157 protein-coding genes (1 of these 157 cut by a window edge) are annotated in these 187,212 nt (G+C 50.6%); 73 read left to right on the forward strand and 84 right to left on the reverse strand.

The window, feature by feature from the left end:
* Together KU854_RS10485 and KU854_RS10490 are read left to right on the forward strand one after the other, a co-directional pair.
* A protein-coding gene (locus KU854_RS10485) for a DEAD/DEAH box helicase (RefSeq protein ID WP_218358651.1) crosses the window boundary here: on the forward strand, positions 1–456 show its 3' end. The gene continues 1,110 nt to the left of window position 1, outside the view; 456 of the gene's 1,566 nt are visible here — the last part of the coding sequence; its start codon lies beyond the left edge, outside the window; it ends in the stop codon at positions 454–456.
* A 255-nt stretch (positions 457–711) separates the two neighbouring features.
* Positions 712–5,259 (forward strand): SslE/AcfD family lipoprotein zinc metalloprotease, encoded by a 4,548-nt coding sequence (locus KU854_RS10490; protein ID WP_218358510.1) that lies wholly within the window; start codon positions 712–714, stop codon positions 5,257–5,259.
* Positions 5,260–5,306: 47 nt separating this feature from the next.
* On the opposite strand, the gene KU854_RS10495 is transcribed toward KU854_RS10490, so the two are convergent.
* The 22 genes from KU854_RS10495 to KU854_RS10600 all read right to left on the reverse strand — a co-directional run bounded on the left by KU854_RS10495 (position 5,307) and on the right by KU854_RS10600 (position 32,100).
* A complete protein-coding gene (locus KU854_RS10495; protein ID WP_218358511.1) occupies positions 5,307–6,086 on the reverse strand; it encodes an ETEC_3214 domain-containing protein in 780 nt (259 codons plus the stop codon).
* A gap of 3 nt (positions 6,087–6,089) precedes the next feature.
* Positions 6,090–6,251: a hypothetical protein gene (locus KU854_RS10500; RefSeq protein WP_218358512.1), complete on the reverse strand. Its 162-nt coding sequence runs from the start codon at positions 6,249–6,251 to the stop codon at positions 6,090–6,092.
* A gap of 14 nt (positions 6,252–6,265) precedes the next feature.
* Positions 6,266–7,861 (reverse strand): transglycosylase SLT domain-containing protein, encoded by a 1,596-nt coding sequence (locus KU854_RS10505; protein ID WP_255555519.1) that lies wholly within the window; start codon positions 7,859–7,861, stop codon positions 6,266–6,268.
* 81 nt (positions 7,862–7,942) lie between these two features.
* The gene (locus KU854_RS10510) at positions 7,943–8,548 is read right to left on the reverse strand and encodes an LPP20 family lipoprotein (RefSeq protein WP_218358514.1); all 606 of its coding nucleotides are present in this window, start codon (positions 8,546–8,548) and stop codon (positions 7,943–7,945) included.
* Positions 8,548–9,540 carry a hypothetical protein gene (locus KU854_RS10515; protein WP_218358515.1) on the reverse strand — a complete coding sequence of 331 codons (993 nt, stop codon included), beginning with the start codon at positions 9,538–9,540 and terminating at the stop codon, positions 8,548–8,550. Before KU854_RS10515 ends, KU854_RS10510 begins: the two co-directional genes overlap by 1 nt.
* Positions 9,541–9,562: 22 nt before the next feature.
* Positions 9,563–10,537 (reverse strand): LPP20 family lipoprotein, encoded by a 975-nt coding sequence (locus KU854_RS10520; RefSeq protein ID WP_218358516.1) that lies wholly within the window; start codon positions 10,535–10,537, stop codon positions 9,563–9,565.
* Positions 10,538–10,975: 438 nt separating this feature from the next.
* Positions 10,976–14,518 (reverse strand): type VI secretion system membrane subunit TssM, encoded by a 3,543-nt coding sequence (gene tssM / locus KU854_RS10525; protein WP_218358517.1) that lies wholly within the window; start codon positions 14,516–14,518, stop codon positions 10,976–10,978.
* Between the two features lie 22 nt (positions 14,519–14,540).
* On the reverse strand, positions 14,541–15,947 hold the full coding sequence (gene tssA / locus KU854_RS10530) for a type VI secretion system protein TssA (RefSeq protein WP_218358518.1): 1,407 nt from the start codon (positions 15,945–15,947) through the stop codon (positions 14,541–14,543).
* A 9-nt stretch (positions 15,948–15,956) separates the two neighbouring features.
* Positions 15,957–16,658, reverse strand: a complete 702-nt coding sequence (vasI, locus tag KU854_RS10535) for a type VI secretion system-associated protein VasI (RefSeq protein ID WP_218358519.1) — start codon at positions 16,656–16,658, stop codon at positions 15,957–15,959.
* Complete coding sequence (locus KU854_RS10540) at positions 16,631–18,184, reverse strand: sigma-54 interaction domain-containing protein (protein WP_218358520.1); 1,554 nt, start codon at positions 18,182–18,184, stop codon at positions 16,631–16,633. Before KU854_RS10540 ends, vasI begins: the two co-directional genes overlap by 28 nt.
* A gap of 3 nt (positions 18,185–18,187) precedes the next feature.
* Entirely contained in the window at positions 18,188–20,794 is a 2,607-nt protein-coding gene (tssH, locus tag KU854_RS10545; RefSeq protein WP_218358521.1) for a type VI secretion system ATPase TssH, read from the reverse strand.
* Between the two features lie 12 nt (positions 20,795–20,806).
* Complete coding sequence (gene icmH, locus KU854_RS10550) at positions 20,807–21,598, reverse strand: type IVB secretion system protein IcmH/DotU (protein ID WP_218358522.1); 792 nt, start codon at positions 21,596–21,598, stop codon at positions 20,807–20,809.
* A 3-nt stretch (positions 21,599–21,601) separates the two neighbouring features.
* Positions 21,602–22,936 (reverse strand): type VI secretion system baseplate subunit TssK, encoded by a 1,335-nt coding sequence (gene tssK / locus KU854_RS10555; RefSeq protein WP_218358523.1) that lies wholly within the window; start codon positions 22,934–22,936, stop codon positions 21,602–21,604.
* Between the two features lie 2 nt (positions 22,937–22,938).
* Positions 22,939–23,406, reverse strand: coding sequence for a type VI secretion system lipoprotein TssJ (gene tssJ / locus KU854_RS10560; protein WP_218358524.1), 468 nt, complete (start codon positions 23,404–23,406; stop codon positions 22,939–22,941).
* Positions 23,403–24,842 carry a type VI secretion system-associated FHA domain protein TagH gene (gene tagH / locus KU854_RS10565; protein ID WP_218358525.1) on the reverse strand — a complete coding sequence of 480 codons (1,440 nt, stop codon included), beginning with the start codon at positions 24,840–24,842 and terminating at the stop codon, positions 23,403–23,405. The genes tssJ and tagH overlap by 4 nt, the downstream gene beginning before the upstream one ends.
* A 9-nt stretch (positions 24,843–24,851) precedes the next feature.
* On the reverse strand, positions 24,852–25,895 hold the full coding sequence (tssG, locus tag KU854_RS10570) for a type VI secretion system baseplate subunit TssG (protein WP_218358526.1): 1,044 nt from the start codon (positions 25,893–25,895) through the stop codon (positions 24,852–24,854).
* Positions 25,859–27,625: a type VI secretion system baseplate subunit TssF gene (tssF, locus tag KU854_RS10575; RefSeq protein WP_218358527.1), complete on the reverse strand. Its 1,767-nt coding sequence runs from the start codon at positions 27,623–27,625 to the stop codon at positions 25,859–25,861. Before tssF ends, tssG begins: the two co-directional genes overlap by 37 nt.
* 1 nt (position 27,626) lies before the next feature.
* The gene (tssE, locus tag KU854_RS10580) at positions 27,627–28,064 is read right to left on the reverse strand and encodes a type VI secretion system baseplate subunit TssE (protein WP_218358528.1); all 438 of its coding nucleotides are present in this window, start codon (positions 28,062–28,064) and stop codon (positions 27,627–27,629) included.
* Positions 28,065–28,067: 3 nt separating this feature from the next.
* Entirely contained in the window at positions 28,068–29,543 is a 1,476-nt protein-coding gene (gene tssC, locus KU854_RS10585; protein ID WP_218358529.1) for a type VI secretion system contractile sheath large subunit, read from the reverse strand.
* Positions 29,544–29,569: 26 nt separating this feature from the next.
* On the reverse strand, positions 29,570–30,082 hold the full coding sequence (tssB, locus tag KU854_RS10590; protein WP_218358530.1) for a type VI secretion system contractile sheath small subunit: 513 nt from the start codon (positions 30,080–30,082) through the stop codon (positions 29,570–29,572).
* 584 nt (positions 30,083–30,666) lie between these two features.
* Positions 30,667–30,951 carry a type VI secretion system PAAR protein gene (locus KU854_RS10595; protein ID WP_218358531.1) on the reverse strand — a complete coding sequence of 95 codons (285 nt, stop codon included), beginning with the start codon at positions 30,949–30,951 and terminating at the stop codon, positions 30,667–30,669.
* A 375-nt stretch (positions 30,952–31,326) separates the two neighbouring features.
* A complete protein-coding gene (locus tag KU854_RS10600) occupies positions 31,327–32,100 on the reverse strand; it encodes a phospholipase A (protein WP_218358532.1) in 774 nt (257 codons plus the stop codon).
* 431 nt (positions 32,101–32,531) lie between these two features.
* Between KU854_RS10600 and KU854_RS10605 the strand changes: the two genes are divergently transcribed.
* Complete coding sequence (locus tag KU854_RS10605) at positions 32,532–34,079, forward strand: BCCT family transporter (RefSeq protein ID WP_218358533.1); 1,548 nt, start codon at positions 32,532–32,534, stop codon at positions 34,077–34,079.
* Positions 34,080–34,174: 95 nt separating this feature from the next.
* Here KU854_RS10605 and KU854_RS10610 read toward each other — a convergent pair whose 3' ends face one another.
* From KU854_RS10610 to KU854_RS10645, 8 genes are all read right to left on the reverse strand, one after another.
* Positions 34,175–34,891 (reverse strand): ThuA domain-containing protein, encoded by a 717-nt coding sequence (locus KU854_RS10610; protein WP_218358534.1) that lies wholly within the window; start codon positions 34,889–34,891, stop codon positions 34,175–34,177.
* A 9-nt stretch (positions 34,892–34,900) separates the two neighbouring features.
* Positions 34,901–35,791: an NAD(P)-dependent oxidoreductase gene (locus KU854_RS10615; protein ID WP_255555520.1), complete on the reverse strand. Its 891-nt coding sequence runs from the start codon at positions 35,789–35,791 to the stop codon at positions 34,901–34,903.
* Between the two features lie 29 nt (positions 35,792–35,820).
* Positions 35,821–37,353: a sugar ABC transporter ATP-binding protein gene (locus KU854_RS10620; RefSeq protein ID WP_218358536.1), complete on the reverse strand. Its 1,533-nt coding sequence runs from the start codon at positions 37,351–37,353 to the stop codon at positions 35,821–35,823.
* On the reverse strand, positions 37,350–38,300 hold the full coding sequence (locus tag KU854_RS10625) for an ABC transporter permease (protein WP_218358537.1): 951 nt from the start codon (positions 38,298–38,300) through the stop codon (positions 37,350–37,352). The genes KU854_RS10620 and KU854_RS10625 overlap by 4 nt, the downstream gene beginning before the upstream one ends.
* A 24-nt stretch (positions 38,301–38,324) precedes the next feature.
* Positions 38,325–39,329: an ABC transporter permease gene (locus KU854_RS10630; RefSeq protein WP_218358538.1), complete on the reverse strand. Its 1,005-nt coding sequence runs from the start codon at positions 39,327–39,329 to the stop codon at positions 38,325–38,327.
* A gap of 119 nt (positions 39,330–39,448) precedes the next feature.
* Entirely contained in the window at positions 39,449–40,384 is a 936-nt protein-coding gene (locus KU854_RS10635) for a sugar ABC transporter substrate-binding protein (RefSeq protein ID WP_218358539.1), read from the reverse strand.
* A gap of 72 nt (positions 40,385–40,456) precedes the next feature.
* On the reverse strand, positions 40,457–41,260 hold the full coding sequence (locus KU854_RS10640) for an SDR family NAD(P)-dependent oxidoreductase (protein ID WP_218358540.1): 804 nt from the start codon (positions 41,258–41,260) through the stop codon (positions 40,457–40,459).
* A gap of 62 nt (positions 41,261–41,322) precedes the next feature.
* A complete protein-coding gene (locus KU854_RS10645) occupies positions 41,323–41,559 on the reverse strand; it encodes a hypothetical protein (RefSeq protein ID WP_218358541.1) in 237 nt (78 codons plus the stop codon).
* Between the two features lie 131 nt (positions 41,560–41,690).
* Between KU854_RS10645 and groL the strand changes: the two genes are divergently transcribed.
* Positions 41,691–43,301 (forward strand): chaperonin GroEL, encoded by a 1,611-nt coding sequence (gene groL / locus KU854_RS10650; protein ID WP_218358542.1) that lies wholly within the window; start codon positions 41,691–41,693, stop codon positions 43,299–43,301.
* 165 nt (positions 43,302–43,466) lie between these two features.
* On the opposite strand, the gene KU854_RS10655 is transcribed toward groL, so the two are convergent.
* From KU854_RS10655 to KU854_RS10675, 5 genes are all read right to left on the reverse strand, one after another.
* Positions 43,467–44,906: a 2-oxo acid dehydrogenase subunit E2 gene (locus tag KU854_RS10655; protein WP_218358543.1), complete on the reverse strand. Its 1,440-nt coding sequence runs from the start codon at positions 44,904–44,906 to the stop codon at positions 43,467–43,469.
* A 12-nt stretch (positions 44,907–44,918) separates the two neighbouring features.
* Complete coding sequence (locus tag KU854_RS10660) at positions 44,919–46,379, reverse strand: NAD-dependent succinate-semialdehyde dehydrogenase (protein WP_218358544.1); 1,461 nt, start codon at positions 46,377–46,379, stop codon at positions 44,919–44,921.
* Positions 46,376–47,356, reverse strand: coding sequence for an alpha-ketoacid dehydrogenase subunit beta (locus tag KU854_RS10665; RefSeq protein ID WP_255555521.1), 981 nt, complete (start codon positions 47,354–47,356; stop codon positions 46,376–46,378). The genes KU854_RS10660 and KU854_RS10665 overlap by 4 nt, the downstream gene beginning before the upstream one ends.
* Positions 47,344–48,330: a thiamine pyrophosphate-dependent dehydrogenase E1 component subunit alpha gene (locus tag KU854_RS10670; RefSeq protein WP_218358545.1), complete on the reverse strand. Its 987-nt coding sequence runs from the start codon at positions 48,328–48,330 to the stop codon at positions 47,344–47,346. The genes KU854_RS10665 and KU854_RS10670 overlap by 13 nt, the downstream gene beginning before the upstream one ends.
* 74 nt (positions 48,331–48,404) lie before the next feature.
* Positions 48,405–49,709, reverse strand: coding sequence for a M24 family metallopeptidase (locus tag KU854_RS10675; protein ID WP_218358546.1), 1,305 nt, complete (start codon positions 49,707–49,709; stop codon positions 48,405–48,407).
* 227 nt (positions 49,710–49,936) lie between these two features.
* Between KU854_RS10675 and KU854_RS10680 the strand changes: the two genes are divergently transcribed.
* Entirely contained in the window at positions 49,937–50,980 is a 1,044-nt protein-coding gene (locus tag KU854_RS10680; protein WP_218358547.1) for a LacI family DNA-binding transcriptional regulator, read from the forward strand.
* Positions 50,981–51,000: 20 nt separating this feature from the next.
* Here KU854_RS10680 and KU854_RS10685 read toward each other — a convergent pair whose 3' ends face one another.
* Positions 51,001–52,704 (reverse strand): extracellular solute-binding protein, encoded by a 1,704-nt coding sequence (locus KU854_RS10685; protein ID WP_218358548.1) that lies wholly within the window; start codon positions 52,702–52,704, stop codon positions 51,001–51,003.
* A 166-nt stretch (positions 52,705–52,870) separates the two neighbouring features.
* Between KU854_RS10685 and KU854_RS10690 the strand changes: the two genes are divergently transcribed.
* Both KU854_RS10690 and iolG read left to right on the forward strand, forming a co-directional pair.
* Positions 52,871–54,493 (forward strand): GMC family oxidoreductase, encoded by a 1,623-nt coding sequence (locus KU854_RS10690; protein WP_218358549.1) that lies wholly within the window; start codon positions 52,871–52,873, stop codon positions 54,491–54,493.
* A 12-nt stretch (positions 54,494–54,505) separates the two neighbouring features.
* Entirely contained in the window at positions 54,506–55,504 is a 999-nt protein-coding gene (gene iolG, locus KU854_RS10695; RefSeq protein WP_218358550.1) for an inositol 2-dehydrogenase, read from the forward strand.
* A 101-nt stretch (positions 55,505–55,605) separates the two neighbouring features.
* On the opposite strand, the gene KU854_RS10700 is transcribed toward iolG, so the two are convergent.
* Entirely contained in the window at positions 55,606–56,607 is a 1,002-nt protein-coding gene (locus tag KU854_RS10700; RefSeq protein WP_218358551.1) for a sugar ABC transporter substrate-binding protein, read from the reverse strand.
* Between the two features lie 271 nt (positions 56,608–56,878).
* On the opposite strand from KU854_RS10700, the gene KU854_RS10705 reads away from it, so the two are divergent.
* Genes KU854_RS10705 through KU854_RS10720 form a run of 4 tightly spaced genes read left to right on the forward strand, consistent with a single transcriptional unit; the run spans position 56,879 to position 61,500 of the window.
* Positions 56,879–57,835 (forward strand): ABC transporter permease, encoded by a 957-nt coding sequence (locus tag KU854_RS10705; RefSeq protein WP_218358552.1) that lies wholly within the window; start codon positions 56,879–56,881, stop codon positions 57,833–57,835.
* A complete protein-coding gene (locus KU854_RS10710; RefSeq protein ID WP_218358553.1) occupies positions 57,832–58,839 on the forward strand; it encodes an ABC transporter permease in 1,008 nt (335 codons plus the stop codon). The genes KU854_RS10705 and KU854_RS10710 overlap by 4 nt, the downstream gene beginning before the upstream one ends.
* A 9-nt stretch (positions 58,840–58,848) precedes the next feature.
* Positions 58,849–60,351: a sugar ABC transporter ATP-binding protein gene (locus KU854_RS10715; protein ID WP_218358554.1), complete on the forward strand. Its 1,503-nt coding sequence runs from the start codon at positions 58,849–58,851 to the stop codon at positions 60,349–60,351.
* A 12-nt stretch (positions 60,352–60,363) separates the two neighbouring features.
* Entirely contained in the window at positions 60,364–61,500 is a 1,137-nt protein-coding gene (locus KU854_RS10720; protein ID WP_218358555.1) for a Gfo/Idh/MocA family protein, read from the forward strand.
* A 9-nt stretch (positions 61,501–61,509) separates the two neighbouring features.
* Here the strand turns inward: KU854_RS10720 and KU854_RS10725 are convergent, their stop codons facing one another.
* The 3 genes from KU854_RS10725 to KU854_RS10735 all read right to left on the reverse strand — a co-directional run bounded on the left by KU854_RS10725 (position 61,510) and on the right by KU854_RS10735 (position 64,805).
* On the reverse strand, positions 61,510–62,031 hold the full coding sequence (locus KU854_RS10725; RefSeq protein ID WP_218358556.1) for a DUF2058 domain-containing protein: 522 nt from the start codon (positions 62,029–62,031) through the stop codon (positions 61,510–61,512).
* Between the two features lie 108 nt (positions 62,032–62,139).
* Positions 62,140–64,101 (reverse strand): RecQ family ATP-dependent DNA helicase, encoded by a 1,962-nt coding sequence (locus tag KU854_RS10730; protein ID WP_218358557.1) that lies wholly within the window; start codon positions 64,099–64,101, stop codon positions 62,140–62,142.
* A gap of 104 nt (positions 64,102–64,205) precedes the next feature.
* Positions 64,206–64,805: an acyl-homoserine-lactone synthase gene (locus KU854_RS10735; protein ID WP_218358558.1), complete on the reverse strand. Its 600-nt coding sequence runs from the start codon at positions 64,803–64,805 to the stop codon at positions 64,206–64,208.
* A gap of 262 nt (positions 64,806–65,067) precedes the next feature.
* Between KU854_RS10735 and KU854_RS10740 the strand changes: the two genes are divergently transcribed.
* On the forward strand, positions 65,068–66,030 hold the full coding sequence (locus KU854_RS10740; protein WP_218358559.1) for a hypothetical protein: 963 nt from the start codon (positions 65,068–65,070) through the stop codon (positions 66,028–66,030).
* Positions 66,031–66,110: 80 nt separating this feature from the next.
* Here the strand turns inward: KU854_RS10740 and KU854_RS10745 are convergent, their stop codons facing one another.
* The 16 genes from KU854_RS10745 to KU854_RS10820 form a co-directional block, all read right to left on the reverse strand.
* The gene (locus KU854_RS10745; RefSeq protein WP_218358560.1) at positions 66,111–67,277 is read right to left on the reverse strand and encodes a hypothetical protein; all 1,167 of its coding nucleotides are present in this window, start codon (positions 67,275–67,277) and stop codon (positions 66,111–66,113) included.
* Positions 67,274–68,074 carry an outer membrane lipoprotein-sorting protein gene (locus KU854_RS10750; protein WP_218358561.1) on the reverse strand — a complete coding sequence of 267 codons (801 nt, stop codon included), beginning with the start codon at positions 68,072–68,074 and terminating at the stop codon, positions 67,274–67,276. Before KU854_RS10750 ends, KU854_RS10745 begins: the two co-directional genes overlap by 4 nt.
* Entirely contained in the window at positions 68,049–70,382 is a 2,334-nt protein-coding gene (locus tag KU854_RS10755; RefSeq protein WP_218358562.1) for an efflux RND transporter permease subunit, read from the reverse strand. The genes KU854_RS10750 and KU854_RS10755 overlap by 26 nt, the downstream gene beginning before the upstream one ends.
* A 169-nt stretch (positions 70,383–70,551) precedes the next feature.
* Positions 70,552–71,325: a 4'-phosphopantetheinyl transferase family protein gene (locus KU854_RS10760; protein ID WP_218358563.1), complete on the reverse strand. Its 774-nt coding sequence runs from the start codon at positions 71,323–71,325 to the stop codon at positions 70,552–70,554.
* Positions 71,307–72,080, reverse strand: a complete 774-nt coding sequence (locus tag KU854_RS10765) for a thioesterase II family protein (RefSeq protein ID WP_218358564.1) — start codon at positions 72,078–72,080, stop codon at positions 71,307–71,309. Before KU854_RS10765 ends, KU854_RS10760 begins: the two co-directional genes overlap by 19 nt.
* Positions 72,081–72,094: 14 nt before the next feature.
* The gene (locus KU854_RS10770) at positions 72,095–73,207 is read right to left on the reverse strand and encodes an alpha/beta fold hydrolase (RefSeq protein ID WP_218358565.1); all 1,113 of its coding nucleotides are present in this window, start codon (positions 73,205–73,207) and stop codon (positions 72,095–72,097) included.
* Positions 73,204–74,418 carry an FAD-dependent monooxygenase gene (locus tag KU854_RS10775; protein ID WP_218358566.1) on the reverse strand — a complete coding sequence of 405 codons (1,215 nt, stop codon included), beginning with the start codon at positions 74,416–74,418 and terminating at the stop codon, positions 73,204–73,206. Before KU854_RS10775 ends, KU854_RS10770 begins: the two co-directional genes overlap by 4 nt.
* A gap of 18 nt (positions 74,419–74,436) precedes the next feature.
* A complete protein-coding gene (locus tag KU854_RS10780) occupies positions 74,437–75,198 on the reverse strand; it encodes a 2-oxo acid dehydrogenase subunit E2 (protein WP_218358567.1) in 762 nt (253 codons plus the stop codon).
* Between the two features lie 10 nt (positions 75,199–75,208).
* The gene (locus KU854_RS10785; RefSeq protein WP_218358568.1) at positions 75,209–75,427 is read right to left on the reverse strand and encodes an acyl carrier protein; all 219 of its coding nucleotides are present in this window, start codon (positions 75,425–75,427) and stop codon (positions 75,209–75,211) included.
* A complete protein-coding gene (locus KU854_RS10790) occupies positions 75,420–77,324 on the reverse strand; it encodes an HAD-IIIC family phosphatase (RefSeq protein WP_218358569.1) in 1,905 nt (634 codons plus the stop codon). Before KU854_RS10790 ends, KU854_RS10785 begins: the two co-directional genes overlap by 8 nt.
* A complete protein-coding gene (locus KU854_RS10795) occupies positions 77,321–78,334 on the reverse strand; it encodes a 3-oxoacyl-[acyl-carrier-protein] synthase III C-terminal domain-containing protein (RefSeq protein ID WP_218358570.1) in 1,014 nt (337 codons plus the stop codon). The genes KU854_RS10790 and KU854_RS10795 overlap by 4 nt, the downstream gene beginning before the upstream one ends.
* Positions 78,335–78,343: 9 nt before the next feature.
* Positions 78,344–81,241, reverse strand: a complete 2,898-nt coding sequence (locus KU854_RS10800; RefSeq protein WP_218358571.1) for a type I polyketide synthase — start codon at positions 81,239–81,241, stop codon at positions 78,344–78,346.
* Between the two features lie 89 nt (positions 81,242–81,330).
* Complete coding sequence (locus KU854_RS10805; RefSeq protein WP_218358572.1) at positions 81,331–81,585, reverse strand: acyl carrier protein; 255 nt, start codon at positions 81,583–81,585, stop codon at positions 81,331–81,333.
* 15 nt (positions 81,586–81,600) lie between these two features.
* A complete protein-coding gene (locus KU854_RS10810; protein WP_218358573.1) occupies positions 81,601–83,262 on the reverse strand; it encodes an acyl-CoA dehydrogenase in 1,662 nt (553 codons plus the stop codon).
* Positions 83,255–84,997: an acyl-CoA dehydrogenase family protein gene (locus tag KU854_RS10815; RefSeq protein WP_218358574.1), complete on the reverse strand. Its 1,743-nt coding sequence runs from the start codon at positions 84,995–84,997 to the stop codon at positions 83,255–83,257. Before KU854_RS10815 ends, KU854_RS10810 begins: the two co-directional genes overlap by 8 nt.
* 11 nt (positions 84,998–85,008) lie before the next feature.
* On the reverse strand, positions 85,009–86,760 hold the full coding sequence (locus tag KU854_RS10820; protein ID WP_218358575.1) for a fatty acyl-AMP ligase: 1,752 nt from the start codon (positions 86,758–86,760) through the stop codon (positions 85,009–85,011).
* 204 nt (positions 86,761–86,964) lie between these two features.
* Between KU854_RS10820 and KU854_RS10825 the strand changes: the two genes are divergently transcribed.
* Both KU854_RS10825 and KU854_RS10830 read left to right on the forward strand, forming a co-directional pair.
* The gene (locus tag KU854_RS10825; RefSeq protein WP_218358576.1) at positions 86,965–87,927 is read left to right on the forward strand and encodes a 2Fe-2S iron-sulfur cluster-binding protein; all 963 of its coding nucleotides are present in this window, start codon (positions 86,965–86,967) and stop codon (positions 87,925–87,927) included.
* Between the two features lie 568 nt (positions 87,928–88,495).
* On the forward strand, positions 88,496–89,257 hold the full coding sequence (locus tag KU854_RS10830; RefSeq protein ID WP_255555522.1) for a helix-turn-helix transcriptional regulator: 762 nt from the start codon (positions 88,496–88,498) through the stop codon (positions 89,255–89,257).
* 65 nt (positions 89,258–89,322) lie between these two features.
* On the opposite strand, the gene KU854_RS10835 is transcribed toward KU854_RS10830, so the two are convergent.
* Complete coding sequence (locus KU854_RS10835) at positions 89,323–89,916, reverse strand: histidine phosphatase family protein (protein ID WP_218358577.1); 594 nt, start codon at positions 89,914–89,916, stop codon at positions 89,323–89,325.
* 337 nt (positions 89,917–90,253) lie between these two features.
* Here KU854_RS10835 and KU854_RS10840 point away from each other — a divergent pair, with 337 nt between their 5' ends.
* From KU854_RS10840 to KU854_RS10865, 6 genes are all read left to right on the forward strand, one after another.
* The gene (locus tag KU854_RS10840; protein ID WP_218358578.1) at positions 90,254–91,051 is read left to right on the forward strand and encodes a DeoR/GlpR family DNA-binding transcription regulator; all 798 of its coding nucleotides are present in this window, start codon (positions 90,254–90,256) and stop codon (positions 91,049–91,051) included.
* Complete coding sequence (locus KU854_RS10845; protein WP_218358579.1) at positions 91,048–92,064, forward strand: ABC transporter ATP-binding protein; 1,017 nt, start codon at positions 91,048–91,050, stop codon at positions 92,062–92,064. Before KU854_RS10840 ends, KU854_RS10845 begins: the two co-directional genes overlap by 4 nt.
* A gap of 77 nt (positions 92,065–92,141) precedes the next feature.
* Positions 92,142–93,407 carry an ABC transporter substrate-binding protein gene (locus KU854_RS10850; protein WP_218358580.1) on the forward strand — a complete coding sequence of 422 codons (1,266 nt, stop codon included), beginning with the start codon at positions 92,142–92,144 and terminating at the stop codon, positions 93,405–93,407.
* A 52-nt stretch (positions 93,408–93,459) separates the two neighbouring features.
* Entirely contained in the window at positions 93,460–94,353 is an 894-nt protein-coding gene (locus tag KU854_RS10855) for a carbohydrate ABC transporter permease (protein ID WP_054778572.1), read from the forward strand.
* Entirely contained in the window at positions 94,350–95,159 is an 810-nt protein-coding gene (locus KU854_RS10860) for a carbohydrate ABC transporter permease (protein ID WP_054778571.1), read from the forward strand. The genes KU854_RS10855 and KU854_RS10860 overlap by 4 nt, the downstream gene beginning before the upstream one ends.
* Positions 95,160–95,169: 10 nt before the next feature.
* A complete protein-coding gene (locus tag KU854_RS10865; RefSeq protein WP_255555523.1) occupies positions 95,170–95,838 on the forward strand; it encodes a phosphodiesterase in 669 nt (222 codons plus the stop codon).
* 422 nt (positions 95,839–96,260) lie between these two features.
* Here KU854_RS10865 and KU854_RS10870 read toward each other — a convergent pair whose 3' ends face one another.
* The 3 genes from KU854_RS10870 to KU854_RS10880 all read right to left on the reverse strand — a co-directional run bounded on the left by KU854_RS10870 (position 96,261) and on the right by KU854_RS10880 (position 100,263).
* Positions 96,261–98,045, reverse strand: coding sequence for a HEPN domain-containing protein (locus KU854_RS10870; RefSeq protein ID WP_218358581.1), 1,785 nt, complete (start codon positions 98,043–98,045; stop codon positions 96,261–96,263).
* A gap of 332 nt (positions 98,046–98,377) precedes the next feature.
* A complete protein-coding gene (locus tag KU854_RS10875; protein WP_218358582.1) occupies positions 98,378–99,574 on the reverse strand; it encodes an acetate/propionate family kinase in 1,197 nt (398 codons plus the stop codon).
* 227 nt (positions 99,575–99,801) lie between these two features.
* Positions 99,802–100,263 (reverse strand): TetR/AcrR family transcriptional regulator, encoded by a 462-nt coding sequence (locus KU854_RS10880; protein WP_218358583.1) that lies wholly within the window; start codon positions 100,261–100,263, stop codon positions 99,802–99,804.
* A 465-nt stretch (positions 100,264–100,728) separates the two neighbouring features.
* Here KU854_RS10880 and KU854_RS10885 point away from each other — a divergent pair, with 465 nt between their 5' ends.
* Positions 100,729–102,375, forward strand: a complete 1,647-nt coding sequence (locus tag KU854_RS10885) for an AMP-binding protein (protein WP_218358584.1) — start codon at positions 100,729–100,731, stop codon at positions 102,373–102,375.
* A 222-nt stretch (positions 102,376–102,597) separates the two neighbouring features.
* Entirely contained in the window at positions 102,598–102,888 is a 291-nt protein-coding gene (locus KU854_RS10890; protein WP_054779981.1) for a DUF406 family protein, read from the forward strand.
* 78 nt (positions 102,889–102,966) lie between these two features.
* On the opposite strand, the gene KU854_RS10895 is transcribed toward KU854_RS10890, so the two are convergent.
* The gene (locus KU854_RS10895) at positions 102,967–107,025 is read right to left on the reverse strand and encodes a hybrid sensor histidine kinase/response regulator (RefSeq protein WP_255555524.1); all 4,059 of its coding nucleotides are present in this window, start codon (positions 107,023–107,025) and stop codon (positions 102,967–102,969) included.
* A gap of 197 nt (positions 107,026–107,222) precedes the next feature.
* On the opposite strand from KU854_RS10895, the gene KU854_RS10900 reads away from it, so the two are divergent.
* Positions 107,223–108,107: a DMT family transporter gene (locus KU854_RS10900; protein WP_336245244.1), complete on the forward strand. Its 885-nt coding sequence runs from the start codon at positions 107,223–107,225 to the stop codon at positions 108,105–108,107.
* 33 nt (positions 108,108–108,140) lie between these two features.
* Here KU854_RS10900 and KU854_RS10905 read toward each other — a convergent pair whose 3' ends face one another.
* The 3 genes from KU854_RS10905 to KU854_RS10915 all read right to left on the reverse strand — a co-directional run bounded on the left by KU854_RS10905 (position 108,141) and on the right by KU854_RS10915 (position 110,947).
* On the reverse strand, positions 108,141–108,749 hold the full coding sequence (locus tag KU854_RS10905; RefSeq protein WP_218358585.1) for a DNA-J related domain-containing protein: 609 nt from the start codon (positions 108,747–108,749) through the stop codon (positions 108,141–108,143).
* A gap of 376 nt (positions 108,750–109,125) precedes the next feature.
* Positions 109,126–110,244 carry a glycine cleavage system aminomethyltransferase GcvT gene (gene gcvT, locus KU854_RS10910; protein ID WP_218358586.1) on the reverse strand — a complete coding sequence of 373 codons (1,119 nt, stop codon included), beginning with the start codon at positions 110,242–110,244 and terminating at the stop codon, positions 109,126–109,128.
* Between the two features lie 70 nt (positions 110,245–110,314).
* Positions 110,315–110,947, reverse strand: coding sequence for a helix-turn-helix domain-containing protein (locus KU854_RS10915; RefSeq protein ID WP_054779979.1), 633 nt, complete (start codon positions 110,945–110,947; stop codon positions 110,315–110,317).
* A 574-nt stretch (positions 110,948–111,521) separates the two neighbouring features.
* On the opposite strand from KU854_RS10915, the gene KU854_RS10920 reads away from it, so the two are divergent.
* The 6 genes from KU854_RS10920 to KU854_RS10945 all read left to right on the forward strand — a co-directional run bounded on the left by KU854_RS10920 (position 111,522) and on the right by KU854_RS10945 (position 118,848).
* The gene (locus KU854_RS10920) at positions 111,522–112,922 is read left to right on the forward strand and encodes an L-serine ammonia-lyase (protein WP_218358587.1); all 1,401 of its coding nucleotides are present in this window, start codon (positions 111,522–111,524) and stop codon (positions 112,920–112,922) included.
* Between the two features lie 116 nt (positions 112,923–113,038).
* On the forward strand, positions 113,039–113,416 hold the full coding sequence (gene gcvH, locus KU854_RS10925; RefSeq protein ID WP_218358588.1) for a glycine cleavage system protein GcvH: 378 nt from the start codon (positions 113,039–113,041) through the stop codon (positions 113,414–113,416).
* Positions 113,417–113,431: 15 nt separating this feature from the next.
* A complete protein-coding gene (gcvP, locus tag KU854_RS10930; RefSeq protein ID WP_218358589.1) occupies positions 113,432–116,296 on the forward strand; it encodes an aminomethyl-transferring glycine dehydrogenase in 2,865 nt (954 codons plus the stop codon).
* Between the two features lie 281 nt (positions 116,297–116,577).
* Complete coding sequence (pepT, locus tag KU854_RS10935; protein ID WP_218358590.1) at positions 116,578–117,810, forward strand: peptidase T; 1,233 nt, start codon at positions 116,578–116,580, stop codon at positions 117,808–117,810.
* 192 nt (positions 117,811–118,002) lie between these two features.
* Entirely contained in the window at positions 118,003–118,407 is a 405-nt protein-coding gene (locus KU854_RS10940) for a DUF4332 domain-containing protein (protein WP_054779976.1), read from the forward strand.
* 216 nt (positions 118,408–118,623) lie between these two features.
* Positions 118,624–118,848 (forward strand): hypothetical protein, encoded by a 225-nt coding sequence (locus KU854_RS10945; protein ID WP_054779975.1) that lies wholly within the window; start codon positions 118,624–118,626, stop codon positions 118,846–118,848.
* A 107-nt stretch (positions 118,849–118,955) separates the two neighbouring features.
* On the opposite strand, the gene KU854_RS10950 is transcribed toward KU854_RS10945, so the two are convergent.
* Entirely contained in the window at positions 118,956–119,519 is a 564-nt protein-coding gene (locus KU854_RS10950; RefSeq protein ID WP_218358591.1) for an NnrU family protein, read from the reverse strand.
* Positions 119,520–119,713: 194 nt separating this feature from the next.
* Here KU854_RS10950 and KU854_RS10955 point away from each other — a divergent pair, with 194 nt between their 5' ends.
* The 3 genes from KU854_RS10955 (at position 119,714) to KU854_RS10965 (ending at position 122,820) form a co-directional block, all read left to right on the forward strand.
* Complete coding sequence (locus tag KU854_RS10955) at positions 119,714–120,484, forward strand: nuclear transport factor 2 family protein (RefSeq protein ID WP_218358592.1); 771 nt, start codon at positions 119,714–119,716, stop codon at positions 120,482–120,484.
* A gap of 212 nt (positions 120,485–120,696) precedes the next feature.
* Positions 120,697–122,463, forward strand: coding sequence for a Na/Pi cotransporter family protein (locus KU854_RS10960; RefSeq protein WP_255555526.1), 1,767 nt, complete (start codon positions 120,697–120,699; stop codon positions 122,461–122,463).
* 114 nt (positions 122,464–122,577) lie between these two features.
* Positions 122,578–122,820 (forward strand): hypothetical protein, encoded by a 243-nt coding sequence (locus KU854_RS10965; protein WP_218358593.1) that lies wholly within the window; start codon positions 122,578–122,580, stop codon positions 122,818–122,820.
* Positions 122,821–123,015: 195 nt separating this feature from the next.
* On the opposite strand, the gene KU854_RS10970 is transcribed toward KU854_RS10965, so the two are convergent.
* From KU854_RS10970 to rbsD, 8 genes are all read right to left on the reverse strand, one after another.
* Positions 123,016–123,474, reverse strand: coding sequence for a GNAT family N-acetyltransferase (locus tag KU854_RS10970; protein ID WP_218358594.1), 459 nt, complete (start codon positions 123,472–123,474; stop codon positions 123,016–123,018).
* 11 nt (positions 123,475–123,485) lie between these two features.
* A complete protein-coding gene (locus tag KU854_RS10975) occupies positions 123,486–124,340 on the reverse strand; it encodes a patatin-like phospholipase family protein (RefSeq protein WP_218358595.1) in 855 nt (284 codons plus the stop codon).
* Positions 124,337–125,356, reverse strand: a complete 1,020-nt coding sequence (locus KU854_RS10980; protein ID WP_218358596.1) for a substrate-binding domain-containing protein — start codon at positions 125,354–125,356, stop codon at positions 124,337–124,339. The genes KU854_RS10975 and KU854_RS10980 overlap by 4 nt, the downstream gene beginning before the upstream one ends.
* A gap of 13 nt (positions 125,357–125,369) precedes the next feature.
* Positions 125,370–126,290: a ribokinase gene (rbsK, locus tag KU854_RS10985; RefSeq protein WP_218358597.1), complete on the reverse strand. Its 921-nt coding sequence runs from the start codon at positions 126,288–126,290 to the stop codon at positions 125,370–125,372.
* Between the two features lie 218 nt (positions 126,291–126,508).
* A complete protein-coding gene (gene rbsB / locus KU854_RS10990; RefSeq protein WP_054779965.1) occupies positions 126,509–127,387 on the reverse strand; it encodes a ribose ABC transporter substrate-binding protein RbsB in 879 nt (292 codons plus the stop codon).
* Positions 127,388–127,470: 83 nt separating this feature from the next.
* Positions 127,471–128,451 carry a ribose ABC transporter permease gene (gene rbsC, locus KU854_RS10995; protein WP_218358598.1) on the reverse strand — a complete coding sequence of 327 codons (981 nt, stop codon included), beginning with the start codon at positions 128,449–128,451 and terminating at the stop codon, positions 127,471–127,473.
* Positions 128,448–129,953 carry a ribose ABC transporter ATP-binding protein RbsA gene (gene rbsA, locus KU854_RS11000; protein ID WP_218358599.1) on the reverse strand — a complete coding sequence of 502 codons (1,506 nt, stop codon included), beginning with the start codon at positions 129,951–129,953 and terminating at the stop codon, positions 128,448–128,450. Before rbsA ends, rbsC begins: the two co-directional genes overlap by 4 nt.
* Before the next feature lie 34 nt (positions 129,954–129,987).
* Positions 129,988–130,407 carry a D-ribose pyranase gene (gene rbsD, locus KU854_RS11005; protein WP_218358600.1) on the reverse strand — a complete coding sequence of 140 codons (420 nt, stop codon included), beginning with the start codon at positions 130,405–130,407 and terminating at the stop codon, positions 129,988–129,990.
* Positions 130,408–130,735: 328 nt separating this feature from the next.
* On the opposite strand from rbsD, the gene KU854_RS11010 reads away from it, so the two are divergent.
* The 17 genes from KU854_RS11010 to KU854_RS11090 all read left to right on the forward strand — a co-directional run bounded on the left by KU854_RS11010 (position 130,736) and on the right by KU854_RS11090 (position 149,234).
* A complete protein-coding gene (locus KU854_RS11010; protein WP_054779985.1) occupies positions 130,736–131,176 on the forward strand; it encodes a hypothetical protein in 441 nt (146 codons plus the stop codon).
* A 13-nt stretch (positions 131,177–131,189) separates the two neighbouring features.
* Positions 131,190–131,570 (forward strand): DUF4260 domain-containing protein, encoded by a 381-nt coding sequence (locus KU854_RS11015; protein ID WP_218358601.1) that lies wholly within the window; start codon positions 131,190–131,192, stop codon positions 131,568–131,570.
* Between the two features lie 349 nt (positions 131,571–131,919).
* Positions 131,920–133,350, forward strand: a complete 1,431-nt coding sequence (gene nhaC / locus KU854_RS11020; RefSeq protein ID WP_218358602.1) for a Na+/H+ antiporter NhaC — start codon at positions 131,920–131,922, stop codon at positions 133,348–133,350.
* A gap of 340 nt (positions 133,351–133,690) precedes the next feature.
* On the forward strand, positions 133,691–134,707 hold the full coding sequence (locus KU854_RS11025) for a TRAP transporter substrate-binding protein (protein WP_218358603.1): 1,017 nt from the start codon (positions 133,691–133,693) through the stop codon (positions 134,705–134,707).
* A gap of 56 nt (positions 134,708–134,763) precedes the next feature.
* Positions 134,764–135,321, forward strand: coding sequence for a TRAP transporter small permease subunit (locus KU854_RS11030; RefSeq protein WP_218358604.1), 558 nt, complete (start codon positions 134,764–134,766; stop codon positions 135,319–135,321).
* Positions 135,314–136,630: a TRAP transporter large permease gene (locus KU854_RS11035; RefSeq protein ID WP_218358605.1), complete on the forward strand. Its 1,317-nt coding sequence runs from the start codon at positions 135,314–135,316 to the stop codon at positions 136,628–136,630. The genes KU854_RS11030 and KU854_RS11035 overlap by 8 nt, the downstream gene beginning before the upstream one ends.
* Positions 136,631–136,700: 70 nt before the next feature.
* On the forward strand, positions 136,701–137,210 hold the full coding sequence (locus KU854_RS11040; protein WP_218358606.1) for a gluconokinase: 510 nt from the start codon (positions 136,701–136,703) through the stop codon (positions 137,208–137,210).
* Positions 137,197–138,678: an NADP-dependent phosphogluconate dehydrogenase gene (gene gndA, locus KU854_RS11045; RefSeq protein ID WP_218358607.1), complete on the forward strand. Its 1,482-nt coding sequence runs from the start codon at positions 137,197–137,199 to the stop codon at positions 138,676–138,678. The genes KU854_RS11040 and gndA overlap by 14 nt, the downstream gene beginning before the upstream one ends.
* Positions 138,679–138,793: 115 nt before the next feature.
* On the forward strand, positions 138,794–139,795 hold the full coding sequence (gntR, locus tag KU854_RS11050; RefSeq protein ID WP_218358608.1) for a gluconate operon transcriptional repressor GntR: 1,002 nt from the start codon (positions 138,794–138,796) through the stop codon (positions 139,793–139,795).
* Positions 139,796–139,933: 138 nt separating this feature from the next.
* A complete protein-coding gene (locus KU854_RS11055; protein WP_218358609.1) occupies positions 139,934–141,553 on the forward strand; it encodes an amino acid adenylation domain-containing protein in 1,620 nt (539 codons plus the stop codon).
* Complete coding sequence (locus KU854_RS11060; protein ID WP_218358610.1) at positions 141,550–142,887, forward strand: hypothetical protein; 1,338 nt, start codon at positions 141,550–141,552, stop codon at positions 142,885–142,887. Before KU854_RS11055 ends, KU854_RS11060 begins: the two co-directional genes overlap by 4 nt.
* A 15-nt stretch (positions 142,888–142,902) precedes the next feature.
* Positions 142,903–143,667, forward strand: coding sequence for an enoyl-CoA hydratase-related protein (locus tag KU854_RS11065; RefSeq protein WP_218358611.1), 765 nt, complete (start codon positions 142,903–142,905; stop codon positions 143,665–143,667).
* A 161-nt stretch (positions 143,668–143,828) separates the two neighbouring features.
* On the forward strand, positions 143,829–144,953 hold the full coding sequence (locus KU854_RS11070; protein ID WP_218358612.1) for an HlyD family secretion protein: 1,125 nt from the start codon (positions 143,829–143,831) through the stop codon (positions 144,951–144,953).
* Positions 144,943–145,947, forward strand: a complete 1,005-nt coding sequence (locus tag KU854_RS11075; RefSeq protein WP_218358613.1) for a DUF2955 domain-containing protein — start codon at positions 144,943–144,945, stop codon at positions 145,945–145,947. The genes KU854_RS11070 and KU854_RS11075 overlap by 11 nt, the downstream gene beginning before the upstream one ends.
* 186 nt (positions 145,948–146,133) lie before the next feature.
* Positions 146,134–146,205, forward strand: a complete 72-nt coding sequence (tnaC, locus tag KU854_RS25150; protein WP_218358657.1) for a tryptophanase leader peptide — start codon at positions 146,134–146,136, stop codon at positions 146,203–146,205.
* A 196-nt stretch (positions 146,206–146,401) separates the two neighbouring features.
* Complete coding sequence (gene tnaA, locus KU854_RS11085; RefSeq protein WP_218358614.1) at positions 146,402–147,868, forward strand: tryptophanase; 1,467 nt, start codon at positions 146,402–146,404, stop codon at positions 147,866–147,868.
* Between the two features lie 151 nt (positions 147,869–148,019).
* Positions 148,020–149,234, forward strand: coding sequence for an aromatic amino acid transporter (locus KU854_RS11090; RefSeq protein ID WP_218358615.1), 1,215 nt, complete (start codon positions 148,020–148,022; stop codon positions 149,232–149,234).
* A 32-nt stretch (positions 149,235–149,266) separates the two neighbouring features.
* On the opposite strand, the gene KU854_RS11095 is transcribed toward KU854_RS11090, so the two are convergent.
* Positions 149,267–150,916, reverse strand: coding sequence for a sensor histidine kinase (locus KU854_RS11095; protein ID WP_218358616.1), 1,650 nt, complete (start codon positions 150,914–150,916; stop codon positions 149,267–149,269).
* Positions 150,917–150,933: 17 nt separating this feature from the next.
* On the reverse strand, positions 150,934–151,701 hold the full coding sequence (locus KU854_RS11100; RefSeq protein WP_218358617.1) for a response regulator transcription factor: 768 nt from the start codon (positions 151,699–151,701) through the stop codon (positions 150,934–150,936).
* 418 nt (positions 151,702–152,119) lie between these two features.
* Here KU854_RS11100 and KU854_RS11105 point away from each other — a divergent pair, with 418 nt between their 5' ends.
* From KU854_RS11105 to KU854_RS11125, 5 genes are all read left to right on the forward strand, one after another.
* The gene (locus KU854_RS11105; RefSeq protein WP_218358618.1) at positions 152,120–153,112 is read left to right on the forward strand and encodes an ABC transporter substrate-binding protein; all 993 of its coding nucleotides are present in this window, start codon (positions 152,120–152,122) and stop codon (positions 153,110–153,112) included.
* Positions 153,113–153,277: 165 nt separating this feature from the next.
* Positions 153,278–154,177 carry an ABC transporter permease gene (locus KU854_RS11110; RefSeq protein ID WP_218358619.1) on the forward strand — a complete coding sequence of 300 codons (900 nt, stop codon included), beginning with the start codon at positions 153,278–153,280 and terminating at the stop codon, positions 154,175–154,177.
* Positions 154,170–155,435, forward strand: a complete 1,266-nt coding sequence (locus KU854_RS11115; RefSeq protein ID WP_218358620.1) for a quaternary amine ABC transporter ATP-binding protein — start codon at positions 154,170–154,172, stop codon at positions 155,433–155,435. Before KU854_RS11110 ends, KU854_RS11115 begins: the two co-directional genes overlap by 8 nt.
* A 302-nt stretch (positions 155,436–155,737) precedes the next feature.
* Entirely contained in the window at positions 155,738–156,781 is a 1,044-nt protein-coding gene (locus KU854_RS11120; RefSeq protein ID WP_218358621.1) for an endonuclease/exonuclease/phosphatase family protein, read from the forward strand.
* Positions 156,782–156,895: 114 nt separating this feature from the next.
* The gene (locus KU854_RS11125) at positions 156,896–157,666 is read left to right on the forward strand and encodes a substrate-binding periplasmic protein (RefSeq protein WP_218358622.1); all 771 of its coding nucleotides are present in this window, start codon (positions 156,896–156,898) and stop codon (positions 157,664–157,666) included.
* Positions 157,667–157,735: 69 nt separating this feature from the next.
* On the opposite strand, the gene KU854_RS11130 is transcribed toward KU854_RS11125, so the two are convergent.
* Complete coding sequence (locus KU854_RS11130) at positions 157,736–158,014, reverse strand: hypothetical protein (RefSeq protein ID WP_218358623.1); 279 nt, start codon at positions 158,012–158,014, stop codon at positions 157,736–157,738.
* Positions 158,015–158,305: 291 nt separating this feature from the next.
* Here KU854_RS11130 and KU854_RS11135 point away from each other — a divergent pair, with 291 nt between their 5' ends.
* A complete protein-coding gene (locus tag KU854_RS11135) occupies positions 158,306–158,584 on the forward strand; it encodes a hypothetical protein (RefSeq protein WP_218358624.1) in 279 nt (92 codons plus the stop codon).
* 58 nt (positions 158,585–158,642) lie between these two features.
* Here KU854_RS11135 and KU854_RS11140 read toward each other — a convergent pair whose 3' ends face one another.
* Complete coding sequence (locus KU854_RS11140; protein ID WP_218358625.1) at positions 158,643–158,957, reverse strand: hypothetical protein; 315 nt, start codon at positions 158,955–158,957, stop codon at positions 158,643–158,645.
* 182 nt (positions 158,958–159,139) lie between these two features.
* On the opposite strand from KU854_RS11140, the gene KU854_RS11145 reads away from it, so the two are divergent.
* Positions 159,140–160,090 carry a sensor domain-containing diguanylate cyclase gene (locus KU854_RS11145; protein ID WP_218358626.1) on the forward strand — a complete coding sequence of 317 codons (951 nt, stop codon included), beginning with the start codon at positions 159,140–159,142 and terminating at the stop codon, positions 160,088–160,090.
* 67 nt (positions 160,091–160,157) lie between these two features.
* Here the strand turns inward: KU854_RS11145 and KU854_RS11150 are convergent, their stop codons facing one another.
* Complete coding sequence (locus KU854_RS11150; RefSeq protein ID WP_218358627.1) at positions 160,158–160,679, reverse strand: DUF3332 domain-containing protein; 522 nt, start codon at positions 160,677–160,679, stop codon at positions 160,158–160,160.
* Between the two features lie 347 nt (positions 160,680–161,026).
* Between KU854_RS11150 and KU854_RS11155 the strand changes: the two genes are divergently transcribed.
* Positions 161,027–161,206, forward strand: coding sequence for a DUF2986 domain-containing protein (locus KU854_RS11155; protein WP_218358628.1), 180 nt, complete (start codon positions 161,027–161,029; stop codon positions 161,204–161,206).
* Positions 161,207–161,359: 153 nt separating this feature from the next.
* On the opposite strand, the gene KU854_RS11160 is transcribed toward KU854_RS11155, so the two are convergent.
* Positions 161,360–162,952: an ABC-F family ATPase gene (locus tag KU854_RS11160; protein ID WP_218358629.1), complete on the reverse strand. Its 1,593-nt coding sequence runs from the start codon at positions 162,950–162,952 to the stop codon at positions 161,360–161,362.
* Positions 162,953–163,224: 272 nt separating this feature from the next.
* Between KU854_RS11160 and KU854_RS11165 the strand changes: the two genes are divergently transcribed.
* The 7 genes from KU854_RS11165 to KU854_RS11195 all read left to right on the forward strand — a co-directional run bounded on the left by KU854_RS11165 (position 163,225) and on the right by KU854_RS11195 (position 171,724).
* Positions 163,225–165,048, forward strand: coding sequence for an ABC transporter substrate binding protein (locus KU854_RS11165; protein WP_255555527.1), 1,824 nt, complete (start codon positions 163,225–163,227; stop codon positions 165,046–165,048).
* A gap of 440 nt (positions 165,049–165,488) precedes the next feature.
* Positions 165,489–166,505 (forward strand): sensor histidine kinase, encoded by a 1,017-nt coding sequence (locus KU854_RS11170; RefSeq protein WP_218358630.1) that lies wholly within the window; start codon positions 165,489–165,491, stop codon positions 166,503–166,505.
* Positions 166,496–167,251 (forward strand): LytR/AlgR family response regulator transcription factor, encoded by a 756-nt coding sequence (locus KU854_RS11175; protein ID WP_218358631.1) that lies wholly within the window; start codon positions 166,496–166,498, stop codon positions 167,249–167,251. The genes KU854_RS11170 and KU854_RS11175 overlap by 10 nt, the downstream gene beginning before the upstream one ends.
* 137 nt (positions 167,252–167,388) lie before the next feature.
* Positions 167,389–168,051: a hypothetical protein gene (locus tag KU854_RS11180; RefSeq protein WP_218358632.1), complete on the forward strand. Its 663-nt coding sequence runs from the start codon at positions 167,389–167,391 to the stop codon at positions 168,049–168,051.
* A 202-nt stretch (positions 168,052–168,253) separates the two neighbouring features.
* Positions 168,254–168,790 (forward strand): DUF4136 domain-containing protein, encoded by a 537-nt coding sequence (locus tag KU854_RS11185; RefSeq protein ID WP_218358633.1) that lies wholly within the window; start codon positions 168,254–168,256, stop codon positions 168,788–168,790.
* A gap of 404 nt (positions 168,791–169,194) precedes the next feature.
* Positions 169,195–170,433: a cytosine permease gene (codB, locus tag KU854_RS11190; protein WP_218358634.1), complete on the forward strand. Its 1,239-nt coding sequence runs from the start codon at positions 169,195–169,197 to the stop codon at positions 170,431–170,433.
* A 10-nt stretch (positions 170,434–170,443) separates the two neighbouring features.
* On the forward strand, positions 170,444–171,724 hold the full coding sequence (locus KU854_RS11195; RefSeq protein WP_218358635.1) for a cytosine deaminase: 1,281 nt from the start codon (positions 170,444–170,446) through the stop codon (positions 171,722–171,724).
* 45 nt (positions 171,725–171,769) lie between these two features.
* Here KU854_RS11195 and KU854_RS11200 read toward each other — a convergent pair whose 3' ends face one another.
* Positions 171,770–174,394 (reverse strand): M4 family metallopeptidase, encoded by a 2,625-nt coding sequence (locus tag KU854_RS11200; protein WP_218358636.1) that lies wholly within the window; start codon positions 174,392–174,394, stop codon positions 171,770–171,772.
* 447 nt (positions 174,395–174,841) lie between these two features.
* Between KU854_RS11200 and KU854_RS11205 the strand changes: the two genes are divergently transcribed.
* The 9 genes from KU854_RS11205 (at position 174,842) to KU854_RS11245 (ending at position 184,710) form a co-directional block, all read left to right on the forward strand.
* Positions 174,842–175,741, forward strand: a complete 900-nt coding sequence (locus KU854_RS11205) for a mechanosensitive ion channel family protein (protein ID WP_218358637.1) — start codon at positions 174,842–174,844, stop codon at positions 175,739–175,741.
* Positions 175,742–175,977: 236 nt separating this feature from the next.
* Positions 175,978–177,294: an ABC transporter substrate-binding protein gene (locus KU854_RS11210; protein WP_218358638.1), complete on the forward strand. Its 1,317-nt coding sequence runs from the start codon at positions 175,978–175,980 to the stop codon at positions 177,292–177,294.
* A gap of 61 nt (positions 177,295–177,355) precedes the next feature.
* The gene (locus tag KU854_RS11215; protein ID WP_218358639.1) at positions 177,356–178,216 is read left to right on the forward strand and encodes a carbohydrate ABC transporter permease; all 861 of its coding nucleotides are present in this window, start codon (positions 177,356–177,358) and stop codon (positions 178,214–178,216) included.
* An 8-nt stretch (positions 178,217–178,224) separates the two neighbouring features.
* Complete coding sequence (locus tag KU854_RS11220) at positions 178,225–179,058, forward strand: carbohydrate ABC transporter permease (RefSeq protein WP_218358640.1); 834 nt, start codon at positions 178,225–178,227, stop codon at positions 179,056–179,058.
* Complete coding sequence (locus KU854_RS11225; RefSeq protein ID WP_218358641.1) at positions 179,055–180,161, forward strand: ABC transporter ATP-binding protein; 1,107 nt, start codon at positions 179,055–179,057, stop codon at positions 180,159–180,161. Before KU854_RS11220 ends, KU854_RS11225 begins: the two co-directional genes overlap by 4 nt.
* Entirely contained in the window at positions 180,154–181,554 is a 1,401-nt protein-coding gene (locus KU854_RS11230; RefSeq protein ID WP_218358642.1) for a mannitol dehydrogenase family protein, read from the forward strand. The genes KU854_RS11225 and KU854_RS11230 overlap by 8 nt, the downstream gene beginning before the upstream one ends.
* A complete protein-coding gene (locus tag KU854_RS11235; RefSeq protein ID WP_218358643.1) occupies positions 181,551–182,360 on the forward strand; it encodes an L-iditol 2-dehydrogenase in 810 nt (269 codons plus the stop codon). The genes KU854_RS11230 and KU854_RS11235 overlap by 4 nt, the downstream gene beginning before the upstream one ends.
* Positions 182,361–182,364: 4 nt before the next feature.
* Entirely contained in the window at positions 182,365–183,825 is a 1,461-nt protein-coding gene (xylB, locus tag KU854_RS11240) for a xylulokinase (RefSeq protein WP_218358644.1), read from the forward strand.
* Positions 183,826–183,840: 15 nt separating this feature from the next.
* A complete protein-coding gene (locus KU854_RS11245) occupies positions 183,841–184,710 on the forward strand; it encodes a helix-turn-helix domain-containing protein (protein WP_218358645.1) in 870 nt (289 codons plus the stop codon).
* A 59-nt stretch (positions 184,711–184,769) separates the two neighbouring features.
* On the opposite strand, the gene KU854_RS11250 is transcribed toward KU854_RS11245, so the two are convergent.
* The 4 genes from KU854_RS11250 to KU854_RS11265 all read right to left on the reverse strand — a co-directional run bounded on the left by KU854_RS11250 (position 184,770) and on the right by KU854_RS11265 (position 187,058).
* Positions 184,770–185,129: a hypothetical protein gene (locus KU854_RS11250; protein WP_218358646.1), complete on the reverse strand. Its 360-nt coding sequence runs from the start codon at positions 185,127–185,129 to the stop codon at positions 184,770–184,772.
* A 227-nt stretch (positions 185,130–185,356) separates the two neighbouring features.
* Positions 185,357–186,118 (reverse strand): SDR family oxidoreductase, encoded by a 762-nt coding sequence (locus KU854_RS11255; protein WP_218358647.1) that lies wholly within the window; start codon positions 186,116–186,118, stop codon positions 185,357–185,359.
* Positions 186,115–186,597 carry a cupin domain-containing protein gene (locus KU854_RS11260; protein WP_218358648.1) on the reverse strand — a complete coding sequence of 161 codons (483 nt, stop codon included), beginning with the start codon at positions 186,595–186,597 and terminating at the stop codon, positions 186,115–186,117. The genes KU854_RS11255 and KU854_RS11260 overlap by 4 nt, the downstream gene beginning before the upstream one ends.
* Positions 186,598–186,716: 119 nt before the next feature.
* Entirely contained in the window at positions 186,717–187,058 is a 342-nt protein-coding gene (locus KU854_RS11265) for a DUF1428 domain-containing protein (RefSeq protein ID WP_218358649.1), read from the reverse strand.
* Positions 187,059–187,212 lie beyond the last annotated feature (154 nt).

Here is a 187,212-nt window from a genome sequence, read left to right on the forward strand (position 1 = left end):
CTGTCAGGTTTCAAACCTTCCACTGCGCTTCCGGAAAAAGCACTGGATACCCGCCCTATCAAGGCGAAGAAGCCTAAAAAGCCGAAGAAGCCACAAGCGCAAAACAAAGAAGTGAAAGCTGAAGGCCAAGCGGGTAGCAAGCCGCGTGGTGATAAACCTGCGCAGCGCAGAAAGCCAAGTGCCGCAAACGGTAAGCCACGCCAAAATGGTCAGGGCAAGCCAGAACAAAAACGCGATCAATCAAACCGTGAGCAAGGTTCAGGCGAAAACAAACCACGCCGCGAAGGTACCCGTAACGGTAACCGCAATGGCAATCCTGCAAAAGCAGGTCAATCACAGCAAAAGCCACAAGGCGACAGTGCACAAAAGCCGCGCGCGAACAACGGTAATCGTTCCATTAAACCACGCCGTAAACCCGCCGGTGATTCAGTAAAAGTCAGCTGGGGCGAGTACTGATACTCTCCCGCTTTAATCGCTACGGAAAGCCAGACTTCGGTCTGGCTTTTTTTCGCCAGCGCCCCCAGTCAGCGCAAGTCTTAACCTCTTAAAAGTACAAGGTTTAATCAATCCGTTGCCAAACTGGGCATTCGTTCAGTATTCATAAAATAGTTCTCGTTTCTTACCAATTCTTGCTGTAAAAATTGCCGCCTTTTTTCTTAAAAAACAAAGAAAAAATCATTTTTACCACCTGTGTGGTTTAAAGGAACGAGAATGCATAAGAAAAAACTATTATCACTGCTCATCGTAGCTGCACTCGCAGGCTGTAACGATGACACTGACTTGAATCAGTCTGTACTTCCTCCACCTGTCTTACCTGAAGAAGGGACTGACGGCTCTCCTGATATTGGTATGCCTGACCCTATGATTGCCGGTGAATTCTCTCTAGACGGTTCACTTGTATTTAGAGACTCAGTGACCTGCAATGGCGCTCCCGCACATCAGTTTGAATTCTCCCAGAATGACAGCATCATTTGTGACTATGAAGGCACCGTGCTGGCATCCTTTGACAATGTGTTTGGCAATCTAAAACCGCGCTCTGGCGAAGCGATTGCCCGACATCGCCTTAAATTGGCAGATGCGCTCGAATTTGACGGTGACGAAAACAAAGCACGTAACGCTATCGCACTGCTGAAGTCCGTTTCGCCAGCGAATGGCAATCAAATCGATATCGCGCTGACAACCACTCAGGACAAACTGGCGTTTGCATCCGCGTATAACAATGACCTGACCTTACCGGCGGAAGAATTCGACAAACTGCTGGAAGAAAAACCTGCCGAAGAAAACCTGGCAGACAAACTGCCAAGCTCCCACGTTCCTGAGGTAGAGCCTGAAGTGACGCCAGGCACGTCAACTGACCTCAACGCAGGTTTCGTTTCAGCCAACGCAGAAGAGGCATATCAATACAAACCCGAAGAGGCGATTACATCTCAAGGTGTGTTGACAGATTCTGCAGGGCTTCCTGTTGAAGGTATCTCCTACTACAGCCGTTCATCCCGCGGTAAGACCAACGATCTCGGTCAGTTTGAGTTTGTTTGGGGCGATTCCATTTCGTTTGGCATTGATACTTTTGAGCTGGGTGAAATCCGCGGTAATAAAACTGCGTTCACTTTATCTGAACTTGGTGAAGACCAGCGCGGACGCAATGCCGAAGCCTTGGTAAAGCGTTACGCAAAAGTTGACGGCGAACTTTTGGTTATTTCGGATGCGGTTGCCGCCACGTTTGCCCTCTATCCAAACGTTATTAATGAAGCGATCTCGCTGTCGCTCAATGACAAAGACACCGAACTGGCATTAGGTAATGGCACAACACAGACCGTCAAAGCGGAGTTTGAAACCCAGTTCAATAGCGGCATAGCCAAGCAAATTGATGAAGTGCTGTGTCCAAGCGGCTGTTTGACGTCTCAATCGCGTTTTACTCAAGAGAGCCAAATCCGGAATGCCACCGATGATCTTGCCAATATTCAGGGCGAGATTAACAAGCTTTGGGGTATTAATGATGCGGTAGCCGAAGGTTGGAAGCCGGTCGATAAATTCCACGTTTTTGCTGACGCGACCTGGTTCTACGGCAGTGTAGGTGGAGCGCGTGGTCAGGCGGCAGTGAATATCTCCAACCGCGCATTCCCAGTAATGATGGCGCGCAACGATAACAACTACTGGATCTCGTTTGGGGAACCGAAAGCTTACGATGAGCACGGTCTGGCGTATGTGACCGAAGCGCCTTCCATCGAGCGTCCGGCCAAAGTGGGTGGTAACACTGCTACCTTTAACCTTCCATTTGTCAGCATTGGCGAATTGGGCCAAGGCAAAATCATGGTGATGGGCAATGCCCGCTATAACTCCATCCTGGTTTGCCCTACTCATTACTCATGGGGAGCGGATCAATCCTGCACATCTAACAAAGATGGCGATGATATGAAGAACTTCTTCAGCAATGTCTTCCGCTATCTCACCAACCGCGCCGAAGGTGAGCGTATCAGTGTGGGCACCAATATCCCTCACGTCTACTTTACGCGGGGCACTATTACACTCGGCCATAGAGCTGACTACGTTATCGCTAAGGACTTCAACGTCGACACCCATCAGGTTTCAGATTTTTCGGATCTGAATCCGAAAGATATGCCTTTGCTGATCCTGAATGGATTTGAATACAACGGTGCAACTGGTGATGTTTACCTCCCGCCACACACAGCCAACACTTCACAACCTAAGTTGAGCAAAGAGGATGTGAATGCGCTGATTGAATACACCAGCAAAGGCGGAAGCATCCTTGTTATGGAAACCGTTCGCCGCACAAACAATGCGGGTGAACTGGGTCGCCTGCTTGATGCTGCAGGTATTGCTTTCGGTATGGGTGAATCTGTCGTTCCTACTGGCAATGGCCCGAATGATGGTTACGCTGATCGCGTTCGTTCTAACCGCGAATATGGCTTGTACATCATTGAGCACTACCCAGCTAAAGCTTCTGGCGCCGGTGAACTGCCAACCTTACCATACACTATTGATGAAGATGGCAATGTGGTTTGGGAACACTTACTGGAATCCCCACCCGGCAAAAAACCTGAGTTGGAAACGGCGTACTATGTCGAACAAGATGACGAAGGTAATCAGGTTCAGCACAAAGCCTTTATCCGCGAGGAAGACCATTTCGTCAGGGATGAAAATGGCAAGCTTGATCTGTCCGACGGCCATCCGGTTATCGATACTAAATCACTTTATAAAGCTATCGACGATTTGCTGTCGAAATTCGAAGTGGATGGTAAGCGCACTTATCAACAGTGTGTTCTGCCGAACTATCACTACGAAATTAATTGCCTGGAGTATCGTCCGGGGAACGGCATTCCGCTGACTGGCGATATGGCTCGTCCTATTTATACCAAGCTTGATTTAGGCAATGATGAAGCCCGTGCGATGATCAAAGCGGCTGATCTGGGCACCAATATTGAGCGTCTCTACCAACATGAGCGTTATTTCCGTACTCGCGGCAAGGAAGGCGAGCGTCTGAGCAGCGTCGATTTAAACCGTCTCTACAGCAATATGTCGGTCTGGCTTTGGAATGATCTAGAGTACCGTTACGAGGCTGGATTGGATGATGAGCTTGGTTTTGAGCGCTTCACCCAGTTCCTGAATTGCTACACCAAAGATCAGGGAGCCACCGGTACGTCCTGTCCTGTTGATTTGGGCCAACAGCTTGTTTCCATGAACATGGTTTACGGTTCAGATGCCGGTGAATACGCAGGCATGATGAACCCAAGCTACCCGCTTAACTATATGGAAAAACCATTAACCCGCTTAATGCTGGGTCGCTCTTTCTGGGATTACGACGTTAAAGTCGACATCCGTGAATTCCCAGGTGAGCCTACTGGTTCTGCGGCCGCTGAAAATCTCACGTTGGATATGAGTCACAAGGTCGTTGCGTACTATGCGGGTAACCGTCAGGCAACGGGTCATTGGGCAGAGGCGCATAAACCTTTCACTGTGTCAGTTTCCGGCAACAACACCCCGGTAACCGTGACTATTGCATTGCATGATGATCTCACCGGACGGGAAAAGCACGAATTGGCACTGAAGCGTCCACCTCGTATGCAAAAGAGCTTCACCCTGCCTGTAAATGGCAGCCAAGAGTTCACAGTGCCTTATGGTGGCCTGATTTACGTTTCCGGTGGTAACAGCGAAAACGTGCATATCAACTTCAGTGGCACTGTCGCCGCACCGCTGTTTGATTCCTCCAAAGGTGGTTGGGTGAATCCTCAAAACTCTCCTGCACCAATTGGGGATGTGGTATCGGCAAGCTTTGTGTATACCGCGCCAAAAGCGAACCTGAATGCTGCGAACATTGAAGGCGGTGTTAGCCAGTTTGCAGAAGATCTGGATCAATTTGCGCGCGATCTAAATGACTTCTACGCCCGCGATGAAGGCCTAGAAGGCAAAGACAACAAGATGGCAACTCACTCAGGTGCACCGAACAACCGTCATGCCTTTGTGAATGATGTGGCGATCAGTGTTGGCGCAGCGCATTCTGGCTATCCAGTAATGAACTCCAGTTTCAATGCGAAAAGCGAAAACATTCCAACAGCACCACTCAACGACTGGTTGATTTGGCATGAAGTAGGACACAACGCAGCGGAAGCGCCGCTCAATGTTGACGGTGCAACCGAAGTCGCGAACAACGTTCTCGGCCTCTACATGCAGCAAAAACACCATGGTGTTATGTCACGTGTTGAACGGGATATCCGCATCGCGCCTGATTTTGTGAAAGCAGAAAATGGCCACGCCTGGGGCGCGGGTGGTCCGGGTGAGCGACTGGTGATGTTTGCCCAATTGAAGGAGTATGCTGACACCGTTTTCAATTTGAATGACTGGTATGACGCTGAAAGCATTCCTGCTTTCTATTCAACGGCTGAACGCCCGGATATGAACGGTTTCAACTTCTTCAAGCTAATGCACCGTTTAAGGCGCAACCACAGTGAAGAAGGCTTGAACCTGAAAGGTAAAAACATGTGTTACGGGCAGGAATTATCAAAGAACGATGCCCTGATGCTCTGTGCTTCTTACGTGACGCAAACCGACCTGACTGAATTTTTCACCGCGTGGAACCCGGGTGTAGTGGCTAACATTTTGCCAAACACCACCGAGATCCAGTATGACGGTGGCATTTCCCCTGCAGGTAAAGAAGCAGTTGCGGCACTAAACCTGCCAAAGCCGCTGTTTAACCCGCTGGAAATAGATTCAGTCACTAAGGCTGATGTGTTCTACTTCTAACGAAAAAGGGAGCCAGATGGCTCCCTTTTACTTCGCTGAACAAACCATTACTTGGTAATGAGTCGGTACTCAGTCAGCGTCAGAATCGCATTCTCCAAAATACCCAGTCCTTGCATGCTGTAGCCGTAGAAGTTAGGCACAGTAGAATCGCGGAAAGCAATGATCTGTGTGGAGATATCGTCTCCTAACATCAAGCCTTCAGACAACTCAGACATGCGAGAGCGCTTTTCATCATCCAGTGGCGTAAGAAACTCTGTAAAACCAGCGACAGACGTATACAGATTGCCAAATGAACCTGCCGGACTTTCCTCAATGTAATAGCTCACAGAGCGCGAGTAGTTCACTCTCACATCTTCGATATTTTCAATATTGGAAAGATTTTGCTCCAACAAAAGCTCACCACCAGCATGCTCTTCAGTGTTTGGCAAGAAGCCTTCTTTCGGGAACACCAACAGTGCTGAGATTGCGCCATCTTGGGTGACGGCAGAAAGCACAAAGCGTTTGTCATCATAGTATCTGATGAACTCGCCAGAAGCGGTCTTTTTAACGTATACAGGCGCACCAAGGGTCTCTTCCAACACATCTTCTGATGCGCGGATGTAAATACGGTCTAACTTGTTTTTAGATGGAATATCCGTGAATTGGGATAGCGTAAAGTTGGAGAGCTTTTCTATGGCATCCCAAGAATCATTAAACCCGCCTAGTGCGATAACAATGATGGAAACCAGCGCAATCATTCTGGCCCATTTTTCACGCACATGGTCACGCAAGTTACGCTTTGTGACTTCCTCTACCGTCATTTGCTCATTGGTCTCAGCTAACGACATTCATTACCCCTTTAGATCTTCCAGTTTTTCAATTGCCGACTCGATTACCTGCTCGGAAATCGCTTCAATTTCATCTTCACTGACGTACTCTTTGATATCGTCAGCGAATCGCACACCAATAAAAACGCCCAGGCCAACGAGACCAAAGACAAAATATTTAAACACTTATCTCTCCAGGGTTACTGATACAAGGAAATACGGCCATTTACCTTGCGTAGGTAGTTTTTCGTTTCGTCGTAAGGAAGATTGTTAATGAGATGCTCATACACTTCGTCCGGCGACATTTGATTGATGACGTCTGCAGCCTTACGGATGTTCGTTGAACGATCTTTGTTGAATGCTTTTGCAACGTTACCCGCGCCAGTGTTGTATGCGGCAATTACGCAGTACATGCGGCTTTCTTCGTTGGTAATCGACTTCAGGTATCGCTTTTCAAGAATATTCAGATACGCCGTACCTGTTTCTACGTTTACTGGCGGCACATACAAATCTTTGGCCTTCATCGGCGCATCGATGTTGCGCATCTGCTTGTTCACGTCATGACCCGCGCTGGTAGGGACTACCTGCATCAAGCCATAAGCCGGAACGTGAGATTTCGCATCGGGGCGGAAGGAAGATTCGCTGTGCATGATTGCCATGACAAGTGCTGCATCGATATCCCAGCGCTCACTTTCTGTTTCAACCAGCGGCTGGTAGGCGGACGCACGCTCTTTTAACGCTCCCTGTGGCAGGTTCACCTTGTAGCTCACCACCTTTTTCTTCGGCTTCACTTCAGCGACTTGGGCAAGTTGCTCTGATAGCTTTTCTGAAACCGTTGGCTTTTGTACTTCAGGCGTTGGCTTTACTACCTCAGGTTTAACTTCGGGTACGTCAGCCGTATCGACCTCACTAACTAATACCTCTTTAGGCTTTTCAGCCTCTTCGACGTTATCGTTTATCTCGGTAGCGTTAACTGCACTCTTATCTTTATCAATCTGCGCTTTTGCGGTTGCAGCCTCCTTTGCCACTTCCGGCACTGGGGTTACAGGAACAGGTGCTGTTGGCTCAGTTTTGGTCGTTTCAGCAAGTTGTACGGGCTCAGGAATGCCAAGCTCCTTACGCTTTTGCTGGAACTGCTGACTGATAGCCGAAATGCGTGGCGCAGCCGATTGAATAATCGCTAACTTTTTCTTGTAAGCACGTTCGTAGATAAACGAAGCAGGTATGCCCGTATTAGCTTGAACCAAGCGCTCTGCCTGAACGTCCAGTTCGCGCATCTGGCTCTGAACATGGTCGAGAACAAATTGTTTCTCTTTCGCTTCTTGCTCGGCGGAATAATCAACAAACTCAACGTCTGGCTGAACACCAGTGACTGCAAGCTTGTTACCATCAACTTCTAGACTGGAAATACCTGCCAGCGCCTCGTCAACATCCGCATCGGCATCTACAAGGACAGAAACTGTCGCCGTGTTGTTCTCATAATCAACGACTTTTTTAACTGTGTTTCCTTCGGAATAATCAACAGCGACAGTTGCATCAGAAAGATCGCCACTGCCCCATTGTTCAATCAGCGATGCACGCTCTTTATCGAGATTTGCCGTGTAATTGTCACGCCACGCTTCGTACTCATCCAAATAGGCTTCTAACCAAGCATGAAATTCTTCGATTTGCTGGGATTTTGGTTGCTTGATACGGGCAGCTTCTCTGTCCAACTCAGCAAATGAATCAGATGCAAATGCGCTTCCACCCGCAAAGGCTACAGCGATGACTGCAGAGATAAATGTCCTTTTTCCCATCACTTTCATTACGACCTCACAATATAAAAAAGAGGTTATCTTCCGATAACCTCATTTAAATTCGTTTCAAACGTTTCGGGATTACAGCTGCTTCAGAGATTCAAGCGCGTTCGCCAGATCTTCAGCCGCTTTCTCGTTGTTGAACTGGTTCCATAGCTGGGCGTCTTGAGTCGCCGTATCAATCGCTGCGTTACGGTTTACTTTGTATGCTTCCTGATCCATGCCGACCAATACATACAAACCACCGGTTGGGCTAGCTTGGCTTACCAACACGCGACTGTCAGTCAACGAGCGGCTAACAACGGTCTTGGTGATGTTTTCAAACGTCTCCATCACTGACTCGCTAGCGCCTTCTGCGGAAGTTGTGCTCATAGAGCCTTCAACGGCTTGTTTGAACATATTGTTCACGTCGATTTCGAACTGAGAAGCCAGTGCAACACGCGCATCGTTAGCTGCAATTTTGCGCATGACGCTCATGCCTGCCGCGCTTTTCTTCGCGTAACCTGTTGCTGCGATAGCGATATCAGATGGCATCACGTCACAGATCCAACCTGGAGCTGAAACTTGTGGTGCATCTGGGAATGTACAAGCAGCAAAGTTCTGACTTTGTTCTACAGTCGCGTTGTTGCTGGAACACGCAGAGAGAACGAGTGCCAGCGATGCAGCAAGAAGACTCTTCGCTTTCATCAAACACCCCAGTTGTCAAGCTGACACTTAACATCCCAAACAGCACATTCTTCCGGAACCAGTTTCGCTGTGTCGCCCTTACGTAACTTCAACGACAGCTCTTCGTCGATAGCTACCCAAGAGAAGCTCGGTTTCACTGCATCTAATTCATGTTGTACTACATAGCCATCGCCAATAGTGTAGGTTTCAATATCACCCTCCTCAGATTTGAATACCTGAGAAAAAGAGATATCAGCACCTGGCTTGATACGCTTACCTGAGCCCATTGCCACTTTAACCATGGTGCCGGCTTCACACTGGCGCATTTCCGTCACCGGCGCTGATGGCGCCAGGAGTTTCTGCAGCTCAAAGTTGTGTTTTACTGCGTCTGAAGCCGCATCACTCGCCATAGAGGTGTATTGCGCATTTGAAATTGGGCAGCGCGAGTTATTAGTTTCAGATTCGAAATAGTCAGTGCTCGAAAACTCAATGCGCTGGATAACTTCCATCTCTGGCAGCGACACGACTTTGGCCACTGCTTTTACTTCAGTACGGAAATCACAGTGCGCTGGGTACACTTTGGTTTCACCTTCGTCATTGGTCTTCTCTTTACGCTCGGTAAAAGAGTACGAAAGGTCACTCGCTGTCACTTCAGTCAAAATTGCCAGATCTGCAATAGGAACGCCTTTGGTGTTCAGGCGACCGCTTTGCTCTGCCAGTTTAATCTCATTTTTTAATTTGTTAGCCAGCTTGCGGTCTACCATTTTGGCGCCACTTTTCTCAACAACAGCCTCCAAGTCATTGCGGAATACTGTTTGCAGACGACCTTTTGCTACATCGTCGAATGCCATATCAACTGGCAATACAATGACTTTAATATCGTCAGACGTTTTTGCTGGCGTTTTGGATGTTTCAATGTCGATTTGAGTGTTAGGAGGACAAACCTCTTTAACACTAATACAACCCGTCAAGATAGTTGATACAGCTACAGCCACTAACCCTTTTTTAAACACTTTAAATACTCCAGTGCAAATATTATTGTTTTTTTGTTAATCCCAATGCATGCCAGATCCCTATTTCTTCCAACTGTTGGGAGAAATGACGTTCTGCACCTTCATGAGATAGTTTGAAATTAGATACCGAATTACCCGTGGAGATTATTTCACCACTGGATATAGTTCTTGATTTGTTATCTTTCAAAGTGAGTTGAGTTACTTTTGTTGTGATATATGCATCACCCACTTTACTTTGACGATACTCTGAGTCCATTTTTAATACGTGAGAGTTTTTAGCGCTCCACTTCTGTGTTGTGCTAATCCCTTCCAAGTTAAATTTCTCAGAGATAAATGCTGCGCTTCTTTTATCCTGTCGACCTGGCTGTATGTAAACATACAGATCTGATTTCGCTTGGCTAACCTTAGGAATCAATCTAATGAGTTGACTATTCTCAGTGTCATATTTAACCCCCATCGAGGTCAGGATACCTACACGGACGTAATAATCTGAAATTTCATCACTCAGATCCCTGTTGTTCAACCACCACACCAATTTGTCTTGATGAGAGAAGTTCTTGATAACACGTACTGACTGCTCTTCAATCTGCGAAAGCTCTACAAGCAACTGATCTTTAACATTTTCACGCTTAACGCGAGCCTGAACATAATAGGCGATGTCATTCTGGTCAGTTTTTAGATACTCAGTGCCAGTAAACGTTAATTGTGCTGATTTTGCATTGACGGAATTTCGGACATTCTCGTTTTTTAATGATTCGTCATTAATTGCACGAAATTGTTCATCGGATGAAAAAGATGAGTCTACCTGTGTCCAAAGCTGTTCATTAATATTTGCTAGCGCTGACTTTTTAGCCAAATTAAGTGTTCGAGCTTCACCTACCGCGTATATATAGTCCGAATCTGAATTCGTTTCCAAAACATACCAATCTGGTGGTGTGGTAGATTTACAGCCAGACAGCATTAAAACCATGCTGGCAAAAACCAATCTTTTGAACATAAAACCAACCAATAAACGTGATAAGCAATCAATCCTCTCGGGACGAGAGCATTGCAACCAAATGCTGGTTTATTGGTATAAAGATCATGAAATATGTGATATCAGCCCAATAAACGGCGGCATTATCTAGATTGGATGTTGATAGATCAAGACAGATTGTCAGAAAAAAGACAGAAAATTGACTTAAACCACATATTGATAATTTTATTACCAATTAAGTAAGTATAGATAACATCTCATATTGAGAGCAGGTATGAAATTATAACCGCCATCTAAGATGGTATTATTTTGAGATCAACTAAAGAGGGCAAAATATCTCTCATCTTGAGAGTGTAAGGGCGATGCCTCATGTTTTATTTCTTTGAAGAATCTTAATAGCTGAATTTGGTGAGAAATAGGGCTCAATGCTTAAAGGTATTGAGCCCCTATTTAATATTATCAATACAGTGTTGGTGAGAGATTAAATCCTCTAAAAATCGAAGCTGTAAATGGATTACTATCAGCCTCTGAGTGCACGCGGTAGGTAACCTTGCCCCCGTCGATGTTGAATCTGTAATCTACACTTGTCGATGTTGACCCTACCACTTCAGCTTTTTCCAACATACGGAAGAATGCCCACGGACCGCGAATACTGATGCTTCTTGGCGAGGCATTATTTGCTGTTGGGACCAAAGTAATCTTGCTCACAGCAGCTTCCCTCAGTGTATTCGGCCAAACCAGGCCCACGTTTTTCCTAGGGCCATGGCTATATTCCACATATTGACCATCAACGTTAATAACGGAGCGACGCTTGTTGGCGGTCAACTCAATGGGTTCGATCGTGAACTCCACATCCAGCGCACCTTTTCGGTTAAAGAATGCCCGTTGAATTTTCTTCACGCGGTCAATTTGATGCTGCACATCCCTGCGGATTAAGGCTTTATCATTTTCTTCATATGAGAGGTCGTAAGAGTCATCCATAAACATTCGAAGATTGTTTTCATAGAATCGGCTTACAATTCCGTTTGGCGCAAAGAATGCCTCGAAATCATCCAAGGCAACATCCTTAGACGAACGCGGATTGAACGGGTAACGCGACGCCAGTTTGTTTTGGAATGGTCTGTAAACATCCACGGTCCAGCGTACTTCGAGGTAACGAACAGCCTCTTGCTGTACCACATACCAACTTTCATCCGCCAATTTGGTCAACATACCTTCAAAGGGTTGTGGCATGCCTTCCGCGATCCGTTGAAGTACATATATAGGGTCAGCGTTGCTTAGTGACAATCTGGCTTTTGTAGCTTCCAGTGCAGCTTTACCCGGGTCAGGTGCGTCGTTGATAGATTGCATATACATGGTCAACTGCGATACGGCCTCCATCACTTCATCCAAATAGATGGGCTTACCCGGCTCTGTAGTCACCAATCCGTTGAGATCTTTAAACTGGCTATCCACCATCGCAGCCACACGATAGCGCGGTGACGACAACAGCTCCTCCCGCGCGGCATCGTTCTCAGGCAGGTTCGGGAACAAGTCTGTGTTGTCCGTGACTTCTTCCAGTAACCGATGGAAAGGTTGGTTGTTGCCTGTAATGCTCTCCAGCACCATCACCGCGTTATGGAGATCGGTAAAAGATTTGAGATCGATGTTATTGGTCGCGCGACGCCAGACTTCTGAATAGTCCTGCACATATAAGTTTCGGATTTTGTCGCGGAGAACACGTTTATCTTCTTCAGAAAAATTGATTGTATCGCGCTGACCAAGCACCCAACTGTCAACCAGTGCCAACTCTGATACCGAATCAGACTCTGGAATAAAGTAACTTTCCAAACCTTTATTTGTGAGAAGACGTGGGATACGAATATTTTCATTTGAAGCAATTCGCTCATTGAAAACGACATCAAAAACCGGACCAATCGCCGTTGCCAGATCAAAAGAGGAACCAAGTACGACAGTCGAAGCTTGTTTTAGGTTTCGGTAAACACGCTGTTCAATCGGCATCCTGCTCAATCTTCTTTGGGCAGAACGGGTTACACCGTCATAGGGTGCCAGTATCTTCTCCGCATAAGCCTCACCGTTGCGTCGGTCACCCACAAGATCGGTATGGTTCATTGCATAGTTAAGGTGTGTCATCAAACGCTCTTGCGTCTCTCGATCGCCTTCGTATTGCGCCTGCCATTTGGATGCAAAGTAGCTCTGAACGATATCTTTGTAACGGCCATCATCGTCGGTCATCATGCGAAATACACGAAGTGACGCCAGCCTGTCCTCATCATTTTTGGCCCAAACCACATCGGCAGCGGCCAATTTCATCAGTGCAGGAAGATAACGCGTTTTCAAAAGGCCCAAATACGTTTTCTCAATTTCCGGCCCAATCAGGTGGCCCTGATACAAACCAAGGTCCGAAAGATACTTAGGTTTTTCTCTGAAGAGACCAAACTCCATGGTGGCTTGGCGAATGGTATCCAGCGGTGCGAGGACATCGATGCCATTGTCAAAATATGTTTGACCGGAATATTTGTCCTCATATTCATTCACTTTATCGAGGACAAACTCAGCCTGGCTGACATTTTTCAGGTAGTACTGGTGCCATGAGCCTACTAGCAAGGCTGATGCAATACCACAAGCCACCATGGTTAGCGCGGCAAGTTTGCGCTTGCTTTTGGCTGCCGATACATTGTCCGACGCTAAACCAGCCTCTGGATAAATGATGTTATCGAATAAATAGCGCGTGAAGTATGTCGTGGAATTAGGCGCATTTTGGGCTGTGTTCACAGAGTGTGAGAGTCCATATCGTCTTGATGCGGAGTCTATGAACGCATTCGTCGGAACGCCCTGCTGGAAAACAGACGTGAAATAAACGCCACGTACCAAAGCAGGCGTCGAAAATTGATCACTGGAAAAGGCATCCTTGAGGTAAAGCTTGAGGACGTCATGCATACCCGCCATCTGGCGACTGAAGCTGTAAATCGCCGTGCGGTCCTCGCCATCAAAATTTTGCATTAATACATTTGGCAGCATCTTATTGATGCGTGAAACGAACTGCCCAAATTCGGCATCAAACTCTTCCAACCACGAATCAAGATCATCAACCGAATCCAGGGTAAACGTAAAGCCCAACACCTCTTCACGCTCTTTCTTGGAATAGTGGCGAAAAAACGGCTCAAATCCGTAAAGTAGATCCAGTTTGGTCAACGAAATATAAATCGGTAACTGGGTTGATATCGACTCCATCAACTCCCTAAGGCGGGCACGGATAAGATTCGCATGTGCTTTTCGCTCGCTGGTTGTTGAGGTTGCAAGTTTTGCCACATCTAATGCCACCACAACACCATTCAAAGGTCTGCGGTTTCTCGTTCTGTTCAACCACTGAACAAAGTGCGTCCAAAGCCGGCTCTCTAACTCACCTTGCGCACCTTCGTGGGCCCGCTGTGTAAGGAGTTCTCCATCTGGGTCAATAAGCACAGAATTGTCGCCAATCCACCAATCGAACGAAAATGGATTGTCACTCTTCTTGCCTGATGCCCGCATAACCGAAGAAAAGACAAAATTCTGTCCTGAACGATTTATCAGGCTGGTTTTACCCGCGTTCTCTGCCCCCATGACTAAATACCAGGGCAATGTATAGAGGTAGTCACGCGTGTTGAGGCTCTTTTTCAACGAAAGAACGACTTTATTCAGCTCTTCTTCCTGACGCTCTTCGAATCTTTGTATTGGATCCTGCTCGAGATGACGCTCCCGCGCTTGATGTTCGTGATAGACCTTCAACTTTCGCCATTGCATTACGCCCCAAACCGCTAGCCAAAGCAGCGAAAACATGACACTTGCGATTAAACGCGACGTCACAGACTCAAGGGGAAATGCACCATCGATATTAAGCCAAGGGCCCGCCCACCAAATTGCAGCGTTGATCAAGAGAAAAATAACGACGTAAAGAACAGGTAAACCCGCTTTAAAGACAGGCTTCACTCTATACAGTATTGATTTAATTCTGCTGTACATTTATTTCGTTCCCTGACTTCAATTATGACTTAGCAACACTTTCCAGGCGTTGTATCAATTTAGGTTCCCAATCGGTCAGCGATGTGTGTAACGCTGATTCGAGCAGGGTGTTGTAATGTTGATTCGCCATGGCGGAAAGTTGGTTTTTTTGCATTACATCAGCCGATAACATGCGCCAATAGAATTGATCGCGAGGTTCTTTTGCTGACGACAGGCCTTCATTCAACATGGTCAGCGCAATTGAAAGCCCCTCATTTTCAGCAAGAGCCAGTGCCTCTCGCCTTTTTGAATCCCAATCTGACGAGCTTGATGCTCCACCTTCACTCCCACTTTCACTACCTTCAATCCAACGTAGGGTAGGCTCACTGATAAAAGGTGCGCCGCCTTTGAACTTCAACTTTTCAATTCCTGGCACTCTCTTGAAAAACTGCCTCACCTCAGAGGCCAGTGATTCAGCAGACTCTGTATCCCCAAGTTTTAGAGCGATGCGATAACTGAGGAAATGACCATCGATCCAATAAGGTGCGACGGTAAGGCTCTGTTCTACCTTCTTCCAAAGCTCCACATCGGCGCCTTTATTGAGAGATTCTTCATACTCAGCAATGCGGTCGACGGATACGGGCATAAGTTGGGTTTCTCCGTTTCCATCCGCATCAGGTACCGACGTGATAGAAAACCAAATTGCAAATCGGCGGATCCTCGTCGCCAAAGCTATACCACCGTCCAACTCAGCGATGAACTCCGCCAATCGAAGCAGTGTTTGTTTCGTCGCGCGCTCTGAGCTCCCATCAATTTCAATCTTTCCCGGTTGTGGACTGGTTGAAATGCTTGATGCGCTCTTTGCTTGATTGCTTGATTCAGGTTGCGGAGACTTAGGTTCACTCGCTTTTATTTTCCGGCTAAGAGCCGATGCAAACATGGCGATATTATCAACAGGTAAGGCTTTATTTTCCGCCGCAACTTTCAATTCTGAGATAGCTTGTTCTAACTCTGCTTTTTGCTCCGAATCGAACATACCACCATCAATTTTTTCAACTGACTTTTCAGTACGCTGAATAATTTGGTTGAAAAATTTACGCCGAATATTCTCGCCTCTGGCACCCGCTGCAGGATGACAGTCTTCCCAATAAAGGGAGATAAAATCAGAGAGCAAAAACAGTGAAAGGGTGAAGCGCTCGGGATGGGGCTGATACTGCAAACACTGCAGTAGATGAGTCAGCAGCTTGAGGTCTTTGGTTTTCTCACTCAGCAGCTTGAACGCGCCTTGTTCCGCCTCTAACCAATTCACATCTCCATGGGAAAGCGAGCCAACTTTCATCATCTGGGCTTCTACGAAGTCCAGTTGTTCATCATCAACTAAACGTTCCCCCACTGACGTGCTGCCCACAATGGGTTTTGCTAAACATTCTCTATATGTCTGAATATCCATATGACCCACCTACCAACGACACACATTACGCATGGGTTGAATGGCTTGTTTGAGACCAGACGTATCAAATGTCAGGTTACCCACTTCCGGCTGATTTGATCGCACAACTGCGCGCGGACCAGACAATAGCGACTTCATCACTTCAATGGAGGGTAGACCCCGCCCCGCCCGCAAAATATTTCCACTGTCGTCACTCAACCAGCGCTGGCTTATGCTGAAGCTTGAAGCGGTCACAACCTTTACAACGCCAGCAGGGGTCGGCTTTGGAAGCACCAGTTCCACGCGGCTAATGTTGTCGAAACAACTGAACATCAAAATTGGCATTTTGCTCTTGTCCTGGCCTATATCCGGTAAGGCAGTAGCCGTCATCCAGATGCCCGATTTAGGCTGTTCAGCGTTTGCGTATCTCAGAACGAAGCCCGTATCATCAAGATTCCTTGCGTTTTCGCTTTGTTTGGCGCGAACCCATTCTTCGGGCTTTTCCTGCTGGAATGAGAAAACCTCAGCGGCATCAAGGGGAGTCTCAAACACGCGGTCGAAACAGGCTAAACGCTCCAATCGCCCGGAGATATCAGTGCATGCTGAAGCAGACGTAATCAACGCATCTTTCGTCTGGCCAGCAACGAAAAAGCTGGAAGACGTCAACATTGCAAACAACATGCAACGCGCTAAACGATACTGCATCATTTGCCTATCTCCATCTTCAAGCATTTATGGGCGAGAGTCCGTTTGGGCAAACCTAAACTTTCAGCAGCTTTGGTGCGATCACCGCCGTAGCTAGAAAGCCGGTAGCGAATCACACTGCATTCGAACTCCTGGACAGCCGCTTTGAGATTGTCGATGTTTTGAATATCCATGCCGATGTAGTTGTCCGCATTGACATCTTCGTTATTGGCCGCTGTTTGGGTTTGCTGGTTAAGAACGCGGGCACTGAAACTGTCTGCTCGGATTTCATCACCACTGCTGGTTATCGCACAGGCATATTCGATCAGGTTTTTCAGCTCTCTCACATTGCCGGGAAACGCATGTCGGTTGAGAAGATCAAGCGCAGCGTAGCGAATCCCCTTCACCGAGGCTTCCATCTGCCGGTTGTACTCTGAAATAAAATGGCTGCACAGATTCGGAATATCTTCTTTCCGCTCCGCCAATGCAGGAACAAAAACAGGGAACTGGTTTAGGCGATAAAAGAGGTCCCGCCGAAACGCCCCTTCCTCAATTTTGGCTTGCATAGCAACATGGGTCGCAGCGACCAATCGAAAGTTAGCTTTTACTTCTTGCGTCGCCCCAACTGGTCGGAATGTGCGGGATTCCAGCACTCTCAACAATTTGGCCTGCAATGCAATTGGCATATCCCCAATTTCATCCAAAAACAGGGTTCCGCCCTCGGCATCTGCAACTAAACCGGCTTTATTTCGCTCAGCACCTGAGAATGCGCCTTTGACATGGCCAAAGAGCTCACTTTCCAATAGGTTCTCGGGTATCGCGGCACAGTTAATCGCAACAAATGGTTTATCTTTCCTGTCAGACAACTCGTGGATTGCACGTGCAACCAACTCTTTCCCTGTACCTGTTTCACCGCATATCAGTACATTGAGTGCCGTGTGCGCTGCGGTGACAATATTGTTCCGGAGTGATTGCATGGTAGTGCTTTCACCAATGAGCACTTGTTTTAACTCAAAGGCTTTTTCTCTTTGTTCTTCACTGCTTCGAATACGCTTAATCGACGAGCTAAGCGCAGATATTTGGCGGTGATCTTCGCCTAGCTCTTTGAGCAGATCTATCTGGTTGATGAAAATTTCACATATCCGCCGCCACTGCTGGTCGGCCAGAAGACCACCAAGTAAAACGGCTGAGCCAGTCACGGTAACAAGTAGCTTCGTTCCCCCCTTGCCCAAAGGAAGAGGAACTATCAACACACTTTCTCCGCGTTTGCGCAGCCCCATCAATTTGACAAATGAAGGATCCTCCAGCCAATAATTAAGCTTGGCCGGGTCAAGCAACATAGGGGATGACGATTGGAAAACGTGCGCAAACGGATGGGTGAAATTGTCAATTTCCCACTCGAGCAAATTTCCGCCTTCACACGTTTGGAGCTTCCTACCCTGCGCACACGGCTGCACTACCCATACATTGGTTAGCTGCAAGGTGTTCTTTACTTGCTTAATAAACGCCGACGGCAACTTTGATAGGTCGCGTACACCTGTGATAGTCGCCGCAACGGCAAGCCAATCGTTCATTGCTTACTCCACCTCGCTGACAAATTCACCTTTCTCTGCTGTGAGTCGCACCTTTTTAACCGGCTCCCGAATGGCCAGTTTGTTTAGCAGAGCCAATGACACTGGCGGCAACAATTGTCCCTCAATGATGGCTTCCAACATTCGCGCGCCATTTTCCGTGCGTGTAGCCCTGCGCTGAATCTCTTCGATTAGGCAATCATCAACCTCTGTTTCCGCGCCGTAACGGTCGGAGAACAGTTTGACCAACCGTTGTAATTTACCCTTGATGATCGCATTCAAGGTGTCGCCATTCAGGGGCAGATAAGGCACGGTTTCCATTCGCGCAAGCAATGCCGGTTTGAAAAAGGCGGCCAGCTCTGGGTAAAGTTTTTCTTCCAGACATTCAGGCTGCTCTGCGTAGTCCACAATGGTTTGGTAACCAAGGTTTGATGTCAGGAAGAAAACGATGTTTTGGCAGTCAATGACGCGGCCTTCACCATCTGCCAGCTCACCTTTATCAAAGGCTTGATAAAACAGATTGAGCACTTCAGGGTGGGCTTTTTCTACCTCGTCCAACAACACGATGGAGTAAGGCATCTTACGAATTGCTTCCGTTAGTACGCCACCTTCTCCATACCCTACATATCCTGGCGGTGATCCAATAAGGCGAGAGACCGTGTGTTTTTCCTGATATTCAGACATGTTAATGGTGGTGAGGAACTGCTTGCCGCCATAAAGCAATTTGGCAAGTTGTACGACGGTCTCAGTTTTACCCACGCCACTTGGACCCGCGAGTAGGAATGCACCTTTAGGGCGTCCTGGGCGTCTCAAATCTGCCCGGGCAGTCAACAAATTGCGGTGAATGACTTTCAGTGCAACATCCTGACCCTTGATCTCTTCACCCAACAAGTCCGGCAAATGAGTGATGCGGCTAAGCTCATCAGTATTCATCTGGTCAACAGGTACCCCGGTCCAATCCCCGACAACCTCGGCGATTTGCTGAGCATCAACATGGGGATGCACCAGCCTTTCATCATGGGGAATTGCTTCCAATTGGGCGTAAAGATCTCGAAGTTCCTCTCTCAATGCTGATGGGCAGTCTTCAGATGGATCGTGTTCACCGTGAGTTAGAAGCTGTTGACGCTTTTCGATGACGGTCGCCACTAGGTCTTTCTGTGCGTGCCACTCTTGCTGGAGTCGCTCTTTTTCATTGCGGTCAACTGCTTCCTGCGCCTCCAGCGCCGCCAATACGGAGCGGTCTATGTCATAACCCAGCAATTCCTGACGTGTGAGCATGTCAATTTGGCGCTGACGCTGGATGGTGCGGGTTTCGAGAGCAGCTAGCCTGCGAGGTGGCGCGCCTAAGTTGATCGCAATTCGTGCACAAGCGGTATCGAGAACGTCTATTGCTTTGTCCGGCAATTGTCGACCAGACACATAGCGCTCAGATAATTCCGCTGCGGCAATAAGTGCATCGTCGCTGATAAGAACTTGGTGGGCCTTTTCGTAGACTCCGTGCAATCCACGCATGATATCTACGGCTTGTGATACTGATGGCTCCTCCAGCTTCACCAGTTGGAAGCGGCGGCTTAATGCTGGGTCTTTTTCAAAATACTTTTTGTATTCTTTCCATGTAGTTGCAGCAACAGTTCTAAGCTCTCCCCGGGCCAATGCGGGCTTCAATAAATTGGCAGCATCACCGCCCCCCTCTTGAGCACCTGCACCAATCATAGTGTGGGCTTCATCAATAAAGAGAATGACGGGTACAGGAGAGGTTTTCACTTCATCAATAATACCCTTAAGACGTTTCTCAAATTCCCCTTTGACTGCCGCCCCTGCCTGCAGCAACCCAAGATCCAACGACATGACATCTATGCCTTTCAATGAATCAGGGACATTTCCATCCACAATCCGCTGAGCCAGCCCTTCTATAACAGCACTTTTCCCGACACCGGCATCACCAACAACGATCGGGTTGTTTTTTCGGCGGCGACAAAGGATATCAATCATCAGACTGATTTCATCGTCGCGGCACAATACTGGGTCTAGCTCACCTTTTTTAGCCAAGTTTGATAGATTGGTGCAGAAGCGATCTAGTGCTGATTCGCCACCTCTAATTGGCGATTTGATGTCACCCGATGTATCGGATTTCACCGACGTTTCTGCTGAATTTTCTGTTAATGCCGCGAAATGCTTTTTCAGTGATTCACGGTTAATATCTTCAAAGTGGCGAATTAAATTCAGTGATAGGTACCTGTCAGGACGCATCAGTGCAGCAAGAAAGAGCATCCCCGAACGGATTTCCACATGGCCAAACTCCGTCGATCCCAACATCCAGGCGTCTTGCAACAGCTCGATCAATAATGGCGAAAAGGAAGGCGTCGTTTCTGGTACCGTTTCTCGACTTAGCGTCTCGCCCGTAAGCTGCCTAACAGGTTCAAAATCATAACCCGCACTTTTTAGTATGACGCGCACATCTGACAAGGGGTTGTCTAAAAGAGTAAAAAGAAAATGCTCTACAGTGACTTCCGGATTCTGACGTTCAATACTCAGGGCCCCTGCCTGCTCTAAAGCCAGTTTTGTCTGCGCGTTTAGCTTTCCAATTAATGTTGGTAGTTCAATACGAATCACGCTTTCACCTTTTTACTGAAGAAGTTTATTAAGCTGCTGCAACACATAAGACGTTTTGTTGCTGAGCAATAGTGAATAAATCGCAAATGCCAGGGTGATAATAGAAGCCGTTCCTGCAAATATTCCCCATAACGGAAATGAATTGGCGTGGCTATATCGGCTCTTCTGAATATTATCGACAGGACGAGTCAGTGATATTTTTTCGTCATCTTCATGCTGGCGTAATTGTTGATGAAGCTTATTTAATACTTTTTCGTATTCTTCCCGACCTTTCTCCATGACCTTATATCGCCCCTCAAATCCTAGGGTCAGACAAAGAAATATAAATTCGAGTAAGGTTCTATAGCGGTCAGGGTCAGATTCTAATCTCGCGAGTATGGTGAAAACTTTTTCCCCACCCCAGGTTTCGTTGTGAAAACGCGTCAGCAACGAATGCTCAGCCCAGACACTGTCAGCCCCCCAAGGGGTGCTCATTATTGCTTCGTCAATAAAGGAACACAGGACATAGCGGTACGCGATAATAACGGGGTGCTCAAAGTTGCTTTCCGCCAGTTCTACCTCAATCGCTTTAACTTCTTCGACTGCCTGGCGGTACATGGCTTCAACATTGTCGCAATACGCCAATTTGCGAACACGCAAAGCCATACCCAGGAGAGGGGTTGCTGCATCAATCAAAGGATTGTCGTTGTCTCCACGCAGCTTGAACCAATAGTCCTGGTCAGCATCTATGTTGGTTGCTTCATCAAATAGAAGGTGATCATAATGACGAACTCTATCGGGAGCATCGATATACATTTCAGCCATTGTTTAGCTCCTTATTGCCCAAAACTGCAGATCCATATCGGGGAATTGTCCCGCCACATGGAAAGCAAACCCGCTGGCGTTAGTAAGCATTGCCCAGGCAGCACTCGATTTATCCAATTGGTAGTAGGTGTACCCTGCGTGGTAAGGAAGTTGGCGCGGTGCCACTGGAAGAGGTGACAGCGGGATACCGGGCAACTGCAAGGATATGAGTTCTCGGATTTTTTCCACGGAGGCCACTTTTGTCTGTTGGACAAACAACTTTCTGAGCTCGTCCATTGGCATTCTCGCCCTTACAGCCAGGATGAAATCCGCATCGCGCAACAAACCCGAATCCTGCAGAGGTGCAACCATAAGGCCATATTTGCGCTGGTGAAGCTGGATGGATACCGCCCTTGGCTCCAAGACAATACTCAGTGATTGCCGCAACCGGTTTAACAAGGGTCGAAAAGATGAAACAGGCATATCGTGCTGATAAGGCAATAAATCTGGGGCCATTCGGCTTTCATCGGTAAATGTTGCAAGTTCACCGCACATGCCAGCAAGCACATCAAATAGCCTCTCAGGATGTAAACTTCTGAGGTTTGATAGATGCTGAAGTTGGGGCTGCATGCGGTTAAGCGATTGTAACAACATAAAATCTGAAACATCCGCGACGCCACCTTGAGAGGGCGAGCCAATGCGTTGAGCAATATTGCGCGCTCTCTCACGCATCAGTCCTGCCAATTCGCCAATTAAACGGCTAAGTGCAGAGACACCACCAACATTGAGATGACAGGGAATAAAGTTTTCATCTAAAAGCACACTGCCATCAGGACGCTTTTCCAATATTTTCGCTATCGCAATAGAGGCATAAGCACTGCGGTCTTCACTGTCGAGCATAAGCTTGAGGCAAACAGGGCTGACATCGATGGACGCTGTATCTCCCTGATAAGTATGAATATCGCGCACTTCCCTGCTGGCGGATACATATCGTCCGGAACCGGCGTGGTCGGGCCACGAAACCTCTGTGATTGCATCACTTCGCAACGGAATAGCCAAATAAACGACTTGATTCGCCGCTGAACCGTCAATGACTTCCAAAGCTTCTGGGGGCATATCTTCTTGCGGAACTTTAAATACAGTACCGTCAGGCATGACGCCAGAGACACTGTCTAATGCAATTCTTCCAAAGCTCAAATACTCTGCATTTAGCGTCATGGAAGTTATGCCATAAAGATAACGACTGACCGAAGATATTCTCTCTTCAATCTGATATTCCAAATTACGCTGCTGCTGCTGAAAATGCTGTGGTTTAATAAATAAACCTTCATTCCAAACCACACGATTGCGCGCCGACATGATTATTCCACCTTATCGAGAACGATTTCTTTATTGTCGAGGAATACGAGCAGGTGATATTTCCTACCAATTGGTAATATTTTTACGACCTTTTTCCAATCACTGGCATCAGGGTCAGAGAATCGTGCCATAACGGCAATATATCGGGTGTCTTTATCGATAGTGAATTCATCTATAAATTTGAACTGTCCAGGCACCATTGAGTAGTCACGATGGTCAAGGTAATTACTTTTTAATGCCTTTCCAGCACTGCGGGCTAATTGATCGTATCCAGACGAAAGGAACATTGAGTCATCTTCAAGTTCGAATACCTGCACTTCAATAGGCGTTGCATCACCGCTGACATTTGGGTTAACACTTTGTGTCGCTACAATGCTGTATGTCACTGTCGTTGGCATATCCTTTGGAAGATCTGCACTTGAGCAACCGCCTAGCGCAATTAAAAGCATGCCTGCAAATAGGTTTTTCATTGATTCAAATCTCCGGAGTGGTTTTCACGAATTTTTCTGTCATAGGCCTGGTCAAATATTTCCCAAAAGAGTTTTTCAAATCCTTTTTGGCGCTCTGAGGTCAACTCTTTGTAATAGCTCTTGTACATACTCCAAGCCCATGCGTCTGCAGATTCAGGTGATACCTGACCGGGTCGTCGGTATGCACTGAAACGACGCATCAAAGTGTCAGGAGAAAAAGCACGCAAAATCTGGTTTAGCGCTTCAGTTGTTGCGGTCTGCACAGCATCATTGTGATGACGCACATTCGATAAACTCTCGGCAACAGCTGACGGGGCGGAAAGGTGAACAACACTTCTATCTGGGTTGAACATAGTCTCGACAGTTTCTTCATACGCCAGTCCAAGCCTGAGCGGGTTGTCTTCGATTGGCTGAAGATTCTTGTTCATCATGCCAAATCGGCTTTCTTCCACCTGGCGATGAAGATCGAGCAGCCCTCTAATAGCAGACTGCAAAGAAGCCCCCATTTCTTCAGACAAAGCCTGCATTTCAGCCATATTGGATGGATTGCCGGTCTGAACACCAAGCCCCCTAAACAGTGGCCCAGTGACGAGGTGATTTTGTTCGTCACCATCACCGTATTTGCCTGATACATCGCTGTGATATACGTATTCTTGATAGTCGTTATTGTCTTTTGACGAGTATTCCATCCCTACATCTCTTTCAAGACGATCGAGGGCTTTATCATCCATGCCGTTTTCTCCAACTTTTTGAGTTCCTCTCAACATGATCGCCGAGCTCATTTCAAAATCACTGTCTGCCTGAACTGTCTTCATCCCCCTCAACCAACCTTCTGCCTTGGCAAACAGACCAGCGCGCCTCTCCTCTGACGACGGCGCGCACAATATGTCATCGTTCTCTACTTGTGATTGGCTGGAACTTGAAGAGAATGAATCAAGAGCGCTGAGTGGGTCATCGATTTCAGCCACATCGGCAAAATCGCATTCATCAGACTTTGCTTCTGCTCCAATAAGGGGGGCATCTTGTTCGAGACCAAAAACGTTGTCGACATAGTGGTGCTGAGCGGCCTTTACGTTTACGTCGCTCAATTGAATTCGAATTTGATATGGCCCGATAAGAACGACGTCATTGTCTTTTAAACGGGCATATTTACCAGCGCCGACAGGCATCGTTGCACCATTCATATAGCTGGCACCTTTAACGTCGAGCAGGCATAGCGACCCGTCAACATCCACAATTTCTGCATGATGCTGGAATACGCGGCCGCTGCGATCGTATAAATACCAATCATCTGAATGGCTTGAACCTATGCTCCCACCATTGTTAAAAAACTGGTATGAGGGAGATAACCCAGCTTCAAGCTTTTGTGTGTTGACCACAACACAGCTCGCTATTAATGCTTGAATGCTTTTAATTGCCGGTAATTGATGCGTCATTTGAATATCCTATCGCCTGACTTGAATCTTGACGGTTCGGGGAGCTTCAGAGCTTCCCGTGAAAGAAGTCCATCCCAAAGAGGCTGGTGAAACTCGACTCAATCTCATCGACGGCAACTCATTTTTTTGCGGGGATAACTCAAGATCAAACGCCATTTGCTCTCTTAATACGAACTCAACAAGCGTAATCAGTGGCTGGTATTCCTGGCCTGACGGAAGAAAATCTTTGAATCTCTCTTGGCTTAAACTCCCAATGCAAATGACAAACTTTCCGCAGCGATCTTGAACGCTCTCCCCTATAACACTGTCTACGCCAAGCGCAACGTTCGCTTTGCCTAACGTCATTTTTTGCTCTTCGGGAATAGCAACCTGGCGCAATTCCCATTGGCGAATAGAAACATCTTCAAGGTCAAAACAATGGGCGATGATCCCTGATACCACCTGAGGGGAGCGGCTTTTCCCTGCCAACATTCCGGCGTAGGAAAGCATTTTGCACCAATTGATGGGAGTTTCTCCGCGTAGCTCTTTATCTCCCAAACCAACTAGGGCGAACAGTTGTGCGGAAAAGGTATCAGTCGCGTCTTCTTTGAACCGTATGTAGTAACGATATTTTCGCCAGATCTGGAAAACCAAAGAGATCAGGCGGTGATTGAAAAAATCGAGAAATGGCTTTCTCAGTCCCGTTTCTTCATTTTCTGTAAGGATTTCCTCCAGAAAATAGCTTGGCAATGGTGATTGGGCTCCACTCATCCCAAGAAACGAGGTTTCAATTTTCATGCGTTTTTGGCTGGTTTGTACCAGTGAAGACACATCACTTGCGGCGAATCCCAAGCTTGGATTGCTGCTGAATGTCAATTTACTCGATGTGGAATTAATGCATTCAGGATCGAGTCCTTCAATCAGATGAAGAAGCTCAACCAACTGATAAAAGTTGTAGGATTTCACATTGGTCGGCAACCCTTCCGACCAATGACTTTCCCCAATACACGCTTCAGTCTCTGGGGTAAGCATTTCGCTTAAATCAGAGGCTGTTGCCCGCTCTGAATACCCCATGAGTATCTTTCCTTGTTATCGGCGTTAATGATGATCAATTCGTGGAAGGTGTTAATGCTTGCGTAGAGCGAAAAGAACCGGCTTAGCACTGTGCCAAAGAGGTACAATTCGCCTTCCGAACCAAATGCACTTTGAGATAGTGTTATCTCGGAACGCAGCCCCCTGACTGGAAGCCCTTTCAGTAGTTTCTCTGTTGGTTGGGTCTTTATGTCTACAATGCCTTCCATACGTTGACGAGAAATGCGCTCTGCCTGTCTGTCAACCAACGCCCGAAAATCATAGGCGCGCAATACAGAGGTCAGTGCCTCTTTTGATAAAAGCGACAGGTAGTTGAGTGAGAGGTTGGAAATCAAAGTCCATAGGAGGGAGCCGTCTAAAACCGGACGGATCGGCGCCGTTGGCTCAGTAATGTTGGTGAAGCTGGCAAAAGCCGGGGATGAATCTGTAGGAATGCAAATATCACCTTTTCCCAATTCGAGAGGAAGCTGCCTGTTTGTGCATGTCACCGCAACCGAGATGGCTTCACTGAATCCAATATGCTCAGTCTCATCACTACGTACAAATGCGATATGATGGTCAAAACCTTCCGTTTGCAGGCTATCCCTTACCCGAACCCTGTAATACAGTGCCTTTCTGTCACGCGCGCGTTCAATTTCATGATGAAAGCTTTCAAATGGGGTGTAAGTGCGTATCTGTCCACGGATCCGGCCGACATTGTTTTCTTGCCATCCCTGAACGCGGTCTACGCTAAAAACTTCATAGTGTGTTGCGTGACGACTTGAAGGCGTGATCTTATATTCCGCACTCTTGCCATTAAGATCGATTGGATCCGCATCATATGAGAAGAGATTGATGGCCGGTGTACAATAAAGCTCGAATGACTCCTCTTTGACCCTGACATCTGGTGGCAAGGTTTTTGAAAAGTTAAACCTAAGCGTTAAATTTCCCCCTGCGTTACCCGGAATAAATTGACCAAATGAACAGACGTCAAAGAACAAGAATGAAGCGGGAAACGAAAGATATTCCTGCAGTACCCTGTAACCTTCGTAGACATTTTTCGGGTACGGCAACAAGGCATCTCTTTCTCCAAAACCCGCTGGAGAGTAAGCATTTTTGGGTAAGGTGATAACCTTATCACCACTAACGATTTGGATGTTTTTCAGGTAATGCCCTAACCATAAATAGAGCATTTCAGCACTGTAGGTTTCACCACCGATAAAGAAGCGTAAGTCTTTCACTCCCGCTTCCAACAAACCAGCTTCACCAGAGGCTGAAAGCGACACATCGATAGCTGAAGAATCTCTCGTGTGGTGTGTTGTAACCGAACCACGCTTGAGCGGATATAATTCAACGTCCCTGCATGTTCTATAGTGACATATGGTGCCAGCAACTGGGCTGGTATCTAACTGAATACCCTTTTGTACTTTTTGCGCATGTGAAATAGCTTTCTCATCGGGAGAAAACTGAACAATAGCAAGGCTTGGAACCGGCCGCAGATAATTCGGCCAAAGCATATTAATAATAGAATGGGTTAGTTCTGGGAACTCGTCTTCTACTTTTTCTCTCAATCGTCCAGTTAGAAAGGCAAAACCCTCAAGCAACCTTTCAACATCAGGGTCAGTATTTCGGCTATTCAGAAAACGGGCAAGCTGAGGATGTGTTTTCGCAAATTCAACACCTTGCTCGCGAAGAAACGCCAACTCATCCCTGAAAAATCTATTTCTGGACACTTCAAACTACTCTGTACTTTCTATTACTATCCAACAACAAATCAATCTGCACATTTTTATGAAGCGCTCCAAGATTGACTGCTGCAACTATCTGGAACCGAAGATTTAATGGAGAACGAATGTCAGGTAGAACCTGAATTTCCATTTGTTTTATGCGAGGCTCATATTTCTCCAGGCATCGCCTTATTGTCAGGCGGATTTGAAGCGCAAGATCATGAGCACTTAAAGAGGCATCATTAAAATCGACTAACCCCAAATCAGGTGCGCTTAGTGACTCCCCTATTCGCGCATTCAGAAGATTTGATACATTTTTCTTCAATGAGAAAAGTACATCTTCAACATCAGGGGCTTGAGTTACCGTTCTTGTTGCAGCGCCAGCATCTAATCGTTCAAAGAAACTGACGCCATAAGGTGCTTCTTCGTAATCAAGCCCCGACATTACTTATGCCTGATCTAAACGACCAACGAGAGATAACTCGAAGTTCGCGCCCATATATTTGAAGTGGGGTTTTACAGCGAGAGATACCTGATACCAGCCAGGACTTCCCTCCACATCTGACACTTCGACTTTTGCTGCACGAAGTGGTCGACGACTGCGAACTTCTGCCGGCGGGTTCTCCTGGTCTGCCACATACTGACGAATCCAGGTGTTGAGTTCTCTCTCCAGATCCTGACGTTCTTTCCAAGAGCCGATCTGTTCCCTTTGAAGCACTTTGATGTAGTGTGCGAGGCGATTGACAATCATCATGTAAGGTAATTGAGTGCCAAGCTTATAGTTTGTCTCTGCCTGTTTCCCTTCTTTTGTATTCGGAAACACCTTCGGCTTTTGAATGGAATTTGCAGAAAAGAACGCAGCATTGTCGCTGCCTTTTCTCATCGTCAAGGAGATGAATCCTTCTTCTGCCAATTCAAACTCTTTACGGTCAGTAATTAAAACTTCAGTAGAGATCTTTGCCTGAAGCGCGCCAAGTGATTCAAATAGATGTACTGGAAGATCATCGACTGCCCCACCACTTTGTGGACCAATGATATTTGGACACCAACGGTATTTGGCAAAACTGTCAGTCAAACGCGATGCCAATGCAAATGCGGTGTTCCCCCAAAGATAGCTTTCATGAGAATCACTTACATTTTCACGGTAGTTAAATGTGGTGACCGGGTTTTCAACTGGATCATACGGAGTACGAAGCAAGAAGCGGGGGGCTGTTAGGCCGACATATCTTGCATCCTCGGACTCACGGAGAGCACGCCATTTAGTGTAGCGAGGGCTTTCAAATATTGCGGAAAGCTCCTTGATGTTTGGAAGCTCTTCGAATGAATCAACACCAAAGAATTCTGGACCCACTGATGACAAAAATGGTGCATGTGCCATTGCACTTACAGAGCCGACATATTGGAGTAGCTTCATATCACTGGATGAGGGAGAGAAAGCGTAATTACCGACAATCGCGCCTACTGGCTCACCGCCAAATTGTCCATAGCCTGAAGAATAAACGTGTTTGTAAAGACCAGACTGCGTGGCCTCAGGTGAAAATTCAAAGTCATCCAGCAGCTCTTGCTTAGTGGCGTGCAAAACTTCAATTTTGATGTTCTCGCGAAAATCCGTTCTGTCGACGAGCACTTTTAGACCGCGCCAGGAAGATTCCATTTGCTGGACTTCCTCACAATGAAGGATCTCATCCATTTGTGCGCTGATCTTTTTATCCAGCTCCACCAGCATTTGGTCAACGAGTGCTTTATTAACCGGTTCTGAATGTTGTTCGGAGCCAATCAGATTTTCAATAAAAGCCGCGACGCCTTTTTTCGCTACATCATAACCCTCTTCATTTGGAACCATACGGGTTTGAGCCATGATATTGTCAAGCAAGCTTGCGGATTCATAACTGGCGCTTTCTATCGCCTTCTCTTCTACAGACATTGGTAAATTCCCTTAACCTTGAAATATTACTGATCTTGTTTTGGCATTTCGTCAGCACTTATCAGTTCCAACTCAGCAAGGAGTTTTTCTCTTGAATCCTCAGATGCAAGAAGCTCCTGCAAACGGGATCGAAAAGCAGGAATATTCCCAAGAGGGCCTTTCAGAGCCACCAAAGCCTCTCTTAATTCAACAAGTTTTTTCAGTTCTGGGACTTGATTGGCAATAGCATCAGGTGAGAAATCAGCAAGAGACTTAAAGGACAGCTCTAACGGTAGTGATTGATCCTTTTCGTCTGTCATTTTATTCGGAACAGAAGTTGAAATTGATAGATTGCTTTCACGCATCACTGATGTGAAGTTGTTTTTATCAACATTGACCGCTTCACGCTCTTCGATTTGCGTCTCCTCTGGGTGTCCTTTGAAGTCACCAACAACCACCATCTTCAGTGGTAATTCCAACTCAGCCTGAGTATCTCCTGTCGCTGGAACGTATTTAATATTAATACGCTCTTTAGGTGCGACACTTCCCTCTTTTGCCATTTCAAATTACTCCTTGAGATTTATATAAATACACCTACAAACCCTCGTTATTTCAGATAAGAGGAGTCGACCCAATTCCGGGCGGAATGGATAAAATTAAATTCAAACGATTTGTGGTGTAGCATCAGTACCAATAAGGCCTGAGCTACCAAGGGCTCTGGAGATTGAAGGACTCAATAGAGAAGCGAAAGTAGTTAGACGAATGTCTTCACCTTCCCTGAGTTACGCTTAGCCTTCTGAATTAGACTTATCGCCGTAGAACCTTTCCAACTAACTGGGTTATATATTATTAATAGAGTTACCACTTAGAACTAACGCCAAGTAATTCTCCGCTTAGATTGTCGATTATATTTATTCAGGAAGGTGGGGTGCGGCAAGGGCATTTTGTAAAAAAAACACTTTCTATTATATAAAACAGATCCACCTCGAGAATTTTAGAGGTGAACACTAATGTTAAATAACTCTATAATTAGAACTATCTTTATATATTTCTAACAATAAGATTGTTATCAATAAACATCAAGTCTATTTATAGTTAGACTTGATGTTAAATTTTTTCATGAACTCAATCCAAATTATGTAATTTATCCTATATTCACCGTTCCACCACCGATCACAACACCTCCACATCCCACAGCATCCCCGGTTCTAGCTACCGGTTTTCCATTTGCGAATACAGATGATGACCCGCCAGAAATGCTTCGCCCGTGAGGTGGGCTTTTGGGTTTAACGTGTGGGGCCAATGAATCTCCTTGTCTGGCAACCGGCTTACCATCAATCTTTACGTTAGGTGAACCCGACGTGACGGGGGACGGGTGATATCCATCGTGTGCCGTACCAATATCGCCCAACACTACTGCGTTACCCATATCAATTTCCTTGCCAAATGTTTATTTTTTATTCAGCACAGAACGTGCCAACCCTAACATACTGTAAAACATAGAATTAATTTAAAGTCACCTCATTGACGGGCAACAAGTCGCTTGAATTTGAACCTAAAACTTGCCCGCCGAGCAAAAATTCGCCAACCGACAACTCAAACAAATCGGATTGCAATATACCCAAACAACCTGAAGATGCAGGATTCACCCAGATTGAGAGGCGTTGTGATCGCGGCGTCCCTTTGTAGGTGTCGTCACCTCCATCAAAAAGGAACAACTAAGAGCACGGGGTCAGTCAATTCGCCCGAAGGGAGGACATCAATGCGAGCATCTTCAGGTCGTTTGGCTATAGCTATCCGCGCCTCAGAAACTGAACGCAACCCCGACACCAATTGCACTTTCATCGAAGTTATAGTTGGAAATAGTCAGTCCGTATCCTTTTTCTGCTTTTGCGTAACCACGAAGTCCTTGGTAAATCGGGAAGTTCCAGCTCACGCGGTAGTAATTTCGGTCGAAATCGTCGCTAAACAAGTTACTTACCAACAGCTTCAGTTCTTGTCGCTCAGTAGGTTTCCACCCTAACTCTGCCTGTGCATAGCCCAGGAAGTCATTGATATCCGGGTTATAACTGGCACTGCCAACACGTAGCCATGGTTTAAACCGGAGATAGACTGTTTCCCAGTCATGTCGAATATCTACATAGACGCGATTCCAACTCACCTCGTTTTCACCGCCTGCGCCGTTTGATTCGTGCTCTGCCCCCAGATCTATCTGCCACTCATCACGACTGACCCGGTAGAAAATCTCAGGGTTATAGTTACTGTCGCGAAAGTATGCCGAGCTTGCGTAAGCCTCCCAGTTTGATCGCTGTGTATAAGCGATATACAAACCATCGCTATCGAACGCAAGAAGCCGGTATTTTGCACTGAACTGGAACTGAATAAAGGTATCTTTAGCCGGTTCACCGTTTGGGTTCAGTGGCATAAACCGGGATTGGTTAACCCGGGATTCGTGATAGTAAGGGAGAAAGTAGTTATCTTCGAATGCTGAGAGATTGTCGGCGGCTGCGCTGAGGGGAAAGCAAGCTATTGAGCAGCCGGCAATGGAAAGTAGATTCGTTTTTTTCACGTACAGCATCAGGCCTCCTGGCAAACCTTCCCCTGACGATGGCTGGGGAATCAAAACTTTGCCAGTATAGCTATCAATAGAGTAGCAGGACGCTCAAAAGCACGCTTTCGCTTACCTTTGAGCCATTCGACCAGCCATCGAGGCGGGTAATGATCGGTGGAAGAATGAAAATACGCTTAGATCACTGATCCTCTCCACGCACTGCTTTTATTACCAATCGGCGCACCGGACATTTACTTACATCACTTCAGATCACATCAGGTTGCCCACGAAGGCATCACTCAAAATAGCTATTAAATTTCAATAAATTGAAACGATTTCACACTCTCTCATATTTGTCGCCGCTTACAAAAGCATGATTAGAACTCAAAACAAAGTGATAGATATCACATATATTCTTTGCTAAGGTGCCGCCCCTCACACACACAATGTGAGGCAGAATGACTTCTACTTCCCTTTTGAAAAGCAACAATTTGGTATCAACCCTTACTATCAGCTTTTTCGCTCTTTTCCTCTTTGCAGCCGTTTACGATATGTCGCTCTTCTCTCAGACTATCAATACCTTATTTGGTCAGGCAGCAGAAAGTTTTGGATCTTTCTGGCAATGGCTGATGGTCGCCAACCTTGCTTTGGCACTTGGTATTGCTGCGTCACCGTTTGGCCGGATGAAGCTGGGTAGACAATCCAAACCTGACATCAGCGCGTTCCGCTGGATTTCAATGATCATGTGTACCCTGCTCGCAGGCGGCGGTGTTTTCTGGTCAGCCGCAGAACCCGTGTACCACTTTCTGTCTCCGTCGCCAGCATACGGCGGCGTCGACGAAAACAGTTTGGCGGCAGCGACAGCCGCGCTTAGCCAAAGCTTCCTGCATTGGGGGTTTCTGGCCTGGGCCGTTCTCGGCACGCTGGCTACCGTCGTGCTGATGCATGCCCATTACGAGAAAGGGCTGAAACTACGACCACGTGCCCTGCTTTATCCGCTGTTTGGTGATCGCTTCGAAAACCATTGGTTTGGCGCAGTTGTCGATGCCTGTTCAATCGTCGGCGTTGCCGCAGGTACGATTGGCCCTATCGGTTTTCTTGCCAGCCAACTGGGTTACAGCGTGGAAGTGCTGTTTGGTATCGAAAACGTACTCAGCACACAAATCATGATCTTGGTGGTTGTCGTTGCCATTTACTCGCTTTCAGCATTCACAGGTATGGACAAAGGTCTTCAGTGGCTGTCGAAAATCAACGTCCTTGGCGCGTTGGGACTTCTGATGTTTGTTCTGCTGCTTGGCCCGACGGCTTTCATTTTTGACGCTTTTTTTAATGCATTCGGCAGTTATATCGGTCACTTCTCTGCCATGAGCGTTGAAGCTGACAGTGTTGGCTGGATGACAAATTGGACCTGGTTCTTCTGGGGTTGGTTTATCGGCTTTGCGCCGATGATGGCTATCTTTATTGCCAAAATTTCTCGTGGCCGCAGCATCCGTATGTTGGTGCTGGCGGTCGCTATCGGTTCTCCCATTGCGACCAACTTCTGGTTTACCGCATTGGGTGGAACAGGCATATTCTTTGAGCTAACCAATCCAGGTGCTGTTTCTGAAGCACTGACCGGAGCAGGTTTGCCCGGCGTATTGATAGCGATTTTGCAGCAATTGCCATTGCAGGTGATCATCGTGCCTGCGTTTCTTCTGCTGACCACTACCTTTGTCGCCACCACCGGTGACTCTATGGCTTACTCCATCGCCGTTGTCACCTCGGAAGATTCGACACCATCCAAGTACAACCGGTTATTCTGGGCTTTGATGCTGGGTATTGTGGCGGCGGTTTTACTCACAGCAGGTAATGGTGGGCTGGCAGCCTTGCAATCATTCATCGTGATCACTGCCGTGCCAGTCTCACTGCTGATTGCGACAACATTAATTTCAGCGCCCCTAACTTTGCGCAAAATGCAGTTGGCTAACCAGACAGAGCACACCAGTAGCGAACAGGTATTCGGCTAACCAAATGGCTTTTTAAAAGTGTCGCATTCATTGCGACACTTATTTCCGAGCAATTCCCCAATTGATGGATTTAACCATCCCCGCTGAAAATCGTGCTATCTCGCCGCCCAGTTAAACCCTTTGCGCATCAGCTTATCCACCATTGGGTGTTTTAACTCTTCAACCGTGTGGCCAATCGAGCAGTAGAATACTTTCCCCTGATCCCAGCGCCGGCGCCATGCAATTGGCATCACAGTGCCTTCAATCCAATGCAGATATTCCCCACTGAAGGTGGTCGTCGCCACAACATCGTTGCTCGGATCCACCAGCATGTAATATTGCTCACCATGAATATCGAAATCTTCCAGACCTTCCATAAACGGGGCATCGTTTTTGGTGAAGGTTACTCGGTAGTCGACAAAGTCATCAGAGGGAACGGGATTGTCCGGCCAGCCCGGCGGATGGGCGACAAACTGACCACCAATCATAAAGTGGTAGGTGGGGTGGTCGCGGAAAGCGTCCCCCATGTGTCCATGCCAACCGGCTATACCACAACCACCTGCAATGGCATCCAGCAAGCCCTGTTCTTGTTCGCGGGTTATATTGCCAAACTCATCCTGGTGACTGCTGCGGGCACTCGACCAAATGGGAACGATAAGATCCAACTCTGCTGTTACTGCTTTGTCCTGCAGGGGTTCGAATGAGCCGTAAGACACCACGTCAAACCCTTCTTCTTCCAGCAAAGCTGTTGCCCAGTCACAAAATACCGTCGGCGTGTGTCCTTCCCAGCCACCCACAAACAACGCCGCTTTCTTTGCTCTTGTCTCTGCCATTACTTTTCCTTATTGATTGCCAAGCTGACTGCCAGCGATAAACTGCGCGATAGCGGCCATGTCTTTCTCACCAAACCCTACCGCTTCGGCTGACTTCAACTGATCCAGGTTGGTACTGATTTGCGCGAACCGGTGTCCACGGCTATCTGCCAGGTCTTGTGCCAACTGCATGTCTTTTTTTGCCAGCGAGAGCGCAAAGGTGACCTCATCGTTCTCGCCAAGATAAAGCGGCGTCCGAAAACGAATCATCGGGGAACCGGCGGCGCTGTCACCCAACAGGGTCATCAGCGCCGCACGGTCGATGTTGCAAGATGCAGCCAACGCTAAAATCTCACCGACAATCTGATTTTGGCTGTGAATCACACTGTTGATGAGCAGCTTGGCTGCATGACCGCTGCCCGCTTCCCCCATCTGGCAAACGGATTTGCCCATCAAAGCAAGGGAAGTGTGAATCTCTGGCGAAAGTCCCGCCGATGTACCAACCATAAACACCAACTCACCGGCTTCTGCTGCATTTAAGCTGCCGGAAACCGGCGCATCGACATAGATGACATTATGAGAGGCCGCGAGCGAGGCAATTTCTAACGACAGTGCAGGGCTGATGGTGCTCATCTCTACCCAGGCCTTTGCCCGCCGGTTCAGTGGTGCAATCAAGCCACTCTCCTGACCGAAATAGACAGCCCTGGCTGCCTCATCATCGGCAATCATGGTAAATACCAGATCGCAATCCTGCGCAATTTGCGCCGGATCCTCTGCGATATGAACCTCAGGATAGTGTTCTACCAACGCCACAGACTTACTCCGGCTTCGGTTCCACACCGTCAGTGGAACGCCTGCCTTTGCCAGATTTGCGGCCATCAGCCACCCCATCCGGCCTAATCCAATAAAGCCGATGTGCATAATATTGCCCTTTGGTTTGAAGGAGATGGTCAGTCGCTGTCCGGTGAACTCACTTGACCGGTAATCGCTGTCACCAAGCGGTTTTCCGTGACGGTTTCCGCCGTAAACTCTTCCATGACCTTGCCTTCGTACAAGGCAAGGATCCGATCACTGACACTCAGTATTTCCGGCATCTCAGAAGAAATTACCAACACCGCCAGACCCGATCTGGCCAGCTCACGGATGAGTGCATGAATTTCGGATTTGGAGCCCACATCAATACCCCGTGTTGGCTCGTCCAGAATAAGGATTTTGGGATGGGTAGAAAGCCATTTGCCGATGACCACCTTCTGCTGGTTCCCCCCGCTGAGATTACCCACGGGATAGCTGCCATCCGGCGCTTTTATGGAAAGCTGCTCGGCATATTTTTTGTAAACCTGACTCTCTTTGCCTTCTAAGAGCCAACCTATGACAGAGACGCGATCCAACTGCGCCATGGTGATATTGTCCTGACAACTCATGGCTAGGATAAGCCCTTGCTCTTTGCGATTTTCAGGCACCAAAGCGACGCCCAACTCCACCGCATGTCGGCTATCACCAATCACGGTTTCCTGACCATCGAAACGCACCACACCGGAATCAGGTTGGCGGATCCCGAACAGGGTTTCGGCAATTTCGGTGCGGCCTGCCCCCACTAAGCCATACATGCCGAGCACTTCCCCTTCCTTTATCGAAAAGGAAATATCCTCATAGTGTTTTTCGAGTGTCAGTCCTTCGACCTCCAAACGCACTGCCCCGCCTTTGGCCATCTCCACCACATTCTGTTCAAGTTCACGGCCGATCATCAACGCAGTCACTTCTGGCTCGTTGGTGTCTTTGGTGGTCAAAGTGCCACGGTATTCGCCGTCTCGGAGCACGGAAAGACGGTCAGAAATGGCAAAGATCTCTTCCATACGGTGAGAGATATAGGCAATACCAACCCCCTGACTTTGCAGCTCTTTGATCACCTCAAACAGCACCACTTTTTCGTAATCTGTCAGAGAGGCTGTCGGTTCATCAAAAATCACAATTTTAGGGGTAAAAACCAATGCACGGGCGATTTCCACCATGTACTTTTTGGCGATGGTGAGCGAGCCAACCGGGTCATCTGGGCCAAAATCGCAGTTCAAGCGCTTGAGAATTTCCGTCGCCTTGTCGTGCAGTTTCGCGTAATCCACCACCCCAAACAGCTTGGTCGGCATCATGCCAAGGAAGATGTTTTCCGCGACTGTCATATCTTCCACCAATGACAATTCCTGGTGGATCATCAAGATGCCCTGATGTTTTGCATCCATTGGGGTTTTGAGTTTTACCTCTTTGCCATCAATCAGAATTTGCCCGCCATCGTCCTGATAAATGCCGGACATCACCTTCATCAGGGTCGATTTCCCCGCCCCGTTTTCGCCGAGCAGCGCGTGCACTTCCCCTGCGCGGATATCAAAACTCACGCCGTTGAGCGCCACCACGCCCGGAAAGACTTTGCGGATATTCTTCAGCTCCAGCGTTGGCGCAATATTCTGGTTCAACTCCATTGCCATGCTCATGCGGAAACGCCTCCCTGCTCCGTCCGGTTAACTTTCTTGTCGATAAAGAGTACGAGGATCAGAATTGAGCCCATGATCACCAACACGTAAAAGGCGGGGACTTGCATCAGGTTCAAACCATTACGAAGAATACCGATAGCTAATACGCCGCCAAGCGTACCGAGAATACTGCCCGCACCACCTGTGAGACGGGTGCCGCCCAACACCACAGCAGTGATGGTCCAAAGTTCAAAATCTCGACCCAGGTTTGGCGTCGATGCACCCATTTGGGTGGAAAGCGTTACGCCTGCTAATGCGGCGAAAAAACCCACCAGCATGAAATTGAACATCATATGAGGGCCAACCCGGATACCTGCATCAATGGCCGATTTACGGTTGCCGCCCACCGCATAACAATTACGACCATGCACTGTGTATTTCATCATCAGATGCATCAGCAAGGTGGCAATCAGAAAGAGAATCGCCAACGTCGGGAAGCCCAATACTGAGCTGGAACCAAAGTCGGAATAGGCAAAGTCTGACGCATAAAAAGACTGCTCACCGGTGTACACGAACACCAGGCCGCGAATACCAATCATTGCACCCAAGGTGACAATGAATGCATCAACACCGGTTTTCCAAACGATAACGCCATTGAGCATCCCAAGCAGAATACCGGATGCCAGCGCAATCAAAACCGCTGCAGGAATGCCTATCGACCCTTGCAAATCAATCGCAAGACTTGCAGACAAGGCAACCACCGCCCCAACCGACAAATCAATGTTGCCGTTGATCATCACCACCGTCATGCCAAGAGCAATGAACCCGATGGTGGAGGTCTGGATAAGGATGTTTTTGAAGTTCGCAATATCGAAAAAGTACTCTGACGAAAAGCTGAACAACACAATGCAAAACACAACGAATATCCATATTGGTTGTGTTTTCAGAAAGCGCACTACGGTTTCCATAAAATAATCTCCTCTCGCTTTCCGTCAGAATTTGGTGAAGAAGCTGCCGCGTTTGGTACCGACATCCAGCCATACCGCCAGAATGATCACCGCCCAGGTCACCAGCCATTGTGCGTAATACGGGAAGCCCAATAACAACAAACCGTTTTGGATAAAGCCCAGAATCAGTACACCCACCACTGTTTTCGTGATGCTGCCGGAGCCACCCAGCAAGCTGGTTCCCCCGAGGATAACGCCGGCAAGCACCAACAATTCATAGCCTTGTCCCACGTTGTTTTGCGAGCCCATCACGCGGGAGCCCAAAATCAACGCTGCACAGCCAGTTGAAAATGCGGAGAGCAGATAAGTACTGAATACCAGTTTGTTACGTCTGATGCCGGAATACGCGGTGGCGATGGGATTGCCACCTACCGCAAAGATTTTTCGCCCATAGGCTGTCCGTTTAAGAAGCAGTTCGTAAATAACGGCGAGGACACCGAAGATGATAATGGGCACGGCAATTGGACCAACAAATCCACGACCGAATATCGCAAACCAGGTGTCCTCCTGATTGGCGATATCAACGTTCTGACCACCGGTATAAATCAGCGTCAAACCCTGTATTGCAGAGAGCATACCCAGTGTTACGATCAATGAGTTAAGCCTTAGATACCCCACCAGAAAGCCGTTGACCACACCGACCAAAAGGGTAAAGAGAAACATCAAAAGAATGGCTTGGCCCGGTCCAACTTTATCGTGTAAGTCGACAACCAATACCGTTGAAAAAGAGAGTAGAGACCCGACCGATAGATCGAGATTCCCGCCAATCACCACGATGGTGACACCAAGCGCAATCGTACCGATAATCGATACCTGACGGATCACCGTCATGAAGTTATCGGTACTCAAAAACCGGTCGGACGAGAGTGAGAAAGCAATAAGAAACACGAAAAAAGCGACCAGAATACCGTGACGTGCCATCAGGGTTTTCAGCGAAAAAGACGACTCTGCGCCTTTTTTATCTGTGTTTGTCTGCGCGTCTGAGGCCATAAAAACATCCCATTTGTTGCAGAAAAATCGAGCGCAATCCTTGCGGAGTACCTTCCAGAAAGAGAAAAAGGAAGGAATAGACCCCCTGCTTTCACAGGGGGAGTTACCTCAACCAACCGTTAGAAAACTGGCTTGGTAAACTGAGACATGTTGTCCTGCGTGATTTTCGGAGTATCAAAGTAGTTCAACTTTGGTACATCCTCACCATTTACAACGGCAATCGCAGTTGCCAAGGCGTTTTTGGCGTCATCAACCGGAGACTGATAGACAGAACCCCAGTACTCACCGCGACCCATTGCTTCATAGCCAACCGCAAAGTTCGTTGCGCCAATGAACGCAATACCTTCACGGCCTGCGGCTTTGGCTGCGTTCAGCGCGCCAACACCCATGTTGTCATCACCCGAATACACGCCATCGATGTTGTCGTACTTAGTCAGGAAGTTTTCCATCACGCGTTGTGATTTCTCACGGTTCCAATCACCCGGCTGGGTTTCCATAATGACCACGTCCGGGCAAGCCTCAGCCAATCTGTCTTCAAAGCCTTTTTGACGTTCGATCGCTGTGGTGTAACCTGGCTGACCTGAGATTTGTACAATTTGTCCCTTGTTATCAAGAGCATCACACATCATCTCAGCAGAGTAAGCACCTTGCTTAATGTTGTTAGGACCCGAGAAGGAGGCGATAAACTGTTGACCTTCATCTGCCACGTTTGAGTTGGTCACAACCACTGGAATGCCAGCTTGCTGTGCTTTGCGGATTACGGGCACCACGGCTTTACCGTTGGTTGGCCAGATAATAATGACATCGACTTTTTGCTGGATGAGATCTTGCATCTGCGCAATTTGACGCGCCACGTCACCACCCGCATCAAGCACAACGGTATCCACACCGTCGGTGCTTGCTGCTGCTTCTTTAAACGCTTTTTCGTAAGTGGTTTGGTATGAGTCGACACCCACGTTGTTTTGGGTAATGCCGATAACCATATCCTTGGCGTAAACTGTCGTCGCACTTGCTGCAATCATCAGACCTAACATCGTTTTGCTGACTGTTTTCATCCTTACCGCTCCATTGCTTGTGCACTCAAAAAGCAGAGTGCTTTAGTGTTGTCTGGATTCACGTCCAAACTGTTACTGCATGACCATGCCACCATCGATCATGATCAACTGACCGGTCATATAGTCCGAATCCTTACTCGCAAGGAAACTGGCTGTCCCCAACACATCTTCCGGATAGGAATAACGTCCAAGCAGGATCATTTCGCGAGCCAGCGTATCCATCGACTCGCCCGGTTTTTCAAATTTGCCGATAGCGACCAGATCTTTATCCAGTTGCTCCCAAAGCTCAGTGCGCACCACACCTGGGCCGTAACCATTTACCGTAATGTTGTGCTGTGCCAAGGCTTTTGCGCCACCGTTGATCATGGCGAGCACCGCGTGCTTGCTGCACGAATAAGGCACCACGTCATCAAAAGCCATGCGAGACACAATTGAACCGACATTGATGATTTTGTATGGCTCGTCTTGTGGCCCCTGTTTAATCATTTGCTTGGCGGCTTCCTGCATGCCCATCAGGCAACCCAGACCATTCACATCCATGATTTGTTGCCAGTTCTCTTCAGTGATATCGAGGAACATGAGTGGTTTGTTAATGCCGGCGTTATTGAGCATGACGTTGATCGAACCGAAGGCATCCACGGTTGCCTGCACACCCGCGACAATGTCTGCACGTTTGGTCACATCCATTTGCACTGCAATAGCTTCACCGCCCTTTGCCTTGATGCGGTCTACCACTTCCTGACAGCCTTCGAGGTTTACGTCAGCCACACAGACTTTCGCCCCCTGCTCTGCGAAATTTTCTGCTATTGCCGCCCCCATTCCACGCGCTGCGCCAGTAATAAGTACGTGTTTCTTCGCCAGTCTTGATGTATCCAAGGTGTCCTCCTTACTTGGCTCGTCTGCCCTTGACCTAACCTTACAAACAGCAAACGTTTGCATTAAATTTTCGTTAACTCAATTTTTACATTCACCCTCAGAGCATAGAACAAGAAATGAGCAACAAAAACCATTCCTTGTGTATCAATTTCAAGAAAACCAAGATTCCCCCACCCATCTATGCGCTCTATGCCATTGTAAATTCGAGCATGAAGTAATTTGGTGAACAGATGAGAAAATGAATTCGCAGGATTGAAAACCTCTACATCGATCACAGTAAGCCCGCCATTTACACGCATAAAAACGTCCATAACTTGCAAAAAAACACGCGATTATTTGCAAACGTTTGCAAATGAGTTAACGTTATAGTTACATCCTGACCTTGCCGGAGATGGCAGGTCGATAAGGAACAACTATGCGAGGGAGAGCTATGCAACAGGATCATCTCGAATTCGGCGAAGACGCGCGTAAAAGGCTTTTGGTAGGCGCGAATCTGCTCGCGGATGCTGTCAAGGTGACGCTGGGACCGAAAGGGCGGAATGTGGTCATGCGCAATTTCGATCAGCCCCCCATCATCACTAAAGATGGTGTCTCGGTTGCGCGGAAAGTCGCTATAAAAGGCCAGCTCGAAGAAATGGGCGCATCATTGATTCGGGCTGTTGCCTCCAAGGCAAATGATGAAGCCGGGGATGGCACCACGACGTCTACAGTCATCGCCCAGGCCATCCTCAATCAGGGTTTCAAAGCGCAGGCAGCCAATTACAACATCATCGATATCAAGCACGGTATCGAAAAAACCATTGATGCTGCCGTTGTCGCCCTGAAAGCGCAGGCACTTCCCTGCAATCAAGACGCTGACATCGAGCATGTTGCGACCATTTCAGCCAACAATGACACCGGGATCGGCAAGATTGTTGCTGACGCGATTCGTGCTGTTGGCGAACACGGTGTGGTTACCATTGAAGAAGGCAAAGGGTTTAAAACTGAACTGCATGTGGTGAAAGGCATGCAGTTTGACCGCGGTTATCTCTCTCCTCATTTTGTGAACATTCGCGGCAAAATGCAGGTAGAACATGCCATGCCGCTGATTTTGCTGGTTGATGGAAAGCTCAGTCAGTTTGATCAGGTGGTTCCTGCAATGGAACTTGCAGCCAAACAAAAACGGCCTTTGTTCGTACTGGCTGAAGAAGTGGAAGGTGAAGCTTTATCGACACTGGTTGTGAACCATATGCGTAAAACACTCGACGTTGTCGCGGCGAGAACGCCGGGGTTTGGGCCACGTCGTCAGGCAATCTTGCATGACATCGCCGCCCTCACCGGCGCAACCGTGATGTCTCCTGAAACCGGTAACGATGTCAGTCAAATCAGTGAACAGGATTTCGGCCAGGCTGAGCGCGTTGAATTGACCAAAGATCAGTTTACCCTGATCAAAGGGCTTGGCAGTGAAGCGCGGATTGCTGATCGCATCGCCCAAATCAACGCTGAAATCGAAGGTTCCGATTCGGAATATGACATCCAGAAAATGACCGAGAGACGTGCGCGTCTTTCCGGCGGTATCGCACTGATCGAAGTGGGCGCTGCGACGGAAACCGAAGTGAAAGAGAAAAAAGCACGGGTGGAAGATGCCCTTCATGCAACACGCGCCGCGATTGAAGAAGGTATTGTGCCGGGCGGTGGCATTGCATTGATCCGTGTTTGCGAAACGCTTGAGCTGCCTCCAGTAAACAATGACGATGAGAAAGCTGGCATGCACATCGCGTTAGATGCCATGCAGGCGCCGTTCAAACAAATCGTAAAAAACGCTGGGCTGGATGCTGGTGTGTATCTGGAAAAAGTGAAAGGACAGGAACGTGAATTTGGTTATAACGCCGCAAACGGCACCTTCGGCTCTATGCTCGAAATGGGCGTGATTGACCCAGCCAAAGTAACCCGCCTTTCTTTACAAACAGCAAGCTCCATTGCGGCACTCATGCTAACCACAGAAGCACTTGTCGGCGATACAGACCCTGATTACGTGCCGTCGCACCACCACGAGCACTAACACGACAGCAACATTGAACAAAGAGGCACATCTCTCCTAGGGATGTGCCTTTTGCCTTTTGCCTTTTGCTTTGGGCCGCTTGGCTGTCTGACTTTTTCACAAACGCAAAAAAGCCCGGCAGACCGGTGCCGGGCAAAACATCGACAAGTTTGTTATAGCATCACTCTATAACTCTGCTTGCCATACGTGGGACTCTAGAAGAGATTTCACCCGCTGCAAAAACGCACCGGAATAAGAGCCATCCACCGCTCGATGATCGAACGACTGCACCAACAAGCCCACGCTGCCAATACCAAGGCTTTCACGGCCATTGGCGTTGATCACCACAGGCTTGCGGCTGATACCGTCAATCGACAAGATCGCGATTTCAGGGTGGTTAATGATAGGTGTGGTAAACGCGGTACCTGCGCCACCGTTATTTGACAGGGTGTAAGTGGCACCGCTCATTTCTTCCGGTGTCAGACGGTTTTCCCGCGCTTTTTTCGCCAGTTCAGCGATTTTCCGCGCGAGGCCAGACACATTCATGGTGTCCGCATCTTTAATCACGGGCACCACCAGTCCATTGTGGTTCATATCAACCGCGATACCCAGGTGTACAGGCGCACTAAGCACCAGTTTTTCACCGCTGACCTGTCCGTTTAGGTTGGGGAATTCCTGCAAGGCTTTAATCACCGCGCGGGCAATAAAGGCCAACGGCGTGAGGCTTGCGCCGTACTTCTGTTTAAAGTCAGCTTTGTGCTCTGCACGCACCGCTTCCACTTCATCAAACAGCACTTCCATTCCCTGCGCCACATGCACTGCGTTGTCCTTGGCCGCTGACATTTGCTTGGCAATCTGCTTGCGCATAAAGGTGAACGGCACCTCTTCTCCCTTGATGGAGAGCGACACTGGCGCAGCTTTTTGTGACGTTGTCACTGATTGCTGAGCAGGTGCAACAGACGTTTCCGGTTCCATATAGGCCAGCACGTCTTCTTTGGTAATTCGCCCGTGCTTGCCTGAACCTTCAATCTGGTTGATATCGATGTCATGCTCGGTGACAAGCCGTCTTACCGAAGGTGACATCAACGCCAGCGCCTCTTCATCCAGCTCTGTCTGTTCAGCACAGCGGGCGAGGTACTCTAGTACATTGCGTTTGGTGATGCGTCCGTTCTGGCCGGTTCCCTCAATCTCACCGAGATCAAGCTGGTGTCTGCGCGTCAGGTATTTCACCGCCGGAGACAAGAGTCCATGGCCTTCCATTTTCTCATTGTTGACGGCAACGGGAGCGGCGGCAGGCTCAGAAGCTGAATCCCCTTGTTGCTGCGCTTGCTGCGGCGCTTCGGCCGCAATGGCTTCAGGTTTCTGGGCTTCAGCTTCAGGCGTTTCTTCCTCACCTTCCACAGCCAGCACAGCCACGGGTTCACCGACTGCGATCACTTCTCCGACATCTGCAATGATCTTACTCAGCACCCCGTTTTCCATGGCGGGCACTTCCATCGCGACTTTGTCGGTCGAAATTTCAAACAGCACATCGCCTTTGTTGACGGTTTCCCCTTCGGCTTTGTGCCACATCAGGATCTCGCCCTCGGCAACCGTTTCCCCAAGCTGGGGCATGATGATATCCATGTCTGCCTCCTGTTATGCGGGGGAACCCGGCCAATCCAGGCCGATGTATTGGGTTTCAGTAAATTCACCAATGCCGACGTAACCACCTTCACGGCCAAGACCGCTTTGTTTCATGCCGCCAAAAGGCGCTGCCGGATCGGAGATCACGCCTTTGTTGATCCCCACCACACCCGCTTCCAAACGCTTGGCGACGGAAACCGCATGCACGGTATCAGAAGACATCACGTAAGCGGCAAGGCCGAAGATGGTGTTATTGGCTTCTTCAATCACGGCGTCTTCATCATCAAACGGAATGATGACGGCAACCGGGCCAAAGATTTCAGTTTCAAGGATTTCCGCCCCAGCGGGAATGTCATTCAGCACGGTCGGCGGGTAGAAATACCCATTGCCATCTGGCATGACTCCCCCTGTCAGCAGGTTCGCGCCGCGGCTCACTGCATCGTCCACCAAAGAAGCGACTTTCTGCTGGGTGTCGCGGTTAACCAAGGGGCCGATATCCACGTCTTCGTCGCGGCCATCGCCCATTTTCAGCGCCGCCATTTTTTCCGCCAGCGCTTCGCTGAACGTCGTATAAAGCGAGCGGGCGACGAAAATGCGGTTAGCAGCAATACAGGACTCACCCGCATTGCGGATTTTCGCCATCAGGGTTTGTTCAACGGCAGTGTCAAAATCTGCATCATCGAGCACCAGCAATGGTGCGTTACCGCCCAATTCCATGGAGCTGTTCACCACTCTCTCTGCCGCATTGTGCAGTAACACGCGCCCTACTTCGGTGGAGCCGGTAAACGAGACTTTGCGAACCCGCTCATCGGCAAACATCACTTCGGATATCTCGCGTGCACTCTTGGAAGAAAGCACAGAAACGGCATCACCCGGCACTCCGGCTTCTTCCAGCAAGGTGGCCACGTATAACGCGGTCAGCGGTGTTTCTGTAGCCGGTTTGAGTATTACTGAGCAACCGGCGGCCAGTGCAGGCGCGATTTTGCGCGTCGCCATTGCCGCTGGGAAATTCCACGGCGTGACCAGATACGCGATACCGACAGGATGATGGGTCACCATGATGGCTTTGTCGCCATTGGGTGCAGACGAAAGCGCATCGTGCATCTGCACAGCCTGATCCGCGAACCAGCGAAAGAATTCCGACGCATAGTTCACCTCGCCCCGTGCTTCGTTGAGGGTTTTGCCCTCTTCAAGGGTGATGATTTGCGCGATGGTTTCCTTACGCTCCTGCATCAGGTGATAGGCGCGGCGCAGGATCTCTGCCCGTTCACGGGGAGAGGTTTTGCGCCACTCAGCAAAGCCTTTCGATGCCGCATCAATCGCGTCTTTGGCATCGTCGGCATTGGCTGCGGCTATGTGGGTCAACAGCGATTCATCAGCAGGGTTATACACGGGAATATCTGCCCGCCCCTGATAGCGCCACTCGGCACCGATTTTTAATCCTGTTGGCAGGGAAATGTTATGCACATTCATATCTGAACCACCTCCCGCACCTCGGCCACGATGCGTTCCACAGACGGAATGACATGGTCTTCGAGGTTATCTGCTGCAGGCAGTGGAATGTGAGGGGTAGTAATGCGTGTTGGCGGCGAATCAAGCTCAAAGAAGCACTCTTTGCCGACGATAGAGACAATTTCAGCGCCCCAGCCACACAACTGCGGGTTTTCTTCCACCGTAACGAGTCGAGAAGTGTTCGCCACATCTTCGAGGATGGTTTTGGTATCGAGCGGCACCAGAGTGCGAAGATCAATCACCGAACAATCAATCCCCTCTTTGGCGAGGATTTCTGCCGCTTTCTGGGCACGGGGTACCATGGCAGCCAGCGCCACAATGGTTACATCCTTGCCTTTGCGCAACACATTGGCTTTACCCAGCTCGACCACATGGTCACCGTCCGGCACTTCGCCTTTCATGGCGTAGAGGGATTTGTGTTCAAACACAATCACAGGATCAGGGTCGCGTACGGCCGCCGCCAACAAGCCTTTGGCATCGGCCGGATTGGACGGAGCAACAACCTTGATACCAGGGATCATCATCGCCCAGTTCTCAAGGCTTTGTGAATGCTGTGCGCCAAAGCGCGAGCCTGCACCGTTGGCTGTGCGGATAACCAATGACACTTTCACCTGACCGTCGGTCATGTAACGGGCTTTGGCCATTTCGTTGGCAACCATGTCCCAACATACAGCGAGGAAGTCAGAAAACATGATCTCGGCAATCGGTTTCAAACCGGTCATGGCCGCGCCCATGGCAGCGCCCAGAATAGCCTGTTCGGAAATCGGCGTATCGCGCACACGCTCAGGGCCAAATTCTTCAAACAACCCGACAGTGGCTTTGAATACGCCGCCCGCTGCGGCGACGTCTTCCCCTAAAAATACGACATCTTCATCGCGGCGCAGCTCTTGAGCTATGCCCGCTGCCACCGCTTCGCGGTAACTCATTAATTGCGCCATGCCCATCCTCCATCTGCCCAGACATCTTTAAAACAGAGAGAAACATCCGGCGCTGGCGATGCTTTCGCCGCTTCCGTTGCTTCATTGATTTCCGTATCAACATCACTTTCGATGTTCGCTAACACACTTTCCTCGACACCTTCTTCAGCAAGGCGGTTGCGATAAAGCGGAATAGGGTCGTAAGCCAGCCAGCGTTCCACCTCTTCCGCCGGACGATACTTGCCCGGATCGGCGCGGGAATGGCCTTGATGGCGATAGGTTTTGGCTTCAATCAGGGAAGGGCCGCCACCAGAGCGGGCTTTTTCGATGGCTTTACTAGCGACTTCATACATGGCATCGGCATCATTGCCGTCCACGATAATAGATTCGAGCCCGTAAGCACTGGCGCGATCCGCCGCTGGATGCTCCACCGCGGTTACCGAACCAATCGGCGTGTATTCCATGTACAGATTGTTTTCACAAACAAACACGACCGGCAGGTTCCAAATCACGGCAAAGTTCAGCGCTTCGTGGAACGCACCGATGTTGGTGGTGCCGTCACCAAAGAACACAACAGAGACTTCACCCGTCCCTTTGTACTGGCTCTTCCAGGCACTGCCATTGGCGATACAAAGCTGAGCACCGATGATGGCGTATGAGCCCATCGCGCCATGTTCGACACTGGTGAGGTGCATTGAGCCGCCTTTGCCGCTCAAAATGCCGCAATCGCGTCCCATCAGCTCACCGAACAGGGCTGTCATGTCTGCGCCACGGACTAATGTGTGGGTGTGGCCACGGTATGTACAGTAGGTGTAATCGCCCTTCTTCATCGCCACGCCAAACGCAGCGGCCACCGCTTCTTGCCCCATCGCGAGGTGGTTAGTGCCTTTTACCAGGTTTTGAAGAAAGAGATCGGAAGCACGCTGCTCAAAGCCCCTTGCCCGCAACATGGTGCGATAGAGCGACAGCCGTGTCTCCAGACTGGTTTCCGACATAGTCTGTTCCTTTTGAAAATGGCTTTAATCGGTGCATCAAGAGGATGCACCGGCGTTAAATAGTGTTTGTTGAATCAGTACTTGTTGGCGATAAAGAGCTCTTGCGCCGGGAACAACGTAATGATTTCGCAGCCATCGGCCGTCACCACAACCTCTTCCTCGATACGCGCAGCACCGTTACCGTCTGCTGATGGACAGTAGGTTTCCAGCGCGAACACCATGCCTTCCTGCAGTTCGAATGGGTTTTCCATCGATACCAACCGGCTGATGATGGGGCGCTCATGCAGAGCCAGACCCAGACCATGGCCAAATTGCAGACCAAAGGCTTCCATTTCGCTGGCAAAGCCAAACTGCTCAGCTTTCGGCCAAACGGCGGCGATTTTGTCTGTCGTCATGCCAGGGCGGATAAGGTCGATAGCCGCATCAATCCACTCGCGTGCCTGCTTGTAAGCATCCTGCTGCGCCTGACTTGCGCTGCCCACGTTGAGGGTGCGGTAGTAACAGGTGCGGTAACCCATAAAGGAGTGAATGATGTCGAAAAACGCCTGATCGCCAGGGCGGTACATACGGTCTGTAAAGTTGTGAGGGTGCGGCGCACCGCGTTCACCGGAGACCGCATTGATCGCTTCAACGTCATCTGAGCCGTTGTCGTAAAGGAATTTGTTGGCGTCAGCGACACTTTCGTTTTCACGTTTGCCCGGTTTGAGGTTTTCGGCCAACTGGTGGTAAGCACCATCGACCATGGTTGCGGCCATGTTAAGCAGTACCACTTCGTCCATGGATTTGATTTGACGCGCTTCCAGCATCACCTGCTGGCAATCGCGCACTTCCAGACCTTCAGCTTCCAATGCTTCCAACATCGGCTTCTCACACACATCGATTCCGAGCGGCATGTCTGCCACGCCTTCCTGAACCAACAGTGCTTTGATTTCTTTCGCGGCATTTTTGAAAAGACCCGCTTCTTTCGCAACAGAACCACGCAGTCCCAGCATGCCCGCTTTGAAATGTTCGGGCTCAATCAAACCTTGATACAGTTGATGGTGTTTTGCCGCTGAACCGAAATCCCACAGGTAGGGATCAGAGTTGCCAGTAAACAGCGCGTAGCGTGCAATCTTGTCCCGCGCCCACTCGCCAATAACCGTACTGGTGAGATAACGAATGTTGTTGTTATCGAAACAGAGTACCGCGCCAAGCCCTGATGCCTCGAGTGCCTGCTTGGATCGCGCCACGCGATAACGATGCAATCGATTGAAGTCCACGCGTTGCTCAAAATCCACACTCATTCTACCGGGTGCCGGAATACGCTTATCCCAATCCCAGCCTGGCGCAATGTCACCTTCCCTGATAATTTCCGGTTCCGTTGGTTTTACTATGCTCATAACAATAACCACTCCATTTATTGCAAACGTTTGCATTAAAAATGCAAATAATAAGTGGTTGATTGGGTGTGCCAAAAATCGAGACCGGCGACACGTACAAAAAACCACCAACTTGCAAACGATTGCAGCACATAGTAACGTTACTGTCAACGTAATGGTTGATGCAATGTTAAAACAATGCTGCCGAGTTGTTCGAAATGGAAAGGCCGCAGGATTGAGGACAAATCTTGAATAACGATAAGAATAAACGTATTACCGTCAAGGATGTAGCAGCCGCACTGGACATCAGCCCATCTACGGTTTCCCGCGCGCTGAGCCCCGAAAAACAGCACTTGGTTTCTGATCGCGTGATTGAGCTGGTAGAAAAGAAGAGCCGGGAAATGGGCTACACGGCCAACCCGATGGCAACGGCACTGAAACGCGGTGCAACCAAAACCATCGGCATGATGATCCCCGATATTCTCAACCCCATGTTCCCGCCGCTGGTACATGAAATCCAACAATTGACCAACCGTCTGGGTTACACCCTCACCCTCGCCTACACGGAAAACAACCAGGAGCTGGCGCTCGAAGAAATCAAACGCCTTATTGCCCGCAATGTGGATGGCATCATCCTCGCGTCTGCATTTCGCAAAGATCCAACTGTCGATTATTGCCTCGATCAGGGAAAACCGCTGGTACTGGTTAACCGTGTGATTGATAAGCAAGCGTCCGATCAGGTACTGGTGGATGATCGCGAAGGCATCTATATGCTATTTGAGCACCTGCACAGCTTGGGGCACCGGAAAATCGCCCATGTTGCCGGCCCAAGTGATATTTCGAGCGGTTTAAGCCGCCGTCATGCCTTCCTTTCCACCGCCGATATGTTTGATGTGCCCACCAGTGATGCACCGGTCGTGCAAACTGACGCCTTCACCGAGGTGTCCGGTAAAAAGGCCATGCGGGAGTTGCTGGAGCAACATCCGGATATTACCGCTGTGGTGGCAACCAATGACCTGGTCGCGCTGGGTTGTATAGCTGCTATTGAAGAAGCCGGTTTGCAGGTACCGAAAGACATCTCGGTGACCGGATTTAACGACATGCCCTATCTAGACTGGTTCCGCATTCCGCTGACCACGGTATCCTTGCCGCAGGCGCAGCTTGGCGATCAGGCGGTTAGGATGCTGCTTAGCCAAATCCGCAAGGAAAGCGACAGCAGTTTTCCGCGCAAGGTGTTGTTGCAACCCAAGCTGGTGATTCGTAAATCCACCTGCGCGCCGAAAACTGCATAGCCATATTGCGGCATTAACTGTTACCGCTCCCCCAAGGCTTCAATACGTTGCTGCGCCCGGGATAAAGCGTCATCCACGCTCAGTATCCCACGCAGCATTTTGTGAATTTCTTCCCCCAGAATCGCCACGATCTGGTTGAATTCCGGCACCGGTGGTCTTGGCCAGTTTTGGATTTCTCCTCGCCGCTCCAACTCATCAACGGTTTCAAAAATATCGCTGAACTGCCTGACCTCGGGGTCGGCGCTGGTTGAAAAGCGTGGGCTCGAAAAACTGCCATTTAAGGTGTACCACTTCATCAAATCCGGGCGGGCGAGATACGTCATCATTTGCCAGTTTTTCTCCAGCCTGTCTTCCGCCAGGTTTGTCGGTATCACCAGCGAAAAGCCGCCAATCGGCGAAACGGGTTTCACCCCAAGCTTTGGCGGATTGACGGTATAGCCCACCTTCCCATGTGCCTCGCACCCTTCATTCATCTCAAACATGGCGGCGCGAATCGACCAGCCATAGGTCATGGCGGCCTTACCTTCTGAAAACAGGCGGATGCGCTGATCCCAATTGCACTGCAAGCTCGACGGGTGGGCGTATTTCAGCAGTGCCATCAAAAACTCCGCCGCCGCGCGGCCACCTTCACTGTCTACCCTTGGGCGCAATTTCTGGCTTTCGATCTCTTCAACCGTAAAATCATCACCGATTTTGGGTAGGTCAATCACCGGCTGGCCGAACGACGCCATGGTCTGCATAAAGGTGTGGGCCACCGGTGTCCCTTGGGCGCAGTTGAGAATGATGCTGTACATATCCGGTTTGATGTTATGCAGCGCTTTGGCACATTCCAGCAAGGTTTCCGTGCTGGAAGGAGGAACAAGACCCAGTGATTCAAACAGATCTTTGCGATAGAAAAGCAGCTCTGCCGTTGGCTGGATCGGAATGCCGTACTGCTCGCTGCGGTATGACGATCCTTTCCACGCCGAGGTGTGATAGTCACTGTAGCGATAATTGGTCTGTTCAATAATTTCGGTCAGCGGGCGGATTATCCCGCCTTCGACAAATTCGCCAAACCAGGGCAGATCCACCGCCATGATGTCGTAGCGCGAATTGGGCAGCTTGGCATTTTCAATCACTTCATCGTGCAAGGCATCCAACGAAAGATTGACCACTTCCAGCTTACCGCCACAAAACTCGTTGAGGTTGCGCGACATGTCACTCAGGGTTTTAAACGTCGGGTCGGAGGGACAAAGAATGCGGATCACCCTGTCATAGCCAATCCCTTCTTCCATCACGCTTGGATAGGGGATCAGGCGAGATCCCATATAGGATGCACCGAAGTAATAGTCGTTTTCCTCACGACTCTTGCTATAGCCACCCTGACTGAAGCCAAAGGTGTGCCCCACCAGTGACTTTAACCGGTGCGCGTACTCTTCAAACTCCGCAATCATTTTTTCGGTGGGATGGAACGAGAAGGACTTTCCCGTCCGGGTTCTGGCGCGTTTTAGCAACATGCCTTCGTCGATCAACTCGCCAATCCTTCGCATCGCAGTGGCATAAGGCACATTGGAAGCCATGGCGATGGAGGTGATGGTCAGCAGCTTTCCTTCGAAATGCCGTCGGATCACAAAGGCAATGATGTTCCAGCGAGCATCGGTCAATGAAAGGTTATTTCCGTCTTCAACCAGTTTTCTTGTGGACTCGGTAAAGTCCAGAATTCTCAACAATTCTTCGCGGGTCATCCCTGCCCCTCATACTACGAATCGAGTTATCAGTATAAACATTGAGCTCAGCTTGCTTTTCTCGATAGTGAAAGAATATCCATTTTGGACAGAAACACACCGGTGCCCCTCCAACGGGTGTGAAAAACTCAGAAGGTTCATTCATGGTTTTCAAGGAGGGAAAAATATGGCGCAGGAACAGACTGATTTTGTTGTCGTTGGCGCAGGCTCGGCAGGTTGTGTTGTCGCTGGCCGACTCAGCGACGCAGGATACAAGGTCGTATTACTGGAAGCGGGCGGGAAAGACACCAGCCCCTGGATCCATATTCCAATGGGTTATGCCAAGCTTTATGCCAATCCTGCCGTTAACTGGTGCTATGAGAGCCAGCCAGAGCCACACCTGAACAACCGCCGGTTACATCAGCCACGCGGTAAAGTGCTGGGTGGAACAGGCTCTATCAATGGCATGATCTACGTGCGCGGCCAACCGCGGGATTTTGATTTGTGGGAAGCGGGTGGCTGTGAAGGCTGGAGTTTTGACGGTGTTCTGCCCTACTTCAAAAAGTCTGAGCATCAGGAGCGCGGCGCCGATAAATTCCACGGTGTAAACGGGCCGGTCTGGGTGTCTGATTTGCCCTCCACCCATCCGATTGCCGATGCATTCAATCAGGCGTCCGTGAATCTCGGCGCACCGGAAAACCCGGATTTCAATGGCGAAACCCAACGCGGCACCGGTTATGTGCAGGTCACGACAAAAGAAGCCAGACGCTGGAGCACGGCGGCGGCGTATCTTCGTTCCAACCTTGGGCGAAACATTGATGTTCGCACCCACGTCACGGTTAAACGCATCGTGTTGGAGAATCAAACTGCGACTGGCGTGGAGTACCTCGATAAGCAAGGGAAAACACACACCATCAATGCATCCAGAGAAGTGATTGTCTGTGGTGGCACGTTTAATTCTCCCCAACTGCTCGAGCTTTCAGGCATCGGCGATACCGCGCATCTGGAAAGTGTCGGCATCACACCCAAGCACCATTTACCCGGTGTGGGCAATAACCTTCAGGATCACTTCGGCATTGGGCTGGAGTACAAATCTACCCAACCGCTGACAGTGAACGACCTGGCCAACAGTCCGCTTAAAGGCGCACTGGCCATGGCACAGTATCTGCTGTTCCGCACCGGCCCCATGGCCAGTAATGGTAATTACTCCAACACCTTTATCAGTACCACGGGCGATGATGAACATCCGGACATGATGATCACCTTTATGGCGTGGTGCACCGGGGAAGATCTGCAACCGCGCAAGTTTTCCGGCTTTACCATTTTGCCTGAGCATATCCGCCCCGAATCCCGCGGTTTTGTGCACACACAGTCTGCCAGCCCAAATGATCCACCCGCAATCCAGTTCAATTTCCTCTCTACACAGTATGATCGCGACGCGGCGATTGCCGGTCTGCGCCACGCACGGAAAATTGCGGCAACAGAGCCGATGAAGCAGTTTGTGGCCGAGGAAATCAATCCAGGCATTCAGTATGAAAGTGATGAAGAGTTACTGGCGCACTGCCGGGAATCTGGCCTCTCGCTGCTCCACCCTGTGGGCACCTGCAAAATGGGCGTGGATGAGATGGCCGTTGTTGACCCAAGGCTGCGGGTGCATGGCCTGAAATGTCTGCGCGTGATTGATGCTTCTATCATGCCAACCATCGTTTCCGGCAACACCAATGCTGCAACCATCATGATTGGCGAAAAAGGTGCCGCCATGATCCTGGAAGACGCGCTAGAAACCGTTCATCAGGCCACGGGGCGATAAAGGAGGGGAATCATGCTGAACATCTCAATCATCGGCGCAGGGCGTATGGGTGACATCTACGCCCCAATCATCGCCCAGCGCCCCGACACCCGAATCCGCTTTATCGCCAGCCGCTCGCTGGCGTCAGCGAAAAAACTCACCGACCAATATGGCGGCACACCCAGTGATAACATCGCAGCCGCGATTGCTGACAACGAAACCGACGCGGTGATCATCTGCTCACCCACCACCACGCACCTTGAATACATCACCCTCGCCGCAAGGGCGGGGAAACCTATCCTGTGCGAAAAACCGGTGGATTTGAATGTCGGCCGCGTACTCGCTTGCCAGGTTGTACTGGATGAACACCCTGTGCTGTTTGGGGTGGGTTTCAACCGACGCTTTGACCCAGCCATCGATCAGCTAAAACGGAGGGTACAACAAGGCGATATCGGCAAGCTCAACATGTTGCTGCTGACCAGCCGTGATCCTGCACCACCGCCACTGGAATACCTTAAAAAATCTGGTGGCTATTTCTGCGACAGCACCATTCATGATATCGACCTTGCCTGTTGGATCTCCGGCGAGACGCCGTTTGAGGTGTATACCGCTGCAAGTTGTATGGTAGACCCTGCCATTGGTGAGCTGGGCGATGCCGATACCGCGATGACTACCTTGCGCATGCCAAGCGGCTTGCTGGTTCACATCAACAACAGCCGCCGCGCCGTTTACGGTTTTGACCAGCGTATCGAGGCGTTTGGCGATAAAGGCATGCTGCAAACGTTGAACCATACCGAGCATACGCTCCAGCAGTTTTCTGCTGACGCAACACACAGCCAGCCGCCATTGCAGCACTTTTTCCTGGAACGCTATGCAGAGTCTTTCCGTCGTGAAGTAGACGATTTCATCCATGCCATTACCCAAAACTCAACAACCAGTGCAGGACTTTCTGATGGATTACTGGCGTTGAAAATTGCCCAAACCTGTCAGGCTTCGTTCGAACTGGGAAAAAGCTTACCCTTCGACGCATGACTCCTTCCCTCCACCATCAATACTCGCATTCAAATCTCGAATGATAACCACAAGAAAGGGCCCTTTCGGGCCCTTGAACGCGTTTCTGACCGGGAAGCGGTTTACCAGTCAGGTCGCTCAAACTGACCGACGTTATCCGCCTGAATCTTCGGCGTTTCGATCTGGCTGATTGCTGGCACCTCAATACCGTTAGCAACTTTCACCGCCGTCTGGATAGCAAGGATGGCATCATCAACCGGCGATTGCTTGTTCGAGCCGGTTTCCCAGCCAGACTGGATAGCATCCCAGCCTTCACCGAACAGATTACAGGTTACCACTTTCACTTCACCCGGCTTTTTGCCTGCACCCTGCAGCGCGGAAATCACGCCGAGACCCATGCCGTCATCAAAGGCGTACACGCCATCAATTTTGTCACCATACTTGGTGAGGAAGGTTTCCATCACGGTCTGGGCTTTCTCACGGTTCCATTCCGCCGTCTGGCTATCGAGGATTTCAATATCCGGGTAGGCATCTTCCATTTTATCGAGGAAGCAGTTCTTACGCAGGATAGACACGGTGTAACCCGGTGTACCTTCTACCACCACCACATTGCCTTTGCCGTCGAGGGAATCCCCCAGCATTTCGGCCGCTTGTTCAGCCTGGGCACAGTCATCAGGGCCAGTGTGCGCCGCAATGTAGCGACGCCCTGCCTCACCGATGGGCGAATTGGACGTGATAACAGGAATATTGGAGCGCGATGCCTGACGCACTGCCGGGATCAAGGCGTTCTGCGAAGTAGGCCAGAGCACAATGACATCGAGGTTTTGCGAAACCATGTCCTGGATCTGGTTAAACTGAGTGGCGGGATCACCTTGCGGGTCCATTACCGTGGCTTTCAGCCCCAGCTCTTTGGTGTATTTCTCCGCTGTTTCAGCGTATTTGGCCTGATAAGCGTTAGAGCCAGGGTATAAAACAGTGATGCCAATTCGGGTTTCTGACAGCGGCTTTTTCAGCTCCCCTCCCAGCCAATCCGGTGCTTCCTGAGCCGCAAGCGAACCCGCAACAAAAGGAACAAGGAGCAAGCTCGCAGAGAGCAGGCGCGTTCTAAGCGTTTTTACAGTCATAATACCTCCATTGTTGACTGTCCATGAGCCAGGTAACGGCTCAGCTACCGGCGGAAAATGAAGTTCAAATATTTGGCCGGACTCGCTATTAACCTTTTACTCACCCCTCATGTTTTACAACCAGAGAAATATCCAAAATGGAGATTCTTGGTTTTACGCCTTCAATGTCCAATTTGGACTTTTTTTAAGGGATAGCCCTGCCTTCATGTCATAACATCATAAACAGATTGTTAAATTTATGATCAAACACTAGCACAGGGAGGGTTGCCTTATGGCACAGACAGTGTCATCCCATCTGATCAGAAAGAATGGATTGCTTATCGCGTTTGTTGTTTTTCTTATCGCCGTGGCGTTCAGCGCCCCAAGCTTCATGACGCCCGGCAACGTACTCGACGTTATCCGGCAGGTTTCTATCACAGGGATGATCGCCATCGGCGTGACGTTTGTTGTGATCACCGGGCGGCTTGATCTCTCTGTCGGCAGTATGCTGACCTTACTCACCGTGATGGTCGTTGACCTTCATAACCAAATCGGTCCGACAGCGGCGATTTTAGTCACCTTGCTCACTGGCATCTTTATCGGCGCGGTTAATGGCGCACTGGTTGGCTTTCTCAAACTCAATGCCCTGATTGTCACCCTTGCCATGCTTTCCTTTTTACAGGGCGTCACCCTCTTCTACTCCGGCGGTTCAAATGTCAATGTCGCCAACGCGCAGGAAACCTGGTTTGCCTTCTTTGGACGGGACAACATGCTGGGCATACCCGTGCCGGTCTGGATATTCCTCGCTTTCGGCGCACTGGCTGCATTTGTGCTCCGTCGCACCCGCTTTGGGCGTACTGTGTTCGCTGTTGGCGGAAACGAAACCACCAGCGTCTATTCCGGCATAAGCGCTTCTTTTACCGTGTTCTGCACCTACATTATTTCCGGCCTCGCAACAGCAATTGCCGCCATCATCATGGGCAGCCGTGTCATGGGGGCGCAAAACACTATCGGGCAAGGTTATGAACTCACCGTGCTGGCGGGCATCATCCTTGGCGGTACCTCGCTGATGGGCGGTTCCGGCAGTATCTGGCGTACCGTGATTGGTATTTCCATGCTGGGCTTTATCCAGAACGGTTTATTGCTTCTCGGTTTTCCTTATTACGTCCAATGGCTGGTGACATGGAGTGTCATTATCTTCGCTGTCTGGGCTGACCTGGCCGCGCAACGCGGGAGGGTGCTGGCATGAGTTCAGTTGACAACACGACGACGCCATCCACCCAAAAACGCAATGGAGATGCAGCGATGAAGAACCATCACTTGTCCACGGCTGGACGCATGCTGGCTCGCAACCATATCTGGCTGTTTCTGTTACTGGCCATGGCGACCTTTTCTTTTGCTTCGCCTTACTTCCTGACAGTGAACAACCTCAGCAACGTTCTGACCCAATCCGCCTTCATCGGCATTCTGGCGGTGGGGATGACACTGGTGATGATCAACGGGGAGATAGACCTTTCCGTCGGCGCTATCCTTGCCCTCGCCTGCGCATTGGCAATTGGTCTGCAACCGGACATTGGCGTTTGGCCTGCGGTGTTTGTTGCTCTGTTGAGCGGCGCCCTGCTTGGGCTGCTCAACGGCACACTGGTGGTGTTGTCCGGCATGCACTCATTTATCGTCACCCTTGGGGGATTGATTGGTATCCGCGGACTGGTGTTTATCTACACCGGCGAGAATGCCCTGATGGTGCAGGATTTCAGCTACACCGAATACCCTGAAATCTACCTTGGCCCCATTTCCATCACCGCGATGATTTTCCTCGGGCTGACGTTTGCCTTGCAATGGATGCTCTCCCACACCCGACACGGCCGCGAAGCCTATGCCATCGGCGACAACATTGAAGCCGCCCACGAAGCGGGGATCCAGGTAAAACGTCATAAGGTGATCAACTTTGTCCTGTGCGGCACCCTGGCCGCCATTGCGGGAATACTGCTTTCCATGCGCCTCGGCACTGCGGAACCAAATGCGGGCAGGATTTGGGAGCTGTGGGCGATTATCGCCGTGGTATTGGGGGGAACCCGTTTACAGGGCGGTTACGGCAGTCTCTGGAAAACCCTTGGCGGCGTGCTCACGCTGGCAGTGCTCCAAAACGGGCTGCGATTGCTCAACACACCGAATTACATCGAATTGATGGTGATGGGAAGCGTGCTGGTGCTGGCATTGCTGCTTGACCGTCTGATGCTGGCGAAAAAATAGGGATTTACGATGACTGACAAGGAAAATCTGCTCGTCCTCAATGGGATCACCAAACGGTTTCCCGGTGTTACCGCGCTTGATGGCGTCAGCTTTGATATCCGGCCGGGCGAAGTCCATGCACTGGTGGGCGAAAACGGCGCGGGGAAATCCACCCTGATGAAAGTGCTCGCGGGTATCTACCAACCGGAAGAAGGTGAAATCCGCCATAAAGGCGAAGCCGTCAAACTGCCAACACCACGGGATGCGCTTGAGCGCGGGATCTTGCTTATCCACCAGGAGCTGTCGCTGTCGCCAGAACTTTCAGTGGCGGAAAATATCTTCCTTGGTGCCTGGCCAACCAATGCACTCGGTGTGCTCCAGGTGGGAAAACTCAATAAAGATGCGCAGGCCGCACTGGATTTGCTCGGCTGCGATTTCACGGCCGATACCCGAGTGGGTGACCTCACCATTGCCCGCCAGCAAATGGTGGAAATCGCGCGTGTGCATGCATTCAAAGCCAACATAGTGGTGTTTGACGAACCAACCGCATCGCTGACCGATTCAGAAAAAGACCAGCTTTTTGCCACCATCAATACCCTGAAGTCCCACGGTGTGGGGATTGTGTATATCAGCCACAAAATGGATGAGATCTTCCAGATAACCGACCGTATCACTGTGCTGAAAGACGGCAAGATACAGGGCACGTTGCTGACAAAAGATACCAATGCGCAGGAGATCACCAGCAAAATGATTGGCCGCACGCTGGATCAGTATTTTATCCGTGCCAAAGCCAACTTCGGTGAGGAAGTGTTGGGGGTCGACAAACTGGCTGTCGAAGGGCTGTTTGAAGACATCAGCTTTTCAGTGCGCACCGGTGAAGTGCTTGGCCTGTACGGACTGATTGGCGCAGGTCGAACCGAAATCGTTGAAACCATTTTCGGCATCAGGAAAAAAGACGCCGGGGAGATCCGCTTTTCTGGCGAATCCGTCTCTTTCAATTCAGCCCGCGAAGCCATAGACAAAGGGCTGGCGCTGGTGCCGGAAAGCCGTAAAGAACAAGGACTGGTGCTCAATATGGGCGGACAGGACAACATTACCCTGCCCCATCTGAAAATGGTGTCCAATGCAGGAATCATGGATGAAAAGCGCGAAAAGGAACTCTACCAGCGTTACCAGTCACTGCTCGAAATCAAAACCACCGGCCCTGATCAACCCGTATCCAACCTCTCCGGCGGTAACCAGCAAAAGTTTGTGCTCGCCAAATGGCTCTGCGCCAATCCCAAACTCATCATCCTGGATGAGCCTACCCGCGGCATTGATGTCGGCTCAAAATCAGCCATTCATGAACTCATCGCAGGGCTCGCCGAACAAGGGTTGGCGGTGATCGTGATTTCATCTGAAATGCCCGAAGTGATTGGGGTCAGCCACCGCATACTGACCATTGCGGAAGGCCGTATCGCCGGTGAATTTACCGGAGATGACATGACCGAAGAAAACCTGATTAACGCTGTGTCACTGCGCGAACTGGCATAACGGAGAAACAACATGACCAAAGCTGTTTTAAATATTGGCCTGGTTGGTTCAGGCTTTATGGGGCGCTGTCACGCCAACGCATTCCGTTCGGTGGGAGGCTTGTTCGATCTGCCGTTCGACATTCACCTGCATACCCTTGCTGATGTCGATGATGAAACCGCCACTTTGCAGGCACAAAAGCTCGGGTTTGCCCATTCAACGGGAAGCTGGGAAACCCTCGTCGACAACCCGGAAATCGACGTGGTTGCCATCACCGCGCCCAATGCCCTGCATGAAGCTATTACGCTCGCCGCCATTAAAGCAGGCAAGCATGTGTATTGTGAAAAACCCCTTTCCACCACCTGTGATTCAGCCAAACGCATGACGGAAGCGGCAGAGCAGGCAGGTACGACCACGCTGGTCGGCTTCAACTTCCTGCGAAATCCCCTGATCCACTATGCAAAATCACTGATTGAAAGCGGTGACATTGGCGACGTTATCAGTTTTCGCGGCAGGCACGCCGAAGACTACATGGGCAATTCCGAATCCCCCCACTCATTCCGCACCGATCCCGATGGTGGCGGCGCACTGGCAGATATCGGCAGCCACATTGTTTCCATGGCGCGTTTTTTAGTCGGCCCTATTACCAACGTGAATGCCGTGACTGAAACCGTTCATAAAGAAAGGCCGGTAAAACCGGGAAGCAGCGAAAAACGCCCTGTGTTGGTAGACGATGTTGCCCATGCGCTGCTGGAATTTGGTAATGGTGCAACCGGCAGCATTGATGTCAGCTGGATGATGACAGGCAGAACCATGGATTTGTCGTTTGAAATTACCGGCACCCAAGGGGCGATTCAGTTCAGCCAGGAGCGGATGAATGAGTTATTGGTGTGGACGCGACAAGGTGGGGATGGAAACGGCGGATTCAGGAAAATCGAGACAGGTCCAGCGCACCCGCCATACGGGAATTTTTGCCCAGCTCCGGGGCATCACCTGGGGTTTAACGATTTGAAAGTGATTGAGGTTGCCGAGCTGATGGAATGCATCGAGCAGGGCAAACCTCATTACACCGGTTTTCGTGAAGGTTACGAAGTGCAGTGCACCATTGATGCCATGCTGGCTTCTGCCAAACAAAACCAATGGATAGATGTGAACCGCTTTATTCAGTAAGGCGGCGGCTTACCACATCAGATCATCAGGGATCTTAAAGTCCGCGTATGGATCGTCTTCGTCCATCGCCTGCTCATCCACGGTGTTGTTCAGGACGATGGTCGATTCATCACGCTGGGCAATTTTGTCTGCCACCACGCCCGGTACAATCGCATAACCTTCACCATCACGGGCAATCGCCAGACGGCCATTAACCAGTTGGTCTTGCGTTGCTTTGTCGACATAAATTTTCTTCACCAGCGTGCCGTCAGTGAAGTTGTAGCCGATATCGCCGTCTTTGCGGTCAATCTTGTTCATTTCAACAAGTTGCTTCACCTGTGCAGCAATCGCCTTTTTCTCTGCTTCCAGCTGCTTCTGGCGGTTCAGTTCCTGATCCTGGGCAACCTGTGCGGCACGTTTTTCTTCAACTGCCGCTTTGGCTTCTTTTGCCAGGGTACGCGATTTCTTCGAGCTCTTACCGGCCTTCTTCATTTTCTTTTTGTCGATAAGACCAGCCTGAAGCATCTGTTCTTGAAGGGTTAGCTTTGCCATTTTAACTCCGTAGCGGGTTTACATTTCCCGTTTGTTGATGCCGCGGATCATACCATCGACGCTGCACTGTACCTATGCGAATACAAACTTTTGTGCGCCGGAAACAGGCTAAATTGACAGCGATTGAACCTGCTTTTTCACTTCGTCAAAGGGGTAAGCCGAAAGCTTGCCAAATCCTTCCATTTTCCCGGCGCGTAACCGGGTAGTCAGTGGTGTGGCAATGCCGCAAAGAAAGCGCGTCGCCGCTTCAGCAGACACAGCCACGCCCTCTTTCAACGCTGCGTCCATCAGAGGCTGTATCAATCGCTGCAACATCGCTGGTTCGACGCTCTCTTGAGCGCTCGCCTTTGGCAAGCGCGCGATATTACCGCGACAGACAGAACAGTGGCCGCATTGCGCTGGTGCATGTTCATCCGCGAAATAGGCCGCCAGGCGATGGCTCAGGCAGGTATCGGTTTCAAACAGGGACAACATGGCATGAACGCGGTTGATTTCCGCCTCTTCCTTGGAAAGGAACAAAGCATGCATTTCCTGACTCAGTTGCTGCGCCTGCTCACCCTGACAGGCCTCAAGACGGTTCACGCGGTAAACATCCATCATCTGTTTGCTTTCAAGCGCTATCCAGCCTTTGTCTGCAAAGTAATCCAGCGCAGTAACCGCCCGTTTTCTTTCTGCGCTGAAGCCTTGCCAAAGCGCATCGAAGTCAACACTGTGCCAAGTGCGGGATTTTGGCGAACACTGGAAAATCGCCTCTACAAACTGCCGTCTCTCGCCATCAAACTGGTTCAGTATTTGCTCAGCGGATACCAGCATTTTGAAGCGATAATCGGCGAAATAGCTGAACTGAGGTTCGATAATGCCCGCAAGTTCAAGGTAAACCAGCAAGGTTTTAAGTGGCAACTGGCGTACGTTACTCTCTCGGGATAGCCGGGTGAGCATCACTTCCCAGGGTTTGCCCGCCGGTGTTGCGCCAATTTCATCAATCACTGCACGAATGGCGATAAGATCCGGTGTGTCGCCGAAGACAAAGTTTTCCAGCACACTGACAGACTCACGATTGGCGAGCACAGAACAGACTGACGGCTGGCCATCACGCCCTGCCCGCCCAATCTCCTGACTGTAGTTCTCCACGGATTTCGGCAAATCGTAGTGGATCACCGCGCGGATATCCGATTTGTCCACGCCCATCCCAAACGCAATGGTCGCCACAATGCAGTTGATCTCCCCGCGCATGAAGGCGTTTTGGATCCGCTGGCGGTCTTCACTCGCCATGCCCGCGTGGTAAGCCTGTGCGGCAACACCCGCCGCTCTGAGCTTTCCTGCGACACTTTCGGATGTCTGCTGCAAGGTCACGTAAACAATGGTCGGTTGGGGAAACGGCACACTATGAATCAAGCTCAGCAAAGCCTCATCTTTTTCCTCTTCCCTGCAAGGAAGCACGTTGAGATCCAGGTTATGGCGATAGAAGCCCGTCACTTCCACGTTCTCTGACGCAATGCCGAACTTGTTGCGCATATCGTCGATCACCTGCGGCGTTGCAGTAGCAGTAAGCAGCAAGACTTGGGGAATATTGAGCTGGGTGCGGTAGGCAGGAAGTTTCAGGTAATCCGGACGGAAGTTGTGCCCCCATTCCGAAATACAGTGCGCTTCATCCACCACCAGCAGGGAAATCGGCACCGAGGAAATAAACTGACGGAAGCGTTCGTTTTTCAGACGCTCCACAGAAATCATCAAAATCTTGGTTTCGCCTGCTTTCACCGAGCGCATCACTTCACGCGATTCGTCATAAGTGAGGGAAGAGTCAATCGATGCCGCTGCAATCCCCTTTCCACGCAGAAAATCGAGCTGATCTTTCATCAGCGCCAGCAATGGAGAAATCACCAGCGTAAGATGAGGCAGATGCAGGGCAGGAAGCTGATAACAAAGTGATTTGCCCGAACCGGTGGGAAAAATAGCCGCCGCCGAATGCCCTGCCAGCACGTTCTCGACCACACTTTGCTGACCACCGCGTAATCCGTCAAAACCGAAAACATCTTTGAGTGTTTTTAAATACGCGGTGCTTGCTTGCATGTGGTGCCTCAATCTGGAATTCAAAGTCAGTGGTAGTCTATACCTAAACGACCTGAATATGCTCGCATTCAGAGGTCACCAATGCGTTCAATTTGAGGCAAATCTTACGAGTCCAGCTTTCTACCTTGCAGATTCAGGGATTCGTCCACTTCCAGCCAAAGCGCCACTGAGCGCTCTTTGCCCACTTGCAGGGATTTTCCATCTCCCATCCGGCGCATGGTCAGCCCCAGAGAGCGCAGCATGCGTTCGCAACCTACTGTGGTGACCAGTACATAGGCGCGGATATTATTCTCTTGGGCAAAATCGTAAAAGGAGTGGATGAGGGTCAGGGCGTTGGTACCGAACCAACCGGCAGAAGCCTCGCGGTAGCTTTCTTTTGCCGTGGTGAAGCGGGAGATTTCCCAGATGTCGTCTTCCATTGGCGCGGGCTCGCCTTGCAGGAGTTGGGGGAAAACATCTTTCAACATATAGCGCCCCTGCGTCGGCAGTGCACGCCAACAACCAACCACATCATTGTTCTGCCCTTTCAACGCCACATAGCTGGCACCACTGCGGTCAAAATCATCACATTCCATTTGCTCGGTCGAGGTCACTTCCCAGCCCAGTCGCTCCAGAAAGCTGCGGTGACGAAGGCGAAAAATCTCATTAACAACAGTTTGGTTAGCACGTTGCGTTTCAGGTGTCAGGGTAATGAGCTGGTTCATGGTCTCTTCCTTTTAACCGTTTTGGCGGTCCATCAAATGAATGTTGTCGAACGGGTTAAAAGTTATGGAAGTTCGGTAGCCTTGGTTAGCTGTTGAAAATGACAGCCTCCACCACAACCAGTTTATTTGCTTGAATTTAAATATAAAAATCACATCACTTTCAAAAACTGTCACTTCTTACAGTCGCCACCACCCGCAGCATTTTCTAACATCGCGCTACAACACTAAACATCGTGCTACGACACCATGAGGACAAAGACTTTTGGAAACTCAACACGTCTGCGGTACATCAGCGCGGGTAAGAACTGAAGTAACCATGCCCGATGAACTGGCGTTAGCCATTGACAGGGCATTGGCCCTATCCAACCGGGCGGGTATTGCATGGATATTGGTTGAAGGTAACAGGATAGTTGCCAGCCATCGCTGCTTTGCAGGTGAAACTGTGTTAAGTCCGCGTCAATTCTGCGCAGACAATGACAACGAACGCAGATTGTATCTTTCATCCCCGCCGCACCGCTTTTCCTATACTGCCGGGCAACTTCAAGAAATCGCGTATTGCTGGAACATCAGCCAAATCTGCTACCCAAATGTCTCTTCAAAATTAGGTGATGCGCTGGGTTTGGAAGCCCTTGAAATTCCTGGCGTATTGATAGAAACCTATCCAATGGCGAGGGCAAATGAATCGCTGTTCTTTGGCCCGGCGGCCATACAGCGCCTTAAACGGCCCTGGACAACCTGCTTTATCTCGATGAACAGCAAAGGACAAGGGGTGGCGTACCGCCATTTCCTTTCCGGTTTCGGCGCAGAATCAACCCTTCGCCATTCGGTGATCAGGAACGCGGTGCTCGCTATTCAGGAAGAAGACGAAAGCCAAAAAGCGGAAATCCAACAGCATCTCAAAGAATGCTGCACTATTACCGTGCGCTCAGACAAAGAGCTGTCGGCGCTGCAAAGCAAACTTGCCCTTGGCAAACAGAGCACCTTGGTGACGCTGTGCGACTACACCTTTTTCTGCCAGCTCGCGGAAAGCAACCTTATTGATGAGTGCGCTGTTTATGTCGCCCTGACCAAGCTCTCTCCCAGCCAGCAATCTTCCGCGGCAAACGATGACATCATGCCATCGGCACCAACACTGGAGCATTGGAAAGTCACGGCGACACAAGCCTTTGAGGCCGGCGTTCTCATCCAGATGCGGCGCAAAAGTGACAGCCTGATCCTCAGTTAAAATCTAAATACCCAACAGACAAAAACACCGCCGGGAAAGGCGGTGTTTTTGCTTGGCCAATGGATGCCAGAACAAGCCAGTCAGAAGTAATAGTGAAAGGTCAGGCTTAACCCGTCTTCCCGAGCCAAATCCTGTAGCTGGATATCCGCGCTATCCGGATTGAATATCCACCCCACCACTTCCAGCGTGCTTTGCTCACCGACACGTTGGCTATACTCAGCGCGCCAGATTTGGCCGCTGTTGGAAGTATCAAGATATACGCCCGCCAACAATTCCGACGAACTGGCATTGTTGAATCCGACACGGGTTGCCAAAAACAGATCCCGGTTTAGGGCAGTGTCCGCATCTTTTCCCCGTTCATCCCAGTTGTATTCGAGTACCGCGCTGACTTCAGGGCTGTCAAAGCCGGAAACCAAGGTATATTCCAACCCGGCCACCGCTGCGGAAAAGTCCTGGCTCAGTCCATTGGTATACAGGTACTCGGCTTTAAGCAAGGTGTTCTCAAGGGTCAGTTGCGCATCAAAACCAAACTGGTTGGCTTTGGAGTATTGGGGGACTAACGCGGTAAAATCAGCATTTGGCACCAGAGACGGCGCACGGTTGATGCCATGAAAACCGAACAGGTTCAAATCCAGATTGTCGATAATGGTGCTCCAGCGCACTGCAATGTCGTTGGAGGTTTCCGATGCACCGGCGAGGTAGATTTCATCGTCTACCACCGGCAGGCTGGTGCGGATCCGCCCATCTGGGCTTGGATAGTTTCTGGGACGGAAGAATGGCAGATACATGACAGTCAGGCTCGACGCATCAAACAGATAACTGGCAGACACCATGGGCTGACCAAAGCGGGTTTCCATATCAAAATCGTAGGTGGTATCAATTTGGTTAATGATATTCACCAAATGGTTGGACTCTGCAACGCCCCAAAAAACCGTATCGATACCCGCTTTCAGCTGCCAGTTTTCGGCAAAATAGATCCAGTAAAGCGCCGAAAAATCCAGTTGGCTCCGGTTGTCGTCCATGCTGTCTACCCGCCCGACCGGATTGATCACCAGCTCCTGGTTATCCGTTAGGGGCACAATCCATTTGGCATCAAAGCCCGCCAGAAACTGGTTCTGATCCTGCCCTTCAAACTGGCCGCTATGGGTAAATCCCCGGTACTGGAGCAACAGTTCATATTCTTGCTCAACAGCGCCGCAAAGCGGCGCTGTCAGCAGAGAAAAGAGTAAAGTTAACGACCCTTTCACCGCTTCACACTCCTTGAGAACTGCGCTTGGCGAAATTCCCCTGCGCGGAATGAAGGTGAGAAATCGATATCCTCGACCGTTAACACTGTGCTTTTCCCTGTCTGTTCGTTGACCATATCCATCACATGGGCACGCCAGAATTTGTCTTCGTACAGGCGGTAATCATCCAGCGTCAGGGTTTTCAGCAGTGCGTTACGGCGGTCATAAAACTCCACCTTCTGTAAGCGGAACGCCTCTTTATCAATCCAGTTAACCAACTTGGTGTAACCGGTGAATTCATAGCGGGGTGTTGCTTCAAGCACATAGCAAGTCAGCTCGCCGCAAGGCGCATCCGGCAGCAGTTTGTAATCATATTTGGCCACTTCAAACGAACTGAGGTCTTCATAAGCAAACTCACTGCCCACAAAAGGCCCTGACTTGTTGGCCGATGAGATTCGTTTCACCCGCTTCAAAGCCGGAAGGTAAAGCCACTGGTCATCGGAGTCCTCAATTTTGCTATGCACCAGCAAACTGGTGCCGCGAATATCAAAGGGTTCTTCAAACACGGTAATGCTCTGGTCGCCCTCTCCCTTGCGCTCCAGGGTTTTCACCTCCAGCTTGCGGGTACTTTCATCGCCCTGGGCGTTGCGGAGCGTCATTTCCATCATCGAAAGCGTACTTCCCCAACCTGAATCTTTGTCCTTGCGCGTTTGCGCCACTTCGTCTGCGGTTAACGCCGCCATGGCTGTCGCAGGCAGCAGCACCGCAATCATCAGCGCTGCATGGCTCGGTTTAAACATTGCTTTGTGCAGTTTCATGGAGTCTCTCCTTAACAGGTTTAGGGTGGCGATCGAAGATCATCAGCAGGGTCGGCAGCAATATCGCATCCAGGATCAGTGCGATGGTCACGATAAACACCGTGATATAGCCAAGGTCGATATTGAGTTTGTAATTTGAAAGGGTCAGGACAGCGAAGCCCAGCGCCAGCACCACGGTGCTCGTGAGCATGGCTTTACCGGCCGTTGTGAAGGCATGGACGATGGCAGTTTCTGTGGCTGCGCCCTGCTTGCGCCTGTCGTGATAGTGCGTCAGAAAGTGAACCGTATCGTCCACCACAATGCCCAAAGTAGCCGCGCAGACAATCGACATTCCCATGTTGATGGTGCCATCAATCAGTGTCCACATACCAAAGCCCGCAAGCACCGGCAGAACATTCGGCACCAGGCTTACCAGCGCCAGACGCCAGGATCGGAGGCTGATGCCAATGACCAGCGAAATCAGCACAAACGCCAGAATGGAGGCTTTGACCATAGAGTCCATATTGGTTTCGCTGATATGGGCAAAGATCAGGTAAGGCCCGGCGCTTTGCACTTTGATTTGGTCGTTGAGGAAAGCAACCTGATTGTGGATCCGCTCTTCCAGACCAACAATTTCCGACGATGGGATATTTTTCAGCGTCAGTAACAGGCGTGTGGAGGATTTGGAGACATTGATGATGTTGTTCAGATCCAGCCCATAAGGCAGGGACATTTCGTACAACAGCAGGTATTGCGATGCCAGCTCCCTGTCCTGAGGCAAGGTGTAAAACGCCGGATCGTCGCCGTTCATGTTTTTGTTCAGGCGCTTGAAGACATCGGACAGCGAGACAACGTGGTCAACTTCCGGCTGATCACGGAGCCAGTCTGTGAATGTCCCCAGCGTTGCCAGAAATGCCGGGTTGCTGATCCCGCCGTCTTCACCGGTATCAAGGGCAACTTCGACATAGGTCATCCCTGAATGGTTCTGTTCAACATAGTCAGCGGTTTGCCGGATAGTGGTGTCTTTGGAGAAATACTGAATTGGTCTGTCATCCAGTTCGTTCATCGGCGCGAGAGCAACCAGTCCGGCACTGACAAGCAATGTCACCGGCAGCAACACGCGGCGGTTGGCAATAATGCGTTCAGCCATTTGCTCCAGCCAGGCGGCCGGTTTGCTTTTGGGTTTCACTTTGGCGGGGATCAAACGCAGCATGGCTGGCATCACGGTCAGTGCCAGCAACATCGCCAACATGACACCGAAAGCAACCAGATTGCCCAAATCCCGGATTGGCGGCGCATTGGACCCGTTCAGGGTCAGAAAGCCTATCGCCGTGGTCACTGATGTCAGTACAACCGGACGTAAATTGGTGTAGAAACTTTGCGATGCCGCCTGCGTCCTGCCCAGGCCTTTTTGCAGTCCCGCCCTGAATACCCCGACGATATGGATACAATCAGCCACGGCCAGCGTCAGGATCATCACCGGCGCATTAATGGTGGCACTGGTAATGGGAATGCCCACCCAACCGGCAAAACCCAGCGCGCCGACAATACTGAAAATCACCACGACAAACGTGCCGACAAAGGCGCCCACCGAACGGAAAAGTAACGCGCTCACCACCATAATGATAAGTAACATCAGAGGGATAAGGGTTGAGCCATCTTTTGCCGTTTCATCTCCGAATGCCCGGTTCACCGCCAGCATACCGGCAATCCGTGTGTCGATGTCCGGATAAGCTTGGTCAAACTTCTCTTTCAGTGACAGGGCGTAGTCAGTGACGGCGCGGACATGTTTATCCGCATCGCTCTGGGGCGTCTGAACCGTGACATTTACCATAGTCAAACCGCCATCGCGGGCGACTACCCGCCCCAGCAGCGTCGGCTCCGTCATGGCAACGCGGCGCACTTTATCCGCCATATCCGGCGAAATGCTCACCTTACCGGGCAACAAATCCCCCACATACAGGTCGTCGCCATCGGCTTCCGAATACTGGAAATTGGTCAGCGAATCAACGCGGGTGGAAAACGGAGTTTGCCACGCCTGCTCGGTCAACCAACGCACCGCATCCAGGGTTTCCGGGCTGTAGATATCACCGTTTTTCGGCGTAAGGACAAACGCCACGTTGTCATTGCGGCTGAATGTTTTCTCCATCTGGTCAAACTGGTTCAGCTGGACGTTGTCTTTGTCGAAATAGACGCGGTAGTTGGAGCGGATTTCCAACGATTGAAGACCGGCAAACGCCAGCAGGAGTAGTGGAATGATGAGCGCGAGTGTCAGCCAGGGACGTGCCGCTGGCCAAACCACCTTCGCCCCGGAATCGGACGGTTTCATGGGTAGATCCTTCTTTATCAGGTGTAGGAAAAGCCTAACGTCCGGCCGGTTTTGGCGGTACTGTCCCATCTGACAGGGTGTGGGGTATTTGCTGGCGGGAATGGTAGAAAAACAAAGGCGCGAAGACGGATTCACACCCATTCTTCACGCCTTTGTCAGAGGGCAAATTTTACTTATTCGTAGCGAGATATAAAGTAGCCACAGCCAGTTGCCGCAATGGCGAATCACTGGATTTTTTGGCATCAAGGATCAGCGCAAACAGCACAGTATGGCGAACTGGGTTTCCGTTCTCGCCGTCAGCCACAAACTGCAAGGCTTGCTGGCCAATATCTATCCCCACCAACCTGGCTCGGGTGAAACTGAGCCTCTCCCCCGGTTCACTGAACGCTTTGAACAGGGTTTCTTTGGCCGAAAAGACCAAAGTGACCGCCAGTGAGAAGTTCAGGCCGCTTGCACGCACCACCTCTTTTTCTGTTTCTGACAAGACAAATCGGCCAAGACCCTGCGCCTGTTTTTGCCCCACCTTGAACTCCACGTCAGTACCGAGACAAACCCCCTCTCCCGCGCCGGCAACCACTGCCAATGCCAGCTCACCGCTGTGGCTGATTGACCCTGTGATATCGCGGTGCCACGCTGGCCTGCCATCCGCGTTGCGGCCAATTCCCTGGGGCGCGAGATGCGACAAGGCAACGGTTCCTTGTGAAGCAGCGGCAGCGCACAGACGCCCCGCCAGATAATCCTGACGCCGTTTAGGGCACCAGTTTTCGGCCTCATCCAGATCGGCAAAATAGTGTGCGAAGTCGCGGTGTTCGAACTTCGCCCGGGTAAAGCGCCCTAACACTAAGGTCACTGGCAGACCGTGGATGGCACCATTGTGCAGCGACAACTGGATAAACGACGATGTGCCGCGCGTATTGGCTGTCATCAGCCGGCTATTTTCCATCTTCTTTGCTCCACCTCTTTGTGCACCGAACGCAGGTTATCAGCGACCCATTCCGGGTCTGTGCGAATAAAAAAGTGTCCGGTATCCAGTGTGCGAACCGCCGTCGGTGGCTCGAAATGCTGCTCCCAGCTTTGCAACGCCGCTGACGTGACAAAGGTGTCCTGAGTCGCGCCAAGCACCAACGCCGGATAACGATAACGGCGGTGACAAACGTTATGACTTTCACAAAGGGATAAGTCCGCGCGGATCACCGGGAGGATCCATTGGGTGAGAATGTTCATGGACACCTTCATTCCGGCAAAGCTCTCAAACCCGTGCAGGTACTCCAGCATGGTCTCATCGTCCATCTGCTCATTCGGGATAAACGGATAGGCCAGCGAAGGCGCTCGCTGGGCGGCGACCACTAGCAGTTCTGCCGGTTCACCTCGTTCAGCCAACGCTTTTGCCAAAGACCAGGCAAACCACGCCCCCATGCTGTGACCGTAAATGACGACACGAAAGCCCGCCAATGCGTCGCAGGTTTCATCCAGAATGGACTGTGACGCTTTGGTAAAGCAGGTAATAAACGGCTCGCCGCGCCTTCCGTCCCGCCCCGGAAACTCCACCGGCACCACGTGATAGGGTTCGCCAAGCAATGACTCCAGCGAGGCATAACTTGCGCCACTTCCCCCCGCAAAAGGAAAACAAACTACATTTACTTTTTCCGGGTGTAATGCCCTTCCCAACCACGAACCTGCGCGTGTTCTCGCTGCCATTCTCAGCCCTCCTCTCAACCCGCTTGAATTACCGTATTCCGATGCGCCCATTCCGCACCGGCTTTGCGCCCTTTGCGACGAACCAGGGTATCGGTCAGGCCGCTGAGCCAGGAAAGTTTCGAGCCTTTGACCAGATCAGACGCAATCCAGGCGGCGGTGAGTGGCAAATGGTTCGGCGCACCGTGAATATCGTCCACTTTCAGGATTTGGTTTCGCGGCACGTTTGCGCGTATCGCCTCCATATCGCTGAGGGGGATAATTTCATCACGGCTGCTGGCGAGATAATTCACTTTGGCCGGAAGCTGTCCAAGCGCGGCAGGTGTGAGTCCCCAGCCCGAGAGCCTTGGTTTTACTTCATCACGCTCGCAGCCAAGGATGTGTGCCAGGGTGTCGTAGGTAATGTCCGGTACTGGCAGTGTGTCTGCTGCCTGTGAGAAAAAGCCCGACACCGGCGCGCCCACCGTAGTGATGCTTTTAATGGCGGGCATTGTCAGTGCGGCATTCATGGCAAGGTGACCGCCAAAACTGAACCCAATCACTTTCACGCAATCCGTGTTGGCGCGTCCATTCAGGCGGCGGACTATCCGGCGGAACAGTTGGCTGTCAGAGGCATCGTAAGGCAGACCGTTTTCGCCCACACCAGGAAGCTCGGTGACGACAACGCAATAACCCAGCTTTTTAGCCATCCGCAACAAACGGTGCCACTGCTCTTTAATCGACACAATGCCACCCAGCACAATCACCACTGGCTTGTTGCTGTCCAGCCCTGTGGCATAGCAGCCAAACCCCGGGGAGGAAAACCGCCAGTATTCTGCATCCGGCACGTCCTGTGTCAGCCATTCACGGTAAATGTGCTGACAGCGTTTCAGTGCCTGCAGGCGCACCGGATCACCGGCGTAGGGAAAGCGGGCAAGATTGAACAGCTGAACGGCAGTAGGCAGGTCGCCGTCAATGACCGCGCGTTCAGCCAGGGTCACCAACACCTTCGCCCAGCTTTGTTTATCGCCACAACGGTCGTTGTCGATGTTGTAGAGGGCAAAATCGAGCAGCCTTTCATCCAGATTCTGTGCGCGGCCATGAAGGCGCGCGAACGCCTTCAATTCAGCCACATCGTGCTGTCTGTTCATACCGCTTTCCCCGCTGCCAGCATGCGCTGACGTTTATAGGAAATCTGGTTGAGAATATGGTGCTGCATAAAGCGCAGGCGGTTCAGGATGAAGTAGTAAGCACGGCGCGCGCGCAGCAGTCCCTTGGAATCGGTACAGAGCAGCTTTTCCTGACGCTGCTGCATCTTGGTCACGAAATCCACCTGTGGCTGGCGCTCGGCCTGGAACTGGCGAATAAACGCGGTGTCCACCGGCTGGCTGCTTAGTACCTTCTCGGCCAGCATGGGTGCCAACGTCATAGCATCCTGAATGGCGATGTTGACACCCTGCCCCAGCAGCGGCGTCAGCGTGTGGGCAGAATCACCAATCATCACCAGACCATCTTTGCCCCACAGCGGCGCTTTGGAAGTGAAGATATCGAGCAGGTGCAAGTCTTTCCAGCCATCAATGTGCTCACGCATGTGGGCACCCAGCTCTGGGTTAACCTCATCCACCAGCTCATAAAATGACTCAATGCCCTGTTTCTTCAGCGCAGCAAAGCCACCTTTAGGAATATTCACGCCAGTTCGGTACTCGTTCGGGAAAGATGGCAACAGGATCACGTGCTGGGCACCATTGAGCAGGATGTAGTATTTGTGTTTGTCCCAACCTTCCGGGATTGGGATTTTGCACCAGATGACATCCCGATCCTGTGGCGTTTTGTTGTAGGGCACCGCGGCTTTATCACGCACTTTGGAGTAGCGGCCGTCAGCGGCGATCACCGCACTGGCGAACAGGGATTTGGTTTCCCCACCTTCGCGGTAAGTCACGCCCACCACACGGTCTTCCTGTTCAATCACATCATCAAACGCCGCGCCGCGGATCAGGGTTGCATTGGGATAGTTCTGCAGTTTTTCTGCCAGCGCATTGAGAAACACAGGCTGGGGCACATCGATAACAAACTTATGCTGGTAGGGCATTTTCTGGTAATCAAGGCTCAGGCGGCGGGTGTCGCCCTCCCACACTTCCAGCTCTTTGGTCACCATACAACCGTGTGCCTCAATGGCGCCGGAAATGCCCAGTTCGTGGAAAATGCCGACGGTATCTGGCTGAATTGACTCACCGCGAAATGAACGCTCGTAGGTCTTTGCCGCTTCCAACACAGTGACATTCACACCTTTTTCCGCCAGTTGTACAGCCAGCACCAAACCTGCCGGGCCACCACCTACGATGCATACTTGTGTCTGTTCCATGGTCTTTCTCCTTAAAAGTTATCCTTTGAGGGACTCAAGTCCCTGCTTGAGGTCTTGCAGCAGATCAGCGGCTTCGGCGCCGTCAATCACGCGATGATCAAAAGCCAGTGTCAGCGGTAACATGTCACGGCAGACAATGGCGCCGTTTTCTACCACGGCCTTACTCTGGATTTGTCCCACCCCCAGGGTGACAGATGCCCCGATCTGGGGAATAAAGTGCCCGACCGGACGGTGCCCCAGCGAGGTCACCGCAAATGAACCCTGCAGTTTGTGTTTGGTTGCGGGGTTGTTCATCAACTTGCCAAACAACCAGCGTCCAACCGGCACCGGCAAGGACTGGAGCTTTTTCAACTGCGGAAACTCCGGCCAATGCGCAAGGGGCGTGCGCTTGAGCAAGTCTACCTCGGCCTGGATCTGTGCCAGCGATTTGGTGTCTGCATGGCTGACCATGCCCGCTCCCACACACCGCACGCCGTCAATCTCTTTATCCAGCGAAAACTTGCCGTGCACAGCGGGAAAGCGGTGAAACTTGGGACGCCACTTCCCGGTTACAACCCCGTTTGCCATGGGGTGAGCAGACAGCGCCCTGCCGGTGGCAAACATCACCATGGCGACCACACCGGGCACCTCTGCATCCGGCTTGGCCTTTGCTTTCTCTCTCAGTGCCTGCATTGCAGTGGCATCCACTTCTGTAGAGAGGAATACCGGACGGTACTGGCTCGACTGGTCGAGAAAATAGAGCGTATGTCGCCGGGAATTCGGAAACGCTGCGCTGTTCATCCTTGCCTCCTCACGACGCCAGTTGGTGGATGTCGTTCAGGGTGTTAGCCTGTAAAAACGCAGGGATTGAAACCGTGCGGCCGGTTTTGGCTTCCAGTTCGCTGAGCAGACGCACCGCGTGGAGCGAATCCCAGCCATCCAGTTCAACCAGCGGCGTACTGAGGGCTGATTCAGTCAGGTTCATATCCATAAAGTCCTGTACCAGCGAAACAAAATCCTGTTTATCCATTGCAGCTTTCCTCGTAGATGGTGTGGAGATGCGTCGGCAGTGGCGCTATCTCAGAAAGGGAGTGACAGTAAAGCCGGCTTTGTGGGTCGCCCACTGCAGCCGTACCCGGTGGCAGCACGTCCGGCGTGATTTCTTCAAACCCCATTGAAGGGAAGAAGCTGGCCATACGCTGGTTTTTCTGGGTTGGGATAAATTCAGCGGTGACGGTCTGTTTTCCGGTTTCAGCCGCCCAGCGCAGAATGAGGCTGATAGCGGCTTGCTCGATACCGCGGGAGAAAACCCGGCAGCTGAGCAACATGTTGTCGATGTGCAGGGATTCCTCGGTCATGGTCAGGAACGCGGCACCTATCAGGCCGTAATCGCCAAAGCGATCCTGGCTTCGCAGCGCAAAAACCGCTTTGTCTGTTTGCGCACGGTAGCGGCTCACCGCCTCTTCGCTCAGGCGCTGGGTTGTCATATTGAATTGGTTGGTGCGCTGGCTGAGGTTCGCCACGCGGGGAACATCGGCCGCGTTTGCCGCCAGTACGCGAAGCTCGATATTCAGGCTTTGCAGAAAGCTGCCAAGGTCGGCACTTGATGCTTTCAATGCCTGCCGGTCGGCTTCCTGACGGTATTTCTCTACCCGTCCCCTGTCTTCGGTGCTGACAGTCATCACCAGAAAATCGTTCAGGTCGGCAAGGCGGTCTGCAAAGCCCGCAGGTTCACCGGAAACCTGCAGCGTGGCGATAGAAGGATGCGCCTGCTGCACCTCTTCACATTCAAAGCTGCTGTCGTCTACAAAGACCAAGCTGTCGACACCAATATTGAGCGCCTCGGCAATACCCTGGACAGACTGGCTTTTCGGCGCCCAGTTCGCATGGATATGCAGAAAATCCCCCGGTTTCAACGCCATGTCGTGACGGGTTTTCAGCGCTTTCTCGACGTTGTCAGCGTCATTCTTACTGCTGATATTGAGCAAGACGCCCTGGGACGCGAACTGCTTGATGAGTTTTTGCAGTTGGAGGTGCGCCTCACCGGTTGGACAGCCTTCAAGACCAATCCCATCAATGCCGTCATCCCCCAGGATCCCGCGCCAAAGTGTGTTGTCCAAATCCAGCACCAGCGCCTTTTTGCCTTTACCGGCAACGGATGCAGCCAGCGCAGAGACCTCGCGCATCATTGCGTCCATCAGGCCATCGCTAAAGGGGATTTTTGCGTAAAACGCCATGCGGTCATCGCGCCAGTTTCCCGCACCGGTCATCAGGCACTGGGTGTCCAGCACCACCACGCGGTGGCTGTCATCGGAAAGTGACAGCAGCGACAGGTTAAACCCCTGCCACAGTCGGCTAAGCTGGTTGCGCTCGCGTGCCCCAAGGATCTGGCGCTGCAACACCACAGGAAGCGGCAGAGTATTGAACACGGCGCAGCCTTTGGTCAGGGTAAGCAGTTGTTGGGACGCTTGGCGGCACAGGGTCAGCACTTCATCCAGTGCTTTTTCAATGTCATCCAGCCCCCAGGGCATGGGCAGCCTGTCCGTCACGATGTGCTCATCCAACAAACAGAGTGAGTAGTCGGCATCGGCGCGCAGGAAGTCGCTGTCCGGGTCGAGCACATCCTGAACAAACTGGTTGTAGTCAGACAATGTCAGTGTCGGTGCCAGCCCTTTTTCCAGACACCCGGCGGTGAGCAATTCCCCGACCATGGCGGTGCTGAAAGAGCCTGTTACGGCAAAACTGACCGGTTTGAAGCCCTGCTCTGCAAGCCAGTGTGGCGGTGTTTTCCGGCATTTGCGCCCGGCACTCACCCTTGCCTGGGCAGCACGTGTGCGGCGCAGGGTCTGCATCAGCGCATCGCGGTTTTCAATGGCAACGCCATCCAGTGTCAGGGCGTAGCGCTCCGGTGTGGCTTGCGTGGTCATACTGCCTCCTTGCGGATAAGCATGCCTGCCTGGATCCACTTGGAAGATTCAATGGCGATCAGCATGGCGGACTGCTTGTCTTCCATGCGATCCCTCAGGTAACTGAGCTGGACGAAAGGAAGTGCATTGCCGTTGTTACCGGTTTCATGCACGCAGTTAATGACTTTATCGCGTGACAACCCAAGTTCATTGACGATGTGGTGCGTCATACGGCCGGATAGTTGCGGGGGCAGATACCAGTCGATTTCATTCCCTTCACTGGCCGCTGCTGTCCAGAGGTTGTCCAGCATCTCTGCAGCCAGTTTGGGCACATGTGCCTCAATCGCCTTGTAGTCTTCCATCAGCATCACGTCGTCTGTCTCGCGCAATCCACGCCAGTTAACGATTTGTCCGGGAGGAAGTTCCAATCCGGTGAAGCGGCAGCTGAACTGGGTGATTTCCCAGCCAAGGCCGGTCGGTTGCGTCGACATAATCAGCGCCCCGGCGCCGTCGCCAAACAGGGCAAAGTTGATCTGCTCGTTGGCATCGCTTTGGGCGTAATCTTTGGTCGGGTCAATAAACTTGGAACAGACATCGGCGCCAATCACCAGCCCGCGTTTGTATTCACCGCTGAGCAGCAATGAACGCGCCAGGGAAATCGCCTGCATGGCGCCGGTGCATCCGGATTGCAGCTGAAAGGTGGGCACGTTTTTCGCCCCCAGACGTTCGGCGACCAAATTGACCGTCGCAGGCATCAGTTGATCCGGTGTTGCCGTGGAAAGCACGATAAAGTCCAAATCTTCCGAGGTGAGCAGCTCCTTTTGCATCACTTCCTGAGCGGCTTCCGTGGCGATATCACACAGGGATTTTTTTACTTCCCCGCTCACCAAATCGGTGGCGAAATAACGGCTGGTGTTGCCCAGAAACAGGCTTATCCAGTCGGCATTTAGGCCAAAACGCTGTGCCAGCAGCGTGTTATCCACCGCGCCGTTGGGCAGATAGTGTTGGCATTGGTTGATGTAAATTGTCATGGTTCCTTCCTATTCCTGGTTCACTGCCGCGCGCTCAAGCGCGACGGTTAAATCACTGACTGTCTCTACATCAAACAGCTGCGACATTTGCGGTATCGCGGCTTCTCCCAGCCTTGCCCTTAGCTTGTCGACCAGTTCGATGAGATTGACTGAATCCAGCCCCAGCTCGCTGCTGAGCTTCTTGCCCTGCGTAATTGCTTCCACGGGATGTCCGGTGACAAGGCTCAACACCTCCACCACGGTTTCTGCCACGGTTTGGGAAGACAGAGCTTCATCAACAGGTTCCGGGTTGGCTGTAGGTTGCTTGGTCACTGAAACAGGAACTTCCTCTGCAAATGGGAAACGCGAGAAGTCCGTCAGGTTGAAAGCGTAAGGGGCCAAGTCAAATTCCGACCCGCCTGCATTCAGGGCAGACCAGTTGATGTCATAGCCTCGACGGAACAGCGCCCTTAGGCTTTCGCAGAAGGTGTTGGTGTCCTGGCTGTCTTCCATGGAGGTTGAGAAAAATTCGGCGTCGGCGTAGCCCTGTTTCAACGCCAGCATGGAAAGCACAGGCGCAGGGCCCATTTCCACGCCGACCAACCCGGCGTCAGAAGACAAGTCGTCCACCAGCGCATCCAGGGCGGGTTTGAACTGCACCGCTTTGATTAAATGCTCAACCCAATAGTCCGCGTCAATTCTCCGGTTAGGTTGAAGCTTGCCTGACAAGGTCGAATACCAAGGCAGGGTTGGCGCACAGTAGTTGACGGTTTTCGCCACGGTTTCAATATCGGCGGCAGCCGGGATCATCTGCGGGCTGTGGAACGCATGGGTCACGGTCAGTGGTTTAACCCTGACATGTCGGCTCATTCCCCAGATGCGCGCTTTTTCGATGGCGTCAGCACTGCCCGCAATCACAAACTGCTGGTTGCTGTTCCACACCGCGATACTCAGCCCTTCAATCTCTGTCTGAAGCTGCTCTACGACGGTTTTTTCAGCCATTACCGCAGCCATGGTGCCGCAGCCGGAAACCGCATCTATCGCCTCGCCTCTCGCTGCCACCAGCGACATGGCTTCTTCCATTGTCATCACGCCGGCAATGGTTGCTGCTGCAAACTCGCCGATACTGTGGCCGATGACGGCATCCGGCTTGATGCCGACATCCATCCACCAGCGCGCCAGTGCCCACTCCGCGGCAAACAGAACCGGCTGGGCAAATTTGCCCTGCCCAAGAAAGGTTTGGGCGGTGGCATCCGCGTTGACTACCGGCATCAGAGACTCACCAGTCAGGCGCTGGAATACCGCATCACATTGGGTGAAATAGTCACGAAATTGGGGGAAGGTGTTGAGCAGGCCTTTCAACATGCCCGGATACTGGCACCCCTGACCGGTGAACAAATACACCACGGCGCCGCAGCCACGTTTGATGCCACCGGTGTAAGGCGGTTCGCCCAGCAGCAGTGCAGATTCTTCTAGCTCTTTGGCACTGGCACCGAAGCAGAAGTCGCGCACCTCGCCCTTCTGTCGCATCGCCTGATGACCATTCGCCAACGCCGTTGCGTCCGCCCCCTGCGAAATTGTGTTGATAAGCGCGGATTTCTGGCGTTCAAACCCGGCGTCATCCGCGGCAGAAACAGGGATAAATGTCATTGCAGGCGACACGGTTTCATCGTCATGTTCCGGCGACACAAACACCAAATGGGCATTGGTACCACCCAGGCCAAATGAGCTGACCGCAAAGTGCTTTTTATCGTCAGGTAGCCAATTTTGGTGCGTCGCGCTCAGGGACAGGTTCCCTTTTTGCAGCATGCCATTAGGCGTTTCGGCAAACGGGTTTTGTGGGATTTCGCGTTTTTTCAGCATCAGCGCGACTTTGATGATTGACGCCATTGCAGCCGCCGATTCGCAATGCCCGATAAGGGATTTCACCGAGTCAATCTGGCAAGGCTGGTTTCGCGTGCCGCGGAAAATGCGGTTAAGCGCACCAATTTCTATCCGGTCGCCCAGCGCAGTGCCGGTACCATGGCATTCGATAAAATCGATATCCGCAGCATCCAGCCCCGCTTTGCGATAACAGGCCGCAATCAGGGCTTCCTGTGACGGGCCATTGGGTGCGGTCAGTCCGTTGCTTTGCCCATCATGGTTAATGTGTCCGGCGACAAAGCCACAGTATTGATGCTTCGCGGTCTGTTTGTTTTCGAGGATCACCGCCCCCACACCTTCCGATCGGATAATGCCGTCGGCATGGTCGGAGAATGCATTACAGCGCTGGCTTTGGGACAGCAGCCCGGCCTTTTGGTAAAAACGCTGGAGTACCGGTGTGAGGATCGCGTTGACACCGGCAACAATCGCCAGTTCACACTCTCCTGCTTCCATGGCTTTCGCTGCCTGGACAAATGCCACCGCCGAAGAGGAGCAGGCCGTATCAAATGTCATGCTTGGGCCTTTGAAATCAAACAGGTATGAAATCCGGTTTGACAACAAGGCATGACCATTGCCGGTAACGTGTGCCGGCAGCAACGCATCTGCGTCCCTGAACTGGAGCGTCGCCCAGTCATTGGTCATTGCCCCGACAAATACCCCCACCTTTTTCCCGCGCAGCGCAGCCGGAGAGTAGCCTGCATCTTCAAGCGCTTGCCAGGCCGTTTGCAGCAGCCAGCGTTGTTGGGGATCCATCAACGAAGCTTCGCGGTGGTTCAATGAAAAGTGCTGGTAGTCAAACCCTTCAAGTTCCTTGATGTACCCGCCCGGAACCTTTTGGAAGAAGGTGGCATCGCCAGCGTTTGCGAACCACTCCTGCGCCCGCCAGCGGTTTGAAGGCAATGCGCTTACTGCATTTTCGGCGGCGCAGATTCGCGCCCAGTATCCGTTTTTGTCGTCTGCACCGGGAAAGCGGCAGGCCACACCGGAAATAACAAGGGATGTCATGATTTCCCCCTTCTCTTATTCACTCATCCAGTTTGCTGAATCACCGATGCCAGGGGTTGATATGTCAGCCCGCGGCTCGGCAGCGGTGGCTAAGCCACCTGACTTTGTTGTTCTTCCGTCAGAAATTCCGCCATCTTTTCGATGGTTGGGTAATCCCACGCCAGCGTTGGCTCTACATCAATGCCGATTAGATCTTCCAGATCGGCGCAGAGGCTGACTGCGGAAACAGAATCAATGCCGTACTCCGACAAAGGCGTGGCCATTTCGATTTCGCCCGCTGGTTTTTTCAGGTATTCCGCGACTTTTTGTTGGATAAAGTTCTGAAGTTCCAATTGTGTGTTCATGGTTAAATCTCCGTTTCAAGGGTTAAGAGCGTTATCTGAAAGGCTTACGCGCTGGGTTTTCTCAAACATCAGGCGGCGAAGCGGATCAATGGGATGGTGTTGGATGTCATCGGCCAACTGGTCAACCGCGGCGAGATAAGCGCTGTCTGTTGCTGGTTCCTGACGTTCACGCAGCAAGCGCCACAGCGCGATAAAAGCGATGGATTGCAACGTGCAGTCCTCCCCTTTCGCGGAAAGGACACGCAGCACCGCGGTAACCGCAACCAGACGGCAATAGTCTTCGGCAGCGTCGTAAGGTGAAGAGGTCAAACGCCCGTGGCACCGCTCCATTAGCGGGCTGATATCCGCCAGAAGTGCCCGCCAGTTTTCATCCGATGCGAAGCGCTTTTCACAGCGCGATGTCAGCACAGGCAGCAGGCCAAGAATGGGTTCGCCTTTGCTGCAGGCGATGCGGAGCGAGCCTAACCAGTCCCGGTTTCCGGCCAGCAAATCGTGTTCTGCGGTTTCACCGACAGAGGGCTGCAGCAAGCGTGGCAGCTGGTGGACCAGAGTGGTCTGGCAAACCAGACTGCCGGCATGGCCGAAGCTGACCACAGGGAAATCCCGTACCAGTTTTTCAAACAGGCCATAGTCGTCGCTGCTGAGGTAATACCTTGCTCCCAGCAATCCCGACATGGATTTCAACGCCTTCTTCATCACGCGGGGCAGATAAAACTTGGCCGCCGCGCTGTATCCGTTACCAAACTGGGGAAAGGCTTCCAGGCCGTGACGCATCAGGGTTGCGGTTTCGCCTGCCAGCCAGGTGTCAGCCGCCGCTTCAGTGAAAGCTTTGCGGTAGACCGGCATCTCAAACAGGTCACCGTTATATAGCTTGCGCTGGCAGGCAAACCGGGTGAGTAAATCCAACCCATTGCGCAATGCATACTGGCTGATGGCAGGCAGCAGGGTGCGGGTGATTTGGAACGCTTTCAGTGCACACTCACCGCCGCGCCCCTGCTCACCCAACAGGCAATGTTCGGAGACAAAGACATCATCGAACGCGATGCCCATGATGTGACAGTTCCTCACGCCAAGGGTGTTAAAGCGGTTTGCAACCGTCACCCCAGCTTGGGATAGCTCGTCTTCTGTCAACAGAAACAGGCTGTGATGACGCGCCGGGTTCTCTTCTCCAGTGTCGGCAAACAGCACCACGGCTTTTGCGCGGGTGAGGTTATTGACCACTTCCTTGCAGCCGGAAAGCACATAGCCGCCGTCCACTTTTGTCGCTTTGAGTGCCAACGCGGACAAATCGTTACCGGCATGCAGTTCGTGGTAAGCAATGGCGATTCGTTGGTCGTTTCGTAGCACATTGGCAACCTGGGCTTTTTGTGCCGTACTGCCCGCCACTGCGAGGTTGGTTGCCGCCATAAATGCGGTCAGGCAATAGCCCAAGCCCAGCGAGAGATCCTGTCGGCACAACTCACCCATCGACGCCGTCAGGCTATCCAGCGAAACCTCGCGGGGTGATTCAACCCAGTTTGCCAGCAGCTCGCCCAACCCGGCGCGGCTTGCAACGGATTCAGCCTCGGTATTGAACTCGCCACTGCGGTCATACCCCAGAATGGCGCTGGCACTGAAAGCGGGATGTTGATGGTTGGCCTGACGCAAAGCGTCAGCCACAGAAGATGCGTTAAGCATGGGCCACCTCCACAGTCGGTTGAATGTCGCAGCCCTTCTCTTCCGGTTCTTCCAGCCCGCGCAACGGGAAACGGACAACGGACAGCAACTCACTTTCAGCCACCTGTTCGCGTACGGTTTGCAGGCAAATCGCGTCGGTCACTGCATCCTCATTGCCGAGCAAACGGTCAATGCACTCTTCAACCCAGTGATAACGCTGCATCGACTCTGCCAACGACTGACGGTTGTAGATGAAGAAGAGCAAAGTGAGGGTTGCCAGTTGCAGATCGCAGTAGCGTTGAGCCTGCGCAAAACGGATGGCAGAGGGGTGACCCGGCTGATTTGGCAGTGCCAGTACATCTGTGTCCAAGGCTTCCAGTTTCTGGCGGATCTCGGCTGCTTTATCTGCCAGCGCAGGAAACTCACCACTCAGGGATTCCGCTTGGGAGAGCCCTGCCGCCAGCCAGTCACCACGCTTGGTAAACAGGGAAAGCTTTTGACGCGCAAACGAAGGTAACGGCGCAGACAGGTTGAACAACGCTTCCAATGCAGAGGCTGACACCTGGGTTTCGCCTGTCTGGCGCTGACGCGCCAACGCAGGTAATTGCAGGGCAATGGCTTGAAGGTTCACCGCCGTATTACCATCAAACAGGGCTATCAGGCGGATATCCCGCAACATTTTGCCGAAGATGTCGGACTGTTCACCAACCTGCACGTACGATCTTGCCCCGAGCACATCAGACAGGGATTCGACCATCTCCTCACATTTCACCGGCACAGACGCTTTCAACACCGCTGACAGAAGACTCATTTGCTCCGGCAACACGTGAATGGCGCGGCTGAGAATTTGGGTCGCCATGTCGCAGACGTACATGTCTGCAGATGCCGCGGCGAGCGCCTGGCGGATATTGGGAATATCAATCAGGTGCTGTCGGCCCGAAAAACGTTTCTGGGCGAATTCCAAAGTGACTCGCAGCGCGGAATCCGCTGCGCCGCAGGAAAGTGCCGCGCAAAGGCTCCGGGAAAGCTGGAAACCTTTCAGGGTGATATCCAGCCCATGCCCTTCTTTGCCGATGACAGCATCCGGTGACAAATGGACGTTCTGGAATTGGATGCCACTGATATCAGCGCCGCGGATACCGTGGGTCAGCGCTTTCGGCACAAAGCTGAACTTGTTCGCCGCATGCTGCGATTTTTTCACCAGAAACAGAGTGAAATCGCGGGATTGTCCCTGATGGGCAGTGCGCGCAAACACAGTCAACGCCTGCCCACGGGTCGCATTGTTGATCAGGTACTTTTCGCCGTTGAGGCAATAACCCTGCGCCGTTTTCACTGCGGTCACTTCGCTGGATGACACATCACTGCCGTGCTGGCGTTCGGTCAAGGCAAGGGATACAGCATCCCCTGCCAGCACATCGTCTGCAACCGACAAACGCTGGGCATCATTGCCCCCGACCCAGACACTCACTGCCCCAAGGAAGGTTTTGCCATGGCCGATAGCGCAGGTCAGGTCGCGGCGTGCCATCAGCCTGACCAGCATGGAAAGGTGGGTGAAATCAGCCAACCTGCCGCCCACATCCTGCGGCACATAGTAGGCATGGACACCCCACTCGTTTAGCGCTTTGACCTGCCCAGCAGGGAATGCCCAATCATCATCGATTCGCAGCGCATTGCCCCAGCTGAACAGGGTTTGCGGGTCGCGCTCGTCTCCAAAGTGGCGCTCGAATTGCGCCACCAGTGCTTGTAAAGCCTTCATGGGAGCCTCGCTTACGCCGCACGGGACGCGGAAGGACGGCTGTCATCAAACAGTGGCCATTCCTTGTCGGACACCCACTTCTGGCGTGTTTTGTTACGCTGGATTTTGCCCGAGGTTGTTCGGCAAATGGTGCCGCGCTTAATCAGCACGATGGCCTGGATGGGCGCTTGAAACTCTGCCGCAACCGCCGAGCGCAAGGCTCTTGCCAGTGCTGGCCATTCCGATTCCGGCACTTCATTCGGCGCCACTTCCTGCACCAGCACGATCTCTTCGCTCACATCGCCCTGCACCGCAAAAGCAGCGCCAAAGCCTTTCTCAAGACGCGGATCCAGTTCGGAAACAAATACCTCGATATCCTGCGGGTACAGGTTGCGACCGTTGACCACCACCAGGTCTTTCAAGCGTCCTGAAATAAACAGCTCGCCATTGGTGATAAAGCCCAGATCCCCGGTTCGCAGCCATTCGCGATCGTCATTTTCATCGTTGCTGATTTTGGCCTGGAAGCTCTTTTTGTTTCGCTCTGGCTGGTTCCAGTAGCCTTTACCGACACTGCCGCCGTGCACCCAGACTTCACCGACTCGACCGTCTGCCAGTCGTGCGCAGGATTCAGGCTCGACAATCGCCACATCCAGCCCTTCGAAAGTGCCGCAACTGACGCAGGTGATCGCCTCTTCAGTGCCCGGAGGGCATTGCTCAACAATGTTTCGGCCATAGAGATCCGGCGTAACACACAAGGTCTGGTGGGCGACGCCCGGCTTGCCACCGGAGACGAAAAGCGTGGTTTCTGCCATGCCATAGCAGGGATACATGGCGCTGTAGCGGAAGCCGAATTTTTTGAAACGGTTGAAGAAGCGGTCGATGGTATCCTGACGGATAGGTTCTGCACCATTAAATGAGTTGACCCAGTCACTCAGGTCTACCCCTTCCAAATCCGCGTCTTTCACCCTAGCCAGGCAGTATTCGTAACCAAAATTCGGTGCACCGGAGGTATAGGCTTTGTAGTGGCTGATGGCTTTCAGCCAGGTTGCAGGGCGCTTGAGGAAAGAGGTTGGCGACATCAATACCAGCGTTGAACCATTGTGCACCGACTGCAGAATGTTCCCGATCAAACCCATGTCGTGATAGAAAGGCAGCCAGCTGCAGCAGGTCATTTCTTTGGTGTGGGAAAGGCGATCTCGGATAAGTTCGCTGTTGTGGATCAGATTGCCGTGGGAAATCATCACGCCTTTTGGATCGCCGGTTGAGCCTGAGGTGTATTGGAGAAATGAGAGGTCATCACGGCAGAGATCAACCGGTGTATATCGCCCTTCCATCGCCGGGTCTACGGTGTCACTCACAATCACGTTCAGGTCATCGATACCCACCTCATCAAACCAGGCTTCCAGTGCCGGCCATGACGCGCTGTCGGTCATCACCGTATCAATGTCGGCGTCTTTGATGATGTGGGAGATGCGGGCATGGTGTTCCCCTTTACGTGAAGGCAGGGAAACCGGCACCGCAACAACACCGGCATATTGGCAGGACATAAAACCCTGCACGAATTCAAGACCGGAGGGGTAAAGCATGAGCACGCGGTCACCTTTGTCGCAGACCGAACGGATCTTGGTAGCCTGCGCCTTGGCAATCACTTCCAGCTCGGCAAAGGTGAGGTGGTCAATCTCGTTGCCTTTGTCGTCCAGCATGATGTAAGCCAGTTTGTCCGGCATCTCCGCAGCGTGTTGGGCAATGAGATCAACCAACGTGTGTTCCTGTTCCTTTTTCATGGTGCGTACCTTCGTGGTTCAAGATGTACGCTCAATATTCCAGCAACACTTTCGACTGCGCTAACCGTCACTTCTGACAGGAATGCCAATTAATCCTTAATTTACAGAGTGATAACCGCATTACCTGATATATACGACAGGTAACATCATGATTGCTTTTGCACCGAGAATTTGGGTCGTTGCACTCAAATGAGGATCTGTGCCATGTCTATCACCCTAACCTGTACCCAAACATTGCGGGAGTCAGACGATACCGTCACCGCATGGTTTGATTGCTCCCACCCTGTTACCGCTAAAGCAGGGCAATTTATTACGCTGGCCGTGCCCATTGAAAACCGCGTCCACCAGCGCAGTTATTCGCTCAGTGCCTTTGATACCGAGCGTGTCCCGAACGCTGTCCGGATCACCGTTAAACGGGTTGAAGACGGTTTGGTTTCCAACTGGTTAGTCGACCATTGTGAGGAAGGTTTAACACTGCAGGCGAGCGAGCCCATGGGCAATTTTACGTTGGACAGTGATGCCAAAACCCATGCGTTTATTGCTGCGGGCAGCGGGATCAGCCCGATAGCCGCCATGCTACAGGAACTCGCTGAGCATCATCCCAACACACCAGCCAATTTGCTTTACATCGTCCGCCATGCTAAAACCGCCCCCCTGCTTACTGAGCTGAAAACACTGTCCGTCACCTACCCCCAGCTCCAGATAAAAGTGTGGGATACCGCCACGATTGGCAGACCAAACGCCCTTCAGCTTTCAGCGCTGCTTACCGCTTGGGAGGCAGATACCCATTATGTTTGCGGGCCAGAGGCGCTGATTGACACAGTCAGCAAACTGACCTTAAACCGACTGCGGATGGAGCGCTTTAACGCCGCCGTTTATAACTTCGAAACGGTGAAACCTGACGGCGCTGCCATTACCTTTTCCGAATCCCAGAAAACGATTGAAATTACGGAAGCCGAAACCATTTTGGATCTGGCCGAAGCGAACGGCATTGCCGTGAACTCCAGCTGCCGTTCCGGCGTTTGCCACGAATGCAAACTTCGCCACAACAATCCGGAAGCCATTGTTTGGTTGGAAGAGGAAAACGCCCTAACAGATGAAGAGAAAAAGGAATACCTGCTGGCGTGCTGTACCACGGTAGCGGGAAAAGTTGATATTGCCTGCTGAGCCTTCACGCGATCCTGCCGATCTGACTACCCATCAGGTCGGCTAGCCCTGAATACTTCCTTTTTGATGGAGATGACTACATCTACAAAGCAACGCCGCGATCACAACGTCAGTCAATCTCGCTGAATCCTGCATCTTCAGGTTGTTTAGGTATATATTCATGCAAAAATAAATTGCTCATAAACATATCCAGTACTTTTCTCAGGCATCCGAATACAGGCACCGGCCCATCAGGATCACTAAGAATGCATTTAGGTGACTGATCTAAGTGTATTATTTAAATATCAATACACTTTAATGACACAAAAAATGCAAATAAAACAATTAATATCATTAACTTGTAAAAATACTCAAATTACCGATGTCTAATAAATGAGTCCCTTTTTATTTTTGAGAATGCCCCTCATCTATCCTCACTTCTCTCTAGCCTGAAAAGCCAGACAGGGGTAGCGTCTATCCGCAGACAACAATAAAAATAAATTCAGCGCAGGTTGGTTAATGAATGTTTAATCATTCGGCAACCTCTTACTGGTTACGATATTGATTACTATGTTGGCTCAGATTAAATATGGAAAGCGGAAGAAAGAATATGGACGTCGGGGCGCTGTTTGGCATCATCGATAAACTTCAGGATGTCCGGTGCAAAGAAGAGTTTGAATCACTCTGTGAGCAGTTTTGCGAACTGGTAGACCTGGACTATTACCTTTTTGGTGTGATTGAGCAGGAATCCCTTTACTCACCGGTTATTCATTATTTCAGCAACTACCCCACCGAATGGTTAGAACTTTATTTCAGTGAAAACAGCCAGCGCGTAGACCCTGTTGTCAGCTACATTCTCACTCAGCAAGCCCCTATCCGCTGGGACATTCTGGTGCAACGGGAAGCCTTCCAGGAGCCCAAGCAACAGGCGCTGATGCAGGCAGCAAAAAACTATGGGCTTTGTAACGGGTTCAGCATTCCCCTCAAGTCGGCCACCGGCGATATTGTGGTCTTCAGCATGGCGATTGGTGACGATGAGCAGCAAATTGAAAAGCTTAATGCTGCCATTCCCTTTGCCCATACCCTCGGTGCCCATTTGGTGGAGTGTTACCTCGCTTTAAAAATTCAAGCCAACGAATGTTGCGAAAGCAGCCTGACACGCCGCGAAATTGATTGTCTGTTCTGGGCCAGCGAAGGTAAAACCGCCTGGGAGATTTCAAAGATAATCAATATCACCGAGCGCACCGTCCTTTTCCACCTCAACAACTGCACCAAAAAGCTGGAGGCATCCAACCGTCAGCATGCCGTTGCGCTGGCGATAAAAAGAGGGTTATTGAAGCCTAATTTGTAGAAACAGAACCAGCTGCAATGGGAATCAAACAAATTGCAAACATGCATGGCACGGGGAAGAGCAACCTAGAAAGGAATGCTCTCCCCTTTTGACACCAAAAGTTTCATCTCGCCTGTTTCATGGTGAGGCAAGGAACGGTGCTGTCCTGGTTCGATGCCGTGAAATGCCGATTTCATGATCTGCAACGTATCGCCATGTGCCACCAGCAGGATCACCTTGCCTTCATGCTGGTTTTCCAGATTCCGGATCAGGCTTATTGCCCTCGCTCTCACACTCTCTGTACTTTCAACACCATGCTGCGTTTGGGAAGCGTCTTCTCTGTCCTTTGACCACACGATTTCATACGCCGCAGATGAGTGGCCTTCCCATTCCCCGAAGTAGCGCTCGCGCAATCGGATATCCTCTTTGGGCTCAGGCAAATCAAGCAACTTTGCAACGATCGCCGCTGTTTCGCGCGTCCGCTTAAAGTCGGAGCACAAAATCATATCGATTTTTTCGCCGCTGTATGCCATCGCCGTTTTCTCCGCCTGGGATTTTCCCAAAGGCGTCAGTCCGTATTTTGCACAGCCGATATCAGGGTTGCTGACGACTAAGTCCGCAACGTTTGCTTCACTCTCCCCATGGCGCATGATGAGGTAGGTGTTCTTGAATACTGCCATTCCCTTCTTTCACCTATCAAAAATGAGGTTTACCGAACCGCAATCTAAAACAAACGCAGCCCAACATCTTCCCTACTTCGTTGTACCCAGCATGAAGGTTTCACAGTCCTGAAACGTAACTTTCACATTTTGCAGTTAACAATACACGCAACAAAAAAGTGTCCACTTGCTCATTATTCTAAGTGATATCACCACAACCATGAGCATATCAATACCCAATGATTATCAAATATGAGCAATTAATCATTTTGATGGGAATTGAACTTTCATTTACTCAATCGAATGTTGATTAAATGTTAACCATCAGACTAGATTGATCTCAATAGGGAGGAACGGTATGGGCAATGGCACTAAAACGAAATCGAAGACAGAGATCAGGCGAGAGCTGATCCTTGAGAAGACCATTGAGCAAGGTCATGTGACGGTCGAGATGTTGGCTGAATTGCTCGGTGTATCTGCCCAAACCGTACGCCGGGATATCAACCAGCTATGCAGTGAAAACCTGCTCCGACGCAAACACGGCGGGGTCGAGAGCTTTGAGCAACAACTCAATGAGCCCTACCAGCAGCGGGCGGTGACCAATTTCTCAGCGAAATGGGCCATCGCCCAAGCGGTCGCAAAGGAAATACCAGATGGCTCAACCGTGTTCATTTCCATCGGCTCGACACCTGCCATTGTGGCAGAAGCTTTGACGGTGAAATCGGGGCTGACAGTGATGACCAACAACCTCAACGCCGCCATGATTTTGAGTAATGAGCCGAGTAACCGAATCATCATTCCCGGCGGCGAAGTGCGGATGCCAGATCGGGATGTACTCGGTGACGGTGTTCTGGATTTTTTTAACAGCTACCGCGCGGAATACGGCATTTTTGGCGTGGCGGGTGTTTCGGAAGATGGTGGCATGCTGGATTTTCATGCCTCCGAAGTCAGGGTTCGCGAAACCATTCGCACCCACTGTAAAACGTCCATTCTGGTGATGGACAGCACTAAATTGACGCGAACAGCACCTGCGATTGGCGGGAGCATCTTCGACGTGGATTTGATCATCATGGATCAACACCCCGGCGATGATTTTTCAGCACTGAGTGACCGTGTCGGAGATCGTTTGAAGTTAGTAGGAGGCGACGCTTCATGAACACAGAACCCTTTGTTTCATTCGACAACATCGCAAAAAGATGGAACGGACAACTAGGTGTCGAGAACATTTCGATTGATATCCCTGAAGGCACTTTTGTTGCCCTGCTGGGGCCGTCTGGCTGTGGCAAATCCACCACACTGCGCCTGCTTGCCGGGTTGGAAATACCGGACGAAGGGGCAATCCGCATTGACGGTGTGGACGTGACAGAAATGGCACCTTCAGCCAGAAATCTTTCCATGGTGTTCCAGTCTTACGCGCTGTTTCCCCATTTGTCGGTCGCCGAGAATGTCATGTTCGGCATGAAAGTGCGGAAAGTCCCCAAAGACGAACGTCTGGCTAAGCTTGAGAATGCACTTCGGATTACCGGGCTGGTTGGCTACGAGGAGCGTAAACCCGGTGAACTTTCCGGTGGTCAACGCCAGCGTGTCGCCCTTGCCCGCGCCATCGTCGCCGGTCAACCGCTCTGCCTGATGGATGAGCCCCTTTCCAACCTGGATGCCAAGCTCCGCCATTCCGTGCGCAAAGACATCAAAAAGCTCCAGAAAGATCTGGGAATGACCGTGGTGTATGTCACCCATGACCAGACCGAAGCCATGAGCATGGCAGACCTGATCATCCTGATGAAAGACGGCCATATCATGCAGGCGGGTACACCGCAGGAACTCTATAACGCTCCACAAAATACGTTCGCTGCAGAATTTGTTGGCGCACCACCCATGGCGTTAGTGGATGGCGGCGTGATTGCCGGAACAGACCACGCGCACAAAGTGGGACTGCGCAGCGAACACGTGAAATTGGTAGATGCGGGACAAGGACGCATCAGTTGCACCGTCTCTGAAAGCGAATACCTCGGCGAAGAAACCCATATGTTGCTGGATCATCCCAACGCCAAAGGCCTGGTGGTGAAGCTACATGGTTTTTCGTCGCTGAAGGAAGGTAGCACCGTGGACATCAACTTCGAGGACAGTGCCCTGCACTTCTTCGACCGCGATGGAAACAGAATGAACTAGCAAGGCGTGGAACAGTTTCTCCACGAAACAGAAGGGAAGCTGATTTCAAATGTATATACGTAACCAATGGTGAAACTATGAAGTTCTCAAAGTTAATGAGTTGTGCCTTTGCGGGTGCGTTTACCCTCGCCGCGCAATCGGCAACAGCGGCAACAGAATTGAACATGTACTACCCCATTGCCGTGGGTGGTGCGCTGACGAAAGTGGTCGACGGGATAGTTGATGACTTTGAAGCACAAAACCCGGACATCAAGGTTAACGCTATCTATTCCGGTAACTATGACGACACCCGCGTGCGTGCGCTTTCCGCGCTGAACTCGGGCGAGCCTGCTCAGTTGGCGGTGATGTTTTCAATCGATGTCTATGACCTGATCGATCAGGATTTGATCACCCCATACGATGACCTGTTACAGGGTGAAGAAGACCAAGCCTGGCTGGCAGATTTCTACCCTGCCCTGATGGAAAACGGTCAGGCCGAAGGCAAAACCTGGGGTATTCCTTTCCAGCGCTCAACCATTGTTGCTTACTACAACAAAGACATGTTCCGCGCTGCTGGACTCGATCCGGAAAAGCCGCCCACAACATGGGATGAGCTGGTCGAAGTGGGTAAAAAGCTCACCAATGACAACACCTACGGCATCATGATCCCATCTACCGGTTACCCATACTGGATGTTCCAGGCGCTGGCTATCCAGAATGGCAAAAAGCTGATGTCGGATGACGGCCTGACCACCTACTTCGATGACCCTGCCGTGATTGACACCCTCAAGTTCTGGAAATCCCTTTCTGAAGAACACGGCATCATGCCAAAAGGTACCGTTGAATGGGGCACGCTCCGTCAGGCATTCCTGGAAGGCAACACCGCCATGATGTGGCACTCCACCGGTAACCTGACGGCAGTGAAAAATGCCGCCAAGTTTGATTTCGGTGTCGCCATGCTCCCCGGCAACGTGCGTTTAGGCTCCCCAACCGGCGGCGGTAATTTCTACATTTTCAAAGACACCACTGACGAAGAAAAAGCAGCCGCGATGAAGTTGATTAAGTTCATGACATCACCGGAGCAAGCAGCCAGATGGTCAATTGCCACCGGCTACATGGGCGTATCAAAAGGCGCGTATGAAACCGAAGCGTTGCAGGAATACACAGAGCAATTCCCGCCAGCATTGGTTGCGCGTAACCAGCTAGAACATGCGGTGGCAGAGTTCTCTACCTACGAAACAGCCCGTGTCCGTGAAGGCTTGAACAATGCCATTCAGTTCGCCCTGACTGACCAGAAAACGCCGGAAGTTGCATTGGAAGAAGCGCAAAATTCCGCCAAGCGTCTCCTGCGCAATTACCAATAAAAACATCTCCCCCCGCCTTTACCGGGCGGGGGACTTGCAGTAGAGCAGTTGTATGAATCATTACGCTGAAATGGAACGTCGCAAGCAGCACTTATATGGTTGGTTTCTGCTGACACCTGCGGCCATTTTACTGACGCTTTTTGCGTTCTACCCTTCGGTGGCAACGTTCTGGGAAAGTCTGTTTTCAAAAGGCACCCGTCGTCGGCCTTCCGAGTTCAGTGGTCTGGAAAACTATTCTGATCTCTTTAACGACCCAACGTTCTGGATCGTGGTGAAAAACAACCTGTTTTATGCCGCGGTCACCATTCCTGTCTCCATCGCTATCGCCTTGATCATGGCATTGTGGGCGAATTCCAAAATCTCCGGTAAAGGCTTTGTCCGCACCGCTTACTTTACGCCGACCGTGCTCCCCATGATTGCCGCAGCGAACCTTTGGTTGTTTTTCTACACCCCGGATTTAGGCGTACTCGACCAAATAGGTGCCTTGTTTGGTTTTGGTTCTGTTAACTGGCTTGGACAGCCAGATACTGCGCTTTGGGCGGTGATTATCGTCACCATCTGGAAAGAAGCCGGCTTCTTTATGATCTTCTATCTGGCCGCGCTGCAGACCATTCCGGCGGATTACAAAGAAGCGGCTGACATAGAAGGCGCCAGCCGTTGGACATACACCCGCCGCATTGTTTTGCCGCTGTTGATGCCGACCACCCTGTTTATCGTGGTTAACGCCATGATCAACTCCGTGAAGCTGATTGACCACCTGTTCATTTTGACCAAAGGCGGCCCGTCGGATGCGTCCAAACTGATCCTCTACTACATCTGGGAAATGGCGTTTGCCTTCTTTGATGCGCCGCATGCAGCAGCGATGACAGTGCTGGTGCTGATCGTGCTCGGGATTGCCGCCGCCATTCAGTTCACTTACCTGGATAAAAGGACGCACTACCAATGAAATCTATCGAAAAGTATCTCGATACTGCGGGTGCGTTTTTGCTGGCCATTATCTGGATATCACCCTTGGTATTCGCCTTTTGGGCAGCGTTTCATACCACCTCAGACGCCGTGAATTTCAACCTGCTTTCTGGTTGGACGCTGGATAACTTCCGCGTCGCGTGGGAAGGCGCGCCTTGGCTGCGCTACTTCTTCAACACCTTCTGCCTGGTCACCGTGGTGTTAATCGGGCAATTTATCATTACCACACTCGCGGGCTTTGCGTTTGCCCAAGTCTCCTTTCCCGGCAAAGACTTTGTTTTCATCCTGGTGCTGTTGCAGCTGTTCATCCTGCCGGAAGTCCTGATCGTCGAAAACTATGCAGTGGTATCTTCACTTGGGTTGTTCGACACCATTTTGGGGGTTGGCATTCCTTACATGGCCAGTGCATTCGGCATATTCCTGATGCGCCAGTCTTTTAAATCCGTGCCTTATGAGTTGCATGAAGCCGCCGCCGTTGAAGGCTGTTCTCTGTTCGGCATATTGATGAAGGTGTATGTGCCACTCGCCAAACCGACCTACCTTGCTTACGCACTGGTGTCTGTCTCTACCCACTGGAACAACTTCCTGTGGCCCTTGATTGTGACCAATTCAGATGACACCCGGCCGCTGACCGTCGGCTTGTCGATTTTCGGTGCGCCGGAGAACGGCGTGGATATTTCGGTTATCTCTGCCGCGACTATGATGTCGATTGCACCGCTACTGATTGCGTTTTTGATTTTCCAACGCCAGTTTGTGCAAGCATTCCTGCGCGCCGGCATTAAATAGAGGAGGTGGAATGACACGTATTCTGCAACTGACCGACACTCATATTGTCTGTCCACCTAAAAAGGTTTCGGGCGTGCTCGACACGTTGGCCTCATTTGAACAAGCCGTCAGTAAGATAGAGCAGGATTTGGTAAAACTCGGCGCTATCGACGCCATTGTCGTCACCGGAGACATCACCGACCATGGCGACCTTGATAGCTACGAAGCCTTCAAATCTGTATTAGGGCGGCTAGGCATTCCCTATTTGGTGATTCCCGGAAACCATGATCTGCGTGCGTCGATGCATCAGGCATTTGAAGGGCTAACACCCGCCACCAGCGAAGAGATCAATTGGATAAAAAGCTATCCGGATCTGGACATTATCGGCCTGGATACCGTTATTCCCGGCCAAGGCGGCGGCAGGCTTTCTCCTTCAGCGCTGACCTTTTTGGAGCAAGCATTAGCAAGCAGTCCCGATAAACCCGCGCTGATTGCTATGCATCACCCGCCCTTTGCGTCCGGTATCCAATTTATGGATGCCATCGGTTTGGAGGGCGCTGAAGAAATGGCGGAGATATTGGAAAACAGCAAACGTGAAATGCGGATTATCTGTGGTCATTTGCACAACAGCATTGTCAGCACCATAGGAGGCGTCACTGTTCTTTCCTCCCCCTGCCACTGCCAGCTCGTTTCCGACTGATCATAGAGACGATGCGCCGGTCGGTTTTACCCAAGATCCCGGCGGCTACATGCTACACGAGTGGAACAATGGCTTTCGAAGCAGTTACCTTTCGCTGTCACCCCAAAGCATCGTGCACCCGTTTTAAGGCAGAGCGCCACCAACGCAGAAAGAGACTGCGCTGAATGGTTTACGGACGACGTGCTCTTGGTTCTTCCCTCTTTTTAAGGGGGAAGTTAGAAGGGGGTTGGCTTTTGAGCTTTGGGATGGTTTGGGACATTTCCGGGTTAAAGTATTAACTCTAACTCGTCAGTTTCGTATAAAAATTTTTATGGATTAACGCCTCATTCAATTGCGAATTGTGCATTAACTGAAGCATTTGCAAAACTCTAGACCACAGCCGCCAGTGTTGACTACGTCAATTGCAGTGGCTTGTTAGGTTTTTAACGTGTTGGACCAAAAAGTACATTCTTAAAATCTATTACTTTCAACTTTTCAGATTTATTATTTTTAAGATATGATTTATGGCATTCCACAGTAATTTTCATTTCCTGAATAAGATTATCTATAGAGTTAATATCGTTAAATGAAATTTTTCTTTCAATGATAGCGAAAAATACCATATCTAAATAATAATGCGCCATTTCTGCGATATAATCATTGTGATCATTTATATTACCTTGATGTACAATTTTGTTTCTCGACCTATAGACTCTTCGAATATCTCTCTGGCATTGGACCTTATAATAATCAATAACTTCCTCTATAGACTTTCTTGTCTGAAACTCTCTAACAAGTTTCATAAATTTATATCTTAATAGTGGTTGTTCATTCATCTCAGCCAATAATTCGCCAGCAATATTCTTAAAATCTACCACACCAACAAGTGCAGCAACAACCAGATCATTATCACTTTGTACATTCTCAGGTAATTTAGATTTTGCCAATTCAAACTTTTCTTTATCCCATTGAATTATATTTTTTTTGAGACTAGAAATTTTCTTTCTAATTATATAAGCAGATACAATCAATTCTACAGATGATGCAACAGTTGCAATATGTGATTTTGATTTTTCAGTAATTAATACAGCCTCAAGACAAATCCATAGGTTCAAAATTTGTGATGCCACTTCATCAGTTTCTAATGCATGAGCATGCAACTCAACTCCTCTGTGGAACCGATTAAAAGAATCACTTGTTAATCCAAAATTTGTTAGAAAAACTGGGAATATTTTTTCTACATAGCCTAAGTCATTTTCACTAAGTGAAGTCATTATATTTGAGGACTTATGAAGTGAAACAACATGTTCTTTATCATGTTTATATACTAGACAGTAATCCGAAAACCAAGGCTTTTTATTATGATAAAAGACAACAAATAAGTCTGAAATTAGTGAAACTCGTTCCTCAGCAACCTTCATTGCATGTTGGTAGTCAAGAGCTTTAACGTCTTCACAAACTATATATACTTTCCTATCACTGTCTTTATAAAACTTCCTTTCAAAGTTTTTTCCATAGATAGGTTTCTTAATATCTACAACTTTTAGCCCAACTTTCTCACATGAGTCACTAATATTTGAATAAATCTTCGACGCAGAAAAAACCACTTCAAAATTTTTATATTCGAGATCAAAAAATTTATAAAAATCATCAAGAGAATTAATATCTTTTACTTTATTAACTCCAGACTTATCAAAAAAGTGTTTATTAACTAGAAAATATATAGTCCCTTTTTGATAACCATATGATACCAAAAAGTTAAAAAACATAGTTGTGGTTTTGACTAGGTCGTCTTTCCTCTTATAATCATTAACGTATTTTTTTACTTCATCTTTAATTTTTTCAAAGTAAATCATTGGATTTATCTTTAAATCGATAATTTCCAATATGTTTTTTAGTGATTTTCTATCTTTACCGCTTTTCAATGAATTAAGATAATATTCAATCTTATCACCCAACATATTTTTAATAACAACATCATCTCGAACTCTTTCTATTATTTCTTCCAACAATGAATCGAGTTCAGTATTTGATACTTCATATACACCTTTTTCCTCAAGCTCTAAATACTGAAGACATTCGTTAATAATATCTGTGATCGACACAGAAACATTCTTTTCATTAAAATCAGACTTATCATAAGATAACTCTAACATCCGTTGAGAGAAGAAAAGGAGCCCTTCAAGATCTTGCTTATATTCCCAAGTTGCTATATTTGTAATTATCATATTTCTTTTTACTTTATTTAAAAACTTAACAGTGTCTTTTCAACAGACATTGTCTTTATAATAATTTCAGAAAATACAGACACCATAGCAGCAACATACTGTTCTATAGGTCTTATTCTTCCTTCCACTCATAAATTGCAGAACATGTCTGTATAATCACAAGTATTCAACCAGGCTCATAATCTGCTATTAGTATATTTAGGTCAAGAACTGACATGAGAAAGTGGTCAGGAATCTTGAGCTAAATAGTTTTGGGGCAAAACAAACCCACCAAAACAAAAAAGCCGCTGACTCTCATCAGCGGCTTTTCTTGTGTCGCTTCTCGCGCTTAATTACTTTGTAAATTCAGCGGCTTGTGAGGCAATAACGAATTCTTCGTTGGTTGGGATAACAATCGCAACCGCGCCCAGCATCTCAGATTTAGCGATAACACCGCCGTTGCCGAAACGTGCTGCTTCGTTACCTGCTTCATCTTCGACAAAGCCCAGAAGTTTCAGGTTCTTCAGAATTTCACGACGGATTGGCAGTGAGTTTTCACCGATACCGCCAGTGAAGATGATGGCATCAATGCTGTCCAGCGGGATCATGTATGAACCGATGTACTTGGCAACACGGTAGGTGAACACTTCAAACGCCAGTTTCGCGCCTTCGTGACCATTTTCCATCGCTTCCAGAATGCCGCGTGCGTCTGAAGTCAGGCCTGATACACCCAGGAAACCGGATTTCTTGTTCAGCGCTTCAAATACTTGTTCCTGGCTCCAGCCTTTTTTCAGCAGGAATTCAATGATGCCTGGGTCAAGGTCACCACAGCGGGTACCCATCATCAAACCAGACAGTGGGGTGAAGCCCATTGAGGTATCAACAGACTGGCCGTTACGCACTGCACACACAGACGCACCGTTGCCCAGGTGAACAGAAATGAAGTTCGCCTCTTCCACTGGCTTATCCAGTTGTTTTGCTGCTTCACGGGTGACGAAGTAGTGGCTGGTACCGTGGAAGCCATAACGGCGGATACCGTAGTCAGTGTACAGCTCGTTTGAAATTGCACCGGTAAAGGCTTTTTGAGGCATGGTCTGGTGGAAAGCGGTGTCGAACACAGCCACTTGTGGCAGGCTTGGGAACGCCTTCATTGCTGCGCGGATGCCCATTACGTTCGCTGGGTTGTGCAGAGGAGCCAGATCGCTCAGCGCTTCAATCTCAGTGATAACGTCGTCATTTAGCAGTGTCGCGTTTGCGAATTTTTCACCGCCGTGAACTACGCGGTGGCCAATAGCAACCAGTTGTTCGCCAACGTTCATGCTCTCAACCAAATCAACAATGATACCAACCGCTTTCTCGTGGTGGTTTCCACCTTGCTCCAGCATCAGTTCTTGCTTCTCGCCATCGCGTTTCCAGCTGATTCGCGCGTCGTCCAGACCAAAACACTCACCAAGACCAGACAGAATGGCCTCGCCGGTTTGTGCATTCATCAGGGCAAATTTGAGTGAAGAGCTGCCTGCATTCAGGACAAGTACTAGTGAACGGCTCATTGAAAATCTCATTGAAAAATGGGGGTAACGTAGTAACGCAAAAGTTTAACGCCCATTATTAAATTTTTTTTGAACTATTCAACTTAAATTTGAATCATTAAACGAAAAATAGCCTTTTAATGTCTCAGATCAAGATTTGCATAAATAACTGTTTCAACTGCCCAAAATACAACCACAAAAAAACGCCCATACAGGGCGCTTCGTGTCAGGCGTTGCGCGGGTCACAATCAGGCCATAGTGAGGATTGATTTACCCAGCAGCCATTCAAGATCTTTCTCAAAATCGTCGCCATAGCGATCGCAGCACACGTCGTGCAGTTTCCGGCTGGCATGGCTGGTAAATTCCACTGCATTTTCCGATGAAACGGTCTGGAGGAAGAAAAGCCGCAATACAGCGGTAAAGCGGTTGTCTGAACGCAGAGCGGTCAACCAGCTTTCAATGAATGAGCGCTTGTCACCTTCCAAATCCAGCCTGTCGATCAAAATGCTCAGCAACCTGTCGTCTAACCTGGTAATGAAATCCGTTTTCTTGGGAAAGTGGTGGCTGATACCGGTTCTGGAAATCCCGGTCTGTTGGCTCAGTGTCGTGTAAGACATCTTGTCATAGCCCAATGTAACAAGCTGATCGACCACGGCATCAAGAATCAACCGAATCGTCACTTCTGTATCTTCTTTGCTTCTTTTTGGCATAGTTATATTCCTGCTTTTTTGGCTTCCGTACCCTAAACAATCAAGACATCACTACCACCACATCCTGCTCACAGCGTTGCCACTGTGACTACGTAGTTCTTGACCACACTTCGTTGGGCTGAATTTAAGTTTACCGACTACCCGTCGTTATTCTGGCTTTCTTAAAGATAGTACACATGATTAATTTATAAACTGAAGGAGCAGAAAAATGTGAGATCTCAGAAGTGCGTATCACGGGCGAGCAATCGCTAGTAAAAGGGTCTATAACAAACTGATATGGCAGCATTATTCTTGGTGGATGAAAATGCAGGTACTCGCAAAGGGAGCGTTACCTACATCAAAATTTGAACAAGCGTTTGAATGATTAACTTGACCAACCCACCACACCGCACTTAATTTAACAACTCAATAACATTACAATTAAAAATCAATTACCTCTCCCCTTCAGTAATACAGGGTTTCTTTATGGCTCAACCAAAACCACACCAACAGATGCTACGCTGGGCTGAAGAACGCCCCAATGAGATCTTCCTGCGCCAAATCATCAACCGGCAGTTTACTGACTTCACCTATTCAGACGTTGTCGACCAGGCGCTGCGTATCGTTACCGCGCTGCAGGGCATGGGGCTGGAGCCGGGTGATAAAATCGGCCTGATCTCTAAAAACTGTGCAGAGTGGTTTACCGCAGATTTGGCCATGATGCTCGGCAGCTACATCAGTGTGCCTATCTTCCCGACAGCGGGCGACGATACCATTGCCCATGTGCTTGACCACAGTGAAGCCAAAGCCCTGTTTGTCGGTAAACTGGACGACACCAAAGCATTGAAAGCCGCACTTGAGCCGCGCAATAAAATGCCTACCATCGCCTTCCCCTACCCAACCATTAACTGTGGCTACGACTGGGCGGATTTGGTTGCACAAAATGATCGCGCTGATGTTAATCCGGATCATCAGGACAGCGACTTGATGTCCATCGTTTATACCTCCGGCACCTCAGGGCTGCCCAAAGGCGCCATGCTGAGCTACGGCGCGTATGCGTGGTCTGCGCAGCGCCTGATTGACCATATTGGCATGCAGGATGGAGAGCGCCTGTTCTCCTATCTGCCGCTGGCACATATCACTGAGCGCGTTTACATCATGGGCTCAGCGATGATGGCCGGTATTTGCACCGCGTTCCCTGAATCGCTGGATACCTTTATTGAAGACGTGAAAAAGCACCGCCCGACGCTGTTTATTTCGGTACCACGCCTCTGGACGCTCTTCCAACAGCGTATTCAGGAAAAACTGCCGGACTCAAAACTCAACCTGCTGCTGAAAATCCCGTTCGTGTCTGGGCTTATCAAAAAGAAAATTGCCAGCAACCTGGGCTTGGATCAGGCGCGGGTATTGGGCTGTGGTTCAGCGCCGGTGTCTGCCGCACTGCTGCTGTGGTATGAAAAACTGGGTCTGCACATTACAGAAGCCTGGGGGATGACTGAGTCTTTCGCGTACAGCACGCTCAACTACCCGTTCCGCAAAGATAAAATCGGCACTGTGGGTAACGCAGGGCCGGGCATTGAAATCAAAATCGCTCAGGATGAAGAAATCCTGGTGCGGGGTAAAGGACTGTTTGACGGTTACTACAAAAACCCGGAAGCCAGCGCAGAGACTATTGTGGATGGCTGGTTACACACCGGCGATATCGGCTCGCTCGATGAAGACGGTTACCTGAGTATTCAAGGCCGGAAAAACGACACATTTAAAACAGCCAAAGGGAAATTTGTCAGCCCAGTTCCTATCGAGAAACGTCTGTTCGAACTAAGTAATGTGGAAATGATGTGTCTCGTTGGTTCAGGTATGCCGGGGCCGATTTTGCTGGCACTGCCTCATCACTTCCCCAACTTCGACCGCGCGCGGTACGAGCGTCGCGTTAAACACGTTATCGAAACTATCAATGGTGAACTGGAATCTCACGCCAAAATTCGTGGTGTGTTTATGATTAAAGAGCCATGGAGCATCGAAAACGGCTTGCTGACGCCCACGCTGAAAATCCGCCGTCATTTGCTGGAGAAAAAATACCACGATGTGGGCGTAAACTGGCCTTCCGGTCAGTTAGTCCAGTGGGAAGAATAGCTTCCTATCAATTTTGAATCGCGGGCGCTAAGCCCGCGTTTTCTTTCCCATTCCCGGGCTTGTCTTTCCGCTTCCCTCCCCTGCGAAAACTTCTTTCAGTCAAAAGCCCTCGATGGCGTTGTATCCCTTATTTTTTGTAGTAATATTACAAAATAATTTTATACGGTGCTGACCACCCGCCATTGCGGAATCTGGGACAGCCTGTTTGAGAGAGAGAAAGCAATGAGCCAAGAAGAATACCAAGTATGCGAAGCCTGCGGCGTGACAGCAGAAATGGGTTTTGTGATCGGTGAAGGTGACGAAGTTGCCGAAGTGCGCATTTTCGCGGAAGAAAAAGAAGCCGCTGTTGCTGAATTCCAACGCTATCTGGCACTGGCAAAACAAGTGAACGAAAACGTGATTCACGACCTGAACGAGTGTGCAGAGCTGACTCTTAACCCGCTGGTCGTTAAACTGAAGTTTGAATGCAGCGCTGAGAAGCTGATTTTCGAACTGCGCAGCCGTTCTATTTAAGCGCGCGCACTAGCAAAAAGTTCGAAACATGAAGAAGGCCGCAATGCGGCCTTCGTTGTTATTGCACCTAGCTTATACCTAAAACAGCTCCGGCGCGTCTTCCACTTCATCGACACCCAAAGTATCCAATACCGCTTCGAGTTTTTTGGCCGCCGCTTCGTATTCAAATTTGCGGATTGCGTCTTCAACGCCGGACAAATCCACATCCATCGCCTTCGAGTTCTCCTTCACGCCAGTGATAAAGTCAACGGCCTGGGTATCGAAGTTGTTGAGCAGGATTTTCAGTTGCTCCAGCTCAATCCTGAACTCTCTTGGGGTGTAGCCAGCAAACCCGCCGTCTGCGACCACTTCAGGCTCTTTAGGCGGCTCTTCTTTCGGTATGTAGGTCTGGATTTCCTGCAGGCACTGTTCAATCTTGTCCACCAGACTGGCTTCCATCTTGCGCTCTGAGCCTGCCTGGTCTTCAAGATTACCCGCAAGCACAGCCAAGCCTTTGGCTGATACGTTTGCCGCAGCACCTTTGAGGGAGTGAGCAAACAATTCCACTTCATCCCGGTTATCGTCGGCCAAATCCTGACGAATTTTATCAATAGCAGCAAGCTTGGTTTCGGTAAACGCGGTGATCACCTTCCAATAGGCTACGCTGTTCCCCCCAATCCGCTGGATACCTTCATTGGCGTCCAATACCAAGGGGTCGATATCTTCCAAGTTAAGGATTTCAGGCTGGTCTTTTTTCTTCTTCTCATTCCTTTCGACCGAATAGCGCACCGCATCCTTGGTGGCAGATGTCCAGCGACGGATGGTGGAAATCAGCTCGTCCACATCAATCGGTTTAGAAACGTGATCGTTCATCCCCGCGTCTTTACACTGCTTCACATCCCGTTCCATGGCGTTTGCTGTCATAGCAACAATTGGCATGCTACTTAGCGATTCAATTTCACGTATTTTGCGCGTGGCAGTCAGACCGTCCATGACAGGCATCTGCATATCCATCAGCACAATATCGAATTCTTTTTCCTGCACCATATCCAGTGCAATCTGGCCATTGTCAGCCACCTCAATCACTGGGTTGAACTGCTCCAGAATGCCTTTAGCGACTTCCTGGTTAATCATGTTGTCTTCCACCAGCAGGATAGTCATGCCAGTAAAGTCGATTTTCTCAGGCTCAATCTCATCCTCGTGGTTGTTAACCAACTTGAGTTCTTCTTCCCCAAAAGCTTCCATCAAGGCATCAAACAGCGAAGATGGGTTTATAGGCTTGACCAGCGATGCATCAAACAGACCCTGAATCTCTTCGGTAATTAAGCCAGCATCTTCACCATAAGCACTCGCAAGAATGACGTTTGGCTCTTTGTTCAGCCCAAGCGCACGGATTTGTCTCGTGGCTTCATCACCGTTGATGCCCGGCATCTTCCAGTCCATCACAACCACGTCAAATCCATCGTTACCCTTGTCCGCGGACTCGACTTCATAAACCGCCTCTTCGCCATTCGATACCGCTGCCACACGCAGATTCAGGTTATCCAGCAGCGCATACATGATGTCGCGGGAAGCCTGGTTGTCGTCCACCACCAGCACACGTTTGTCGCGGAGTACGGTTGCTTTCGCCACCTGCTCTTTGATGCTCGATTCACTACGGCCGCAGCGGATAGTGAAGGAGAAGGTAGAACCTTTGCCCGGTTCACTTTCTACCCAGATTCGCCCGCCCATCAATTCAACAAAGCTCTTCGAAATTGTCAGGCCGAGTCCGGTACCGCCATATTTTCGGGTGATAGAGCCATCTGCCTGAGAGAAAGACTGGAACAAGCGGCCAAGCTGATCTTCATTCATACCAATACCGGTGTCCTGAATATCGAACTGCACTTCGATCATTTCGTCCAGTTCAGTCACTTTACGCGCCCGGATAATAATCTCGCCGCTTTCCGTAAATTTGACCGAGTTACCGGTTAAGTTGATGATGATTTGCCCTAAACGTAGCGGATCACCCACCAGTTCATCCGGCAGCTCCGGATCAATATCGAAGATCAGCTCCAGCTCTTTCTCTTTCGCCTTCACCGACACAATGTTACTGATGTTGTCGAGCACCTCGCTGAAGCGGAATTCGATGTGCTCTACCGACAGTTTGCCCGCTTCGATTTTCGAGAAGTCGAGAATGTCGTTGATGATGCCAAGCAGAGATTTACCTGCTTTCTCAATGTTCGACACATAATTGCGCTGCTTGTCGTTGAGGTCTGTCAGCAAAGCAAGGTGCGACATACCAAGGATCGCGTTCATCGGCGTGCTGATTTCATGGCTCATATTGGCAAGAAACTCACCTTTTGCCTTACTCGCCTCGGTCGCCTGGTCTTTGGCGGAAATAAGGTCAGATTCGAGGCGTTTTTGTGTGGTGATATCGACAAACAGGCCCACAATCCCCATGACAGCACCATCGCCACCATAGTAGGTTGCTTCATAAACCGTGATGTTACGTGTGTCGCCATTGGCAGCATTCAGCTCTATCTCGTAAACCTGAGACCCGGGCTTATCGAGCAGATCAGACTCTTTCATGATGAAAGTGGTGGCGACATCCTTGGGGAAAAGATCCGCCGGTGATTTGTCCACCACGTCAACATAAAACAGCCCCAGAAAATCGGTGAAAGCGTCGTTCACGCCAATGTAGGCACCTTCCCTGTTGCGGAAATAAGTAGGGTTTGGAATGGCGTTGATAATTTGCTGGTTGAGTTTGAGTTGTTCGGAAACACGCTGCTCTGCTTCCATTTGCAGTTCGGCGTTGAACGTTAACTGAATGCCGACCGCCAGGTCTTCCTGGGCTTCCTGCAGCCAGTCTATTTCTTTGTCGGACAGGCTTCGTACCGAACCCAGTTCCAACACCCCGACCATGTCGTTATTAACAATCAGCGGGATAAAATACATTTCGCACAGACAAATCTTCCCGGTTGGGAGGTCGAGACAGAATTTATCTTCACTGTTGCGGATGCGCAGGAAATCTTTGGTGAGCATGATGGTGCGGTGGAACGACACCGTGTCTTTGTCCATTTCATGGGTCTTTTCATCAACACCGACCCCACCGACAAGATGAAGTGAATTGCTTTTTAACACGTATATCGCGACATACGGCAGTTCCAGGCGCTGGGAAAAGAAATTTGAGACCTGTAAACCTAGCTCTTTGGTATCTGCACAGCCACGGATCAAATCCGAAAATGCTTTAATGCGACGGGTAAACTCAAACCGCTCCGCGATTTCACCCAACACTTCGTTTTGCGCCGCAGCCAGATCTTTCAGCTCGCCCTGGGTGTTCACATCCAACTGGAATTCGAACTCTTTATCACGCACCTTACTGACAATGGTGCTGCGGATGTTATCGAGGGGTTTGAGGAAACGCACCCAAAGCAGCACTGTGGTTGCCGTCACGGTGATCAGCAGTATCAAGGCCATGGCGATTGCAAAGGCATCAGCATTGCCTTTTTGAAGCTCCAACTCCCTGAGTTGCTGACGAGATGAGCGATCAATCGCTTCAGCAAATGCACCTAACGGCCCCATGATTTTGTTTTTAGCATGGTTGTAATCAGGGCCAAACAGCATCTGTTGTGCCAATTCCGGATTGGGCAACACCCGCTCAATACCCCGCGCTGTGCGTTTTTTACCCTGAATGAGATCCATTGCCGCGTCTTCAAGCGTGACCAGCTCTTGCGAACGCGACAATGCCTGGATCAGAAATGTCAATTGGGCTTCGGCAATACCTGCGTCTCTCATTCGGCTAATCAGTGATGGATATTCAGGTCGGATAGGTGCTTCGGTATGTTCAAAAAGATAGTTGGGGTCAGACAGCTGTGCCCAGTAGTCAAAGTTGTAGCCATTTGGACGCGGTAATTGCCCTTCCCTGATCGCAATCACTTCATCATAGAGCTGACGCCAACGCTGGTTCGAGGTCACCGCATAGTTGCGCGCAAACCGGGTCAAAAGCTCAGAACTGTTCTTCAGCTCCGTGGCCAACATATACTGCATGTAGCGCTGCTCATGGATTTTAGCTATCTGACTCGCTAGCGCATCTGACCGGGAATGAGCAAGCATGATGGCAACGCCGAGGATGAGAATAAACCCCATTAACGCAAAGTAGATGTGGCGAATCGAGCTCATCTGGACTCCAAGAATCTTTAAATGGTGACATCTGTATCAGTTAAGCGTAGACCCCGTTATACAGTTGATAAAGAGAGAAAAACCAAATGGGCGGTTGCCAACTCGAATGAATCACGCCATAAATGGGCTAGGATCTGTAAGCCAGATTTTTCACCGACAGATCAATTGCTGAGCCTGCCAACGTAGAAGGAGAGAGCGTGACACCACTAGCGAAAGGGACTTTTGCCATGATAGCGGGTGTAACGATACTGAGTGTAGACAGCCTGCTTATCCGACTGATTGAATCGTCAGGATGGACGTTGCTGTTCTGGCGTGGATTACTTTCTGCGGCTGTTATCGCGGGCTTTATGCTTGTCACGCGCCCAGCAAACACCCTTGCTGCACTACGTAAACCGTCCAAAACGCTGCTCGTTGGCTCGTTCGCCTTCTCCATTTCTACTGTCTGCTTTGTACTTTCAATTGAGCACACCCAGGTCGCCAGCACGCTGATCATCATCAATGTCAGTCCGCTGATCAGTGCCCTACTGGCTTTTGTGGTGCTAAGTGAGCGGGTGGAGCTAAGAACAGTTATTGCCATTATGGCGGCCATTGTCGGTGTCGGGCTGGTCTTTTCCGACCAACCTATGCCAACTGCTTCTTTCGGCAACATGATGGCGCTGGTCACCGCATTTATGCTCGCCACCTACTTTGTCATTCTTAGATACAGCAAGAGCGCGAATGCTGCCCTTTTTCTGATCCTCGGCGGGTTATGTACTTCGATCATTTCATTGTTTGCGGGTGCTGAGCCGTTTTCCCTGTCAGCAAAAGAGTGGGTGTATATTCTTATCCTGTGTGCGGGTGTGGTGCCGGTCTCCTTTATGTTGATTTCCCTCGGTCCACGCTTTTTACCTGCCGCCCACGCCAACCTTTTCATGTTGCTGGAAGCGATTCTTGGGCCGCTGTTCGTCTGGGCTGTCCTTGGAGAAGTACCCAGTGAAAATGTATTGCTGGGCGGCACTGTCGTGATGGTGACGCTGTTGCTGTTTACCCTTTCGGCCGCGAGAAGCCGGCGGGTCACGAATAAAAAACCCGGCGCTGTATAGGCCGGGTTTCCTGATTTTCACCTTTCCAAGCGTTTAAAGCCGTAAACTCTGCCAGGCTTCACACATGGTGCGAAATATTGCTGCGTCCCCTTCTGGGCGATCCGGATGCCATTTCAGCGCCATTTTCCGCCACTGACGCCGGATTTCAGAATCCGATGCAGTCTCAGAAAGTCCCAGTGCTGAAAGTGCATTGCGCCTTTCTACCGTGGTTTCGCTGCAATGTCCCACATGCTGCTGGTAGCGTTTCCAGAAAGAGGAAAGCAGTTCACGCACATCCTCCAATTGGGCATCGTAATTGCTCCAGTCCATGTAGTAGCCACGCAGTGGGTCGTCACGGTTGATTTCGTGTTGCACAAACCCTGAACCTGCACCCCGCCACATCAGGCGAATGTCCATCGACTCTACCTGCAGCCATTGCTGGGGCAGCAACATTTCCTGCAGCTGGTAAAGGGCATTCATGATGAGAAAATTACGCTTGAACAAGTCCAGTTGGGGGTCATCATCCAAATGGTCCATGATGGTATTTTTCTGAAGTTCAGCCATTAAGTAGTGGACTTTCCAGCTTTGTGGTGATGCTTCCAGCACACTTAAAATTGGCCAGATCAGGGGGTTATCAATATCATCCCGTTGTTCAGCAAGCATACTGCCTTTTCTCCTTCGACCTTCAGTCTTATCTATAAGACCTTAATCCATAATCCTGTGAATCGCCTGCTAAATTGGTTGATTCTGCACGAATTCACAGACTAACGCCTTCAATCAACATGGGTTTCACTCTTATTGACAAAAAGCTCACCATTAAGGGGGAAGCATATGCAGTGCCAGATCTGACCCGAGCCGTTAAATTTTCCGACACAATGAAATTTTAGATTTCCTATCAAACTGACAGACAAAGAAAAAGGCCGATGTTATCCATCAGCCTTTGGGAGTGTCATTAACATTCAATACAGTAGGCGGGATTTTGCCGCTTTTTATCGCCAGTTTCGCTACTGTTCGGAACTTTTCTTACATTCTCAGTCAATTAACCGCGATAGTAACGCTGAGGGACAAACGGCATTTTCTCGACGGTCATCGGCAACTTCTTACCACGCACTTCAGCGAATACCTCAGTACCCTCTGCTGCAAACGGTGTTGCCACATAGCCCATGGCGACTGGCTGGCCTTTGGTTGGGCCGAAGGTACCGCTGGTCACAATGCCGATTTCGTTATCATCTGCATCAAACAGCTTCGAACCTTCACGCACTGGCGCTTTGCTCGCACCCACCAGACCAATACGCTTGCGGGAAACCGCTTTGGTGGCGATTTGGTCGAGAATGATATCCGCACCCGGGAAGCCACCGGCACGTTCACCGTCAGCGCGGCGTGGTTTGCTTAGTGCCCACAGCAGGCTGGCCTCAACGGGCGTAGTGGTGGTATCAATGTCATGACCATACAGGCACAGGCCACATTCCAGGCGCAGTGAATCACGGGCGCCCAGACCAATCCACTCCACTTCATCATTAGCGAGAAGCTTACGTGCAAAGTCTTCTGCTTTTTCTGCAGGCACTGAAATCTCGTAACCGTCTTCGCCTGTGTAGCCAGAGCGGCTTACCAGACACTCTACGCCGTCCAAATCCATGGCTGCCGCATCCATAAACACCATGTCGGCAACCGCTGGGTTCAGGGTTGCCAGCACTTGCGCCGCTTTCGGGCCTTGCAGTGCCAGCAGTGCACGGTCTTCAATCACTTCGATGGTGACATCATCCGGCATATTGGCGCGAAGGTGAGCGATATCCTGATCTTTACACGCTGCGTTAACCACCACAAAAAGATGGTCGCCAAAGTTGGTGACCATCAGGTCATCCATCAGGCCGCCTTCCGCGTTGGTAAACAGTGCATAACGCTGCTTGCCTGCCGGTAAGTCGATGATGTCGACCGGTACCAGGGTTTCCAGCGCTTTTGCTGCATTTGCGCCATGAAGGCGAAGTTGCCCCATGTGTGAAACGTCGAACAAACCTGCCTGTTCACGGCAATGAATGTGCTCTTTACGTACACCTAACTCATATTGCACCGGCATGTCGTAACCAGCGAACGGTACCATTTTCGCGCCCATTTCGATGTGCAGGGCATGCAGCGGGGTTTTCAGTAAATCCTGAGACATGTTTCACTCCATGTTCACGGCCGAAGCCGACGTTCTCAAATTCTGCCAGGCAGCATTGCGTTAATCGTGATTAGGAAGCCGTTACCCAGAGGATAAGGGCATCATCTTCACTGACTGAGGTGAGCATGTGGCCCATTGCAGCGTCGTAATACACGCTGTCGCCTTCATTCAGTTCAATCACTTCATAAAATTCGGAGTAGAAGGCAATCGCACCTTCCAGCACCAATAAAAACTCTTCGCCATCGTGACGGATCCATTCGTCATACTCTTCGAACGAACGCGCCCTCACACGGGATTTAAACGGAAACATCTTTTTGTTGGTCAACTGCGTTGCCAACAATTCGTGCTCATAGGTGCCGGTTGGGCGTGGTTTACCTTCACCTGCACGGGTCACATCGCGGCGACCGGTTGCCTGACGCTGTTTCGGTGGCGCAAACAGTTGGGGAATGTCGATATTCAATCCCGCTGCCAACTTCTGCATTGCCTGAAACGTCGGCGAAATTTGTTCGTTTTCGATTTTCGATAAGGTTGAGCGGGCAAGCCCTGTTAATTTGCTCGCCTCTTCCAGTGTCAGACCGCTGCTGGTGCGGATCTCTTTTAGCCGTTCGCCAAGCTTGAGTGGGGAAATAGGCGCATCGCCCTGAAATCCAGCCCGCTCAACAGTCACTGACGGATACACATCCTGTGCATCTGAATCTGCCATTTTGCTCTCTCCCTGATTCCGACAGGCACATCATGTTCATGGCCTCAATGGGCGCATTCTTACACGAAGCCGGTGTGACACCCTACGCGCAAGTTAACATTTTTAACAAAAAGTTTCCTATTGGAAACTTAGCGCAAAAATTTCCGGACGCAATTTAAACGCAAATATTTCTGCGGAGCGGGAATTCAGCACGGAAAATCCCCGCCAAAACAGTCACTTTCAACCAATCTCCCTATCTCTTTGTTTTAAATGACCTTAATCTATGTGCACTTATTGTGCATTTGCAAAACAATCCATAAGCGCGTAAAAAGGCAAACGTTTGCGCAAAGTTTTTCTTCTGGTGCCAATCTCAAGTGGTCATATTGTGAGAACTGTTCATGGGATCACATTGAGAGTTTCTTATTGGAAATTTTGTTTTGCAGGGCGCAAATTCGTTTTGTATGTTACGCAAATGTTGAAATGCAAATAACAATAAAGCGCCACGCTTGCTATACCCAAGGTAACGCTGTTTATCCGTATCCTTGGGTAAGCCCACAGACGTGGAAAGCACATACAAACAACCAGGAGACGTGCGATGAGCCATAGCATGTTTGACCTTTTTAAAATTGGCGTTGGCCCTTCCAGCTCCCACACCGTGGGGCCGATGGTCGCCAGCGCAAGATTTGCTGCTGAACTGCGAGAATCAGAAAAGCTTCACAGCACAGAACGGGTTTCTGTGGAATTGTTCGGATCTCTGGCATTAACAGGGAAAGGACACGCCACTGATGTGGCCTGTGTCATCGGTTTGATGGGCGAATGGCCGGAAAGCGTGAATCCGGACGACATCCCGACCCTAACCAACATGGTGAAAGGCAGTAAAGAACTGCCACTGGATGGACACCGCTTCGTCCCGTTCGACTGGGACAAAGACGTGGTCTTCCACTTTGACCAGGTGCTGCCGGAACATCCGAATGGCATGACCATCACCGCATTCGGTAACGACGATGCTGTGTTACTCAGCCGCACCTACTTTTCTGTTGGTGGCGGATTTGTGGTCGAGAAAGGGGAAACGGACGCACTGGCGAACGATTTTGTTCCGCCCTACCCGTTCAGTAACGCCGCTGAATTGCTCGCACTCTGTAAGAAAGAGAAATGCTCAATCGCCGACATTGTGCTGAAAAACGAACTGGCCCGCGCCAAGGCGCAGGATCCCAAAGCCACAATGGAAACGGTTTACGCGCAGATCGATGCAATGTGGCAGGTGATGGCAGATTGCATTGAACGTGGCATGACGCAAGACGGCATTTTGCCGGGCGGACTATCACTCAAGCGCAGGGCGAAAAAGCTGCACGACAGCATCAAGAAAAAAGATTCTGACGGCTTGCCTGTCGACACCAATGACTGGGTCAACATGTACGCCATGGCAGTTAACGAGGAAAACGCCGCCGGTGGGCGCGTAGTGACAGCACCGACAAACGGAGCCGCAGGTGTGATTCCTGCCGTGCTGGCCTACTACAACAAGTTTGTTGCGCCGAATAACGCACAGGGTATCCGTACCTTCCTCGCTGTCGCTGCCGCTATTGGTTCACTATATAAAACCAATGCGTCTATCTCAGCGGCAGAGGTTGGTTGTCAGGGTGAAATCGGCGTGGCCTGTTCCATGGCTGCCGCAGGGTTGGCCGCCGCCATGAACGCCAGCGTTGAACAAATTGAAAACGCGGCAGAGATTGGCATGGAGCACAACCTCGGCCTGACCTGCGACCCTATCAACGGTCTGGTGCAGGTGCCCTGTATCGAACGCAACACCATGGGCGCAGTGAAAGCGATAAACGCAACCCGCTTGGCACTGAATGGCGACGGCGAGCACCATGTGTCGCTCGACAGCGTGATTAAAACCATGCACGAGACCGGTCTCGACATGATGAGCAAGTACAAGGAAACCTCTCAGGGCGGCCTGGCAACCAACACTATTCCAATCAATGTGGTGGCCTGTTAACCGCAGTACTTGCAAAAAGGATGATTACGCCAACGCCTACAGGCGTTGGCAAAACACACAAGATTTGCCGCTTTTTGGCGAAGCTCGATTAATGCGTTTCACACGGAGAAGTAAAAATGGACTCAACCCTGAAGTTTACTGAAAGCCACGAGTGGGTGAAGGATAACGGCGACGGCACTGTCACTATCGGTATTTCCGATCATGCACAGCGTCTGCTGGGTGACGTGGTGTTTGTAGACCTGCCTGAAGTCGGCAGCGAAGTAGAAAGCGGCGAAACCTTCTCGCTTGTCGAATCTGTTAAAGCTGCGTCAGACATCTATGGCCCAGTAAACGGCGAAGTGGTTGAAGTGAATGAAGCGCTGGAAGAGAGCCCGGAACTGGTCAACGAAGCACCTTTTGAAGGCGGCTGGATTGCAAAAATCAAACTCGCTGACGACAGCAACCTCGACCACCTGATGAGCGCAGACGCTTATCAGGAAACCGTTGAAGACTAATTCAGGACCAAGGTCATGACAGAATTACGTTTACTCGATCAGTTAACACCGGACAACGAGTTCCTTACTCGCCACAATGGCCCGCGCGAAAGCGACATGGATACCATGCTGCAGACGGTCAATGCCACCAGCCTTGAGCATTTGATTGAAGAAACCGTTCCTGCAGGTATCCGTTTGCCAGAGCCAATGGCACTGGAAGCGCCATTGAGCGAAGTGGCGATGCTCGCCAAGCTCAAAGCCATTGCAGGCAAAAACCAAATCAAACGCAGCCTGATTGGACAGGGTTACTACGGCACCCATACGCCACACCCAATCCTGCGCAACGTGCTGGAAAATCCGGGTTGGTACACCGCTTACACCCCATACCAGCCAGAGATCTCCCAAGGCCGTCTTGAATCACTGCTGAACTTCCAGCAAATGGTGATGGATTTGACCGGCATGGAACTGGCGAACGCCTCCCTGCTGGATGAAGCGACTGCTGCGGCAGAAGCGATGACCCTGTGTAAGCGTGGCGGCAAGAGCAAAAGTAACGCCTTTTTCGTTGCCGACGATGTTCACCCGCAAACGCTGGAAGTGATCAAAACCCGCGCCCAATACATGGGCTACGACGTGGTCACCGGTGCGGCAGAAACCCTGCCATCGCAAGATGTGTTCGGTGCACTGCTGCAATACCCTGGCACCACAGGTCAGGTTCGCGATCTGAGCGACATCATTGCCCAAGCGCAAGCCAACAAAACTCTGGTCACTGTTGCCGCTGACCTGCTTTCACTGACTGTGCTGAAAGCGCCGGGTGAAATGGGTGCAGACGTTGTCATCGGTTCTGCACAACGCTTCGGCGTGCCAATGGGCTTTGGTGGCCCACACGCTGCCTTTATGGCGACCCGTGACAAACTGAAACGCACCATGCCTGGCCGCGTTATCGGCGTATCGATTGATGCCAACGGCAACCAGGCACTGCGTATGGCCATGCAGACCCGCGAGCAGCATATCCGCCGTGAAAAAGCGACCTCCAACATCTGTACAGCACAGGCATTGCTGGCAAACATGGCGGCCTTCTACGCGGTTTACCACGGCCCACAAGGTCTGAAGAAAATCGCCCGCCGCGTTCACCACCTGACCGCTATTGCCGCTGCTGCGTTTAACCACGCAGGCATTGCACTGGCCTTCCACGACTTTTTTGACACCATCACCCTCAACACCGGTGATCAGACAGAGGCTCTGTTCAAAAAAGCACAGGATGCAGGCTTCAACCTGCGCAAACTGGATGGTCAACTGGGCATCAGTTTTGATGAAACCACCACGCTCGCAGACGTTAACGAATTGCTGGCAGCACTGACAGATGAAACCGACGTCGCGCAGTTCGCTTCAGCCATTGAAGCCGATGAGTTCGCAGCGATTCCTGAGTCATGCCGCCGCAACAGCGATTACCTGACGCACCCGGTGTTTAACACCCACCACAGCGAAACCCAGCTGATGCGTTACATGAAAAAGCTGGAAAACAAAGACTTCTCGCTGACCCACGGCATGATCCCGCTCGGCAGCTGTACCATGAAGCTGAACGCAGCGGCAGAAATGATCCCGGTGACTTGGCCAGAATTTGGCGCCCTGCACCCATTCGTTCCGGCTGAGCAAGCCGCGGGTTATACCGAACTGGCAGACTCGCTGAGCAAGATGCTGTGTGAAATCACGGGCTACGATGCGTTCTCCCTGCAGCCAAACTCTGGCGCACAGGGCGAATACGCAGGTCTGGTTGCTATTCAGCGCTACCATGAAAGCCGCGGTGAAGCACATCGTAATGTGTGTCTGATCCCAAGCTCTGCGCACGGTACCAACCCGGCATCCGCAGCGATGGTTTCGATGAAAGTGGTAGTTGTCGGCTGTGATGCCAACGGCAACATCGACATCAACGACCTGAAAGCCAAGATCGAAAAACACCGCCACGATCTCTCCTGCATCATGATCACCTACCCTTCTACCCATGGTGTCTACGAGGAAGCCGTGCAGGAAGTGTGCGAACTGATCCACGAAGCAGGCGGTCAGGTGTACCTTGACGGTGCAAACATGAACGCGCAGGTTGGCCTGACAAGCCCGGGCTTTATCGGCTCTGACGTGTCACACCTCAACCTGCACAAAACCTTCTGTATCCCGCACGGTGGCGGCGGCCCAGGTATGGGACCTATCGGTGTGAAATCGCACCTTGCGCCATTCCTGCCAGGTCACGTAGTGAACGGCACAGGCCATGCGGTTTCTGCTGCGCAGCTGGGTAGTGCCTCTATCCTGCCAATCTCATGGGCTTACATCGCCATGATGGGTGAGCCGGGTCTGACGGAAGCAACCAAGGTTGCTATCCTGAGCGCCAACTATGTGATGGAGCGTCTGCGCCCTTACTACCCAGTGCTGTACCGCGGTACACACGGCCGTATTGCGCACGAGTGCATCATCGATATCCGCCCAATCAAGGAAGCGTCGGGCATTTCTGAGGAAGACATTGCGAAGCGTCTGATGGACTTCGGTTTCCACGCGCCAACCATGTCGTTCCCGGTTGCAGGCACCTTGATGATTGAGCCAACGGAAAGTGAAGACAAAGCAGAGCTGGATCGTTTCTGTGATGCGATGATCGCTATCCGTGAAGAAATCGCCAAAGTGCAGGACGGTGAATGGCCTTTGGAGAACAACCCACTGGTTAATGCCCCTCACACCCAGGCTGATTTGATGGCTGCAGAGTGGGATCGCCCATACAGCCGCGAAACCGCATGCTTCCCAAGTGCTCAGGCGAAAGCCGCTAAATACTGGCCGACCGTTAACCGCGTCGATAACGTATACGGCGACCGCAACCTGATCTGCTCTTGCCCAAGCATTGAAAGCTATATGGAAGACTGATTCGAATTGAATCGGTTAGGTATGGTCAAATAACTAAAAAGCGAACCGGTTGGTTCGCTTTTTTGTTTTCAATGTTTCAAAGAAAAATCTCCAATCCATTACCTCTTCCGCGATTCCAACGAATCACTTATTCACCAAATCCAGCCAAATTTACAACATCATTACTTTCATAAAAGTTGTCCACCTCCCCCACTGCAACCTTGTGATTCAGTTAACATTGAGCTTGCAAAACGACATGTATGCTTTGGCCAACTCATTGGTTTCATTATTGAAGAAGTACTATGAATATTGTCGATCGTTTTCTTGCCTATACCCGAATCAACACCACCACCAGCCGTGAAAATGGCGCAGCGGGCATTATGCCTTCCAGCCCGGGGCAGCGTGTGCTGGCGGAACTGCTGAAAAGTGAACTGGAAGCCTTGGGACTTTGTGATATTTTGCTGAATGAGCGCGCGATCCTAACCGCGACCCTGCCTGCCAACACCGATAAGTCTCTGCCTGTGGTGTCGTTTTTTGCCCACCTTGATACCAGTGCCGAGCAAACGGCGGATACCAAGGCGCACATCGTTCATTACACCGGTGGCGACGTCACCCTGAATGCCGACGCCAATATCACCATGCCACTGGCGCAGTTCCCTGAGCTGAATGATTACATTGGGCAAGACTTGATTGTGACCGACGGTACCAGCTTGCTGGGTGCGGACGATAAAGCGGGTATCGCGGCGATCATGCACATGCTGCAGTATTTCAAAGCCAACCCGGAGATTGAGCGCGGCACGGTGAAAGTTGGTTTTGTGCCGGATGAAGAACAAGGTCTGCGCGGTGCCAAGGCATTTGATGTAGAAAGCTTCGGCGCGGATTTCGCTTACACGCTGGATTGCGGCGGTATCGGTGAGTTTGTTTATGAAAACTGGAACGCGGGCGATGTGGTTGTCACCTTTACCGGCCAGTCTGCGCACCCAATGTCAGCCAAGGGCAAGCTGAAAAACTCCCTACTGATGGCGCACAAATTCATCGCTATGTTGCCTCCGGGCGAAGCGCCGGAATACACCGAAGGCCGCGAAGGTTACTACTGGGTGAAAGAGCTTCAGGGCAACAGCGCCAAAACCACGCTGAAAATGGACGTGCGCGATTTCACTAAAGCGGGCTACCAGCACCGTATGAACTTCCTCAAGCAACTAGCAGCATCATGTGAAACGCTTTGGGGTGAAGGCTCGGTGACCATCACCCTGGCCGACCGCTATGAGAACGTGAAAAACAGCCTTGAAGGTGATGCCAGCTTCCCGATTGATATCGCCAAAGCAGCTTACGCGCGTTGTGGTATTGAAGTGAAAGCCATGCCGATGCGCGGTGGTTACGATGGTGCAGTGCTGTCGCAAAAAGGGCTACCTTGCCCGAACCTGTTTACCGGCGCGCACAACTTCCACTCTATCTATGAATTTCTGCCGGTGAAATCCCTGCATGCCGCCGCGGATGTGTTGGTGGAAATCGTGAAAATCACCGCAGAGCGCTAATAATATTTTAAGAAGCACCAAAGCCATGCCAACGCATGGCTTTTTGTTTTTCCTGCAATTACCAGAAACATGACAATTGTCCTCACTCCTGTCCTGCTACATTTTTTTTGCTGAATGCAGGGCGGCGCATTCGCTCCGACTCCGTTCCGTCTTGCATTGGGCTTATCGCTCAATAGTTAAGGAGAAGAGCAAATGACAAAGCTTGTTGATATTGAAGGCATTGGTGGAACATACGCCGAGAAACTGGAAGCCATCGGCATAAACACCATCGAGCAACTGCTGGAAAAAGGTGCTCAGCCTTCAGGCCGGAAAGCCATTGCGGAAGAGAGCGGCATCAGCGGAAAACTGGTACTGAAGTGGCTGAATCGCGCAGATTTGGCTCGCATTAAAGGCATCAGCACCCAATACGCCGATCTGCTTGAATGCGCAGGCGTGGATACCGTTCCAGAACTCGCACAGCGTAATGCTGCGAACCTGGCTGCCAAAATGGCCGAGGTCAACGAAGAGAAAAACCTGGTTCGCCAACTTCCCGGCGAAAGCAAAGTGGAAGACTGGGTTGCACAGGCTAAAGAGCTGCCACGCGCTATCCACTACTGATAGACAAAGATACACGTCCACACGTTGGCTCTTCGGAGCCATCGTTTTGTTACCATCCCGTTACATTAATCGTCTATTTTCCGCCCAAATCCTGCCAATTTGTTTGAGCCGTTTCTCAACTCTGCCCCCTCAAAATAGGAATGTCAGGCTGGCTGTGTAGGCTTAACCGTGAGCGCTCCCCATCATTTAGGCAGCAAAACAGCCGAGGAAGGACTTATGGCCGATCGCGAGAACAAACTCTTTTGTGATGAATGCGGCGAGATTACGCCACACACCCTTATCGAACTGAAACCTCAACAGGCGGCAGTAGACGCCACCCTTTTCCAGCGCGCCACCATCGTACTTTCCAACTCTCTGGATATGATGCTAGGCAGCAGCTACCAACAATGTTGCCGCTGCGGTGCAACCTTTGGTCACAGCGATATCTCCTGCACGTTTTAGTTTCGAATCACCAACAGACAGATTAGATAACAAAACGGCCCATCTCGGGCCGTTTTCGGTTTTATATTGCGGATATTGTTTCAGGCGCTGTTTCAGGTAGAAGCGCTTTATCCGTGAACTGGCACTCCGGCAATATAGGGGTGCAAGAACATGACCGCCACATAAGCGACGAATCCAATCACGACAACCTTCACTTCGGCGCCCCAACCCGGCACGGGTGGTTTTACCCATTCACCGTCGCGTTTGTTGATAAAGACGATTTCCAGAATCGCCCACACGCCCAAAGTACCAAACAGCATAACGGCGCGGGTGTCACCATTTAACACCAAATGGGCAATTGCCCATAAAATCACACTGGTAAGCTGCGGGTTGCGGACATATTGCTTTAGTCTTGTCGGTAGTTTGGCTGCAACGAAAAAGATAAACGCAACCAAGACCAGCAGCATTGCCAATGGGCGGGTAAACGCAGGCAATACATAAAGAAATTCCGGTATCGAGCTTCGCCAGCCCATCACAATCATCACCAGCGACAGCACAATCAGCACTGAAAACGCAGCGCGATAACCGTTGTTACCCATTTGGGCGATCAGGGACTGTTTGATCCCCACGCCCAACGTCGGGATAAAGTGCACCAAACACCACATAGCCAAACCCAGAAATAACCAATCCATGCTTACGCTCCGTTATTAAACCCTTACCGCCCGGTCACAGTGACGGGGGTGTATTTTCACTCTATTACGCCATTCGATAACACGTTGTTTTTATGTTGAGAAGGAAGTGGTTCCCTGAATCATAATCTAGCCAAATGTCATAGATGTGCTCAGCTAAACTCGCTAATTGAGAGACCTACTGAGGAAATTTGCACGTGAACGAGATCCGAAAGCAAAGAATTCATGACCTGCTCAAAAAAGGCATCGAACACGGCGATGCCAGCGCTGTGACTGTCGTGGATGAAAAACAGTACAAGCAACACAACCCGATGACAAAAGAGGGAGATATCGGGCTTGCCGAGCTTTTTGCCCGCTTGGCCAAAACCAATCCCCATGTGGAGATAATCCGCATTTTTTCAGACGGCGACTATGTGTTTGCCCACACTGAGTATGACTTCAGCAGCGTAAAAATCTGCTTCGAGGTATTCCGGTTTGAGGGAGAAAAAACTGTCGAGCACTGGGATAACCTGCAACTCAAACAACCGCCCAATGCATCCGGACACAGCATGGTGGATGGCGCAACAGAGGTCACCGACCTCGAAGCCACCAAGCGAAACAGGGATACGGTTGAGTCCTTCATTCAGGAAGTGCTGATTGCCGGTGATATTCCCGCCCTGCCAGGCTACTTCGATAAAGACCACTACACGGAACACAGCCCAGAGCAGGATGACGATATCAACAACCTGATCAAGGCGCTGTCTGCCAAAATGTCCGATGGCAAGCCATGCATTCACTATCAGGCTTTTCACCGCACCCTGGCCGAAGGCAATTTTGTCCTCGCCGTTTGTGAAGGCTACCGCAATGGCACCCATTCAGCCTTTTATGATCTGTTCCGGTTGGAAAACGGCAAGATTGTCGAGCATTGGGACACGGTGGAAGCCATTCCGCCAAGGGAAATCTGGAATAACCAAAACGGGAAGTTCTGACCAGACCACAAATGCAGAAACATTCAAACCCAATTGATGAAGCCAAATCTTCCGTCACAACCGGGATGACTCAGTTTTCAATTTTCTCTTTGGGAAATGGGTCAATACGACAATCTATTGAGTTTTAATGAATTGAAAACTGTGAACCATACTAAAAGAAATCAAGGCACACCGACCTATACTCGATAAATAACAAACCGTTAAGTGTGCCTATGACCAAATCCCTACTTGCCCTCGCCTGCCTGCTGCCTTCCACTGCGTTTGCCCAAAGCAGCCTTTCGCTGGATTACCTCACCATGTCTATGGGGTTGTTTGGTGGTTTGGCACTGTTTCTCTACGGCATGGAAAAGATGTCGCACTCGCTGAAGCAAGCTGCGGGAAGCAAGATGAAACAGGTGCTGGCGACGCTGACCAAAAGCCGGATCAGCGGCGTATTCACAGGTGCAGGGCTCACCGCCGTTATCCAGTCTTCCTCGGTGACCACCGTCTTGTTGGTTGGTTTTGTCAGTGCGGGATTGATGTCACTCAACCAGACTGTTGGTGTGATAATGGGTGCCAATATTGGCACCACTGTGACTGCTCAAATTATCGCCTTTAAAGTCACCAAAGCCGCACTGGCCATGATTGCGGTGGGTTTTGTTGTGCAATTGAGCGCAAAAAATGAGCCATTCAAAAATTATGGCAATATCGTTCTCGGGCTCGGGATGCTGTTCCTTGGCATGAACATGATGAGCGAAGCCATGACCCCACTTCGCACCTACCAGCCATTTATTGACCTGATGGCGACCATGGATAACCCACTGTTTGCCATTCTGGTTGCTGCCGCATTTACCGCACTGGTGCAGTCTTCTTCCGCCACGACCGGTATTGTTATCGTGCTTGCAGGTCAAGGCTTTATCTCGCTGGAAACCGGTATCGCGCTGGCAATGGGTGCCAATATCGGTACTTGTGTCACCGCCTTATTGGCGACCATTGGCAAGGATGCAGAATCAAAGCAAACTTCCGGCATCCACCTTCTGTTTAATGTGATTGGTGTGCTCATCTGGCTGCCCTTTATCTCCCTGCTCGCCTATGCCGCAACAGCTATTTCCCCTGCTTCACCGGAGTTGATGGGCATGGAGCGTCTGGCCGTTGAATCCCCACGGCAAATCGCCAACGCCAACACCCTGTTTAACGTGCTCAACACCCTCATCATGTTGCCCTTCAGCGCTTATTTCGTGACCGCTGTGAAAAAGCTGGTGCCACCGGATGTAAAAGACACCAAAGAGCGGGAACTGCAAAAGCTGGAAGTAAAATATATCCGCGATGACTTCCTTTCCACGCCAGATATTGCTCTGGAACAGGCTCAGCTTGAGTTAGCGCGTGTTGGCCGCCGCGTCGTGAATATGGTGAACATGCTGCCGTCTATTGGTGTGGATTTGAAAAACGATAGAGAGAAGCAGGAAGTTCGGGAAACCTTGCGGGAGATTGAAAAGATTGAGGATGAAGTCGATACCCTGCACGCCCAAATCCTGACCTACCTTGGCAAACTGCGCCACAACCCACTCTCAAAAACCCAGAGTAACCAGCAGATCAAACTGGTGAGCATCACCGACCAACTGGAAAGCATTGCGGATTTGGTGGTCAACGGCTTGCTGCCACTCAGCTACAAAACGCTGGAAACCGACTTCCACGCCAGTGAAGAAATGCACAAAACGCTCGATTTAACCCAGGACAGGGTGAGAAAAGCGCTGCTCGACAGCGTTAATGCCATCCGACGTAACGACGACCAGCTGGCAGAAGGCGTTATGCGCGCCAAACGGGAAATCAATGCGCTCTTAGAAGAAGTGTTGAAACATCAGGCCGAGCGTTTGTCTCAAGGTACTCAAACGCGACTGGCGAGCTTCCGCATTCAAATGGAATGGGTGGAAGTGCTGAAACGCATTTACACCCTGAGTAAACGAATCGCACGCCTGCAACTGCGCAAAAGACCCACTTAGCAGGTGTTTAATTCACCATACAAGAAGGAGAAACGTTGACGGATTGACACTTCACGGCAATACTGTATACATAAACAGTGTTTATACAAACAGTGTAGTTAGGAGGGTTGAATTATGAACAACAAAGAATTTAACCAACTGCTGGAGCGCGTGAACCAGAGCCGAAAGGCGGCACTGCAGGATGAAACATTTCTCGCCCGCGCCCAATCCCACGCCGAAGAACTGACACGTCAGGAAAGCATGGACACGCGCCCGGTTAAACGACGGCCGAAGAAAAAAGCCTCTAGTGCACCGAAGCGATTTGCCAATGTGTATGAAGGCTTTGCTGATGGCAGAAGTGAAGGGTTTTGTTATTGAAGCGACAACGGGTTAACCGTTGAATGAATGACAGCTTCCAAGCTGAAGCAAAATAAACTCACGAAGAGCTGGACGGCACCACTGACAATCAATCAGGCGGTTGCAAGCCCAGCTCTTTTTGTTTTTTCTTGGTCAGTCCCGATGCAACAATCTGGTGCGATTCGAAAATTCTGCACAACATCGCCTGCGAACAAACTATTTGAGGTACTTCTGCCAATGCAATTGGTCTTTTAAGAACACGTTGAAATCTTCAAACTCGCATGAGCGGTACAGCTTTTTGGCCACTTCATTGTCGCCTGCCACTTCCAGAGTGATCTTCACATAGTTGTTCTCACGGCAATATTGCTCGATGCCAGTGAGTTGAGCCTTGCCCAGTCCTTTCCCACGGAATTTCCCCGAAACCATAAAATCATGGATATTCATGACATTCTTATTGCTATGGGTCGAGTAAGATTCAAAGCAGACTGCACATCCGGCAGGCTGGCCATCAACGAATGTCATAAAACCGTGAAAGTAAGGCAAGGTGAACAGATGACGGACAACCGACAGATCAAACTCCACCGGCTCATCAGCCATATATTCACTGAATAAAACCCCAAACATGCGCTCATGCTCGGCGTTAGTTTTGTCGATGCGTGTTACTGAGATTTCCATTGTAGTTTCCGTTAATTTGAAAGCTGAGACCACAGCAAAACCGCCTCTTTCCCCGCTTCAACACCCAAATGATACGCAGCTTCCAGCGGCGCTTTTTCGCGGCTGAGGCGTTTGAGTTTGAAGTTTTCCGGTGGGCAGATTTGAATGATTTCGACACCGTCAGGTGGATTGTCGATGAGATCCAGTGTTTGGTTGTAGCGGATATGGCGGGTGAGCATGGGCTCAATCAGGGCGGGATGATCTTTAAGCATGCGGCGGGTTAAACCACCGAACTTGCCTGCCGGTTTACGGTAACTTGCAGGTCGGCTGCGAAGTACCATGATTTTGGTTGCGCCGCGGCGGATCGCTTCAGCGACGGGAATGGCATCAGTCACCCCACCATCAACATAACGCACGCCGTTCAGTTCAACGCCTTGTCGGTACATCACGGGCAAAGCGCTGCTGGCTTTCATGGTTTCCACCAGCATATCGACATCCGGGGTATGGTATTCCGGTTTGCCGTTGTCTTGCCTTGTCACGCCAAGAAAAAATGGCCTAGGATCCGCGCTGAGTACGTTTCTATCAATGCCCAGCTCTTTCAGGGTGATATTCCACATCCAGTCGAGATCCATCAAATCGCCGCCACGCAGGAACTTGCCTGGGCGGAGAAATTCTTTTCTCAGGCTGTAGTCGAGGTAGATTTTCAGGTTCCGACCCGGCATTTTCGCCAGATAAGCAGCAAGATTACTGGCACCGGCGGAAACGCCCCAAAAGCTGTCGAACGGTGAGAAATCCTGTTCAAGGAAATGGTCGAGTACCCCACAAGAAAAAACGCCACGCATGGCGCCACCTTCCACAATCAATGCGCGGGAACCTACCTGTTTCATTGGTCATTCCCTTTACAAGGGATAACAGAACCGCGCTCAACCACCGTAGGTTCAAGCTCTACAACCTGTGAGTCCCGCTCACGATCCGCAATGCGGGCAACCAGCGCGTCAACGGCGGCCTTGCCCAAACGGTATTTCGGCTGGTGAACCGTGGTCAGTGAAGGTGTCATATAGCGGGCGACGTGGATATCATCGTAACCCATTACCGAAAGGTCACTCGGCACAGAAACACCCTGCTCATGGGCGGCATTTATCAGCCCCATCGCCATCATGTCGTTTCCGGCAAACACCGCTGTAGGCAGAGTACCGTGCTGCTTGAATTTGTCGAAGGCCTGATAACCTCCCTCACACTCAAAGTCCCCTTCAATTACCCAATGTGGATGGATTTCGAGATTGGCTTCTTTCATTGCCCGCTTAAAACCCTGATAGCGCATTTGCGCCTGATGCTTATAAAGCGGCCCTGTAATACAACCGATATCACGGTGACCATTAGCAATCAGGTGTTTGGTGGCCAGGTAACCGCCGCGCAGGGAGTTGTCCTGAATTTTGTCGCAGGGATACGAAATCGGGCCCCAGTCCATCAACACCACAGGCACATCGGCTAGGCGTTCCAGGATCGCGCTGTATTCTGATTCCAGGGTTGAACACATCAGGATGAAACCGTCGACGCGCTTTTGCATCAAGGTTTCCACCGAAGCGCGCATGCGTTTCACGTCCCCTTCGGTATTGCAGAGGATCAGGTTATAGCCTTCGTGATAGCAGCAGCGTTCGACCCCTTTTACCACTTCGCCGAAAAACGGGTTGGTGGAGGTGGTCATTAGCATGCCGATGGTGTTGGTGCGGTTGGTCTTGAAGCTACGCGCCAACGCGGAGGGCGCGTAATAATTGAGTTCTTTGGCAGCATTGTTCACGCGCTCTGCAATTTCGTCACTGACAAAGCGCGTTTTGTTTATCACATGGCTGACGGTTGAGGTTGAAACACCGGCTAACTTCGCGATGTCTTTCATTGTCGCCATGCGTTCTCCTTAATCAGGCGTTTTGTTGCAAGAAGGCGTCTACTTCCTCGCGGGTTGGGATAGACGTTTGTGCCCCGAAGCGGGTCACTGAAATCGCTGCCGCGGCGTGAGCGAACTTAATGGCTGATTCTAAAGGCATTGATTCCATTAGACCAGTCACGAATGCGCCATTGAAGGTATCGCCTGCGGCCGTGGTGTCGATCGCTTCCACGCGAAATCCCGGAACGATTTTACCTTCGCCTTGCAGGCTGACATACACGCCTTTTGCACCCAAGGTGACCATCACGGTTTCAATGCCCTTTTCGTGCAGCTTGGCCGCCGCAGCCTTGGCGGTGACTTCATCGTCCACTTTTATACCTGTCAGTACTTCGGCTTCGGTTTCATTCGGAGTAATGATATCCACGCAAGCCAGCAGACTTTCTGGCAGCTCACGGGCAGGTGCCGGGTTCAGGATAACCTTGGTGCCATGCTCTTTCGCCACCTGCGCCGCGCGTTCGATGCCATCCATCGGGGTTTCCAGTTGCATCAGCAGGTATTCGGCCTGGCGGATTCGTTCCAGCTCAGGTTCAACCGCCTGCGCCGTCAGTTTGGCATTGGCTTCGGCGGAAATACAAATGCTGTTCTCGCCGCTGTCTGACACCTGAATCATGGCGATACCGGTCGGGCAGTCAGCCTGCATTTTCACGCCACCGATATTGATGCCATCGCACTTAAAGCTTTCACGGATATTGATACCAAACGGGTCATCACCTACGCAGGCAATAAAGCCGATATCCGCATTCAGACGCGCCGCCGCCACCGCCTGATTCGCCCCTTTTCCGCCTGGAATAACCTGATAATTGCGACCATGCAGGGTTTCACCCGGACGGGGAAAAGAAGGCACCTGCAGCACGTGGTCAGCGTTAACGCTCCCTAAAACCACTAACTTATTCATTGAGCTGTCCTCAACCTCTCAGTGGGAGGTTTTATTGTTGTCAGTAAAACAGATTGATTTGGTGTCTTGTTCAAGACGGCAAAGCAATTCGCTTTAAATTCCCACCCCTTTTCAAGAGAGATAGGGCTTTAAATCCCTCCCCTTTTCAAGAGAGATAGGACTTTAAATTCCCTCCCCTTTTCAAGGGGAGGGTTAGGGTGGGGTTAGCGCTTAAACGCTTACTGAGTCACCACTTTCAGCGGAACCGGAATTGATTTCTCAACCGCTTCGCCTTTCAGCACTTTGTCTGCCATTTCCACGCCCATCGCGCCAATCAGCTCTGGTTGCTGTGCAATGGTCGCCGCCAGTTTGCCACGGTTTACCGCTGCAATACCGTCGTCCGTGCCGTCAAAGCCCACAATCAGCACGTTTTTGCCAGACGCCTGCACCGCGCGCAGTGCACCCAGCGCCATTTCATCGTTTTGTGCAAACACCGCCTGAACATCCGGGTTCGCTGCCAGCATGTTTTCCATCACGTTCAGACCTTTGGTACGGTCGAAATCAGCAGGCTGGCTCGCCAGCAGTTCCATCGAACCGCCATTTACCACGTTCATGAAGCCTTCGCCACGCTCACGGGCTGCTGACGTACCGGCAATACCTTCAAGCTGGATAACCTTGGCCTTCTCGCCCACTTTCTCCATGATGAATTTACCGGCCATTTCACCGCCTGCCACGTTGTCAGACGCAATGTGGCTCACCACTTCACCACGCTGCGCACCGCGGTCCAGCGTCAGTACTGGGATCTCGCTGCGGTTGGCAATGCGGATAGCATTAGAAACCGCTGCAGAATCCGTTGGGTTGATCAGAATCGCCTTCACGCCGCGAACGGTCAAATCTTCCACGTTGGAAAGCTCTTTGCTCGGGTCGTTTTGCGAATCCAGCACAATCAGGTCGTAACCCAGTTCCTTGGCTTTGTTTTCCGCGCCTTCTTTCATGGTAACGAAGAATGGGTTATTCAGGGTTGATACCACAATCGCCATGGTGTCCTGCGCCTGTGCAGCCACAGAAACGGTTGAAGAAAGCAGTGCCGCTGAGATAAGCATGGAAAGTTTTTTCATTGTCTACATCCTTTTGTTTTATGGTGCGCTGCTGTCGTTGCAGCCGCGCGTTCTACACGTTTACTGATTGTTGTTTCGTAGGGTTACTTGTTTTTGTTGTCGACCATGACCGCCAGCAGAATCACCACTGCTTTGGCAATCATCTGGTAGTAGGAAGAAACGTCGAGCAGGTTCAGGGCGTTATTGAGGAAGCCGATGATCAGCGCACCAATAAGGGTGCCCATAATGCGGCCTTTACCGCCCATCAGGCTGGTACCACCCAGAACCACGGCTGCAATCGCATCCAGCTCGTAGCCCATACCTGCGGTTGGTTGTGCTGAGGACAGGCGTGAGGTCACGATAATGCCCGCCAGTGCTGCCAGCAGACCACAAATCGCATAGGCACCAATTTTGACTTTATCGACGTCGATACCGGACAGACGGGTCGCCGATTCATTACCGCCCAGCGCATAGATGTAGCGGCCGAAACGGGTGTGGTTCAGCAGATACCAGACCGCGGCGAATACCACCACCATGATCCAGACAGGCACCGGAATGCCCAGCGCGTAGCCGGTACCAAACCAGGCAAACGCATCCGCCGTGTCAGTAAAACCGGTCGAGATTGGGCGGCCTTCGGTGTACACCATGGTCACGCCGCGCAGCAGAGTCATGGTGACCAAGGTGGCGATAAATGCCTGTACCTTGCCTTTGGCGATAATGATGCCGGAAATCGCACCCAGCACAGCACCGGCAAACAAAGCGGTTGGCACGGCCACCAGCACAGGCAACTCCATCCCAATCAGGGTTGCAGCAAATGCGCCACAAAGTGCGAGCACAGAGCCAACGCTGAGATCAATACCGGCAGTCAGGATAACCAAGGTCATACCCACCGCGATAATGGCGTTGACCGAGGTCTGGCGCAGGATGTTTAAGATGTTGTCGACGGTGAAAAAGTTCGGGTTCAGGAATGACACCACGACAATCAGGAACAAAAGCGCAATCAGGGATTTTTGTTCAATCAACCACGCTTTGCTGAACAGCTTTTTGCTGTCAGTGCTGGTTTGGGTTACGGCGTTGGTACTCATGCTGCATCCTTCTTAACGTATTTACCTACAGCGCAGGCCAGTAGTGTTTCTTGATCGGCGTCTTTGGCATCAAACTCGCCGGTTATGCGGCCTTCATGCATCACCATGATGCGGTCGCTCATGCCCAGCACTTCCGGCATATCGGAAGAAACCAGAATGATGCTCATGCCTTCGGCTTTGAATCGGTTGATAAGCTGATAAATCTCTTTCTTCGCCCCCACATCGACGCCGCGGGTTGGCTCGTCGAGGATCAACACACGCGGCTTGGTCATCAGCCCTTTGGCAATCGCCACTTTTTGCTGGTTACCGCCGGAAAGGTTGCCGATAAGCTGCTCACGGGTCGGGGTTTTGATGTTGAAGAGTTTGATAAAGTCATCCACTGCCATCACTTCGTCGCCGTGACGGATTTGCACACCGTTGGAGAGCTTATCCAGCGAGCAGATAGACATGTTTTCTTTCACCGAAAGACCAAGGATCAGACCATCGCCTTTGCGGTCTTCCGAGATATAGGCAATGCCATTGCTCAGGCCATCGCGCGGGCTGATGGGGTTGACGGTTTTGCCGTTCAGCACCACATCGCCACCGTCGCGTGGCAGCGCACCGTAAATCACCTTCATCAGTTCTGTACGCCCCGCGCCCATCAGGCCAGAAACGCCCAGGATTTCGCCGCGCTTGAGGGTGAAGCTCACATCTTTCACGCCAGCGCCGGAGACTTTTTTCACTTCCAGGCAGGTGTCGCCGTGGGTGACCGCAATGCGCGGATACTGCTCTTCCAGCTTGCGCCCCACCATCATTTCGATAAGACGGTCTTCATCGATGTCTTTCACCTGACATTCGCCGATAAACTTGCCGTCGCGCAGCACGGTAATGTCGTCACAAATGGTGAAGATCTCTTTCAGGCGGTGGGAGATATAAACAATGCCGCAGCCTTCATCGCGCAGCTCGTTAATCACCTTGAACAGGGATTCAGTTTCGGTATCTGTCAGGGCATCGGTCGGTTCATCCATGATGATGACCTTGGATTCAAACGACAGCGCTTTGGCGATTTCCACCATCTGCTGCTCGCCAAGGCTCAACGCACCCAGCAGGGTTTTAGCGCTGTGTTTCACATTCAGGCGCGCCAGTAATTTGTCCGCCTCAGCGTACATTTTGTCCCACTGCACGCGACCAAACGGCGTTGTGAACTCGCGGCCAAGGAAGATGTTTTCTGCAATGGTCAGATCCGGGATCAGGTTCAGTTCCTGGTGGATAATGCTGATACCCGCCTGCTGTGAATCCCGTGGTCCTTTGAATGCCGCCGGTTTGCCTTCGTAACGGATCGCGCCGCCATCCAGTGAATAAATGCCGGTCAGCACTTTCATCAACGTCGATTTACCCGCGCCGTTTTCGCCCATCAGCGCCATTACGCGCCCTGGGTAAACGTTCAGGCTCGCTTTATCCAGCGCCTTCACGCCGGGAAAAGCTTTCTCAATCTCGCTGAGTTGCAATATTGCCTGAGTCATAGGAATGTCCTCGTCTCACTCAAATCCAAAGCGCTTAGAAAACGACGCCAGCCTGAAAAATCACATTTGCGTATGGCGTGCATTCACCGGTGCGGATCACCGCATGGCTGTCGTGGGTGCGCAGTTTGAAGGCTTCGTGGGAAACGTATTGGATAGCGATATTTTTCCCGCTGCGCGCTTCTTCGTGGCGGATTTCCTGGATCAGCGCTTCGTGGCACTCTGGGCTCACGGTGGCGAACTCTTCCGCCAGAATCACGCCTTCGATTTGTGATTCGCTCAGCACTACACGCACCGTTTCAATAAAGCCCGGCACGCCATGGGTCAGCGCCAGATCAATGCGAGCAACATGCTGGGGAATGGGCAAACCGGCATCACAAATGGTGTATTCGTCGGTGTGGCCAAGCGTGGAAACTAAATGGGCAATATCAGAATTCAGTAAGGTGCTTTTTTTCATTTGTTAACCTTCTACAGCGGCTAATTGTCGATGAGTCTCCGGTTCGTTTTGATTTTCCGTGCCGGAATCCGATCTCATCGAAACGTTTCGCTGACAATAATCGAAACGTTTCGATAGATCTTTATGAGGAGTTTGCATGCGTGATTTTGATCCCTGATTTGGTTGCAGATTGACAGGAAAATTTGAGCTGACTCACTTTCAGAAGATCACCGTGTCCAGTCAATCGAACTGAAAAGTACCTTTTTCCGCGCACTTCATCGTCAACAGTGGTAGTCTTGCCTGCATCTTGAACGACTTTGCGACTACCGCAATTTGCGCAATCACCCACATGCAAAACGTAAACGAACTCGACGCCGTTTCTGGCGAATATGCACTGACTGATGAATGGGCACTGACCCTGCCCGAGCCTTTTGAAAGCCGGATGGAAGATGGCGATCTGGTGTTGTGGCGACCGGGGATGACGATCTGGTGTTTTATCTGGGGAATCGACGCGATTGAATCACGTGAAGACGCGTTGGAATGGGTGCGGGAAGATCAGGCCAGCGAAGCTTTCGATACCTTTGAAAGCGATGAAAATGGCGTCCTCCGTTACCGCTACCGTCTGTTTGAAGAAACCAACGATTTCAAAGTGGCCTCTATGTATGGCTTCGCTTTTTCCCATACCAGCTATATTCAGTTGGGCATTTATCTGGATGACGAAGCCGATTACGCTGAAGCGGTCGCGCTGTTCGACAGCCTCGCCTATACCAACCGGGCGACTTTTCACTGAGTAAGGAAACCCTATGACAGGTGCAGCACAGGGAAACGTGCGAAACGTATTGAGACTGGAAGGCCTTGGATTATTTCTGGCTGCCCTTGCGCTTTACCACCAGCAAGGGTTCGCCTGGTCGATGTTTTTTACCTGGATCCTGCTGCCTGATATCGCACTGCTGGCGTTTTTGGCCAGCCCTCGCATTGGTGCGATAGCCTACAATATCACCCACTCCTCGATCGGCCCTTTCCTGCTCATCGTCCTGGCTGCGTTTATGCCGTTTCCGGCGGCATTGCCAATTTGTCTTATCTGGTTTGCCCATATCGGATTCGACCGGGCGCTCGGCTACGGGCTCAAATACCAGCAGGGTTTTTCATTTACTCACCTTGGCCGGATAGGAAAACAAAAGTAGATAAAAAGACGGTTTTCAACAGAAACCGAATACATGCATTCAGAAAAACAACACAAATCCTTAACACATCTCACTTCTTGAACGCGATAAGCCCCCTGCCACACATAGGATAAACATTGAGGTAGGAAGGCTTAGCCCTAAAAAGCCACGCGCAGCATAACGTTTCCCGCCAACGCACACTGCGATTAATGGCGGCGCCGGATACGATCACCCGCCGAAACAGCTACCCACTCGTCAATATTGCTGGCAGGGACGCGATACCACCACGCCTCACTTCTGTGTCGTTGCGACCCGGTCTTGGCGTCGCACGTCATCTTTTTCAGTCAAAATGTCAACAACTGGAGGTAGCATGAAGACTGATATTCCAGAAGGTGCCCGCGCGCCAAAATTATGGGAAGCCGTTTTGTCCCTACTTTCACTGGTTGTCGGGATCAGTGTTTCCATTGTGCTTTATGGTTTAGACCCGCAAGTACCCATGTTGCTGGGTGTTATTGTCGCCAGCCTTATTGCACTCAAATGCGGTTTTTCGTGGAAAGATATTCAGGGCGGTATGGTGAATGGTATTTATAACGCCTTGCCCGCGATGATTATCCTGATGATTGTGGGTGCATTGATTGGTGTCTGGATCCTCGCCGGAGTGGTGCCTACCCTGATTTACTACGGCCTGAAAATCCTCGCACCGGAGATCTTCCTTCCTGCGTGTGTGATTATCTGCGCCGTGACTTCACTGGCTACCGGCACCAGTTGGGGGACAACCGGTACCATCGGCGTGGCGTTAATGGGGGTCGGTGGCGGCTTGGGCTTTCCTCTTCCGCTGGTTGCCGGTGCGGTGCTTTCTGGCGCCTACTTCGGCGATAAGATGTCTCCCCTTTCCGATACCACCAACCTTGCGCCAGCCATGGCGGGCACTGATCTGTTCACCCACATTAAACACATGTCCTACACCACAGGCGTCAGCATCACACTCACCCTTATCATTGAAGCCGTGATTGGGATGAAGTACAGCTCTGGTGGCGGCAACATAGAACGTATCAACACCATTCTGACCACGCTGGATAACGCCTTTTTTATCAACCCCGTTTTATTCCTGCCGTTGTTATTGGTGTTGTTTGTTAGCTACAAAAAAATGCCTGCCATTCCCGGCATCGCACTGGGTGTCATTGCCGGTGCGGTCTGTGCTGCAGGGCTACAGGGCGCAGACTACAACGCCATTGCCAGTGTCGCTTTTGGCGGTTATACCTCTGAAACCGGAATTGAAGATGTGGACTCACTGCTAAGCCGCGGCGGGTTGGATTCGATGATGTACACCATCAGTTTGATCATCGTGGCGATGATGTTCGGTGGGGTGATGGAGCGTACCAACCAGCTTCGGGTGATTGCCGATAAAATTCTCTCGGCAGCGAAATCGACGGGCTCGCTGATAGTTTCGACCGTGCTGACTGCCATTGGCGCCAATCTGATCCTGTGTGACCAGTACATGGCGATTGTAATGAGTGCGCGAAGCTACGCCGAAGCGTATCGAGAGCGGGGATTGGCGCCGGAAAATCTCTCACGCGCCGTGGAAGATTCCGCTACCGTGACCGCCAACCTTGTGCCGTGGAACTCCGGCGGTGCGTATCAGGCGGCGACCCTTGGCGTTGCCACCCTCGCCTATCTGCCTTTTAATTTCTTCTGTTGGATTTCGCCATTGGTGACCATTTTGTTTGGCGTGATGGGCTGGACGATTTGGAAAACCGGCGATGACGAGCCGCGGGAAGCGAGTATTGAGCGCGACCTCTGACAGCGACTGATCTCCATCCCGCAAATCTCACCACTCCACGCTAGCTCATTGGAAATGGCCCCTTGCGGGCCATTTTCTGGACGTTCGTTCTGCAACAAATCCAAGTATTTCCCAGACTGATTGTTCGCCTCCCTTACAAAAGCCAGAGCGCCACATTTCACACAAACATAAAACATTGCGTTAACAAATGAAGAATATGTGATCTAGATCTAGGAATTAGTTCCGCGTTACCGGTAACAATATTGCAACGTTACCGGTAACAAGTGTGCCGAGCGATTAAACGAGAAACATCAGTAAAGCGATAAAGCAATAACGTGGAACCTATAAGGATACCTCTAAAATGAAGATGTTAAAAAAAGCCATGCTGGCTGCCACTGTAACAGGACTGCTTTCTACCTCTGCACTTGCTGCCGATTTCACGCTGAAAATTCAATCGTCTGACCCATCGGGCGACCTTAATTACCAACTGCAGGAAGACTGGGCTGAACGTGTTGAAAAAATGTCTAACGGCCGCATCGAAATCGATCTGCTGCCGGTTGGCTCTGTGGTTAAGCATACTGAAACCTTGGATGCGATCAAATTGGGCGTGATTGACGGTCATGTCACCGCCACGGGTTATTTCTCTGGCAAAGATCCTGCGTTTGGCCTGATTGGCAACATGGTGGGTGCCTGGTCTGATACCACTCAACTGCTGCAATACATGAACTACGGCGGCGGCAATGAACTGATGACCGAGCTTTACGCACCATACGGTGTGCATTTCATTGGTGCATCGACCACTGGCGTTGAGTCATTCGTTTCAAAAAAACCATTGAATGGTGTTGATGATCTAAAAGGTCTGAAGCTGCGTGCCCCGGAAGGCTTGGTTCAGCAAGTGTTCGCGGCGGCAGGTGCCACCCCGGTTAACCTGCCGGGCTCAGAAGTGTTTACCGGCCTGAGCAAAGGCGTTATCGATGCCGCTGACTACACGGTGTTTTCCACCAACCAAAAAGCGGGCATGAACGACATCGCCACCCATCCGGTGCAACCTGGTTTCCACTCACTGCCGCTGATTGACATCTCCATCTCTCAGAAAAAATGGGATGCCATGCCCGCTGATCTACAGGAGATCCTGAAAACTTCCGTCCGTGATTTCTCTTATGACATCACCACCCAGCTTAAAATCGCAGACCAAGCCGCTGTTGCTGAAGCGCAAGCGAACCCTGAGATCACCATTCACGACTGGTCTAGCGACGAGCGTAAGAAATTCCGCGAGATTGCCAAAACACAATGGCAGGTATTTGCTGAGCGCTCGCCAAATGCGCAGAAAGTGTACGACTCCGTGACGACCTTCCTGACCAGCAACGGCTTGCTTTAATCCTCTCTTTCGTTTCCGGGGAGGGTAATAGCCCTCCCCAACCAGGACGAACTACTATGCAAATTAATCCGTCTCCGACACCCCACAACAGTGACGATACGCCGCGCAATTGGCTTGATGTGGCGATCGTCCGCCTGGGTAACGTCTTGAGCTTGATGTTTATCGCTACCGCCTTGATCTCTTTTTACGAAGTCGTGATGCGCTACGCGTTTAATGCCCCTACCATCTGGGTGCATGAAACCGCCTCCTTCATCGGCGGCGCCCTGTTTATCTTCGGTGGCCTCTACGCCTTTGCCACCAATAAGCATGTCCGCGTAGTGTTGCTTTATGATGCGGTGTCACCCAAAAGCCGTTTATACCTCAATCTGGTACACCACTTTTTTGGCCTCGCCTTTTCGGGCATGTTGGCATACGCCGCTTACTTCACCATGGAAGAGTCTTGGTTTGCCCCCTGGGGCGATTTACGCCTTGAAACCTCCGGTTCCGTGCTCAACGCCCCTTATCCCGCCTTGCTGAAAGGCATGATTTTCGTCGCACTGTGCATTCTGGTGCTGCAGATGATCCTGCACCTCATTGAAGACATCAGCCGTTTAAGGAAGTCGCAAGATGTTTGAATTATCCTCCATAGGATTAGGCTGGGGCAGCATCCTGATGCTGGCCATGATGATCGGCCTGCTGCTGACGGGCATGCAACTGGCATTTGTCACCGGCTTCGTTGCCCTGTTTTTCACGCTCGGCTGGTTTGGCCCCAACGCCTTACCGCTGATTGCAAGCCGCACCTTCAGTTTCGTTTCCGGTTACGTGTTTCTGGCCGTGCCCATGTTCGTGCTGATGGCTTCTATCCTCGACCGCTCCGGCATTGCCAAAGATCTGTTTAACGCTATGCGTGTGATAGGTAAACGGGTTCGTGGCGGTGTGGCCGTGCAAACCCTGCTTGTCGCTGTGGTTCTGGCTTCCATGAGCGGCGTCATTGGCGGAGAAACCGTGTTGCTCGGTATTCTGGCATTGCCGCAAATGCTACGCCTTGGCTACAACCGAAAACTGGCAATTGGTACCACCTGTGCCGGCGGCGCCCTTGGCACCATGCTGCCACCGAGTATCGTCCTGATTATTTACGGTATGACCGCCAGCGTATCGATTGGCGATCTGTTTAAAGCCTCCTTTGTACCTGCGCTGATCCTGGCCGGTTGCTACATGGGTTACGTGCTAATTCGCTGCTACCTCGACCCTTCACTAGCGCCGGACATTTCCGATGAAGAGGCCGAGGGCGAAGCTCACGTCAGCTACATGAAAGCCCTGTTCTTCCCGCTGCTGTCTGTTGCTGTGGTGCTGGGCAGTATCTACAGCGGTATCGCGTCGGTGACCGAAGCGTCTGCGCTCGGCGTTGTCGGCATTATCATCAGCGCCGCCATCCGCGGCGAGCTGACCTTTAACATGCTTAAAGAGAGTGCCATTGCCACCATGCGCACCTGCGGCATGATCATCTGGATCGGTATCGGCGCCAGCGCGTTGGTCGGCATCTATAACCTGATGGGCGGAATTGATTTTGTCGGCGATGTCATCTTCTCACTCAGTGGCGGCGGCGCTTTGTCCACTCTGCTGATCATGATGCTAATTTTGCTGGTGCTGGGTATGTTCCTCGACTGGGTAGGCGTTGCACTTCTCACCATGCCCATTTTCGTCCCAATGATCACCGAGCTTGGCTATGACCCTATCTGGTTTGGTGTGGTGTTCTGCCTCAACATGCAGGTTTCTTTCCTGTCACCACCCTTTGGCCCTGCGGCGTTTTACCTCAAATCTGTGGCACCCAAAGACATCAGTCTGGGCGAAATATTCAGCTCGCTGCTGCCATTTATCGCACTGCAGATTTTTGTATTGGGTCTGACCATTGTCTTCCCACAACTGGCGATGTGGTGGAAATAGCACTCTGACAATAAGGCGCAGCCTGCCTGCGCCCCTTCCCGATACAGGGAGTTGAAAGGAAAACAACACAATGAAAACGAATAAGATTCTAGTGATGGGCGTTTCAGGCTCAGGGAAAAGCCTGATTGGTCATCGGGTTGCCACAGCACTTGGCATGCCATTTTTTGATGGCGATGATTATCACCCTGAGCAGAACGTCAAGAAAATGCGTCAAGGCATTCCACTGACCGACCAAGACCGTCAAGGCTGGCTGCAAACCTTAAATGGGCTTTTCCGGCAGCATACCGATCTGGTCGTCGCCTGCTCGGCGCTAAAACCTGAATACCGCGACATCTTACGCAGCAATAACGACGGGATAACCATCATTTACCTCAAAGGGGATTTTGACACCATTTGGTCGCGGCATAAAAAACGCACCAACCACTATTTCAGCGGCGAAAAAATGCTGATCAGCCAGTTTGACACCTTGGTTGAGCCAACCCCAGAAGAAGCGATTTACATCGATATCGCAAAAGAGGCTGACGATGTGGTAGCGCAAATCCTCAGCGCCCTGCAAGGAGCCAATGATGACCAAAAGTGATATCGCATTGGTCGGTCTTGGCGTGATGGGAAAAAGTCTGGCGCTCAATCTGCTCGATCATGGCTTTGCTGTTTCAGGCTACGATCTTAACCCTGTCAACCGCGGGCGTGCAGCCAATGAAGGCGCCCTGATTGATCGCGGTGTCTATTTTGACGCTGAGGATTTGCAAGCATTGCTGGGGTCATTAAGCACACCGCGAATTCTGGTGTTGTCTGTTCCGGCTGGTGATGCAGTCGATATCGCCATCCAGTCGTTACTTGACGCCGGTCTTGAACCTGACGACATCGTGGTGGATACCGGCAACAGTTTGTGGACTGACAGCGAGCGCCGCGAACAGCAGTATCATGGACGTCTGCGTTTTTTCAGCACGGCGGTATCCGGTGGTGAAGAGGGCGCCCGTCATGGCCCGGCATTGATGGCGAGCGGGGATAAATCCGCATGGAGCGCGATTAAGCCCATGTGGGAAGCTATCGCGGCCAAGGTCGACCCCAATGGCCAGCCCGTCGCTCCGTTCCACGCCGGTGAACCTTGCGCCGCCTATCTTGGTCAGGCAGGTGCCGGCCATTATGTGAAGATGGTGCACAACGGCATTGAATACGCAGATATGCAGCTGATTTGCGAAGCGTATCAGCTGATGACCGACCTTCTTGGTATGACCCCGGATGAAATCGGGAAGGTGTTTGAACGCTGGAATCAGGGCGCACTCAACAGTTACCTGATGGAGATCAGCGCCGATATTCTGAAAACCGCCGATCCCGTCACCGGTCAGCCTTTCGTTCAGGTTGTGCTCGATAAAGCTGGACAAAAGGGCACCGGGCTTTGGACAGCGGTAAATAGTTTGCAGGAAGGCGAACCCGCGCCTACCATTACCCAGGCGGTGTTTGCCCGCGCCCAAAGTGCGCAAAAAGGGCAGCGTGTAGAAGCGAGCCGAACGATCAAATTGCCTACAGTGGCTATCGAGATACGCGACAACAACGCCATACTGAATGGGATTGAAGAGGCGCTGGTGTGCGCAAAAATCGCGGTTTACGCGCAGGGGTTTGCCCTGATGAAGGCAAAATCCGACCATCAGGGCTGGCAACTGGATTTGGCGAAAGTTGCCCGTATCTGGCGGGCAGGTTGCATTATCCGCGCGGGCATTTTGCACCAAATCGCCCAGGCGTTTGACGCAACGCCAAACCTTCGCCATTTACTTTTCGCAGAGCCGCTTGCCGACATACTGGCGCAAAAAAGTGTCGGCTGGCGCCAGACAGTCGCCAACGGTGCGCTGGCGGGTGTTCCCCTTCCCGGCATCAGTTCGGCACTGAGCTATGTCGATGCGTTGTGCACTGAAACCTCGCCGGCCAATTTACTGCAAGCACAGCGGGACTATTTTGGCTCCCACACCTATGCACGGGTTGATTGCGATGAAAACCGCACCTTCCATCTGACATGGCATGATCCGGTGCAGCGTGAAACCCCGATGTAAATGATAAAGGCGTCTACCTAGTGGGACGCCAACACTCCCCCGGTATCCCAGCGTGACGCGAGGGTGTAACATAAACTCGCACAAGGAATGGTGTTAACAAGATCAGAATGCTGGAATGACGAATAAAAAGAAAAGACCCACACTTCAGGATGTCGCCGACCGCGTTGGTGTCACCAAAATGACCGTTAGCCGCTTTCTGCGTGACCCTTCGCAGGTCTCAGGCGCGCTGCAGCAGAAAATTGCCGACGCCCTGGAAGAACTGGGCTATATCCCCAACCGCGCACCGGACATTCTCTCCAACGCCAAAAGCAACGCCATTGGCGTTTTGGTGCCTTCGTTGACCAACCAGGTCTTTGCGGAAGTTATCCGCGGTATCGAATCCGTCACCACGCCTGCAGGCTACCAGACAATGATCGCGCACTATGGCTACAGTGCAGAACTGGAAGAACAAAGCATCGCATCGCTGCTGTCCTACAACGTCGATGCCATCATTCTGTCCCAGACCACCCACACCGATAAATCGCGCAAGATGCTGGAAACCGCCTCGATCCCTGTCATCGAGATCATGGACTCCGTCTCCCCTTGCGTGGAACAGTCAGTCGGATTTGACAACACAGCCGCTGCCGATGCGATGACCACTGTTATGCTCGAGAGCGGCTGCCAGCACATCGCCTATTTTGCTGCCCGGATGGATGAGCGAACGCTCCTGAAAATGGCCGGTTACAAACAAGCGTTGCAACGCCACGGCCAAACCCCGATCACCCTCCAGACCGAAGAAGCCTCCTCATTTACTTTGGGGGCAACACTGTTAAGCAAGCTGCTTTCAGAGTATCCCGACGCTGATGGCGTGTTCTGCACCAACGATGACTTGGCCATTGGCGCGCTCTACGAGTGCCAACGCCGAGGGATCCGAGTACCTGAGGATATCGCTATTGCCGGATTTCATGGGCTGGATATCAGCCGGGCCATGGTACCCAAGCTGGCCACTGTGGTTACCCCACGTGAGGAGATCGGCAAGGCAGCCGCCGAGCAACTGCTGAAACGGCTCAAAGGAGAACCAAACTGGGAACAGACCATCGACTTGGGTTACCGGATTGAAAAAGGTGAGAGCCTTTAAAACGTTTCACCGTTTCCTCTGAATTAAGAAGTCCTTGCGAAGGCTCTGTGAGAATTTCGCGAGATTTGTCAGTTAATTTTTCTCTATTGCAGCTCCTCATGGGTTGGAGCACTAGGAAACGCAATTAGGGAGAAAAACATGACGGCACTCATCAGTACAGATGGTTATGCTGCACCATTGCTGGCTAGCAAAAACAATCTCGTTATCAAAGCAGAGCGACTGGGTTTTCTCAGTACCCGCGACAAACTAAAGTTTATGGCTTTTGGCACTGGCCCCAGTGAGGCGCCGGACTTTCGTACACTCCATCAGGCCTTCGAACATTATGCGCGTGTTACCCCAAACGCCACTGCCCTTGTTCATGGCCGCCATTCTCTCTCCTACCAGGAACTCAACGACAATGCCGAGCGGTTGGCCACCTGGTTGCAACAAAACGATGTCCGCGAAGGCGATGCGGTCGGGCTGTTTCTGACCCGTTCAATCCCCATGGTTGTCGGTATGCTGGCGTGCCTGAAAATTGGAGCCAGCTACATTCCGCAGCATGCCGGTGTCGCACCTGCACACCAACTTGAGCACATTGTCGATGTCGCTCATGTCAGGGTCGTCCTCACTCTGTCAGAGCATGAAGACAGTCTGCCCGGTTTCGACAAGGTGGACGTTATCGCCCTCGATACCTTGATGAAAAGCGCTACGTTCAAACAAACCCCAATAGGCGGTAAACGGAGTCACAAGCCGGATAACCGCTGTTTCGTCCTGTTTACTTCCGGCACCACTGGCAACCCCAATGGCGTTCAGGTCACTCACAAAAATGTCTGCAATATTGTGATGACCCGCCCCGGTAACCTTGGTGTTAAACCGGGCATGCGGGTCGGGCAACTGCTCAGTATTGCCTTTGATATGTCTGCCTGGGAAATCTACGTGGCGCTTTGCCACGGGGCGACTCTGGTGATCCGCGAGAAGGTCATCGAGCACACCGCGTGTAATGTGGATGTGATCATCGCGACTCCTTCGATTCTGGGGCAAATCCCCCCCGAACAGTGCCGGGAGGTAAAAACCGTTGCAGTGGCCGGTGAGCCATGCCCACTGCCACTGGCGGAAACCTGGGGCGAGTTCTGCGATTTTTACAATGCCTGCGGCCCGACAGAAACCACCATCATCAACACGGCCAAACTGTTCCGCCCCGGTGACACACTGACGATTGGCAAACCGACGCCCAACAACACCGTCTACATCCTTCGAGACGATATGACCCCCTGCAACATTGGTGAAGTCGGTGAAATGTGGGCAGGCGGCGATTGTGTCACCCGCGGGTACCTTGCCAATGCCACCCTGAGTGAAGCGCGTTACCGCCCTGACCCTTTCCTGGGAGACGGTCACACCATGTTCCGCACCCGGGACTTGGGACGCTGGACAGAAACTGGCGAGCTGGAACATTTAGGGCGTACCGATGATCAGGTCAAGGTGAAAGGCTTCCGGGTCGAGCTGGATGCGGTTTCCAATATCCTTGAGCAGCTTCCCGGTTGCGACAAAGCCGTCACTATCAAGGTCGACAACAATTACCTTGCAGCGTTTGTTACACCGTCAACCGTCGACGAGCGTACCGCCATTGAACACGTTGCCGCTCACCTGCCCTACTACGCGGTACCGGTGCGGGTAATGACATTGACTTCATTTCCGTTGACCGACCGCGGCAAAGTGGACAAAGCCCTACTGCTGGAAACTTACCACCTCTTTCATGGTTCGAAGGAGGAACAGGCATGAGCACCTCAATGATGGAAACCACCTTGCCTGCCAAGCAGCCGCTGCTACAACGGATTTGGAAAAATCCGGCACTGGAGCACTATGTGCGGCTGGTGATCCTCGTCTCTGCTATCAATATTGGCTGGCTGGTTTACGGCATGACTGAAGGCGGTTGGTTCAGCGCGGGTAACCTGAACCTGCAAGCTATGAATAACATGGTGATTGCCAATTTCTTCGTCACGATTCTGGTGCGCCAACAATATGTGATTAATTTTCTGTTCTGGCTCGCCACCCGTGCACCGGTTCACTGGCCGCTTTCCGTCCGCTGGCATCTTGGCAAGGTTTATCACCACGGTGGGCTGCATTCCGGTACCGCTGTCAATGGCACATTGTGGTTTGCCCTTTATACCGGGGCGCTGTTTTTCCAGCTCACCCAGGGCAACCTAGACGTATCGTCGATCACGCTTGGTGCTTCTCTCGGCACTATCACCTTACTCAGTGTGATGATTGCCATGGCGATGCCGAACATCCGCCGCAAGTACCACAACGCCTTTGAGCGCACCCACCGCTTTGCAGGCTGGTCTGTGCTGATCCTGTTTTGGGTACAGACCTTCTCCCTCGCAGCCAGTACCAATCAAGCTATCCCGCTTTGGCAGTGGGCGCTTGAAACACCGCAAGTCTGGATGCTCGCCATCATGACGTTCAGCATTGTGTTGCCCTGGCTGAGACTGCGCCGCGTGCCGGTAAAAATCTCCACACCATCGAGCCACGTAGCCTTGCTCACTTTCGATTATGGCGTAACTCCGTTTGCGGGTTCTTCTATGTCGATCAGCCGCTCCCCGCTGCTGGAATGGCATCACTTCGCCAATGTGCCCTGGCCGGACAAATCCGGCTACCGGCTGACCGTTTCCCGCGCCGGGGACTGGACAGGAAAACTGATAGACGACAAGCCCTCACACCTTTGGGTAAAAGGCGTTCCCACCGCCGGAGTCGCCAATATCGAAGTGCTTTTCAAGCGGGTGGTTTATGTGGCAACCGGCAGCGGTATTGGCCCCTGCCTGCCTCACTTGCTGGCAAAAAAACTCCCGATGCATCTGGTTTGGTCAACCCGTAGCCCACGCAAAACATACGGTGACGAATTGGTGGACGAAATTCTCGCCGCCCAGCCCGATGCTCTTATCTGGGATACAGATGAAAACGGCAAGCCGGACATGGTTCAACTGGCGTATGCCGCTTACCAGTCATTCGGTGCAGAAGCGGTTATCTGCATTGCCAACCAGAAATTAACCCGTCAGGTCGTCTATGGCCTGGAAAGCCGTGGCATCCCCGCCTTTGGTGCGATTTGGGATTCCTAACAAGAGGATAAAATCATGACTATCAAGATTGAAAAAGTCGGCAAGGTGGTGGTTTTGCGCCTGCACCGTCCTGAAAAACGTAATGCCCTGAACACTGCGCTGATGGAGGACTTACTGGCAGCACTTCAAACCTATGATACGGATCCGGAAGTGGGGTGTTTTGTTCTGACCGGCTCAGACAAGGTATTCGCTGCCGGGGCAGACATCAGCGAGATGTCGACCATGAGTTATCAGGAAATGACTGCCAGTGACTACTTTGCAGGCTGGGAAGCGCTGGGCAATATCCGCACGCCAGTTATCGCCGCTGTCTCCGGCTATGCCTTGGGCGGAGGCTGCGAGCTGGCAATGATGTGTGACGTTATCTTTGCTGCTGAGTCTGCCCTGTTTGGACAACCTGAACTGACACTCGGCGTGATCCCCGGCATGGGAGGAACACAGCGCCTGACCAAACTTGTCGGCAAGGCAAAAGCCATGGATATGATCCTCACGGGACGTATGGTGGATGCCATTGAGGCCGAGCGCGCCGGCCTGGTTTCCCGTGTCATACCCGATGAAAAGCTGCTGGCAGAAACCATGGAAGCCGCCCAGATCATCGCCGCGTACAGCAAACCGGCCGTGCTGCTGGCAAAAGAGTGCGTATGTTTCGGAGAGCATTTATCCGTGAGCGACGGCGTAAAAGCCGAAAGGCGCGCCTTCCATGGCTTGTTTGCCACCGAAGACCAAAAAGAAGGCATGCACGCATTTATAGAAAAACGCCGCCCCGCCTTTACCGGCAAGTAATCCCCCACCAAAGCGCCCATACGATGGGCGCTGTTATTTTTAACGCCTTGTGTCCGAAATTGGACAACTTCTCTCCTTCTTGCTTCATAGACTTTTTGGTTATACGCAACTTCATGTTCATCAACGTGATTTGGCATTATCTGGCGCTAGGGTATGTGGCAATGAGTGACGAAACTGCTGACACCGCGGCAAGTGATGAGAGCGAAAAGCAAACGGCGAAATCGCCTGTCAGCAGCGCTCGCCGTTTTACTTACTACCTCATCGTTGTCGCCTTATTGCTTTGGTTTTATACCCTTTGGGCGGACAGGGTGACGCCCATGACAGACCACGGCCGTGTGAATGGGCAAATCATCCGCATCAGTCCACAGGTTTCTGGGCCCATTGCTTCCATTTCTGTTATCAACAACGCCACCGTCAAACAGGGGCAACTGCTGCTGACCATTGAGCGCGACCCGTTCGAACTCAAAGTCACCGCAGCCCGTCTGCAGTTGCAACAGGCAACCCAGTCGGTCAACGCCGACTCATCTGCCATTGATGCCGCCAAAGCCAATGAAGTGGCTGCGAAGGTGAAATTAGCCAACGCCAAACAACACGCGGAAAGAAACCGCTCCCTCGCTCGCCGCGGCGTCGTCAGTCAAGCCACATTGGATGACAGCGTCGCCTCGCTCAATTCAGCGAAAGCGGCGCTTGCACAGGCGACGGCCGATTTGGAAAAAGCCAGGCAGGCGCTGGGCCCCAAAGGAGAGAACAACCCGCAGGTCAAATCCGCGCTGAACAATCTCGATCAGGCATTGCTTAACCTTTCCTATACCGAATTGCGCTCTCCGGCAGGCGGCGTGATCACCAACATGAACCTTGCCGCCGGGGATTATGCCGCTGCCGGTCATCCCATGATGACCTACGTAAATAACCGCTATTTCTGGCTGACTGCCATGGTGGCGGAAAACTCCCTCGCCTACCTGAACAGAGGCACCTTGGTCAAAGTGGTGCTTGATGCGTATCCAGGGCGTATTTTCCATGGTGAAGTGACATCCATTGGCTGGGGGAGCAGCGGAAACGGCAACCTCGAAGTCAACAGCAACAGCGGTCTGTTTAATTCACCGACCGGTATCCAGCATGCTCAGCGCTTTCCGGTCAATATCCGGTTTTTCGACCTGCCGCCGGATGTCACCTTGCGCTACGGTGGACGGGCAACGGTGAGTTTCTACCCCGGACAATCTGAATTCGGCGAATGGCTGCTCGACCTCTGGACTTGGATCTGGAGCTATCTGAGCTATGTTTCGTAAACCCGGCAACGGGATCATCCGTGTCGCTCTGTTTCCGCTGCTGTTGATGTTCTGGCAGCACATTTTCGGCACAGATATTCCCTTGATTGGCCCTGCCCTGTGCGCGGTATTTCTCACTACCTCGTCCAAACCGCCACCTTTGAAAATGGTGCTGTTGATGACGGTTGTCCTGTTTGCCACAGCGTGGCTTCAAGCCGCAATCAGTAACCTACTGCTTGACCAGCCACTGGTTTACTACAGCGTGTTATACGTGGTGTTTGTCTGGTGTATGCAACGTGCACGGGAAAACCCGCAGGATTTACTGGCGACACTCTTGATTGTCTCTACCGCGATGATTGCCGTGTTTTCACGCCAAAAGGGCATCGACGTGACCCAGGTGCCACTTGGGCTCGCCAAGAATATCGCGATCGCTGCATTCACCGCTTACCTCAGCTATTTCCTCGTCCCCGGCGGAGAGCCGATAGCTGCCGATGCCAAACCCGCGCCCCATGAAGCGGTGCACACGGAAATCTGGCACATTGCGTTTAAGGCAGCGGCTGTCCTTCTGGTACTGGTTTACGCCATTCGATGGGAACTGGTACAGAGCACCATTATGATCATCGTCGTGGCGCTGGTGATCAAAGACCCAGATCCCGCCAACGGACACAGCTATGGCATCCGCCGCCTGCTCGCCACCTACGCCGGATTTCTCTATGCGCTGCCTGTGCTGGGGATGAATATGCTGCAAACCAATCTGGTCGGACACATCGGTATGGCGCTGGTCTGTGCCCTGCTAATGGGGATACATGCCATGCAGAAACGGGCGAGCTTCAACACTTTCCAACTTCTCTATTCCGGTTTCGTGGTGCTGGTTTACTACGGCTTGACCAACAGTGCTGGCAGCGCATTTGTGGAGGATGGGAAACGTCTTGGTGCCATCCTGAGTGCTGTATTGTTGGGCATTGTGGTATTGATACTTCTACAGCCCAGAAACACCGCGCATAACGCAATGTGATGGTTGGCAGCAATATGGAAAAAGGCGGAGAAAATTTTGTCGACGTGTTCTCATATCCTCGACTTTCATAATGACGAAAATTAGTCGACTATAGATACTGTAGTTAAGTAACCAGACATCATCAGATTCACGGTTACTAATATTTATATTTGTTAGTTTGAATGTCCCTGTTTCAGGTTGGTAAAGATGACAAACAAAACCAAAATCAATCACTGGATCACGCTCGATTATAAAATCGCGTTCTTCTTCCCTGCGTAATTCCTTTCTTTGCGCGCACTCCTGCGCCTGTCAAACAACATCATAAATAATTTCTGATATTTTTAGTCAGTTTATTTACCCGTTGTTTTTAAAGCAATTTTAAATCCAATAAATCAGATTAATTTTCTGACGGCACACTTTTACCAAAATAAACAACGAAAAGTTTGCCGCAGATAAAAATAGAAAAGGTAACCCCATGGAAAACTTCAAACATCTGCCAGAACCATTCCGTATCCGTGTTATTGAGCCAGTAAAGCGCACTACCCGCGAATATCGCGAAGAAGCCATCCTGAGAGCGGGCATGAACCCGTTCCTGTTAGACAGTGAAGACGTATTTATCGACCTTCTGACCGACAGCGGCACCGGTGCGATCACCCAGGACATGCAGGCTGCAATGCTGCGTGGCGATGAAGCTTACAGCGGCAGCCGCAGCTACTATGCGCTGGCAAATGCGGTAAAAGACATCTTCGGCTATGACCTGACTATCCCGACCCACCAGGGCCGTGGTGCAGAGCAAATCTACATCCCTGTATTGATCAAAAAACGTGAGAAAGAAAAAGGTCTGGATCGCACCAAGATGGTCGCGCTGTCCAACTACTTCTTCGATACCACCCAAGGCCACACCCAAGTAAACTGCTGTGTCGCGAAAAACGTGTACACCAAAGAAGCCTTTGACACCTCTGTGACAGCAGATTTCAAAGGCAACTTCGACCTTGAGAAACTGGAAGCCGCCATTCTGGAAGCGGGCCCAGCCAACGTGCCTTACATTGTCAGCACTATCACCTGTAACTCTGCCGGTGGTCAGCCGGTTTCTATCGCGAACCTGAAAGCGGTGTACGAAATCGGCCAGAAATACGACATCCCTGTGATCATGGACTCTGCCCGTTTTGCTGAAAACGCCTACTTTGTGCAGCAGCGTGAGCCGGGCTTCCAGGATTGGACAATCGCTGAAATCACCCGCGAAGCATATAAATACGCGGATGGTCTGGCGATGTCGGCCAAGAAAGATGCCATGGTGCAAATGGGTGGTCTGCTGTGCTTCAAAGATGAAAGCATGATGGATGTATATCAGGAATGTCGCACCCTGTGCGTGGTGCAAGAAGGTTTCCCAACCTACGGTGGTCTGGAAGGCGGCGCAATGGAGCGTCTGGCTGTCGGCCTGTATGACGGCATGCGTCAGGAGTGGCTGGAGTACCGTATCAAGCAGGTTCAGTACCTGGTAGATGGCCTAGAAGCGATTGGCATTGTTTGTCAGCAAGCGGGCGGTCACGCTGCGTTTGTAGATGCGGGTAAACTGCTACCGCACATTCCTGCTGATCAGTTCCCTGCGCACGCGCTGGCTTGTGAACTCTACAAAGTGGCCGGTATTCGCGCTGTAGAAATTGGTTCACTGCTACTGGGCCGTGACCCTGCGACTGGCAAACAGCACCCTTGCCCGGCAGAGCTGCTGCGCCTGACCATTCCTCGTGCCACCTACACCCAATCACACATGGACTTCATCATTGAAGCCTTTGGCGAAGTGAAGAAAAATGCGCGCAACGTGAAAGGCCTCGATTTTACCTATGAGCCAGCTGTCCTCCGTCACTTCACTGCCCGCTTGAAAGAAGTTGAGCCGGTAGAAGCAAAGAAGACAGAAAAAAGAGAGCTTGAAACAGCACACTAATTAACACCCAGAGCGCAATATTCATTGCGCTCTTTTTTTTCAATCTGTCTGAGATCTAAAATTCAACAAATCTCAGCCTGGTTGGATATTTCCCCATAATGTGAAACATTTTTCCGGTCAAACAATATGGCCGGATACTGGAGACTTTATTATGGAAAAAAGTCCATCTTTAATTGGTGGTTCCTGTATTATTGCCAGCGTCTGTGTAGGCGCAGGTATGTTGGGATTACCCAGTTCCGGCGCAGGCGCATGGACAGTCTGGTCTATTCTTGCCATCAGTATCACCATGATTGTAATGACAATATCTGGCTGGATGTTGCTTGAGTCATTCAAACATTATGATTTAAAAGTTTCATTTAATTCCGTCACCAAAGATCTGCTTGGCGATAAAATCAATTTCTTTAATAACATTACCGTTTATTTCGTCGGCGGCATTTTATTATATGCCTATATCACTTCTTCCGGCTTGATCCTTCAGGAAATCACCGGCATCAGTAGCCAAATCACGTCGGTGATATTTGTTGCGGTTTTCTCACTGTTTGTCTGGCATTCAACCCGCGCCGTTGACCGTATTTCTGTGGTGCTGATCGCGTTTATGGTGCTGAGTTTTGTGTTTGGTGTTTCCGGCATGGCGGTAAACGTTGATATCGCAGTCCTGCTTGACACCGCGAACCCAGACCGCCAATACGCCCCCTATGCGATGGCAATGCTGCCTGTTGCCCTGACCTCTTTTGGTTATCACCATTCTGTATCTTCCATGCGCGCCTATTACGGTGAAGAGCGCAAAGCCAAATACGCGATTTTAGGCGGTACTGTGATTGCGCTGGCACTCTACTGCCTCTGGCTAATCAGTATTTTTGGCAACTTGCCCCGCCACGAGTTTGGCCCGGTTATCGAACAAGGCGGCAATGTGGATGCCTTGTTGAAACAACTGGATGGTGTGATCACTTCTGACAGTGTGTCGAGAGCCATCAATGCCTTCTCCATGGCCGCAATTCTGTCGTCATTTATCGGGGTAGGCCTTGGGGTATTCGATTTTCTGGCGGATTATTTCAAGTTTGATGACACCAAAGCCGGCCGCACCAAATGCTGGGCTGTTACTTTCCTGCCACCATTGGTGATGTCTCTGCTGTTCCCATTTGGCTTTATCGTGGCGATTGGTTACGCAGGTGCTGCCGCAACCGTGTGGGCTTGTATCATCCCTGCATTGCTGGCAATGAAGTCCCGTACACTGGCGGGTGGTCAGCAAGGGTTTATGGCGCCGGGCGGTAAAGCAATGATTGGCGCTGTGATCCTGTTCGGTGTACTGACAGCATTGTTCCATTTCCTTGCAATGGCGGGTTTGTTGCCGTCCTTCATTGGCTAACGTTGGATTCATTACGGGTAGGGCTTTCCGTCCTACCCTTCTTTTCGCGCTGGCTTCTCTTCATTCTCCTCTTCTTCATTACCATCGTCTGCTTTCTTCACCGTGACAGCGCAAAACGACGGTAAGTCTTCCCTTTCATCAATTTGTTCAGAGGCTGAAATATGCAGCGACGGATCGTCTTCCGGCTCCAATCCTTCCTGCCACTCTTCTGCGTTGAGGGAGGGATAGTTTGAGTCCATCGGCGGCGCATCGTCTTCAACTGCAGGCTTTGGAATGGCGGTAAGGGAAGGCGAGGCGGATTTTGCAGCCGCTGTGAGTACGAAACGCGCGCGGTAGGCGGCAGGGTTTCCATCCAGCAGTGTTTTGTCCAACACAGACTGATGCAAACTGAGGATTGCATCGATGATCTTTCCCCCCATTCCCAAACTGCCGGAATGGCTTTGTGAATCTATCGGGTTGGTTAACGAGAATTGTACCTTTCCCGCGCCGCCTTTTTCCGCCACCAGCATCAGCGCCGATTTCACGGGGCTGTGCCGAATCGCATTTTCCATCAGGTTATCGAATACACGGTTGAGCAACTGCTCATCTGCCATGATTAAAAACGGCTCTGTAATCGTCACCGACAATTCGAGTTGTTTATGGCTCAGTGACAGCTCAAATCGGCTTTTCACATCGCTGATAAACCTTTCTACATCCAACTCCCGGTAAGTAAGCACCACTTTTGCAGACGGGGATCTGGCAGCCTCAAGCTGTTGTTTAATTTGATTCTGCAGACGTTTTGCATTGTGGTAGGCGGTGTCAATCATGCTCCGTCCTTCCGAATGCTGGATACGCCAGGTTTCCAGATAACCCAGTACGTTTGCCAACGGGGTTTTGAGATCGTGGCTTAATTGCACCAGATATTCACGCCGTTGTGCTTCCTGAACCCTCAGTTGGACAAACTGCTGCTGGATAACAATCAACATACGGCGAAACTGTGAGGCCATCTCCTGCATTTCCGGTGAGGTAAATTTCAGCGGAGGGGAAACACGAAACTCGTCGACAGCCGCCTGTTCAATCTCCCGCACCATTTTTCGCCCCGGCGTGATGATACGACGGAGCACCATGCTGTAGACCATCATGGAAAACAACAAGATAGCGACCAAAGCAGCCAAAACAACGGGGGCAAAATGGACTAACGATTGGGGATCGAGCAACGCATTGTCGTGTTGGCTACCAATGACTACGTAGAGATAGCCCATGATTTGGCCATTTTCTATGATAGGCGCAGCAGAGAACACTTCCTTGCCCGACTCCGTTAAAGGGTTCCCACCCAAAACGGGCGCATTTTCTCCATCGATAAACGCTTTTATGGGGGTAAGATCCACCCGGTTTCTCACCACGGAAGAAAGCGGTGGTCCTGAAGTCGTGATATTGCCTTCAGGATCGAGAAAATAGATCTCGAAATCCGGCCCTAGCAACATCAGGGTGTGAAAAATACTCGACAGGGCATCAGGGCTGTAGTCCTCCCCGATCATCAAAGGATTATCATCCCGCATGTGAACCGCAAGATCGCGATGGAGTATTTGGCGGGCTCTCAAGGAATTCTCTTCCCACACCATCACACTCAGCGCTGTTAACACCAGCGCGCTGACTAAAAACCAAATCAAGGTAAATAACAGCAGACGACTTTTAAACGTCAATATATCCCCCGGTTTGTTTATGCATGCACCATTTGTGAAGCACTTATGGTGGCAGCCTCCTGGAACTTATAACCGACACCCCATACGGTATGGATGTATTTTGGGGCGTTAGGGTCACGTTCCAGTTTGCTTCTGAGACGGTTAATAGCACAGCATACTGTATGGCGATAACCGTCATATTCGGTGTTCCATACCCGGCTTAACAACTCATCTTTGCTGAACACCCGATCTGGCCTTTTAGCAAGGCAGCACAGCAAAGAAAACTCGGTGGGTGTCAGGTCTATCGTTGCGCCGTCGAGCTTCACGCGGTGGGTTTCTGTGCATATTTCCAAACGCTCAAACAAGAGCTGGGAAGAAGGTGTCGCGGCTTTGCCGGTTTCGGGCGCGTTAGTGTCCTGTTTCAGCCAGTCACAATGGGTGCCGACCCGACGTAACATCGCTCTCAACCGCGCCTGAAACTCGATAACACTGAAAGGTTTTGCCAGATAATCATCCGCACCGGCTTCAAACCCTTCCACCAAATCCGCATCGGAATCGAGCGCGGTCAGCATCAATACCGGAACGCCGTTTTTCTGTTGGCGAAGGTATTGGCAAACTTCTTTGCCGTCACCGTCTTCCAGCCCTCTATCCAACACCAGAGCCGCAATATCATGCTCTGCAATTAGCGCAAATCCCTCTTTAAGCGATGATCCTTTGAGTACATCGAAACCCATTACGCGCAGGTGAAGTGCTATTAAATCTGAAATATCAGCATCGTCTTCAAGGATTAAAATTGACTGTGCCATGGTAGCTCCTGAAGGCTTGATTCGAACTACACCTAAGAACGGAGAATAGTCTGATAAATTTCCTTTCATAGGTCTCTAGGCCACTAACCAATGTGAAAATCTCGCATTTAGAAACGAATTCTTACCTCTTGGACACATCTCATCTCAACATTTCCATAAAGCGCATAAATATCAGTGATATACAAATATGCTCTGCTGGATGGTTTTTTGCAGCCTTTCGCAATCAGCACATCAGGCGTAAAATATTAATTACAATACTAAAGATATTTTTTAATGAATTTGTTATAGTTCAGCTTCGTGCTTGCAAGATTATCAGTCAGTTAACCCTGAAATATTGCATTGCACAGGAGTAAAAAACGCAGTGAATAATTAGCGTTGTAGCCATTCACTGCAGTATTTCACATGAGAGGGAACTTCCATGAAAAAACTACTGACCACGTCATGCCTTTTACTTTCAGCATTGCCTGTGGCCGGTTTTGCAGCCGAGTGTGGCAAAGTGACCATTGCCGACATGAACTGGAACTCCGCAAGCCTCATCGCCAATGTTGACCGCTTTATCCTTGACGAAGGTTATGGCTGCGATGCCGAGCTGGTTCCAGGCGACACCATGCCTACCGGCACCTCGATGATCGAAAAAGGTGAGCCGGATATTGCCCCTGAGTTTTGGAGTAACTCGCTGAAAGCAGCACTGGATCGCGGTGTTGAAGAAGGCCGTCTGCGCTATGCGGGTAAGTCACTGTCAGACGGTGGTGAAGAAGGCTTCTGGGTACCCAAATATCTCGTTGATAAAGACCCTAGCCTTGCCACAATTGAAGGCGTTATTGCCAACCGTGAACTGTTCAAACATCCGGAAGACCCATCTAAATCCGCATTTTATGGCTGTCCTGCCGGCTGGAACTGCCAAATTTCTTCCGGCAACCTGTTCAATGCCATGGATCTTGGTGACAAAGGTTTCGAGCTGATCGACCCAGGTTCAGGCGCTGGCCTTTCGGGTTCTATTGCCAAAGCGTATGAGCGTGGTGAAGGCTGGTTTGGTTACTACTGGGCACCGACTGCGGTGTTGGGTAAGTACGAAATGGTCAAGGTCGACTTCGGTTCAGGCATTGACGAAAAAGAATTCAAATCCTGTACCACCAGTGCGGACTGTCTGGAGCCCAAAGTGACCATGTATCCACCTTCAGCGGTTGATACCATCGTTACTGAAAGCTTTGCCAACAGCAATGAAGACGCAATGAACTACCTAAGCAACCGCGCTTTCACCAATGCCCAGCTCAACAGCCTTCTGGCCTGGATGGAAGACAATCAGGCGGATGGCGAAATCGCTGCGCTACATTTCCTGGAAAACTATCCGCAAATCTGGACTACCTGGGTGAGTCCTGAAGTGGCAGACAAAGTGAAATCTGCACTTTAACCAACCCACTTTTGCGGGCTGACCATTTTCAGCCCGCAATACTTCCAACAAGTTTTTTAATTTTGTGACTGTTCTTTTTTAGTCGCAACAACATGCGTATTAACCCTGAATTAAAGGGTATATAGTTTTTAAAATAATCAAAGATGCAGAGGACGCTGTACTGTTATGGCTGACAATTCATGGCTGACAGAATTTCCGGAGATGTCGCGCTCCGATCTTCTGACCATTCGTAAAACCCTCGACGGCGCCTATCGTGAATTTTCGCGAAATTATGGCGAAAGTATCGAATCCTTCTTCGATCCCCTTCTTCAATTTCTTATCTGGTTTGAAAAGCTGCTTCTCGGCACCCCTTGGTGGCTGATGATCGCTATTGTGGCCGGGATCTCTTACATGGCCAGCCGCTCCTGGAAGCTCGCGGTGGCAGTCATTGCCTCTTTCCTTGCCATTGGCTACTTCGGTATGTGGGAAGACACCATGCGCACCATGAGCATTATATTGGTTTGTACCATGCTCGCGATCTGCCTGGGTATCCCTACCGGCATCGCTATGGCGCGATCAAACCGCATTCAGTCCCTGGTGACCCCCTTACTGGACGTCATGCAGACCATGCCAGCATTCGTCTATCTCATTCCCGTGGTGATGCTCTTGGGTATCGGGAAAATTCCGGGCGTCATCGCTGTTGTCATTTATGCCATTCCGCCAGTGATCCGTCTGACAAACCTGGGGATCAGGCTGGTTGACAAAGAAGTGCTCGAAGCTGCAACGGCTTACGGTGCCAGCCCTATGCAGCGGCTGTTTGGTGTTCAGTTACCCCTGGCAATGCCTACTATCATGGCGGGGATAAACCAGACCATTATGATGGCTCTGGCGATGGTAGTTATCGCCTCCATGATTGGGGTGAAAGGTCTGGGACAACCGGTGTTGAAGTCCATCACTAACCAGTACTTTACTCTGGGACTTATCAATGGCCTGGCGATTGTTGCGCTGGCGATCATTTTTGACCGCGTTTCTCAAAGTTACGCAAAACGTTCACAGCAGCATCTGAGCGGAGGCCACAATGAGTAACGCCGAAAACACCACTCCACTGATTCAAATCAAAGGCCTATACAAGATCTTCGGCAACACCCCGGAAAAGGTGTTGCCTGATGTTAAAGGCGGAAAATCCAAAGACGATGTGTTGGCAGAAACTGGTCATACGGTTGGCCTTCAAGATATCAACCTCGACATCAACAGCGGTGAAATCTTCGTTATCATGGGACTTTCCGGCTCCGGAAAATCCACACTCATCCGTCACTTTAATCGCCTGATTGAGCCAACCGAAGGCCAGATCATCGTTGAAGGCGAAGACGTGATGAAGCTTGATGACAAAGGGCTGCAGGAATTCCGCCGCCATAAAATGTCGATGGTATTCCAGCGCTTTGGCCTGATGCCACACCGTACCGTGTTGCAGAACGTCGCTTACGGTCTGCAGGTTCAGGGCGTGGCGAAAGAGCAGCGTGAAGAAAAGGCTGTGCAGTGGCTGGAAACAGTTGGCTTGGGCGGGTATGAAAAGCAGTATCCTTCACAACTTTCCGGTGGTCAGCAACAACGTGTGGGTCTTGCCCGCGCATTGTGTACAGACGCTGAAATTTTGCTGATGGACGAAGCATTCTCCGCGCTCGACCCTTTGATCCGCAGTGAAATGCAGGATCAACTGATTGGTCTTCAGGAATCGCTGCACAAAACCATTATCTTTATCACCCACGATTTGGATGAAGCCCTGCGCCTTGGTGATCGCATCGCCATTTTGCGGGACGGTAAGTTGGTTCAGCAAGGCCGCCCGGTTGATATCCTGCTGCACCCGGCTGATGACTACGTTGAAGCCTTCGTTAAAGACGTTAACCGAGCCCGTGCATTGACCGTAGATACCGTGATGAAGCCCCAGAGCCTGCGCATCAGTGCTGAGACCATTGGCGAAGCCCTGGTTGAGATGCGCAAAGCGAAAGCCGAGCATGGCTATTACGTCAACAATGACGGCTATCAGGGTGCATTGAGCATTGATAAGCTCGAAGCCTTTGACTCTTCACGTCATGGTGACGCTATTGATGATTCGGTTTGGGAAACCGTACCGGGTATCCAGTCTGACGCATTGATTGAGCAGGTGATCCCTGACACGCTTGAGCACGACCTGCCCTTGCCGGTTCTGGACGAGCATGGAGAGTTGCAGGGTGAACTGTCCCGCGCCAACCTGGTTGAGGTCTTGAGTGACCAGTCCAACACTGAGGCTGGCGAGGGAACACGAAAACCCACGCTCAACTCTGACGATGTGAAAGAATCCGCCTAAAACGACTAAGCGCTTCCAATGAAGCGCTTTTTGTTTGTTGTCTAAATTGCGATTAGTCCTGTTCTCACACGCTTTAGTGCCTAACTCTTCTTTATACCCAAACGACCCGAAGATGCAGGATTCAACTCGCCCGAAGTGAGGCCATCAATGCGCCCACTTCTTCGTTAAATCCCACGGAAATAGAACGACTATTCCTCGTAAAATTTGCCTCGAATTGAACGCATTGATGACTTCTGAATGCGAGCATCTTCAGGTCGTTTGGGTATATACTAAAGGAACTTTATCATTCCTGAGACGGTGACGTGTTCGCGACCAACAGCAAGAGCTCCTACGCACATAGCGCTTTTGGCCTTAAGCTGGCGACGATAAACCTGTTTAACTTTATCGAGCCACCGGGTGCGTATTACGAATTCTGCAATATTTACAGCGAAGACCAATGGCGCCAGAAACGCGCTTGGTTGAACCGTTATATTGGCAGCTATCAACCGGACATCATTGCGTTCCAGGAAGTGTTCAGTGCTACGGCTTTGAAAGCCCTGTTGGAACCACTCGGGTACCGTTTTTTCTCCGTGGTTGATGAACCGGAACCCATTGACGACTACATCTACAAAAGCCCGGTTGTGTGCCTGGCATCGAGATACCCTATTCTCAGTGCGCTGCCCTTGCAGGCCGACCCTTCATTGTCACGCCAGCTTGGCATGAGTGAGGATTTCCAATACAGCCGCCTGCCGCTGTTCGCAACAATGGAGCTGCCTTCGCTTGGTCAGACCGACATTTATGTTGTCCATCTCAAATCCAAACGCCCTGTCACACCCGAAAATGAGGATGAAAAAGCCAAAACCCTTCATGAATCCATGCGTGAGGAAATCGCGGGCTCATGGGCATCAGCCATTCAACGCGGCACTGAAGCTTGCCAGCTGATGGCATCTATTATCAAGCGTCGATCCCATACCAATAACCCCGCTATCGTGATGGGGGATTTTAATGATGATATTCAGTCAGAGGTATTGCGTGCATTCCGGCATCACGGTCTTCGTTCGATTACCGAAGACATGGTCGATGTTCCACTTTCCCACTACCAAATGCATGACAGCTGGGATCTCTACCTGAAAAATATCGGTGAAACCTCTATTGAGCGTCCCAAGACTCATTACTTTCACGCCAAAGGCTCAGTGATCGATTACATTTTGCTATCAAACGAGTTTAACAGCGCGGATCCGGCAAGCCTTGCTGAAGTTGGGGATTTTCACTGTGAAGACAGCCACCTGATCAACCCAAAATTTGATTTGGATGCCTACAGCAGTGACCACGCTATTGTCAGTGTCACTATTTCATTACGCCGGTAGTTTTATTCCTGGTCTTGTTGCCAACGACTCGCGAAGTGACAATTCTTGGATTAGGTTTTAAATAGGATCTCATTGTTGAGATTTCTCTTTTCGCGCCTACAAAAGGAGTCTGACATGGTAATCCACTGGACCCGTCGCTACGCTGTTGCACTATTGCTCACGCTAACCGCGGTGACGTTTCCCCTATCGGCACAGGAGAGCCCTCAAACCGTCCTTAACGTTGTCAGTGAATCCTGGGAAGATGCGACGGAAAAAGATGGCTCCGGCCTCTATTTCGATATCATGCGCCGTGTATTTGAACCCCTGGGTTACACCATCAAAACCACCACTACAACCTACGCCAGAAGTGTCTATCTGGTGCAAAGCGGAAAAATGGATATGTTTCTTGGTTCGTATATCGATGAACAGGAAGATGTCCTTTACCCCTTTTGGCACTTCGATGCTGAACAGGTTTCAGCCGTTTATAAAGCGGGGGTCATTCCGGCTTGGGAGGGCGAGCAAACTCTCAAAGATCGCACCGTTGGGTGGGTCAAAGGGTATGACTACAACGACTATATTGGTACGCCCATGAACATCCAAGAAGTGAAGACCCGCAAACAAGGCCTCTCTATGGTGTTTTCTGATCGTCTGGATGTATTGCTGGATGCTACTGCAGAGCTGGAAGAAGAGTTTGAGAAAGGTTACGTCAACAGAAAAGCGTTTGTGGTGTCCCACTTGATTGACCTGAAACTTTACCCGGCTTTTGCTAACACAGAGCGGGGCAAGAAGTTGAGAAAAATATATGACGAACGAATTGAAGCGCTACTGAAAGCCGGTGAACTCCAACCGATGTTTGAACAATATGAGTGGGATTACTTTCCTTTCGATAGCGAGAAACCCATGTAACCGCTCAGTCACACGGGTTAAAAACACAAATCGCCGCAAACTGCGGCGATTTTTCTTTTTGTCGGTCTGTTAGCGAGAATCGGTAATATCGCGATAGTCGCCATCGATGGTTTGCCCTTCGTGGTTTCGACGACCACCAAAGCCAGATTCGGATTGGCTGTAACCTGTTTGGCCGAATGTCTTTTCATATTGCATTGCTTGCTGCTCTTGTGCCTTTCGCAGTTTTTTCATGACGAAAGGCTTAGCGAGCAGTGCGGTTAAAGAAATCATCAGGCCGAACACCGCTGCAAAAACAAGCGTAAAGAAGCCTAGAATAAGCGTAACCACACCGGTCAGGATTTGTCTCATTGTCATTCCCCGTGGATTGAAATCGTGGTGGCTTCTACGTTTTTGCTTGCCGACTATGTGTACGGGTCATTGTGCCCGAACACGATTTATAAGATGCGCCTCACAACTTTAAATTTCAAGGGGCATTTACAGTTATTTACTTTTTGTCCCCTCTACACGTCATTCTGTCTCGCCCAAACACCTTCCTGCCCTTGATAGCGGCCGCAGAAAGGCTTAAAGCTCAACTCTGACACAGTATGTAAAGCCACTGCCATTCTAGTCTTGTTGCATGTCAGTAGGAGGATGTTTGACATGATAAGACGCATAGCCCCACTTTGTTTGATATTGCTTTCTATTTCCGTACTTGCCGGTTGTTCCACTTCCCGCCATGAACAATTGTCAGCGCTGGGGTTTAGTACTCCCTATTTAGAAGGCTATGACGACGGTTGCCACAGTAAGGTAACAAACGCGCAAACCATTCACGACGGGTTTCGGCAAGATCCGGAAAGGATGTTCAAGGATGCCCGTTATGCAAACGGCTGGAGCGACGGATTTGAACAGTGTACCGCCGCCAATAAACAATTTTATTAAATACCGGGCAACAAAAAATCCTGCCATGGGGCAGGATTTCCAATTCACCGCTATGACGTCAGTGGTTGCGGGGAATGACCACAGATTTCTGAATTTCTTCGCCGTCGGGTAGCGTTGCTGTAAACACGCCCGTGCGGGTGTTTGGTGCTTCAGTCATGACAAAGGCTATGCCATTTTCTGCCGTCTCAAATTCACCCAGCGCCCCTGAAAGTGTGATTGTCGCGCCTTCCACAGGTGCTCCATTTTGCATAACCTGAACCCAAGCTCCCTGCGCCACTGGGTTTACACGCATCAATACATCACTCCCCATCATTCCAGCCGTTGCCATGGAGGATGCAGTAACCAATCCTAAAGCCAGTATTGTTTTTTTCATGATGACCTCTCCGTCATTTATTTTCTGATCTCACTTCGCTTTAACGATAGATGCAGACCTCCCGCCCCGCCAACCAACACCCACTTTCATCCCCAAACCCAAAATGATTTCAGCAAGCCTCTCCAGCCATTCCATGCTCCCATCGTCTATAGTAAAAAAAACACCTAAGTTACTCATTGATTATGAAAAGACCGGACAGACCTTCAGACGAAGCAGATCGCCAGCAGGCGCTCAACCGACTCAATATCCAGGACACTGGACCCGATGAGCGCTTCGACAGGATCACCCGCCTGACGCAGCAGATGTTTGCCGTCAAAATTGCTGCGATCAGTTTTATCGACATGAACCGGCAATGGGTAAAGTCTTCCGTCGGCCCTATCGAAAAGGAGTTCCCGCGGGATATCTCTTTTTGCGCCCACACTATTTTGGCGACCGACCCTCTGGTCGTAAAAGACACCTGTCTGGATGAACGGTTTTTTGACAATCCCATGGTGACTGACGCGCCGAAAATTCGCTTCTACGCAGGGTGTCCTATCCGTCATGTCAGCGGTGCGCAACTGGGTACACTCAGCATTATGGACACTGAGCCACGGGGATTTGATGAAGACGACTTAAACAGCCTTCGTGACATTGCGGATTTGGTTGAACGCGAACTCGCCTCGCTGGAGTTGACCACACAGGACTCTTTAACCGGCCTGCTTAACGAACAGGGTTTCCGTGTGCTTTGTGAAAAAAGCCTGTTTATGTGCGAACGGTTGGAAGTGCCGGCTTCACTCGCCTGCTTTGATGTGAGAAACCTGCGCCAGATTAACCGTCAGCGTGGCAACCGGGAAGGTGACAAGGCGCTGATGTTTTTCGCTGAGCTACTTACTTTTGGTTTCAGGGATTCAGATGTCGCCGCACGGTTGGAAGGGGACAAGTTTGCGGTTCTGATGACCAACACCCCAATTTCCAATACACAGGATATTTTAGACAGGTTCAAGGAACGTATTGACCGCTATGCAGTGGAGAATTCACTGCCCTACACGCTGGATTTCAACGTCGGCGTTTCTTGGGTCGAGCCCGAAGGCGACTATGACTATGAGAAGTTGCTCTGCGTGGCGCGCTCTTTGGCGACACAAGCAAAGGGGTAGCCCGTCAGACTGGGTATAAAAACAAGCCCCGCCAATTTGGCAGGGCTTTGTGTTTCTAGCCGTGCAATTAAACGCGGTTTGCCGCGTATTGCTCCAGCTCTTCTACTGAAACGGTAGTGATGAACTCATCGTTCATGTAGAAGTTCACCATGTCGCCGTCTTTCTCGCCACGCAGGATCTGAGTAGTACCGTCAGCGTATGCAACAGACATTTCAAGAGACTTGTCGTTCACTTGCTTAACGTCTGCAGAAGAAACTTTGATTGGAGCAGTAGTCAGATCTTTGTTCAGGTTCTGGTTGATCTTGATAACCGCGCTCATTGGCGTGTCTGCTACTGCTGGTGATTTACCAGAAATAGGGTTAGTACCAGTCCAGAATTCAATGGTGTTGAAAATGAACAGGTCAGCTGTCGCTGCAACACCGTATACTGGGCTCATCAGTACGTACAGACCTGCACGTGCGTAGCGGTTATCAACAGCAGACAGGTTAACTTTCATTACCAGACCTGAGGTTGCCATTTGACCGATACAACCAGTCAGAGACACTGTCAGCACTGCAGCTGCAACAGCTTTAATCGCAAATTTTTTCATCGTTTTACACACTGTGAGTTAAAAAGCTCGCGAAGTATACAGTTTAAAAATGGGATGAAAAGAGGGGAAAATGTCCTATCCGAACCCACTGATAACAGCACGTTTACAACAAACAGTAAGCCCTTTGTCAGACTGGTCAGACAACTGTTAGGCGGAATATCTAATTTATTGATTTTCAAGGTGTAATTTTTTATTAGCAATCACATCAAAACCATTAACACGTTTTAAATGGCACTGGTTCGTTTGCTCTTTTTTTGAACAATGAAATATGCGTTCTTTTCACCTTTTCCTTGAGCGAAAAGCCATTGCCAAATACAATCGCCGCCCCTTATTCGTTTGGTGTCACCATGAATCGCAAAAAGAAAATTATTCAAACGCTGAAAAAGAAAGATAAAAAGAAGAACGCCAAGCTGCATAAATCCAGTAAGCCGCGTTATATCTCCAAGGCAGAACGTGAAAAGCTGGCTACCGAGGAATCACAAACCGAGCCTACCGAGAGTCAGGAGCAGGCTCCAACTCAAGAGTAAGTGGTTATACCCGCGTTTCCTTTTCCTTATGCATCGGACTGCTTTGTAACCCTGTTTTTTTTGCCGTATCAGCCTGCGGCCTAACGCAGAAACAAAAACACCCGCCGAAGCGGGTGTTTTTATATGCATGTATCTGTCTGTGACTGAAGGAAATTAACCTTCAATACCACGAGACTTAAGGAACTCAGCGTAAGTACCTTTGAAGTCAGTGATCTTACCGTCACGGATTTCGATGATACGAGTAGCCAGCGAGTCAACGAATACACGGTCATGAGACACGAAGAACAGGGTGCCTTTGAATTGTTCCAAGGCGTTGTTCAATGATTCGATAGATTCCATGTCCATGTGGTTGGTTGGTTCATCCATCAGCAGCATGTTTGGCTTGTGCATCATGATCTTACCAAGCAGCATACGGCCTTGTTCACCACCAGACAGTACTTTCACAGACTTTTTGATGTCGTCTTGGGAGAACAGCATACGGCCAAGGAAACCACGAACGGTTTGCTCATCATCGCCTTCCTGTTGCCACTGACCCATCCAGTCCATCAGGTTCATGTCTTTTTCAAACTCGTGAGCATGATCCTGCGCGTAGTAACCAATGTTGGAGTTTTCTGACCACTTGTAGAAACCGGTACGCGGCTCAAGTACACCAGCCAGCGTGTTCAGCAGGGTCGTTTTACCCACGCCGTTCTCACCGATAATGGCAACGCGCTCACCCACTTCAAAAATACCGCTGAAGTTTGCAAACAGGTCATGGTCGAAGCCCTGGCTCAGGTTTTCAACTTCCAGCGCATTACGGAACAGTTCTTTCGACTGTTCGAAGCGGATGAATGGGTTCTGACGGCTTGATGCCTTCACTTCACTCAGCTGGATCTTGTCGATTTGCTTAGCACGCGATGTTGCCTGCTTCGCTTTAGATGCGTTTGCAGAGAAACGCGCTACGAAGGTTTGAAGCTCAGCAATTTGTGCTTTCTTCTTCGCGTTATCTGCCAGCAGACGCTCACGCGCTTGTGTCGCTGCTGTCATGTATTCGTCGTAGTTACCTGGGTAAACACGCAGTTCACCGTAGTCCAGGTCAGCCATGTGTGTACATACTGAGTTCAGGAAGTGACGGTCGTGCGAGATGATGATCATGGTGCAGTTACGCTCGTTCAGCGTATCTTCCAACCAGCGAATCGTGTCGATATCCAGGTTGTTCGTCGGTTCGTCAAGCAGCATAATATCAGGGTCTGCAAACAGAACCTGAGCCAGCAGAACACGCAGTTTCCAGCCCGGTGCAACCTGGCTCATCAAGCCATAGTGCTGCTCAACAGGAATACCTACCGCCAACAACAGTTCGCCCGCTTTGGACTCTGCCATGTAGCCGTCCATTTCCGCGAACTCAACTTCCAGATCCGCAACACGCATACCGTCTTCTTCGCTCATTTCTGGCAGAGAGTAGATACGGTCACGCTCTTGCTTCACTTCCCACAGTTCTTTGTGACCCATGATAACGGTATCGATAACTGTGTATTGCTCGTAAGCAAACTGATCCTGATTCAGCTTCGCAACACGTTCGTTAGGATCGACGCTGACGTTACCGCCGGTCGGCTCCAGTTCACGGCTCAGGATTTTCATAAATGTGGATTTACCACAGCCATTTGCGCCGATCAGACCGTAACGGTTGCCTTCACCGAACTTAACGGAAATATTTTCGAAAAGGGGCTTTGCGCCAAATTGCTGGGTGATATTAGCTGTACTAAGCAAGGTGATAATCCTGAACTGAGAATGGAAAACGCCGCAAGGGTACAGAGTTCGCTGCTGTACTTCAAGTAAACAGAGAAACAAGTCACATTTATGACGTTCGGCAACGTGAATTTTCGTGCAAGCTGCAGAAATCTTTGCCCTCGATCCCAACCTGCCCTATCAACATGGTCATTCAGCTTACTCTCCCGATTTGAAACTACACTTAACCGGATAAGGTGTTTCACTATTAATTATTCGCTCAATATTTGAGACAAAACCATAACGAGAGAACCATGAGCCTTAAAACGATGTGGCCTTTGAACAAACAGGTTTTCGGTAAGATTACTTCCATTAAGACAGTGGCTGTGACCCTGTGCGTGCTGCTTTTCACCTCTTTTCTTCCCCTGTTGTCTAACCATGCTTCAGCCGAAAACAACGCTAAGCAAATCCTTTACATCAATGCCTTCCACCGGGGATATGGCTGGAGTGACGAAGTTGAGAAAGGCTTGAGGGATACCCTCGACGAAGCTGCCGGAAATATCGAGTTGTCCGTGGTGTATCTTGACACGCTTCGGTTTGGCTCCAACACCATCAGCACAAAGATTGCAGAACTGCTAACCCTGAAGCGTGTTTCAGACCAAACGAGTATGGTGATCACATCTGATAATGCGGCCCTGAATTTCACACTGTCACACCAAAACCAACTGTTTCCGACCCAACCGATAATCTATACCGCACTAAAGGACTATCCCGCTTCTGCACTGCAAAACACCCAATTTGTGACCGGGATTTCTGAATATACCGACTATCAAAACGCCATCGACCTAGCGCTCTCTATCCATCCAGGTACCACATCGCTGGTATTTATCGGTACTACCAAGGAGAATCATAACAAGCACATTGTCGATGTTGTAAAAACCGATGTCATGCCGAAATACAACACGACTTACGACGTTGAATTGATCACTGACAAACCCGTCGACGAATTGGACGCCGCATTGGCACAGTTTCCCGCCAATACTTTAATTTTCGCCCTCAGCAATACCTTGCCAAAAAGTGATGGCAGCATGTACAGCCCGGCTGAAACCGCTCGCCTACTCGCTTCTATTACACCATTTCCCGTCTATACCTATTGGCATTCCCATATCGGCCATGGTGCAGTTGGGGGGCAAATTGTTACCGGATACAGCCAAGGGAAAGCGGCAGCGCAACTGGCACTTCAGATTTTAAGTCAATCGCCGGACGAACCCTTGCCTCCACCTCAATCCGCGCCATCATCTCTGTTTTTTGACCTCGAAGCTGTTGCCAAATATGGCATCGACGAAACGTTGATCCCGGAAGGAACGCGCTTTATCAATTTCCAGCCACCTATCTGGCAGGAATACAAAAACGAGGTGTTGATTACGCTTGTCGTGATATTTGGCCTTATTTCACTGGTGCTGGCATTTGTCCTGTTGACCAAAAGGCAGTCAGAAACGATTGAGCAAATCAATGACGAAAATGTTGAGTTAACCCATGCGCTGGATATCAATCAGGAAGCATTGGAAGACATCACCCATCAGTTTGAAGAGGTGAATCCAATTGATGAGTTGACCGGATTGAGCAACTTCCGCCATTTCAATGAAATGCTGGATAAAGAGTTGCGACGCGCAAGTCGTTACAAAACGCCGCTAAGCCTGCTTCTTATCTCAATTGACAGTTTTGAGGAGTACAAACGAACCAGCGGAGAGGAAAAAGCATATGAGCTGATGGCGGATGTCGGTAAAGTCATTTCCCAAACCTGCCAACGTTCCTCTGATGTGCTGGCGCATTTACTGGAAGAAAAGTTTGCGATTATTTTGCCCCACACCACTCGGGAAAACTCACTGATTGTTTGTCAAAAACTGCACGCCAATCTGGCAGAGAAGCACTATCCGTTCGTGTTATCCACAACAGGGACAGTCACACTCAGTATCGGATTATCTTCGCTGGAATCTACAGCAGATCGCATCAACCCTCAGCACATGTTTAATACCAGTGAAATGATGCGCATAGATGCTGAGCGCAAAGGTGGTAACGCCACCAGTACAGACATCATCAATACCCAGTCAACTCAGAGCGCGTTCAGAAATGAGTAGAGAGTCAGACCATGCAATGAGTTGAAAGGCTGTCACAGCTTGTCTAAACACAAGCTGTTTTACCGCACTATCCGACAACTCATCCAGATATATACACATTTATCGCAAGGTTAACCATCCTTGTCCGAAATGCCTTAGCTTGGTCACGTTGGTTGTTTTTCCAAATTTGTTCTGAACAAGTCCCGGAAAAGCTACTGTGCATCCGAAATACCTTATCGAAAGGCGCGCATATGTTATGTAGCGCCTCTTTTTCGGTGTTTAAATATAGGCTTCCATAAACATTTTGCTGACAAAGGTCAAGAGATTGAAGATTGAATTGTCTCATTTTAACAATACATAATTGAGAAACTTCGAGTTTAATCACCTCCTCATTCCACACAGTAGTTTCTAAATAAAAAAATAAAAATTAAAATACGATCAAATGAAGAAGATAAAAAACCATGACTCCAAACTCTCAATATCCTCTTAAGCTGTCAGTAGCTTTCACACTCACCATTAGTATTGTCATTGCATACATAACGCAGATGATATTCGGTGGCGAGTATTACTATCACTTTGCCATAGGCTTTGGGTATTCTGTCTCTTATTTTCTGTTGAGTTACACAACAGCCTCCTACTTTCCCCATTGGTCAAACTTCAAAAAGACATCCACTGCGACTATCGTTGGCGCCTTGATCGGCACCATAAATATGCAGTTTTGGATCTATATTTATCACGGTATGTGGAAAACGGAGTTTGTCATTCCTGTGCTAATGGCAACGGTATGCTTCTCCTTTTTTATTGCATATCTGTTTATTACCCGCGAGCGAGCTAATACGATTGAGGCTGAATTAAAAGACATTATGTTGAAGCAAGCTGAGCAGGAAAAAGCGCTTATTGATAGCCAACTGCGCAACTTGCAAGGACAAATGGAGCCGCACTTCTTATTTAATACGTTAGCAAATATCCAGGTATTAATTGATTCTGACGCTCAAAAAGCAAAGAAACTTTTAGAAAAGATCACTGACTTACTCAGAGCAGGTCTAAAACAACAAAGAAAGGAAACTATTTCACTCAATGATGAAGTAAAACTCCTTGACAGCTATTTGACCATACAGCAAATCAGACTTTCAGATAGAATGGCCTATAGCATCCATATAGATGAGTCACTCTCAGGACACACGCCAATTCCCCCATTTATTATCCAACCTGCTGTTGAGAATGCCATTGTTCATGGTATTGAGCCTTCCATAAAAGGTGGACATGTAGAGATTTCATTTAAAAAAGATGGCCCCCATCTGCTTGTCGAAGTACAGGACAATGGCATCGGTTTCAATGAAGCCTCAAAAGGGAATGGGGTGAGCATGAACAACGTCCGGAAGCGGTTGAACACCCTCTATGGTAACAATGGTAAATTGGAACTTATCCCGCATCATGGTGGCGGGTTTACAACAAGGATATTTTTTCAATGCGAGTAATTATTGCAGACGATGAACCCTTACTTCGACACCATCTAAGTAAGCTGTTGGAAGACATCTCGTCAGAAATTGAAGTAGTAGCCTGTGCCAAAGATGGCGTTGAAGCCGTCGACAAAATTAAAGAACAACAACCAGACGCGGTTTTTTTAGATATTCGCATGCCTGGGTTAGATGGACTCGAAGTTGCCTGTACCATTAACGCCCTTCCCAAACCGCCCCGTATTGTCTTTATTACCGCCTATGACCATTATGCGATTGAAGCCTTTGAACAAGGCGCGCTGGATTACCTCGTAAAACCCATCAATGAGGATCGCCTGGAGAAAACCTGTCAGCGCCTGCTGTCCAAATCTGGGCACCATGGACAAGTCGACAGTGACCAACTTATCCAGCTGCTGGAACACGCTCAGGAAAAACGCACATCCAATCTCACTTGGCTAAAAGCCGCCAAAGGGGATGATATCCATCTGGTGCACGTTGATGATGTAGAGTACTTCCGAGCTGAAGACAAATACGTCACTGTCGTGACCAAAGAAAACGAGTTCATCATTCGCACACCGCTTAAGAACCTGGTGAGAATGTTAGATGAAGAAAGCTTTTGGCAAATCCACCGTTCGGTCATTGTTAAGGTCTCTGCCATTGGCAGGGTATCGAAAGACATCACCGGCAGAATGCATGTCGAAGTAGCTTCCACACTCTGCAAATTGCCCGTCAGCCGCAACGCGCATTCGCTGTTTAAACAGATGTAGAATCGCTTCAATATCACTAATTAACAGTTCATCACGCAATGCGACAATTAATCGCATTGCGTTTTGTTTTTGAGGGCAATGCATTACTGTGCGCAATATAGATATGTTCCATTGCTGTCGTGAGGTTTGCCTTGTTCATGAGAAATTCGCTTTGGGTTCAGTGCCTGTTTGCAACTGTCCTTACCGTTGCATTCTCTCTTTCACTTACTCTCGCACGGGTCGACGCTTCTCCAGCCACTAAATCACTCCAGGAATTCTATCTTGATGCCACCCTTGGCAACACAAAAGCCAGCGCGCAAGTTTTAGTGACACTCGAAAACCTGCTAATCCAATATCCCAATGACCCATTGCTGACCGCTTACTATGGCAGCACTTTATCGATGAAGGCGAGAGATGCCTGGCTCCCCTGGAATCGTCAGAAGTTCGTGGCGGCAGGTGTAAGCTCATTGAATAAATCGCTGGCGCTCTTAACTGACGAAGCATTTGAAACGCCTTACTATGGTTTGAATGAAGGCATTTATATCCAATCCCTCGCTGCCATCAGTTTTATGCATATGCCAACACACCTGAATCAACGCCAGCGCGGTCTGGAGATTTTGAGTGCCATGATGAATTCAGACAGTTTTCACTACTACCCCTTTGGCCCACGAGCCTGGATTCATATTGGCGCTGTAAAAGGTGCACTTGAAATGGGTGAGATCCAATTTGCCAATCGTTGGGCAAACGAAATGAAAATGCTCGCCCCCACTCACCCTTTGACCAGAGAAGCGTTGACGCTGGTAAAAGAAGCGAAAATCTGACCCAGCAGGGATGTAAAATTCGTCGGGTGGTATGCATCATCTCTTCCATATAATTTCGTTGGCCACTCTGTTTTGTTCAAGTGTGCGACTATTCCAAACTCCTTCACGCAACTTTCCAGCATTTCAGCGGGTCTGATAACTAAGCAGCTATGCTGAAAAGCAGCATTAGCGAACACCGCACGCTCAACAGAAGGAGCCTTCCATGTCCTTATTCCGCGTTTTTACCCTGATAACCGTGGCATTTCTGGCAGCGTGTACCAAAAGCGTTTACACGGACTACAACCAGCACTTTGCTTACAACGAAATCAAAACCTTCGAGATAGCCCCGACACCGTCGTCATCACCGATATCGCTTGATGACAATAGGATAAAGCTTGCCCTTGTGCGGGAAATGACAGCCAAAGGCTTTGTGGAAACCCGCCATTCTCCAGACGTGCTTCTGAGATACCGAATCGATCCACGCTCAGAAAGTGTGGCTTATGGGCCTTCGTTTAGTTTTGGCTATGGATTTCGCAACTTTGGTATCGGCTACGACACTCCGCTGCGTATTGAAGAGAAACACTATGGGCAGTTAGTGGTTGAGATGATTGATGCCAAGACCAATCAGGTTATCTGGAAAGCGGTGTCCAACCGTAAGCTGACTGACAACATGACACCCAGCAATAAAAACACCTTTATCAATGAGCAAATCGCGAACATGTTTCTGGACTTTCCACCCGGTTCGTCCAAAAATCAATAAAATGTTTTTTTGAGCACTTGAAAGCAATCAGACCGACAAAAAGGCAAAATGGCACATTATCTAGGTTATTTTTTGACTTTACATGTCAAAATTTGAAGACACCAAAGAGACGCCAGAAAAATGGCGAGAATAGACAGCAATTCTCGACATAAGAGAGAAAGTTGCCATATTGGTGCTAAAAATTACAAAATGGCAGGCTACGCAACCGATTAAATTGCCTACTCCAGCCAATGGGTCATACAAGTAATTTTCTTTTTATTTCTTTAAATACAAAAACTTAAAATCATTAAGTTCATCCCAAGCAAACAAACAACAAAGATCGATTGACATCACACCTTTTCACCATAAAATACCCGCCCGTTTAACCAGAACACACATCATTTAGTTTGTTATATAGGTGTAAAATGGCGGCGGATAATAACTACAGCCTGGGCCCGGTCCCACAATCGGCACGAAAAGGTGTGCTTTCCCTGACAATGGTCATGTTGGGACTTACCTTCTTTTCAGCAAGTATGTGGACAGGAGGAACGTTAGGCACTGGTCTTACTTTCAATGATTTCTTCCTCGCTGTTCTCATCGGCAACCTCCTCCTCGGTATTTACACTTCTTTTCTTGGCTACATTGGCGCTTCCACCGGTCTTTCTACTCACCTTCTCGCGCGCTTCTCTTTCGGCACCAAAGGCTCCTGGCTTCCTTCTCTTATCCTCGGCGGCACCCAAGTGGGTTGGTTTGGCGTAGGCGTAGCCATGTTCGCCCTGCCAGTGCAAAAAGCCACAGGGATTGATACCAACATTCTGATCGCGCTTGGCGGTATTGCGATGACAGCAACCGTCTACTTTGGTATCTCAGCATTGATGATCCTGTCTGCGATTGCTGTTCCGGCAATTGCATTGCTGGGTGGTTATTCAGTCGTCGAAGCAGTAGACAGCGTAGGCGGCATTTCTGAATTGCAATCCATCGTGCCTGAAACGCCTATCGAGTTTGCGACCGCTCTGGCTCTGGTAGTGGGTTCGTTTGTGTCAGCGGGAACACTAACGGCCGATTTCGTGCGCTTCGGTAAAAGCCCACGCGGCGCTGTAATCGTGACCATGGTGGCGTTCTTTATTGGTAACAGCCTGATGTTTATCTTCGGCGCGGCAGGTGCGGCGGTAACGGGTCAATCAGACATTTCTGAAGTGATGATGATGCAGGGTCTGCTTATCCCGGCCATCATTGTTCTGGGACTGAACATCTGGACCACCAACGACAATGCACTGTACGCATCAGGTCTTGGTTTCTCGAATATTACCGGTCTGCCAAGCAAATACCTGGCAGTCGCAAACGGCCTGATTGGCACCCTGTGTGCGCTGTGGCTGTACAACAACTTTGTGGGTTGGCTGACTTTCCTTTCAGCAGCAATCCCGCCAATCGGTGGTATCATCATTGCCGACTTTATCAAGCACCGTGAGCGTTACAAAGACTTCACCAACGCGACATTCAAGACGGTTAACTGGGCAGCAATTGGCGCTGTTGCAGTGGGTATCGCAGCTGGTCACCTGCTGCCAGGTATCGTACCGTTGAACGCAGTCCTGGGTGGTGCGATTGCCTACCTGGTGCTTGATATGATTAACGAACAAAAGAAAACGGAATCAGCGCGTGCCTGAGGAAAACCCTATGTCAGCATCATTGCTCATTAAAAACGTTGTCATTCGCGGACAGCAAAACCTTTCGCAAATCCTGATCGAAGATGGCGTGATCAGCGCCATTGAAGACAACAACGCAACGCTGAACACTTCAGCCACAGTGATTGACGGTGAAGGCGGTATGGCACTGCCACCGTTTTGTGAACCACACATTCATCTGGACACCACGCAAACCGCGGGTGAGCCAAGCTGGAACATTTCCGGCACCCTGTTTGAAGGCATCGAGCGTTGGGCAGAGCGTAAAGCCATGCTTTCAATCGATGACGTAAAAAAGCGCGCTAAACAAACCCTGAAGTGGCAAATTGCCAACGGTGTCCAGCATGTGCGTACCCACGTTGACGTATCAGACCCAACCCTAATTGCACTGAAAGCCATGCTGGAAGTGAAAGCCGAAATGGCACCTTGGGTAGATATCCAAATCGTGGCATTCCCACAAGAAGGCATCCTTTCTTACCCGAATGGTAAAGAATTGCTGGAAGAAGCGGTGAAGCTGGGTGCTGACGTTGTTGGCGCTATCCCACACTTCGAATTCACCCGCGAATACGGTGTGGAATCGCTGCACTATGCGTTCGAGTTGGCACGCAAATATGACCGCCTGATTGACGTGCATTGTGACGAAATTGACGATGAGCAATCACGCTTTGTCGAGACCGTGGCCGCACTGGCGCACAAATACAACATGGGCGATAAAGTCACGGCAAGCCACACCACGGCAATGCACTCATACAACGGCGCTTATGCCTCGCGTCTGTTCCGTCTGCTACGTATGTCTGGCATCAGCTTTGTCGCAAACCCGTTAGTGAACATTCACTTGCAAGGCCGCTTCGATGACTATCCAAAGCGCCGCGGTATCACCCGCGTAAAAGAGATGCTGGCATCAGACATCAATGTCTGCTTTGGTCACGACGACGTATTCGACCCATGGTATCCATTGGGTACAGCGAACATGCTGCAAGTGCTGCACATGGGTCTGCATGTTTGCCAAATCATGGGTTACGACCAGCTGAACAGTTCACTGGATCTTATCAGCACCAAATCAGCTAAGACCCTGAATATTCAGTCGCAATACGGCATTGAAGTGGGTAAGCCGGGTAATCTTTTGATCTTGCCTGCAGAGAACGATTTCGACGCGCTGCGCCGTCAAGTTCCGGTGCGCTACTCGGTACGCAGCGGTAAAGTGATTGCGGAAACCCAACCAGCGACCACCTCGCTGCACTTGGAAGAGACCGAAGCAGTCACGTTCAAGCGCTAATACCCTCCAAAATAAAGACCCCGCACAAGCGGGGTCTTTTTTTATCTAAACCGGTTTATACCGCCGATAGCGAATGGCCAGCAAAGCAAATACCGGTATCCAGTAACCCGCCCCACCACCACCACCCGCAGCTGTCGTCGTTGGAGAAGACGATGTTTCCGACAACGAAAGCGTCGCCCCTTCAAACGCCAGGTTGCCATAAATCATCACGTAGTAGGTGCCTGACCCCAGTGACGATAAGGAACAGCTTTCCTGGTTGGAATTAGAGATTGACCGGCAGTCATACAGGGTTGTGGTCGGCGCTGCACCACCCCTCACATATAAATCCGCATCACCCAACCCGCCAGACAGGGATATTGTCACCCCATTGGTCACTGACATGGCTGACGCAGAAAGTGCATTGCTGGCAGACGACAGACTTCCATTGCCTGAAACCGTGAAGGAGTAATATATCGCCTGTCCTTGAAGTCCCTGAATGTCTGAGATGGGAGCCGATGTATCGATAGGATCGGCGCGCTGTTCTGGCGGTAAGTTTTCACTGTCCTGCACCAGGGATAAAGTTACTCCCGAGAAATTCGCATAGCCGTGAAGCATGACATAAAACTCATCGCCCGGTGCTCCGGAAGCAACACAGTATTCATTGTTCCCATAGTAGTAAGGGCGGCAATCATAATCTGATTGGGAAGGTGTGCTGCCCTGATTGAGGTATAAATCCGCATCGCCACTACCACCGGAAATCGCGACCCGCAAATCACTGCCGTCATCCGGAATGACAAACCGATAAAAAAGCGCATCTCCCCGGTTTCCGTAAAGCCCAGAAACACTATCGCCCACATTCAATGGTTGTGGCGGTGTTTCGGTGACTGCCAGCGTGATCGTTGCATTGCTATACGCGGTTTGCCCTGCAACCAGCACATTGTACTCACCACTGCCGGACAAGGTGACATCGCACACCTCCTCATTCGTGGCAGACAGGGATGCACAATCATAGTCAGTGGTGGTTGGCCAGCCATTGTATTTCACATAGAGGTTGGCATTACCAGAGCCACCGGACAGGGTGACTGTAGCACTGTCGGTGTTGGCAGGCAGTGAGAAGTAATAGTAGCTCTCAGAGCCAATCCCACCACTGATGTTGGTTACCGGGACGCCATGTGAAAGTGCCGTTGCATCAAGGCAGGCATAAACGCCAACCTGTTGGAACGCATTGGTCACATCTGTTGTGTTGTAGCCAAGGTCGCTCGCTGCCTGAACCACACCACAGCCGCCCTCATCGAACGTAGAATCTGCCGCCCAATACAATTTATTGGCAAACGCGAATGCCTCGAAAGCCTTGCGAACATCCCAACCGGTGGTGGTTGCCAGCAAATAAAATGCCCGGTTAAAAACACCACTGGAGTAATGCACATCAATGCCGCTGTAGTACTCGCTGGCGTGGTCAATCGAACTGCCGTCATCAGAGGGCGTAATAAAGTACCGGAGCGCACCGTTAGACTTAAAAATATCGGTACCAACTTGCCAGTCAACACTGCCCTTCCAATAGTATTCTGCCGCTTCACCGGCGATATCAGAGAAAGCTTCATTGATCCCGCCCGACATACCGCTGTAGATCAAATCCGAATTCTGGTCAGTAAATCCGTGGCTGACTTCATGGGCGGAGACATTCACATCCACCAGCGGAAAGAATCGGGTGTACCCATCGCCAAAGGTCATGGACGACCCGTTCCAGAACGCATTTTCATAGTTGGAGCTGTAATGTACACGCATCACAAGTTGGAAATTCAGTGGTGCAAACCCTAACCAATCCTGATACATATCGAAGACCAACTGCCCGAAGAAATGAGCATCATTCAACGGTGAGTAGGCACCATTCACCGCTTTGTAGCTGTTGTAGTTCGTGCTGTCACCGCAACTGTAACTGAACGCCGTACTGCCAGACGTACCGTGATTCAGGTCGACGGTTTTGACGTTCGCCGTCTCCATGGTGCAGGTTGTACCGCTTTTGCTGACCTTAAAACCGTTGTAGTCATTGCCAAACTGGTACAAGCCGGTCTTGGTATTTCCCCCAGGGCCTGTACCGGTCGCTTCCACATGGGTCAAACCATCCCACGTCTTAAGAATTTCGCCGCTTTTCGCATCAATAAAGGCGTGGGGGCGTGTTGGTTTTTCGGTGGGTAGGAAGAAACTGACTTTGTAGACGAGACGCGGTTGGTCATTTTCATCGAGCCAGATCAGAAGCTCAGCGGCTTCATTTTCCGGAGCCACAATCTCTGCTGCTGGCGGCTGAAACAGGTGCTGGTTTTTCAGAATCTGTAATGCACGCTGCCCGCTCACCGCCGGTGTGACGCTTTGCATCTCTGAATCGAGCGCAGCGACCATCTTTCCTCGCGCATTAACATGCGCATTATTCACTTTGTCAGAGACTGCCTGCCCCTGCAAAACCCGGGTTCCCAGGTAATACTGCTGGTGTTTAACTTTGACTTTACCATTAGGGAGAACAACGGTTTCGACAGGATAAAAACCGCTGGAAGATGACCCCGACTTAAGGGCAGAAGATGAAACCGCAGATGCGCTCAACATGGCATCCTCAACAGCCACACGTTTCGCTGTCGCCGCAGGGATCAACAGGTTAAAGCAAAGTACTGCCAAAACAGGCGTAAATTGTCGAACCATCACTGCCACTCCGAAAGTCACCTTTAAAACATTTGCCTCATTAATGAGTTAAGCATGGTTGATAGCGGCATTTTGATAAAGAAATCACCGTTAATTTTTAACGCGAACCAGTTTTCAAGGTTTCAGCATTTGACGGTTAGGTGTTTCAAGATAATTCTTTAATAAATACAGATAATTAATTTCTGTGAAGATTCCCCTTCTGAAAAAGCAGGGAGGCGAATGCCGTTATCGAAGACAAAATGTGACAAGAAATCCAGCATATTTCGGTCACCGCTGCAGACGTTAAAATTCAGGAAACAAAATTTCATCAATCGGTAAAAAATCTGTCAGTTTTATCCTTGAATACACGCGGTTTTGTCTTTAGTGTGGCGGGAGAATTATCAACTGGAAGTGACCTTGTTGCTACGCTCAGGGGAACGGATTAGCATTTACGACCAGGATTTAGTTGTGGAACAACTCAACTTACTTATCGATTATTTCAGCGAGCACAAATTCTTACTCACCGTATTGGTGATCGCTGTAGTCTGGACCATCCGAAGGCTGCTGATTAATGTCATCTGGGGAGATACCAACTTCCTGAGTGAAGAACAGCGCAAGTGGATCTCCACCACCAAAAACGGCACCTTCACTTTATTGCTGATCTTGATGTTTATCGTCTGGCGGTCAGAGATCAACGAATTTGCCCTCTCCCTTACCGCGATTGCTGTTGCCGTGGTGGTCGCCTCAAAAGAGATCATCCTCTGTTTTACCGGCTCTATTCAGCGTGCCAGCTCGCGCTCGTTCCAGATTGGGGAGTGGATAGAAGTCGGCGCCCTGTGCGGTGAAGTGATTGAACACAACCTGATGGCAACCAAGATCCAGGAAATCGACCTCCAGGGTGGCACTTACAACTACACCGGCAAGACAGTTACCTTTCCGAACAGCCTGTTTTTCACCACGCCTGTGAAGAACCTGAACTTCATGAAACGTTATGTTTATCATGAGTTTAATATCACGGTAAAAGAGACTGCCAACCTTTACCCCCTGGTGCCGAGTATCCTTGCGCGCATTGATGACCATTGCGAAGATTTCCATGAAGTGGCAACCCGTTACAACCAGGTTATTGAGCGCCATGCTGGTGTCGACCTTCCGGGTGCCGACCCGCACATTTATGTCACCACCACAGAACTTGGCGACCAGCAAGTTCATGTCAGGCTCTTCTGCCCTACCGAGCGTGCTACCGAGCTTGAGCAGTTAGTGCGTGAGGATTTTATGAGCCTCTATTGCGAAAGAATCCTGAAACAACCGCCGGTTTCATTCGCTGAAGACCTACTCACAGACGCCGAAAACAACGCTCTTCACTGTTAACTCCCCGTTCAATTCTATACCGGATGGCTGCCCTAATTATCGGGCAGCCATTTTTGTTTTCCGCCCAAATATTTCAACTTTGTAAAATCAAGAAAGTAAAAAATTTATCATTCCCTCTTCAAAAAAGTACTTTTCTGCATCCAAATTATTCCCACTTGTCTTTTTTTGATCTTCTATTGTTACGAGGATGTTAACCACAATTCGCAGTACATCCCTTAACAGTGAGGAACAATAAAATGCACGCTACAAGGAAAACGATAACTGCTGTCGCTGCACTGTGTGCGGCTTTCTCTGCCTCTGCGCTAGCGGAAACCGAGCTGACTATTGCAACGGTTAACAATGGCCACATGATTGAGATGCAGAAACTTAGTAAAGAATTTGAAAAGGAAAACCCTGACATCAAGCTGAACTGGGTAACACTGGAAGAAGGTGTACTTCGCCAACGTGTCACCACAGATATCGCGACCAAAGGCGGTCAGTTTGACGTAATGACCATCGGTATGTACGAAACACCAATCTGGGGTAAAAAGGGTTGGCTGAACGAAATCGTTACCGATGAAGAGTACGATGCCGATGATCTGCTGCCAGCGATGCGTGCTGGCCTGTCTGTTGATGGCAAACTCTACGCTGTGCCTTTCTACGGTGAAAGTTCCATGGTGATGTACCGCAAAGATCTGGTCGACAAAGCCGGCATGACCATTCCAGACCGCGCTACCTGGGGTCACATTCAGGACGTTGCAGCGGCTATCCACGATCCGGACAACGGCGTTTACGGTATTTGCCTGCGCGGTAAGCCAGGTTGGGGCGACAATGCGGCATTTATCACCACCATGGCAAACTCGTTTGGCGCCCAGTGGTTTGATGAAGACTGGAAACCACAACTGACCTCTCCTCAATGGCAACACGCCGTCAACTTCTATGTGGATTTGCTGAACAACTACGGCCCTCCAGGTTCATCCTCAAACAGTTTCAACGAAATCCTGGCGCTGTTTAACGAAGGCAAATGCGGCATCTGGATTGATGCGACCATTGCAGCTTCTTTCATTTCCGATCCTAAGCAGAGCAAAGTGGCTGACAAAGTTGCCTTCGCACAGGCTCCGGTCGCTGTAACTGACCGCGGTTCAAACTGGCTATGGGCATGGGCACTGGCAGTACCTGCTGGCACCCAGAATGCAGAAGCGGCTGAGAAGTTCGTGAAATGGGCGACTTCGAAGGATTACATCAACCTGGTAGCGAAAGAAAACGGCTGGGCAGCCGTACCAACCGGTACGCGCCAATCGACCTATGCCAACCCGAACTTCCAGGAAGCAGCGGTATTTGCTGAGGCCGAGCTGGCAGCCATCAACTCTGCCGACCCATCCAACAGCACGCAAAATCCAAGCCCATACATCGGCGTTCAGTTCGCAGCCATTCCTGAGTTCCAGGCCATTGGTATTGCAGCCGGTCAACAGTTTACCTCCGCATTGGCAGGCAAAATCTCTGTTGAACAAGCGCTGAAAAATGCGAACAAGTCTGCTGACCGCGAAATGCGTAAAGCGGGTTACTACAAATAAGAGTCGTTATGCCGGGCAGTTCCCTGCCCGGCTTCTTATTCAGCTTTATTGGTAATTTCACATGCAAAAACTGTTACCTAGGCTGTTGGTTGCCCCCTCCTTCATCAGCTTGCTGTTGTGGATGATCGTTCCGCTTTCGATGACGATCTACTTTTCAACCATCAGATATAACTTACTTTATCCGGGGGAGAACGATTTCATCGGCTCGATGAACTTCGAGTTCTTCTATACCGATGAAGCTTTCTGGCCGGCGTTGTTCAATACCCTGACTCTGGTTGGCATGGTATTGGTGGTGACCGTCATTGGCGCGCTGCTCATCGCCGTCGCCCTCGACAAACCTTTTTTTGGCCGCGGTGTCGCACGTGTTCTGCTCATCTCGCCCTTTTTCATCATGCCAACGGTCAATGCGCTGATCTGGAAAAACATGATGATGCACCCGGTTTACGGTGTTCTCGCAGCGCTTTGGGAAAGTGTTGGGCTTGAGCCCATTGACTGGCTGGCGGAATACCCGTTGGGTTCGATCATCGCCATGATCAGTTGGCAGTGGATGCCTTTTGCCCTGCTGATTTTAATCACCTCTCTGCAGTCAATGGATCACGAGCAAAAAGAAGCGGCACTGCTCGATGGCGCCACCGGTTGGCAGGTATTCCGTTACCTGACTCTGCCCCACCTTGCGCGTCCAATCGCTGTGGTCATGATGATTGAAACCATCTTCATGCTTTCTGTTTTCGCAGAAATTTTCGTCACCACAGGCGGTGGCCCTGGCTATGAATCCACCAACCTCGCCTTCCTCATCTTTGCGCAGGCACTGATGCAGTTTGACGTCGGCGTGGCATCTGCCGGTGGTTTGATTGCCGTTATTCTTGCCAACATTGTTGCGTTTTTCTTGATACGCGCCATTGGCAAAAACCTGGTGGCATAGGGGGACTTATGGCTAAAGACGTTTCATTAATCGACCAAACCGGCTGGCTCCGCCCTATCATCTGCTGGGCGATCGCCATCCTGGTGTTTTTTCCCATCCTGATGATGCTGATCACAGCCTTCAAGACCGAACAAGAAGCCATCAGCGTACCGCCGACGTTTTTCTTTGAACCGACGGTAGAAAACTTCGGCATTGTGCAGGAGCGCAGTGACTATATGAAGTTTGCGATTAACTCGGTGATCACCGCGTTTGGCTCCACCATTTTGGCTCTGATCATCGCCATTCCGGCGGCGTATTCCATGGCATTTTTCCCGCAAAAACGCACCAAAGATATGTTGCTATGGATGCTTTCCACCAAGATGCTCCCAGCCGTAGGTGTACTGGTGCCGATTTATATCCTGTGTCAGAAAACTGGGCTTTTGGACACTACACTGGCGCTCACCATCATCTACACGCTGATCAACCTGCCAATCGTGGTCTGGATGCTGTTTTCCTACTTCAAGGACATTCCAAAAGACATCCTTGAAGCGGTGCGGCTGGACGGCGCCGATACCCTCGGTGAAATCCGCTACGTACTGCTACCGCTGTCACTCGGCGGTATCGCTTCTACCGCATTGCTTTCCATTGTGCTGAGCTGGAACGAAGCATTTTGGTCAATCAACCTGACCTCTGCGAACGCAGGAACACTGGCAACCATGATTTCGACCTACTCCAGTCCGGAGGGTCTGTTCTGGGCGAAATTGTCTGCTGCGTCCACGCTGGCCTGTGCGCCTATCGTCATTCTCGGTTGGTTCTGTCAGAAACAACTGGTTCAGGGATTAACCTTCGGGGCTGTAAAATGAGTTACTTACAAGTCAATCACTTATACAAAAAATACGGCGATACGCTGGCATTGAAAGATATCGATTTCGAGATCAAAAAGGGCGAATTCGTGGTCTTCGTCGGGCCATCCGGCTGTGGTAAATCTACCCTGCTTCGTACCATTGCCGGTCTGGAGTCGGCCTCGGACGGCGATATCCAGCTCGACGGCCAGTCCATCATCAACACCCATCCATCGCAGCGCGACGTGGCCATGGTGTTCCAAAGTTATGCGCTTTACCCGCACATGTCGGTGAAAGACAACATGTCGTTCGCGCTGAAACTGGCCAAGCGTCCGCAACAGGAAATTGAAGAGAAAGTGTCCAAAGTGGCTAAGGCACTAAAGCTCGACGCCCTGCTTGACCGCAAACCCAAAGCGCTTTCCGGCGGCCAGCGCCAGCGTGTGGCCATTGGCCGTGCGATTGTCCGAAACCCCAAAGTGTTCCTGTTCGACGAACCGCTTTCCAACCTGGATGCCGCGCTGCGTGTGGAAATGCGCATCGAACTTTCGCGCCTGCATCAGGAGCTGGGTGCGACCATGATTTACGTCACCCACGATCAGATTGAAGCCATGACACTGGCCGACAAAGTGGTGATCATGAGTCAGGGGGAAGTAGCGCAAATCGGTACGCCGCTGGAGCTTTACCACCAGCCTGCTAACCGCTTTGTTGCAACCTTTATCGGCACGCCGAAGATGAACGTTTTGCCAGTCGACAGCGTATCTGCCAGCGACACAACACTGGATGTAAAATTCAACAGCGATGCGTCAATCCGTCTAGATGCTAGCCTGTTCCAGGGCAACGCCGACAACGCCAAAGCCATTGGATTCCGCCCCGAATCCCTCGCTTTCTGCGAACCGGAAGACGGCGATCTGAAAGGAGATGTGGAGGTGATCGAGCAATTGGGTTCAGAAACACTCACCTATGTCCGTACCCTGAGCGGCGAAACAGTGGTGGTGCGTGCAGACCCTAAATTTACACCAACACTGCGCCAGACAATCGGCGTGAAACTGACGCCGGAAAAAGTCTACCTGTTCAACCAGGATGAAAAGTCTCTCAATATTTACGGGGAGGTTAGCCATGTCTGATAACTTGCGTCTGGTACATTTTGGTATTGGCGCTTTCCACCGTGGTCACCAGGCGTATTACCTGAACCTGCTCAACGAGAAGTTGCCCGAGGCAGAACGCTGGTACTACACCGATGTCAATCTGCGTAAAGAAACCCGGGCGATCCCTGAAGCACTTAAAAAACAGAACGGCCACTACCATTTCAAACGCATCGCTCCGGATGGCACGGCGCAGTATATCGCCATCTCCAGCATTGACCGTGTGGAAGATGCCTCTGAAGATGCGTCCATCGTCAGCCGTATCTTCACCGACGATTGCGTGAAAGCCGCGACAATCACGGTCACAGAGGCAGGTTACTACCTGACAGAAAGCGACGATTTGGATACTGCTCATCCGGAGATTGCCCATGATTTGGCGGTGATCAGGCAGGGTTCCGGCCAACCGAAAACCTTGTACGGTTTTCTGGCGCTTGCCCTTCTGGCACGTCAGGCCATGGCAAATGGCGCAATTACCGTTGCCACCTGCGATAACCTGCGTGACAACGGTAAACGGCTGGAAAAAGCCTTCCGCCAGTTTGTTGATGCCGCATCACTGAGTTCGCTGAATACCTGGATGAGTGACAACGTCACTTTTCCATGTTCAATGGTCGACCGCATTACACCAGTGCCACCGGTAAACCTGCCGGAAGAGATCAAACGGGAAGTGGGTGTCGAGGATGCCTGTCCTATCATGGGTGAGGACTTTGAGCAGTGGGTGATCGAAAACAAGCTTGCTGCTGAGTTCCCACCGCTGGATAAAGTCGGAGTGACTTTCACTCACAATGTCCACGCTTTCGAAGAGGCAAAGATCCGCATTCTCAACGGCGGGCATTTCCTGCTTTCCTATGTCGGGGCACTGCGCGGCTATAAAACCTACGATGAAAACATCCGCGACGATGAACTGAACGCGCTCCTGACGGAGTATCACCAAAGAGAGGTGATCCCAACCATTTACGAGCATCCGTTCGATCTGGAACAGTACCGCCAGATCATTGTCTCGCGCTTCAGCAATGCCTATATCGCCGACTCCATTGAACGCATCGCCATGGACAGCATCAGCAAGTTTCCGCAGTTTATCCTGCCTACCGTGCGCTTCAATCTGGAGCGGGGCTATTCACCCAATGCCGCCGTCACCCTGATTTCTCACTGGTACTGCTTTCTGGCTTTGCTTATCGAAGGGCGCTTCAGCTTTAACTACAAAGACCCTTATCTGAATGTTGCCAAAGGGTGGATGGAGAAAAACGATCCAGTCAAAGCCTTTCTGGCAGACCCGGATATCTGGCAAGGACTCAACCAACGCTTCCCACTGTTTGGCGAGCAACTGGAACAACAAATCCAGACCACTCTGGATGCTTATCAGGAGCGTTATCCATGACCATTTCTGTACAGCAAAACGGCGCCCCACTGTTGGAGGGTAAAGTCGCCCTCTTGAGTGGTGCCAATGGGGGTATTGGGCTTGCCGTAGCCTATGCCTATTTAGCGAGCGGCGCCAAATGTGTTATCGCTGATCTGCCTGTTGACCCGTCCGCAGGTGTCGAAGCCTTATTGAAAAAATATGGCGACAATGTTGCTTATGTTCACGGTGACATTACACAGGCAGAGGCGCGCCATCATTTGGTAAACGCGACCCTCGCCCAGTTTGGACAAATCGACGTGCTGTTCAACAACGCTGCGGTATTCGATATGGGGCCGTTACTCGAAGCGTCTGAAGCGCAGTTCGACAAACTTTTCAACGTCAACGTCAAAGGCATGTTCTTTTTGATGCAGGATGTCGCCAACGCCATGGTTAAAGCCGGCAATGGCGGCAAGATAATCAACATGGCATCGCAGGCAGGTCGACGCGGCGAAGCGCTGGTAGCCCACTATTGCGCCACCAAGGCCGCCGTGATCAGCTATACCCAATCTGCAGCACTTGCGCTGGCGGAGCACGGTATCACAGTAAACGGGATCTCACCCGGTGTTGTCGATACCCCGATGTGGGATCATGTCGATGCTCTGTTCGCCAAGTATGAACACCGCCAGCCTGGCGAAAAGAAAAAACTGGTGGGAGAGGAAGTGCCACTCGGCCGCATGGGCGTGCCGACGGACATTGCCGGCACTGCGCTGTTCCTGGCCTCTTCCCTTTCCGATTACATCACCGCCCAGACATACAATGTCGATGGCGGTAACGTGATGAGTTAATGCAATGGCACACTTTATTGGCATTGATGTCGGTACTTCAGCTGTAAAAGTGCTGTTGATGGACGGCGCAGGCGCGGTGCTGGATACCCAATCCGCCTCTTACCCTGTCAGCCAACCCAAACCGCTATGGAGCGAACAGGATCCTGAACTTTGGTGGCAGGGCACCCTTGATGCCGTCCATCAGCTTAAAGCAAGGCAAACAAAGGCTTGGCAGGAAGTGGTCGCTATCGGCCTTTCCGGCCAGATGCACGGTGCAGTATGTCTCGACAGCGAAGACAAGCCTATCCGCCCCGCCATTTTGTGGAACGATGGCAGAGCCTGGCAGGAGTGCGAAACACTGAACCGCGCGGTTCCGAGGCTTGGTCACATCGCCGGGGTACCTGCGATGCCCGGCTTTACCGCGCCCAAACTGATGTGGATGAAAACCCACGAGCCGGATAACTTTCAGCGCATCCAGACCGTGCTGCTGCCCAAAGACTATGTCCGCCTTAAGCTGACCGGAGAGCGCTGCACGGATGTGAGCGATGCAGCTGGAACCCTTTGGCTTAATGAGCAGGAGCGGCAGTGGGAAGAGCAGATTCTGGCGGCAAGCGGGCTGACTTTGCAACAGATGCCAAAGCTGGTCGAAGGGAACGAAATCACCGGAAAACTCACGGCAGACGCGGCCTCGGCACTGGGGCTTTCCCCTTCTGTGGTGGTTTGCGGTGGCGGTGGTGACGCCGCGGTGGGCGGTGTGGGCATTGGCGCGATCAATGAAGGCGACGCCTTTATCTCTATCGGTACTTCCGGGCAGATCTTTGTCGCCAAAGAGCAGTATTCTGCAAACCCTGAAAAATATGTCCATGCCTATGCGCACGCCATTCCCGGACGCTGGTATCAAATGGCCTGTCTGCTGAACGGTGCTAGCCCACTGGCCTGGTTTTCCAAAATTTGTGGCCAGCCTGTCCCTGCCCTGTTGGAGGAAGCGCAAGCCAACCAGCATGACAAAAGCGAAGTACTTTTCCTGCCCTACCTGACCGGTGAAAGAACGCCCCATAACAACCCTTTCGCCACCGGATGTTTTCAGGGCATGACCGCGGCAACAGAGCGGCATCACCTTACGCAGGCTATCCTTGAAGGCATTGCGTTCAGTTTCCGCGATTGCCTGAATGCCCTGTCTGAAGACGGTTTACCCTTCAGCGAAATGGGCGCTATCGGCGGCGGGGCAAAAAGCCGTTACTGGTTGCAAATTCTCGCCGACGTCCTGAATGTGCCAATCCGGCAATACGTAGGTGGAGAAACCGGCCCGGCACTGGGCGCTGCTAGGCTGGCTTATCTGTCTGTCACCGGCGACACACCAAAGACAATTTGTGTCATGCCGGAGATAGCGACAATTCTGACACCCGATACAGCGAAGTACCCGGAGTACAGTGAAAGACACGCCCGGTTTTCTGAACTGTACAAAAACATTGAAAAACCTGAGTAAGTTTTGGGGGTGACAATGTCTGTTTCCAAAGATCCGGTATGGGAGTTTATACAGATCGAGGAGCAATCCATTTTCTATAAAGAACATGGAGTGCCCCACCACAGTATTCACTGGCACGTACATGAGCAGTATGAACTCCACCTGATCGTAAAAACCAACGGTAAAGCCATGATAGGTAACTACCTCGGGCCATTCTCGCCCGGTCAGTTGACCTTGGTTGGCCCCTGGCTTCCCCACAATTGGGAAAGCAACCTGCAACCCGGTGAAACCCACAAATTGCGCGACATGGTGATCCTGTTCAAGCCCGATTTGTTTGATACCGCCGCCAATTCTTTTCCTGAATTGGCACAGTTCGCCAATTTGCTGGAACAGGCCAAAATGGGGATCGAGTTCCTGAATGTGCCGTTCGAGAAAGCGGTTTACCATTTCGAGCAGGTGAAAAACAGCGAAGGGGTGACAAGGCTGATCAACTTTCTGTCGTTCGTCGATTACCTCAACAACACCAGCACCCGTCTGCTCTCCAATATGCCCGCATCTGAAGTGAAGGACGCCGGTACCTTGCAGGCGCGGATCAATGATGTGGTTGACTATGTGATGGAGAACTATCAGCAGCCTATCCGGCTGAAAACCCTGGCAGACAGGCTGGATATGACAGAATCCTATTTCTCGCGATTTTTCCACCAGTCTTCCGGGCACAGGTTTATCGACTTTGTGAACCGGGTTCGGGTGCAGCGCGCATGCGTGTTACTCAGCGATACCAACGACACCATTGCGGATATCAGCCAAATGGTGGGATTTCACAACCTGGCAAATTTCAGCCGTCAGTTCCGCCGGATAAAAGGAATAAGCCCACTCGCCTACCGTAAAAAGTACAGCGCCCAATAGCCTTGCTTACGCAAGGTCAGAATGCCGGTATCGAGTGATTGACTCAAAGAGTCTGATGCTCAGCGCCCTTTCGAAAGTTGCTGGATTTGACCGGTTTTGGGGACGTGGGATTTGTATACCTCAGCCGCTTCCAGAAACTCATCCAGGGCGATGCTGGCTGTGCAGTAGCTCTGGCTTTTGTCATACGCGACTCGGGCGATATCGATACTCTCTTCCGCAACACGACGTTTTTCCATCGTGTTCTGACTATCGCTGAATGCAACCTGTTGGTGCAGCAGCTTGTTGCGAAGATTGATCTTGCAGATGGGCTCGTTGCTATTGATGCGCTGCTTTTCGTGCAGTGCGGCAACATTCTTTACATCGGTATAGGTGTTGTTTTCGCCTGAATGCGCCCACAACGAAAACAAAGTGGCCGCCATTCCTACAACAAGGTGAAAAGCAAAACGCATGGGAGGGTACAGCGCTCTCAATGAGTGTCTTATCAATGGGTTGCATTAAAACATATAACAAACTGATTGTTTAGGGGTTAAGTCATATTTTAAAAGCACCCAATGGAACCGGCAGTTAAACCCGATATTTTGACAACAACACAAATGTTGGCCCGCTTTTCCCAAACAACCTGAAGATTCAGGTCGTTTGGGGAGACCTACACCACGCCACCGGTTGCATCCATAATGCTGCCAGTGATATAGCTCGCTTGTTCTGACAACAGAAAGCAAATTGCCGCTGCCACTTCTTCAGGCGTTCCGCCTCGTTGTAGCGGGATCCGTGGCGACAATCTAGAAATCCTGTCCGGCTCACCACCGTCCGCATGTATTTCAGTGTGTATAAACCCCGGCCGCACACCATTAACGCGGATCCCCTCGCTAGCAACTTCTTTGGCAAGTCCTATGGTTAAGGTATCCATCGCGCCTTTGCTTGCTGCGTAGTCGATATATTCATTCGGTGACCCGCTCCTTGAAGCGCCAGATGACACATTTACTATCGCGCCGCCTTTTCCACCCTGGCTCAACGACATCCGCTTAACCGCTTCCCGGGCGCAGAGAAAACTGCCAGTAACATTAACGGCCAATACCCGGTTGATCCGCTCAGCGCTCATTTCCACCAGTTTGGATTGGGTAAACAGAATGCCCGCATTGTTGACCAGACAGGTCAGAGGAAGCCCCTGCTTATCAATGACGTCAAACATGGCCAACACCTCGGATTCATTCGAGATATCTGCCTGTACACAAAACGTCTGACCGCCCGCTGCGTTGATTTCTTCCACCAGACGCTCCGCGGTTTCCTGCCGCTGAAAATAATTAATGCAAACCCGGTAACCTTGAGCCGCCAATTGCCTTGCTGTCGCAGCGCCAATACCGCGGCCTGCCCCCGTGATAAGGGCGATTTCATCTCTCACTGCTGTCATGACTTTTTCCCTGCGGTTGGAAAGGCAATATCAGCGATATCCACCAGTTGCCAAGGGCGTCCTTGATTGCGGTAAATACGTTTATTCAGCCTCGGATAATCCGCTTCGTCGTGCGCCAAACGCTGACCGACAACAATACACCGCAGTGTTTCCTCGCCGGTATTGGTCATTACATGAGGCAAGCCACCTGCCGGATAGCCGATAAAATCCCCTTCACCGACAGCCGTCGTTTCGTCACCAATCACGACCTCCCCACTACCGGAAAGCACGTAGACGCACTCATCTTCGAAATAGTGAACATGGTATTCAGTAGAATCGTGACCGGGTGCGATCTCGATAATGTGAAAGCCAATCCCTGTCAGCCCAACCTTGTCGCCCAGTGACTTATTGGTTCGCACAGCGTTAGGGTTCAGAAAATGGGTTTTATTGAGCCCTTCCATCTCCTCAATATCTTTCTTTTTGATGACGTAATCGGCCATAGGTATTCCCTTTCTTCTACGCGCATGAATTCAATACCATGCCATTGCAAGCCGTTAAAGAACAGCGCGCAGACGAAAGAAGGCAGAAAGGAAAGACTGCTAGTGGAAAAAGGATAAGGTCAGTGAAAACGTGGCAGCAAGGAAGCATCCAACTCCAGCCGCTCGCCTTCAAGAGAGGCGGGGTTCATTACATCGTCGATACGTGGGTCTGCCAGCATACGCTCCATCCCCCGATCACGGACTTCACGAGACGGCCAGATTATCCAGGAAAACACCACGACTGCGTCGTCAATGTGCCGTTCAAATGCAGCCAGTTGATCCGCGCTTTCTTCCTCGTTGCATGGCACGACACTTATGGCACCGTAAGCACGGATTAAAGGAATTGCTTCATCAAGGAGCCGATAGTAGGCATCAATGTTAAAGGCTGGAAGTACTGTGACTAAGCCATCTACGTATAGCATGATCTACATCCTCCAGCGGAACAATGCGCTAGGGGCTGTTGACCTTTGGTGGTTAAATTTTGTTCTAGCCATAAGCGTTTTAGGCGCGGCGAGGTGTGTGCCGCCTAGTTATTCTAAGCAAATACACCTCAACAAAGCATAAAACGCTTAGGGC

This window comes from Enterovibrio paralichthyis, assembly GCF_019209835.1.
Taxonomy (GTDB): domain Bacteria; phylum Pseudomonadota; class Gammaproteobacteria; order Enterobacterales; family Vibrionaceae; genus Enterovibrio; species Enterovibrio paralichthyis.

Excerpts from the sequence above, each read along its gene's own strand:
- KU854_RS10710 (WP_218358553.1), top strand. The coding sequence starts at position 57,832 with ATGAGTTCAGTTGACAACACGACGACGCCATCCACCCAAAAACGCAAT.
- KU854_RS10945 (WP_054779975.1), top strand. The coding sequence starts at position 118,624 with ATGGCCGATCGCGAGAACAAACTCTTTTGTGATGAATGCGGCGAGATT.
- KU854_RS11235 (WP_218358643.1), top strand. The coding sequence starts at position 181,551 with ATGACCATTTCTGTACAGCAAAACGGCGCCCCACTGTTGGAGGGTAAA.
- rbsA (WP_218358599.1), bottom strand. The coding sequence starts at position 129,953 with ATGACTCAGGCAATATTGCAACTCAGCGAGATTGAGAAAGCTTTTCCC.
- KU854_RS10700 (WP_218358551.1), bottom strand. The coding sequence starts at position 56,607 with ATGACTGTAAAAACGCTTAGAACGCGCCTGCTCTCTGCGAGCTTGCTC.
- KU854_RS10655 (WP_218358543.1), bottom strand. The coding sequence starts at position 44,906 with ATGGATATCATCATGCCCCAGCTTGGGGAAACGGTTGCCGAGGGCGAG.
- rbsD (WP_218358600.1), bottom strand. The coding sequence starts at position 130,407 with ATGAAAAAAAGCACCTTACTGAATTCTGATATTGCCCATTTAGTTTCC.
- tssJ (WP_218358524.1), bottom strand. The coding sequence starts at position 23,406 with ATGAAAAACCTATTTGCAGGCATGCTTTTAATTGCGCTAGGCGGTTGC.
- tagH (WP_218358525.1), bottom strand. The coding sequence starts at position 24,842 with ATGACGCATCAATTACCGGCAATTAAAAGCATTCAAGCATTAATAGCG.
- KU854_RS11210 (WP_218358638.1), top strand. The coding sequence starts at position 175,978 with ATGCACGCTACAAGGAAAACGATAACTGCTGTCGCTGCACTGTGTGCG.
- KU854_RS10720 (WP_218358555.1), top strand. The coding sequence starts at position 60,364 with ATGACCAAAGCTGTTTTAAATATTGGCCTGGTTGGTTCAGGCTTTATG.
- KU854_RS11100 (WP_218358617.1), bottom strand. The coding sequence starts at position 151,701 with ATGGCACAGTCAATTTTAATCCTTGAAGACGATGCTGATATTTCAGAT.
- KU854_RS10750 (WP_218358561.1), bottom strand. The coding sequence starts at position 68,074 with ATGAAACTGCACAAAGCAATGTTTAAACCGAGCCATGCAGCGCTGATG.
- KU854_RS11245 (WP_218358645.1), top strand. The coding sequence starts at position 183,841 with ATGTCTGTTTCCAAAGATCCGGTATGGGAGTTTATACAGATCGAGGAG.
- KU854_RS11250 (WP_218358646.1), bottom strand. The coding sequence starts at position 185,129 with ATGGCGGCCACTTTGTTTTCGTTGTGGGCGCATTCAGGCGAAAACAAC.
- KU854_RS10595 (WP_218358531.1), bottom strand. The coding sequence starts at position 30,951 with ATGGGTAACGCAGTAGTGTTGGGCGATATTGGTACGGCACACGATGGA.
- rbsC (WP_218358598.1), bottom strand. The coding sequence starts at position 128,451 with ATGAGTACCAACGCCGTAACCCAAACCAGCACTGACAGCAAAAAGCTG.
- KU854_RS10705 (WP_218358552.1), top strand. The coding sequence starts at position 56,879 with ATGGCACAGACAGTGTCATCCCATCTGATCAGAAAGAATGGATTGCTT.
- tssE (WP_218358528.1), bottom strand. The coding sequence starts at position 28,064 with ATGTCGGGGCTTGATTACGAAGAAGCACCTTATGGCGTCAGTTTCTTT.
- KU854_RS11090 (WP_218358615.1), top strand. The coding sequence starts at position 148,020 with ATGGAAAAAAGTCCATCTTTAATTGGTGGTTCCTGTATTATTGCCAGC.
- KU854_RS10835 (WP_218358577.1), bottom strand. The coding sequence starts at position 89,916 with ATGGCAGTATTCAAGAACACCTACCTCATCATGCGCCATGGGGAGAGT.
- gndA (WP_218358607.1), top strand. The coding sequence starts at position 137,197 with ATGACCAAAAGTGATATCGCATTGGTCGGTCTTGGCGTGATGGGAAAA.
- KU854_RS10600 (WP_218358532.1), bottom strand. The coding sequence starts at position 32,100 with ATGCTGTACGTGAAAAAAACGAATCTACTTTCCATTGCCGGCTGCTCA.
- KU854_RS11215 (WP_218358639.1), top strand. The coding sequence starts at position 177,356 with ATGCAAAAACTGTTACCTAGGCTGTTGGTTGCCCCCTCCTTCATCAGC.
- KU854_RS11025 (WP_218358603.1), top strand. The coding sequence starts at position 133,691 with ATGAAGATGTTAAAAAAAGCCATGCTGGCTGCCACTGTAACAGGACTG.
- KU854_RS11230 (WP_218358642.1), top strand. The coding sequence starts at position 180,154 with ATGTCTGATAACTTGCGTCTGGTACATTTTGGTATTGGCGCTTTCCAC.
- KU854_RS10855 (WP_054778572.1), top strand. The coding sequence starts at position 93,460 with ATGAATCATTACGCTGAAATGGAACGTCGCAAGCAGCACTTATATGGT.
- KU854_RS10880 (WP_218358583.1), bottom strand. The coding sequence starts at position 100,263 with ATGCCAAAAAGAAGCAAAGAAGATACAGAAGTGACGATTCGGTTGATT.
- KU854_RS10865 (WP_255555523.1), top strand. The coding sequence starts at position 95,170 with ATGACACGTATTCTGCAACTGACCGACACTCATATTGTCTGTCCACCT.
- KU854_RS10675 (WP_218358546.1), bottom strand. The coding sequence starts at position 49,709 with ATGAGCATAGTAAAACCAACGGAACCGGAAATTATCAGGGAAGGTGAC.
- KU854_RS11140 (WP_218358625.1), bottom strand. The coding sequence starts at position 158,957 with ATGAAAAAAACAATACTGGCTTTAGGATTGGTTACTGCATCCTCCATG.
- KU854_RS11200 (WP_218358636.1), bottom strand. The coding sequence starts at position 174,394 with ATGGTTCGACAATTTACGCCTGTTTTGGCAGTACTTTGCTTTAACCTG.
- KU854_RS10665 (WP_255555521.1), bottom strand. The coding sequence starts at position 47,356 with ATGGCGCAATTAATGAGTTACCGCGAAGCGGTGGCAGCGGGCATAGCT.
- gcvT (WP_218358586.1), bottom strand. The coding sequence starts at position 110,244 with ATGTCTCAGGATTTACTGAAAACCCCGCTGCATGCCCTGCACATCGAA.
- KU854_RS10735 (WP_218358558.1), bottom strand. The coding sequence starts at position 64,805 with ATGAACCAGCTCATTACCCTGACACCTGAAACGCAACGTGCTAACCAA.
- KU854_RS10645 (WP_218358541.1), bottom strand. The coding sequence starts at position 41,559 with ATGCGTGTAAATGGCGGGCTTACTGTGATCGATGTAGAGGTTTTCAAT.
- iolG (WP_218358550.1), top strand. The coding sequence starts at position 54,506 with ATGCTGAACATCTCAATCATCGGCGCAGGGCGTATGGGTGACATCTAC.
- KU854_RS10495 (WP_218358511.1), bottom strand. The coding sequence starts at position 6,086 with ATGTCGTTAGCTGAGACCAATGAGCAAATGACGGTAGAGGAAGTCACA.
- KU854_RS11055 (WP_218358609.1), top strand. The coding sequence starts at position 139,934 with ATGACGGCACTCATCAGTACAGATGGTTATGCTGCACCATTGCTGGCT.
- KU854_RS11150 (WP_218358627.1), bottom strand. The coding sequence starts at position 160,679 with ATGAAAAAATTTGCGATTAAAGCTGTTGCAGCTGCAGTGCTGACAGTG.
- KU854_RS10770 (WP_218358565.1), bottom strand. The coding sequence starts at position 73,207 with ATGAACAGACAGCACGATGTGGCTGAATTGAAGGCGTTCGCGCGCCTT.
- KU854_RS10820 (WP_218358575.1), bottom strand. The coding sequence starts at position 86,760 with ATGAAAAAGGAACAGGAACACACGTTGGTTGATCTCATTGCCCAACAC.
- KU854_RS11180 (WP_218358632.1), top strand. The coding sequence starts at position 167,389 with ATGAGAAATTCGCTTTGGGTTCAGTGCCTGTTTGCAACTGTCCTTACC.
- KU854_RS11145 (WP_218358626.1), top strand. The coding sequence starts at position 159,140 with ATGAAAAGACCGGACAGACCTTCAGACGAAGCAGATCGCCAGCAGGCG.
- KU854_RS11065 (WP_218358611.1), top strand. The coding sequence starts at position 142,903 with ATGACTATCAAGATTGAAAAAGTCGGCAAGGTGGTGGTTTTGCGCCTG.
- KU854_RS10860 (WP_054778571.1), top strand. The coding sequence starts at position 94,350 with ATGAAATCTATCGAAAAGTATCTCGATACTGCGGGTGCGTTTTTGCTG.
- KU854_RS10625 (WP_218358537.1), bottom strand. The coding sequence starts at position 38,300 with ATGGAAACCGTAGTGCGCTTTCTGAAAACACAACCAATATGGATATTC.
- KU854_RS10725 (WP_218358556.1), bottom strand. The coding sequence starts at position 62,031 with ATGGCAAAGCTAACCCTTCAAGAACAGATGCTTCAGGCTGGTCTTATC.
- KU854_RS10790 (WP_218358569.1), bottom strand. The coding sequence starts at position 77,324 with ATGACCACGCAAGCCACACCGGAGCGCTACGCCCTGACACTGGATGGC.
- KU854_RS10490 (WP_218358510.1), top strand. The coding sequence starts at position 712 with ATGCATAAGAAAAAACTATTATCACTGCTCATCGTAGCTGCACTCGCA.
- KU854_RS10785 (WP_218358568.1), bottom strand. The coding sequence starts at position 75,427 with ATGGATAAACAGGATTTTGTTTCGCTGGTACAGGACTTTATGGATATG.
- KU854_RS10760 (WP_218358563.1), bottom strand. The coding sequence starts at position 71,325 with ATGGAAAATAGCCGGCTGATGACAGCCAATACGCGCGGCACATCGTCG.
- KU854_RS11060 (WP_218358610.1), top strand. The coding sequence starts at position 141,550 with ATGAGCACCTCAATGATGGAAACCACCTTGCCTGCCAAGCAGCCGCTG.
- tssB (WP_218358530.1), bottom strand. The coding sequence starts at position 30,082 with ATGGCAAAAGAGGGAAGTGTCGCACCTAAAGAGCGTATTAATATTAAA.
- KU854_RS10630 (WP_218358538.1), bottom strand. The coding sequence starts at position 39,329 with ATGGCCTCAGACGCGCAGACAAACACAGATAAAAAAGGCGCAGAGTCG.
- KU854_RS10730 (WP_218358557.1), bottom strand. The coding sequence starts at position 64,101 with ATGCAAGCAAGCACCGCGTATTTAAAAACACTCAAAGATGTTTTCGGT.
- tssA (WP_218358518.1), bottom strand. The coding sequence starts at position 15,947 with ATGGATATTCAGACATATAGAGAATGTTTAGCAAAACCCATTGTGGGC.
- KU854_RS10755 (WP_218358562.1), bottom strand. The coding sequence starts at position 70,382 with ATGAAACCGTCCGATTCCGGGGCGAAGGTGGTTTGGCCAGCGGCACGT.
- KU854_RS10905 (WP_218358585.1), bottom strand. The coding sequence starts at position 108,749 with ATGCTTGCTGAACAACGGGATGATATTGATAACCCCCTGATCTGGCCA.
- KU854_RS11185 (WP_218358633.1), top strand. The coding sequence starts at position 168,254 with ATGTCCTTATTCCGCGTTTTTACCCTGATAACCGTGGCATTTCTGGCA.
- KU854_RS11035 (WP_218358605.1), top strand. The coding sequence starts at position 135,314 with ATGTTTGAATTATCCTCCATAGGATTAGGCTGGGGCAGCATCCTGATG.
- KU854_RS10815 (WP_218358574.1), bottom strand. The coding sequence starts at position 84,997 with ATGAAGGCTTTACAAGCACTGGTGGCGCAATTCGAGCGCCACTTTGGA.
- tssC (WP_218358529.1), bottom strand. The coding sequence starts at position 29,543 with ATGTCTGTAGAAGAGAAGGCGATAGAAAGCGCCAGTTATGAATCCGCA.
- KU854_RS10890 (WP_054779981.1), top strand. The coding sequence starts at position 102,598 with ATGAGCCAAGAAGAATACCAAGTATGCGAAGCCTGCGGCGTGACAGCA.
- KU854_RS11170 (WP_218358630.1), top strand. The coding sequence starts at position 165,489 with ATGACTCCAAACTCTCAATATCCTCTTAAGCTGTCAGTAGCTTTCACA.
- KU854_RS10975 (WP_218358595.1), bottom strand. The coding sequence starts at position 124,340 with ATGAAACAGGTAGGTTCCCGCGCATTGATTGTGGAAGGTGGCGCCATG.
- tssK (WP_218358523.1), bottom strand. The coding sequence starts at position 22,936 with ATGTCGGCGCGCAATCGTGTGGTTTGGAATGAAGGTTTATTTATTAAA.
- KU854_RS10810 (WP_218358573.1), bottom strand. The coding sequence starts at position 83,262 with ATGCTTAACGCATCTTCTGTGGCTGACGCTTTGCGTCAGGCCAACCAT.
- KU854_RS10605 (WP_218358533.1), top strand. The coding sequence starts at position 32,532 with ATGACTTCTACTTCCCTTTTGAAAAGCAACAATTTGGTATCAACCCTT.
- KU854_RS11155 (WP_218358628.1), top strand. The coding sequence starts at position 161,027 with ATGAATCGCAAAAAGAAAATTATTCAAACGCTGAAAAAGAAAGATAAA.
- KU854_RS11105 (WP_218358618.1), top strand. The coding sequence starts at position 152,120 with ATGAAAAAACTACTGACCACGTCATGCCTTTTACTTTCAGCATTGCCT.
- KU854_RS10765 (WP_218358564.1), bottom strand. The coding sequence starts at position 72,080 with ATGGCAGCGAGAACACGCGCAGGTTCGTGGTTGGGAAGGGCATTACAC.
- gntR (WP_218358608.1), top strand. The coding sequence starts at position 138,794 with ATGACGAATAAAAAGAAAAGACCCACACTTCAGGATGTCGCCGACCGC.
- KU854_RS11115 (WP_218358620.1), top strand. The coding sequence starts at position 154,170 with ATGAGTAACGCCGAAAACACCACTCCACTGATTCAAATCAAAGGCCTA.
- KU854_RS11195 (WP_218358635.1), top strand. The coding sequence starts at position 170,444 with ATGTCAGCATCATTGCTCATTAAAAACGTTGTCATTCGCGGACAGCAA.
- KU854_RS10805 (WP_218358572.1), bottom strand. The coding sequence starts at position 81,585 with ATGAACACACAATTGGAACTTCAGAACTTTATCCAACAAAAAGTCGCG.
- KU854_RS11220 (WP_218358640.1), top strand. The coding sequence starts at position 178,225 with ATGGCTAAAGACGTTTCATTAATCGACCAAACCGGCTGGCTCCGCCCT.
- KU854_RS11175 (WP_218358631.1), top strand. The coding sequence starts at position 166,496 with ATGCGAGTAATTATTGCAGACGATGAACCCTTACTTCGACACCATCTA.
- KU854_RS10940 (WP_054779976.1), top strand. The coding sequence starts at position 118,003 with ATGACAAAGCTTGTTGATATTGAAGGCATTGGTGGAACATACGCCGAG.
- KU854_RS10690 (WP_218358549.1), top strand. The coding sequence starts at position 52,871 with ATGGCGCAGGAACAGACTGATTTTGTTGTCGTTGGCGCAGGCTCGGCA.
- KU854_RS11255 (WP_218358647.1), bottom strand. The coding sequence starts at position 186,118 with ATGACAGCAGTGAGAGATGAAATCGCCCTTATCACGGGGGCAGGCCGC.
- KU854_RS11010 (WP_054779985.1), top strand. The coding sequence starts at position 130,736 with ATGCAAAACGTAAACGAACTCGACGCCGTTTCTGGCGAATATGCACTG.
- KU854_RS11015 (WP_218358601.1), top strand. The coding sequence starts at position 131,190 with ATGACAGGTGCAGCACAGGGAAACGTGCGAAACGTATTGAGACTGGAA.
- tssG (WP_218358526.1), bottom strand. The coding sequence starts at position 25,895 with ATGGGGTATTCAGAGCGGGCAACAGCCTCTGATTTAAGCGAAATGCTT.
- KU854_RS11165 (WP_255555527.1), top strand. The coding sequence starts at position 163,225 with ATGAGCCTTAAAACGATGTGGCCTTTGAACAAACAGGTTTTCGGTAAG.
- KU854_RS11130 (WP_218358623.1), bottom strand. The coding sequence starts at position 158,014 with ATGAGACAAATCCTGACCGGTGTGGTTACGCTTATTCTAGGCTTCTTT.
- xylB (WP_218358644.1), top strand. The coding sequence starts at position 182,365 with ATGGCACACTTTATTGGCATTGATGTCGGTACTTCAGCTGTAAAAGTG.
- rbsB (WP_054779965.1), bottom strand. The coding sequence starts at position 127,387 with ATGAAAAAACTTTCCATGCTTATCTCAGCGGCACTGCTTTCTTCAACC.
- KU854_RS10870 (WP_218358581.1), bottom strand. The coding sequence starts at position 98,045 with ATGATAATTACAAATATAGCAACTTGGGAATATAAGCAAGATCTTGAA.
- KU854_RS10615 (WP_255555520.1), bottom strand. The coding sequence starts at position 35,791 with ATGCACATCGGCTTTATTGGATTAGGCCGGATGGGGTGGCTGATGGCC.
- KU854_RS10840 (WP_218358578.1), top strand. The coding sequence starts at position 90,254 with ATGGGCAATGGCACTAAAACGAAATCGAAGACAGAGATCAGGCGAGAG.
- KU854_RS10520 (WP_218358516.1), bottom strand. The coding sequence starts at position 10,537 with ATGTTCAAAAGATTGGTTTTTGCCAGCATGGTTTTAATGCTGTCTGGC.
- KU854_RS10830 (WP_255555522.1), top strand. The coding sequence starts at position 88,496 with ATGGAAAGCGGAAGAAAGAATATGGACGTCGGGGCGCTGTTTGGCATC.
- KU854_RS10775 (WP_218358566.1), bottom strand. The coding sequence starts at position 74,418 with ATGGAACAGACACAAGTATGCATCGTAGGTGGTGGCCCGGCAGGTTTG.
- tnaA (WP_218358614.1), top strand. The coding sequence starts at position 146,402 with ATGGAAAACTTCAAACATCTGCCAGAACCATTCCGTATCCGTGTTATT.
- KU854_RS11070 (WP_218358612.1), top strand. The coding sequence starts at position 143,829 with ATGAGTGACGAAACTGCTGACACCGCGGCAAGTGATGAGAGCGAAAAG.
- KU854_RS10825 (WP_218358576.1), top strand. The coding sequence starts at position 86,965 with ATGTCTATCACCCTAACCTGTACCCAAACATTGCGGGAGTCAGACGAT.
- KU854_RS10845 (WP_218358579.1), top strand. The coding sequence starts at position 91,048 with ATGAACACAGAACCCTTTGTTTCATTCGACAACATCGCAAAAAGATGG.
- KU854_RS11260 (WP_218358648.1), bottom strand. The coding sequence starts at position 186,597 with ATGGCCGATTACGTCATCAAAAAGAAAGATATTGAGGAGATGGAAGGG.
- KU854_RS10510 (WP_218358514.1), bottom strand. The coding sequence starts at position 8,548 with ATGAAAGCGAAGAGTCTTCTTGCTGCATCGCTGGCACTCGTTCTCTCT.
- KU854_RS10850 (WP_218358580.1), top strand. The coding sequence starts at position 92,142 with ATGAAGTTCTCAAAGTTAATGAGTTGTGCCTTTGCGGGTGCGTTTACC.
- KU854_RS10715 (WP_218358554.1), top strand. The coding sequence starts at position 58,849 with ATGACTGACAAGGAAAATCTGCTCGTCCTCAATGGGATCACCAAACGG.
- codB (WP_218358634.1), top strand. The coding sequence starts at position 169,195 with ATGGCGGCGGATAATAACTACAGCCTGGGCCCGGTCCCACAATCGGCA.
- rbsK (WP_218358597.1), bottom strand. The coding sequence starts at position 126,290 with ATGAATAAGTTAGTGGTTTTAGGGAGCGTTAACGCTGACCACGTGCTG.
- KU854_RS11040 (WP_218358606.1), top strand. The coding sequence starts at position 136,701 with ATGAAAACGAATAAGATTCTAGTGATGGGCGTTTCAGGCTCAGGGAAA.
- KU854_RS10795 (WP_218358570.1), bottom strand. The coding sequence starts at position 78,334 with ATGACAATTTACATCAACCAATGCCAACACTATCTGCCCAACGGCGCG.
- icmH (WP_218358522.1), bottom strand. The coding sequence starts at position 21,598 with ATGGCTGAAATGTATATCGATGCTCCCGATAGAGTTCGTCATTATGAT.
- gcvP (WP_218358589.1), top strand. The coding sequence starts at position 113,432 with ATGACAGAATTACGTTTACTCGATCAGTTAACACCGGACAACGAGTTC.
- KU854_RS10970 (WP_218358594.1), bottom strand. The coding sequence starts at position 123,474 with ATGGAAATCTCAGTAACACGCATCGACAAAACTAACGCCGAGCATGAG.
- KU854_RS10960 (WP_255555526.1), top strand. The coding sequence starts at position 120,697 with ATGACCAAATCCCTACTTGCCCTCGCCTGCCTGCTGCCTTCCACTGCG.
- KU854_RS11075 (WP_218358613.1), top strand. The coding sequence starts at position 144,943 with ATGTTTCGTAAACCCGGCAACGGGATCATCCGTGTCGCTCTGTTTCCG.
- KU854_RS10965 (WP_218358593.1), top strand. The coding sequence starts at position 122,578 with ATGAACAACAAAGAATTTAACCAACTGCTGGAGCGCGTGAACCAGAGC.
- vasI (WP_218358519.1), bottom strand. The coding sequence starts at position 16,658 with ATGCTTGAAGATGGAGATAGGCAAATGATGCAGTATCGTTTAGCGCGT.
- KU854_RS10800 (WP_218358571.1), bottom strand. The coding sequence starts at position 81,241 with ATGACATCCCTTGTTATTTCCGGTGTGGCCTGCCGCTTTCCCGGTGCA.
- KU854_RS11135 (WP_218358624.1), top strand. The coding sequence starts at position 158,306 with ATGATAAGACGCATAGCCCCACTTTGTTTGATATTGCTTTCTATTTCC.
- KU854_RS10505 (WP_255555519.1), bottom strand. The coding sequence starts at position 7,861 with ATGGGAAAAAGGACATTTATCTCTGCAGTCATCGCTGTAGCCTTTGCG.
- KU854_RS11225 (WP_218358641.1), top strand. The coding sequence starts at position 179,055 with ATGAGTTACTTACAAGTCAATCACTTATACAAAAAATACGGCGATACG.
- KU854_RS11125 (WP_218358622.1), top strand. The coding sequence starts at position 156,896 with ATGGTAATCCACTGGACCCGTCGCTACGCTGTTGCACTATTGCTCACG.
- KU854_RS11110 (WP_218358619.1), top strand. The coding sequence starts at position 153,278 with ATGGCTGACAATTCATGGCTGACAGAATTTCCGGAGATGTCGCGCTCC.
- KU854_RS10635 (WP_218358539.1), bottom strand. The coding sequence starts at position 40,384 with ATGAAAACAGTCAGCAAAACGATGTTAGGTCTGATGATTGCAGCAAGT.
- KU854_RS10540 (WP_218358520.1), bottom strand. The coding sequence starts at position 18,184 with ATGAACGATTGGCTTGCCGTTGCGGCGACTATCACAGGTGTACGCGAC.
- KU854_RS10950 (WP_218358591.1), bottom strand. The coding sequence starts at position 119,519 with ATGGATTGGTTATTTCTGGGTTTGGCTATGTGGTGTTTGGTGCACTTT.
- KU854_RS10670 (WP_218358545.1), bottom strand. The coding sequence starts at position 48,330 with ATGTCGGAAACCAGTCTGGAGACACGGCTGTCGCTCTATCGCACCATG.
- KU854_RS10620 (WP_218358536.1), bottom strand. The coding sequence starts at position 37,353 with ATGAGCATGGCAATGGAGTTGAACCAGAATATTGCGCCAACGCTGGAG.
- KU854_RS10685 (WP_218358548.1), bottom strand. The coding sequence starts at position 52,704 with ATGACCCGCGAAGAATTGTTGAGAATTCTGGACTTTACCGAGTCCACA.
- pepT (WP_218358590.1), top strand. The coding sequence starts at position 116,578 with ATGAATATTGTCGATCGTTTTCTTGCCTATACCCGAATCAACACCACC.
- KU854_RS10660 (WP_218358544.1), bottom strand. The coding sequence starts at position 46,379 with ATGAATGTGCATAACATTTCCCTGCCAACAGGATTAAAAATCGGTGCC.
- gcvH (WP_218358588.1), top strand. The coding sequence starts at position 113,039 with ATGGACTCAACCCTGAAGTTTACTGAAAGCCACGAGTGGGTGAAGGAT.
- KU854_RS10610 (WP_218358534.1), bottom strand. The coding sequence starts at position 34,891 with ATGGCAGAGACAAGAGCAAAGAAAGCGGCGTTGTTTGTGGGTGGCTGG.
- KU854_RS10920 (WP_218358587.1), top strand. The coding sequence starts at position 111,522 with ATGAGCCATAGCATGTTTGACCTTTTTAAAATTGGCGTTGGCCCTTCC.
- KU854_RS10885 (WP_218358584.1), top strand. The coding sequence starts at position 100,729 with ATGGCTCAACCAAAACCACACCAACAGATGCTACGCTGGGCTGAAGAA.
- KU854_RS10980 (WP_218358596.1), bottom strand. The coding sequence starts at position 125,356 with ATGGCGACAATGAAAGACATCGCGAAGTTAGCCGGTGTTTCAACCTCA.
- KU854_RS11265 (WP_218358649.1), bottom strand. The coding sequence starts at position 187,058 with ATGCTATACGTAGATGGCTTAGTCACAGTACTTCCAGCCTTTAACATT.
- groL (WP_218358542.1), top strand. The coding sequence starts at position 41,691 with ATGCAACAGGATCATCTCGAATTCGGCGAAGACGCGCGTAAAAGGCTT.
- KU854_RS11030 (WP_218358604.1), top strand. The coding sequence starts at position 134,764 with ATGCAAATTAATCCGTCTCCGACACCCCACAACAGTGACGATACGCCG.
- tssM (WP_218358517.1), bottom strand. The coding sequence starts at position 14,518 with ATGTACAGCAGAATTAAATCAATACTGTATAGAGTGAAGCCTGTCTTT.
- nhaC (WP_218358602.1), top strand. The coding sequence starts at position 131,920 with ATGAAGACTGATATTCCAGAAGGTGCCCGCGCGCCAAAATTATGGGAA.
- KU854_RS10915 (WP_054779979.1), bottom strand. The coding sequence starts at position 110,947 with ATGGCAGATTCAGATGCACAGGATGTGTATCCGTCAGTGACTGTTGAG.
- KU854_RS10780 (WP_218358567.1), bottom strand. The coding sequence starts at position 75,198 with ATGAACAGCGCAGCGTTTCCGAATTCCCGGCGACATACGCTCTATTTT.
- KU854_RS10895 (WP_255555524.1), bottom strand. The coding sequence starts at position 107,025 with ATGAGCTCGATTCGCCACATCTACTTTGCGTTAATGGGGTTTATTCTC.
- KU854_RS10875 (WP_218358582.1), bottom strand. The coding sequence starts at position 99,574 with ATGAGCCGTTCACTAGTACTTGTCCTGAATGCAGGCAGCTCTTCACTC.